Origin of the sequence: Bacillus haimaensis, assembly GCF_048270625.1 — a bacterium.
Taxonomy (GTDB): Bacteria; Bacillota; Bacilli; order Bacillales; family Bacillaceae_I; genus Sutcliffiella_A; species Sutcliffiella_A haimaensis.
Window position 1 is genome coordinate 4,319,565 of the sequence record NZ_CP158164.1, and the last position, 225,017, is coordinate 4,544,581.

At 41.6% G+C, this 225,017-nt stretch carries 189 protein-coding genes, 1 pseudogene and 1 riboswitch; of the genes and pseudogenes, 147 read left to right on the top strand and 43 right to left on the bottom strand.

All coding sequences use genetic code 11. The features are described 5' to 3' along the window. The first annotated feature begins 147 nt into the window (after positions 1–147). Both spoIIID and ABN702_RS21905 read left to right on the top strand, forming a co-directional pair. Positions 148–411, top strand: a complete 264-nt coding sequence (gene spoIIID / locus ABN702_RS21900) for a sporulation transcriptional regulator SpoIIID (RefSeq protein ID WP_204412950.1) — start codon at positions 148–150, stop codon at positions 409–411. 443 nt (positions 412–854) lie between these two features. Beyond that, positions 855–1,856, top strand: a complete 1,002-nt coding sequence (locus tag ABN702_RS21905) for a rod shape-determining protein (RefSeq protein WP_417898690.1) — start codon at positions 855–857, stop codon at positions 1,854–1,856. A gap of 369 nt (positions 1,857–2,225) precedes the next feature. Here ABN702_RS21905 and ABN702_RS21910 read toward each other — a convergent pair whose 3' ends face one another. Continuing rightward, positions 2,226–2,399: a hypothetical protein gene (locus tag ABN702_RS21910; RefSeq protein WP_417898691.1), complete on the bottom strand. Its 174-nt coding sequence runs from the start codon at positions 2,397–2,399 to the stop codon at positions 2,226–2,228. Between the two features lie 177 nt (positions 2,400–2,576). On the opposite strand from ABN702_RS21910, the gene ABN702_RS21915 reads away from it, so the two are divergent. The 6 genes from ABN702_RS21915 to ABN702_RS21940 all read left to right on the top strand — a co-directional run bounded on the left by ABN702_RS21915 (position 2,577) and on the right by ABN702_RS21940 (position 5,778). Then, positions 2,577–2,747: a hypothetical protein gene (locus ABN702_RS21915; protein WP_417898692.1), complete on the top strand. Its 171-nt coding sequence runs from the start codon at positions 2,577–2,579 to the stop codon at positions 2,745–2,747. Between the two features lie 136 nt (positions 2,748–2,883). Continuing rightward, on the top strand, positions 2,884–3,705 hold the full coding sequence (locus ABN702_RS21920) for a flagellar hook-basal body protein (protein WP_417898693.1): 822 nt from the start codon (positions 2,884–2,886) through the stop codon (positions 3,703–3,705). 30 nt (positions 3,706–3,735) lie between these two features. Continuing rightward, positions 3,736–4,572 carry a flagellar hook-basal body protein gene (locus ABN702_RS21925; protein ID WP_417898694.1) on the top strand — a complete coding sequence of 279 codons (837 nt, stop codon included), beginning with the start codon at positions 3,736–3,738 and terminating at the stop codon, positions 4,570–4,572. Positions 4,573–4,605: 33 nt separating this feature from the next. Then, positions 4,606–4,908: a DNA-directed RNA polymerase subunit beta gene (locus ABN702_RS21930; RefSeq protein WP_417898695.1), complete on the top strand. Its 303-nt coding sequence runs from the start codon at positions 4,606–4,608 to the stop codon at positions 4,906–4,908. An 80-nt stretch (positions 4,909–4,988) separates the two neighbouring features. Continuing rightward, positions 4,989–5,420 (top strand): 3-hydroxyacyl-ACP dehydratase FabZ, encoded by a 432-nt coding sequence (gene fabZ, locus ABN702_RS21935; protein WP_204412943.1) that lies wholly within the window; start codon positions 4,989–4,991, stop codon positions 5,418–5,420. A 124-nt stretch (positions 5,421–5,544) separates the two neighbouring features. Further along, positions 5,545–5,778: a hypothetical protein gene (locus ABN702_RS21940; RefSeq protein WP_417898696.1), complete on the top strand. Its 234-nt coding sequence runs from the start codon at positions 5,545–5,547 to the stop codon at positions 5,776–5,778. A 57-nt stretch (positions 5,779–5,835) separates the two neighbouring features. On the opposite strand, the gene ABN702_RS21945 is transcribed toward ABN702_RS21940, so the two are convergent. Beyond that, positions 5,836–6,303 (bottom strand): hypothetical protein, encoded by a 468-nt coding sequence (locus ABN702_RS21945; protein ID WP_417898697.1) that lies wholly within the window; start codon positions 6,301–6,303, stop codon positions 5,836–5,838. A 676-nt stretch (positions 6,304–6,979) separates the two neighbouring features. Here ABN702_RS21945 and galU point away from each other — a divergent pair. The 22 genes from galU (at position 6,980) to ABN702_RS22055 (ending at position 30,966) form a co-directional block, all read left to right on the top strand. Beyond that, the gene (galU, locus tag ABN702_RS21950; protein WP_417898698.1) at positions 6,980–7,885 is read left to right on the top strand and encodes a UTP--glucose-1-phosphate uridylyltransferase GalU; all 906 of its coding nucleotides are present in this window, start codon (positions 6,980–6,982) and stop codon (positions 7,883–7,885) included. Positions 7,886–7,929: 44 nt separating this feature from the next. After that, entirely contained in the window at positions 7,930–8,553 is a 624-nt protein-coding gene (locus ABN702_RS21955; protein ID WP_417900998.1) for a sugar transferase, read from the top strand. A gap of 392 nt (positions 8,554–8,945) precedes the next feature. After that, positions 8,946–9,797, top strand: coding sequence for an O-antigen ligase family protein (locus ABN702_RS21960; RefSeq protein ID WP_417898699.1), 852 nt, complete (start codon positions 8,946–8,948; stop codon positions 9,795–9,797). After that, positions 9,794–10,552: a WecB/TagA/CpsF family glycosyltransferase gene (locus tag ABN702_RS21965; protein WP_417898700.1), complete on the top strand. Its 759-nt coding sequence runs from the start codon at positions 9,794–9,796 to the stop codon at positions 10,550–10,552. Before ABN702_RS21960 ends, ABN702_RS21965 begins: the two co-directional genes overlap by 4 nt. Next, positions 10,542–11,657: a glycosyltransferase family 4 protein gene (locus tag ABN702_RS21970; RefSeq protein WP_417898701.1), complete on the top strand. Its 1,116-nt coding sequence runs from the start codon at positions 10,542–10,544 to the stop codon at positions 11,655–11,657. Before ABN702_RS21965 ends, ABN702_RS21970 begins: the two co-directional genes overlap by 11 nt. Before the next feature lie 42 nt (positions 11,658–11,699). After that, on the top strand, positions 11,700–12,701 hold the full coding sequence (locus ABN702_RS21975; protein ID WP_417898702.1) for a glycosyltransferase family 4 protein: 1,002 nt from the start codon (positions 11,700–11,702) through the stop codon (positions 12,699–12,701). Next, positions 12,698–13,822 (top strand): polysaccharide pyruvyl transferase family protein, encoded by a 1,125-nt coding sequence (locus ABN702_RS21980; RefSeq protein WP_417898703.1) that lies wholly within the window; start codon positions 12,698–12,700, stop codon positions 13,820–13,822. The genes ABN702_RS21975 and ABN702_RS21980 overlap by 4 nt, the downstream gene beginning before the upstream one ends. After that, the gene (locus ABN702_RS21985; RefSeq protein ID WP_417898704.1) at positions 13,823–14,935 is read left to right on the top strand and encodes a glycosyltransferase family 4 protein; all 1,113 of its coding nucleotides are present in this window, start codon (positions 13,823–13,825) and stop codon (positions 14,933–14,935) included. Positions 14,936–14,956: 21 nt separating this feature from the next. Further along, on the top strand, positions 14,957–15,490 hold the full coding sequence (locus ABN702_RS21990) for an acyltransferase (protein WP_417898705.1): 534 nt from the start codon (positions 14,957–14,959) through the stop codon (positions 15,488–15,490). After that, on the top strand, positions 15,444–16,616 hold the full coding sequence (locus ABN702_RS21995; protein WP_417898706.1) for a lipopolysaccharide biosynthesis protein: 1,173 nt from the start codon (positions 15,444–15,446) through the stop codon (positions 16,614–16,616). Before ABN702_RS21990 ends, ABN702_RS21995 begins: the two co-directional genes overlap by 47 nt. 50 nt (positions 16,617–16,666) lie before the next feature. Then, complete coding sequence (locus ABN702_RS22000; RefSeq protein ID WP_417898707.1) at positions 16,667–18,043, top strand: sugar phosphate nucleotidyltransferase; 1,377 nt, start codon at positions 16,667–16,669, stop codon at positions 18,041–18,043. A 115-nt stretch (positions 18,044–18,158) separates the two neighbouring features. After that, entirely contained in the window at positions 18,159–19,829 is a 1,671-nt protein-coding gene (locus tag ABN702_RS22005; protein WP_417900999.1) for a phospho-sugar mutase, read from the top strand. 101 nt (positions 19,830–19,930) lie between these two features. Next, positions 19,931–20,770: an aldose epimerase gene (locus ABN702_RS22010; protein WP_417901000.1), complete on the top strand. Its 840-nt coding sequence runs from the start codon at positions 19,931–19,933 to the stop codon at positions 20,768–20,770. A gap of 12 nt (positions 20,771–20,782) precedes the next feature. After that, complete coding sequence (manA, locus tag ABN702_RS22015) at positions 20,783–21,730, top strand: mannose-6-phosphate isomerase, class I (protein ID WP_417898708.1); 948 nt, start codon at positions 20,783–20,785, stop codon at positions 21,728–21,730. 278 nt (positions 21,731–22,008) lie between these two features. Beyond that, the gene (locus tag ABN702_RS22020) at positions 22,009–22,905 is read left to right on the top strand and encodes an ROK family protein (protein ID WP_417898709.1); all 897 of its coding nucleotides are present in this window, start codon (positions 22,009–22,011) and stop codon (positions 22,903–22,905) included. A gap of 54 nt (positions 22,906–22,959) precedes the next feature. Beyond that, positions 22,960–24,759, top strand: coding sequence for a sensor histidine kinase (locus tag ABN702_RS22025; protein ID WP_417898710.1), 1,800 nt, complete (start codon positions 22,960–22,962; stop codon positions 24,757–24,759). A gap of 4 nt (positions 24,760–24,763) precedes the next feature. Next, entirely contained in the window at positions 24,764–25,465 is a 702-nt protein-coding gene (locus ABN702_RS22030) for a response regulator transcription factor (protein WP_417898711.1), read from the top strand. A gap of 106 nt (positions 25,466–25,571) precedes the next feature. Further along, positions 25,572–26,858, top strand: a complete 1,287-nt coding sequence (locus tag ABN702_RS22035; protein ID WP_417898712.1) for an ABC transporter substrate-binding protein — start codon at positions 25,572–25,574, stop codon at positions 26,856–26,858. 260 nt (positions 26,859–27,118) lie between these two features. Continuing rightward, complete coding sequence (locus tag ABN702_RS22040; protein ID WP_417898713.1) at positions 27,119–27,808, top strand: hypothetical protein; 690 nt, start codon at positions 27,119–27,121, stop codon at positions 27,806–27,808. Between the two features lie 13 nt (positions 27,809–27,821). Continuing rightward, a complete protein-coding gene (locus ABN702_RS22045; RefSeq protein WP_417898714.1) occupies positions 27,822–28,754 on the top strand; it encodes a carbohydrate ABC transporter permease in 933 nt (310 codons plus the stop codon). 7 nt (positions 28,755–28,761) lie between these two features. Then, positions 28,762–29,586, top strand: coding sequence for a carbohydrate ABC transporter permease (locus ABN702_RS22050; protein WP_417901001.1), 825 nt, complete (start codon positions 28,762–28,764; stop codon positions 29,584–29,586). Positions 29,587–29,622: 36 nt separating this feature from the next. Next, positions 29,623–30,966, top strand: coding sequence for an FAD-dependent oxidoreductase (locus ABN702_RS22055; RefSeq protein WP_417898715.1), 1,344 nt, complete (start codon positions 29,623–29,625; stop codon positions 30,964–30,966). A gap of 146 nt (positions 30,967–31,112) precedes the next feature. Here ABN702_RS22055 and ABN702_RS22060 read toward each other — a convergent pair whose 3' ends face one another. Next, positions 31,113–31,871, bottom strand: coding sequence for a MurR/RpiR family transcriptional regulator (locus ABN702_RS22060; protein ID WP_417898716.1), 759 nt, complete (start codon positions 31,869–31,871; stop codon positions 31,113–31,115). 202 nt (positions 31,872–32,073) lie between these two features. Here ABN702_RS22060 and ABN702_RS22065 point away from each other — a divergent pair, with 202 nt between their 5' ends. From ABN702_RS22065 to ABN702_RS22155, 19 genes are all read left to right on the top strand, one after another. After that, the gene (locus tag ABN702_RS22065) at positions 32,074–34,038 is read left to right on the top strand and encodes a fructose-specific PTS transporter subunit EIIC (protein WP_417898717.1); all 1,965 of its coding nucleotides are present in this window, start codon (positions 32,074–32,076) and stop codon (positions 34,036–34,038) included. 24 nt (positions 34,039–34,062) lie between these two features. After that, the gene (locus tag ABN702_RS22070; protein ID WP_417898718.1) at positions 34,063–36,717 is read left to right on the top strand and encodes a glycoside hydrolase family 38 C-terminal domain-containing protein; all 2,655 of its coding nucleotides are present in this window, start codon (positions 34,063–34,065) and stop codon (positions 36,715–36,717) included. Positions 36,718–36,729: 12 nt separating this feature from the next. Further along, positions 36,730–38,430, top strand: a complete 1,701-nt coding sequence (locus ABN702_RS22075; protein WP_417898719.1) for a sugar phosphorylase — start codon at positions 36,730–36,732, stop codon at positions 38,428–38,430. Between the two features lie 74 nt (positions 38,431–38,504). Then, positions 38,505–39,692 carry a glycerate kinase gene (locus tag ABN702_RS22080; protein WP_417898720.1) on the top strand — a complete coding sequence of 396 codons (1,188 nt, stop codon included), beginning with the start codon at positions 38,505–38,507 and terminating at the stop codon, positions 39,690–39,692. Positions 39,693–39,998: 306 nt separating this feature from the next. Next, complete coding sequence (locus tag ABN702_RS22085; RefSeq protein WP_417898721.1) at positions 39,999–42,668, top strand: endo-beta-N-acetylglucosaminidase; 2,670 nt, start codon at positions 39,999–40,001, stop codon at positions 42,666–42,668. Positions 42,669–42,813: 145 nt separating this feature from the next. Continuing rightward, positions 42,814–44,199, top strand: a complete 1,386-nt coding sequence (locus tag ABN702_RS22090; protein WP_417901002.1) for a glycoside hydrolase family 1 protein — start codon at positions 42,814–42,816, stop codon at positions 44,197–44,199. A gap of 4 nt (positions 44,200–44,203) precedes the next feature. After that, positions 44,204–45,124 carry an ROK family protein gene (locus ABN702_RS22095; protein WP_417898722.1) on the top strand — a complete coding sequence of 307 codons (921 nt, stop codon included), beginning with the start codon at positions 44,204–44,206 and terminating at the stop codon, positions 45,122–45,124. Continuing rightward, complete coding sequence (locus tag ABN702_RS22100) at positions 45,109–45,750, top strand: YesL family protein (protein ID WP_417898723.1); 642 nt, start codon at positions 45,109–45,111, stop codon at positions 45,748–45,750. Before ABN702_RS22095 ends, ABN702_RS22100 begins: the two co-directional genes overlap by 16 nt. After that, positions 45,747–46,268, top strand: a complete 522-nt coding sequence (locus ABN702_RS22105; protein ID WP_417898724.1) for a hypothetical protein — start codon at positions 45,747–45,749, stop codon at positions 46,266–46,268. The genes ABN702_RS22100 and ABN702_RS22105 overlap by 4 nt, the downstream gene beginning before the upstream one ends. Positions 46,269–46,294: 26 nt before the next feature. Then, complete coding sequence (locus tag ABN702_RS22110; protein WP_417898725.1) at positions 46,295–48,454, top strand: glycoside hydrolase family 38 C-terminal domain-containing protein; 2,160 nt, start codon at positions 46,295–46,297, stop codon at positions 48,452–48,454. Between the two features lie 68 nt (positions 48,455–48,522). Beyond that, the gene (locus ABN702_RS22115) at positions 48,523–48,711 is read left to right on the top strand and encodes a hypothetical protein (RefSeq protein WP_417898726.1); all 189 of its coding nucleotides are present in this window, start codon (positions 48,523–48,525) and stop codon (positions 48,709–48,711) included. Positions 48,712–48,740: 29 nt separating this feature from the next. After that, the gene (locus tag ABN702_RS22120; protein WP_417898727.1) at positions 48,741–50,048 is read left to right on the top strand and encodes a glycoside hydrolase family 125 protein; all 1,308 of its coding nucleotides are present in this window, start codon (positions 48,741–48,743) and stop codon (positions 50,046–50,048) included. 82 nt (positions 50,049–50,130) lie between these two features. Continuing rightward, positions 50,131–53,253 (top strand): alpha-mannosidase, encoded by a 3,123-nt coding sequence (locus tag ABN702_RS22125; protein ID WP_417898728.1) that lies wholly within the window; start codon positions 50,131–50,133, stop codon positions 53,251–53,253. A gap of 70 nt (positions 53,254–53,323) precedes the next feature. Next, positions 53,324–55,105 (top strand): sensor histidine kinase, encoded by a 1,782-nt coding sequence (locus ABN702_RS22130; protein ID WP_417898729.1) that lies wholly within the window; start codon positions 53,324–53,326, stop codon positions 55,103–55,105. Continuing rightward, on the top strand, positions 55,092–56,609 hold the full coding sequence (locus ABN702_RS22135) for a response regulator transcription factor (RefSeq protein WP_417898730.1): 1,518 nt from the start codon (positions 55,092–55,094) through the stop codon (positions 56,607–56,609). Before ABN702_RS22130 ends, ABN702_RS22135 begins: the two co-directional genes overlap by 14 nt. Positions 56,610–56,809: 200 nt before the next feature. After that, positions 56,810–57,748, top strand: coding sequence for an ABC transporter permease (locus ABN702_RS22140; protein ID WP_417898731.1), 939 nt, complete (start codon positions 56,810–56,812; stop codon positions 57,746–57,748). Between the two features lie 23 nt (positions 57,749–57,771). Next, positions 57,772–58,737 carry a carbohydrate ABC transporter permease gene (locus ABN702_RS22145; protein ID WP_417898732.1) on the top strand — a complete coding sequence of 322 codons (966 nt, stop codon included), beginning with the start codon at positions 57,772–57,774 and terminating at the stop codon, positions 58,735–58,737. An 88-nt stretch (positions 58,738–58,825) separates the two neighbouring features. Then, positions 58,826–60,286, top strand: coding sequence for an ABC transporter substrate-binding protein (locus ABN702_RS22150; protein ID WP_417898733.1), 1,461 nt, complete (start codon positions 58,826–58,828; stop codon positions 60,284–60,286). Positions 60,287–60,425: 139 nt separating this feature from the next. Further along, positions 60,426–61,283, top strand: a complete 858-nt coding sequence (locus tag ABN702_RS22155; protein ID WP_417898734.1) for an ROK family protein — start codon at positions 60,426–60,428, stop codon at positions 61,281–61,283. 81 nt (positions 61,284–61,364) lie between these two features. On the opposite strand, the gene ABN702_RS22160 is transcribed toward ABN702_RS22155, so the two are convergent. From ABN702_RS22160 to ABN702_RS22185, 6 genes are all read right to left on the bottom strand, one after another. Continuing rightward, the gene (locus ABN702_RS22160) at positions 61,365–62,666 is read right to left on the bottom strand and encodes a cell wall-binding repeat-containing protein (RefSeq protein ID WP_417898735.1); all 1,302 of its coding nucleotides are present in this window, start codon (positions 62,664–62,666) and stop codon (positions 61,365–61,367) included. 194 nt (positions 62,667–62,860) lie between these two features. Then, positions 62,861–63,502, bottom strand: coding sequence for a response regulator (locus tag ABN702_RS22165; protein WP_417898736.1), 642 nt, complete (start codon positions 63,500–63,502; stop codon positions 62,861–62,863). Continuing rightward, the gene (locus tag ABN702_RS22170; RefSeq protein ID WP_417898737.1) at positions 63,499–65,205 is read right to left on the bottom strand and encodes a sensor histidine kinase; all 1,707 of its coding nucleotides are present in this window, start codon (positions 65,203–65,205) and stop codon (positions 63,499–63,501) included. Before ABN702_RS22170 ends, ABN702_RS22165 begins: the two co-directional genes overlap by 4 nt. Next, on the bottom strand, positions 65,198–66,304 hold the full coding sequence (locus ABN702_RS22175; RefSeq protein ID WP_417898738.1) for a DUF5305 family protein: 1,107 nt from the start codon (positions 66,302–66,304) through the stop codon (positions 65,198–65,200). The genes ABN702_RS22170 and ABN702_RS22175 overlap by 8 nt, the downstream gene beginning before the upstream one ends. A gap of 23 nt (positions 66,305–66,327) precedes the next feature. Next, on the bottom strand, positions 66,328–66,774 hold the full coding sequence (locus ABN702_RS22180; RefSeq protein WP_417898739.1) for a hypothetical protein: 447 nt from the start codon (positions 66,772–66,774) through the stop codon (positions 66,328–66,330). A gap of 145 nt (positions 66,775–66,919) precedes the next feature. Further along, on the bottom strand, positions 66,920–67,474 hold the full coding sequence (locus ABN702_RS22185) for a DUF1102 domain-containing protein (protein ID WP_417898740.1): 555 nt from the start codon (positions 67,472–67,474) through the stop codon (positions 66,920–66,922). 238 nt (positions 67,475–67,712) lie between these two features. Between ABN702_RS22185 and ABN702_RS22190 the strand changes: the two genes are divergently transcribed. The 8 genes from ABN702_RS22190 (at position 67,713) to rfbB (ending at position 77,216) form a co-directional block, all read left to right on the top strand. Next, a complete protein-coding gene (locus ABN702_RS22190) occupies positions 67,713–68,822 on the top strand; it encodes a signal peptidase I (protein ID WP_417898741.1) in 1,110 nt (369 codons plus the stop codon). A 154-nt stretch (positions 68,823–68,976) separates the two neighbouring features. Next, a complete protein-coding gene (locus ABN702_RS22195; protein WP_417898742.1) occupies positions 68,977–70,818 on the top strand; it encodes a cell wall-binding repeat-containing protein in 1,842 nt (613 codons plus the stop codon). 173 nt (positions 70,819–70,991) lie between these two features. After that, positions 70,992–72,044, top strand: a complete 1,053-nt coding sequence (locus ABN702_RS22200; RefSeq protein WP_417898743.1) for a TDP-N-acetylfucosamine:lipid II N-acetylfucosaminyltransferase — start codon at positions 70,992–70,994, stop codon at positions 72,042–72,044. A gap of 40 nt (positions 72,045–72,084) precedes the next feature. After that, positions 72,085–73,548 carry a lipopolysaccharide biosynthesis protein gene (locus ABN702_RS22205; RefSeq protein WP_417898744.1) on the top strand — a complete coding sequence of 488 codons (1,464 nt, stop codon included), beginning with the start codon at positions 72,085–72,087 and terminating at the stop codon, positions 73,546–73,548. 37 nt (positions 73,549–73,585) lie between these two features. Continuing rightward, a complete protein-coding gene (locus ABN702_RS22210) occupies positions 73,586–74,158 on the top strand; it encodes an acyltransferase (RefSeq protein WP_417898745.1) in 573 nt (190 codons plus the stop codon). Continuing rightward, positions 74,155–75,249 (top strand): DegT/DnrJ/EryC1/StrS family aminotransferase, encoded by a 1,095-nt coding sequence (locus ABN702_RS22215; protein WP_417898746.1) that lies wholly within the window; start codon positions 74,155–74,157, stop codon positions 75,247–75,249. The genes ABN702_RS22210 and ABN702_RS22215 overlap by 4 nt, the downstream gene beginning before the upstream one ends. Positions 75,250–75,265: 16 nt before the next feature. Further along, positions 75,266–76,165, top strand: coding sequence for a glucose-1-phosphate thymidylyltransferase RfbA (gene rfbA / locus ABN702_RS22220; RefSeq protein ID WP_417898747.1), 900 nt, complete (start codon positions 75,266–75,268; stop codon positions 76,163–76,165). Between the two features lie 25 nt (positions 76,166–76,190). Beyond that, on the top strand, positions 76,191–77,216 hold the full coding sequence (rfbB, locus tag ABN702_RS22225; RefSeq protein ID WP_417898748.1) for a dTDP-glucose 4,6-dehydratase: 1,026 nt from the start codon (positions 76,191–76,193) through the stop codon (positions 77,214–77,216). Positions 77,217–77,639: 423 nt separating this feature from the next. Here the strand turns inward: rfbB and ABN702_RS22230 are convergent, their stop codons facing one another. The 3 genes from ABN702_RS22230 to ABN702_RS22240 form a co-directional block, all read right to left on the bottom strand. Beyond that, positions 77,640–78,107 carry an NUDIX hydrolase gene (locus tag ABN702_RS22230; protein WP_417898749.1) on the bottom strand — a complete coding sequence of 156 codons (468 nt, stop codon included), beginning with the start codon at positions 78,105–78,107 and terminating at the stop codon, positions 77,640–77,642. 37 nt (positions 78,108–78,144) lie between these two features. Further along, the gene (locus ABN702_RS22235) at positions 78,145–78,627 is read right to left on the bottom strand and encodes an HIT family protein (RefSeq protein ID WP_417898750.1); all 483 of its coding nucleotides are present in this window, start codon (positions 78,625–78,627) and stop codon (positions 78,145–78,147) included. 222 nt (positions 78,628–78,849) lie between these two features. Continuing rightward, positions 78,850–79,374, bottom strand: a complete 525-nt coding sequence (locus tag ABN702_RS22240; protein WP_417898751.1) for a hypothetical protein — start codon at positions 79,372–79,374, stop codon at positions 78,850–78,852. A gap of 227 nt (positions 79,375–79,601) precedes the next feature. On the opposite strand from ABN702_RS22240, the gene ABN702_RS22245 reads away from it, so the two are divergent. Next, positions 79,602–80,816: an NAD(P)/FAD-dependent oxidoreductase gene (locus ABN702_RS22245; protein WP_417898752.1), complete on the top strand. Its 1,215-nt coding sequence runs from the start codon at positions 79,602–79,604 to the stop codon at positions 80,814–80,816. Between the two features lie 209 nt (positions 80,817–81,025). Here ABN702_RS22245 and ABN702_RS22250 read toward each other — a convergent pair whose 3' ends face one another. After that, complete coding sequence (locus ABN702_RS22250; protein WP_417898753.1) at positions 81,026–81,271, bottom strand: type II toxin-antitoxin system RelE/ParE family toxin; 246 nt, start codon at positions 81,269–81,271, stop codon at positions 81,026–81,028. After that, positions 81,271–81,537, bottom strand: a complete 267-nt coding sequence (locus ABN702_RS22255; protein WP_417898754.1) for a hypothetical protein — start codon at positions 81,535–81,537, stop codon at positions 81,271–81,273. The genes ABN702_RS22250 and ABN702_RS22255 overlap by 1 nt, the downstream gene beginning before the upstream one ends. Before the next feature lie 518 nt (positions 81,538–82,055). Between ABN702_RS22255 and ABN702_RS22260 the strand changes: the two genes are divergently transcribed. From ABN702_RS22260 to ABN702_RS22270, 3 genes are all read left to right on the top strand, one after another. After that, entirely contained in the window at positions 82,056–83,273 is a 1,218-nt protein-coding gene (locus tag ABN702_RS22260; RefSeq protein WP_417898755.1) for a sugar ABC transporter substrate-binding protein, read from the top strand. Between the two features lie 77 nt (positions 83,274–83,350). Beyond that, positions 83,351–84,238, top strand: coding sequence for a carbohydrate ABC transporter permease (locus ABN702_RS22265; protein ID WP_417898756.1), 888 nt, complete (start codon positions 83,351–83,353; stop codon positions 84,236–84,238). An 8-nt stretch (positions 84,239–84,246) separates the two neighbouring features. Continuing rightward, on the top strand, positions 84,247–85,068 hold the full coding sequence (locus ABN702_RS22270; protein ID WP_417898757.1) for a carbohydrate ABC transporter permease: 822 nt from the start codon (positions 84,247–84,249) through the stop codon (positions 85,066–85,068). 771 nt (positions 85,069–85,839) lie between these two features. Here the strand turns inward: ABN702_RS22270 and ABN702_RS22275 are convergent. Together ABN702_RS22275 and ABN702_RS22280 are read right to left on the bottom strand one after the other, a co-directional pair. Then, positions 85,840–86,547 (bottom strand): hypothetical protein, encoded by a 708-nt coding sequence (locus tag ABN702_RS22275; RefSeq protein ID WP_417898758.1) that lies wholly within the window; start codon positions 86,545–86,547, stop codon positions 85,840–85,842. A 174-nt stretch (positions 86,548–86,721) separates the two neighbouring features. Then, positions 86,722–87,645, bottom strand: coding sequence for a S66 peptidase family protein (locus ABN702_RS22280; RefSeq protein WP_417898759.1), 924 nt, complete (start codon positions 87,643–87,645; stop codon positions 86,722–86,724). Positions 87,646–88,117: 472 nt separating this feature from the next. Here ABN702_RS22280 and ABN702_RS22285 point away from each other — a divergent pair, with 472 nt between their 5' ends. Then, positions 88,118–90,142: an anti-sigma factor family protein gene (locus ABN702_RS22285; protein ID WP_417898760.1), complete on the top strand. Its 2,025-nt coding sequence runs from the start codon at positions 88,118–88,120 to the stop codon at positions 90,140–90,142. Positions 90,143–90,298: 156 nt separating this feature from the next. On the opposite strand, the gene ABN702_RS22290 is transcribed toward ABN702_RS22285, so the two are convergent. After that, the gene (locus tag ABN702_RS22290; protein WP_417901003.1) at positions 90,299–90,427 is read right to left on the bottom strand and encodes a YjcZ family sporulation protein; all 129 of its coding nucleotides are present in this window, start codon (positions 90,425–90,427) and stop codon (positions 90,299–90,301) included. Positions 90,428–90,724: 297 nt separating this feature from the next. On the opposite strand from ABN702_RS22290, the gene ABN702_RS22295 reads away from it, so the two are divergent. The 4 genes from ABN702_RS22295 (at position 90,725) to ABN702_RS22310 (ending at position 92,758) form a co-directional block, all read left to right on the top strand. Beyond that, positions 90,725–91,045 (top strand): ArsR/SmtB family transcription factor, encoded by a 321-nt coding sequence (locus tag ABN702_RS22295; RefSeq protein ID WP_417898761.1) that lies wholly within the window; start codon positions 90,725–90,727, stop codon positions 91,043–91,045. A gap of 3 nt (positions 91,046–91,048) precedes the next feature. Then, positions 91,049–91,438, top strand: a complete 390-nt coding sequence (locus ABN702_RS22300; RefSeq protein ID WP_417898762.1) for an SRPBCC family protein — start codon at positions 91,049–91,051, stop codon at positions 91,436–91,438. Between the two features lie 33 nt (positions 91,439–91,471). Next, entirely contained in the window at positions 91,472–92,173 is a 702-nt protein-coding gene (locus ABN702_RS22305; protein ID WP_417898763.1) for an FAD-dependent oxidoreductase, read from the top strand. 249 nt (positions 92,174–92,422) lie between these two features. Further along, positions 92,423–92,758: an antibiotic biosynthesis monooxygenase family protein gene (locus ABN702_RS22310; protein WP_417898764.1), complete on the top strand. Its 336-nt coding sequence runs from the start codon at positions 92,423–92,425 to the stop codon at positions 92,756–92,758. A gap of 360 nt (positions 92,759–93,118) precedes the next feature. Here ABN702_RS22310 and ABN702_RS22315 read toward each other — a convergent pair whose 3' ends face one another. Next, positions 93,119–94,150: a FecCD family ABC transporter permease gene (locus ABN702_RS22315; RefSeq protein ID WP_417898765.1), complete on the bottom strand. Its 1,032-nt coding sequence runs from the start codon at positions 94,148–94,150 to the stop codon at positions 93,119–93,121. Further along, positions 94,150–95,184 carry a FecCD family ABC transporter permease gene (locus tag ABN702_RS22320; protein WP_417898766.1) on the bottom strand — a complete coding sequence of 345 codons (1,035 nt, stop codon included), beginning with the start codon at positions 95,182–95,184 and terminating at the stop codon, positions 94,150–94,152. The genes ABN702_RS22315 and ABN702_RS22320 overlap by 1 nt, the downstream gene beginning before the upstream one ends. Before the next feature lie 140 nt (positions 95,185–95,324). Between ABN702_RS22320 and ABN702_RS22325 the strand changes: the two genes are divergently transcribed. From ABN702_RS22325 to ABN702_RS22360, 8 genes are all read left to right on the top strand, one after another. After that, on the top strand, positions 95,325–96,872 hold the full coding sequence (locus tag ABN702_RS22325; protein WP_417898767.1) for an AraC family transcriptional regulator: 1,548 nt from the start codon (positions 95,325–95,327) through the stop codon (positions 96,870–96,872). A 548-nt stretch (positions 96,873–97,420) separates the two neighbouring features. Then, the gene (locus tag ABN702_RS22330) at positions 97,421–98,368 is read left to right on the top strand and encodes an ABC transporter substrate-binding protein (protein WP_417898768.1); all 948 of its coding nucleotides are present in this window, start codon (positions 97,421–97,423) and stop codon (positions 98,366–98,368) included. A gap of 312 nt (positions 98,369–98,680) precedes the next feature. Then, positions 98,681–100,507 (top strand): IucA/IucC family protein, encoded by a 1,827-nt coding sequence (locus ABN702_RS22335; protein ID WP_417898769.1) that lies wholly within the window; start codon positions 98,681–98,683, stop codon positions 100,505–100,507. Then, complete coding sequence (locus ABN702_RS22340; RefSeq protein WP_417898770.1) at positions 100,479–102,212, top strand: IucA/IucC family protein; 1,734 nt, start codon at positions 100,479–100,481, stop codon at positions 102,210–102,212. Before ABN702_RS22335 ends, ABN702_RS22340 begins: the two co-directional genes overlap by 29 nt. Position 102,213: 1 nt before the next feature. Next, positions 102,214–103,449 carry an AMP-binding protein gene (locus ABN702_RS22345; protein ID WP_417898771.1) on the top strand — a complete coding sequence of 412 codons (1,236 nt, stop codon included), beginning with the start codon at positions 102,214–102,216 and terminating at the stop codon, positions 103,447–103,449. Beyond that, positions 103,446–103,721: a petrobactin biosynthesis protein AsbD gene (gene asbD / locus ABN702_RS22350; protein WP_417898772.1), complete on the top strand. Its 276-nt coding sequence runs from the start codon at positions 103,446–103,448 to the stop codon at positions 103,719–103,721. Before ABN702_RS22345 ends, asbD begins: the two co-directional genes overlap by 4 nt. Next, positions 103,718–104,701: a DUF6005 family protein gene (locus ABN702_RS22355; RefSeq protein ID WP_417898773.1), complete on the top strand. Its 984-nt coding sequence runs from the start codon at positions 103,718–103,720 to the stop codon at positions 104,699–104,701. The genes asbD and ABN702_RS22355 overlap by 4 nt, the downstream gene beginning before the upstream one ends. After that, positions 104,698–105,528 (top strand): sugar phosphate isomerase/epimerase family protein, encoded by an 831-nt coding sequence (locus ABN702_RS22360; protein WP_417898774.1) that lies wholly within the window; start codon positions 104,698–104,700, stop codon positions 105,526–105,528. The genes ABN702_RS22355 and ABN702_RS22360 overlap by 4 nt, the downstream gene beginning before the upstream one ends. A gap of 266 nt (positions 105,529–105,794) precedes the next feature. Here ABN702_RS22360 and ABN702_RS22365 read toward each other — a convergent pair whose 3' ends face one another. Continuing rightward, complete coding sequence (locus ABN702_RS22365; protein WP_417898775.1) at positions 105,795–105,926, bottom strand: hypothetical protein; 132 nt, start codon at positions 105,924–105,926, stop codon at positions 105,795–105,797. 274 nt (positions 105,927–106,200) lie between these two features. Here ABN702_RS22365 and manA (ABN702_RS22370) point away from each other — a divergent pair, with 274 nt between their 5' ends. The 10 genes and pseudogenes from manA (ABN702_RS22370) to ABN702_RS22415 all read left to right on the top strand — a co-directional run bounded on the left by manA (ABN702_RS22370) (position 106,201) and on the right by ABN702_RS22415 (position 117,908). Beyond that, entirely contained in the window at positions 106,201–107,148 is a 948-nt protein-coding gene (gene manA, locus ABN702_RS22370) for a mannose-6-phosphate isomerase, class I (protein ID WP_417898776.1), read from the top strand. A gap of 192 nt (positions 107,149–107,340) precedes the next feature. Beyond that, positions 107,341–108,485, top strand: a pseudogene (locus tag ABN702_RS22375) (glycerate kinase). A gap of 235 nt (positions 108,486–108,720) precedes the next feature. Further along, a complete protein-coding gene (locus ABN702_RS22380) occupies positions 108,721–110,172 on the top strand; it encodes a carbon starvation protein A (protein ID WP_417898777.1) in 1,452 nt (483 codons plus the stop codon). Positions 110,173–110,576: 404 nt separating this feature from the next. Further along, positions 110,577–111,581 (top strand): LacI family DNA-binding transcriptional regulator, encoded by a 1,005-nt coding sequence (locus ABN702_RS22385; RefSeq protein WP_417898778.1) that lies wholly within the window; start codon positions 110,577–110,579, stop codon positions 111,579–111,581. Between the two features lie 114 nt (positions 111,582–111,695). Continuing rightward, the gene (locus ABN702_RS22390; protein ID WP_417898779.1) at positions 111,696–113,789 is read left to right on the top strand and encodes a glycogen debranching N-terminal domain-containing protein; all 2,094 of its coding nucleotides are present in this window, start codon (positions 111,696–111,698) and stop codon (positions 113,787–113,789) included. Positions 113,790–113,853: 64 nt separating this feature from the next. After that, positions 113,854–115,104, top strand: a complete 1,251-nt coding sequence (locus ABN702_RS22395) for an ABC transporter substrate-binding protein (protein ID WP_417898780.1) — start codon at positions 113,854–113,856, stop codon at positions 115,102–115,104. A gap of 327 nt (positions 115,105–115,431) precedes the next feature. Next, the gene (locus ABN702_RS22400) at positions 115,432–116,337 is read left to right on the top strand and encodes a carbohydrate ABC transporter permease (RefSeq protein ID WP_417898781.1); all 906 of its coding nucleotides are present in this window, start codon (positions 115,432–115,434) and stop codon (positions 116,335–116,337) included. Between the two features lie 12 nt (positions 116,338–116,349). After that, positions 116,350–117,177, top strand: a complete 828-nt coding sequence (locus ABN702_RS22405; protein WP_386635081.1) for a carbohydrate ABC transporter permease — start codon at positions 116,350–116,352, stop codon at positions 117,175–117,177. Between the two features lie 289 nt (positions 117,178–117,466). Continuing rightward, the gene (locus ABN702_RS22410; protein WP_417898782.1) at positions 117,467–117,646 is read left to right on the top strand and encodes a hypothetical protein; all 180 of its coding nucleotides are present in this window, start codon (positions 117,467–117,469) and stop codon (positions 117,644–117,646) included. Between the two features lie 10 nt (positions 117,647–117,656). Next, positions 117,657–117,908, top strand: coding sequence for a hypothetical protein (locus tag ABN702_RS22415; RefSeq protein WP_417898783.1), 252 nt, complete (start codon positions 117,657–117,659; stop codon positions 117,906–117,908). 20 nt (positions 117,909–117,928) lie between these two features. Here the strand turns inward: ABN702_RS22415 and ABN702_RS22420 are convergent, their stop codons facing one another. Both ABN702_RS22420 and ABN702_RS22425 read right to left on the bottom strand, forming a co-directional pair. Further along, complete coding sequence (locus tag ABN702_RS22420; protein WP_417898784.1) at positions 117,929–118,267, bottom strand: hypothetical protein; 339 nt, start codon at positions 118,265–118,267, stop codon at positions 117,929–117,931. Between the two features lie 145 nt (positions 118,268–118,412). Then, positions 118,413–118,937, bottom strand: a complete 525-nt coding sequence (locus ABN702_RS22425; protein ID WP_417898785.1) for a competence protein ComK — start codon at positions 118,935–118,937, stop codon at positions 118,413–118,415. 564 nt (positions 118,938–119,501) lie between these two features. On the opposite strand from ABN702_RS22425, the gene ABN702_RS22430 reads away from it, so the two are divergent. The 17 genes from ABN702_RS22430 (at position 119,502) to ABN702_RS22510 (ending at position 144,139) form a co-directional block, all read left to right on the top strand. Then, positions 119,502–120,593: a plasmid pRiA4b ORF-3 family protein gene (locus ABN702_RS22430; RefSeq protein WP_417898786.1), complete on the top strand. Its 1,092-nt coding sequence runs from the start codon at positions 119,502–119,504 to the stop codon at positions 120,591–120,593. A 757-nt stretch (positions 120,594–121,350) separates the two neighbouring features. Beyond that, positions 121,351–121,893 carry a helix-turn-helix domain-containing protein gene (locus ABN702_RS22435; RefSeq protein WP_417898787.1) on the top strand — a complete coding sequence of 181 codons (543 nt, stop codon included), beginning with the start codon at positions 121,351–121,353 and terminating at the stop codon, positions 121,891–121,893. A gap of 38 nt (positions 121,894–121,931) precedes the next feature. Beyond that, positions 121,932–122,939 carry an ABC transporter ATP-binding protein gene (locus tag ABN702_RS22440; protein WP_417898788.1) on the top strand — a complete coding sequence of 336 codons (1,008 nt, stop codon included), beginning with the start codon at positions 121,932–121,934 and terminating at the stop codon, positions 122,937–122,939. Between the two features lie 4 nt (positions 122,940–122,943). Beyond that, positions 122,944–123,969, top strand: coding sequence for an ABC transporter ATP-binding protein (locus ABN702_RS22445; protein ID WP_417898789.1), 1,026 nt, complete (start codon positions 122,944–122,946; stop codon positions 123,967–123,969). A 71-nt stretch (positions 123,970–124,040) separates the two neighbouring features. Then, positions 124,041–125,267 carry a dipeptidase gene (locus ABN702_RS22450; RefSeq protein ID WP_417898790.1) on the top strand — a complete coding sequence of 409 codons (1,227 nt, stop codon included), beginning with the start codon at positions 124,041–124,043 and terminating at the stop codon, positions 125,265–125,267. Positions 125,268–125,294: 27 nt separating this feature from the next. Continuing rightward, the gene (locus tag ABN702_RS22455; RefSeq protein WP_417898791.1) at positions 125,295–126,932 is read left to right on the top strand and encodes an ABC transporter substrate-binding protein; all 1,638 of its coding nucleotides are present in this window, start codon (positions 125,295–125,297) and stop codon (positions 126,930–126,932) included. Between the two features lie 62 nt (positions 126,933–126,994). Next, complete coding sequence (locus ABN702_RS22460) at positions 126,995–127,939, top strand: ABC transporter permease (RefSeq protein ID WP_417898792.1); 945 nt, start codon at positions 126,995–126,997, stop codon at positions 127,937–127,939. Positions 127,940–127,953: 14 nt separating this feature from the next. After that, positions 127,954–128,844, top strand: coding sequence for an ABC transporter permease (locus ABN702_RS22465; protein ID WP_417898793.1), 891 nt, complete (start codon positions 127,954–127,956; stop codon positions 128,842–128,844). A 19-nt stretch (positions 128,845–128,863) separates the two neighbouring features. Continuing rightward, entirely contained in the window at positions 128,864–129,709 is an 846-nt protein-coding gene (locus ABN702_RS22470; protein ID WP_417898794.1) for an alpha/beta fold hydrolase, read from the top strand. Between the two features lie 18 nt (positions 129,710–129,727). Beyond that, positions 129,728–130,582, top strand: coding sequence for an alpha/beta fold hydrolase (locus ABN702_RS22475; protein WP_417898795.1), 855 nt, complete (start codon positions 129,728–129,730; stop codon positions 130,580–130,582). Positions 130,583–130,883: 301 nt separating this feature from the next. After that, the gene (locus ABN702_RS22480; protein ID WP_417898796.1) at positions 130,884–136,592 is read left to right on the top strand and encodes a pullulanase; all 5,709 of its coding nucleotides are present in this window, start codon (positions 130,884–130,886) and stop codon (positions 136,590–136,592) included. Positions 136,593–137,471: 879 nt separating this feature from the next. Continuing rightward, positions 137,472–139,043, top strand: coding sequence for an ABC transporter substrate-binding protein (locus ABN702_RS22485; RefSeq protein WP_417898797.1), 1,572 nt, complete (start codon positions 137,472–137,474; stop codon positions 139,041–139,043). 69 nt (positions 139,044–139,112) lie between these two features. After that, positions 139,113–140,030: an ABC transporter permease gene (locus tag ABN702_RS22490; protein WP_417901004.1), complete on the top strand. Its 918-nt coding sequence runs from the start codon at positions 139,113–139,115 to the stop codon at positions 140,028–140,030. 15 nt (positions 140,031–140,045) lie between these two features. Beyond that, the gene (locus ABN702_RS22495; RefSeq protein WP_417898798.1) at positions 140,046–140,930 is read left to right on the top strand and encodes an ABC transporter permease; all 885 of its coding nucleotides are present in this window, start codon (positions 140,046–140,048) and stop codon (positions 140,928–140,930) included. A 15-nt stretch (positions 140,931–140,945) separates the two neighbouring features. Further along, on the top strand, positions 140,946–141,926 hold the full coding sequence (locus ABN702_RS22500) for an ABC transporter ATP-binding protein (protein WP_417898799.1): 981 nt from the start codon (positions 140,946–140,948) through the stop codon (positions 141,924–141,926). After that, positions 141,926–142,936: an ABC transporter ATP-binding protein gene (locus tag ABN702_RS22505; RefSeq protein ID WP_417898800.1), complete on the top strand. Its 1,011-nt coding sequence runs from the start codon at positions 141,926–141,928 to the stop codon at positions 142,934–142,936. The genes ABN702_RS22500 and ABN702_RS22505 overlap by 1 nt, the downstream gene beginning before the upstream one ends. 69 nt (positions 142,937–143,005) lie before the next feature. After that, entirely contained in the window at positions 143,006–144,139 is a 1,134-nt protein-coding gene (locus ABN702_RS22510) for a M20 family metallopeptidase (protein ID WP_417898801.1), read from the top strand. 131 nt (positions 144,140–144,270) lie between these two features. Here ABN702_RS22510 and ABN702_RS22515 read toward each other — a convergent pair whose 3' ends face one another. Next, complete coding sequence (locus ABN702_RS22515; RefSeq protein ID WP_417898802.1) at positions 144,271–144,882, bottom strand: DedA family protein; 612 nt, start codon at positions 144,880–144,882, stop codon at positions 144,271–144,273. Between the two features lie 249 nt (positions 144,883–145,131). Further along, positions 145,132–145,221, top strand: a riboswitch (cyclic di-GMP riboswitch). 78 nt (positions 145,222–145,299) lie between these two features. Here ABN702_RS22515 and ABN702_RS22520 point away from each other — a divergent pair. Further along, a complete protein-coding gene (locus tag ABN702_RS22520) occupies positions 145,300–146,514 on the top strand; it encodes a DUF5667 domain-containing protein (RefSeq protein WP_417898803.1) in 1,215 nt (404 codons plus the stop codon). Positions 146,515–146,618: 104 nt separating this feature from the next. On the opposite strand, the gene ABN702_RS22525 is transcribed toward ABN702_RS22520, so the two are convergent. Continuing rightward, positions 146,619–147,389: a metal-dependent hydrolase gene (locus ABN702_RS22525; RefSeq protein ID WP_417898804.1), complete on the bottom strand. Its 771-nt coding sequence runs from the start codon at positions 147,387–147,389 to the stop codon at positions 146,619–146,621. A gap of 156 nt (positions 147,390–147,545) precedes the next feature. Here ABN702_RS22525 and ABN702_RS22530 point away from each other — a divergent pair, with 156 nt between their 5' ends. Continuing rightward, the gene (locus ABN702_RS22530; protein WP_417898805.1) at positions 147,546–148,481 is read left to right on the top strand and encodes a hypothetical protein; all 936 of its coding nucleotides are present in this window, start codon (positions 147,546–147,548) and stop codon (positions 148,479–148,481) included. Beyond that, complete coding sequence (locus ABN702_RS22535; protein ID WP_417898806.1) at positions 148,478–148,711, top strand: hypothetical protein; 234 nt, start codon at positions 148,478–148,480, stop codon at positions 148,709–148,711. Before ABN702_RS22530 ends, ABN702_RS22535 begins: the two co-directional genes overlap by 4 nt. Before the next feature lie 104 nt (positions 148,712–148,815). Here ABN702_RS22535 and ABN702_RS22540 read toward each other — a convergent pair whose 3' ends face one another. The 8 genes from ABN702_RS22540 to ABN702_RS22575 all read right to left on the bottom strand — a co-directional run bounded on the left by ABN702_RS22540 (position 148,816) and on the right by ABN702_RS22575 (position 161,344). Beyond that, the gene (locus ABN702_RS22540; protein WP_417898807.1) at positions 148,816–149,223 is read right to left on the bottom strand and encodes a hypothetical protein; all 408 of its coding nucleotides are present in this window, start codon (positions 149,221–149,223) and stop codon (positions 148,816–148,818) included. A gap of 168 nt (positions 149,224–149,391) precedes the next feature. After that, entirely contained in the window at positions 149,392–151,992 is a 2,601-nt protein-coding gene (locus ABN702_RS22545; RefSeq protein ID WP_417898808.1) for a leucine-rich repeat domain-containing protein, read from the bottom strand. Between the two features lie 219 nt (positions 151,993–152,211). Next, positions 152,212–153,225, bottom strand: a complete 1,014-nt coding sequence (gene galE / locus ABN702_RS22550) for a UDP-glucose 4-epimerase GalE (RefSeq protein WP_417898809.1) — start codon at positions 153,223–153,225, stop codon at positions 152,212–152,214. A gap of 238 nt (positions 153,226–153,463) precedes the next feature. Continuing rightward, positions 153,464–155,269: a zinc ribbon domain-containing protein gene (locus ABN702_RS22555; RefSeq protein WP_417898810.1), complete on the bottom strand. Its 1,806-nt coding sequence runs from the start codon at positions 155,267–155,269 to the stop codon at positions 153,464–153,466. Between the two features lie 208 nt (positions 155,270–155,477). Further along, complete coding sequence (locus ABN702_RS22560; protein ID WP_417898811.1) at positions 155,478–157,046, bottom strand: hypothetical protein; 1,569 nt, start codon at positions 157,044–157,046, stop codon at positions 155,478–155,480. Positions 157,047–157,076: 30 nt separating this feature from the next. Then, positions 157,077–157,562: a zinc ribbon domain-containing protein gene (locus tag ABN702_RS22565; RefSeq protein WP_417898812.1), complete on the bottom strand. Its 486-nt coding sequence runs from the start codon at positions 157,560–157,562 to the stop codon at positions 157,077–157,079. Between the two features lie 265 nt (positions 157,563–157,827). Then, positions 157,828–159,213 carry a Glu/Leu/Phe/Val family dehydrogenase gene (locus tag ABN702_RS22570; protein WP_417898813.1) on the bottom strand — a complete coding sequence of 462 codons (1,386 nt, stop codon included), beginning with the start codon at positions 159,211–159,213 and terminating at the stop codon, positions 157,828–157,830. Between the two features lie 142 nt (positions 159,214–159,355). Then, a complete protein-coding gene (locus ABN702_RS22575; RefSeq protein WP_417898814.1) occupies positions 159,356–161,344 on the bottom strand; it encodes a PAS domain S-box protein in 1,989 nt (662 codons plus the stop codon). Positions 161,345–161,541: 197 nt separating this feature from the next. On the opposite strand from ABN702_RS22575, the gene ABN702_RS22580 reads away from it, so the two are divergent. The 25 genes from ABN702_RS22580 (at position 161,542) to ABN702_RS22700 (ending at position 194,390) form a co-directional block, all read left to right on the top strand. Then, entirely contained in the window at positions 161,542–164,508 is a 2,967-nt protein-coding gene (locus tag ABN702_RS22580; RefSeq protein WP_417898815.1) for an EAL domain-containing protein, read from the top strand. Positions 164,509–164,903: 395 nt separating this feature from the next. Beyond that, a complete protein-coding gene (locus ABN702_RS22585) occupies positions 164,904–166,166 on the top strand; it encodes a hypothetical protein (protein WP_417898816.1) in 1,263 nt (420 codons plus the stop codon). Position 166,167: 1 nt separating this feature from the next. Then, positions 166,168–166,491, top strand: a complete 324-nt coding sequence (locus ABN702_RS22590) for a hypothetical protein (protein ID WP_417898817.1) — start codon at positions 166,168–166,170, stop codon at positions 166,489–166,491. Between the two features lie 59 nt (positions 166,492–166,550). After that, positions 166,551–166,952: a hypothetical protein gene (locus ABN702_RS22595; RefSeq protein ID WP_417898818.1), complete on the top strand. Its 402-nt coding sequence runs from the start codon at positions 166,551–166,553 to the stop codon at positions 166,950–166,952. Then, positions 166,949–167,506 (top strand): DUF5381 family protein, encoded by a 558-nt coding sequence (locus ABN702_RS22600; protein WP_417898819.1) that lies wholly within the window; start codon positions 166,949–166,951, stop codon positions 167,504–167,506. Before ABN702_RS22595 ends, ABN702_RS22600 begins: the two co-directional genes overlap by 4 nt. A 27-nt stretch (positions 167,507–167,533) precedes the next feature. Beyond that, positions 167,534–167,839 (top strand): hypothetical protein, encoded by a 306-nt coding sequence (locus tag ABN702_RS22605; protein ID WP_417898820.1) that lies wholly within the window; start codon positions 167,534–167,536, stop codon positions 167,837–167,839. A gap of 502 nt (positions 167,840–168,341) precedes the next feature. Beyond that, complete coding sequence (essC, locus tag ABN702_RS22610; protein ID WP_417898821.1) at positions 168,342–172,961, top strand: type VII secretion protein EssC; 4,620 nt, start codon at positions 168,342–168,344, stop codon at positions 172,959–172,961. Continuing rightward, the gene (locus ABN702_RS22615) at positions 172,954–173,205 is read left to right on the top strand and encodes a methyltransferase (RefSeq protein WP_417898822.1); all 252 of its coding nucleotides are present in this window, start codon (positions 172,954–172,956) and stop codon (positions 173,203–173,205) included. The genes essC and ABN702_RS22615 overlap by 8 nt, the downstream gene beginning before the upstream one ends. Before the next feature lie 16 nt (positions 173,206–173,221). After that, positions 173,222–173,998 carry a hypothetical protein gene (locus ABN702_RS22620; protein WP_417898823.1) on the top strand — a complete coding sequence of 259 codons (777 nt, stop codon included), beginning with the start codon at positions 173,222–173,224 and terminating at the stop codon, positions 173,996–173,998. A 117-nt stretch (positions 173,999–174,115) separates the two neighbouring features. After that, positions 174,116–174,823 (top strand): hypothetical protein, encoded by a 708-nt coding sequence (locus tag ABN702_RS22625; protein ID WP_417898824.1) that lies wholly within the window; start codon positions 174,116–174,118, stop codon positions 174,821–174,823. A 4-nt stretch (positions 174,824–174,827) separates the two neighbouring features. Continuing rightward, positions 174,828–176,267 carry an Mbeg1-like protein gene (locus ABN702_RS22630; protein WP_417898825.1) on the top strand — a complete coding sequence of 480 codons (1,440 nt, stop codon included), beginning with the start codon at positions 174,828–174,830 and terminating at the stop codon, positions 176,265–176,267. A 17-nt stretch (positions 176,268–176,284) separates the two neighbouring features. Beyond that, positions 176,285–176,476 (top strand): hypothetical protein, encoded by a 192-nt coding sequence (locus tag ABN702_RS22635; protein ID WP_417898826.1) that lies wholly within the window; start codon positions 176,285–176,287, stop codon positions 176,474–176,476. Between the two features lie 334 nt (positions 176,477–176,810). Continuing rightward, on the top strand, positions 176,811–177,113 hold the full coding sequence (locus ABN702_RS22640; protein ID WP_386634967.1) for a WXG100 family type VII secretion target: 303 nt from the start codon (positions 176,811–176,813) through the stop codon (positions 177,111–177,113). A 34-nt stretch (positions 177,114–177,147) separates the two neighbouring features. Beyond that, positions 177,148–177,450: a pore-forming ESAT-6 family protein gene (locus ABN702_RS22645; RefSeq protein ID WP_204412719.1), complete on the top strand. Its 303-nt coding sequence runs from the start codon at positions 177,148–177,150 to the stop codon at positions 177,448–177,450. Positions 177,451–177,540: 90 nt separating this feature from the next. Continuing rightward, positions 177,541–178,809 (top strand): DUF6382 domain-containing protein, encoded by a 1,269-nt coding sequence (locus ABN702_RS22650; RefSeq protein ID WP_417898827.1) that lies wholly within the window; start codon positions 177,541–177,543, stop codon positions 178,807–178,809. A gap of 15 nt (positions 178,810–178,824) precedes the next feature. Continuing rightward, entirely contained in the window at positions 178,825–179,595 is a 771-nt protein-coding gene (locus ABN702_RS22655) for a PP2C family protein-serine/threonine phosphatase (protein WP_417898828.1), read from the top strand. 18 nt (positions 179,596–179,613) lie between these two features. Further along, a complete protein-coding gene (locus ABN702_RS22660) occupies positions 179,614–181,554 on the top strand; it encodes a protein kinase domain-containing protein (RefSeq protein WP_417898829.1) in 1,941 nt (646 codons plus the stop codon). Positions 181,555–181,568: 14 nt separating this feature from the next. Then, entirely contained in the window at positions 181,569–182,018 is a 450-nt protein-coding gene (locus ABN702_RS22665; RefSeq protein WP_417898830.1) for a hypothetical protein, read from the top strand. A gap of 12 nt (positions 182,019–182,030) precedes the next feature. Continuing rightward, the gene (locus tag ABN702_RS22670; protein ID WP_417898831.1) at positions 182,031–186,878 is read left to right on the top strand and encodes an Ig-like domain-containing protein; all 4,848 of its coding nucleotides are present in this window, start codon (positions 182,031–182,033) and stop codon (positions 186,876–186,878) included. A gap of 521 nt (positions 186,879–187,399) precedes the next feature. Continuing rightward, entirely contained in the window at positions 187,400–188,353 is a 954-nt protein-coding gene (locus ABN702_RS22675) for a carbohydrate ABC transporter permease (protein WP_204412708.1), read from the top strand. Then, a complete protein-coding gene (locus ABN702_RS22680) occupies positions 188,353–189,180 on the top strand; it encodes a carbohydrate ABC transporter permease (RefSeq protein ID WP_417898832.1) in 828 nt (275 codons plus the stop codon). The genes ABN702_RS22675 and ABN702_RS22680 overlap by 1 nt, the downstream gene beginning before the upstream one ends. 72 nt (positions 189,181–189,252) lie before the next feature. Further along, on the top strand, positions 189,253–190,524 hold the full coding sequence (locus ABN702_RS22685; RefSeq protein WP_417898833.1) for an ABC transporter substrate-binding protein: 1,272 nt from the start codon (positions 189,253–189,255) through the stop codon (positions 190,522–190,524). Between the two features lie 275 nt (positions 190,525–190,799). After that, positions 190,800–192,596, top strand: coding sequence for a cache domain-containing sensor histidine kinase (locus ABN702_RS22690; RefSeq protein ID WP_417898834.1), 1,797 nt, complete (start codon positions 190,800–190,802; stop codon positions 192,594–192,596). Further along, entirely contained in the window at positions 192,577–193,326 is a 750-nt protein-coding gene (locus tag ABN702_RS22695) for a response regulator transcription factor (protein WP_417898835.1), read from the top strand. Before ABN702_RS22690 ends, ABN702_RS22695 begins: the two co-directional genes overlap by 20 nt. A gap of 23 nt (positions 193,327–193,349) precedes the next feature. Continuing rightward, positions 193,350–194,390 carry a Gfo/Idh/MocA family protein gene (locus ABN702_RS22700; protein ID WP_417898836.1) on the top strand — a complete coding sequence of 347 codons (1,041 nt, stop codon included), beginning with the start codon at positions 193,350–193,352 and terminating at the stop codon, positions 194,388–194,390. A 465-nt stretch (positions 194,391–194,855) separates the two neighbouring features. Here the strand turns inward: ABN702_RS22700 and ABN702_RS22705 are convergent, their stop codons facing one another. Then, entirely contained in the window at positions 194,856–196,349 is a 1,494-nt protein-coding gene (locus ABN702_RS22705; RefSeq protein WP_417898837.1) for a hypothetical protein, read from the bottom strand. A gap of 167 nt (positions 196,350–196,516) precedes the next feature. Here ABN702_RS22705 and ABN702_RS22710 point away from each other — a divergent pair, with 167 nt between their 5' ends. After that, positions 196,517–197,017 carry a hypothetical protein gene (locus ABN702_RS22710; protein ID WP_417898838.1) on the top strand — a complete coding sequence of 167 codons (501 nt, stop codon included), beginning with the start codon at positions 196,517–196,519 and terminating at the stop codon, positions 197,015–197,017. A 51-nt stretch (positions 197,018–197,068) separates the two neighbouring features. Here the strand turns inward: ABN702_RS22710 and ABN702_RS22715 are convergent, their stop codons facing one another. Then, on the bottom strand, positions 197,069–197,554 hold the full coding sequence (locus ABN702_RS22715) for a hypothetical protein (protein ID WP_417898839.1): 486 nt from the start codon (positions 197,552–197,554) through the stop codon (positions 197,069–197,071). 198 nt (positions 197,555–197,752) lie between these two features. Between ABN702_RS22715 and ABN702_RS22720 the strand changes: the two genes are divergently transcribed. Beyond that, complete coding sequence (locus ABN702_RS22720; protein ID WP_417898840.1) at positions 197,753–199,537, top strand: cell wall-binding repeat-containing protein; 1,785 nt, start codon at positions 197,753–197,755, stop codon at positions 199,535–199,537. A 60-nt stretch (positions 199,538–199,597) separates the two neighbouring features. Here the strand turns inward: ABN702_RS22720 and ABN702_RS22725 are convergent, their stop codons facing one another. The 3 genes from ABN702_RS22725 to ABN702_RS22735 all read right to left on the bottom strand — a co-directional run bounded on the left by ABN702_RS22725 (position 199,598) and on the right by ABN702_RS22735 (position 202,709). Next, a complete protein-coding gene (locus tag ABN702_RS22725) occupies positions 199,598–200,020 on the bottom strand; it encodes a hypothetical protein (protein ID WP_417898841.1) in 423 nt (140 codons plus the stop codon). Between the two features lie 56 nt (positions 200,021–200,076). Next, complete coding sequence (locus ABN702_RS22730) at positions 200,077–201,738, bottom strand: HD domain-containing phosphohydrolase (RefSeq protein WP_417898842.1); 1,662 nt, start codon at positions 201,736–201,738, stop codon at positions 200,077–200,079. Between the two features lie 392 nt (positions 201,739–202,130). Next, positions 202,131–202,709 (bottom strand): DUF5317 domain-containing protein, encoded by a 579-nt coding sequence (locus ABN702_RS22735; RefSeq protein ID WP_417898843.1) that lies wholly within the window; start codon positions 202,707–202,709, stop codon positions 202,131–202,133. Between the two features lie 379 nt (positions 202,710–203,088). Between ABN702_RS22735 and ABN702_RS22740 the strand changes: the two genes are divergently transcribed. The 4 genes from ABN702_RS22740 to ABN702_RS22755 all read left to right on the top strand — a co-directional run bounded on the left by ABN702_RS22740 (position 203,089) and on the right by ABN702_RS22755 (position 206,086). After that, complete coding sequence (locus tag ABN702_RS22740) at positions 203,089–203,238, top strand: hypothetical protein (RefSeq protein WP_417898844.1); 150 nt, start codon at positions 203,089–203,091, stop codon at positions 203,236–203,238. A 168-nt stretch (positions 203,239–203,406) separates the two neighbouring features. Then, on the top strand, positions 203,407–204,456 hold the full coding sequence (locus ABN702_RS22745) for a YecA family protein (protein WP_417898845.1): 1,050 nt from the start codon (positions 203,407–203,409) through the stop codon (positions 204,454–204,456). Between the two features lie 130 nt (positions 204,457–204,586). Further along, complete coding sequence (locus ABN702_RS22750; protein WP_417898846.1) at positions 204,587–205,525, top strand: processed acidic surface protein; 939 nt, start codon at positions 204,587–204,589, stop codon at positions 205,523–205,525. Between the two features lie 3 nt (positions 205,526–205,528). Beyond that, positions 205,529–206,086, top strand: coding sequence for a class D sortase (locus ABN702_RS22755; protein ID WP_417898847.1), 558 nt, complete (start codon positions 205,529–205,531; stop codon positions 206,084–206,086). Between the two features lie 401 nt (positions 206,087–206,487). Here ABN702_RS22755 and ABN702_RS22760 read toward each other — a convergent pair whose 3' ends face one another. Next, on the bottom strand, positions 206,488–206,916 hold the full coding sequence (locus ABN702_RS22760; protein ID WP_417898848.1) for a YwpF family protein: 429 nt from the start codon (positions 206,914–206,916) through the stop codon (positions 206,488–206,490). A 478-nt stretch (positions 206,917–207,394) separates the two neighbouring features. On the opposite strand from ABN702_RS22760, the gene ssb reads away from it, so the two are divergent. The 3 genes from ssb (at position 207,395) to ABN702_RS22775 (ending at position 209,276) form a co-directional block, all read left to right on the top strand. Next, positions 207,395–207,778, top strand: a complete 384-nt coding sequence (gene ssb / locus ABN702_RS22765) for a single-stranded DNA-binding protein (RefSeq protein ID WP_417898849.1) — start codon at positions 207,395–207,397, stop codon at positions 207,776–207,778. Between the two features lie 457 nt (positions 207,779–208,235). Beyond that, positions 208,236–208,697 carry a hypothetical protein gene (locus ABN702_RS22770; protein ID WP_417898850.1) on the top strand — a complete coding sequence of 154 codons (462 nt, stop codon included), beginning with the start codon at positions 208,236–208,238 and terminating at the stop codon, positions 208,695–208,697. A 60-nt stretch (positions 208,698–208,757) separates the two neighbouring features. After that, positions 208,758–209,276 (top strand): VanZ family protein, encoded by a 519-nt coding sequence (locus ABN702_RS22775; RefSeq protein WP_417898851.1) that lies wholly within the window; start codon positions 208,758–208,760, stop codon positions 209,274–209,276. Positions 209,277–209,410: 134 nt separating this feature from the next. On the opposite strand, the gene ABN702_RS22780 is transcribed toward ABN702_RS22775, so the two are convergent. The 3 genes from ABN702_RS22780 to ABN702_RS22790 all read right to left on the bottom strand — a co-directional run bounded on the left by ABN702_RS22780 (position 209,411) and on the right by ABN702_RS22790 (position 214,606). Beyond that, positions 209,411–212,218 (bottom strand): DEAD/DEAH box helicase, encoded by a 2,808-nt coding sequence (locus ABN702_RS22780; RefSeq protein ID WP_417898852.1) that lies wholly within the window; start codon positions 212,216–212,218, stop codon positions 209,411–209,413. Beyond that, a complete protein-coding gene (locus ABN702_RS22785) occupies positions 212,211–213,761 on the bottom strand; it encodes a hypothetical protein (RefSeq protein WP_417898853.1) in 1,551 nt (516 codons plus the stop codon). The genes ABN702_RS22780 and ABN702_RS22785 overlap by 8 nt, the downstream gene beginning before the upstream one ends. Positions 213,762–214,048: 287 nt before the next feature. After that, positions 214,049–214,606 carry a BsuPI-related putative proteinase inhibitor gene (locus ABN702_RS22790; protein ID WP_417898854.1) on the bottom strand — a complete coding sequence of 186 codons (558 nt, stop codon included), beginning with the start codon at positions 214,604–214,606 and terminating at the stop codon, positions 214,049–214,051. Positions 214,607–214,817: 211 nt separating this feature from the next. Between ABN702_RS22790 and ABN702_RS22795 the strand changes: the two genes are divergently transcribed. From ABN702_RS22795 to ABN702_RS22825, 7 genes are all read left to right on the top strand, one after another. Next, positions 214,818–215,606, top strand: a complete 789-nt coding sequence (locus tag ABN702_RS22795; RefSeq protein WP_417898855.1) for an N-acetylmuramoyl-L-alanine amidase — start codon at positions 214,818–214,820, stop codon at positions 215,604–215,606. 180 nt (positions 215,607–215,786) lie between these two features. Further along, on the top strand, positions 215,787–216,104 hold the full coding sequence (locus ABN702_RS22800) for a hypothetical protein (RefSeq protein ID WP_417898856.1): 318 nt from the start codon (positions 215,787–215,789) through the stop codon (positions 216,102–216,104). 245 nt (positions 216,105–216,349) lie between these two features. Then, positions 216,350–216,961 (top strand): class D sortase, encoded by a 612-nt coding sequence (locus ABN702_RS22805; protein ID WP_417898857.1) that lies wholly within the window; start codon positions 216,350–216,352, stop codon positions 216,959–216,961. 268 nt (positions 216,962–217,229) lie between these two features. Then, positions 217,230–217,988: a tyrosine-protein phosphatase gene (locus ABN702_RS22810; RefSeq protein WP_417898858.1), complete on the top strand. Its 759-nt coding sequence runs from the start codon at positions 217,230–217,232 to the stop codon at positions 217,986–217,988. Between the two features lie 239 nt (positions 217,989–218,227). After that, the gene (locus ABN702_RS22815; RefSeq protein ID WP_417898859.1) at positions 218,228–218,974 is read left to right on the top strand and encodes a YveK family protein; all 747 of its coding nucleotides are present in this window, start codon (positions 218,228–218,230) and stop codon (positions 218,972–218,974) included. After that, entirely contained in the window at positions 218,967–219,656 is a 690-nt protein-coding gene (locus ABN702_RS22820; RefSeq protein WP_417898860.1) for a CpsD/CapB family tyrosine-protein kinase, read from the top strand. The genes ABN702_RS22815 and ABN702_RS22820 overlap by 8 nt, the downstream gene beginning before the upstream one ends. 94 nt (positions 219,657–219,750) lie before the next feature. Further along, entirely contained in the window at positions 219,751–220,518 is a 768-nt protein-coding gene (locus tag ABN702_RS22825) for a tyrosine-protein phosphatase (protein ID WP_417898861.1), read from the top strand. Positions 220,519–220,565: 47 nt separating this feature from the next. Here ABN702_RS22825 and ABN702_RS22830 read toward each other — a convergent pair whose 3' ends face one another. Further along, a complete protein-coding gene (locus ABN702_RS22830) occupies positions 220,566–221,513 on the bottom strand; it encodes a LytR family transcriptional regulator (protein ID WP_417898862.1) in 948 nt (315 codons plus the stop codon). A 208-nt stretch (positions 221,514–221,721) separates the two neighbouring features. On the opposite strand from ABN702_RS22830, the gene ABN702_RS22835 reads away from it, so the two are divergent. After that, the gene (locus ABN702_RS22835) at positions 221,722–222,537 is read left to right on the top strand and encodes an SGNH/GDSL hydrolase family protein (RefSeq protein WP_417898863.1); all 816 of its coding nucleotides are present in this window, start codon (positions 221,722–221,724) and stop codon (positions 222,535–222,537) included. 42 nt (positions 222,538–222,579) lie between these two features. Here the strand turns inward: ABN702_RS22835 and ABN702_RS22840 are convergent, their stop codons facing one another. Next, a complete protein-coding gene (locus tag ABN702_RS22840; RefSeq protein WP_417898864.1) occupies positions 222,580–222,933 on the bottom strand; it encodes a hypothetical protein in 354 nt (117 codons plus the stop codon). A 263-nt stretch (positions 222,934–223,196) separates the two neighbouring features. Here ABN702_RS22840 and ABN702_RS22845 point away from each other — a divergent pair, with 263 nt between their 5' ends. Continuing rightward, positions 223,197–224,921 (top strand): cell wall-binding repeat-containing protein, encoded by a 1,725-nt coding sequence (locus ABN702_RS22845; RefSeq protein ID WP_417898865.1) that lies wholly within the window; start codon positions 223,197–223,199, stop codon positions 224,919–224,921. The last annotated feature ends 96 nt before the right edge of the window (positions 224,922–225,017 follow it).

A 225,017-nucleotide genomic window follows, 5' to 3' on the forward strand; every position in this document is an offset into this window, starting at 1 on the left:
GATCGTAGATTGTCTCGAAGCATAACACCAAACATCCTAATCGTTTTTCTATAAAGCACAACTGTAAACACTACGCACTTCGTTACATCGGTATAAGCGGGTCTCATTTCACATTCCTCAACATCCAATTTAGGGAGGGCGAGTGGTGTGCACGATTACATCAAAGAGAGAACTATCAAGATTGGAAAGTATATCGTGGAGACAAAGAAAACAGTTCGCGTGATTGCGAAGGAATTTGGAGTTTCCAAAAGTACTGTCCATAAAGACCTGACAGAAAGACTGCCAGAGATCAACCCAGACTTAGCGAATGAAGTGAAGGATATACTCGACTACCATAAATCCATCCGGCACCTGCGCGGCGGGGAAGCCACCAAGATGAAGTACAAAAAGGAAGAGGAAGCTGTAAAATAAAGCAATTGCTCGAGAATTTCAGCGGACAACTCCAATACTTGTGAAAAACAGTCCCTCCAAGTGGCTGTTTTTCTATTTATAGGGGTGGCAAATGGAGCTTTCGCCCGGAAAAAAAGATTTACGCCCGGAAACCAAGGACATTCGCCCGGAAAAAAAGATTTACGCCCGGAAACCAAGGACATTCGCCCGAAAAATCCAAAACACGCCCGAACACTGAAATTCGACAAAAAAAGCAACACAAAAAACCTGGCACAAAAGTCCCGCACCCCCATCAACCAACGAATCATCCGCAACCTAAAACATTCGACAAAAAGCTCAAATTTATGACATGAAATTAATGTTAAATTCAACCTTTATATTGTAATTTGTGATAGAATATACAATTAGGACTATAAGTTGTCGGACAACAGTCGCAAAGCATATGCAAGGAGGAAAAAAGTAACATGTTTGCTAGGGATATAGGGATTGATTTAGGAACAGCAAACGTTCTCATCCACGTAAAAGGAAAAGGGATCGTTCTGAATGAGCCGTCAGTAGTGGCACTTGATACAAACACTGGAAAAGTATTAGCGGTAGGGGAAGAAGCCCGAAAAATGGTAGGGCGTACTCCAGGAAACATTGTAGCGATGCGACCGCTAAAAGATGGAGTAATCGCAGATTTCGAAGTCACAGAAGCAATGCTGAAGCATTTCATAAAAAAACTGAACGTCAAAGGCTTTCTTTCCAAGCCGCGCATCCTAATCTGCTGCCCAACGAACATCACATCTGTTGAGCAAAAAGCAATCAGAGAAGCGGCAGAAAAGAGCGGCGGCAAAAAAGTATACCTCGAAGAAGAGCCGAAAGTGGCAGCAATCGGAGCGGGAATGGACATCTTCCAGCCAAGCGGCAACATGGTAGTGGACATCGGCGGCGGAACAACCGACGTAGCAGTACTCTCCATGGGAGACATCGTTACCGCTAGCTCCATCAAAATGGCCGGCGACAAATTCGACGCCGAAATTCTTCAATACATCAAGAAAAAATACAAGCTATTAATCGGTGAACGTACAGCGGAAAACATCAAGATCTCCATCGCGACCGTTTTCCCTGGCTCACGCAACGAATCCATCGATATCCGCGGACGTGACATGGTAAGTGGCCTTCCACAAACCATCACTGTCACATCAGGAGAAATCGAAGAAGCACTTCGCGAATCCGTACAAGTCATCGTACAAGCAGCGAAAAGCGTCCTAGAACGCACACCACCTGAACTATCATCCGACATCATCGACCGTGGTGTCATCCTAACAGGCGGCGGCGCACTCCTCCACGGCATGGACCAGCTCCTAGCCGAAGAACTCAAAGTACCCGTCCTCGTCGCAGAACAACCAATGGACTGCGTAGCAATCGGCACCGGCATCATGCTTGATCATATTGATCGTTTACCAAGAAAAAGCTTCGCTTAAAGAATTTATACACAATACAAAATACAAAAGAGCAGCCCCATAAAAACGGCTGCTCTTTCCTTTTTCTACAAAAAAGCAAAATTTTATAAGACTACCTTACAACAGCTCTTCGACCTTCAAGAAACGAAAAATTTAAAGTACACACTAGTATGGGGTCTGACCCTTCCAACCAACAAAAGCTAAAAACGACTCTGCACATCCTACCCTCGAAACCTAAATCCCAAAGAAGCCGCAAGGGTCAGACCCCGGTCTTGAGCATCCTACGAAACGAAAAATTAAAAAACCATCACCAAAACCCCATCAAGAAAAAAGTGCCCCAAGCCCTTTAACTAAACCACACAAAATTCAACCCATACTACAAACCACACCTCACTCCTCCACATACCAAAACTCCGCCTCCACCTCAAGCCCATCAAACTTCATCTCCGCCAAACCATCAACCAAAAGACTCTCCTCATCCAAAAACAACGTCATCATCACCGCCTTACCAGCCTCAATCATTCCTATATCAGAAAGGTCAAACTCGCCCTCACCAATCAACACATCAACCAAGCTCCCGTTTTCATCCGGCTATAAAATAGGACTAAAGTGTCAGAAAATATAGAAAATTAGACAGATAAATATTGCTTTTCACCTGAAATGAAAAAATCCCCTCAAAAGTTATAAAACGCCTTCGAAGGGTATATAAAAAGAACAACAACACTTCGGAGGTGCTCTCACATGCTTCATAAAACCAAACTCATGTGGCACAAAATCAGAGCAAGATACCACGAAATACTTATTCAGGACTGCTTGGACGAAAACCTGAAGCAATCACTTACAGATAAACTGAATTATCATAGATCTCAACTCACAACCATGATGATAAAAGAAAAGAAGGAACCTGCGTGAAATTGCGGGTTCCTTCTTTTTGAATCTCACACCCCAAAAATCCACTATTCACAAAATTACATATATCGACATTTCCATTTATGTACTATAATAGATACTAGATAAAACTGTACGTCAAACAATGAGGTGAAATGAAATGTTACGAGGCTTCCACACAGCAACCGCCGGCATGATCGCCCAGCAGCGCCGCATGGAGTTGCTGTCCAATAATCTGTCCAACGCGAACACAGCTGGCTATAAAGCAGACCAATCATCCCTTCGCGCGTTTCCGGAAATGCTATTGAGCAAGCTCGATGCAACGAGCGTACCTACCACGAAACCGTTGAAATTTGCCCAGAACCAATTGATTGGACCAATCAACACCGGCGTCTACGTTCAGGATGTTGCACCGAAATTCTCACAAGGCGACATGCGTCCGACAGGCAATGACAATGATCTTGCCATCCTGAATCAGATCCTGCCAGAAAACGCATCTATATTCTTTACAGTAGAAAACACGGATGGCACACAAAGATACACGAGAAACGGTAACTTTATATTGGACTCCCAAGGTTATCTCACGACCAACAATGGCCTGTATGTGCTCGATGAAAACAGCAACCGTATCCAGGTGAATGCCAATTCCTTCACCTTGCAGCCGGACGGTACCCTAATTGTCGACAATGTACCACAAACACGCCTCGGCATCGCTTATGCAGACAATGCGAATCAGCTTATCCGCGATGGCAACGGCTTGTACCGTGCATCGGAAGGGCAGCAGCTGACGAACGCCTTTGCGAACCAGAATATCAGCTATCAAATCATGCAAGGACACCTTGAACGATCAAATGTTGATTCTGCCCAGACAATGAGCGATATGACTGCTGCCTACCGAGCATTTGAAGCGAACCAAAAGGTGATACAAGCTTATGACATGAGCATGCAGAAAGCGGCGAACGAAATAGGACGTATCAATTAATCGCCTCACGAACGGAATGGAGGAATAATCATGAACAGAATCATGCTGAATGCAACCAATACAATGAACCAGCTTCAAAAGCAATTGGATCTGATCGGTCATAATGTAGCAAATATTGATACCGTTGGCTATAAAAACCGTTCTGCTACATTCCAGGAGCTGCTTGTGCAGCAAGCGAATAACCAGCCGATGGGTCGCTATGAAAAGACGCGACAAACACCAAACGGGATTCGGCTTTCCTCTGGCGCAGGGCTCGGCCAAACGAAACTGAATCTAACACAAGGTCCTTTAAAAACGACGGAACGTATGCTAGACTTTGCATTAACAAAAGAAGACCTGTTCTTTACCGTACAGGCAACAGAAAACGGCCAAACAAGCACGCAATTCACAAGAAACGGTGTCTTTTACCTGTCCCCGATCAACAATAATGAAGTGATGCTTGTAACAGCTGATGGCAATCCGGTATTGGACAGTAACGATCAGCAAATAATATTCCCAGATGATATACAGGATATTAAATTGCAGCCGGGTGGAGTGATCTCAGCAGTACGTCCCAATGGTGAGGCTGTGGCAAGTGAGCTCGGGATAGCCCGTGCAATCCGTCCGCAGATGCTGGATGCAAAGCCAGGTTCGCTTTATTCCTTTCCTAGAGAAGGATTGGCGAATCCGGACGACATCATAGAGTTTGTAGAAGGCGCTGACCGTACAACGGTAGGCATGCAGCAAGGAATGCTCGAGAATTCCAATGTGGATCTAGCATCTGAACTCACAGAAATGACCTTGATGCAACGGAATTATCAATTTAACGCAAGGTCGGTCCAATTTGCTGATCAGATGATGGGACTTGTAAATGGCTTAAAGGCTTAACATAGAAATCAAAGGTAAAGGAGAGGTTGCGCAATGGAACAAAACGAAGCAAGACAAGAGAGCTTAACAAGGGAAGAATTGCGCAAAGCTCAGAAATCTAAACCAAAGCAGGAAAGAGAAGAAGCGGCAGCCAATGAAGGAAAACCGAAACGGCTTAAATGGCGTATTCGCCTTATTCCTATCTGGCTGCGCCTGATCATTATCCTGGGAGTCATGATTCTCGCAGCAGTTGCTGGAGCCATGTTCGGCTACGGAGTACTTGGCGACGGCAATCCAATAGATGTTTTGGATAAGAGTACGTGGCAGCATATTATTGACTTGGTGAATAAAGAGTAGGGAAGTCTATATACAAAGACTTCCTCTTTTTTATACCTTCGTATATAATTGGAAGTAACTATTAGTAGGAGGTCATAATAATGTTAGACATTAACCAGATAAAAGAAATCATTCCACATAGATATCCATTCCTATTGGTGGACAAAATAATAGAAATCGAAGAAGGTCAGCGAGCGATCGGGATCAAGAATGTAACCGCCAATGAGGAGTTCTTCAATGGTCACTTCCCGGAATTCCCGGTTATGCCTGGAGTTTTAATTGTAGAGGCATTGGCTCAAGTCGGAGCAGTAGCGATGCTTAAAAAAGAAGAAAACAAAGGACGCCTTGCATTCTTCACTGGAATCGACAACTGCCGTTTCAAAAAGCAGGTCATCCCTGGAGACCAACTCCGTCTTGAAGTCGAAATGACACGCGTCCGAGGCAGCATCGGCAAAGGTAAAGGTGTCGCAACTGTCGACGGCGAGCTTGTCTGCGAATTAGAAATGATGTTCGCGTTAGGACCAAAGTCGTAATTTGAAAAAATTTGTTCATTTATGCAATCTTTTACGAATATTGGGGAATATAAAAAGGGACCAAACGAAAAAAGCATTAAAGGTCTTCTACAATAAAACCCATATGCGAAAGGAGTAGGTTAGAATGAACAAAATGTTAATTAAATTAACTGGTACAGCGTTAGCGGCAATGTTGATCACTGGATGTGCAGCAAATAACGAGGATGTTCCACCACCTGAGAACGAGCAACCTCCTGCGGAAGAGCCTATGGATCCTGATATGGAACAAGATGAGAACAACATGGAAGATGATATGAATAAAGACGAAGAGAACATGGAAGAAGATGTGGAAGAGGACACTGGGGACGACCAGCAGTAATCCATCCAAAAGCTTGGGACAGTATAAGCTGTCCCTTTTTGCATGACTGTAATAAATCTACTTTTTATAGTCCCACAGTATCATCCACTCTTTTTCTTCCTTCACCACATACACATATTGAATATATAAAAAATGCCCGTACTTCCCATGGTAAGTCAGTTCCACCTCAAATTCATAAACCGTTTCAAAAACCTCTCCTTCCTTCTCCATCCGCCAATCCTTAAGTTTTTTAGAATCACTAACTTCATAGGAAAATGTCTCCGCACCAAAATGTCCGATAAACACATGAGCTTTATCCTGAAAATAAGCACTGCGTCCAAACTTCTCCTGCATCACCGGGTGTAGAAGCTCCCAGGAACGCCCGAAATCCCCATCCTGCTCATATTCATAAAACTGATGGACCGTTCCTGCTGCAGTATCCTTTCCAAATGAGAAAATCAAATTCAAAATTAACACTATTATAATAAGAAGAAACACACCAACCATCCCAACTAAAAACTGCCTTTGCCGCTGTCTCTTCCTCAAGGGACTTTCCACCCCTTTCCCACATAGAGCTTTACTATATCCATTGTATGACAAGGTTAGTAGGTTAGAAGTACAGGAGGAAACAAGAAAGCGCATTCACTAAAATTTTCTAGTTATTTCTATGTAAATATGTCACAAATTGTAGATACATAAGGAAGGATTGTATATAATAGGCAATGGTAACAAAAGATGTCTGACATCCAAACCATCTATTATTATTTTACAAACGTTACAAACGTAGATACATAGAACTAGTTAATTGTTAAAAATTACACACACAAACGACCACATTCGACAAAATTCACCTATTACCATAACAGAAGAACTGTGATAAGATTGGTTAGGTTATAACATTACAAGATTGTTACAAAAAAGTCGAAATAGGTATTTGATACTATTCCGATAAAATGATAGGTACATAACGAAATTCGACAATATAAACTTTGATTTCTGAAGAGGTTAAAGATAAAGGTAATGTCTCCTTACCTTTATCAATGGAGGCACTCGATCAAGCTGTTGGGTCTGCGTGCCTTAGACGCCTGTCGTCATAGGCTTGGTGTGAGGATGGGTTAGATGCCCATTATTTAATAAAAAGAAAATATCTAATTATCGAACTTTTTTCGGTAATTAGATATTTCCTTTTTGAAGGTAATAATTAAAAGGAGGGTTTAATTACATGCAGAAAGTAAGAAAAGCAATTATACCGGCAGCTGGGTTAGGGACAAGATTTTTACCAGCGACCAAAGCGATGCCTAAAGAAATGCTTCCTATCGTGGATAAACCGACGATTCAATACATAGTAGAAGAAGCGATTGAATCAGGAATTGAAGATATTATTATCGTTACTGGTAAAGGAAAGCGTGCCATTGAAGACCATTTTGATCACAACTTGGAATTAGAGCGAAACCTACTAGAAAAAGAGAAATTCGATCTATTAGAAAAAGTTCGTCAATCCTCGAATGTAACCATTCATTATATTCGCCAGAAAGAACCTAAAGGACTTGGACATGCTGTCTGGTGTGCAAGGAATTTTGTTGGAAATGAACCATTTGCTGTCTTGCTAGGGGACGACATCGTGCAAGCAGAAACTCCTTGCTTAAAGCAGTTGATAAATGAATATGACAAAACGTTATCTTCTGTCATTGGTGTTCAAACTGTAGGAGATAATGAGACTCATCGCTACGGAATAATTGACCCTCTTCAAAATGAAGGTCGCCGCTTCCAGGTGAATAAATTTGTTGAAAAACCAAAGCCAGGTACTGCACCTTCCAATTTAGCTATTATGGGACGTTATATCCTCACACCGGAAATATTCATGTTCCTTGACAAGCAAGAAACGGGTGCTGGTGGAGAAATCCAATTGACCGATGCAATTCAAGCACTTAATGAAATTCAACGGGTTTTCGCTTATGATTTTGAAGGCAAACGATTTGATGTTGGGGAAAAATTAGGATTTATTCAAACATCCATTGAGTTTGCACTTCAACACGAGGATTTAAGAGAAGGATTAGTTAATTATATGAGAGGAATTTTAGATGTGTATACCTGCTCTAATAGTATAAGAAGAGGTGGGTCGAATTGACAGAGTTTGCCAGAGGTATAATTAGTAAATCCACTAATAATTCCATGAATTATCAAGCAAGTAAAAGTTATTTAATTTTTAAAAGAATAATTGATATTTTAGGAGCTACGTTCGGATTACTTCTACTAACACCAATTTTCATAGTTGTAGCTCTATTAATTAAAATAGAGAATCCTAAAGGCCCTGTGGTTTTTTCTCAAATAAGAGTAGGTGAAAAAAAGAAAGAATTTAAAATGTACAAGTTTAGGTCAATGGTAGTAGATGCAGAAGAAAAATTACAAGAATTGCTTCGGTATAATCAAGTTACAGGAGCGATGTTCAAGATGGAAAATGATCCGAGAATAACCACTGTGGGTAAGTTTATACGGAAAACTAGTATAGATGAATTACCTCAGCTAATTAACGTTCTTAAAGGAGATATGAGTTTAGTTGGACCAAGGCCGCCTTTAGTTAGAGAAGTTACAGAATACAATACTAATGATTTAAAGAGATTATTAGTTAAGCCTGGGTGTACGGGGTTATGGCAAGTAAGTGGGAGAAGTAAATTAGGTTTTAAAGAGATGGTCGATTTAGATTTAGCCTATATTGAAAATCGAAGTATAAGGTTGGATATTTTAATAATAATAAAAACTCTTAAACTATTATTAGGCTCTAAAGATGCTTATTAAAATTGTGTTTAAATGATTGGAGTTATTAAGGAATTATGTACTTACTTAATCTTTTCAGTTTAATAATAATTTATATTTTAGGGTTAGGTTTTAATGGCACACTATCCAAGGTTGTTTTTTTCTCGTTGTTACTTGCAAACTTGTTTACATCCATTTTCCTCTATTTAAAAAAGGTGAAATTAAATAATGACTTTCGCTTAGAATTTGTCTTAATATTAGGTTTCCTAATTATATGTTACATATTGTTTCTAAACGGAGGAACTGTAATTGAATCACTCTCATTAATAATTAGACCCTTTTTTTATTTCCTGATTTTCTATAATAATTATTTGTTTTTCTTTTTATACCAAAAAAGTATCTTTAATGGTTTTATTCAAAAAGTTTTTTTTGTAGTGAATTTTTTTTCAGTAATGTTATTTCTTCTGTATTCTAAGCCTTATTTTATAAATGTGGGTAGCGAAGAGTACAGTCTTCTTATTGAAGAAAGTTTTTTTGGGAAAGATATTATTACTGGGCCATTTATCTCAGTGAATGAATTTGGAGATTTACAAGTATTAATTATATTACTTAATTTATTCCTTATTAAGGAAAAACCGAAGTTCTCTATAATAAATATTGGTTTAGCGAGCATTCTATTGCTACTAACAATTAGTAGAACATCTATATTTTTATCCATAATAGTAGTGTTTATTTATTTGTTGCTTTTCTTTAAGGATATAAAACCATCAGTAAAGTATTTTATTGTACCTAGTGGTATTGTTTTTTTGGGGTTTACAATTATAGAAAATTACGGTGAAAATTTGCTTTACTTTATGAACAAGTTTAATCAAGACAAAATACTATCTGGAAGGGAGTATCTCTGGGAAGCTTCATTTTCTGCCATTAAAGAAAGTCCTTTAATAGGAATACCTCCCGAAAAATTAAGGATTTTATTAGACCGTTATCTAGACCAATCTCTTGAGGGTTTAGGGGCTCATAATATGTATATTCATGTTATGAGTATAGCTGGTTTAATAGGGTTTGTAGCGATTTTTTTTATATTGTTTTTTATAATCTATTTTATTAATTATACCAATTTAAATAGAAATCATTTATTTCTTTTGGCAGGTTTTTTTATAACAGTGTTTTTAAGAGGTTTTTTTGAATCTGGTATAGCTTTTATTTTCTCAACAAGAATTTTTATTGTATGGGCCCTCATTGGGTATATTTTAGGTTTTAGTAAGGAGAGAGTTAAAAAAACATGAATTTTTTTGGTATAAATTTGTTTTTAGGAAAAAAGATCGGGCTTGTAAATTTGATACTGGATAAATCATTAATGGGAGAGAAAAAAGCATATTATGCATTAAATCCAGATTGTTTTTTAATATCCTTAAAAAACAAGGGTTATAAAAAAATACTTAACGAAGATAAAAATCTTATTTATGTTGATGGAATGGGTATTATTTATACACAAAGATTTTTAAAAATGCCTATTGCAGAAGAAAGAATAGCAACAACTGATCTCTTTCCAGCTCTCTGTGAAAAAATTTCTAAAGAAAAATTAAATTTAAATATTTTTTTATTAGGAGGAAAAGAAGATACTGCTGAAAGAGTTATAAAAAACTTCAATAAAAAATATCCGTATGTAAGCTTTGTAGGTTACCAAAATGGGTTTTTTAACGAAGAGCAAGAAATAAACATTATAAATAAAATAAATGAGAAAAATGTAGATATTTTGTTCGTAGGGTTAGGATGTCCTAAACAAGAATTGTGGGTAGATAAACATCTGAATAAATTAAATGTGAATTCCGTTATTACTTGTGGAGGTCTTTTTGATTATTATGCTGGTAATGTTAATAGAGCTCCAAAATTTATGCGTGAAAATGGCCTTGAATGGCTTTATAGGCTATTTCAAGAACCTTCTAGACTGTATAAGAGATATATTTTCGGAAATATTCGATATGTAGTCTATATGTTTATTCAGAAACTAAAGGGGAGTAAAAAAAGAAGTGAGAATTAAATTCTATACGGAAAACAACCTAGAACATAATAATAAAGTTGGCAGTACTAAATATATAAAACAAATAAAAGAATATTATTTAACCGAACATAAAATAGATATGGAGATAATTCCCGTTAATAAACCAAAAACTAATATTCTTATTAAATTTATTGCTTTTATTAATCTTATTTTCAATACTATACCTGTTCAAATAACTTATCGCCAAAAGGCTAATAGAAATATAGAAACAAATAATAGTGAATTGACCTTTATTGAAGGTATCTATTTAGGACCATTTGTTTCGGATAAAAATAATTGCATTTTACTTGCTCAGGATTCATTATCAAGGCTTCAATTTTCTATTGCAAGCCAAACAAAAAAAATATTTAAAAAATTATATTATATTATTAGTGGATATTCATACCTAATGTTAGAGCTGAATTTATATAAAAAGTTTAAAAAAGTAATTTTTGTTTCAGGAGAAGATTTAAAATACATTGAATCTCAAGGTGATTTTAAAAATTTAGAATTATTAGAAATCGGATTAGATTTTGAAGATTTATACGAATCGAATTCTGTACCTCTTCTCGAAGATATTACTAAAAGATATGGTGAATATATAATATTCACAGGCAATATGACTTATCCTCCAAATAGAGATGCAGCCAAAATTTTAGTTGAAAAAATATTTCCGTTAATTAGAGAGAAAAACATAACAGTTAAGTTACTACTAGTAGGTATAGAGAGTGAAAAATTTAATGACCCTACAAACAATATTTATGGTATTGGAAAAGTTGAAAGTATCAAAGAATATATAGGAGGATCACAGTTATATATAAGTCCACTATTTTCTGGTTCTGGCATGAAAAACAAAATACTAGAATCATTTGCTCAAAAAACTCTTACATTAGCATCTCCAAAAAGTGTGGAGGGAATAAAATCGTTAGAGAATAATTATCACTATATCAAATGTGAAACTCATAATGAGTTTAGTGAAAAGGTTATTGATATTTTGAAAAACCCTAAAAAGTATAAACAAATAGAAGATCTGGGATACAAGTTTGTGAAAGAAAAACATTTGTTTACCATTAAAAATGCAAAGAACTTAGGCAGTTACTTGTAAAATCTTAGAGTATATTTCAAAAATTTAATGTGAGGTTTCAAAGTGAAAATTCTAATAGTAACCAACATGTACCCTTTCGAAAATATGGATTATTTCGGAAATTTTTTAAAAAAAGAAGTGGAATATATTCAAAGCCAAAATATAGAGGTTGAAGTCTTATTTCTGAACGGAAGGGACAATAAGATAAATTACTTGACCGGTTTGATGAAATTTTTAAATATTTATAGAGAATTCGATATCATTCACTACCACCATAGTTATATAGCATGGTATTCATTTTTTGTGAAAAACAAAAAGCAAATATTTACTATACATGAAGGTGGGAATATAAAGATTATTAATAATCTATTAATCCCTCACTATGGACATGGTAGAAAAGGTTATATTGAAAAACTGTTTAAAATGTTTAATTTAAGAAAACATATTCTAAATCAGATGAATAGAATTATTATAACTAAGTACTCAGATAAACCTTTAACATATAACGATAAAAAGGTTATTCAAAACCCTATGGGAATAGATTTCAATAAATTTATTATTATAAATAAAGAAAAAGCTAGACTAGAACTGGGAATGGATATTAATGACATAATTTTATTTTTCCCGCATGAACCTAGAAAAGAAAAAAACGTTGAATTATTTTATGATATTGTTGAATCTTTAAAATTAAGAACAAGCAAAAATATCAAAGCAATTTACGGGGGAAAAATAAGTACCAATGATATGTATAAATATATAAATGCAGCTGACATATGTTACTTAACTTCAAATTTTGAAGCTTCTCCTACAATTGTAAAAGAATCCCTTGCTTGTGGCACACCAATATTATGCTCAAATGTAGGAGACCTTGAGGAACTATTTGATCCTGTATTCACAACTTTTATTTGTAATAATTGTGAAGAATTTGTTGAAAAAAGTATGGAAATATTGGATAAACCAATTAATAGAGACAACATAAGGGAGTTCTTACAATCTAAAGGAATGGATTATAAAACTACTTCAGAAAATGTACTGAAAATTTATAAAGAGGAAATGGGAAAATGAATGTTACAATTATAGGTTGGTTTGGAGAAAAAAATATTGGTGATGATTTAATATTGAACTCCATCCATGAAAGAGTAGTTGAAACAATAAATCCGAAGCATGTTTATGTAGCATCAAATAAAAAAACTGAAGGATATAATTGGATATATGATCATGATTTTTCATTGAAAAGTTGGATTAAACTATTTGTAAGAGGTAATATAGTCCGTAATTTAAAATCTCTATATAGTTCAGATGTAATTATTTTTTGTATTGGAGGCGGATTATCAGATTGGAATAAAGAAGTAATGCAACGGGTGATAAAAAAAATCCAGTTTTATAAATATGCTAATAAGAGAATATTTTTTATTGGTGTTGGGGCTGGGCCGTTTGTCGGAAACTTCCATGGACATATTCTTCATAAAGAGTTAAGAAAGATTGAAAAAATACTTGTAAGAGATAATACCTCTTTAACGAATTTGAATAAACTGGAACTGAAGAATGTATCTAAAACTAATGATATTGTATTTGAAAATAATTATTTGAATAGTTTTTTTGAAACTAATAAGAGTGAAATTAAAATGAGAAATCAGGTATCAATTATTCCGGTTCCGTTATTTTACAATAGTCTGTGGAAGGAAAATGAAAGGAAATTCAAAGAGTATATTTCTACTTTTAACGATATGCTTAGATACTTAAATACTGTTTATGAAGTAGTTAAAATAATTCCTTTCCAAAAAGAATTTGATGAAAAATACTTAATTAAGCATTTAGATAGTGATATAAATTTTGAAATTTTTAAGTACGAAGAATATGAGCAGGTATATAAAGAAATGATTTGTTCAAAATTAATAATTCCTATGAGATTTCATGGTTTAGTTTTATCTACCATATTTGAAGTTCCATCTATTCCTGTAATCTATGACCATAAACTATATGATTTGTCGGAAGAATTAAACCTAGAGAATATATGCTTAGATTTAGGTGATGGAGGTAATTGGAGAGATCATGTTTTTACAATTAATGAGTTTATAGAAAGTCATAATAAAATAACTTCTCGTTATGAAGAAACCAAAATTGTTTATCGAAAATATAAAATACAAGCAAATAAAAACACCATCTTTCTGAAAGGTTTGATGTAGATGGGTAACAAAGTAATTTTTTTTACTGAATACGTTGGTTTAGGAGGAGGAGAGACTTCTCTTGTAAATCTTTGTAGAAGGCTAAGTAAAGAAATGGAAGTTGAAATTATTACTAATAGCGAAGGTGATTTAAATAGAAATTTAAGTTCCTTTGAATTAGAAAACTCATCAATCCCTTATAAAAAATTGATAAAAAGAGGCCAATTTGTTTCTTTGTTGCTTCAATTATCAAAAAAGATTAAACATAATGCTAAAGTAGTAATACTAAATTCAAAATCATGTTTGTATTTGATACCTTTAATTAAACTAGTATCTAACTGTCCAATATTTTACATTGAACATTCTAATTGGACAAATTACACATTAATCGAAAAAATACTTTTAAAAAATTTTGTTAATGAAATATTAGTTGTTTCAGATCCGGTTAGTCAAAAGGTCAAAAAACAAATTGGGAGTATAAAAACTTTTAATAAGATTAAGGACTTCCCGCTAATGATAAGCATGAGCGGGAATCAGCAAAAGAAGAGAATTAATGCAAATTCTCCTAAAATAGTTGCCATGATTGGCAGGTATCAAGAAATAAAAGGACATAGCTTATTTGTGGATATTGCACGAGAGGTTTGCGAGACTAATGATAATGTTGAATTCTGGATAATAGGTGGAAAACCTTTTGGTACTGAAGAGGAAATAAAATACGAGAAAACAGTTTTAAATAAAATTGAGTTAAGTAAATATAATAAAAGAATTAAAGTTTTAGGCGAAAGGAAAGACGTGGAATTATTATTGAAGAACAGTATTGACGTTCTGGTGGTACCTTCCATTAATGAATCTTTTGGTATGGTTGTTTTAGAAGCTTCGAAATACGGAGTACCCACTGTTACTTCTAATTCATGCGAAGGCCCTTCAGAAATACTGCAAAATCTTAATGCAAAAGAATTAATCGTAGAGCGGGAAATAAAAGCATTTAAACATAAAATTATTGATTTATTGACTAATCATACTTATTATAGTTTGATTTCAGAAAAACTTCAAATGAATATACCAAAATATGATTTAGATGGAAAAAATTTTATTTTAGTGAAATTAATTAATAGCTATGAAAATGAGGTGTGAATTATCTTTAGACTTATTAAAATGCTGATTAGAACAAGAAAAATTAAATCATTTGGAAAATATTCCTTTTTAGAAAAAGGAAATTACTATTTTACTAAACAACTAGAAATAGAGGAAGGAGTTTACATTGGTCCCAATGCTCAATTATCTGCCAATGGTGGTTTAAGAATTAAAAAAGGTACTATAATAGGTCCAAATGTAACAATATATACATCTAACCATAACTTTCATAGTGAAAATATGACAACATTACCCTATGACAAAGAAACAATTAATAAAAAAGTGATTATAAACGAATGTTGTTGGATTGGAGGGAATGTTGTTGTCCTTCCAGGTACGGAAATAGGATTTGGCAGCGTTATTGGTGGAGGAGAGACAGTTAGAGGGATTATTCCCCCGTACTCAATATATGTAGGTGGAAAGGTTATTGGTCAAAGAAGAAATAAGGAACAATGTGAATTACTATATGAAAATCAAAAAATATATATGATTGAAAAGATGAGGAAATATGAAAATATATATGAATTATGGACGAAGATTTTTAGGCGTCCTTAGTGGAACAACCATTCAAGCGCTAGTGAATTTTTCCTTTTTCACAGGGCTTTCATTAATTCTAAGCCCTGTGCATTTTGGAGATTTCGCATTTGCCTATACGATTATTTTCTTTATAATACCATTTTTGGATTTCGGAGCTACCACTTATTTATTATCTAAAAATAATACTGTTGAAGAAGTGAATAATTATTTAAACTTTATAATTTTAATATCGTTTTTGTTTTTATCATTTTTCTTATTTTATAATATCTCATATTTTTTTGTCACATTAGCATCTATAACATTCCTTCTAATTCAATACTTTCATTCTTACATGATTAAATTTAAGCAAGTTAAAATGCAAATGAAATTTGCGTTTATATATGGATTATTTAAAGTTCTTGCATTTATATTAATATTTTATTTTTCGAATGATAAAGAAAGCATTGATTTTATTATTTTAATAATTGCAATTTCTAATATTTTATCCTTACTTCCGTTTATTAAAAGGGTTAAATATCATTGGAGTATTAAGATAGGATTTTTCAACAAATATTTCAAAAGTGTAAGTTGGATAGGATTTAGTGGTATATTAGCAATAATATTAATGCGATTTGATCAAATAATAATGGGGAAGTTTCTTGATATCGAGTACTTGGGCTTTTATTTAATTTCTATACAATGGTTAACAATAATTTCATTGATAAGCAATTCTTTACTAAAGTTTTCTTTTTCTGAATTAGAGAATGTAAGTCTGAAAAAATACTTAACCTACTTAAAAAATAAAACCAAGATTATTAATCTTACCTTAGTTGTGTTTTTTACCACTTTTTTATGTATATCTTCTATAATAACTTTTTTCTTATACGAAAACCTAATAATCATACAATCCATAATAATTATTTCAATAGGATTTTTATTCAGTATAAAGTTTAATTTTTATTCAATTATATTGTATAAGACAAATAACACTAAGAAATTATTTTCAATTCAATTATATCAATTTCTTATACAAGTTACATTTATATACGTAAGTTTTCCTTCTTTAGGGTATTATAGTTTCCCTGTTGCTTTTTCACTTATTAGAATTTTTGGTTATGTATATATACAACGTTTTTGTGAAAAAAGAGCAAAACTTAGTTATTAAGTACGAAAATAATGTTAACTTTCAAAAAATATATCAACTAAGGAGGACCTATGAATCTAATATTATTATCAGGTGGTTCAGGGAAAAGGCTTTGGCCATTGTCTAATGAATCACGCTCTAAACAATTTCTAAAGGTTTTACAAAATGAAAAAAGAGAACCTCAATCAATGGTCCAACGGGTATGGGAACAATTAAAAAGCTTAGATCTTCATAGTTCAACTGTAATAGCAACTAGCAAGTCACAAGTTGAAACGATACAAGCTCAGCTTAATCATGAGGCAAGTTTAGTAATAGAACCATCCCGAAGGGACACATTTCCCGCTATTGCATTAGCTGTTGCATATCTGTATAGTGTGAAAAAAATTGACGAAAGCAGTGTAGTAGGTGTTCTTCCCGTTGATCCTTATGTAGAAAGTGAATTCTTTTCTAAAATTATTGAGTTAGAAAGAGTCTTAGAAAAGACTGATGCTGATATTGGATTAGTTGGGGTAAGACCTACTCTTCCGTCTTCTAAATATGGATATATTGTTCCTTCAGTTATCGGAAAACAATATTTAAAAGTTGAAAAATTTATTGAAAAACCTAATGAACATGAGGCTCAGAATTTAGTTGATATTGGTGCATTATGGAATTGTGGAGTATTTGCTTTCAAGTTAAAATATATATTATCATTTCTGGAAGATATGGGATATCCAACAGAATACAATGAATTATTGGAAGTTTATACTGAACTTCCTAAAATAAGTTTTGATTATGAGGTTGTTGAAAAGGCAAAGAAAATTATAGTACTTCCTTATTCAGGGTATTGGAAAGATTTGGGTACCTGGAATACGCTAACGGAAGAAATGGCTAGCTTCCAGATAGGTAAGGGTATTATTAGTGATAATTCAATTAATTCCCATTTAATTAATGAGCTTGATATTCCTATTACAGTTTTAGGGACAAAAAATATAATAGTGGCAGCAAGTGCAGACGGCATTCTTGTCTCTGATAAAAAATCTAGTCCAAAAATAAAAGATTATATAAGCAATTTTGATAACCCTCCAATGTATGAAGAACGAAAATGGGGTTGGTCCAAAATATTGGATTATACAAAAAATTCAGAAGGAAAAGAAGTTATAACCAAAAAAATCTGTTTGAAGAAAAACATGAATTTGAGTTATCAATTTCATAACAAACGTACAGAACTTTGGACTGTAATTAAAGGTAAAGGAATAGTTGCATTAAATGGTAATTTTAGAAATGTATACGCAGGAGATGTTATTCAAATAGACACCGGAGATAATCATGCACTAAAGGCTTTAAGTGAATTAGAAATAATTGAAATTCAATGCGGAGTCGAAGTAATAGAAGAAGATGTTATTCGAATATGTAATGAGTGGTTTGAGATAGAAAAGGAATGTTCTAAAAGTATAGTAAAAAGATAATTTTTATATTTGAAAAAATAATAATTGAATTATTATTCGATTTTGTAAATAAGTAGGGATTATTTTGGAGAAAAGTTATGAAAGTCTTTTTTTAAAATGGATTAACTTTAAAGAATTGGATTTAAATATAAAGCAGAAATTAATTTTAATTAAAAATCAACAACTCAAAGAAGACCTCTTCTACAAAAACCTAGAATTTGGCACTGGCGGCATGCGTGGAGAAATCGGCCCTGGAACCAACCGTATGAACATTTACACAGTTCGTAAAGCATCAAAAGGACTTGCTAGATTCATAGAATTGTATGGAGAAGAAGCAAAGAATCGAGGAGTAGCAATTGCCTACGATTCCCGACACAAATCACCTGAATTTGCGCTTGAAACAGCAAAAACCTTAGGGGCTCATGGTATCAAATCCTTCCTATTCGAAGAATTACGACCAACACCAGAGCTTTCCTTTACGGTTCGTGAATTGAATGCATTTGCTGGTGTGGTGATTACTGCAAGTCACAACCCTGCTGAGTACAATGGGTATAAGGTGTACAATGAAGATGGTGGACAGCTGCCTCCTCAACAGGCGGACGAATTGGTCCTGAAAGTGAATGAGGTAGAGAACGAACTTGAAATAGTTGTGCTGGAAAAAGAGGAGCTGCTTGCTCAAGGTCTTTTAACCTATGTGGGAGAAGAGCTAGACGCTGCATATAATAAGCAACTAAAAACTATTTTGGTTAATCCCGAAATGGTTCAAGAAAAAGGGAAAGAGCTGAAGATTGTCTTCACCCCGATTCATGGAACAGCTAATAAGCCGGTAAGACGTATTCTTGAATCTACTGGGTTTACAAATGTATCGGTAGTCGCAGAACAAGAGCTGCCGGATCCTAATTTCTCTACGGTATCTTCTCCTAACCCGGAAGAGCATGCCGCTTTTGAATTGGCCATTGAATATGGTAAAAAGGAAAATGCGGATGTCCTAATTGGTACTGATCCAGACGCAGATCGCATTGGAGTAGTCGTGAAGGACTTATCTGGGGAGTATACGGTATTAACAGGTAATCAAATGGGAGCACTGATGGTTCATTACCTTCTTCAGGAAAAGAAGAAGAATGGTACTTTGCCAGAGAACGGCGTCGTATTAAAGACGATTGTAACATCAGAAATCGGAAAAGCGATTGCTGCTTCCTACAACATTGATACCGTAGATACCCTGACTGGATTCAAATTCATTGGTGAAAAAATTAATGAGTACAAACAAACGGGTAAATATGAATTTCTGTTTGGCTATGAAGAGAGCTATGGCTATCTGGTTGGTGATTTCGTTCGTGATAAAGACGCTGTGCAATCCGCGCTATTAGCAGCAGAAGTGGCACTCTATTATAAATTACAAGGTAAAACGTTGTATGAAGGTCTCTTGGAGATATTCGCTGAATACGGTTATTACCTGGAAGACCTGGTCTCCCAGACACTTAAAGGGAAAGATGGTGCTGAACAGATCCAGGCAATGATGACTGCATATCGTGAAAACCCACCGATTGAAGTGGCAGGGATAAAAGTAGTTTTGCTAGAAGACTATGCAACGAGTGAAAAAACTAGCTTAATGGCAGGCGAGAAGACAGCTATTAAGCTTCCTAAATCCAATGTACTTAAATTTTTCCTAGAGGATGGTTCCTGGTTCTGTCTTCGTCCTTCAGGTACAGAGCCAAAGATTAAGTTCTATTTTGGTGTTAAAGGAAATTCATTAGAAGAAAGTAAGAAGCAGTTGGAAAATTTGAAAACTGCTGTTGTGAAGTAATCAAGAGGATCTTATCCCCCAGAAATAGGCACTGCCATGCCCTTGTTTCTGGGGGGTATTTTTATGCATTTGACACACAGGAGGTACCATCTTTGATTAAAATGGAAAAGACCCTTGTAGAGGGTTTCTATACATATAATTTATATAACAACACCACCAACTCCTGGCTCACGGTCGTCCCGGAACGTGGAGGAATAATCACAGAGTTGGGTTTTGACGGAAAAGAACTCCTTTATTTAAACAAAGACACTCTTTATAATAAGGACAAGAATGTAAGGGGAGGCATCCCTATTCTCTTCCCGATCTCAGGGCAATTAATAAATGGTGAGTACACTTGGAACGAGCAAGTATATCCTATGAGCAACCATGGCTTTGCAAGAAACCTGGAATGGTCGGTTTTGAAGACCAACGAACAGGATTCTTCTATTACCTTGCATCTATCGAGTAGTGAGGAAACCAGAAAGTCGTTTCCGTTTGACTTTGATGTAACCTTCACCTATATATTGAAAGAAAATGAACTTGTCATTGAACAACAGTATCGTAATAACTCAAACGATCCGATGCCGATTGCTGCAGGATTTCATCCTTATTTTAAATCGGAAACAAAGGTGTTCCCAATGGGTTCAGATGCTACAAAGCTATATGATTACAACGATGGATTAGTCAAACCATATAATGGTATGGTAGATTTAGAAGCGAAGAAAGAAGCTGTGGTGCTACTTGATGCACAGCAGAATAAAGTGGAGTTTGATTCAATCACTCTTACATATGGTCAGGAATTCCAATATGTGATGCTCTGGACGGAACAAGAAAATGATTTTGTCTGTGTCGAGCCGTGGATGTCCCTGACAGATGAATTCAACAAGAAAAAAGACCTTTTGTATATCGAACCGGGAGAGACACTCAATACTGTCTTCTCTATTGCTATAAAATCAACTTAAAAGGAGACGACCATGAAACAACCAATCTTTTTAACACCAACCTTTCAGGAAAGAATTTGGGGCGGTACAAAGCTTGCTACTGAATTTAATTATGACATCCCTTCTGACCTGACAGGGGAATGTTGGGCAGTGTCCGGTCATCCGAACGGACAAAGTGTAGTGACGGATGGTCCATATAAGGGCTATAAATTAGGAGAGCTCTATAAGGAGAAAAAAGAGCTTTTCGGGAATCATCCAAGTGGAGTTTTCCCACTTTTAACGAAAATTCTGGATGCGAACCAGGATCTTTCTGTACAGGTGCATCCAAATGATGAATATGCAAACAAGAATGAAAACGGCGAATTAGGCAAGACCGAATGCTGGTATGTGATTGACTGTGAAGAAGGTGCGGAAATCATCTTCGGGCATACAGCAGAAACACGGGAAGAGTTTATAAATCGAGTGGAAAAAGGAGAATGGGAAGAACTGCTTACTCGCATTTCTGTGAAGCCTGGTGACTTCTTTTATGTCCCAAGCGGAACCATCCACGCACTTTGTGCAGGAGTGTTAATCCTTGAAACCCAGCAAAGCTCTGACACTACATACAGAGTATACGACTACGATCGCCGAGATCAAAACGGAAATACACGTGAATTACATATCGAAAAATCCATTGCTGTATCCACCATACCGCATGAAAATGTCAACGTGACACCAAAGGTAGAAAAGGTAGGGGATACAACCATTACTACTTATGTGAAAGCAGAGTATTTCACGGTATATAAATGGGACATCACAGGAAGTTATACTACTTCGCAACCACACCGTTTCCTCATCGCAAGTGTAATCGACGGTAAAGGACAATTGGATACAGCAGAAGGTACATTCAAGCTGCAAAAGGGGGATCATTTCATCTTACCTAGTGACCTCGGGGAATATTCAATCCAAGGCGACATCCGATTAATCGTTTCTCATCCATAAAAAACAGGGCCATCCCATCAGGTGGCCCTGTTTTTTTCTTGGAGATATGTATGTTATTGACATCTATGGCAGATATGCTTTCCACAGCAATATTATAATCCTTAAATATTCTATAACCAGGATTTAGTGTATGATTAATTACATACAATCAACAAACCATGTAAGAATAAATGAATATAACCTTTGAAACTATCTCGAGAATGGCAGCGGCGAACCGGACGCTGTTACTATCAGTAAAGAAGACAGAATATAAAAACTACTAGTAAGGAGAAACGAATATGACAATCCATAGAATTGGCGTTGTCCTAGGTGGTACCAATGTTCGAGTCGCACTAATAAACAATACGGGAGAAATAATAAGAGAACAAGAACAGTTAACAGAGGCTGAAAAAGGTCCAGAGTACGTTATAGAAAAAATAGTTTCTATGATTCAAGAAGTGAAAGGAAATGAAGAAGTATTAACAGTAGGTATAGGCTCCCCGGGACCACTTGATTCTTGTAAAGGGATTATTTTAAGTCCACCAAATCTACCAGGATGGGATCAAATCCCCATCGTACACATGATAGAAAAACAGATAGGTATAAAGGTTACCTTGGATAATGACGCCAATGCAGCGGCGTTAGCAGAAGCTAGAATGGGTGCGGGGAAAGGTGCTCATAGTGTGTATTACATCACTGTAAGTACCGGAATTGGTGGAGGATTTGTCATTAATGGAAATCTCTTTGGTGGAGCACAAGGATATGCAGGGGAAATAGGCAATATGATTGTAATGCTAGGAGGCAAAAAATCCTCCACCCTAAATCCGGGCGCAATAGAAACATTAGCTAGTGGGACTGCAATAACGAGAGAAGGTAAAGAAAGACTTGGCCATATAAATCATGCCCAGGAAGTATTTGCACTAGCAGCCGAAGGAAATACGGTTGCACAAGAAATTATTGAGGAAGCTATTCATTATCTGGCCATTGGAATTGCAAACCTGGTCCATTCTATAAACCCGGAAATATTTGTTCTTGGTGGAGGTGTAATGAAATCTCGTGACCAAATTCTAACGCCTCTTCGTAAAGAAGTAGATAAACTAGTATATCCAAGTTTACGGGGATCCATCAGAATAGTACCAGCAGGATTGGGCACGAAAGCTGGAGTTATCGGTGCATCCTTGTTGCCAATCCAGTAATAAGAGAACTCATGATAGTAATAAAGCATCTAGTAAAAGGGGAATCTCATAACGATGGAAAACATCCTGGTATTCTTTCGAAGAAGGCTATTATCCTTACCTTACCGCATGAAGCTCTTTCTTGTTTTTTCATTATTAATCTTACTTACTGCCGCAATATTAGGTAGTATTACTTATTACCAGTTTGCCAAATCCTCGCAAAGAAAGGCGGAGGAATATTCCATCCAGCTTGCCGATCAAATTAATCGCAATCTCGATCGATATATTAAGGAAATGCGAATTATCTCCTTGTCGCCTCTTTATGATCAGGAGGTTTTAAATATCTTAAAAAATCACCAAGAAACGAATCTCACCACCTCCTTTCCCCCTGCCAGTGAGAGAGTCAAAATTTGGCGCTATATTTCAAGTCTTATTCACATGAGAAATGAAATCAGAGGAATTCATATCATGGCGAACGATGGCAATATATTCAGCAATTTAGATTCCAATACCATTCGCTTAAAAGTATTCGAACAGAATAATGATTGGGTCCAACAAATAACACAAGCGGATGGGCAGTGGGTGATTCTGCCTCTCCACCATCCAAACTACTATTTAGATACGGAAGTGGTAGTGTTTTCAGTGGCCAGATTAATCCGGGAACCTTCGACACAAATCCCACTAGGAATGATTAAAATTGATTTGAAACAACAGCTTATTGAAGAAATCGTAAGCAACGCAAATTCGCAAAGTCAAATTTTCATCGTAAATGATAAAAATGAATTCATCTATCCCAATCAAGGGGATCAGCTTATCTCTCCCGAAGTACTGACAGCCGTACAGAACAGAGAGGTAAATAATAATACCAACATTGTTCTTAACGGCATTGAATACTTAATGGTATTCAATAAATCCGAAAATACTGGATTGAGCATTATCATGCTTACGCCGAAATCAGAAATATTAAGTGAAGTAAACGATCTAAGAAAGGTATCTCTTTTTGTTGTACTTGCTGGCATACTAATTGCCTCCATTCTAGGATTTATATTGTCCAAACCATTGGTAGGATCGATTCATCGATTAAAAGAAGCGATGGTGGATGTCGAGAAGGGGAATTTCTCACAGCGTGTTTCCATCGATTCAGAAGATGAAATAGGAGAGCTTGGAAAAGGATTCAATGTCATGATGAGTGAAATCGATCGACTCGTCTCCGAAGTGTACAAGACTAGTTTAAGAGAAAAGGACGCAGAGTTACGTGCCCTGCAAAGTCAGATGAATCCCCATTTTCTCTACAACACATTAGAATCCATTAACATGCTGGCCATAACAAAAGGAAATTTGGAAGTATCCGATATGGTGTCATCCTTAGGAAAGCTTCTTCGCTATACCATAGAAAACAATTCCAAGATTGTTTTCTTAAAAGAAGAGGTATCCTTCATTCGATCTTATATCACCATTCAAAAGGTAAGAATGGGGGACAAACTTCAATATACAGAAGATATTCCTTATGACTTATTGGATACCACCGTGCCAAAGCTTATGTTACAGCCAATCATAGAAAATTCCATCGTTCATGGGTTAGGAAGCAGGGGAGTAACGGTCACCATACAAGCTACGCTAAAAGAAGAAAAAGTAGAAATTGTCATTTCTGATAATGGAAAAGGAGTAGACACAAATAGACTGAAAGAATTAAAACAAAGTCTTAAGACGCACGAATCACTAACATCCGCAGGACATAACGGGATTGCCCTAACAAATGTTCATGAACGAATTCAATTACTGTATGGCAACAAGTACGGTCTCGAGATACAAAGTGAACAAAATAAGGGGTTTTCAGTTATTGTCACCTTACCTCATCTTAAGAAAGGAGAATAATCTCGTGAAAGAAGTACTAGTAGTGGAAGACGAATCGATAATCAGACAAGGATTGAAAGTTTTGCTTGAAGATGTAATCGGAAAGTATCAAGTAGTGGAAGCCAAAAGCGGGGAGGAAGGCTTAACTCTTGTCCATCAACGTTTACCCCATCTTATCATTACAGATATCCGGATGGGTGCAATGGATGGATTGGCTTTCATTGCAAAGGTCCGCCAGGTGTCTCTGGATGTACCTATCATCATTTTAAGTGGACATAGTGACTTTGAGTATGCGCGAACCTCCCTTCGATACGGAATCACGGATTACTTACTCAAACCGGTCAATCGTGTGGAATTGTCAGAAGTACTCTCAAAAATATTTAAAGAAGAGGAAGAAGAGAACAGTGAGGTTTCGAGAAACTTCAAAAAAATAATAACGTTCATTGATGATCATCTGGGCCAGGAAATCACCTTAAAGCAAATTGCGGAATTTATGTATCTTCATCCGCAATATGTCGGTCAGCTATTTAAAACGGAGCTTAACCAGACCTTTACAGACTATTTAACTATTCAACGCTTAAACAAGGCAAAAAAACTCTTAAAAGATACACATCTAAAGGTTTATGAGGTAGCCCAACTTTCTGGATATAAAAGCCCGAAGCATTTCATGACTCTTTTCAAACAAGAAGTGGGTATGACCCCAAAGGAATATCGCAAGTTATCGTAATTTTTAAACAACTATCCTCAGCGAACCTTTTCTTCGCTTGAGAGGATAGTTTAAAAGTGGCTCTCCTTTTACAATAGAGTCATAGGAGAGGGGGAAGAAGATAAAGATGAAGACGACGAAAAAGCTGGGAATGATATTTTTAACCTTTTTATTGTTAACGCTTACAATAGCTTGTAGTAATAACACGGATACATCAGGTTCATCGAAAGATAGTAAGGAAAAAATAGAACTGACATTTATGATCTGGGGAAATGAAGCGCATCAAGAAATGTATAATCAGTTACTAGAAAAATTCTACGAGACACACCCGAATATTAAGGTGAACTTGGAAAGTGTACCGTTTCCAGACTATCAGCAAAAAATAACTGTTTTAGCAGCAGGAAGAGAATTGCCTGATATAGGTTGGGCAGCAGAGAGAATGGTACCACAGTTCATGGAAAACGGCATTTTGGAGGACATCTCGTCTTTCAAAGAGGATGCAGAATATAACATGGATGATTTCTTCCCATCCACATTAGAGTTATTCGAGAAAGAGGACAAACTTTATGGCGTACCTTTTTCCACACCACCAATGGTTCTTTTCTATAATGAAGACCTATTTGTGAATGCAGGTGAAAAAACTCCAAACGAGCATGTAGCCGATGGAACGTGGAATTGGGAGCAGTTCGAAAAGTCAGCGAAAGCAATCTCTGCAAGTGGCACATATGGGGCCAACTTCTTCCGTGATTGGAATACTTGGATTGCCTTACTTTCCCATACGTGGAGTAATGGTGGAAGCCTATTTAATGAAGATACAACTAAATTCACTTGGAATAATCAGCAAGGCGTGGATACATTAAACATGCTCGATCGCATGATGTTTGCTGATAAATCCCACCCTAAAGCAGGTGAGCAAGTAAGCTTTGAATCCGGGAAAATCGGTATGTTCTTTGATGTATATAGCTATGTATCAAGAGCAAGGGAAGTACAAGATTTCACTTGGGACATTGCACCACTACCTGAGGGACCAGAAGGTAGATTCCCGATGTTAGGTCAAGCAGGTTACACCATGTTTGCAGGATCCAAACATCCTGAAGAAGCAAAAGAACTTCTGAAGTTTTTAACAAGCCAAGAGGGGATTACAGCTTCTTCAACATTCTTTGTACCTCCACGTGAATCAGTATTAAGTTCTGACGATTTTGTTAACCAACCAAATAACCCGCCAGTAGAAAGTATTCAACGTGCAGTTATTGATGAGATGGATAATGCAAGACTTCAAGAAGGTCATATGGAGTGGCAAAAAATCGATAATGCTATCCAATTCGGATTTGATGAGTTGTTTGGCAAATTAAAGAAACCGGAAGAAATTCTTAAAGACATGGAAGAAAAAATCAATCCAATGCTTAAAAAATAAGGCGCTTTTCGTAAAGTTTGTTGCTTTTGTCCGTAAAAATCGGCATTTGAGTTTTTTACCAGCGATACTAAAAGGAAATTCAAATTCGAAAAAATGCTTTCATACAGGAAAAGAGCACCAAAGTAAAGGATGTCGAGTGTGTATGGTGCATTTTTCAAAAGCAATAATATAGGCGTATTCAGCGAAAAATAATGAATCGGGAGGCGGTTAACCCTTAATAGGTTTAACCGCTTGCCTATTCCTAGAGGTGATATAGTGTGGTGTATTCTTTAAAGAAATTCTTAGAAGAGAAAAAAATGACCTTAATCGTCAGTTTGCCAGAAAACAACCTCGAACTGGCTAAGGCCGCGCTTAGTGAAGGAGCCGATGCAGTGAAAATGCATGTAAATGTAGACCATCGAGCTTCAGGAAATAAGTTTCACTCAACAGAAGCTTATATGGAAGTATTTCATCAAATTAGATCTGAATATTCTGGTCCCCTGGGAATTGTTCCGGGTGGTTCATTTAAAGATATACAACAAAGTGAAATGAATTTACTTTCAAAAATCGGGTTTGATTATTTTTCTATTTATGCCAACCACATGCCTAGCTGGATGATGAAACTCCATCCGATAGAAAAAACCTTCGCCATCCCTGCAAACTATAGCCACGAAACATTAGGCTTGGTAAATAAACTGGGCATAACCGCTCTAGAAGCATCTATTATCCCGGGAGAAGAATATGGATCCCCCCTGACATTTCAAGACATCCTTACCTATGGATCCCTAGTGGATAAAATGGATGTGCCGGTGTTGATTCCATCCCAAAGATCCCTTGTAGAAGATGACCTATTCCTTCTCCATCAGGCTGGGGTAAAAGGTGTCATGCTAGGAGCGATTGTCGTAGGTCAAACAGTGGAAAGCATAAAAGAAAAAGTATCATCTTTCAGAAATGCTATGGACCAAATATAAGGTGGGATGACAATTGGAAGCCAAACTGAAAACAGTGGGAAATCTCCCTTTAACAAAGAAACAGAGAAAGAAGTTTATCGGAAGTGAAGCATTCTACGGATACCTCTTTATTAGTCCGATGGTACTTGGCTTTTTAGTTGTCATGTTAGGTCCGCTCATCTATTCCTTCTATATGAGCCTAACCGATTGGCAGCTGCTAGGTGATCCGAATTTTATTGGTATCGAAAATTATCAAAGATTGGCAAGTGACCCTGAATTCGGAGTAGTTTTAAAAAATACACTCGTTTTTTCTGCAGGACTTGTACCGATTAATATCATTATGGCATTGTTTCTTGCATTGCTCTTACACCGTAATCTCCCTGGAATGGGTCTTTTTCGAACAGCCATCTTCATTCCTGTTATGACATCCATCGTTGTTTGGTCGATTATTTGGAAATATATGTTCGCCACCCAAGAGGGGTTTATCAACCAAATTTTACGGGGGTTCAGCATTGAAGGGCCTGCGTGGCTATATGACCCGCAATTGGCAATGGTGACAGTCATTGTGGTCAGTGCCATGAAAAATGTCGGCTTGAATATGGTACTGTTCTTAGCGGCCCTACAGCAGGTACCTAAAACACTTTATGAAGCATCTCATTTAGACGGAGCAAACAAATGGAAACAGTTTAGGCATGTAACCTTGCCGATGATTACACCGACTGTATTCTTAACATTAATTTTGACAGTGATCGGCTCCATGAAGGTATTCGGACAGATTTATGTTATGACAGGCGGAGGACCTGGTAATCACACGAAAGTACTGGTCTACTACATTTGGGAAACGGCCTTTAAATTATTTGATTTCGGATATGCATCAGCTATTGCCATCATTCTGTTTTTGATAATCTTAGTCTTTACCATTATTCAATGGGTATTACGAAAGAGGTGGGTGTTCCATGAGCAATAAGACGAGAATGAAAAAGGGCGTATGGACACGGGTAGCGTTTTATAGCGTGTTATCCATCGTGTCACTTGTGATGATCGTGCCTTTCATATGGATGATTAACACCTCGTTCAAGGATCCAACCAAGATTTTTACCTTTCAGTTTATTCCTGATCCATTCCGTTGGCAGAACTATCTGGATGTTTTAGAAAAAACACCGTTTCACCTTTTCTATTTCAATAGTATCTATATCGCTGTTTTAGTAACAGTGGGGACAATATTCTTTGGTTCACTAGCAGGCTACGCTTTTGCTAAACTATCGTTCCGTGGGAGTTCATTCTTATTCCTTTGCTTACTAAGCACTATGATGATCCCTGTAGAGGTCATCACGATTCCATTATTTATCTGGATGGGCGATTTAGGATTAATAAACACACATGTACCTTTGATAGCTATTCCTATTTTAGGTCCAGCTGGAGTATTCGGTGTCTTTATCATGAGACAGTTTTTCCTTCTCGTTCCAAAAGAACTGGAAGAAGCAGCCAAGCTTGACGGTTGTTCCTACTTCCGAATATATTGGAATATCATGCTGCCACTTGCAAAACCGGCAGTGGCTACCTTAACGATTTTTACATTTCTAACAAGCTGGAACGAATTCTATGAACCTTTGATCTATATCAACTCAAAAGAACTCATGACATTGCCGCTGGCGCTAGCTCTATTCACGGATGAGGTTGGGACAAAATGGGAGTTATTGATGAGTGCTTCCGTCATGGCAACGATTCCTCTACTAATTGTTTTTTTCTTTGCGCAGAAGCAATTCATTGAGGGTGTAACAATGACAGGTGGAAAATAGCAAGAGAAATAGACTACAGATAAGGAAGTGCTCAATTTGAAGAACAAACTAAATTTTGATGTAGTAGTAGCGGGCGGAGGTCCAGCTGGAATTAATGCAGCAATCGCAGCGGGAAGAGCAGGTGCCAAAACACTGCTTGTGGAAAAATACGGATTTCTAGGTGGCATGTCTACAGTCGCCCTTGTATACCCATGGATGACCTTTCATACAGAAACAGGACGCCAAGTCATTAAAGGGATAGCACAAGAAATTGTGGAGCGGTTAATGAAAGATGGAGGATCTCCTGGTCATCTGCGCGATACCGTTGGTTTTACGAATACAGTCACTCCTTACCATCCTGAAAAATATAAATTACTGGTATTAGATATGCTAGAAGAAGCTGAAGTGGAAGTTCTTGTTCATAGTTTTGTAGACAACGTCGAAGTAGAAGATAGAATGATTAAAAGCATACGCCTTGTTACAAAATCTGGCCCCATTCAAGTTTCAGCCAAGCAGTTTGTAGATACAACCGGAGATGCAGACATCGCCTACCTCTCAGGATCTCCCTGCTTAAAAGGAAGGGACAATGATAACAAGACACAGCCACTCACCATGAAGTTTCGGATGCGTGGTGTCGACGTTTCCAAAGTAAAAGCTGCCATGAAAAAAGATCCTGAAAACTTCTACAAAAAGACACCTATTGCAGAACTAGATGAATTACCACTGACAGGTGTACAGGGATTTTACAAGGAATGGAATGACTCAGGAGTACCTATTAACCGTGACCAGGTGTTGTTCTTCATCGGACCGGAGGAGGATGAAGTGCTTGTCAACTGCACAAGAGTCCAAGGACTGGACGGAACCAACGTATTTGACCTAACAAAAGGGGAAAAAGAAGGTAGAAAACAAGTCATGATGATGGCGGAATTCTTACAAACCACCATCCCTGGATTTGAAAAAGCCTCCATATCTGCTGTCGGATCACAAATTGGAATACGGGAAACAAGACGAATCGAAGGGGAATATACGCTAACGATTGAAGATGTTATCGTTGGGAAGAAATATGACGATACGATTGCTCTAAGCGGATATCCGGTAGATATACATGATCCAACAGGGCGCGGCGTACAGGCAAATGACATCGAGGGTGACGGGAGTTATGGAATTCCTTACAGATGCCTCGTACCTAAATTAATTGACAATCTATTAGTAGCAGGGAGATGCATTTCCACATCTCACGAGGCACTAGCCACTACACGCTTAACCCCAAGCTGCATGGCTACAGGCCAAGCTGCAGGGACCGCTGCGGCAATGGCACTGGTTGATGGAGTTGCTCCTAGAGAAATAGATGTGCAGAAATTGCGGGGGTATTTGTTGGATAATGGAGCTGTATTGGTGTAGTTAGATGGCTGTGGGGACAGGTCCCGAGACCCAAGTTAAGAAAGGAGGGGACAGTTCTCCCTGCTTTCTAGGTTTTTTTAGCCACTCACTTGGTACGCAGAGTGAAAAAACAGCTTAAAAAAATAGGGCATCCACAATGGATTGCCCTATTTTTGTTTCTCCCGAAGCTTTTGCATCAGATACGATTCAAAGATAATATCAATCAGAACCAGAAGTGTGGACCGTGCAGTCAGGTCGTACCCAGAAAACGTCACTCTTTCAACATTCGCACTGAGCGAAGCGGAAACAAGGTTATTTAATTTGCTATCTACTGTATTGGTAATGGCTGCTGTTGGTGCCTGATGATATTTCAGCTTTTCCGCAATCTTCAGGATGGTCTGCGTTTCTCCGCTCGAGGAGACGAAGATAACCAGATCATCGCGCCCGACCATATTGGAGAGCAGGTCGATAATATGGGATTCGTACACATAGAAGGTGGGCTTGTTCACCTGCATCAGCAGCTTGCTTAAGTATTCCCCCATCATCTTCGAAAGTCCCACTGCCACAATCACAATCTTATCCGCCTTCACCATCAACTGGGTGATTCTATTAATATCATCAATGCTCAATTGTCCAAGCATAGAATCCAGGTCCTGCTGATGACGTTTTATAATGTTTTCATCACTTGGAATATGGTCCTGATCCAATGTCTTCAAAATGTATTTCAGCTCCGTGAATCCCTCTAAGCCAAGCTTATGGCACATCCGAACAATTGTGGTCGTACTCACATTATTGGCTTCAGCCATCTCCGTTAACGGAATATTCTTCGCAATATCTAAGTGGTCATCAATGTAGTAGAGCACATGCTTTTCAGAATGGCTTAATGATGGAACAGCTGGTCCGAACCTTTCAATCACTCTTCCCATGCAATTCCCCCCTTTATTTCATATCTATTCCTCTATTCGACATAATAACACTTGTACAGGATTCCGTACAATAGTACATCGACCGTACAACTTTCCAAACGTGTCCCATGATATAAATAACATGTAAGCGGTTTTACAATTGATTTCATACTTAAAAAAATAACTACATTTCTTTCAAATATGTCAAACAGGAGTGACTGTCATGGAACTAAGAAATATGACAAATGAAAACTTACTCTTCTTGGATGCCGAATGGACATCAAAAGAGCAAGTCATTGAGCAGTTAGTCGATGCTCTTTATAAAAATGGAAATCTAGTAGCAAAAGAACCGTTTGTACAAGCAGTAATAGAACGCGAACAGCTTTCCCCAACCGGTATGGAAGCAGGTCTTGCAATTCCTCATGGAAAATCCAAGGCTGTTAAAAAAGCGGCATTTGCTGTGGCTAGGCTGAAAAAACCAATCTCTACGTGGGAAAGTCTGGATCCATCCAACCAAGTAGAGCTAGTATTCTTACTGGCCATTCCTGATACAGAAGCAGGCAGCACGCACCTCAAGCTTTTATCCGAGCTGAGTACAAGACTGATGAATCCTGATTATCTCAAGCGTCTCTATGATGCAAAGGACAGTAGCTCCTTATTGCAGGCTTTGGACACTGTGGAGAAAAAGGAAGAAAAGATGGCCGCAGTGAAAGGACCAAGAAAGAAAGTATTAGCTATTACCGCCTGTGCAGCTGGTATCGCACATACGTACATGTCAGCCGAAGCATTGGAAAAAGCCGGCCGCGAGCTTGGAGTGGAAGTAATAGTGGAAAAGCAGGGTGCCAATGGACTTGAGGACAAGCATACACAGGCGTTGATCAGTGAAGCGGATGCTGTTATCTTTGCAACCGATATCGCGCCAAAGGGAATGGAGCGCTTCAACGGCCTACCATATATCCGTACGAGAGTGGCAGAACCATTAAGACATGCAAAAGACATGATTAATCGCGTATTGGAAAAACCGGACGGCATCGTGAAGGAAGCGGAGGATGCTGCAAACGGGAACGAAGAGAAAAAAGGCTTCTTTTCTGAAATGGCAGCAGCAATCCTGACTGGTATCTCCTACATGATCCCGGTTATCGTATCAGCTGGTCTTATGATCGGTTTGGCCAAGCTTGGGGCAATGCCTTTCGGATTGGTACAGGAAATAGGCAATCCGGAATATGCAACACATTCAAATGAATTCTTTAAAATACTGCATCATCTAGATAAATTCGGCGGACTCATTTTTAAATTCATGTATCCTGTATTCGGTGCGTTTGTCGCCTATGCACTTGCCAACCGTCCAGGTCTCGTTTCCGGTTTTATCGGGGGAGCATTTGCTGCCGGACTTCATTTCACCTTCTGGGGAGTCGAAGGCGGAGTTGCATCCGGATTTTTAGGAGCTTTAGTTCTAGGTTTGACAGCAGGTTATGTATCTAAAATTGCCAATGAAAAAATCAAGCTCGGCAAGAACTTCCAGGCCATGAAGCCGATGCTGATCATCCCGGCAATCAGTGTATTGAGTATTTTCTTTATGAACTTCTATTTTGTAGATCCTGTGTTTGGTGCATTGAATGCATCATTGACGAAAATTATCGCCGGAGCGGAAGACTCTGGAGCACTAGTTCTTTCTTCCATCATTGCGTCCGCAACAGCATTTGATTTGGGTGGACCAATCAATAAAGCGGCAGGAGCAATTGCCATCGGTCTTGCTGCCGATGAGATTTTCCCATTAACCGCACGTGTATTAGCCATTGTTATCCCGCCAATCGGATTGGGACTGGCAACCGTTATTGACCGTTATGTAGTGGGGCGTCGCGTCTTTGATGCGGACCTTCGTGTAGCAGGAAACACATCCTTATTGCTAGGGTTCATTGCGATCAGTGAAGGGGCAATCCCGTTCATGCTTCGCAACCCGATCATTACCATTCCATTGAACATTATCGGAGCGATTCTAGGAGCATGTACGGCAGTTTTCTTAGGTGCCGTACAATGGTATCCACTTCCTGCAATCTGGGGCTGGCCGCTAGTGGAAAATGTTTGGGCATATCTGATTGGACTGGCTGTCGGAGCAGCGTTCATCGCCTTCTCCAACATCTTCATCCGTTTTGCCCTGATCAAAAGAAAAGAGCGTCAAGCCAAGTAAATCCAAGTAATTGGAGGAGAAAACATGACGAACAAAAAAAAAGTATACGTCGTACCACATTCCCACTGGGATCGTGAGTGGTACTTTACCATAGAGGATTCAAACGTACTATTAGTAGAAAACTTGGACTATCTTATGGATGTCCTGGAAAAAGATCCTGATTACAACGGCTATGTGTTTGATGCACAGATGTCTGTTGTCGATGAATATTTAAAAATTCGTCCGGAGCAGCGCGAGCGTTTACAGAAGCTCGTCGCTGCTAAGCGGATTTTTGTCGGACCGTGGTATACACAGACCGATTCCCTGTTAGTCAATAAAGAATCCATCATCCGAAATCTGCTGTATGGAACAAGAATGGCAACAGAAATGGGCCACAGCATGAACAATGGTTACCTGCCGGACATCTTCGGTCAAAATATGTACTTGCCCTCCATCTTTGAAGGGTTTGGAATTGATTACAGCATCCTGCAGCGCGGGATCTACACAGACCAATTGAACGGTGACTTGAATTTCACCTGGAAGGCTCCGGATGGAAAGACAGTGAAGGCGAACAATATCTACTTCGGCTATGGTCCAGGGAAGTTTTTAGCGGCAGACGAAGAATATCACCAAGAACGGCTCATTCCTTTACTGGATAAATTGGCTGCTATGAATGAGAGTACAGATAATCTGCTACTGCCAGCAGGCGGTGACCAGGTCCTTGTCCGCGACCATTTTCCGGAAACAGTAAAAGAACTCAATGAAAAAGATGATAAATATGAATACATCCTATCCGACTTTGAATCTTTTATGAAGGAAACATGGGAGGATGAATCGGCTTTTGAAAATGTGATCGAGGGTGAATTGATTGCCTCCCAAAAGTCACGCATTCATAACACAATCCGTTCTCAGCGCTATGACTTGAAGAAACTGAACTACGATGTGGAAAATAAAATCTTATATGTACTCGAGCCTCTTGCGGTGCTTGGAAAAGCTTTAGGACTCTCCTACCCTCAAAGATGGTTGGATTCCATGTGGAAAATGCTGTTCGATGTACATGCTCATGACAGTATTGGCGGATGTAACTCGGATGACACAAACCATGACATAATCGTTCGCCTCGAAAAGGTCAACCGTATCGCTGACGGACTCGTAAATATTATAAAAAAACAGCTGACAAAAGCGATTAGTACACAAACGGGACAGGAGAATATCTCGGTCGTCTTTAATACGAATGCCAAACCCTACACCGGACTGGTAGAAAAAGTGCTATTCACAAAGGAAACAACATTCAAGCTTAATTCTTTGCATGGAGATCCAGTACCCTTCGAACTTCTTTCCCAGGAGTATATAAGCGGAGGCAAGAAAATCGTCGTCACAGCTGAAGGCGAAAAGGAAGTGGAAGTACCGGGCTACTACCGCTCTGTTATCCAAGCAAAGATGATGGATGTACCAGCAATGGGCTACACGACTCTTTTTGTGGAAGAGCAAGAAACTGCGGTAACAAAAGTACACCCAAGTAAGGAAGCATTTATCGAAAATGATGTGTATCGCGTAACATTGGGGGATCATGTCCTAACACTGGAAAACAAGCAAACGAAGCAAAAGCTGGAAAACTTCATCCGCTTTGAAAATGTAGCAGATGCCGGGGACTCCTATGATTTCTCCCCGTTAAAAAATGATCAGCCCATCTACTGGAACGAAGCAAGACTCATGGAGGTAGAAAAGGGTGAGTTCTCACAGAGGCTGGTTGTAGAATTTACTGCTGAGCTACCTGTTGAATTGAATGGGGAAAATCGCAGCCAGGATACAAAAATCGTCAAGATTGTCACTACCTTTATTCTCCAAGAAGGGGAAGAGATGGTGCGTGTCCATCATGGAATCGATAACATATGCAAGGATCATCGTATCCGCGTGTTGCTTTCCACAGGATTGGAAAATGTAGCGCACTCTTACGCAGATCAAGCATTCAGTGTGATTGAACGTCCTGTAGTCCAGCCATATTTGGAAGGCTGGAGAGAAAAAGGTTTTGCTGAAGCACCGGTTCCGATCTATCCATTGGAAAACTTTGTAGGCGTAACAAGTGAGAAAGCAAGCTTCGCCACTATTACAAAAGGAATAAAGGAATATGAAGTGTTGGCCGAGACAAATGAACTGGCCCTTACGTTATTCCGTAGTGTCGGCTTACTGGGCCGTGACAACCTGGAATGGCGTCCAGGACGAGCATCCGGCATCAACAATAAAGTGGTCTATACGCCTGATGCCCAGCTCCAGCAGGAAATGGAATTTGATTATGCCATTGTGTGGAAGGGCACGAAAATGGAAAAGACAGAATTATTTTCCCAAACGGATTACTATATTAAGCATTATGCCACTTATCAGCATCAGTCCTTAAATACGTTCGAAGAAAGATTGGAACGATTTGAGCTGCCAATGCCAATTAAAGAATTACAGCCCTCCAATTCCTTATTTAATATAGATAACCAGGCTGTATTTATGAGTACATGCAAGCAGGCCTATGAGGAAAATGGTGTGATTGTAAGGTTCTTTAACCCGTCTGAGGATGTACAACGTTTCTCTATTGCCTCTGAAGTGTTCACTAACCAGGCTATAACCAACTTATATGAGACGGAACAGGAAAAAGTGGACGGAGTTATAGAGATACCATCAAAAGGCTATGTAACAATAAAATTGACATAAAGGATGATTCCCATGTCCAACGCTTTACATGAAAAAATAGAATCGCTTTTGAAAGAGGTTTATGGCGAAACCTACGAAGCTTCTTATTTGGAAGAAATGAAGACACTCCTTCAGGAATGGAAGCAGAAGGATTGGAAAGAGGATACGCCAGTAAGCGAAAAAAATGTTTATCTGATCACCTATGGAGACAGCATTTACGAAGAAGGTGTTCCAACCCTTCAAACGCTCCAAAAGTTTTTGACCGAACAGGTTGGAAATAAAATTTCAGATGTACACTTGCTGCCAATGTTCCCCTATACCTCAGATGATGGATTTTCCGTTACGGATTACCGTGAAATTCACCCTGATTTAGGGGACTGGAGCGACCTGGAGAAGTTCTCTAAGGATTATCGAATGATGTACGATTTTGTTGCCAACCATATTTCCAAATCAAGCAGCTGGTTCCAAGGATATATAGATGGAGAAGCAAAGTACCAGCAATATTTCATTCCACATGATCCAAGCTTTGATGCTTCCAACGTCGTTCGTCCAAGAACTTCCCCGCTATTCCATGAATACGATGGGAAGGATGGAAAGAAAACGGCTTGGACAACATTCAGTGAGGATCAGGTCGATGTCAATGTCGCCCACTTTCCACTACTGAAGGAAATGACGGATATCCTTATCGCCTATGTGCATAAAGGCGGGACAAGTATTCGTCTGGATGCCATCGGATTCCTTTGGAAAGAATCAGGGACTTCATGCATCCATCTGCCGCAGACCCATGCAGTGATCCAGCTATGGAGAGTCCTGTTGGATGAACTGAACAAGAACACTCAAATTATCACGGAAACGAATGTGCCCCATCAAGAAAATATCAGCTATTTTGGAGATGGAACAAACGAAGCACATATGGTCTACCAATTTTCATTGCCGCCATTAGTGCTGTTTTCCTTGACGACACACAATGCATCCAAGCTAACCCAATGGGCCAAAACGATCGGAAAAGTATCGGACAACGCTACGTATTTCAATTTCCTGGCAAGTCATGATGGAATAGGAATGCGACCGACAGAAGGAATTCTAACCGAGGAAGAAAAACAGCTACTAGTGGAAAAAGTGGAGGAAAACGGAGGGCGTGTATCGTACAAGAGCAACCCCGATGGCACACAATCCGTCTATGAACTGAACATCAACTACTCGGATGCCTTGGTAAACAAAGAAGAGGACCTGACAGAGGATCAACAGATCAACAAGATGCTGGCTGCCCATTCCATCTTGCTTTCATGCATCGGCGTGCCGGCCATCTACTATCATTCTCTATTAGGCTCACGAAATGATTATAAAGGCTTAGAGGAATCAGGCATTAACCGTCGAATTAATCGGGAAAAGCTTGAATACAACCAGATCGTGGAAGAGCTGGTAACAGATGAACGAAGAAAAGAAATCTTTTCTACCCTTACGAACATGATCGAAATCCGTCAAGCGGAAAAAGCATTTTCCCCATTTGCAGAGCAGTCCGTACTGGAATTGGGTGAACAGCTATTCGGTTTGAAGCGTGAAAATACCGAAACAGGTGATGTGGTGTATTTTGCAGTCAACGTAGACGCAAATGAAACGGTATGCCGCTTTGGTGAGGAAGTGTCAGGCACGAATCTGCTGACAGGAGAATCTGTCGGGGCAGAAGTAACATTAAAGCCTTATGAATTTGTTTGGATAAAGATTGAAGGATAAATACATGGAGGGGGACGGTAAACTGATAGCTGGTTTACCGTCCTCTTTAAGATAATACAGTGGTGGTGATTAGATTGAAACATATACTTGTAGCCCCGGATTCCTTTAAAGGCTCCTTGTCTGCTTATAAAGTAGGCGAGGCTGTGGCAAAAGGTGTGAAAGCTGTTTTTCCGTCTGCAGGGGTTGAAATTTTACCGATGGCAGATGGAGGAGAGGGAACCGTGGAGGCGCTACTTTATGCCAACAAAGGAAAAGTCGAGGAAGTGGAAGTATCCGGACCTTTAATGGAGCGGGTATTAGCAAAGTATGGTGTGTTTGATTACGATGGAAAGCCACATGCAGTCATCGAATGTGCAGAAAGTACGGGTCTTACCTTAGTTCCAATCGACAAACGAAATCCAATGAAGTCGAACTCCTATGGGTTTGGAGAACAAATCCGGGACGCAATTGCCAAAGGATATCGACATCTTGTAGTAACTCTGGGTGGAAGTGCAACCAATGATGGCGGCCTTGGGATGTTGCAGGCACTTGGCTGGAGGTTTTATGATCAAGCTGGAAGGCTGTTGACTCCAGAAGACGGAAATCCGTTGCTGCATGCATACGATTTCTCGACAGAGGGCGTATTACCGGAGCTCTCGGAGTGTACCATCACCATTGCAAGTGATGTGATGAATCCTTTTTATGGCCCACAAGGAGCGGCGTTTGTTTTTGCAGGCCAGAAGGGTGCCTCGATGGAAGAAATCATAGAGTTGGACGGGCACTTAAAACGCTTCGCTGATTTAGTGGAGAAAAGGCTCGGTGTAAACATACAAGCAATTTCCGGGGCTGGTGCCGCCGGTGGACTAGGTGGGGCTTTTGCTGGATGTTTAGGTGCTGACATGCAATCCGGGATAGAAATGGTGCTGCACTATGCAAATGCGGCTGAGAAAATGAAGCATGCCGATCTCGTGTTTACGGGGGAAGGAAGCTTGGATAGCCAATCGATCTATGGAAAAGTGCCCGTGGGTGTGGCAAAGCTCGCAAGGAAGTATGGCATAAAAGTGATTGGCATTGCAGGCAGAATTGACACCGACACGAAATTATTAAATGAACATATTGATGCAGTATTCTCCATTCAAACACAATGCAGAACCCTTGAGGAAGCGATGCAGCCGGAAGTGACGGAGCGGCAAATCGAGGTGACAGTCGAACAGATATGCAGGTTGATGGAGGAAGCAGAGAACCGTCCCCCTGCTCCCTTAGAAAGCCGACAAGATCATTAGACCTTGTCGGCTTTCATTATGTCTTTGAATCCATATGGCTGTACAGAACTATCTCTAGTAACGAGGTGTAGAAACTAAAGGATTGATGCAAAAACTATAGTAGTTTCCCCTGTGTAATTGACACTCCTATCCTACATCATTTATGTTTTGTTCATCTGAGAGGGATATTTTTCAATAATTCCGTCATTTTTGAAAGCGCTTTATTCATGCCTCTTGGATGGAAAGGTGGGTGGGATACATAGTTTGGCGGTAAAGTAGTTTTATAGCTTTATAGGAACTCATGGAAAAAATGATAGGGAGGAAAGCATGTTGAAGAAGAAACGACATTTATTGTATCTTTTTACTTTTGCTGTTTTGCTAATTTGTATGAATCCTGGTAACGGTTTTGCAAAACAACCGGAATCCTCTTATTGGTATCCAGATGCATTATTGAATTGGAGTCCAGAAACAGACCCACATGCTGAATTTAACAGAAGCTCCATACCACTTGCCGAAAGAGAAATCCTTTTTAATATAAATGACACCCAACAATCAGATTCAAAAATCGTGGCATTATCCGCATTGAACCCCAATACTAGTGGTGTTCCTTCCCAAGGAGGAAACAGCTTCTTTGCCAATACATTTAGCTACTGGCAATACGTGGACATCATGGTGTATTGGGCAGGTTCTGCAGGCGAAGGAATTATTACGCCACCAAGTGCAGATGTCATTGATGCTTCCCATAAAAATGGGGTCCCTATTTTAGGGAATGTATTCTTCCCGCCAAAAGTTTACGGCGGACAGGACGCTTGGGTAGAGCAAATGCTGTCGCAGCGTGAGGATGGCTCGTTTCCTGCTGCTGATAAGTTGTTGGAGGTAGCAGATTATTACGGATTTGATGGCTGGTTCATTAACCAGGAAACAGAAGGTGGAACGCCTGCTGTTGCTGAGAAAATGCAGCAGTTCCTTATCTACTTACAAGAGAACAAGCCTGAGGATATGCACATTATGTGGTATGATTCGATGGTTGAGGACGGCAGTATCAGGTGGCAAAACTATTTGACAGACCGCAATAAAATGTTCCTGCAAGATGGCGAGACACGTGTATCTGACAGCATGTTCCTTAATTTCTGGTGGTGGAATAACAGTCAGGAGCGATCCTACCAAAAAGCGCTGGATATCAATAGAGATCCTTATGATTTATTTGCAGGAATCGATGTGGAGGCCAATGGGACAAATACTACAGTAAGCTGGGATAATTTATTCCCTCAAAATGGTTCTCCGTATGCCTCATTAGGGATATACAGGCCGGATTGGGCATTCAAAACAACAGATAATATGGAAGACTTTTATAAAAAAGAACAACAATTTTGGGTAGGGAATGCAGGGAACCCTAGTAAAACAAATGAAAACCCGGACAATTGGAAAGGGATGGCTCATTATTTTACTGAAAGCACAGTCATCAATCAACTCCCATTTGTCACGAATTTCAATACAGGAAGCGGGAAATTCTTTGCCATTGATGGACAGAAAAAGTCCCAAAATGCTTGGAATAATCGTAGTTTGCAAGATATCTTACCGACCTGGCGCTGGTTGGCCGAAAGCAATGGGAAAGCATTGGACGTCGATTTCGATTGGGAAGAAGCCTACTATGGTGGCAGTTCATTAAAGGTGTCGGGAGCACTTTCCATGGAGAATGCTACTCATGTGAAACTGTATAAAACGAACCTGCCGATCAATAAAGACACAGAAGTATACGTGACTTATAAAAGCTCCGATAAAAAACCTAACATGAAATTAGGTGTTAGCTTTCTAGAAGACCCTGAGGCATTTGAATTCCTTGATATAAAGAAGAAAAGCCATGGGGAATGGACGACGGAGCGAATCAAGCTCAAAAAATTTGCTGGTGAAAATCTTGCAGCCATTTCATTATTTTTTGAGAGCGATAAATTAATCGAAGACTATAGTGTTCATATTGGAGAGCTGAAAGTAACAAATAAACATAGTGAAAAAGTCCTTCCTGAAAAACCTGCTGGAGTGACCGTTCACGATATCACCTATGATGAGGGTCTATACGCAGATATAGCATTGAAATGGGATGTAGCAGAAGATGTGAAACATTATGAGATTTATCGACATTTAAGTAACGGAAAAAAAGAATTCGTCGGTGCGATTCCTAATAATGTATATTATATTTCTCAACTTAGAAGGGATCAAAAAGAGAGTGTGACAAAGCTTGAAGTAGTTTCTGTCAATCATCAGCTGGAAAGAAGCAAGAAAGGACAGACTGTAACATTTGTCTGGCCTGATTATCCGAAACCGAAGGCCGAATTTTCTGCTAGTAAATCCATAGCCGCACCTGGTGAGGAAATTCAATTCTTCAATCAATCCTCTGAAGCAACCGAAGAAGTCGAATGGGTTTTCGAAGGGGCGACACCTTCTTCCAGTAAGGAGCAAAACCCTGTTGTGATCTATCAAGAAGAGGGAATCTTCTCCGTGAAATTGATTGCCAAAAATAGTGAAGGCGAAGATGTGCTTCTAAAAGAAGGCTTCATCACGATAACGGAAGAAGCAAGCAATATATCCAATGTCGCTTTAAATAAAGCTGCTACAGCGAGTGGACAATGTGGCGCGGCTGAAGCTCCACGATATGCTGTAGATGGGAAAGTGACGGATAATAGCAAATGGTGTGCATTTGGGGCTAGTTGGCTGCAACTTGATCTTGGTGATTTGTATCAGATCTCTCACTTTGTGTTGAAACATGCAGAGGCCGGAGGAGAGCCTGCTGCATTTAATACGAGAGCGTTTACGATCGAGGTAAGTAAGGATGGAGAAACATGGGAAACAGCTGTAACAATAACAAGCAATTCCGATGGGATAAGTGAACATACTATCCCGCTGACAGAAGCAAGATATGTACGATTATCTGTGCAGCAGCCTACTCAAGGCGGAGATCAGGCAACAAGAATTTTCGAGTTTGAAGCATATGGATTTTAAAGCGCAATAAAATTTAATGTCATTTTTAAAGTTTTCATGCGTTTATTAAAGGACTTGGGACGAAGCAGTTCCAAGTCCTTTTTTTTCTTTATATGATAAAGGCAGAGAGTAATGTAAGCGATTTCTAAAAGTGAGGAGGACTTACATAATGAATACATTCCCGGAGCATTTTTTATGGGGTGCTGCATCTTCTGGACCACAGCTTGAAGGAGCTTCAGCTGTGGATGGAAAAGCAAAAACGGTATGGGATCATTGGTATGAAACAGAGCCGGACAAATTCTACCAGCAAATAGGGCCGAAAAATGTTTCCGATTTTTATTTTCAATATAAAGAAGACATCGAAACGATGAAAGAACTTGGCTTTAACTCCTTTAGAACTTCCATCTCATGGGCCAGATTATTACCGGATGGAAAGAATGTAAATGAAAAGGCGGTTGTCTTTTATAGGGATGTATTCACTAGGTTAATAGATAACGGAGTAAAGCCGATCATTAACCTCTTTCATTTTGATATGCCATACCATTTGTATGTAAAAGGCGGCTGGGAAAATCGAGATATCATCCATGAGTTTGCTTTTTATGCGAAAACGGCGTTTGAATGCTTTGGAGATCTTGTTGAGGATTGGGTTACGTTTAACGAACCCATTGTCCCAATTGAGATGGGGTACTTAAACGATAAACATTTACCTGCTGTATTTGATATACAAAGAGCTTTCCAGGCAGGGCTTCATACAATGCTAGCCCATGTCTATGCAGTAAAAGCATTTAAAGAGAATGCCTATAAAGGGAAAATTGGAATCATCTTAAATTTGACACCTAGCTATCCGAGCAGTGAGGACCCTGCAGATCAAGAGGCTGCTAAGTGGGCAGATGTGCTTTTTAATAGGAGTTTCTTAGATCCTGCAGTTCATGGTACCTATCCAAATGAGCTGAAGCAATTTATCGAAAGGGAACAAATTGAGCTGGATTACGAGGAAGAAGATTTAGTGTGGATGAAGCAGTATACAGTGGACTTTTTAGGGGTTAATTACTATCAGCCTAGAAGGGTGCAAGCAGGTGATACTGATCCTGCCCATGATGTGCTACAAAAATACTTTAAACCGTATCAATGGCCGGATGCAAAGATGAATCCACATCGCGGCTGGGAAATTTATGAAAAAGGGTTATACGATATCGCGATTCATATTCGTGACAATTATTCGAACATCCCTTGGTATGTTGCCGAAAATGGCATTGGCGTAGAGGGGGAAGAACGATTTATCGACAACTGCTTGGGAGAAGTACAGGATGAATACCGGATTGTTTTCATGACCGATCATCTTCGGTGGCTGAAGAAAGGGATAGACGAAGGGTCCAATTGCTTTGGCTATCATGTGTGGACCTTTATCGATAATTGGTCTTGGCTAAATGAATATAAAAACCGGTATGGATTAGTAAGACTTGATTTAGAGACGATGGAGCGGCATAAAAAGAAAAGTGCTTCTTGGTTTTACAAATTGGCAAAAAGAAATGCGCTTCCAGAAAATTGGTGATGGGATGAATTATATTTTAACGATTGATATCGGTGGGACCTTTACGAAGCTTGCATGCATGTCAACATGTGGCAATCTGATGGAAAAAGAGGAAACGGATACTCCTAAACTATTCTGTGACTTTCTTCAGTTGGTCCAACGCTACCATGAAAAGTATAAAAATATCCATCACATTGTAGGAATCGCGATCAGTAGTCCTGGAAGTGTAACAGAATCAGGAGATGTGCTCGGTTACAGCTCTGTACCATTTATACATGAGCATAATCTAAAAGTGTTACTGGAGCAGCATTATGCGCTTCCTGTGTTTATGGAAAACGATGCAAACTGTGCGGCACTAGCAGAGATGTGGAATGGGGCAGCTACAGAAGTTGATACCTATGCATGCATTGTCTGTGGCACTGGGATTGGTGGGGCGCTTGTCATCAATAAAAAGCTCCATAAAGGTGCAAATCTTCACGGCGGTGAATTTGGCTACGCCATTTTAGATCATGATAGAAAAACGGAGAGCTACCATACATGGAGTGAGCTTGGATCTTCATCTGCCATTACAAGAAGAATGAAGGATGAAGCCCCGTTTTATGAGAATTGGACGGGACCGCTAGTGTTTGAGCAGGCAAAAAAGAGTCATGATGCTGCAGCTGGTTCAATTGATACATTTTTTCACACGTTAGCATTAGGGATCTTCAACATTCAATATATACTGGACCCGGAAAAGATTTTAATAGGCGGTGGAGTAACGAGACAGCCGGCATTTATGAAAGAACTAACAGTAAGATTAGACGAAATCTATACAGCAAAACCATTTGCAGCGATTAGACCGAGCATATCAATCTGTCACTATCAAGACCAGGCACAGCTGTACGGGGCTGCACTGGGCTGGAAAGATAATTACTGGAAAGGAGAGTCGTCATGTTTACGAAAATAGGTGATTTTTTTACAGAGGCAAGCCTGTGGCTCTGGAGAATAATACAATTGAATATCATATGGTTGCTCCATATCCTGCTGGGGGGAGTGGTTCTTGGTCTATTTCCAGCGACAGTTGCGATGTTTGCAGCCACCAGAAAATGGCTGAAGGGCGGAATCGATTATCCGATGCTGCAGGAATACCGGACATATTACAAGGATAACTTTTGGGTCACAAATGCACTGGGCTGGATCTATTTATTGATAGGGGGATTTCTTGCGTTCGACCTCTACCTGGTAACCCAAATACAAGGTGTCATTGCGTTATTCAGTACGATACTCCTCGTATTTATGCTGGTAATCTATGCATTTTCTTTTTTATATTTCTTTTCCTATTACGTACATTTCCAGCAGTCATTCAAAAACTATCTGCTCCAACCATTTATTATTACACTAATCAGCTTGAAACAAAATCTATTGATTGCAATCGGTATGATGATGATCGGGTCCTTTATTCAACAAATGCCAGGTTTAATTCCGTTTACATTAGGTGTGATGCCGGCCTACTGGATCATGAAAATTTCGATGAACCGATTTAAAGAGATGAAGTATGGTACAAAACACGAAATAGTAGGAGGAGAAGCATGAGGAAAGAAAAAACAGCACATATTATCTCCCATTCTCATTGGGACCGGGAATGGTATATGTCTTTAGAAGAGCATCGGTACTATTTGGTTAAATTATTTGATGATTTACTTGTAAAGTTGGAGGAAGACCCAGATTTTCATAGTTTCCATCTGGATGGTCAAACCATTATGGTAGATGACTATCTACAGGTCCGACCCGAGAAGGAAGAGGTAGTGAAAAAATATATTCGGGAAGGACGCTTAATTGTCGGTCCTTGGTACATCCTCCAGGATGCCTTTTTAACAAGCGCTGAGGCAAATGTAAGAAACCTATTGTATGGAATGAAAGATACGAAAAAATTGGGCCAAGACGGGGTAATTGGATATTTTCCAGATACATTCGGTGTATACGGGCAGGCTCCACAGCTGTTAAAACAGGCGAATATGAAGGTAGCGGCGTTCGGTCGGGGGTTACGCCTACCGGATTCAATAATCAGGTACATCATAGTGATGACTATTCTTCCCCCTATTCTGAAATGATTTGGGAATCTCCGGATGGTTCAAGCGTGCTTGGTATTCTATTTGCCAACTGGTATTCAAACGGAAATGAAATACCGGAAGACAAGGATAAGGCAAAAGGATTTTGGGAGAAAAAATTAGCGGATGCGGAAAGATTTGCTTCGACTTCGCAATTACTATTCATGAATGGCTGCGATCATCAGCCTTTGCAAAAAAATATTGTAGCTGCAATAGAAACAGCAAAGGAGATATTCCCCAATATCGAGTTTAAGCATTCCAGCTTTCAAGAATATATTGAAGATTTGAATGAAGAATTGCCTGCTGAGCTACAAACAATTCGTGGAGAGCTGCGCAATCAAAAGACGGACGGCTGGTCAACCCTTGTAAATACAGCCAGTGCGCGCATTTATTTGAAACAGGCGAATGACCGTTGTCAAACGTTGTTGGAGCGTGTGATGGAGCCGCTTGGGTTACTTAGTAAGAATCGAGACTTTCATCAAGATTTCTTGGAGTATTATTGGAAATTATTAATGGAAAACCACCCGCACGATAGTATTTGCGGTTGTAGTGTCGATGAAGTGCACAGCGAGATGGAGACAAGGTTCGAGAAAGTAGAAAAAGGTGCACGGAAATTCGTAGAAGAGCAGGCTCGTGAAATAGCTCAAACCATTCCTACGGTTCATGAGCAGAGCGAGGCTATCCCAATAGCAATCTTCCACACTGGTGGGGAAGCTGATACTCATGTTATCAAGAAAAAAGTAGCGGTGAAAAAGATTTATTTTAGTGAAATGGATTTTAACGTTATTCCGAACGTGCTAAAAAAAGAAAGTCTTCCACACTTTTATATCGAGCGCCATGACAAAACGAAGCATTATACACATGTGAAGGATTTAGGTGTCGCCTTTGGTTATGATTTGCCGAATGATGGTTTTAGAAGACCTTATTATGCACGAGAAGTAGAAGTTACCTTTTCCCTACAATCGACCATCCACCTTGGCTATGAAATATGTTACTTAGTTCCAACGAATGAGCCTTATGACATCGAGAAGCCAGCTCTAATTTGGAATGAGAGCAATGCCAAATTAGAAAATGAAAATATGATCGTTTCAATTCGCGAGAATGGTTCGTATGCCATTGTCGATAAACATACTGGGAAAGTATATGACCACCTGGGAATGTATGAAGACGTAGGGGACATTGGAAATGAATATATGTTTAAAGAAACAGGCGATGGAAAGCGAGAAACGACAGAACACACTTCTTCAACTTTGAAGCTTTTAGAGAACAATGGGTGTCGCGCATCGGTAGAAATTTCTTCTTCCTTTTTGGTACCGAAGTCAGCAGATGAACAACTAAAGGAAGAACGTGAAAATCTAGTTTGGCATCCTGAACGGACAGCAGGAAGAACGAAAGAAAAAGTGCCATTGACGGTAAAGACATTGTTAACGTTAGAAAGAGAAGCGAAGGGATTGCAGGTAGAAGTTTCGATTGGAAATAATGCAAAGGACCATCGACTGCGAGCATTATTTCCTGTTGGTGAAGGGAATACGCAGCATTATGCAGATAGTATCTTTGAAATAGCACAGCGACCAAATAAACCAGAACAACAATGGAAAAACCCAACATTTGACCATCATATGCAGCGATTTGTAAGCCTTGATGATAACGAACACGGCTTAACGATTGCTGGAAAAGGGCTTCATGAATATGAAATCGTTGATAATGGAACGATTGCCATCACCTTGTTAAGAGCGGTGGGAGAACTAGGGGATTGGGGAGTATTTGACACACCGGAAGCTCAATGCCTGGGTACAAACAGCGTACAATTTATGGTGATTCCTCATAAAGGAAATGTATTGCAATCCAAAGCCTATTTGACGGCTTACCGTTATCCCCTAGAACCAACTGTTATTCAATTGGAACAAAGTGCTGGCAGGGAAGAGCAAGCCACGGATCTTTTCAACTGGTCTGGAGAAGGTCTAGTGCTAACAGCAACCAAGTGTGCTTTAGGCGGAGATGGAATCATATTAAGATGGTTTAATCCGACGAAATCGGCTAGCAAATTAAAAGTGGATACGAACGGGCAACAATCTATCTACTTCTCAACCATTCTCGAAGAAAAGCGAGAAAAACTCGGAGAATCCAGTGTAGCTCTTAACGTAAAGCCAAATGAAATAGTGACACTTTTAATAGAAACACAAAACTAACTACCTGATAGCCCCCATGCATAGTAGTTTTTTGCACAATGAGTGATAAAAATAAGAGGTCTATATTGTTGAACGAAATGTTTCACCCGCCTCCCCTGTTGATTGAAGTGGAAGGTGTGAGACTCCTGCGGGAGGAGAGGGACAGGGGAGACGTCGCAGGCAAAGCCGAGGAGGCTCCCGGACCGCCTGGGGAAAGCGAACACCTGCAACGGAAATCAACAGGGCGTTTAAAAGGTACCTACATATTTTCAGGGTAGAGAATACGGAAAAAAAGGAGAATAATGTGATGAGCCAACAGTCTAAATTAATCCCACAGTCGTTTCAGAAGATCATGGAGAAAGTAAAAGAAGTCTATGCTGACGATGTTGAAGTGCAGAAGCTATTTGAGAATTGCTTTTTGAATACGTATCAGACGACATTAAAGCAAGATGAAGAAGGGACATTTGTCATTACAGGTGATATTCCTGCTATGTGGCTAAGAGATTCCTCCGCCCAAGTGAGGCCGTACTTGATGGTTGCCTCTGAAGATAAAGAGGTAGCACAAATGTTAAAGCAAGTAATCGAGCGGCAATGGAAGTATATTTTACTAGATCCATATGCGAATGCATTTAATCAAACTGCCAACAACCAAGGACATCAAAACGATCGAACAGAGATGAGCCCTTGGATATGGGAAAGAAAGTACGAAATAGATTCCCTTGCATTCCCTATCCAATTAACGTATTTATACTGGAAGGCTACCGGGGATGATTCCATTTTAAATGATAGGTTAAAAGAAGTGATAGAGACCATTTATCATGTTTGGAAAGTGGAGCAAAACCATGAAGAACAATCTCCATACTTATTTGAACGGGATGATTGCCGCGTATCGGATACATTGCTTCGTGCTGGCAAGGGAGGATATTCTGTCAAAACCGGCATGACATGGTCCGGATTCCGACCTAGTGATGATGCGTGCTTGTACGGATATTTGATACCGGCAAATATGTTTGCGGTAGTTGCCCTGCAGTATGCCGAAGAAATGCTTGGAAAAATGAATGAATTATCATTGGCTGAAAAAATAAGAGAGCTTGCGAGTGAAATAAAGGCAGGGATCGAGAAGTATGGAATAGTGAATCATCCAATCTTTGGCGATATGTATGCATATGAAACAGATGGGGCAGGAAATTTCAATTTGATGGATGATGCGAACGTTCCTAGTCTTTTGGCGATTCCGTATCTTGGGTATACGGATGCAACTGACCCTGTCTATGAAAATACTAGAAATTTCATTTTAAGTCGACACAACCCTTATTACTATGAGGGGGCTGCTGCCGAGGGAATCGGAAGTCCTCACACTCCTGATCATTATATATGGCATATTTCTTTATCGATTCAAGGAATGACGGCAACATCTCCGGCGGAAAAGAAAAAAATAGTAGAGATGTTTAAACATACACACGGTTCTACGTATTACATGCATGAGGGGTTTGATGCAGCTCGACCAGAAAACTTCACCCGTTCTTGGTTTGCATGGGCGAACTCGATGTTCAGTGAGTTTATTTTAAGTGAAATCGGGATGTTTGTGCCGGGAAGTCCGTTGGCGCGTTCTTAGATTCCTTTATGGGGGAAGGTTAGATGGTAGCATGGTCCACCATCTAACCGCCTCTTTTTAATCTAAATTAAAGAGGTGGACTATGTTTTATAGAATAGAGAAGATACAGAATCGAATTCACGAATTAGATCGATTGCGATATCGTGAGTTGCAGCAAGTCGAAGCTTTTCGCATGTATGAGCCTGAAAAAGGGTTGGAAAGCATACTACCAGAAGTTTACTCGGACAAAGTTATGAAGGTGAATGATACATGGTCAGGAAGGGACCGTTACATATGGCTTCAGACGAAAGTCTCAATTCCAAAAGATTGGATGGAAAAGAAGGCAGTTCTGTTTTTAGATCTAGGACGCACCGGTGGTGGGAATAATTCTGGCTTCGAATCTTTATTGTATGTAAATAAGAAGCCTTTTCAGGGAGTAGATTCCAATCATAAAGAGGTTATCCTGCCAACTATTCAAGGAGATTTAGAGATTGATATTCTATTATGGTCCGGTCTCGAAGGTGGAGGAAACCCCTCTGAACAGTATTACCGACTGAAGGAAGCGTGGTTCGGATGGTTGGATGAGGATGTCGATACCTTGTATTTTAAAGCTAAAGCAATCTTAGATTCGATTAAGAGGCTAGATGTGAATAATCCTAGTCATTCGGAATTGATGGCTGCCATTAATCGAGCTTTTCATGTAATTGATTGGTCTATGCCAGGAAGTGGGGAATTCTACGAATCCACCTATCGTGCACTGGATACACTTGAACAAAACATGAAGGAATTAATGAAAAACACAAGTGTGACGGTTCATACTGTCGGGCACTCCCATATTGACTTAGCATGGTTATGGCGTACGAAACATACGAAGGAAAAAGCGAAAAGAACGTTCTCAACCGTGTTAAGACTAATGGAATTGTATCCGGATTATATATACCTGCAAAGTCAACCACAGTTATACGAGTGGGTGAAGCAAGAAGATCCGGATCTATTCGAGGCAATTAAGCAAAAGGTGAAGGAAGGTCAATGGGAAGTAGAGGGCTCTATGTGGGTAGAGGCAGATTGCAACATCCCATCTGGAGAATCCTTTGTTCGTCAATTATTGTATGGGAAGCGATTCTTCCAAAAGGAATTTAACAAAACAAATCGTACGCTTTGGTTACCTGATGTGTTCGGATATAGCTGGTCTCTTCCGCAAATTTTGCGAAAATCAGGAATTGATACGTTTATGACGACGAAAATTAGTTGGAACCAATACAATCGCATGCCACATGATACGTTTAAATGGCGAGGAATTGACGGGTCTGAAATTTTGACGCATTTTATTACAACACCCGAGCCGGGCAGACCTGAAGATTCATGGTTCTACACCTATAACGGCTTAGTAACTGCTGAAACCGTGAACGGAGTTTGGGAGAAATATCGTGATAAAGATATAAACAAGGATTTGTTATTAGCATACGGATACGGCGATGGCGGCGGCGGTGTTAATAGAGAGATGCTGGAGATGAAGCGTCAATTAGACAACATCCCAATGATGCCAAATGTTCAATCAACAAAGGTTGAAGATTATTTCCATACGTTACATGAGAATGTAGAGAAAACGGATCAATATGTGCATACTTGGGATGGCGAGTTATATTTAGAATATCATCGTGGTACGTATACGAGCCAAGCAAAAATGAAGGAAATGAACAGGAAGCTGGAGTTTGGCTATCATGAAGCGGAATTTGTCTCGCTATGGAATAGTCTCGCAAATGGATGGAATAACTATCCGTCTGAAGCGATTGAAGCAGGCTGGAAATTAATTTTACTAAACCAATTCCATGATATAATCCCAGGATCCTCGATTACAGAAGTGTATGATGACGCCCATCAAGACTATGAAAAAGCGGCAATGATTAGCCAGGAAATGTTACTTGATCAAGAGAAAATGGTAGTGGGTGAGAGTGAGAATAGTTGGAGTTATGTTCACTCGTACCAATATCGATCACCTACCATTGTTATCATTCCTGCTGATGTAAATTCATCAAATGGTTTCGAACAGAATGGGAAGGAGCTCATATCCCAGAAAACCGCATCAGGAGAACAACTCGTTTTAATCGAAGAAACAAAGCCATTCTCCTACGATACAATTACATCGTCATTGATGGGATACGTGCCTGCTGAAGCGCTTAGTACGATCGATGTAGATAAACGAATTTGGGAAACACCACATTATCGTTTAAGCTGGAATAGCGAAGGACAGCTCTCAACTATTTATGATAAAGAAGCACAAAGAGAAATTTTAAAGCATGGAGCAAATGGAAATGTCTTTAAATTATATGAAGATAAGCCACTTGCACATGATGCTTGGGATATTGATTTATACTATCATGAAAAATTCTCTATGATTAATAGATTAAAAGAATGTAAAATAGTAGATAATGGTCCACTGCGTACAACAGTCCGTTTTACGTGGGATGATCCCAAGGTGAAAATTGTTCAACATGTGCATTGCTATCGTCATACGAAACGAATTGACTTTGAGACAGAGGTAAATTGGGAAGCACGTCAGAAGCTATTAAAAGTTGAATTTCCAGTGGATATTCGTTCGACCGAGGCGATATACGATATACAATTTGGTAATGTAAAACGTCCTACCCATTGGAATACATCGTGGGATATTGCCAGATTTGAAACAGTGGGACATAAATGGGCAGCCATTACAGAGCCATATTACGGGATAAGCTTAATGAATAATAGTAAATATGGCTATTCCATAAAAGACAATGTTTTAGCTTTATCGCTGCTTAAAGGACCTGTGTACCCAGATCCAAAAGCGGATATTGGCATACACCATTTCACCTATTCGATTTATCCATTCAATGGCACAAATAAAAAGCATGACTTGGAAAGAGAAGCAACATACTTGAATGCACCCTTAAGAGTTATGCCAGGGTTAGCAAAAGCGGAATTTAGAACCTCTCTTTTCTCCCTTTCCAATGATAGTGTAGTCTTAGATACCATTAAGAAAGCTGAAGACAGGGATTCCACTATTATCAGACTTCATGAGATGGAAGGTTCTTCAGAGCAAGTAATTGTCCAAAGTGCCTATGCCATTAGACGTTGGAGAGAAGTTAATTTAATGGAGGAAGAAGCAGATCATGCATTCCATGACACCCCAATTATTCTTGACTTTACACCATATGAAATTAAAACAATAGAAATTGAAATGGATTGATAAACAATGTAACAGGGACAAACAGCTCGTTCGTCCCTGTTACTTTTCCATTTTTGGAGTGTGATAGAAAATGAAAGCGTTTCAACTGTTGAAGAGATTAAGTGGAAGAATGTTTTATCGTGTGTTTTTTACATACTCAACGATCATTATTCTGACGATGTCGATACTTTTTGTCTTTCTCTCTGAATACTATTCAAATTTTATTATCCAGAGAGAGTTGGATAGACATGCTACGGTCGTAAAAGAAATTCAGTCTGAGATAAGGAAAAAACACCAATTTGTTAATCAGGGTGTACAGCAATTATATCTTGATAAACGCTTAATTGAAGATTTGGCATTTGCCCTTCAACATGACTACCAAGAATATATTGGATACCGGCTAGATAAGTTTTCAAAAAGTGAATCTTTTGTTCCTTATAATTTTGATTTGTTTGTAAAAAATTATTTTTCCAGAGATTCAGATTTAGTAGCTCTTCAAATTCAAAATGATACCTTCGGGACAGAATATGTATTTCTATTCGATCATAGTCGCTGGTATGAAAGTAACTATTTTTCTAATGGCGATACGGAGAGCTTGCAAACAGATGAATTTGAGGGAAAAGATTTATATATGGTAGAAGAGAGGATAAATGATCCAGTCTCTTTAGAACGTCTAGGAAATGTATCAGTATTCTTTACTTATGATAATTTGAAACAGTTGCTTTCATTAAGAGAATCAACAGTTAACGGCTCCTTTCTAATTATGGATGAAAATCGAAAGGTATACTTCTCCTATGGTGACATCGAAAAGGATGTTCAGAAGGAACTGAAGTATAGTGCTGTGGAAAAAGAAATTAAGTTAGATGAACATTACTATGTTCAATCTTCTATAGAGCCTTCGAGTCAATTAATGGTTACTGCTATCATTCCTGAAGGTGAACTGGCACCACTACTAACGTATAGATACACAATATTTTTCCTGATATTATTTTTAACAACAGTTGCAATTGCGCTTCCCTATTTTTCTCTAAGAGGCTACTCTAAGCGTGTAGATGAAATCTTAATGAAGATGAAAGAAGTTCAGGAAGGAAACCTGGAAGCTAGAATTGAAACTTCTAAGTTAGATGATGATTTAACTATTATTTCTACTACTTTCAATGAAATGTTAGAGGAATTACAGGACTATATTAATAAAGTTTACTTTTCAAAATTAAAACAAAAAGAAGCGGAACTGGCTAATCTTCAGGCGCAAATAAATCCTCATTTTTTGTATAACACGTTAGAAGCGATACGAATGAAATCTTTAGCTGAAGGTGGAAAAACGTCAGCTAAAATGATTGTTCAACTAGCTCAGCTATTCCGATATTCATTAAGGACTGGTGAACTGGTTACTGTCTTAAATGAATGGAATCATGCTGAACAGTATATTGAATTGTATAAAATAAGATTTCAAAATTCATTAAAAACGGAATTTGTTATGGACGAGAAGCTACGAGACTATTATGTTCCACCGTTTATCTTACAGCCGCTAATAGAGAACTTCTTAATACACGGTTTTAATAGGGATAGTGAGGGAAATGAGCTTACGGTTTTGGTGTATGAAAAACATCAAAAGTTATGGGTTGAAATAAAGGATAATGGAAAAGGTATTGATCTACCTCAATTAGAAACAATTAAAAAGAGATTAAACAATATGGAAGGCTCCTCTGACTCGATTGGTTTAGGAAACGTACATCAAAGAATTCGTATGAAGTATGGAAATCCGTATGGAGTGGAAATAGAAAGTACGCCTGAAATTAACACAACTGTAACGGTTATTTTACCACTATTGAGTGAGGTGTTATTGGATGATTCGAGTAATGTTGGTGGATGATGAACCACTTATTTTAGAAGGGTTAAAGTATATCATAGATTGGGAATCAAACGGTTTTCAAATAGTGGCAACAGCTAAAAATGGCTTGGAGGCATTACAGCTTGCCCAATCTATTAAATTTGATGTGCTCATAACAGATATAAAAATGCCTGAATTAACAGGTTTAGAACTGATCGAGTCGTTAAATAAACAAGAGAAACAGTTTAAATCTATTATTCTTTCTGGTTTTCAAGAATTTGACCTTATTAAAAAGGGGCTACAGTTGGGGATTGAGAACTACTTATTAAAGCCTATAAATGAGGCAGAACTTCTATCATCCTTATTATATGTAAAGGAAAAGATAAATGTTTCAACCTTGCAGGAAGAGTCATATTTCGTTTTACGGGACAATTCGATTTGGAGGTGGATTACGGGGCAAATGACCTTAACGGATTTTAAGGAAAGGGTTTCTCTTTACCCCATTTCCCCAATGGTTACGCCACTGTGTATAGGCTTATTGAAACTAGAACAGGAAGAGCAGGATGCGTCTTTCCTGCATTCCCTGCAACTGGAAATAGAGCAAAGGACAAGTGGAATTGCTGCCATTACCCCGTCAGGAGATTTTTTAATATTGTGGAGCAAGGAATCTCTGCATAATGACTGGGAGTCCGAAAAGGAGCGATTTCTGGATTTTGTACAGCGCTTTGATTTTCCAGGGGAGCATGTCTGTGTCCTGAGTGAACCTATCTTATCTTATCAACATGTTACCCGTGTATACCGGGAGCTGGAGGTAACTTGTGAATTGAAGCTCGTACTGCCGCATCATGATCACAGATTAGCAGAGCAGATGTATCTGGGTAACGCTAGTATAATCGATGCGATAACAGAAACTACTAAATATTTGAATCACGAAATAATGGAACAACTGGCAAATGAACAATACGATACTGTCAGGAAGTCAATAAGCAATATGCTTAGTCAAATTGAGAAGGACAGGCAGATTATCATTATGAAGGGCATTTTGTTAGAGTTTTTCTTCCATGTGAAGAACAAGTTCTTAATTATGTTGGATTATCCGCAATATGTAGGAATTATACACCAGATACTATATGTGAGCACACATGCAGAAGCTATGAACATAGTGGATAAATGCATTGGCATGATTGAAAAAGACTCCAATCATGAAAGTGAGAAGTACAGTCCGATCATTTACACTGTATTAAATCATATTGTTAAACATTATGCGGAGGATATGTCATTAAAAACATTAGGCCATCAATTTCATATAAATCCTATTTATTTAGGCCAGCTGTTTCAGAAAGAAGTTGGCAACTCCTTTACTAAGTTTTTAAACAAGCTTAGGATCGATCGGGCGAAAAAACTGTTACTCAATTCCTATGAGAAGGCTGGACATATTGGAAAAAAAGTTGGATATGTCGATGCAACTTATTTTTATAAACAGTTTAAGAAATTTGAAGATATGACTCCATCTGAATGGAGGAAGAATAATAGGATGGATGGATAGAAGTCTTCTCAGGAAGGCTTTTTTTTTGAATGGAAAAGTAGGTTGCAGAAAAGGCATGCAGGAGTAAATATTGCTAGATTTCCAACGTTTTATCATTGTATTTATTTTGAACAGTAAATCTAAGATATCTCAACTTTTTTGTATGTAAGGGTTTTCATATAATTGAGTTAACAGGAAGTTTTCTGGGAAGGAGGAAAGGGATGGGTCATATTAAACAGTTTGGTAAAAATCTATATGATAACAGAATCTGGCTTCTGATGACATTGCCGGGCCTTATTTGGCTCATTGTATTGAAATATATTCCAATGTTTGGTCAGGTGATCGCTTTTAAGGATTTCAGGTTCCATGCTGATGGATTTCTTGCTAGTGTTATCCATAGTGATTGGATCGGCTTTGAAAACTTTAAATTTTTGTTCAGTACTAATGATGCATATATCATTACAAGGAATACCGTTTTATATAATCTGGTCTTTATTGTATTAGGATTGATACTGGCGGTAGCAGTTGCGGTGATTCTAAGCGAACTAACTAAACAAAAATTAGCAAAGATTTATCAAACAGGAATGTTATTCCCGCACTTTTTATCCTGGGTTGTTGTAAGTTATTTTGTTTTTGCATTTCTAAGTGTGGATAAAGGCCTGTTTAATAGTGTTTTAGGATATTTTCAAATTGATCCGGTGTCATGGTATAACGAACCTTCCTTTTGGCCGTATTTCATAGTGGCAGTCAGCCAATGGAAGGGAGTGGGCTTCAGTAGTATTGTTTATTTGGCGGCTATTGTAGGAATTGATCGGACCTATTATGAAGCTGCAATGATTGATGGAGCGAGTAAATGGCAGCAAATCTGGAATGTTACAATTCCAATGATTATGCCTTTGATAATCATACTGACCATCCTTAATATAGGCAGTATCTTCAGTGCTGACTTCGGTTTGTTCTATCAGATCCCAAGAGACTCAGGTCCACTATACCCTGTTACGAATGTCATTGATACATACGTATATCGAGGCCTCATGTCGATGGGGGATATTGGGATGAGTACAGCGGCGGGCTTATATCAAGCAACAGTTGGTTTTATACTAATATTATTAACGAACTATATTGTAAGAAAAATAGATGAAGAAAATGCATTATTTTAAATGTATGGAAGGAGATTAAGGGTATGGAAACTCCTGCTAAGGTGACAGACATAGTTCAAGAAAAGCCTTTAGGTAAAGAGAAAAGGCAAAAAAAATTTAATCCATATGGCTTTTCTGGAAAGACAAGTATATTCATGCACTTCTTGCTAGGTACGTTTGCCTTTCTTTGTATCTTTCCATTTCTCTATGTAATGATCATTTCGATTTCAAGTGAACAATCATTATCATTAAATGGTTACAGTATTATCCCGAGCGCCTGGAGCTTGGAGGCTTATAAATATTTATGGCACATGAAATCACAAATACTTCAGGCGTATGGTGTCACGATGTTTGTAACGGTCGTGGGGACATTTATTAGTGTATCCATAATCGCGATGTACGCTTACGCTATATCAAGAAAACAATTTAGATATAGAAAACAATTTACCTTCATCGCTTTTTTCACCATGTTGTTCAGCGGTGGAATGGTTCCTTTCTATATTGTCATGACTCAGTTTTTAGGATTGAGAAATTCTGTTTGGGCATTGATCTTGCCATTGGCGGTAAATGCTTTTTACATCATTATCATGCGTACATTTTTTCAGCGGACAGTTCCTGAAGCCATTTTAGAATCTGCTCGTATCGATGGTGCCGGTGAATTAAGAATCTTCTTCACTATCGTGTTGCCGCTTTCTATTCCTGGTATTGCGACGATTGCCCTTTTCAGTACGCTAGCATATTGGAATGACTGGTTCAATGCATTATTGTTCATCGATAATCCGAATCTGGTTCCCTTACAATCTCTATTAATGAGAATAGAAAACAACTTAGATTTCATCCGTCAAAATGCGATGTTGACAAATCAGAACAGTACCATCCTTGCCTCGATACCACAAGACTCTGCCAGGATGGCAATGGTGGTAATCGCTACATTGCCAATTGCCCTATCATATCCTTTTTTCCAAAAATACTTTATTAAAGGGTTAACAATAGGCGGAGTCAAGGAGTAAGCAATTTTGTCAATAAAGGATGACCTAAAAGAACAAATCGTAGGGATTTCCTTTATCATAAAAAATAGAATGAAACGGGGGATGTAAAATGAGAAAGTTAGTTAAATTGGCAGCCATCATGACGCTTATTGCTTCATTACTTATCGCATGCAGTAAGGAATCAGGAAATGTTGGTTCATCAAAGGAAAAGGCATCTACTGATGAACACGTTACCTTAGTTTGGTACTTAATAGGTACTCCTCAACAGGATGTTGGTGCTGTTATGGAAGAGGTTAACAAATACACGAAAGAAAAAATCAACACAACCATCGATTTAAGGCTATTGGATTGGGGAGAATTTAATGATAGAATGCAGGTTATCACTACTTCTGGTGATGAATATGACATTGCATTCACAAGCTCCTGGGCCAACAACTATGCACTTAATGCAAGAAGAGGAGCATTCCTTGAGCTTAACGATCTAATGGACCAATATGGAAAAGAAATGAAGGAATTGATTGATCCTGCATTTTTAGAAGGTGCAAAAATTGATGGTGAGCTATATGCAGTCCCAACCAATAAGGAAGTGGGACAACAGGCTGTACTTTCTTTTAATAATGAATTGGTGAAAAAGCATGGTCTAGATATTTCTAAGGTAAATTCATTGGAAGACTTAGAACCACTGTTAGCAGTCATTAAAGAAAAAGAAGCAAATGTTACGCCTATTGCAACATTTGATGCTTACTTGCCGTTTGATTCTATTTTACAGGAAGAGATGCCATTCGCTTTCCGTCTTGATGGAAATACAGATGAAGTAATTAATAAATATGATGAAGAAGCAACAATGAAAGCGCTTAAAACAATGCATAGCTACTACAAGAAAGGATATATTCGTCCAGATGCTGCTACAAGTACAGACTCTTGGCCATTAGAAACGCCAAATTGGTTTGTTCGTAAAGAATTATACCAACCGTATGCAGAGTCCATCTGGTCGAGATCCGCGGGATATGAAATTGCCACACGTCCTCTTCATGAACCATATGTATTTAATAACTCGGTAACAGGTTCCATGCAAGCAATTTCAGCAACATCTAAAAACCCGGAAAGAGCTATGATGTTCTTGAATCTACTGAACTCCGATCCATACTTAAGAAACCTGGTGGATAAAGGAATCGAAGGGGTTCACTACGAAGAAAATGAAGATGGTACCATCAAGGATCTTCCTGCACGTGTGGAAAAATATAATATGCCAAGCTTCGCAATCGGTAACCAATTAATCTTGAAGCTATATGAAGATGATCCAGCCGATAAATGGGATGCATTTAAAGAATTCAATGAAAGCTCTATCAAATCACCAGTTTTAGGATTCTATTTCGATTCTAACCCGGTGAGAACTGAAATTGCTGCCATTTCTAATGTTACGAGTGAGTTTGCACCAGCTTTACTAAAAGGTGCTGTAGATCCAGAGCAATATATTCCGTCCTTCAATAAGAAATTAAAAGAAGCGGGAATGGATAAAGTAATGGCGGAAATGCAAAAACAGTATGATGAATGGAAAAAAAGCCAATAATTTGTTTACTGCAAAAGGATTCTGATAACAGCTGAACTATCTAAAAGTAGCAGTATCAAAAACTATTCAGTTAGAGGGTATCAAAAAGGTAGTGCTATCGCCTTTTTGAACACCCTCTAATTTCATTGGGGGAAAAACTATGCTATACGGTGCGATTGAAGCAGGTGGTACAAAGTTTGTGTGTGCTGTAGGAGAAAGGGGGGGTAGAATAGTCGACAAAGTTACCATTCCAACTTCAAACCCTAAGCAAACATTACAACTGGTCGATTCATTTTTTAAAAAATATAGATTAAGCTCCATCGGAATTGGAAGTTTCGGCCCGATCGAGTTGAATAAGAAAAAGGAGTCGTATGGAGAAATATTAAACACTCCCAAGCTGGATTGGAAAAACTTCAACATATACCATGTCTTTAAAGAAAAATACAATATCCCTATATTTTTGGATACGGATGTTAATGCTGCAGCTTTAGGGGAGTATCACTATGGAGCGGCAAAAGGATTGAACAGTTGTTTATATATTACAGTGGGAACCGGAATAGGTGCAGGATACGCAAAGGAAGGAGTAACTTTAAAGGGGATGACGCACCCAGAGATGGGTCATATTTACGTTCCACGTCATCCCCAAGATGCCTTCGAAGGGAGCTGCCCATATCATAAAGACTGTTTAGAGGGACTTGCTTCCGGTACTGCAATTACAGCCAGATACGGCATAAAAGGAAACGAGTTAAAGGATAAAAAAGAAGTGTGGGAAGTGGAAGCACATTACTTAGCGCAAGCTATTGTGAATTATATATTTATTTTAAGCCCCGAGAAAATCATTCTAGGTGGTGGAGTGATGAAGCAAGGCATTCTGTTCCACTTAATTAGAGATGAAGTTTCCAAGCTACTTCAAAATTATATTACTATTGATTCAATGGATGAATATATTGTTCCTCCACAGCTTAACGATGAACAAGGCGTTTTAGGAGCTTTAGCTCTAGGGGTTATACCAGAATAGAATGGAGCTTCTGTTCTCTGTCTAACGATAGTAAAAAAACCGTCAAGAACAAAAAGTTCCTGGCGGCTTTTTTCGTGAATGTCAATCCCTCGGCGTCATAAACATCTGTGTCCAATAATTCCGGTATCCCTTACTCCCATAATGGTGCCCCACGCCAATATGCGTGTAGTTGGTGCTAAGTATATTCGCCTTATGCCCTGAACTGTTCATCCAGCTATTCATGACACTAGATGGATCAGGCTGGCCTGCTGCGATGTTTTCGCCGGCTGACCAGTAATCAAGTCCGAATGATGCCATCATATCAAACGGTGAGCCATAAGTAGGCGAGGTGTGGGAGAAGTATTGATTTTCTTGCATATCCTTTGATTTGATCCGAGCTACTTCCCCGAGTTGGACATGAAGGCGCAGCGGGGAAAGATTTTGTTTTTGCCTTTCCTGATTTACAATTTTGTAGACTTCCCACTCTGTGCTACTTACTTTGCTGATGTCGCCGTCGACAAGTGTAAGGGTAGAGAGCTCGTTGGCAGTAGGGCTTGAAACAGCGCTTTCGCCGCCAAACACATTAAGACCAGTGTAGTCTTTAGTCGTGACTGTTTCACGGACAATGTTTGGTACATAGGTTGGATCGGTCAAAAGAATGGAAGCATCCCGTTTGGCAGCCAATACCGAACCGGAAAGAGCATCTGCAAACTGCTTGCCTGTTGCGACATAGGCAGTTTTGTTCTGCATTGGAAGTTTTGTGATGATCGCATGGGCCGTTGCATAGCGGTCCTTTCCGCTGATCCGGGTTGCGTTTGGCAGTTTGCTTGCAACCTCATTGCTGACGGCACTTACACCACCAACAATAGTAGTATGGGTTTTACCTTTTAGAGCCTGCTCCGTTTCACCTGGTAACTTTGCATGATTGGTCAGTAAAATCGGGGTACCACTTTTGGCGGCATAAGGTGCAATTGCCAAAGCATCCGGGAAGTTGCTGCCGTTGGCCACGATGGCTCTCGTGGAAGGAAGCTCATCTGCTATCAGAGCGGCAGTTGCGTACCGGTTCTTCCCCGAAATCCGTTTGACCGTCAACCCCATGTTTTTTAATGTATCCTTTACACTCTCCGAAACTGCGGCAGTACCTCCAAGAATGATGACGTTTTTCGCTCCTAGCCGTTGAATCTCTTTCTTTGTTTCCGTATGTAAGCTATTCTGATTAGTCAACAGAATTGGAGCATTATGATAATACGCCAGTGGCCCTCCCGCCAGAGCATCGGGGAAGCTGTCGCCTCTTGCTATTACCACGGTATTGGCATTCTGCCACCCCGCTTGTGATATTTTGACTGCAGTAATGTACCTATTTTCGCCTGAGATTCTATCTGATGCTTGCGCATTTGTTGTCACTAGCAAACTGGCAAACAGAAAAAATACTATAACGAATAATTGTTGTTGAAATTTGATGGTAATCTACTCCTTCTACTTTTGCTTTTCCTTTATTTTAGCAGAAAAAATAGGATGGAGTGCGGGTCGTTCGACTTATATTAAATAGGTAAAACTCCTCTCCAAATCGGAGAGGAGTTATCTTTTTTATCTATTTGTTAGCTAACCTCATACTTTACCAGTCCCCTGGAATTCGCATATAACGCGGCCTGTGTACGATCATCAAGTTGAAGCTTGGAAAGTATTTGACTGACATGCTTCTTTACGGTGTATTCTGTAATGAATAATTCTTTGGCGATGTGCCTGTTTGCCAAGCCTTTTCCCAGGAGTTTCAGGACTTCCGTCTCTTTATGAGTTAATTGTTCGACAATCCGTTCACTTTCCTCATCCTTTTTCTCGTCCATCATCAACTCTAGAATGGAAGGGTCATAGTATTTTCGACCTTGACTGACGAGTTTAATGGCATATAGCAATTCTTCCGGTAAAGCGGATTTATGAATAAATCCATCCACTTCTGCCTCTTTGGCTTCTATCAAGTCTGCTTTTGTTGCTGAGGAAGTCAAAAGCACAAATTTGCATGACGAACGAGTAGCTTTCACGCTTCTTACTACATTTAATCCCGATTCATTTCCCAATCTTAAGTCAATTAAAGCAAGTGCAGGCTTTACCTTTTCCAAAAGTGCAGAAGCTTCCTTTACATTCTTTGCTTCCCCGGAGAAATCCAGGCTTTCCTCAAGTGACAATACATCTGCTAATCCTCTTCGGACTAAAGGATGATCATCAATAATAACCACCTTCATAGACCAACAACCTCCTGCTTCTTCTTCAAAGGGATATGGATAGTGATTTTTGTCCCAGTTAGTGGCTTGCTTTGGATGTCCAAGACTCCTTCATAGGAACTTACAAGATTTTGGATGTTTCCTAAACCCAACCCTTTGGAATTCTTCTGTGTTTGTTTTTTATAGTTAAAACCTTTCCCATCATCCGTTATCTCTAGGAACAATTGATCATTTTTCATTTCTAGGTGAATCTTTATTTCGTTGCATTTTCCATGTCTTACTGCATTTCCGCTCGATTCGCAGATGATCCTGTAAATGCCTCTTTTCATATTAGCGGGTATTTCCGCTTCTTCCCCTATTATATTACGCTTAATGGAGATATTATTTAATCTTGAAAAATCATCTAGGAACTCATGGATTTTGGAAAATAGAAAGGAGCCGTCTTTAGAATGGCTACTCAACTGATAGATGGAGGTTCTAAGCTCCTGCATAGCAGAATTTGCTGACTTTGATAAGAATTGAAGCTCTTTTTTTAAAGGGATATCGTCTACTTTTTTTCCTAAGGTATGGAGAGCGCAAACCATGGCGAATAGGCGCTGGGATACACTATCATGAATTTCATTTGCGATTCGGTTCTGTTCCTCTACAATCAGAAACTGCTCGGTCGCCTCTTCAAAATAAAACCGGTCTAATAGAATGGAAGAAAGCTCAGCCATGAATTTTAGAAGTCTACTGTTTAATGAAGAGGAGGAGGAGTCATCAGTGTTTTCCACCCCAATTATTCCTGAATATTTAGCCGTCTGGATTTGTATCACCCAATACTTAGTTTCGCCAATTTGCATTTCTAAAGGAGTAAGCTGAGCATCCATGGAATTAAACTCCTTTTCCAATGTCCTTTTCCAATGTCCGGATAGTTCCTTACTTGCAAGAAAGCTTGCTGCGAACAGTGACTCTTTGTCGGTGTCTGAGGATAACCAAAAGAAGTTGTTTTCGTTATTGGTTAATTTCCTCATATAGTCGACTACAGTATGGACAAAGGAGGGCGTGTTTTGCTGGGATGTGAAGGATTCCGTCGTTTTGTAAAGGGACATAATATGATCCATCATCACATTGGTCTCACGGTTCAATTCCTGAAGCCTTTCATTGGATGCAGTCAATGCCTCTCCCTGAAGTTTCAATTTAATAGCTTGGGCCTGTAACTCCCTAGTCAGATTGGAGAATTGCTGAAAAATGATCGTGATAAGTGTTAAAACTAAATATATATAGGAATTCTTATAGATGACATCGATGAAACTGGACGATTGGTACCCAAATAATGTGTAATTCAAAAAAGTAGCTGCTGACATGAATAACAACAAAGTTATCCAACAAAGCAAACCGGACAAATAACTCGCCGCTAGTAAAACGGGATTTAATGCATACCAGATAAATGGACTTTCAATTCCTCCTGTAGGCAGAAGCAGTAAAGAAGTTCCGATAATTTCTGCTAGAATGATCAATTTTATTACTTGCGGGTTTAGCTTGTTCTTGGAAATCAAGTCCGAAATAAGAATGACAGCAAATAAAAGAGACAGTATGACACCAACTTTGAAAAAGGGTGTGGAATACGGCTGTATGGCAAAATAAAAAATGGAAGTTACGGCCCAAGATGCATATCGATACGACAGCATCAATTTTTCCTTGCCATTCTCTTTTTTAAGAAGGAAAAAGCGTTTCTCATCCATAAGAAAGATCACTACCTAAAGAAAGCGTTTTTTTGTAATCGCTTTTATCGCTGGCTTCAAAACTATATAAGTAGTAGGCGTCAATGATGAAATATATATTATTTGATTTATTCCTGTCATAATAATGGAAAATCGGTAACTCTTTTTCATCCGCTACAAGTAACAAGGAATCAAATGAATCCAGCAGCAGGGATGATTTGTTCATAAGGTCAGTCTTTTTCGCTACAGGTATTAGTCTTCTTCCATGTTTTTTCTGAATTTTTTCCACCTCTGACAAACAGCTCTGTTGATAAGCTCTAATATTGAGTAAATTGGTGAACAAAAGAACACCAAATAATATTACGGATATAACAAGAATCCCTTTGATCATACTATTCGAAATGGGAAGTCCAAGAATGGTCAAAGAATGACTGCTAATCATATCACCTTCAAAAACAACTTCTGACGAATGCTCCGTATTACCGGAAAGCTCAAATTTATAATAGCTGTAATTGAACTGAAGCTCATGAATATTGTTATCCAGCTTTCTTTCCATTCCATTATAAAGAACGGATCCCTGTATATTCGGACTGAACTTAATGGAATAATTTTCTGCTCGTACACCGGTCTCTTCTTCAATACTCGTAATCAAGCTTCTTACTTGGTTAACATCAATGGAATAGATTTCTTTATCAAAAAGGTGAAGGGAGTTACCTTCTAATTCAAATGACTTTTCTTCAGTGAGGGGTATTTCTTTTGACCAATAATTGTCTGCTACGATTGTAAGAGTAGGATGATAAGTTCCTGTAAACGTAACAGGGTCTTCAGAAGTTAAAATAGAATTAATTTCTAGTGGTATTTCGGTGGTGACGTTTTCAAAAATTACTGTTCCAGGAGTAATCGTCCCACCATCCGGAAACAACTGACTTTCTTTCACTACAGCTTTGTACGAGTAGGAGGTGGAGTGGGCCAACCGGTTTTCTGCAGAAACTAAAGGGTCTTCTTTAGTGGCCATAAATACATATCCTGTGCCAATAAGGGATGCAACTAAAAAACAGCTGACAACCACAGCAAACCAATATGAATGAAAGAACTTCTTTTCTTCTTTTTTTCTCCGCATACTTTTAAAACCTCCAAGTATTTTCATAGACTTTGTCCTACCATGATATTAAGTTCAGTCGAGATTTCACTTGATCCTTTTTTCCAATCAAAAGATAAAGGAAGCTTTAAAGTTTGATTTCCGTTTTTGGCATCACCACTAGCTTTAACTGTAAGGGTAATCGTATTCCTGCCGAGCTTCAATGGTTGTTCTGTCACTTCAATAACTAACTTATTAATGGTGGTGGTTTCTTCTAAAAGATTTAAAGAATTAGAGATATTGTTGGTGATCTCCAGCTCATAGGTAGTCTCTTTACCTGGCTCGAGTTCTAAAACTTCTCCTGAATGAATGGAAATGAGTGCATGCTTGCTGTCTGTTAACTGAATGGATGTATTGTTATGTAATCTGGCACTTGTGTAGCTTGTAGCGGTTTTTATAAGAAGTCCACAAACAATGGCCGCTAACAAAAAAAGTAACATTTTGCTTTTCAAAATAGAAAATCCCCTTTCAAAATTCAAAGTTTCGTTCGTTATAGTGCACAAGACACATTATAACGAACGGAGTGATTGTTGTAAAGAACAGTTCTGAAAAAAAGACAAAAAAAGACATCCAATTAAGGATGTCTTTATAGGGTTATTAGTTTTTAACAGCTTCAACAATTAGGTCTAGGTCTGTCACTTTTACGTGGCCATTAGATGCAGCAGTTTTTACATCAATCCATTTTTCAGTGTTAGCAGGAAGTACGAAGGTTAAGACTCCCCCTGGATTCTGTGAATGGATATTAGAAATTCTAGTCCAGCTATTTCCATCAGCTGAAGCGAAAAGTTGGATTCTTCCATCATTTACATTCGGATTGGTTTTAATAGTTACTGTCACTTCGTGCTCGGAGTTATTTTTTACTTTAAATAAATCATCCCATGAGTACGTACTATTTGGTTGTACCCCGAACTCACCGTTGTTATAGCCTTTGGAAAGATCCAATTTCAGCATATTCGCCGTAATGTGGGCATCGGTCGCTGCATTATGCTCACTGCTTGGCTCCAAAGCCAATAGTGCACTAGAAGTATCCGTTAACTTTACTGACATATCATTCGTAACACTTGCAGAGCTATAAGACATAGCCGCCATCACACTGGATAAAGATAAAGTAAGAACTACTGCAACTAACCCTTTTTTCGTTTTTCTGAACATTGTATTACCTCCTGAGATTTGTTTTTTGTTTCGGCCGTTAACCGATAACCTAAGTATAGGAGGAATGAACTATTTATACGTGCCTCTGTGGAGTAGTCTTCTGGGTGTCTTTAGGATAGTTTCTTTTACTACCAAAGAATGCCCAAGGGTATACTTTGGTACCATACATAGTACACTTTAGACGGCTTATTATTAAACTTCTTTCTTATACAATATAGGTAGTAGAGGAGTGATTCAGATGAAAATCATAAAATTCATAATAAATATGTTAGTAGCTGGAGCAGTACTTTTTACTCTGGTTGCATCAATCGGTTCAGCAATAACCAAGAGTCCTTTTTTGTTGACTGTTATTCGATCCAATAGCATGTATCCAGTTTGGGAAAGAGGAGACATGATTCTTGTGGATAAAGTAACACAGAATGATGACTTAAAAACTGGTGACATTGTCATTTTCAAATCAGAAGAAGGAAGCTTATCCTCAAAAGGTTGGATTGCACATAGAATAATAGAAGGAAATAAAGAAGAGGGTTTCATCACTCAAGGTGATGCCAACCAATACACCGATCAGGAAAATGGGGAATCTTCTTCCATAAAACAGGAATGGATTGTGGGAAGGGCGTTTACCTTAAACGACACACCTATTGTACTGCCTAAACTAGGCTATCTTTCTCTTTGGTTTGAAAAATTCCAGTCTAGTCCCTTATTATTGCCGGGCATCGCCATTCTCCTTGCCGTTATTATTGGTATCGAGGAGCTGCGGAGTGGGAAAAAGAAAAGTAAAAGTAATAAAGGGATGGACCTGCAATTCATTTACATAATAGGAGGAGTTACTCTTTCTGTGATTATTGGCACGACCATGTTGCTTTCGAGTCAGCATATGAAGCTGATATATGAAGTCTCGGAAAGTAGCAGCGGGGCGTTGATGGGAAGTGCTGTTGGGGTCTTACAAAAAGGGGAAGAAGTAGAACTTCCACTAGTAGAACTATCGAACAGTGGGGCAATCCCGTTAATCGGAGTGATTACCACACAGGACAATCAGATTACTACAAGCTTGGAAAAAGTATTCATAAATAAAGGTCAGGAAATCGAAACGACTTTTAAGGTTTCAGGAAAAAAAACTGGAGCCTACGAATCTACTATCCATGTGGGGTTGTTTTTCCCTTTATTACCTAGCGTCATTATTCAATTTCTGGCTTCACAGAGCTATTGGCTCGCTCTTGGTGTAGTTTCCTTAGTCCCTGGAATACCTTTGATTTTATATCCTTTAATTAATAGGCGACTGCGGATAAAGACAATCAGGGAAGTAAAAAGGGGCAAGCGGAAACTGAGGAGAATCGCATTTAACTAATAATAACCTTATATTAGGATCTTCAATGAGAGATCCTATTTTTTTATGAGTCAAAGTAACAAAAATAGAAAAGGTTACACACTAAACCAATATTTTCTATATAATGAGAGAATAATATTCTTTTTAGAGAGAGATATGGGAGGGTCGAAGTTTCATGAAAAAATTAGTTTTCACCATGGTTGCACTAATTGCTGCAATTTTCACTTTCAACATTGGCACTGGCTACGCTGTTGAGGGAATCAGGGGAGCAGACAGATACGAAACAGCAGTAAAAATCTCTCAAGAAACTTGGGAAACAGCAGATACGGTCGTTTTGGCGAAAGGGACAGATTTTCCGGATGCGTTAGCAGGGGGACCTTTGGCATACAAAGAAAATGCACCGATTCTACTGACGAAGACCGAGAATCTGACAGCTGTTACAAAAGGGGAGATCATCCGTCTGAATGCAAAGAAAGTCATTATCTTAGGCGGAAATGCCTCTATTTCCCAAGCTGTTGAGACAGAACTAAAGGGCATGGAATTGGAGATTGAGAGAATCGGCGGGAAGACACGATATGAAACTGCAGTTAATATTGCCAAGAAATTACCTTCCGATCAGGCTATCTTGGCAAACGGAAAGAATTTTCCTGATGCTTTAGCCGTATCGCCATATGCTGCGAAAAATGGGATTCCGATTCTATTAACTGCAACGGAGAGTTTAAACAGCAGTACAAAAGCTGCGCTGGCAGATAAAGAATCTACTATAATAGTCGGGGGTGTAGGTGCGGTAAGTGAAAAGGCAGCAAACGATGCGCCAAATCCAACACGTTATTCGGGACCGACACGTTATGAAACGGCGAAAGCCATTGCACTGAACCTGCCACTAGGTAACCAGAAGGCGATGATTGTAAGTGGACAGAAGTTCCCTGATGCTTTAGCTGGATCCGTTTTGGCTGCAAGGGAGAATGCCCCATTATTATTGGTCAAGCAAATTGAAATTCCAGAACCGACAGCCTTCCTTATGAACCAGTATCGTGAATTCATGATTGTGGGGGGTACGGCAGTTATTGCACCGCTCATACATAAAAAGGCAGAAGCGGTGGAACAGTCTGCTGATGGATGGAAACATATATATTATTTTAACAATGACCACGGTGGAATAAGTATGTACAACCTTATTACCAAAGAAGAAACAGTTGTTTATGAAGGACAATACACCTATACCTATAATGTATTAGCAGAAGGTGAATATGTTTATTTCATCAATTCCGTAGAAGGAACCATAGAAAGAATGAACAAAAATGGTACGGGTGTTACGACCATTTTTGCCGACGAAGAAGGAAGGCAAGTCAGTCAATTTAAAATTGTTGATGGCTCGATATATTTCCATTTCAGCGAAGAGGAAGCAGATCAATCGATATTTAAACTAAGCTTGGATGGTAGTGAAGTATCCACTTACTTGGATCTGAGTGCTTTGTCCTCCCTGATTGATTTTGCTATCGATGGACCTATTGTTTATACCTATCATATGAATAGCGGAATCTACGCCTATAATATGGATACAGGTGAGGTTCGAGGTATTTATACTGAAATGGACACGGAAAACCCTTCCGCTTTCTATTGCGACTGTTCGATGCAGGTACTGGATGATAAAATATATTTTACGATGGACCAATTTAATTTAGAGAATCAAGAATACTATACAGTGAGCGCCACTATTAATAAGGACGCCACAGATCTTTCCATTCTTTCCGAGTATGGAGACACGTATCATACTTTAATAGGAGACAAAGTTTATTTCTTTGTAGAAACTATTACCGATGATGCGATCACAGTGCAAGTATCGAAATCCTCATTAACCGATTTATCTGTTCGTGCAAAGGTGACCGAGTTTACGGTCGGGGAAAATCAATTCTACAATATCCTTTATCAGGACGAGTCCACCATCCTGGTCGACATATTTGATATGGATTACTATTTTATCAAGCGTAATAGTATAGTGCAGATTGATTTATAAGAAACGGGAAAAGGAGAAACCTTCGGAAAAAGGGTTTCTTCTTTTCTTTTGAGACCATATATGCTATGTATATGGTACTGTCTTTATCAACAGCTATAATATATAATTAATACGGAATATTTTAATGCATATTATTTACACTACTATCTTCAAGTGAGATTAAGGAGTAAAAAATGAAACATTTACACATATGGCAAAATGAAAAATTCACCGAGCCTTATATTAAATTTATCAATAAACACTTTGATCCAAGAGAGCATCTATTTATTATTGTTGGTTCTGGAGTGGGGGCAAAGATTACACCTCGTGAAAATGTCTTGGAGATTTCCAGAAATGCTAGTGGTATAAAAAGACTTCTATTAGAAATGTACAAATCTGAGAAAATTTATCTTCATAACTTGTTTAACATGGATGTGAATAGACTTTTGTTTCTTCAACCGTGGTTACTTAAGAAATGTTACTGGATGGTATGGGGAGCTGATTTATATGCTTATAGGAACCCTCGAACAACCACTAAAGAAAAATTCAAAGAGTTTGTAAGGGCATTTGTGATAAAACGAATGGGGAATGTTGTGACCTTGGTGAAGGGTGATTATGAACTGGCCAAAGAGTGGTATGGTACAAAGGGTACTTATCTTCACGGGGCGTATATTAATCCAATTTCAAAGGACTACCTGGATTCTTTAGCTTTAAATGAGAAAAGTAAAGATAGTCCGGTTGTCATTCAAATTGGGAATTCAGCCGATCCTTCGAATAACCATATTGATGCTTTGAATAAATTAAAGAATTTTAAGGACCAAAACATACTTATATATGTACCATTATCTTATGGGAACAAGAAACATGCAAAAGTTGTTGCTGAAGAAGGTAAAAAGATATTTGGAAATAAATTCATCGCACTAATGGAATTTCTACCCCCAGAGGAATACAGTGCTTATTTGAATAATATAGATATTGCATTATTCAATAGTGACAGACAACAAGCATTAGGAAATATTTATGCCCTTTTGTATTTAAATAAAAAAGTATATATTAGATCCGATACTTCCATGTGGTCACATTTCAAAGAAAAGTTTGAGATTGATATGAATGATGTATTATCAATAGAAAACATGGATTTCAATCAATTTGTTCAAAATAGTGAAGCTCAAAACAAAGAGAAAATCAGTGATGTTTTTGAAGAACATTATTTAGTGGATATTTGGGGAACTATATTCAACAAGTAGTTCTGATATTAAGACAATAGCAAAGAAGGAAGATGAGTGGATGAACTCGGAATTAACAAAAGCTAAAGTAATTTCTTCGTTGTTTTGGAAATTATTAGAGCGCGGAGGTACGCAAGGAATACAATTTATTGTGACGATTGTATTGGCCCGACTTTTATTACCGGAAGAATTTGGTTTGATTGTGCTTGTGACCATTTTCATTACGATCGCAGGGGTTTTTGTTCAAAGCGGTTTCAATACAGCACTTATTCAGAAGAAAAATTCAGATGAGGTTGATTTTTCCTCTGTGTTTTACTTAAGCTTACTAGTTGCAAGCCTATTATACATAGGTCTTTTTTTTATTGCACCTATTGCAGCTGCATTCTATGAAGAACCTCAATTGACAACGGTGCTTAGAATTCAATCATTAACCTTGTTTTTTGGTGCGATCAATTCCATTCAAATCGCAGTTGTTTCAAAAAAGCTGGAGTTCAAAAAGCTATTTATTAGTAGCTTAGGAGCAATGATCGTTTCTGCAACAGCCGGTATCATGATGGCTTATGCCGGTTTCGGTGTTTGGTCCTTAGTAGTACAGCATTTATCAAATCAGCTATTGGTTACGATCATTTTATGGTTCACGGTAAAATGGAGACCAACCTTACTTTTTTCCTTTGCAAGGATTAAGACTTTATTTGCCTTTGGTTGGAAGGTATTGGTTTCATCATTACTAGATACTCTATATATAAATTTAACCAGTCTTTTTATTGGTAAGATGTATAGCTCGGCAACCTTAGGATTTTATAATAGAGGAGAGCAATTCCCAAAATTGATTGTCAGCAATATTAACGGCTCCATACAATCCGTCATGTTTCCTACATTGTCATCCAATCAAGATAATATAAAGAGAGTAAAGGATATTGTCCGTAGATCGATTGTGACGAGCTCCTTTATCGTTTTTCCTGTGATGGTTGGAATGGCTGCCGTTGCAGAGCCATTAGTAAATATTGTATTAACAGAAAAATGGCTGCCTGCCGTTCCGTTCCTGCAAATATTTTGTGCTTCTTATGCATTATGGCCAATCCATACCGCAAATTTACAAGCCATTAATGCTTTGGGTCGCAGTGATATTTTTTTAAAGCTTGAAATTTTCAAGAAATTACTTGGGCTGGTGGTAATAGCAATCAGTATCCCATTCGGAGCATATGCAATGGCTTTTGGAGTATTTGTTGTTAGTATAATATCTACTTTTATTAATGCTTATCCTAACTTAAAGCTGATTGACTATAGATATCGAGAGCAGTGGAAAGATATAATCCCCTCTTTAATATTATCGATCATAATGGGTATGGTAGTATATAGCATACAGTGGATCGGGATGACGGAGGCCTTAACTTTAATCGTACAGATTATTGTTGGTATCGTAATATATATTGGATTAGCAAAAGCATTAAGGCTTGAATGCTATACCTATTTAATAACAACTGGAAAAGAAATGTTGAAAAACAAAAAAAGAAAAGCAGGATGACTATATTTTTAATCAACTATGAGAGGAAGTGGTAGGATTGGATAGTTTTTATTCTTCGGATGAGTTAAAAGAAATAGGCTTTCGACAATGTGGAGAAAATGTTTTGATAAGCAGAAAAGCTAGTATTTATGGTGCACAAAATATTAGTATTGGTGATAATGTCAGAATTGACGATTTTTGTATCCTTAGTGGGAACATTACTATTGGAAGTTATATTCATATTGCGGCTTTTACTGCATTATATGGTGGAAATAAAGGCATTGAAATCCAAGACTTTGCAAACCTTTCTTCCAAAATAGCAATATATGCGTTAAGTGATGATTATTCAGGAGAAACTATGACAAACCCCATGATACCAGATAAATACAAAAATGTACTCAGTGAAAAAGTAATCATTGGACGACATGTAATAATCGGATCAGGGTGTGTAGTTTTACCAGGTGTTGTGCTGAACGAAGGAAGTGCATTCGGAGCGATGAGCCTCATTAATAAAACTTCAGAACCCTGGAGTATCAACGCTGGAATACCATATAGGAGAATAAAGGAAAGAAGCAAAGAGTTACTTTATTTGGAAAAAGAATTCAAAAAGGAGTCTGAATTAAGGGGATGAAAGATATAATCCAGGTTACTCAATCATCAATGCCGTCTTATGAAGAATTTTGTGAAGAAATTAAAGATTTATGGAGTAGTCATTGGTTGACCAATAATGGTGTAAAGCATAATAAATTGGAAAAAGAGCTGGCACAGTATTTAAATGTTCCAAATGTAACTTTATTTTCAAATGGTCATCTGGCATTGGAGAATGCGATAGCAGCTATGAACTTAACAGGAGAAGTGATTACAACCCCCTTTACTTTTGCATCGACAACACATGCTATTGTAAGAAATGGTTTAACTCCTGTATTTTGTGACATCAATCCGGAAGACTATACCATACAAACCGATATGCTTGAAAGTTTAATAACAGATAAAACATCTGCTATAATCCCAGTCCATGTCTATGGAAATATATGTAATGTATACGAAGTGGAGAGAATAGCCAAAAAGCATAATCTTAAAGTGATTTATGATGCAGCACATGCTTTCGGGGTTACTGTTGATGGAAAAGGGGTCGCAGCCTTTGGTGATGCCTCGATGTTCAGTTTCCATGCAACGAAGGTCTTCAATACAATTGAAGGTGGGGCTGTGACTTATAATGATCATAATTTAAAGGATGTCTTAAACTCTTATAAAAATTTTGGTATTACAGGGCAGGACTCTGTTGAGTATGTGGCCGGTAATGCAAAAATGAATGAGTTTCAAGCAGCCATGGGTCTTTGTAATCTATTACATGTAGATAATGAAATAAATAAAAGAAAGAAAATTGTAAATAGGTACATGGAACAACTTGGTGGAATGAAAGGCCTTAAACTTTGGCAGCCAAAAGAGAATGTGGAAAGTAACTATGCATATTTTCCTGTTGTTTTTGACGGCTATAAATTTTCTAGGGATGAAGTATTAGAAGCTTTGAAGGAACAGAATATTTTTGCGAGAAAGTATTTTTATCCTCTTACGAGTAGTTTTGAATGCTATCAAGGTCAGTTTGAAATTCAGGAAACACCTGTTGCGGCATATATAGCAGATAGGGTGTTAACTTTACCTCTATATGCAGATTTGACCCTGGAGAATGTTGATAAAATATGTGAAATTATCAAGGGATAAGGAAGGTGAATTTACTATGAAAGGTATCATTTTAGCTGGAGGTTCTGGGACAAGACTGTATCCATTGACTAAGGCTGTATCTAAACAAATGCTTCCAATATATGATAAACCGATGATTTATTATCCTTTATCAGTCTTAATGCTTGCAGGTATTAAAGAAATTTTAATTATTTCTACACCAAGAGATATTGTAGGGTTTAAGGAACTATTAGGAGACGGTAGTAAACTGGGGATGAAATTTGAATATGCCGTTCAAGAGAAACCAAATGGACTAGCTGAAGCATTTATTCTTGGTAGAGACTTCATTGGTGATTCACCGGTAGCTTTAGTTTTAGGTGACAATATCTTTTACGGTTCCGATTTCGGGAACAGATTACAAAAAGCTGCTTCTTTAAAAAATGGTGGGATCATCTTTGGGTGTTACGTGAAAGATCCACGTGCATATGGTGTGGTGGAAGTAGATAATGAGAGAAATGCTGTTTCAATTGAGGAAAAACCTGAAAACCCCAAGTCTTCACTTGCAGTTCCAGGTTTGTATTTCTTTGACAATGAAGTTGTGGAAATTGCGAAAAATGTGCAGCCATCCGCCCGGGGTGAAAAAGAAATCACTTCCGTTATTGATCATTACTTAAAAAGAGGACAGATAAAAGTAGAAATTTTAGGTCGTGGCCTTGCTTGGTTGGATACTGGTACACATGAATCATTGCTTGAGGCTTCGAATTTTGTTGAGGCATTACAAAAAAGACAAGGGCTATATATAGCGTGTATTGAAGAAATTGCGTATAGAAGAGGCTATATTTCGCGTGAACAATTATTAAGTCTTGCTGAACCCCTGTTAAAGACTGAATATGGGAAGTATTTAGTTGATATTTCCAATCAGTCACAAGACAGCTTATTTTCAACTGGAAGTAGATAATAATATTTAATAAGAGGTGACATATATGTCTAAAAAGAAGGTACTTGTTACTGGTGGCGCCGGCTTCATTGGCGGTAACTTTGTCCAGTATATGGTTAACAAATACCCGGATTATGACGTTTTTAATTTAGATCAATTGACATATGCAGGCGACTTGACTAAACACAGTGGCATTGAAAAAATGGCAAATTATCATTTTGTAAAAGCAGATATATCTGATCGTGACGTCATATTCTCTATTTTTGAAAAAGAGAACTTTGAATATGTCATTCATTTTGCTGCCGAAAGCCATGTAGATCGTTCCATTACTGATCCAGGAATCTTTGTTCAAACAAATGTACTAGGAACGCAAATTTTGTTAGATGCGTCAAGAGCTGTTGGGGTAACGAAGTTTGTTCATGTATCTACAGATGAAGTATACGGGGAATTAGATTTTGATCCGACTACGTTTTTTACAGAAGAAACACCTTTGAAACCAAATAGCCCTTATAGTGCAAGTAAGGCATCATCTGATTTATTAGTTAGGGCATATCATGAAACATATGGATTACCTGTGAATATCACTCGTTGTTCCAATAATTATGGACCATATCACTTCCCAGAAAAATTAATACCATTAACGATTTCTCGTGTCTTAAACGATCAAAAGGTCCCAGTTTATGGTGATGGGAAAAACATTCGTGATTGGTTACACGTAATTGACCATTGTGCCGCGATTGATTTAGTTATGCATGAGGGTGTAAATGGAGAAGTATATAATGTTGGTGGCCATAATGAACGAACAAATTTAGAAGTTGTGAAGACGATTATTAAAACATTAGGCAAATCTGAGGAGTTAATAGAGTTCGTTAAGGATCGCTTAGGCCACGATAAGCGTTATGCAATCGACCCTACTAAATTAGAAAATTTAGGATGGAAGCCTACATACAATTTTGAAACAGGAATTGCTCAAACTATTCAATGGTATCTAGATAACAAAGAATGGTGGGAACAAATTATTAGCGGCGATTATCAAAACTATTTTGAGAAGCAATACAGCATTAATAAATAGAGTATGCAGGTATGATTGTTACTGGGTAAAAAAAGACATCGATATCTTTATGATATAAATAAGGAATTCCAGAAACAAAATAATTAATTAAATAGGCTGGTCGAAGCTTTGTTCTTCGGCCAGCCTATTTTTTTCACAATTCTCGAAGATTTGTTAGCGGTACAGAAACAGTATATCGGTGTTATTCTGGGGCAGGTTGAAGAAGTGAGAAAGTAAAGGGACACTTTCTTATCAGAGGAGAAAGACTAGGAGTTACTAAATAAGAAATACAGGAGTACGTTGCCATCTAGAAAGTTCTCCATTGAGCACACCCTTACTGAATAGTCCCTATCCATCGGTGCTTTTTGCATAATAAAACTCAGTTCATTGTTGAACTGAGTTAAAAAAATATACCTTTATCTCTACTAGATTTTTGAAGAATTTTTATCCAATAATCGGTAGTGGCTTACTCGTTAATAAATCATCGATAAGCATCTTATGTTCAGTGAATATATTCTCTGGCAGCTCTTCAAGAGAATAAAATCTATTCTGCATGGACTCCTCGTTACTTCTGACTAACGCCCCGGTATACTGTCTACAAATAAATGTTACGAGGACAATTGATACTTGGTCGCCATTAGAAAATGTCTTATCATGTTGAGGTCCGGAATAGATCCCAAACAACTCAAGTTCTTCTAATGTAAGTCCCGTTTCTTCATAAACTTCCCTTCTGGCAGTAGCATGAACGCTTTCCCCTAAATCCATGAACCCGCCTGGAAATCCCCACTGACCAGTATCAGAACGCTGTTGCATCAACACCCTATTTTCCTTATCAATAACAATTGCACCCGCAGCAACCATAATAACCTTCTCGTTTCCAACCATCGACCTTAAATGCTTTATGTAGTCCATTTTTACAGTCCCCTCATTATGTTAACCTCTTATTGTCTTAAACAGGGATATTCCCTTTCCTCAAAATTGGAGTAAGTTTCCCCAACTCTTTGTATAACTTAGCTTTCATTGATTCTAACTCCTCTTTAGAAGGTTTTACTTCATCAGAAGACATGACATCCCGATCTACCCACCAAACAGGTCCATGCACCGCATCGTTATCCCTACGCGGGAAGATATGCCAATGCAAATGAGCATCCCCGTTTCCTAACAACTCATAATTCAACTTATCTGGCTCAAAAGCATGATAAACAGCTTCTGCAACCTTACTCATTTCAACCAAGAACTCAGCCTTATAATCTTCGTCCAAGAAATGCAGCTCTGTCTTATGATGCTTACAAAGAAACAACGTGTATCCTTTAAACAGTTGGTGATCCCCAATCACTACATATCCTGTATTTAACTCTGCAACAAAATAAGGGTTCGTTCCCTCTTCGATCATTTTCATTCTCTTACAAATTAAACAATTATCAACTGACACTAGCTTAGACCTCTAATCTTCTTATTTTTCTGATAACACCTTTGATCATATCATATTCTGGGAGGCGGGGGGACAGGTTAGTTGGCGTTATTTTAAACCACCAGGGACGGTTCTCATTGCTTCCAAAAAAGCTAAAACAGCAGGCTCCAAGCGGTGTGTTCCCCGCGAAGCCTGCTGTTTTATTTATTTCCTCTCTAACCTAATGCATCTACTATTACTAGACTAGGGCTTAAGTAGTTCAGCACCTACACGTTCACCATTTTGATAGAACTTATACTTTACTTCTACACCATAGATCTCAGCAAATGGATGGAAGTGATTAATAAAGTTATAAGCAAGAACACGCCCAGGTTCAAACGCTCCATTATCATCTTGTTTCCACCCATAAGTTCCTTCGATGAATACTTGCACAATTGCTTCACCATTTGAATCAATGACTTTATATTCGGTTATATTTATTTTTGCCATATCGTCGATTTCTTCATCCCAATAATCATCAAATTGAAACAAAGTAATTCCCACTTCTCTATGTAAGGCATCTAGTGTTTCCTGAGGTATTTCTTCATTACCAGAACTATGATTCAGACTCTGGAATGCTTCTTCTAATGCTGCTATCTTTTGTTCATGTTCCATAACTAAGTGAGCTAACTTTTGTTTACCTTCCGCTAACGCATCCGAGCTCATAATGCCCAATCCCAGTACCAATGCACCAACTGTTGTAGAAATAATTTTTGTTCTCTTTTTCATGTCATTTCCTCCATTTGGAAAGCGTTTTTTTCTCTTATTCTATCACATTATTAAATTTTGGTAAGATAACAAAAAAAGGATTTTTTCATGGCAGAAGTATACTCACGGAAGCAAGGGGACGGCTCTCTGCTTACTTTCCCAAACCTCGATGCTTTTGAAATTATTTCCTTCCCTGCGTTTCTTCCACGAATTTCAGGGGAATAAATGGAAGACGAGGAGGAGTACATATGAATTTACACAATGGTCACCTATATTGGCCTGAATCTTATACAAATATCACTCATTTTCCAAAATTAGAAGAAGACATCGCATGCGACGTATTGATCGTCGGCGGAGGCATGGCTGGCGCTCTGTGTGCGCATGTATTGAGCTGGGAAACGGAATTGGATGTTGCTTTAATCGATAGAAGGCATCCAGGTTCCGGCAGTTCCTCAGCGAATACAGGGCTACTGCAGTTCTCCAGTGACAAGATGCTTCACGAACTGATGGAACAAATGGGGGAGCAGGATGCGGTTTACTTTTACAAGCTCTGTCAGGATGCGATGAAGGATTTAACGAAGGTCGCATCTGAGCTTTCAGAGGATCCGGAGTTCAGGCAGCAGAAAAGTCTGTACTATGCAAGCTCCAAGGAAGACGTGGCAAAGCTAGCCCGTGAATATGAGGCTTTAAAGAAGAACGATTTTCCCGTTGAATACTTGGAACCATCGGACATTTCTTCCAGGTTTCCATTTTCCAAGCCTGCTGCTCTTGTCACGAGCGGAGATGCAGATGTGAATCCATATAAATGTGTTCAGATCATGTTAAAAGACGCTGCAGCCAGAGGTGTCAGAATCTATGAACAGACCCCATTATTGCAAAAAAACAAAACCGTTCATGGGTTTACATGCGAATCGGAAAAAGGCACTATATCAGCGCGCTATATCATTTTTGCGACAGGATATGAAAATGACTTTCTAGCTGCTAAGATGGGCGCAGACCTGAACCGTTCGTATGCAATCGTAACCGAACCGGTCCCTTCCTTAAGAACGTGGTACAAAGAGTGGATGATTTGGGAAACAAAACGACCATATCTTTACATGAGAACAACAAAAGACGGTAGAATCGTTGCTGGCGGCCTGGATGAAGACACACCAGAAGCACCGTTAAACGAGGGATTGATTGAAGAGCGAGGAGAGCGCATCCTTCAAAAAATCAAAGAGCACTTTCCAGACCTCTCACCAAAAATTTCCCATGCCTGGTGCGCGACCTTCGGTGAATCACACGATGGCTTGCCATATATCGGGGAACATCCAAACCGCCTAGGTGAGTATTATTGTTTAGGCTTTGGCGGAAATGGGACGGTCTATAGCATGCTAGGTGCCAACATTATTAAAGACTTGATCACAAAAGGAGCGCACCCTGCTTCGCGATTATTTACTATCGAACGTGCTGAAAGTTTTTGAAGTGGGAGAGCGACAGAGGGGACAGTTCCCATGTCCCATCTATGCCAATTCTAAGTCAAGAGGGCATCGAGGGAACCGCCACTCTAAGTTAGCCGCTACATTTTCTATACCTGCATAAGAAAAGACCATAATGAATTCCTTCATATGGTCTTTTGGTGTTTAATAACAAGTTATTTAATTTTCCCCAAGAAAAAGAATAGCTAAAATAACTAAACATTATTAAAAAGTTTATAATAAACCCTAAACTTTTTAACAACTACTCTTGTAATGCCCTTGTATTTTCCAATTTCTTCAGTATATGATTTCCCGATAATAGGATTGTTTAATAGCTCTTCGGTTTCTAAGATGAATTGTGAGATGAAGTCAAAAGTCTCTTCAGGGGTAAACCTATCACTCCTAAACTGAGTGAGTTTTTCCTTAACAGCAGGAGACCAAATAACATTTCGATCAAACATTACATAAAGTCCTTTTTGGACAAAGATTTAATTATTTCTTTGGTAGACATACCCTGTCCATTTTCGTACTGCTCTTGACTCTCCTTCAACATACGTTGCAGCTCAGAGTTTTCTTCGGCTTCAGATTTTATGGTTAGGTCATCTTCTTCTTGTAAAACAAGTGTAAATTTACCCTTACCAGGGATGGAGAATTGAAGTACAGAGTTAGCGCTATTCATATTTGAGATATATTCCATAAGCTCTTCAGAAGATTTAATTTTTCCCATAATAATCATCACCATTAAGTCATTTCCCTTATTATACCATAAAATATCCGGGATGAAAGTGCGTTCTCAGAGGGGGAGTACGTCACACTGTTCCTTCATTCATTATCATCCAACACAAACTGTTATCATCCAGAATGAATCAAATACTGCAGCAGTAACGGCACTTATATAAGGGATTATAGGAGCGGTTGAAGGGATTATAACTTACATATCTGAGAAAAGTGGTAGAAAAAGGGCCTGACCCCCAGTGTAGTAAAGCATTAACGCACCGGGGGTCAGGCCCCTTTTAAAACAAAATATTCAAAAACAGCCTAATGAAAAAAGAAAGCGTTGTCAAAAAGTATAGACAACGCTTTAAAGTTGACATATAATTCTAATAAATTAGATTAATTTAAATAATTAATCTATTAATCAGGAATAATTTAATGTAATAGGGGGGATTCTTTAAGGCTTTTTTCGAAACGTTTCAATAGTTTGGCGTGTATTTATTCAAATAAAAGCAAAGAGGTGGGAGTTCATTGAAAAAGTTCAGGTTTTTATTTGTAATGATGCTTGGTTTTATTTTTATTCTTTCTGGATGTTCTAACAAAGAAACAAGTGGAAACTCAAAAACATTAAAGGTATGGCAGATGGGAGCTGCAAGTTGGGAGCCATTAATTGAAGAGTATGAAAAGGAGTCAGGAATTAAAGTTGAGATTCAGGCTATCCCTTGGGATCAGGCTCATGACAAAATATTGACTGCTGTTGCTTCAGGAAAAGGTCCAGATGTATTGCAAATGGGCTCCACACAGATGGTTCAGTTTGCAGGGGCAGGTGCCTTTCTTGATTTAACTGAAAAAATGGATGAATATCCAAATCTGGGCTCAGATAATTTTTATGAAGGGGCATTAAAAACATCTGTAATAGATGGTAAAACGTATGGTATACCTTGGCATGTTGATACACGGTTACTGTATTATCGAACTGACCTTTTAGGTGAAGTCGGATATCCGGAAGGTCCTGAAACATGGGAAGAGTTGCTTGACGCTTCCAGACAACTTGCAGACAGAGGCGATGATCAGTATTCCGTAGACTTAGGAACCGATATTAACCATATTTGGTCTTTTGCTTGGCAACAAGGTTGGGAGTATGATATCGAAAAAGGCGCAGAAAATTTCGCAGACCCAGCATTCAAAAAAATGGTTGAATATTATAAAACGTTCTATGAAGAAGAACTATCTCAATTAGAGAAAGGTAAAGATGGTGTACAGGCATTTGCTGACGGATCAAAGCCTATGTTCTTTAGTGGTCCATGGATGATGGGAATTGTAAAAGAACAAGCACCTGATATTGATGGAAAATGGGATGTTCGTGTTATGCCTGATGGAGGTACAAATAAATCAATGATTGGTGGATCACATTTAACAATTTTCCATAGCACTAAAAAAGAGGAACAAGCACTGGATTTTGTCAATTGGATGGCTAGTCCAGAAACGCAATTGAAATGGCATGAGCTGGGTAGTGAACTTCCTGCCAATATTAAGGCTTGGGAAGATTCAGCTTTAACGGATAATTCCATGGTAGCGACTTTTGGTGAACAATTAAAAATTACTGAAACGCCACCAAATATTAAAGAGAATAATAGAATTGGACAAGAAGTACTGAAAATGCTTGAACAGGTTGCTCATGGTAATAAGGACATTGATTCGGCAATAGAAGATCTACAAGCAGAAGTTACAAAAATTCTATCTGAATAATATGAGACAAAAGGGTGCATGCAACATTTGTGTTTGCACCCTAGGTTCTTTTTTAGTATCCAGAAAGGGGGATAAAAATGAATAGCTTTAAAATGAAAATGACACCTTACTTATTTATTGCACCTGCTATCATATTATTGATGGTTTTTGCATTTTTACCTATCCTTCTAGCCTTAATTATTAGTTTTACAAACATGGATTTGCTTGGACTGGCAAACTGGTCACAAATTAGTTTTATCGGAATGAAAAACTATCTTGAACTTTTACAAGATGACACCTTTTTTCAGGCCATTGGTAATACTTTTTTTTATGTCATTATCGGGGTGCCGTTGGCGGTTTCCAGTTCGTTCATTATCGCATATTTGTTGAATCTGGTAAGCAATTGGTTATCTTCAACCTTCCGGGTCATTTTTTACATGCCATCAGTTACAAATATTGTAGCGATAGCGGTAATTTGGGGGTTTTTATACAACAATAAATATGGTCTGTTCAATTATATCCTTTCGCTATTAAATGTAGCTGCTGTTCCATGGTTGGATGATCCATTTATTGCAAAACTCTCTCTTATCTTGTTAGCCGTTTGGAAGAGTAATGGAGTTAGTATGTTGATATTCTTAGCTGCATTGCAGTCTATCCCCAAAATGTATTACGAGGCAGCTGATATTGATGGAGCTAATAGATGGCAGAAATTAATAAAAATTACGCTTCCTTCCATGAGCTTTGCTACTTTCTTTGTTACAGTGACTACATTGATAGGTTGGTTCCAGTTCTTTGAAGAACCGTTCGTCCTGACAGAAGGCGGACCGTTAAATGGGACAAATTCCATAGCCTTATTTATCTATCAAGAAGGCTTCCAATATAATGAATTTGGTTATGGTGCTGCCGGATCATTTATACTTTTTGCAATCATTATTACATTTACACTTATTCAATTTAAAATAAGTAAGTCAGAACAAAGTATGTGAGGTGCGGTATGCATTTAAAAAACAGATTAGAAAAAGGAATTGTCATTGCTCTACTTTGTGTTGGTGGTGCACTCGTTTCGTTGCCGTTTATTTGGATGATTCTTAGTTCCTTTAAAACTGATAGAGAAGTATTAAGCATTCCACCAACTTTGTTTCCGAAAGAACCAATTTTTCAACACTATATCGAGTTATTCCAAAACCTGGATTTTGACATTTATTTGGTTAACACGTTGATTATTGTAATCTGGTCAATGTTTGGTTTACTTCTTAATACGATGGCTGGTTACGGGTTTGGAAAATTTGAATTCCGTGGTAAGGGGATATTGTTTGTCATTGTTCTAATAACCTTGATGATACCAGCACAAGTAACAATGATACCAACCTATGTAATCCTCAATGAGTTAGGATTAACAAATACGATGACAGGTATTGTGATACCGGGGCTGATTTCTGCGTTTAATATTTTCCTTATTAAACAGTTCATGGTTACCATTCCAAATGATTTATTGGAAGCTGCAAGACTGGATGGTGCCGGAGAGTTATTTATTTTCCTGAAATTAATACTGCCGTTGTCCAAGCCAATCATAGCAGTGCAAGTTATCTTAACCTTTATCGGTGCATGGAATAGCTTCCTATGGCCATTAATTGTGGCTAATGATCAATCTTACTACACATTATCTGTTGGCCTTGCCCTTTTACAAGACCAGAATGTTACCAACTATGGCTTACAGATGGCCGGTTCGGCAATAATGGTTATCCCGATTTTGATTATCTTTGTTATTTTTCAAAAACAAATTATTGAAGGGTTTAATGTATCCGGTATTAAATGAGACGGAAGCGCGGGGACGGTTCTCTGCTTCACTGGCAGGTAAGATATCGACAAAGAGACTGTTACGGTCTCTTTTTTTCATCTACTTGTCCAGCATGTATGGCAACTACACCGATTCTAGCACCTTTGGCTGAAGAACATGGGGTAATTATGGTTCAATACAACCTCACCGAATTCGAACAATGCTGCTGGGATGATTATGATACTGGAAAAACACCAACCCTTGCTTCAGTTCGATGATGGGACAGAAATATCAAGGCTAGAAGCCCAACACTCTGAACAGGATGATAGAAGCTTTTTCGAAGATTAAAAGATAGCTAAGGCACAACTATCGGTTAACTGTTAGTTGTGCTTTTTTCATGTGAAAAGTCCAAATTCGCTAAACTACGACTAGGGTGATTACTTTACAGGAACATGTATTACTGACAACGGGGAAGGTTGGAACTTTTAGTTGGCTTAGACATACTTAGGGAATTGGTGGGTTTAGGGAACAGTTCATATGAATCTTTTATTGTCGATACCTACTCGAATTTTGCAGATATTTCTCAGGAAATTGTTGAAATTTGAAAGTGAAATAAGAGTTTTTCACATCACATGGGGTGATCTTCAAGCGATATATGTCGTATTTGGAGGCGATATATAATTTCCATATAGAACAAAAAAGTAAGAGTAAGTGCTAACATCAGTATCTTATATGTATAAAACGGTTTTAAACTGCAGTATATCGCCTGGCGATACACGACCGTAATTTAACACTACTCTTACTTAACTTTTATTTCTTGAAAAGAGAAAACAGCCAGTTCCAATTCCCGTTACGTTTTTGCAGTTCTTCTTCTAATCGCTTATTAAAATCACTTTGTGATACCCACTCTTTTTGCTGCTCATCCCGCATTTTTTTTATCTCTTCCTGTAAGAATTCCGTTCTTTGTTTTTCTTGTTCTAGTAAACTTTCGTAGTGTGCTTTTTGCTGCTCCGATAATTTTTCTATTTTAGTATTCGTTCGTTGCGAGGCGTTTCCAATACTTGAGCTTATCACATGATGATCCTGCTGAAGCTGCGCAACAGTTGTGATGATATGTGCCATATCGTTTTTTAGTTGCACATTCATTTCACGAGTCGCTGCAAGCTCATTGACCAGGTACCTGAAGGCCTCTTTTAACTGATTCGGGTCTTGCGGCAAGGCCTCATCCGTATCGGGTAGCGCTATATCGGTTTCAATCATATCTTCTAATCTTTCTTTTTGTTGAAGGACAAGATCCCTTGCGGTGCTATCAAGCGGCTTGTCCGTATCGCGTAACGCTACAAGCGCCGTTATATCGGATTCAACAAAGATTCGCCGGTCTCCATCCTTTAGAAACTCATAGCCGTTCCGTTCTAGTATTTGTCCATATTTCCTCACCGTGGGCGTCGCAATTCCCACTTCTTCTGCCACTTCCTTGGTGGAAAAAGCCCGTTCATTTGGTTGTATATCGTTTCGCATATCGCACCTCCTATCTATCAATATGAAGGTTTAATAGGATATTTGCAAGGGGCATATCGCCTAGAGTTACTTGTTTGGCATTTTTATAGTTTTTAAAATTAAATAAGGTGCCTGACCCCGGCGCGTTAACGCTTTAATACACTGGGGGCCAGGCACCTTAAATAAATGCCCCCCTCAATAAGAAACAGTCGCCTCAAGCACAGTCAAAGTATTATTAATCGTATTCAAGTTAACGGAGGCCCCAATCGGGATCGCAGCTTTAAATCTGCCATGTCCTGTAGCGAGGTTGACCATAAGCGGTTTTCCTAAAGGTACTAGAATTTGACTAATTAAATCTGCATACGTGGTGTTATAGGATACGGGACATTCCGTACACTGCCCCATGATGATGCCAAGGCAATCATTGAATTTACCCGCCATGGAAAGCTGGGCAAGGTACCGATAGATCATATTGGTGGGTGAGTGGGTTTCTTCCAGGAACAGAATTTTCCCTTTTGTGTCAATTTCAAATGGAGTACCGAGCGTACCGACTAGTGATGTCATATTTCCCCCTATGATGGGACCTGTTACATTTCCGGGTACGACACTCATCAGCGGCATATCCGGTGGATTCCGGATGATTCGGGGCGAAGTAAATGTGGAGGTCGCTTCAAAAAACTGGTTGAAATTATAGGCAGGCGTTTCATTTCGAAAATCAATGAGCATCAAGCTATGGAACGTGACGATATCACTGAACTGAAACAAGCAGTTCAGCAGTATGGTTATGTCGCTATAGCCAGATATGATCTTAGGATTCGCCCTTATTACATCAAAATCCAGAAAGGGAAGAATCGTCTGAACACCAGTCCCGCCCCGTGCAGGGAGGATCATCTTGACACTCTTATTACGGAACATGCTCATAACATCCTCGGCCCTTTCTTCCGCAGGTGCCGCAACAATTCCATCATAAGAGTACAGATTTGCGCCAAAAGCAATGTTAAACCCCATATCCCTCAAATATTGTATTCTCGTATTAATAATCGTGGCATCAAGAGGGCTGCCCGGCGTCACCAATCCAATCGTGTCACCCCTTTGCAGCACCGGCGGTTTTATGGCCATATTTATCTCTCCCTCACTAGATTGTAAGTGTCAATCGCAAACAGACTCCCATTATTAATATGTATATGAAGAGAAATTAGTTTGAGAAGTGAAAGGAGGGGAAGCGGGGGACGGTTCTCTGCTTCCTTTTATATATCGCCTGGCGATACGCGATATGTCAGGTTAAGTGGTATGCTCACCTGGCATCATTTTGGGGCCTGAGGTAAGCGTACATCCGTATCGGGTAGCGCTATATCAGTTTCTCTATTTTTTCCATTCATATACCGGCAGTAAGGTACGTATCGCATAACGCTACAAGCGCTATGATATCCATGTGGGTCTACTACCAACATCTCATCAATGGATTCTTTTTTCAACAAATTTAAATCTCTTATTCTAGTATAAATGGTATAATTATCCTAAATTAATTGTTTAGGGCAGGTGAAAAGCCATCGGAAGGAAGAAGGTCACAAAGATAAAACCTAGTATAGTTTTGAAGTTTGTAAGGGAGCATCAAGACACAGTTCTTCAGTTTGCTTCCATTTTTGAATACCAAGAGGAAGAACAGTTGGAGCTGGCCGCTTCTGCTTGTGAACAGCTTTATGTGAACCTCACGAATGAAACAGAAGAGGCTGTATTGCCTATAGAGGATTTGATGAAGGTAACGTTTACCTCCTGCATCCTACAAGTAAAAAGGATTCGAATAGCCGGAACGCGTCATCACGATATTGGGCTGGAATTTGAGGAGTATTTTCATAACCTCCCTCACACGGACCAGCAATTACTTCTCCTGCATCATGTTTGGAACTACCCCACCTCAACACTCACCAAGATTCTGCAGCAAGATCAACGTACTGTAACTGAAATTCTGTTATCAGCAAAAAAGGAAATGAATACGCTACTCTTGGAAACGACAGACACTCCAAAAGAATGTTTATCGAAGGACACCCTCATTGATTATGTGGAAAATCAAAAAGACAAAGCGAGTGTGGAGGATCATCTTGAATTTTGTCCGACCTGCAGGAAAAGGATAGAGACGTGGAAAAATGCAGCTTCCTTTCTACATCGTTTTTTTAATCCGGCGCTTCCTTTTGATGATTCAGATGAGTTGGAAGACCGCGTAAAGGCACGATTCAAAACGTATGAAAAAAAGAAAAAGAAGAAGGCTCTTTTGAAGCAGATCCTCGCATTGACTGTAATGGTAGCCGCTTTTCTTACATTCATGGCCTACCTGCCAGAGCTTACCCACATGAAAACCCTGGCAAGCAACTACGTGAAGCATGGTTCCTTCTATAACGTATGGGACGGGGGGACCTATGTGGCAGAGGATGCCGGAATTACGATAGAGATGACGGGGATGGACCTTACCGCCCTCTCTACTGCGCTGCACTTTACCATCCAATCAAGTGAGAAGGAGCTGGTCCCAGAATATACGGAAACCGGAGAGCAGCTACTTGCAAAACCGGAGCTTATTTTTGTGAAAATAGGCGAAGAAGTCCATCCCCTGCCGCACTCCATCATATCTCTCAATGAAGAGAAGACAGAGGGGACCATTTATTTCAATGTGGACCGGTTGGATGTAGAGGAAATCCCGGATGAGTTTATTCTTCAATTCCGGACAAGTAGGATCGGCGGCGTATTCGGATCATGGAACCTTGATATTCCTGTTGCCTATGCCAAAGGAAGCAAGGAACAAACGAAGTATGCACATGATCAACCATTCGTCTTTGAAGATATCCTGGAGTTGGATATAAGTAACTTTTCTTCAACTGACACTAGCAGCCTTCTTGAAGTGAAAGTGGACTTTACGGGTGAGGAAAAGAATCGGATTGAAAAACACATGGAGACATTGCGAGAAGCATCAGATCATCCTATCGAATCCCCCCATCCCTATGCCGCATACCGGGTAGTGAATAAAGACGGGGAGGAAGTACTTCAAGCTGGTGGCCTCACTCCTTTTGCGTTTAATGAAGAGATAGAAGTGGACGCAAGCGCCATGCATGCCCGAAATGCCTACCTTCCTTACATTTTGGAAGAAGGCAGCAAAGAAATAATCCGGCCATTGCGTGATGGGGAGAAGCTTTTTGTGGAGCTGAGTGAAGTAAGTTATTCAGAGCCTGTTTCGCTTGAAATCCCAATCAAGATGGAGGAAGTGGAGAAAGCACCGATTGGCCTGGAATTTAACGGTACGAGTCTTGACTATCTGACCGTGAAAATCCTGGAAGCTGATGGAAATAATTCGGAACGGTACAGCATCGTCCTTACAGGAACACAATCGAACGACTCCTTTATCAAACGATTTCATTGGGCATTGAGAGATCAAGGAACTCAATACCTCGAATACTATGCTAACTGGCATAACTATTACGAGGGAGAGAACTGGATGGAAGACAAGAATACACTGATGAAATTGGAGATTCCGACAAATCAGGAAATCCCCGAAACCATTTGGGTAGATGCTTATTACGTATCCAATCATTTAGTTGTGGATGGGTTGGAGAGGATTCCGTTGAATTAAGGAAGCGAGGGAAGCGAGGGGACGGTTCTCTGCTTCTTTAAATTTAATGCAAAAAGGGGTTCCGTTTGAAAGTTTTCTACTTTCAACGGAACCCCTTTTGGTACTTTTTAGCTATTTAATGTGTAAACGGGATGCTTTACCTGTCCCCCATACAAATTAACACTTAGGGAAACTACACCCTACAATGATCAGCAAGATAAACAACACAACAATTAATAAAAAGGTGTTACCATGGCATGGAGCAGGGCAACCATATCCATAAGCAGGGGCAGCATAATGAGGCATAGGGGCTTCCATTACACCTGCTACCATTTGTGGTGCTGGTATGTTTGGAGGTGCATTTATTCCTGCCACCATATTAGGTGGTGCATTTACGTTAGCATACATATTCTCTTTACTTCCTTTCGGTTTAGGATAACTTATACTGCATTATACTCACCTAGTCGAAAGAAGAACCTGTCAACCTAATAAATGGGTGGGTGTCACGGTTTTTCTTGCTTTCCTTATTAGACACCATTTAGTGTCGTATAATTATGACACTGAATGGTGTCTAATAAGGAAAGTGGAAGGGAGGAAGGATTTTTGAACCATGCTTACCAGGAGCGTGACGTTTATGTAGCCATTGCAGATCCGACAAGACGCAAATTAATACGTCTGTTGGCAGTCTCGGATGAATTGCCTCTTTACGAACTGACTCCTCATTTTGAAATGGGACGTACTGCTGTTTCGAAGCATCTGGCCATCCTCAAGGAAGCCGACTTAGTAACTAATCGTAAAATAGGCAGAGAAACAAGGTATAGGCTGAATGCAGCTCCCTTAAAGGAAGTCAAGGACTGGTTATCTTTTTATGAGGAGTTCTGGAATGAAAGAGCGAGTGTACTTAAAAAAATTTTGGAGGAATAGTAAATGGCCGATTTATCATTAGATTTTCAATTTAAGAGTCCCATTGATAAGGTTTGGGGCGCCTTGACACATTCGGATACGCTAGCCCAATGGGTCATGGAGAATAACTTTAGACCGATTGTAGGATACAAATGTCAGTTCCGAAATGAGGCAATAGGGCTGATTGTGGATAGTGAAGTACTGATAGTGGACAAACCTCACAAACTATCCTACACATGGGTGGGTGGACCAATAGACACTATTGTCACATGGACGCTTAAACAAGAGGGGGAAACAACCCACCTGCATCTTGAGCATTCAGGGTTCGAAGCGGAGAATCAAGCGTTCAATGGTGCGAAATATGGATGGGCAATGATGATTGATGAACTGAAAAACGTGTTGGAGGAAGAGTAACACCAACCAACAGAATAGTAAGGGGATAGTGAAATGAGTTTCTTAAAAGATACATTTGCAATACTTAAAAAAAGTGATCTGGCATTCTTAAAAAGGAATAAAGAATCCGATGGTGTCTATACCTTTCTTTTCGAAAAAGAAAAAGATCTAACTTGGCATGCAGGGCAGCATGGTCTATTCACGATAACTCACAGGAAGATAAAAAACGCTACACGTCCATTAACTGTCGCATCCACTCCTGCTGAGAATGTGGTTAAAATTACAACAGCAATCAGTGATAAGCCGAGCGAATTTAAAAAAGCTTTGCTGGAATTAGAAGAAGGGATGAAAATCAGGATGAATGGTCCTGTCGGATCCTTTTATCTGAATGATAACAGTCCCGCGCTCTTCATTGCAGGTGGCATTGGCATTACTCCATTTCGAGCAATTGTAAAGCAATTGGAAGCAGAAGGTAACGGAATTCAGAAACAAATAAAACTACTCTATCTTGATAGCGGAAAATCATATATTTATAAAGATGAATTTAATCTGAATCCCTTAATGGATACCTCTTACCTTGCATCAAGGGACGAATTATATCTAGAAATAGATAAATTTATCACCACCAATAATAATAGTGCAAAATATTTTATTGCAGGTTCGAAGTCAATGGTAGACTCTATTACCGGCCACTTGAAAAGTAATGGCATCTTAAAACGGAATATTAAAAAGGATGCGTTTATGGGGATCAATTGAAGCGTGGGAATGAAGCAGAGTGATCCTTCTTACAGGGGCAATCGTAAGCTTTGTGAGAGAAAAGGCACAACTAGTGGGCAACTCTAGTGGTGCCTTTTTGTTATGTAAAAGAAGCAGAGAACCCCACCGCCGCTTCAATCTAAAAGCATTTGAACTTCGGTTTAATCAAACGTTTGTTTAATATAACTATTGAAAATGATAATCGTTATCAACTATAATGATAGAAAAGGAGCAGAGGAGGAATTTATTATGTTTATTCAATTGAAGACAATCAAAGTGAAAGAGGGCCATGCAGATAAAATGGTCGAGCGTTTTGCAGGAGAAGGGATCATCGAGGAGCAGCCTGGATTTCTTGAAATGAATGTCTTGAAGAAAAAGCAGCGTAGCGGTGACGAGGAAGTGATCGTCATGATTCGCTGGGAATCGGAAGAAGCCTGGAAAGCATGGGAAACCAGCGAGGTGCATCTTGCAGGGCACCGTGCGAACCGCGGTGTGCCTAAGCCTGGATTTATTTTGGATAGCCGCCAGGATGTTTATCATGTACAGGGCCAAAAGCAGTACAGGGAGCCTGCGGAAGTGAAATAGTGTAATGTTAGATGCCCATTCATAAAGGGATTTTTGAATGGGCATTTTTATTGCTTTTACAAGTGAATAGCTCTTTGTGCGCTTTGGTACAGTCCGGGATATAGTGGCTAAATTGTAATTCGGGCGAAAATGCTGTGTTTCCGGGCGTAAATCTTCATTAGCGGGCGTATTTTTAATTTTCCGGGCGGAAAACGGAAATAGCGGGCGAATAGTCGCCTTTTCCGGGCGAAAACGAAATTACGGGAACACAATCTATACCCAAATCAGCTTGAGGTATACCAAAAAGCAGAACCCTCTCAAAAAGAGAGGGAGTTTCAGCAAGAACGGCTGTACTTTTAAAGCCCGTAGTCTTATTTTCTATTAAACTTTCATCCCCGCACCCTTTCTGGTAAGAAGCATGAAGATCAAATAGGGTGCACCGATGACGGAGATGACGATTCCGACCGGGATATCTGCAGGGGCCAGTAGGTTTTTGCCGATCATGTCTGCGATAAGCACGAGAAATGCGCCGATTAGTGCTGATAATGGCAGGCTGATAAAGTAATTCGGTCCGCACAGCCGCCGGGCAAGGTGGGGAGCAAGCAACCCTACAAATGCGATCCCGCCTCCGACAGCTACACATGCTCCTGCAAGTGCCGCGGAAAGGCAAAGGAGTATGCGGCGTTCAGCCTCCACTTTCAAGCCAAGTGCGATGGGAACTTCCTGCTTGAATTGCAAAAGGTTCATCGTTCTTGCTTTTAAAAAGGCAGCAGGAATAAGGATCAGGATCCATGGAAGCAAAGCCCATACATATGGCCATTGCGTTCCCCAGATGCTTCCTGTCAGCCAAATGGCTGCTTGCTGGAAATCCTTTGGATCCATTTTCAGCTGCAGAATCATCAATAGCGCACCGCATAATGCATTAAATCCCAGTCCGACAAGCAGCAGCCTTTCTGGATCGATCCCGCCTTTCCATGAAAAACGGTAAATCAGGCCAGCGACTGCAAGCGCCCCAATAAAGGCGAAGACAGGAAGGAAAAAAGGTTCAGAGAGCAAGCTTCCGTTGGATTGTCCAAAAAGATAGATCGAAACGACAACGGCTAATCCTGCACCGGCATTGATGCCAAGAATCCCTGGGTCAGCCAGGGAATTCCTTGATAGCCCTTGTAGAATGCTGCCGGATAGGGCAAGTCCTGTTCCGATCAGCATCGCAATGAACATCCTTGGCATTCTGAGCTGAAATAGGACAAGTTCCTGCTTTGGGGTACCGTTTCCTGAAAGGGTGGCGACTATTTCTGAAAAACTGATCGGCATCACACCGGTCGACAGGCTCCATACGAAAGTTGCCATGATTAAAAATAAAAAGCCAGCCAGCCAGTTTTTGGAGCGGCTCAAGGCTTGCAACCAATCCATTACATATACCCCCTTTTCCGTCGGGACAAATATAAGAAAAATGGAACACCAATAAGGGCTGTTACAGCACTGACCGGCGTTTCAAATGGCGGATTGATCATCCGGGCCCCGATATCTGCGATGATCAGTAGAAGGGCACCTGCTATGGCGCTTAAAGGAATGAGCCGGCGGTAATCTGAGCCGACCAAAAGCCTGACCATATGGGGAACGACCAATCCGATAAAACCGATGGCACCGGCAATCGATACAGCAGCGCCGGATAATAGAATAACGGCGATCAGCCCGATCCAGCGGACTTTTTGATGAGATTGTCCGAGGCCCGCAGCCACTTCCTCACCTAAAGACAGTATTGTCAGCGACCGGCTGATCCAAAGGGACAGAACCAGGCCAACCAAAACAACTGGAATCAGTAAAAAGACATGCTGCCATTTTGTCCCCGATAATCCGCCAGCAAACCAGAAGCTCAAATCCTGGGCCACTTGGAAATACAGGGCGATGCCAGTTGAAAGGGCACTGAACAGCGTGCTTAATGCTGCACCTGCCAGGGTCAGGGTGACAGGGGATATCCTTTCTTTTGAAAATAAGGAAAAAGAGAGTACCAGCACGGCTCCAAGCGCAGAGCCTGCAAACGACCAGATCAATAGAATCCAATAGGAACCGCTTGAAAGGAAGGCAAGCGCAATGGCGATGGCAAGCCCTGCACCATGCGTGATGCCGATGATGGAAGGATCGGCAAGCGGATTGCGTGTGATTCCCTGCATAATGGTACCGGCCACTGCGAGTGCTGCGCCAACAAGTGCCGCAGAAAATGCGCGCGGAAAGCGGACTTCCATGATAAGTTCATGCTCCATTTGCCCTGCTTGAAAAGAGATAATGGAATCCAGCACAACAGAAGGGGGAATCCATATGGCCCCAAGTCCGATCGATATAAGCATGCCGAGAAATACTAGCACTAAACCGGACAGGCCCCATCCTATTAAATTTTGGTGAACAGGCTGCAAGGGGGCGGTTATGTCAGCAGAGGTTCTGTCCATGAAGATCAGTCCTTTTCTATGTATTTTTTTAGATGAAAATGATAATCGTTATCATTAAAAGTAATCGTTATTAATCTACTATCCTTTCACAGCATTTGTCAATTCATTTTAAGGAAAAAGAAGGGAGTGCCAATCCGTATATGCTGAACAATCATCCTATCCACTTCTATAAAACTGCTAGACTAAACCTACGCGAGGGGCAATCTTTAGCTATCAATGAAGAGTCCAATCATTACTGTGTTTTTTATGTTTCAGCAGGTAAGGGAACCTTAGCGAGCGGGGACCAGAGAATAAAGGCTGAGGAAGGAAAAAGCTATTTTCTCAAGGATATCGGCAAGCTCACAACAGCCGCTTCTGTTCTTATGTCCGTCTATATGCTCTCATGGCCAAAAGAAGGTGACATTCTGTCCGGATTCCTATCAGATCGTCTTGCTGAGCAGGCTGCTCCAAGAATGGTCCCCCTGTGGGAGGATTTGCAAAAATGGAATAAGGAAAAATCAATATCGGCAAGATGTCGATTTCAATCCTTGCTCTGGGATATGCTGGCCATCCTGACAGACGAGGTGGAAGTGGACACAGTGGAAGAAGCGGCAGAATTGATCCGCAATAGCATGTCCCGGCCATACACTGTGGCGGAGCTTGCTTCCAAAGCTAATATGAGTCCCGTTTCCTTTTCAAGAGCCTTCCGTAAAAGAACCGGAATGACACCGAAGGAATTCTTGAACACGGAGCGGATGAAGGCAGCAAAAGAACTGATGCTGCAAAAGAAAGGCATCACCGCCAAGGAAGTAGCGCAGCAGATCGGGCTGCAGGATGAATTTTATTTCAGCCGCCTTTTTAAAAGCAAAGAAGGCTTGCCGCCATCCATTTTCATGAAAAGGGTCAAGGAGCGGATCGCCGTTGTCAGCCAGCTGTTTTTGCAGGATCATCTCCTGTCCCTCGGAGTCCAGCCCGTTGCAGCGCCATCCTATCCGACCGTGTATCCTGCAAGCAGCGGGGTACCGAGCTACCTTCACCAACAGCTTGAAGGAACCATGCTCCTAAATGCAGAAAAACCGTTTAAGCCGGAGGATATACTTTTGACCCAGCCAGATCGCATCATCAAAACCCCACTACATAATGATCAGCTTCAGAATGTGCTGCTCTCCCAGCAGGAGGCAGTCCATCATCTGCCATTGCAGCAGGACTGGCGGCAGTATCTTTACGAAATCTCTTCGATGGTAGGCTGTGAAAGCCGTGCCGAAAAGATAGGCAAAGAGATTCACTGCCTGGAATGTAAAGTGCGGGATGAGCTGTGTCCGTTAACTAAAAAGGGGACATGGGCAGTCTTATGGATCCGCCCCGAAGAAATCCGTCTTTACGGGCAGGGAAATCATGCCCTGCTTGATTTGCTTTTTCAAGGCCTGGGATTCCAGCCGCATCCCGATTTGCATGGGGAGGGCTACAGGATTGTGAGCCTGAAGGAGATTGCTGCATTGAACCCTGACAAGCTTCTCATCTTATGGAGCCATGAGAGGGATGTATGGCGAGCTGCACAATCTCCGGTATGGAACAAGCTTCGGGCTGTGCAAACGGGAGAAGTTTATTTTCCTGACAGCCATGAGTGGGATCCGTGGGGGCCGCTTGGAAGGAAGAGGTTGCTTGCTGAGCTGCCTTCAAGCATTGTTAAAGGCAAACTAAAAGCTTAGAGTTTTGAAGAGTTCGTTTAGCAGCTGCCACTTGCAACTGTTAGACAGTAGAAAAATCGATGACCGGGAAGATTCCTCCGTGGAAGCACCGATTCTTCTAATCTGTAACGCAAGTCAAGAAGGCTCCTAATGAATGACATTTTAGTGCGCTAGCCTAATAGAAATGTCCTTCATAAGGGCGATGAAGGACATTTTAATGTGCTAGCCCAATAGAAAGGAGTCCTCATAAGGGAGATGAAGGACATTTTAGTGTGCTAGTCCAATAGAAAGGTCCCTCATAAGGGCAATCAAAGACCTTTGAGTGCGTAAGACCAATAGATTTGTTCTTCATAAATGGTATGAAGGACAAAAGCTCCTTTTAAATCATCCTCGCTAGGAAATTACGGAGGTTTTTAGATTCCCCTTTTTGTCTACAAACTTGCAGCTGTTCTTTTTTTCTCTGAAGTTCATTTTGTCCATGCAGAAAGTTATATATGTCCATGTTCCTTTATGTTGATAATGATTATCATTGAGAATGAATTTCATTACTGATTTAGGGGGAATTATCCGTGAAAAAGTCTTTTGCTCTTTTGAGCGTTGTTTTTATGTTATTTTTACTTGTTTTAACAGGCTGCGGTAATGGAGACGAAGCATCGTCGTCAGAAGCAGCGGAAAAGAAAGAGGGAGAAAAGACCAAAGAAACAAGAACGGTTGAGCATTTATACGGAGAAGCAGAGGTTCCGGCTGAGCCGAAGAAAGTGATCCTGCTATCACATGTGTCCTGGGAAGGTTCGCTTGTATCTGTTGGGGTAAAGCCTTACGCGGTGATGGCATACGATAATGAGTTCCCTCCGCATCTAACGGAAGAACTTGAAGGTGTGACGGCACTGCCTTACGCTGATGAAATCAATACGGAGGAAATTGTGAAGCTTGATCCGGATCTTCTCATTATCAGTGATCGCTATAAGCCTCTATATGACCAGCTTTCTGAAACCATCCCAACCGTTGTGGTGGAAGTGGGCGGAGATTGGAAGGAAGACCATCTGAAAGTAGCCGAAGCAGTCGGCAAGCTTGATGAAGGGAAGAAAGTGATTGAAGACCTTGAGAAGGAAGCAGAAGAAATCGGAACACGCGTCCGTGAAAAAATGGGCGACGAAACATTCATGGCAGTAGCAATCAATAAAAAAGATATTCGTGTCTATGGTCGCACAAACCATGCAACAAATTCCTTACTATTTGATGACCTGAAGCTGACGCCTGCAGAGAACCTACCAGAGGATTTCGGCGAAAACATCTCAATCGAAGGACTGGCAAAATACAACCCTGACCATATCCTAGACGTCTCCTACTTCAACAGCGGAGAATTCTACGATTCCGTCACCCAGGGCCAAGTATGGAAAAGCCTCAACGCCGTCAAAAACAACAACGTCCACACCCTCACAACAACGTGGGGCTACTGGGACCCAATCGAACGCCAAAAAGGATTAAAAGAAATAGAGTCCTTGCTACTAAACTAAATTAAATCAGTTAGAAAATAGAAATCACTCTTTATGAATCCAGCTGGTGATTGGAGCAATAGGCGAAGACTCCTGCGGGAGACGGCGTTCCTTGGAGACCCCGCAGGCGAAGCCGAGGAGGCTCCAATAACGCCCCGCGGAAAGCGCAGCCTATTGCGGAAATCAACAGCTGTGTTCAATGTCCCAAAACAAACTATTTCCGTAAGAAACTGCACACCTGATTCTTTTCTATGAAAGGAATCAAATTTTTTAACTACTATTGAGAATGGTTATCAATTACTAGGTCTAAAGACTCGGTGAAAGGATGGAATTATGCATCAATCAGCCAAACAAATTGCAGAAAACGCAACATTTCAAGCTTTTATCAATAGCTACCTAAAAGAAGTAAACTGCGGGCATTGGATGAAAAGGCACGAATGGATGCAAGAACAACAGCCTGGCATCACGCTTGCTGGCGAGTCTGTAGTGGAAATAGAACACCCGGGTCAGTCCGCTAAGTTTGCCTTTGAAGTGATATACAGATCACTTACAGGAAGGCATGTAATTGGCTGCTCCTTCAAATATTGTAGCCAAAGAATGGAATGGATTCCCCAGGACCGGCTGCCGATGATGATTGCCCTGACCACTGAGCTGCACCTGATGGCCAAATCAAATGGCTGCCACGAGCTTGCCTCCCATTTTGATGAGCTTGTGCTCCGATTGATTGAAAGCTATCAGACTATTGCCTCATACATTGAGGCCAGAATGCATGATGAAAACAGCTTTTACCCTGAAGAAAGTACTTTCATTGAAGCAGAGCAGTCACTATTATTTGGACACTGGCTCCATCCGACACCAAAAAGCAGGCAGGGAATGGCTGGCTGGCAGCATCCAAGCTATGCCCCGGAGTTGAAGGGCCGTTTTCAGCTGCACTATTTTCAAATAGACCGGGAACTTGTCACAGAAGTGTCCAATAACATGAAAAGTGCAAGCGAAACTATTCTCCATTCATTAAATAAATCGATGCCGCATCTTACTGTTCCGCAAAAAAGCTGCCTCATTCCGGTCCATCCCCTTCAGGCTCAATGGCTGCTTCAGCAAGATTATGTCAAAGAGGCAATGGAAAACAATATGATAATGAATCTTGGTCCACTCGGTGCTTGTTATTCAGCCACTTCTTCCATCAGGACCGTCTACAATCCTGAAGAAGAGTGGATGTTCAAATTTTCCGTCCCGATAAAAATCACGAATTCGTTAAGGACGAATCGACTTCATGAGCTAAGGGCAGGGAACGCGATGTCGAAGTTAATGGAACAACTGCGCTTTACGGAAAACTATCCGGCATTCCGCATGATAGATGATCCCGCCTATATCACTGCAACATTTCCAGGAGAGAAGGAATCCGGATTCGAGGTCATTATCCGGTCCAACCCATTCCCTGAAGGAAAAGACAAAGGGATCAGCACGATTGCGGCATTGGTGCAGGATCCCCTGCCAGGTGAACGCTCAAGGCTGAAGCTGACAATTGAAAGGCTGGCACTATTGGAGAGGCGAATGTTAGCAGATGTAAGCATGGATTGGTTCGGGAAGTATTGGAAGTGTTCAATTGAACCGTTGATCCGTCTATATGATGAGCACGGAATTGCGCTTGAGGCCCATCAGCAGAATAGTGTCCTGGACCTTACATCGGGCTATCCGGAAGCTTACTATTACCGCGACAATCAAGGGTATTATCTATCAAACTCCTATCGGGAAGCTTTATGCGGTCATCTTCCATCCTTGGAGAAATGTCCTGAGCTTTTTTATGAGGATGTCCTTATTCAGGAAAGGTTTACATACTACCTTTTCATGAATCAGCTCTTTTCCGTGATTTGCCGATTTGGGCAGGAAGGCCTTATCAGTGAAGACAGGTTGCTTGCATGGTGCTACGACAAGCTTTCCCGTCTTGAAAAAGAGATGAATGGAGAGGGGAAACCATTTATCCGTCATATACTCCATTCGGAAAAACTGTCCTATAAAGCCAATCTGCTGACCCGTTTTCATGATGTGGATGAACTGATGGCGAAGAATGAACAAGCGGTTTACACCTATATACCAAATCCTTTTAACCATGCGAAGGAGGAGGAGAAATATGCTGAAGCTGCATCCGCTGCCGTCTAGAAAAATGGAAAAAAGAGTAGTCAGGCAACTGATAGAGGCCATACTTTTTGAAGGGTTGTTGGATGTTGAAAAAAATGCTGCCCAACCTGAAGCTGCGCTATTAACCTTTACCATATTTGGAAACCAACGGACCTACTCTTGTGAGGGAAGAATCACCGCGTATGACCGTGTCCGGATAAAAGAGGGAAGCATACGCTCCTTGCACGGGGATGGCTCGAGCACGGATATCGGATTGGTGGAACTGGCGGAAGACCTCGTAACGCAATCGGAGAAAAGAAGCCAGCTTATAGATGAGCTTGAACAGACCATTGTGCTGAGCGAGTGGAATGAAGCCCACCTCATGCCGTCCCTTTCCAGACGAAGATTAGGCTATGAGGAACTGGAGTCAGAGATATGGGAGGGGCATCCTTATCATCCATGCTTCAAGGCAAGGACCGGGTTTACGCTGGAAGACCATGCTGCATTCGGCCCGGAGGCAAGGCAGTCCTTTACACTCCAATGGGCGGCTGTCAGACGGGAGCACAGCAACATCGCACTCCTGGGTTCGGAGGAGAGCTTCTGGGAAAAGGAGCTCGGACCTTCGATGTTCGGGCAGCTGCTGGCTGAGCTGCATGAAAGTGGAAAAACTTTTGATGAGTATACCTTTCTACCAATCCATCCCTGGCAGGTGAAATATGCAAAGGAGGAGCTGGAAAAAAGTGAGATTGTCCTTTTAAAAGCAAGGGGAGACTCTTATCGCGCCACACAGTCCGTCCGAACCTTATGGAATATATCAAATCCAGAGAAAGCTCATATAAAACTTTCGATGAATATGGTGAACACTTCATCACTAAGAACACTTGACACACATGCCATCTGTGCTGCACCGCATATCTCACGCTGGATCGCGGATACAGTGGAAAGTGACCAGTTTTTGAAGGAAGAAGCTTCGCTGATCATTCTGAAGGAATATGCGGGAGTTGCCTATCAACCAAAAGGGCAAGAAACTCAGACTAAGCTTGGAGCGATATGGAGAGAAAGCATACGGCTTTATATGGAGGAAGGCGAAGAGGCGGTGCCTTTTACGGCCTTGCCACTGATGGAGCGGGACGGCTTACCGTTCCTTGATGAATGGCTGAAACGTTATGGAACGGAAAACTGGCTGAAAAGATTCATGGAAGTAAGTGTCGTTCCGGTCTGGCATTTGCTTACATCCCATGGCATTGCCGTCGAGGCACATGCGCAGAATATGATCCTTCTCCATAAAAATGGCTGGCCGACCCGTGTCGCGATGAGGGATTTTCACGACAGCACAGAGTATCATCATGCTTTTTTGAGAGAGCCAAGCAGGGTCCCGGATTTTGAACAGATCCATGATCAGTTTAAAAACGGCGAAGATGACAAGTATTATTGGATGTCATCGGTTGAAGCGCTAAGGGAGCTTGTGATGGATACCTTGTTTGTTTTTCATTTAAGCGAACTGTCCTTTGCACTCCAGGAGCAGTACGGGTTCAGTGAGGGGAAGTTCTGGGAGATTACGAGTAATGCAATCAATGGACACCTGAACAGCTATCCCGAAATCCTATCCCGAAATAGCCTTCTTCAGCATTCGGCACCTACTGTTTATGCCGAGTCGCTTCTGAAAAGGAAGACCCAGAGTGAAGAGGTTGGCGGGTTGCGCCATCTTGTCACGAATGCTTTTGCACTTTATCAAAAGGAGAATTGAGATGTTGTTTGTAAATGATCAGTACTACACACTGGATGACCTGGAAAGACAATATTCTGTATTTGAAAATATCCCATATTTAAGAAATTGCCAGAATAGAAGATTGGCAGTTTGTATGCCAGATGCTTTTCAATGGCTTGCCCTATGTTTGTTTGTGCGGAAAAAAGGGGGATCCATCGTACCGATCCATCCTTCCGTGCCAAAAGATGGTGCGATCAGGATGGCGAATCTTGCAGGCAGCCATGTCTTGCTTTTTGAAAATATCTACTCACCGATCCATCTGTCAGATCAAATAAATCCAAGGGAAGGTGTACTGGTGCAAATGAGTTCAGGTACAACAGGAGCCCCCAAATGCATTGAACGTACGTGGGATTCCATTGAGACTGAGCTTGAAAGCTATGTATCCGTATTGCCGGTGGAGCAGCATACCACGTCAATCGTTGCCTGCCCGGTCACCCACTCCTATGGCTTGATTTGCGGGGTGTTTGCCTGCATCAGGCGTGGTGCTGAACCGGTCATCCTGACGAACATGAATCCTAAATATGTGCTGAAAAAACTGAAGGACCACCCTAAGCATATTCTCTATGGTTCTCCTGCACTTTTGCATACCTTAACGAGCCTGAACCGTGGTGATAAGCGGTTTGATGCGGTGATGACATCAGGTACTCTAATGCCTTCTGGCTGGCTTGAAGCATTAAAAAAGGTTTCAAACCGCGTGCTTCAACAATATGGCTGCTCTGAAGCTGGATGTGTGGCCATTCATCCGGATGTGAACGACACATGTGAAATGGGCAATCCGCTTCCGCATCTCAAGGTCGAGGCCGGAAGCATGGAGCAACCTGGCGAAATCATCATCCATGATTCGGAGAAAACCATCTATACGAAGGATCTTGGCTATATAAAAAACGGAGTGCTGTCATTTCTGGCAAGAATGGATGACACCATAAATGTAGCGGGCTTGAACGTGTATCCGCAAGAGGTGGAGGACGTCCTTATGGCAGAACCAAGAATCCTGGAGGCGGTCGTGTATAAAAAGGTCCATCCGCTTTCAGGGGAAAGAGTATGTGCCCAGTATATCTCCTCCCAACCGATTGAGGAGCAGGAGCTACGGGAATGGTGCAGAGATTATCTCGCCCCATATCAAGTACCGATGGAATTTATCCAGGTGGAGAAAATCGAAAAGCTGCCAAACGGCAAGATCAGCAGAAAAAGGCTTGGCGAAGGAGTGCTGGCATGACAAGACAAGAAATAGTGCAGAGCTTACACGAAATTTTGCAGCAGCAAATGAAGCTGCCTTCGATGGAGGCTGTCCATGAAGATGCCCGTTTGAATGAAGACTTGTATATGGATTCCATCATGATCCTGCAGTTGATCCTCCATCTGGAAGTGGATCTCGGGTTTGATATCCCCGATGAAATGCTTGTGTCCAAGGATTTTCGGACAGTAGGAAGCTTGGCCGATTTTCTTGAACACCAGCAGAAGTCAGCCGCAACGGAGGGGATCCAATGATTAAAGTCCATTGCTTTGTAAGTTGTGTATGCGAGGCCGTCAAAAAGAAAGAAGGTACAGATCACAGGCCCTATTATTTTGGGGTCTGGGATGCTGATTTCGATGTACTGGAGAATGGAGTACTGACCTATCACTCCCAGCGGATCGACCATGACTTTTTTCACCAATGGTATGAAATGCTGTATGGCATCAAGCTTCATAAATGGTATGACGAAACGAAAAGCAAACAGGAAAATACAGAAGAAATGCTGAGACTGCTCGAAGGTAAGAAGGCTGATCAATATGTAATGGTCATGCTGGACCTGTCGAAGCTGCCAGAACGGGAAAATAAATTTCATCAAAGCCCGTTTCCCCATTATGTGATGCTCGAAATGACAGATAACGAAGAAGAATGGATGATGTATGATCCAGACTTTCGCTGGGAAGGAGTGCTTCCGAAGCATCGGATTCTCTCCGCCATTGAAGACCCAACTGCTGCAGGCGGCTATTTCTTTGATGCGTCTACGATTATTCCGCCATCTGCAGAAACGGTGGAGGCGTATTTCAACACATGCATCAAGCATCAGTGCAACCCCATGACAGAAGCTGTTGCAAAGATCATCCACCTATATACTGCAGGAGATGAAAAGTTTCCTCTGTCAGGATTGACTTTGGCTTTAAGGGAACTGCCTGTTCTCGCCATCCGGAAATACGCATATGAACATGCCTTTGCGTTTTTCTGGGAATTGCTCGGGTATGACGAGGAAAGCTTTGAAGCCTGGTGCGATGACATCGACAGGCTTGTGAAAGGCTATACCGCCATCCAATATCGGGCCATGAAGCTTGCCATGACTGGAAACATGCGTTTAAAGGACGAAATTTCCGCAAAACTTGAAGAACAGAATCTCCTGGAATTCAAGATTAAGAGAGGCTTACAGGAAAGCTTTGAAGCTTGGTCAAAACTGGAACAACCCCAACTTATGAAGGAGGCAATTCTATGAAACTCTCACTCTGCACCATCTCATTCAGGCACCATCTTCAGTCGATCGACCAGATTGCCCATTGGGCCCAGACACACGGGTTCCAGGGAATTGAACTATGGGGTGTCCATGCCAAAAACCTCGCTGAGGATATCCATTATGGAAGTGAGTGGCTGAGCTCATACGGTCTGGAAGCGAGCATGCTCAGTGACTATTTGCCACTGGATGCGCCACTCCCTGCATTAACGGCTGAAATGAATGACTTATGCTCTCTCGCACACCGCTGGGGAACGAATAAAATACGGACTTTTGCCGGAAGCAAGGGCAGTGCGGATATCAGCAGATTAGAGAGAATCGAGCTTGTTTCCCGCATGAAGATGCTCTGCAAAATGGCTGAAGCCGAAGAACAGCAAATTCTGGTTGAGACGCATCCGAATACCCTGACAGACAACCCGTCTTCCACCCTTCAGCTTCTGGAGGAAACAGACCATCCGGCACTCCGGGTCAACTTTGATGTCCTTCATATTTGGGAATCAGGGGTGGATCCTGTCTATGGGCTCAAACAGCTGCGGCCATATGTTTCACATTTTCATTTTAAAAACATCGAATCACGTGCCCAGCTTGGTGTGTTTGCCCCTCATAATGTATATGCAGCAGCAGGAAGCAGGGAAGGGATGGTTTCCCTGTTTGAAGGCGCGGTGGATTACAGGCTGTTTTTGAGGGAAGCTGCCGATATGATGGAGATGGAGGCTTCACTGGAATGGTTTGGGCAGGATGTGAAGGATGTTCTTGGGAAGGATTGCAGGGAGGTTAGAAGGGTTCTTGAGCCGGAAAAAGTTATCCGGTAGATAGATTATCCCAAGCGGGGGACGATTCTTTGCTTTCTCAATTATTCATGTAGAAATAATAAATTATACTGTCAAAGCAAAAAAATAAATCAAGATTAAGTGATTTTATTAGGTTGTATAAAATGTGCTGTTTTCATAGGATCTGATACCTTGATTAATCAAACGTTTGTTTAAAAGACTACTTAAAATAGTTTTTCTCCTATACTTTTTAATAGAGGGGGTGCCTGACCCCCTGTGCATTTATCACAACAAGGGGTCAGGCACCTTTATAGAAAGGAAGCAGAGAGATCCGTCCCGCTGCTTATCTTAGCTTCACCTTCTCCTGATTTATCTCTTTTCGTTACACCCGGATAAGTACGTCCAAGGCAATCATCCTTATTAAACCCATAATCAAGCATAAGATCATTATCCTCTAAATGTTCACCAGCATTACTTTAATTAACCTCGCTAGTTCTTCAGGTGACAAGGAGCAACATTCAATTTCTATGGTGTCTTCCTTGCTGAAATATTCTTTATTCCAACAAAAAAACTAATCATAAGATCAGAGATGAATTTCATAGAATTAAAAAGAAACATCTAACCAAATAGTTTCTGCTTCAAGATGGCGTGAGTTGGTTGATTTTACAAAACTATCGAATTAGTTTTTTAATCGCAATTTTGAAGGAGGAGGTTATGAAACAACCAATATTTTTAACTCCGAATTTCCAGGAAAGAATCTGGGGCGGCACGAAGCTTGCAACAAAATTCAAGTATGATATTCCATCGGACCTGACAGGTGAATGCTGGGCGGTATCAGGCCATCCGAATGGACAAAGTATAGTGGCAGATGGTCCGTATAAAGGATATAAGCTGGGGACGCTGTACCAGAAAAATAAAGAGCTTTTCGGAAATTATCCAAGTGAAGTTTTCCCGCTACTAACTAAAATTTTGGATGCGAATCAGGATCTTTCTGTACAGGTTCATCCCAATGATGAGTATGCCAATAAGAATGAAAACGGTGAATTAGGCAAGACGGAATGCTGGTATGTGATTGATTGTGATGAGGGTGCGGAGATCATCTTAGGGCATACAGCGGAAACTAGAAAAGAGTTTATTGCTCGGGTGGAAAAAGGGGAATGGGAGGAATTGCTTACTCGCATTTCTGTAAAGCCTGGGGACTTCTTCTATGTCCCAAGTGGAACCATCCACGCTCTTTGTGCAGGAGTTTTAATTTTGGAGACACAGCAATGCTCTGACACCACTTACCGCGTGTATGATTATGACCGACGTGATGCAGTGGGGAATACTCGTGAACTCCATATTGAAAAAGCCATTGCCGTGTCCACGATTCCTCATAAAAAAGTAAAAGTGACCCCAAAGGTGGAAAAAATAGACGATACTACTGTGACCACTTATGTGGAAGCAGAGTATTTTACCTTATACAAATGGGACATCACAGGAAGTTATACCACCATACACCCACATCCTTTCCTCATCGCAAGTGTAATCGATGGTGAAGGACAGTTGGAAACGGCAGAGGGGACATTCAAGCTTCGGAAAGGTGATCACTTTATCCTTCCTCATGGACTAGGTGAGTTCACCTTAAAAGGAAATATAAGCTTAATTTCTTCCCATCCATAAAAACTAGGGCATCCACAATGGATGGTCCTATTTTTGTTTCTCACGGAGCTTTTGCATCAGATACGATTCAAAAATAATATCAATCTCTGATGAATTTGTTAGGATAAAGGTTGAAGGGAAATTGCATAAGAGGGCGGTAGACAATACTTGATTTACCGCCTATTTTTAGATCATACAGTGGTGGTGATTAGGATGAAACATGTACTCGTAGCCCCGGATTCCTTCAAAGGATCCTTATCTGCTTATAAAGTGGGAGAGGCTATTGCTAGAGGGGTGAATGCTGTTTTTCCTTCAGCAGAGGTTGAAGTTTTACCGCTGGCAGATGGAGGAGAGGGAACCTTGGAGGCGCTCCTTAATGCCAACAAAGGGAAAGTCGAGGAAGTGGAAGTATCCGGACCTTTAATGGAGCGGGTACTGGCGAAGTATGGAGTGTTTGATTACGATGGGAAGCCACATGCCGTGATCGAATGTGCAGAAAGTACGGGTCTCACCTTAGTTCCAATCGGAAAACGCAATCCAATGATTTCGAACTCCTATGGGTTTGGTGAACAAATACGGGACGCAATTGCCAAAGGATATCGACATCTGGTGGTTACTCTGGGGGAAGTGCAACCAATGATGGCGGACTTGGGATGCTGCAGGCGCTTGGCTGGAGATTTTATGATCAAACTGGAAGTCTATTGACTCCGGAAGATGGAAATCCATTGCTACATGCATACGATTTCTCTACAGAGGGAGTACTACCGGAGCTTTCGCAGTGTAGTATCACCATTGCAAGTGATGTCATGAATCCTTTTTACGGTCCCAAAGGAGCGGCATTTGTTTTTGCAGGCCAGAAGGGTGCGTCGATGGAAGAAATCATGGAGTTGGACGGACATTTAAAACGGTTCGCTGAATTAGTGTTGCAAAAGCTTGGTGTAGGCATACAAGATATTCCTGGAGCTGGTGCCGCCGGTGGACTGGGTGGTGCTTTTGCCGGATGCTTAAGTGCTGACATGCAATCCGGTATAGAAATGGTGCTTCACTATACAAATGCAGAAGAGAAAATGAAGCATGCCGACCTCGTATTTACGGGAGAAGGAAGCTTGGATAGCCAATCCATCTATGGAAAAGTACCCGTGGGTCTAGGAAAGCTCGCAAAAAAGCATGGCAAAAAAGTGATTGGCATTGCCGGAAGAATAGATACCGATACTAAGCTATTAAATGAACATCTTGATGCAGTATTCTCCATTCAAACACAATGCAGAAGTTTAAAGGAAGCGATGCAGCCGGAAGTGACAGAGACGCAAATTGAGGTGACAGTGGAGCAGATATGCAGACTGATAACGGCCAAATAATTAAAAGAAGGAGTGCCATTCCATCATGCTTTAATGGAATGGCACTCTTCTTTTATTATTAAGTGTTAAAAAATTCCGAATATATATACTTATTATTTTGCACGTTAATCCCGCTAAAATGCATCTTAATCCAACATTCACACCTCTTAACCCCAAATCCTCATATGAGTCTAGTTTTTTCTTATACTAGATTTATGAAAACGCATTCATAAGGATTTATGAAGGGGGAAAAGCAATGATTACATTCTTAACGGCCATCGTCTTGTTGATTATCGGATACTTTACGTACGGCAAGTTTGTCGAAAAAGTGTTCGGGATAAAAGAGGAGCGAGCAACACCAGCTTATGTTGATGCAGATGGTGTAGACTATGTGCCAATGAACACAAAGAAAAACTCGCTGATTCAACTATTGAATATCGCAGGAACCGGACCTGTATTCGGACCGATCATGGGAGCGCTATACGGCCCTGTCGCATTTATCTGGATTGTTGTCGGCTGTATTTTTGCCGGAGCGGTTCATGACTACCTGACAGGAATGATCTCCATCCGTAACCGTGGCGCTCATTTACCTGAGCTTGCAACTAAGTTCCTTGGAAAAGCAATGAAGCATGTAGTAAATGCCTTTGCTGTCTTGCTGCTATTGTTGGTTGGTACAGTATTCGTATCTACACCTGCAAGCCTTCTTAACGTATTATTGGACGGAAAAGTTGCGTTGGGCATTCTTATTGCAGTTATTTTTCTATATTACATTTTGGCAACACTATTGCCAGTTGATAAAATTATCGGTCGCCTCTATCCATACTTCGGGGCAGTGCTAGTAATCAGTGCTCTTGGAGTAGGAATTGGATTAGTAGTAAAAGGTGCACCGATTCCTGAGCTTTCATTTTCTAATTTCCATCCGGACAATTTACCGATTTTCCCACTGATATTTTTCACGATCACATGTGGGGCACTTTCTGGATTCCATGCAACACAAACACCAATCATTTCCCGTACGACTCAAAATGAAAAGCAGGGACGTAAAATCTTCTACGGTATGATGATTGCTGAAGGTATCATTGCCATGATTTGGGCAGCGGCGGCAATGAGTCTATTCGATGGATATAATGGATTAGGCGAATTACTTGCAGCAGGCGGACCTGGTGCCATCGTCAGCGAAGTTTCCACATTAATGCTTGGAGCAGTTGGCGGAACGCTTGCAGTACTTGGAGTTGTAATCCTTCCAATTACTTCTGGGGACACAGCTTTCAGAAGTGCACGTATGATCATTGCAGAGTATTTAAACATTGCACAAAAGAAAATATCAAGCCGTCTATGGATCGCGCTTCCACTATTTGCGATCTCCGTAGTCCTGACACAAATCGACTTTAACCTCCTTTGGAGATATTTCAGCTGGGCCAACCAAGCCACAGCAGTCATCGCATTGTTTGTAGGTGCCATGTATTTATATATTGCTAGAAAGAACTACTGGATATCACTGATCCCAGGAACATTCATGCTGGTCATGGTCATCACCTACATCCTGAACGCACCAATCGGATTCCGATTGCCAATGAACTACGCATGGATCGGCGGATTCATTGGAACCGCCATCCTGGTAGCACTGTTCTTTAGACAAGCACAAAAAGCCCGTGCCAATAACATCCCGCTTGAGGTGGATGTATCGGATTATGATAAGGTGGCTTAGGGGGATGGGGACAGGTCCACTGTCCCAAATGATCAAGCCCACAGATGAGTAATAAGAGCCGGATGGAAGAGCACTATGTGCTTATCCATCCGGCTTGTTTTTTTGTAGACATATGAAGGACAAATCTATTGTTCTAACGCCCCCATTATCCCTTTTATGAAAGACAAATCTACCCAGGGAACGCAACGTTTCCGGCGGTACTCCATCGCGAGAAGTCTTCCTGGGCACCGAGTTTGTCTAGAGTCATAAAGTCAGTTGAAAACGTTTATCCATCCGGCTTCTTTTTTTGAGAATGACAGGGAAGAAATATCAAGCCAATCTCCAAGAAATTTTACTTGCAATCGCTTTCAAATCCGTGTTATCCTTCTTGTAAGAAATTATCCGAAACGTTTTGGAGGAAATTCATGACGACGATTAAAGACATTGCCAAGGTTGCAGGTGTTTCTGTGACAACCGTTTCCCGGGCGTTGAATGGCTATTCGGATGTGAGCAATAAGACAAGGCAGCGAATCATGGATGTTGCAAAGGAATTGAACTATAGCCCCAATACGGTAGCAAGAAGTCTGGTGATGAAGAAGTCCAAAACAATCGGCCTGCTCGTATCGAATATGAATCGGGATGGGGTGAAGGACAACTTCACCTTTGAAGTCCTTTGCGGCATCAACCAGGCGAGTGCCGATTCGGAGTATGACCTTGTTTTGTTCAGCACCACTTCCACGAAGCAGCGGGAAAAGACATATACACAGCTTTGCCGGGAACGCCGGGTGGACGGCGTGATCATTCAGGGCATCAGGACGGATGATCCGTACCTGGAGGAGGTCGTGGAGAGTGACATTCCTTGCGTACTCATCGACATCCCGATTGAATCCAACACCGTCGGCTATGTGACGACAGACAACGTCGCAGGTGCGAGGGATGCTGTCAAACACCTGATCGACAGAGGGCACATGAAGATAGGCATGATCAATGGACACTCCCATGCGGATGTCAGTATCAGACGGCTGCAGGGATATAGGGAAGCCTTATACGAACATAGTCTGGACATTCGGATGGACTGGGTCAGAACAGGCGATTTTGTAGAAGACAAAGCGGAAGAGGCCACCTTGGAACTATTGAAAGAGTATCCGGAAATCACCGCACTATTCTGTGCAAGCGACCTGATGGCATTCGGCGCCATCAAGGCCATCAAACGAATAGGAAAAAGGGTTCCCGAGGATATTGCCGTCATCGGCTATGATGATATCCTGCTCGCATCCTATGCAAGCCCGACACTATCGACAATCCGACAGGATAAATACAGATTGGGATGGGAAGCGGCATTGCTTCTGATCGGGATGCTTGAGGGGGAGGCCACTCAGCATGCCAGAATAATAGATACCGAGTTAATCCTTAGGGAATCAAGCAATTAGAACCACAATCGACTGTGGTTTTTATCATCAAGAAAATCCGAAACGTTTTGGAATTGAAGGTTACCTCTTTTCCAAAACGTTTCGGGTACAGGATCTTAAGTAGGAGGCTACAACATGGACTATCGAGTAATCAAAGAAAACGACTTATTCCTGCTCACGGACACAAGCGGGAATATTCCGGAAAACCATCCATACGGCTTGGGCCTATATACGAAGGACACGAGATTTTTGAGCAAACTGGACCTGAAGATAAACGGGGAAGAGCCGATTCTGCTTCACTCCGATGCGGCTGAAAACTACAAGGCCACCATCATGCTCACAAACCCGCACATGGAAAAGGATGGTGAACTCATTCTGTGGCGCGAATCAGTAGAAATCAAGCGCAGCCGATTTATCCATGATTACGTGCTCTACGAGACTATTACAGTTAAAAACTACTACCCGAAGGAAATCGAATTTGATATCAGCGTCCACCTCGATGTAGATTTTGCAGACATGTTCATCGTGCGCGGGTTCCAGAACGGGGATATCGGGGAAAGAAAGGGACAGACGATCGAAGGCCAATCACTGACTTTCCATTATGAAGGTGCTGACGACCTTGCACGCCGCACTTATGTGACATGGGATAAGGAAGCGCAGAAAATTCATGAGCACGGAGAAATCGTTTTTCCGTTCCAACTTGCCCATGAAGAGGAGCAAGCCGTGACTTTCATGATCCAACCGCAGCATGGCGAAGAACAAAAGGCAATCCTGCCAGCCGAAGAAGCACTGGCTAAACTGGAAAGCTCCTATAAGGAATGGGACACGACCATCACCAAAATCAGTACAGACCACAAGCCGCTGCAACGATTGGTCGACAGAGGCCTCGGCGATCTGCGCGTCCTTTTGACAGACGTCGGTCATGGGTCATTCCCTGTCGCAGGCTTACCGTGGTTCGGTGTTCCTTTTGGCCGGGACAGCCTGATTGCTGCCCTGCAGATGCTGGCTTTCCAGCCGGACGTCGCAAAAGGGACGCTCTACACAATGGCAAACAACCAAGGAACGAAAGTCGACCCTTGGCGAGATGAACAGCCGGGCAAAATCATGCATGAGATGCGCTTTGGCGAGCTTTCGACAACCGGACAGATTCCTTTCACTCCATACTACGGGACAATCGATGCGACTCCGCTGTTTCTCGTGCTCCTGACGGAATATGTAAGATGGACCGGTGATACAACCATCGTGAAAGACTTAGAGCCGAACATCGAAGCGGCCCTGACCTGGATTGACCAATACGGGGACAGAGATGGCGACCTGTTCGTCGAATATCACCAGGAAGCAAGCAAGGGCATCGCTAACCAGGGCTGGAAGGACTCAGGCGACTCAATCGTTCACCGAAATGGCGAATATGCGACAACACCGATCGCGCTTTCCGAGGTTCAGGGCTATGTGTACCAGGCCAAAAAAGGCATCGCAGCCATCTATGAAAAACTCGGAAAACAAGAGGAAGCGGCAAGACTGCTGGGAGACATTCAGCGCCTCAAGGAAAAATTCGACGAGGAATTCTGGATGGACGACGTCAGCTTCTACGCCATCGCCCTTGATCGAGACAAAAACCAGGTCGGCACCATCACCTCCAACCCGGGCCATCTCCTATTCTCGGAAATGCTGGACCAGGATAAAGCAGAAGCGGTCATGGAAACACTATTATCATCCGCCATGTTCTCCGGCTACGGCATCCGCACCATGGGCAAGGGAGAAGCAGGCTATAACCCGATGAGCTATCATGACGGCAGTATCTGGCCGCATGACAACAGCATGATCCTGCTTGGAATGAGCAAGCTGCAGCATCAGCATAAAGCAAACACAGTCATCCAAGGGCTGATGGATGCGGCGGCAAACTTCGAATACGACCGTCTGCCTGAGCTGTTCTGCGGCTATGAAAAATCGCTTGGCAAAACGGTGAAATATCCGGTTGCCTGCTCACCGCAGGCCTGGGCTGCAGGCACACCGCTCGTATTCGTCCAAACGATACTCGGCCTGTTCCCTGATGCACTGAATGGCACGATCCAGCTTGCACCTGTACTGCCGGACGGCATGAACACCCTTGAGGTGAGCGGGATGAAAATCGCATCCGGCATACTTTCCCTCCAAGTTACGAAAAATGCGCAAGGGCATGCTGAGGTCGAAATCACTGAAAACACAACCGGACTGGAAGTTATTGAATAACGGCTTTAAAGAGAAGAAATTTCTCTTGAAGATATAAACATAACAAAGGAAGAGGGGTTAGAAAATGAAAGCGAAAAAATGGTTGGCAACATTTGGGGTAATGTCGATGCTGTTTGGGGGAATTTTGGCCGGCTGCGGTGGAAGTGGCAGCTCATCTGACGGGGAAGGATCCGGCGATCAGGTGGAAATCACACTTGCCGGCTGGGGAGGCAACCCATCTGAGACAAAATTGTTGAGGGAAGCACTGGATTCCTTTGAAGAAAAACATCCGAACATCAAAGTGAAGCATGAAGTCATCTCGGACCAATATATGGACGTCATCAAAACGCGCCTAATCGGAAATGAAGCACCGGATGTCTTCTATCTGGATGCCTTTGAAGCACCGGCATTGATCGAAACAGGCGTGCTCGAGCCGCTCGATGACTATGTGACAGATGAATTTGATGTTGATGATTTTGAAAAGCCACTACTGGAAGCTTTTCAAAAGGACGGAAAAACATACGGCTTCCCGAAAGACTATTCGACCTTAGCGTTATTTTACAATAAAAAGATGTTTGAAGAGGCTGGAGTAGAGGTTCCAACAACTTGGGAGGAAATGCGTGAAGCCTCCAAGCAGCTGACAAAAGACGGTGTAGTCGGCCTTGGGGTAGCACCTGAATTGGCTCGCATGTATTACATTGCTGAATCATTGGGCGGAGAAGTAGTGAAGGATGATAAAGCTAATTTTGCAGATAAAAAGGTCGTGGAGGCGCTTCAGCCGATCATCGACCAACGGAATGTTGATAAAACAGCTGCTCAACCATCTGATGTAGGCGCAAACTGGGGCGGTGAAATGTTCGGTCAGGAAAAAGCGGCAATGGTCATCGAAGGAAACTGGGCCATTCCATTCCTGTCAGACACCTTCCCTAACGTAGAATACGGAACAGCCGAAATCCCGACTATCAACGGAGAAAAAGGGACGATGGCATACACGGTATCCTATGTCATGAATGCAGCATCAGAGAAGAAGGAAGCATCATGGGAGCTGATCGAGTACTTGACAGGTCCTGAAGGCATGGAAATCTGGACATCCAAAGGCTATGCCCTTCCAACACGTAAGTCCGTTGCAGAAAAACTGGGCTTTGATCAGGATGAATACCGTGCGCCACTTGTTGCCGGAGCATCCTATGCAACAGTATGGGCAAATGGCGTGAACCTGCCGACGATCATGAACAACTTCAACAACCAATTTGTTTCTGTCTTCTTGGGTCAGAAGCAGCTGGAAAAGGCGTTAAAAGAAGCGGAAGAACAGGCAAACAAGGAAATCGGTGAATAAAAGCAAGTAGGAGTAGGAGTTTCCTGGTTCACTTAGGCCAGGATGCTCCATTAATAATGTGAATCTGGAGAATATTTATGTATCTAGCTGGTGATTGGTGCAATAGGCGAAGACTCCTGCGGGAGATAGCGGTAGGCTGGAGACCCCACAGGGCGAAGCCCGAGGAGGCTCCAGCACCGCCCCGCGGAAAGCGCAGCCTATTGCGGAAATCAACAGCGGTGTTTAAAGAGCAGGAAACAGATGCATTCTTTGTGCAGAAGAACGCTCTTCTACAGAAAGAGTTCATCTATCTGTTTGGAACTCGGGAGGCGAAAAGGAGTGAATAACATGAAGAAAAAACGAACCTATTCCAAAAGAACAATAAGGGAAGCTACCCAAGGCTATACCTTTATGGCACCAGCTATCTTCGTACTGGCATTATTCATTATTGGTCCTATTTTATATGCTTTCTTCCTATCTTTTCATAAAGTGCAGCTCTTGGGGACTGCAACCTTTGATTTCGTGAAATTCGCCAATTTCACCAATATCGCGGATGATCAACGGGCATTGAGGGCGTTATGGAACACTTTTAAATATGTCATCATCGTTGTTCCGATTCAAACCTTGCTGGCACTCATACTTGCTGCCACGCTGAATGCTGGGCTTAAAGGTCAGAGCTTTTTCCGGATCGTCTATTTCCTTCCGACCTTGACCTCGTCAGCCGTCCTGACTCTGATTTTCATGTGGATGTACAACCAGAACGGACTTATTAATAAAATTCTTTCCTTTATCGGACTGCCAACCTATAACTGGATGGGGGATCCGAGTGTGGCCTTGATCGCCATCATGATCATGAACATTTGGGCAACCGCCCCATTCTTTATGGTCATCTATTTGGCAGCCTTGCAGGATATACCGGACTCGCTTTATGAGGCTGCAGAATTGGATGGAGCCAATGCCTTTAAAAAATTCCTGTATATCACTGTCCCGAACTTGCGACCTGTTACATCCTTTGTCGTTATCATGGGACTGATCGGTACGTTCCAGCTGTTTGACCAATCTTTCATTTTCTCAGGTGGATCGGGTGGACCGGACAATTCCACTCTGACCGTCGTACTATTAATCTATCAATATGCCTTCAAAAGCTTGGGAACCATGGGATATGCAGCAGCAATTGCAGTCATGCTCTCCTTGGTCATTCTGATCGCGACCTTGCTGCAGCGCAAATTTTCGAAGGAAGAATCACTTTACTAAGGAGGAGAACCAATGAAAAAGAAAAGAAATGCGGGCAAAACCCTGCTATATGGCATACTCGGACTCTACGCCGTCATTACGCTGATCCCTTTTTTATGGGCAGTATCCTCCTCCTTCAAAACACTGGAGGAAATTGTGAGTGGCACGATCAATTTTATCCCAAGAAATTTCACGCTCGACAACTATAAAGAAATCTTCCTGCAACAGGAGCTGTTTCCTAGATGGCTATTGAACAGTCTGATCATTGCCGTGGTCGGGACAGCGTTAAACCTGCTTTTCAACTCCATGGCAGGCTATGCGCTGGCGAGACTCAGCTTTCCGGGAAGAAAGAGCTTATTCATCATCATCCTGGCCGTGCTGATGATCCCTGCCCAAGTAACGATGATTCCTAACTACCTGATTCTAAGGGAACTCGACTGGCTGAATTCCTATCAGGGAATGATCGTACCGGCGATGATCAACGCCACCTTCATCTTCATGATGCGCCAGTTTTTCATCAACTTCCCGAAAGAACTCGAAGAAGCTGCGGAAATGGACGGCCTCAGCCGCTTCGGAACCTTTTTCAAAATCGTGCTGCCATTGGCAAAACCGGCCCTGGCAGCACAGGCAATCTTTGTATTCATGGGCTTCTGGAACGATTTCATGAGACCGCTGATCATCCTTTCCGACCCGGCCATGTTCACCCTGCCGCTCGGACTCAACACCTTCAAAGGACAATTCATCAGCTACTGGAACTACATCATGGCCGCCTCCATGGTATTCACCCTGCCAGTGCTGATCATTTACGGATTCTTTAATAGATACTTTATTAAGGGTATTTCGTTTACGGGCGGGAAGTAGGGACAGCTCTCTTGACCCTTAGATATCACTAGCAAAAACCCCCATGGAAAAGCGGACAGCGCTTTTTCATGAGGGTTTTTCAATTGTAAGTTTACTTAACCCATTAAGATGACGATTAGAAAGTAAGCATAAAGGATTATATGTCTCCGAAATAGAAATATAATTAGGGATAAAAATATGCTGAACTGATTAAGAAATCGGGATAAAGGACGCTCAATTAACCATTACTTTTTGGCAAGGAGTTCACCGTTTTAAATAATTCAGTTCTATCTAAAAATCAAGGAGTCAAATGATACATGTAGACTTTTTAATAGCAAATTCTTTTACTGACTTTATAAATGGACTTAGAGAAGAAAAGGATTTACACACTATTGTGGAAACAAACAATAAACATAATATCAGAAAGTTAGTAGATTATAAGGAAGAGATAGAAACTAAAATAGAAAAAGGCACTCCCCCAACAAATTAATAAACTCTATTTGGAAATTGCCTTATTTGCTGACGGAGAGACGTTTAAATTTATTGTAGAAAAGATGAGATGTCTCCAAAAATCTAAAGTGAAATTTTATTTATTATGTTACTTGTATTTCTATGCAACAGGTGAAAATCCAGAATTAAAAGATGATAAAACTTATCTTTTTGAAGTTCTCAAGGAATTATCTGTAGATAAAAATAAAGAGGTAAAATCCCTGGCAGAAGCAAGTTTAAAAGAATTAGAAAGAAGTATGTAAATCCAAGCACCCACTCTGACTTAGTGCAAAATATCTATTGCCTCCATGGAAAAAGAGTCAAACAGCAAAGCACTGATCAGCATAATGGTGAACATCAGCAACATGAACAATAGAAAGAATAATAAACACGCACCTGTTGTACCAAGGGCGTAATAGAGTCGTATTCTATGTGGGCTTTTAGGTAGCATCACCCAAAAGAGGAGGTAGCTCACGACAAAGTACGGAACCAGGAATGACCGGGGCCGGTGTGCTTTAACAAAGCCATAAGGAAATTTGGTAATTGAATAAAAAACACCACTAGGATACCGGAGATAAAGAAGTTGCTGATCCAGCGGCCCCATTTTACGTGTCTCATCCACTGCATGAAAAATCCCCCTTTTTTCACTATCATACCAAAAAAATACTAGTAATAGTTCGCTAAAGTGTCTTTGTGATAAAAGTGTATTCAGACAAACAACCTTGCAGAAATATCTGCAAGGTTGTTTTGGACAAATAGACTTGTCCCTATTCCTCCAACCTCCGCTTCGTCATCTTTCTCCTCGGCTTCGGATTCAACCAAAACGCATAGCGCTGGTTCGAACAGAAGCGGGTCTGTACGATAGAGGCTTTTTTCATTTGTTCACGAATGGTTGCTGCTGATACATCGAGCTCTATTTCTGTATAGTTCTGGAAAGTTATTTTGCACTTGGCAGGTGTGATGGGAGTAACTTGAAGGACATGATGTAGGAATATCCAGCAGCAGATATGCTGATCTGGTGAATGTGTCGGGATCGCGATGATTCCTTCCACTTGGTTAACAAGTAATGGTGTCTTCTGTATGTAGTTCGTCGCCAAAATTGTAGCAGCTCGCCTCCCTTCGGCGGTACAGCCTTCGTTTAAACACGCATGATTCAGTAAATCCCTGGAAGATTCGCTCGTAATGAAATCCCCCTCCAGATCGAGAATTTTCGTCTGATGCTGGGGATGCGCATAAACCATTAACGCCATTGTCGTTTCACTTACCTCGTAATCTTCCACAATAAATACCATCAAAACACTCCTTTAATAAATCAATTTTGTTTAGGTATAAATACCTATAATTACATTATAATCCATAATTAGACATAAAAGTGTAATTTATTACAAAAGATTTAGAATTTTTGTAAAAATAAGTTTAAAAGATGGAAAAATGGGTATCAGAGAAAGGTTCCTTGGTTTCAAATGTCTTAAAAATAGCCCTCCTCTATCAAAATGTACACTTCTACTAGAACATTCTTGTACTACCAACATATAATGCTGATATAAAAAGCTAGAGACCACATCGCATCTCCTGACTGCATTCCCATAGCTGTCAACACTACAATACACTGTCCCTAAGCAGCGTGAAACGAATCTGGGACTATGGGATAAGTTTTTTGGCTATTAAGCCGCATGGATAAGTAAACTTTGCTTATTTATGCGGCTTATTTTTCTGTTCTACAACGGATCGGGGACGAGTACATTGTCCAATGAATCCCCATGAAATGATTTACATTTAAGTAATATGTTAAGATAATTACATACAAAAACGACAAAAATACAAGTGGCAGTAAGGAGAAGATTTATGCTAATTCAATGTACAAAAAACTCCTGGATGAACTGAAAGTGACACCTGAAGCACCTATAGAGGTGGATCCATTGTTTGCCTGGCACGCGAATGTTCTAAAGCTTGGACGGAAAAAAGCGTTGGTGCTGGTGAATGACAAGAATCGATATGTGATTGTGCTTTATGGCTTGAAAGCAAAGGAATGGAAGAATATTGATGTTCACATCAAAGGGGCCATTCGTGAAGTATTCCAAGCGGAGTGCATCAAGGAGGAGTTGATAGAGCGGTTCATTTCCTCATCGGATAGGATGGTCTTTTCCAAAACAAAAGATCGAACTGCTGTCGCGAGGTTGAACAATTCGAGCGAGTTTGTCTATCACTTTGGGGAATTGATTGATCCTGATTCCATCGTGCAAAAGGATTTGAGCCTTAAAATCAGCACGCTGCTGGTTGGAGACGGCAAGAAGAGCTATTATCTTCCAAACGAAGCATTGTATAAGGAGTTGGAGGACCTATCCGGTCAATCTGTGTTTCACACGGAGGCAGTGCAGCTGAAGGTGACGCTGGAGCTGAGGAATCATAAAGTATGGCGCAGGATTATCGTACCATCCAATATCACTTTTTCGAAATTGCATGAGGTATTGCAGGCAGCCTTTGGATGGCAGAACTATCACCTTCACGATTTTCTCATTTTCCCACCAAGCTCGGTGAAGAATGTCGTGGCTCTCCATCAAAATAAACCAATTGTTCATCTTGTGTGCACCAAAGAAGCTTTTCAGTATCAGGGTGAGATACCGATGAAAATGGAAACCGGGGTCAAACTTTCAGACTATCTCTCATCGCAAATCCTGTACAACTATGACTTTGGAGATGACTGGACGCATAAGATAGAGGTGGAAAAGGTGATTGAGAATCATGACCGAAACAGACCTGTATGCCTGGCTGGCCAAGGAAGCACACCACCTGAAGACGTGGGGGGAGAACCGGGTTACGAACTCTTCCTGCAAATCATTCAAGAGAAGAAGCATCCTGAACATGTATACATGAAAGAATGGGGAGAAGATCAGGGGTATGAAGGATTTAACCTGGATGAGGTGAATTGGCGGTTGAATGAGGTGTGACCGGTGGGGACATAGTGCGATGTCTCCAAAATGACCGATGTCCAGTTTGTTTGGATGTCGGGCTTTTTTTTTGAGACGAAAAGGCAAGGCTCGTGTCTCTATGAGGAATATGTTGGAGTTATTATTGTGTATTTATCATGGAAGTGACTTTGTAGATTGGTAGATGGATAATTAGCGATTTTAATGGGGGACACGAACCTGGCCATAATAATTTTTACTAAGCACCAATTTTCACCTGAGAACGTCTGCTGACTGCTTTGAGAATAAACAATTTATCCTGAGGGGTAAGCATGCTCCAGCTTTTCACTTTGATTTTCATATGAATCTCTCCTTTTCATGGATAATAGTTTTTAGAGTATCCCTTTGAAGTATCTAGTTATAAATTACCTCCCTGAAACATAGGATAAACAACAAAAATTCCAACAATTTCCGCATGATGGCCGCATATATTGAAAGTTATTAGCGAATAAACGCAAAATGGCTTGTATCCATATTTCGAACAATATGGAGTGTATTAACTATTAATATTTATTTTAGCTTTCTATCCCATATTAAAAAAAACATAGTCTCTCCAAAGTCATAATTAGAAGTACTAATTAACTAAGGACAATGAATCTGTCCTTAGTTAATTTTCTAAAAATTATAAAAATAAACTTTACACTTAGAAAAAATATGATATGATTATAAATAATTTAGTAATACAGTAAAAAATATAGTAATACTATAAAATATAATTAAATTTGAGGATGGTAATACATTGGAAGATATCTATCAGAAGATTAAAGAACTTAGAATAAAGAACAATATCACATTGAAACAACTTAGTGAAAAGACGGATCTCTCAGTTAGTTTCCTTTCTCAAATAGAACGAGGGACATCATCACTTGCCATCAACTCACTGAAGAAAATCGCTGATGCTTTCGACGTCAACATTACATACTTCTTCGAAGGACCGAAAAACGAAAAATATGTGACGAAGAAACAAGATCAGGTTCCCTACCAGATTAAGGGGCTTGAATCCAAATACGTTAGACTGAATGGGGAATTTCCAGCACGGTCATTGGCGCCATTTCTCATACACTTGGCTCCAAACCAGAAGCGTACCCAGACCTTCCATCATCCAGGTGAGGAATTCTATTACGTTCTTAAAGGGGCCGTTGTATTTACCGTTGACAACCAGGACCTGTTCATTAAGGAAGGCGACTCTATTCACTTTCCTTCTGAACTGCCTCACTACGGAGAAAATCCTTTGGAGGAGGAAACCATCCTCCTGTGTGTCATCACTCCGGTCATCTTTTAAACAAACAATCTTTCATTTTTCCCAAAGGAGGAACTCTGTTGAGTAGAATTTTGGAAATTAAACAACTGACTGCAGGATTTAGAACAGACAATGGAATCATCAAAGCGATAGATGACGTTACCTTCTCCGTTGAAAGAGGAAAAACCGTATGTATTGTTGGGGAATCAGGAAGTGGAAAGAGCGTAACCTCTCTTTCCATCCTTCGCCTCATTGAATTCGAAAACGGGATGATCCTTAATGGAGAGATGAATTTTGAAGGTGAAAATCTTGTGCAAAAGAGCAATGAGGAAATGTGCAAAATCAGGGGCGGACAGATTTCGATGATTTTTCAGGAGCCGATGACTGCTCTCAATCCCGTATTCACCATCGGCAAACAGATTTGTGAAGCCATTCGCTATCATAAAAAAAGCTCTAAAGCAGAAGCAATGAAACGAGCAAGAGAACTTCTTCAATTAGTTGGTATGTCCGAACCGGACATTAGACTGAAACAATACCCGCATGAACTATCCGGGGGCATGAGACAACGAGCAATGATTGCCATGGCCCTCGCATCAGACCCCAAGCTGCTCATAGCAGACGAGCCTACAACAGCCCTGGATGTAACTATACAATCTCAGATACTAACACTTTTACAGGACTTGAAAGAAAAATTGAATATGTCCATCCTCCTGATCACCCATGATATCGGTGTTGCAGCAGAAATGTCGGACCGAGTAGTCGTCATGTACGCAGGAAAAGTCTTAGAGGAAGGCTCCGTATATGACATTTTTGACAAGCCATTACACCCATACACCATAGGACTACTCCGTTCCATTCCAACAACAGATGGAGACAGGACAGCAAAGCTTCCTTCCATTAAAGGGGGGATTCCGAACCTAACCGATATGCCGACAGGTTGCCGCTTTCACCCAAGATGCGAATATGCAACTTCCAAGTGCAAACAAGTGGAGCCACCACTGGAACGGGCAAATGAAAATCGAAGAATAGCATGCTGGCACTATGAAGCTATTGCCAACAAAGAAGCGGTGCTGACAGGAGGGAGGTAACGATATGGAAAAAGAAACAAGCGCACTTCTGGAACATATCGAAGGGGAAATTAAACAGGAACCACTAATAGTCGCAAGTAACATAAAAAAATACTTCCCGATTAAAGGGGGGATATTAAGGAAAGTTACCGGACACGTGAAGGCGGTGGATGATGTATCCTTTTACATTAACCGTGGCGAAACCTTCGGGTTGGTCGGAGAGTCCGGTTCAGGTAAATCCACACTGGGGCGAGTCATCCTAAGGCTCATGGAAGCTACGGATGGAAGTGTCTTATTCGAGGAAAAGGAACTGCTTTCTTTACCTAATCAGGAACTCAGGAAACTCAGAAGAGAAATGCAGATCATCTTCCAGGATCCGTTTGGTTCATTGAATCCCAGATTTACTATCGGGGAAGCTATTGGCGAGATGTTTAAAGTACACGGTATTGCCCATGGTAAGGAGAGGGACGACAAAGTGTGTAGGCTGCTGGAACTTGTTGGAATCGATCCCTCAAGAAGGCACAGTTATCCGCATGAATTCTCTGGCGGCCAAAGGCAAAGGGTCGGAATAGCAAGGGCAATAGCACTTAATCCCAAGTTTATCTTAGCTGATGAAGCCGTATCAGCCCTTGATGTATCCGTACAGGCACAAATCATCAATCTGCTCAAGGATTTGCAAAAGCAATTTGGATTAACTTATCTCTTCATAGCCCATGGCTTAAATGTTGTTCGTCACATTTCCGATCGTGTTGGTGTTATGTACCTTGGAAAACTAGTGGAAGTCGCAGAAACGGATCAACTGTTCAACCATCCACTTCATCCTTATACACATGCGCTGATTTCGACGAATCCATCACCTAACCCTTACAACCGAAAAGAAAGAGTCGTGTTGAAAGGGGAAATCCCGTCTCCGGCTAATCCGCCAAGTGGCTGCAGGTTTCACACTAGGTGTCCTATCGCATCCGATAGGTGCAGAATAGAAGAACCGCCTTTACAGGAGCGCGAAAAAGGTCATTTTGTAGCATGCCATTATCCCTTGGAAGTATGTTAAAAAGGGGCAACTACGCCTCTTTATGACTGAAAATTATTAATATTGAAATTACAATATTGGAGGAATGAAGAATGAATTCAAACACAGAAATCAAGCAATACAAGAAGAAAATTTATGATGGTTACAAGTCTTTTCAAAACCTGGAGCTAGGTGTGGACTACAAAGAATATAAATTGGCGGATGAACTGAACAGGGTACCTGCCTATACATACCCTGTATCTGATGAGGAGGAAGTTCAGGTACAGACCATTCTCCAGGAAGATCATATCATCTCCATGCACGAGCACACATTTATTGCTCCTGAAGATCTTTCCGAGTTTTACGAGTTCAGAAGACAAGGGAGGGACTGGACAGCTTTTGAGGCGTTAAGCAAGTCTGGACTGGATGTGGTCTTCGAAAACTTCATGGATGGGACCGCAATGATCACCTCACAGGCTGGTTGGAAATGGTCAGACGTTATCCATGACCTAGGAATACGATTCAGTGATATCGGCCATCAGGACATGGTGATCAAAGCGGAACGCATATCTGACCTGTACCGCGCTAAAGAAGAAGGGAAAATCGCATTTGTCGCTGCGCTGGAGTCATCCTCCATGATAGAGAACGAGCTTGATAGACTTGATGTTTTATATGGGTTTGGGGTCAGGACAATGGGAATATGCTACTCGGAAGCAAACCAGCTTGGTTCAGGCCTAAGAGAGCCGAGTGACGGCGGGCTTACGGTATTTGGTAAACAGGCTGTAAGAAGAATGAACAAGCTTGGAATTACCATCGACCTTTCCCATTCGGGTGATAAGACAGCAATGGATACTATTGAAACAAGCGACAAGCCAGTAACCATCAACCATGCAGGGGCCCGGGCCCTTTGGAATACGAACCGTTTAAAACCAGACTATGTAATAAAAGCGTGTGCTGCGAAAGGCGGGGTCATTGCGATAGAGGCAGCGCCACATTCAACGGTCACGCATAAACATCCTGCTCATAACATCGAATCCTTTATGGAGCATTTCGAATATACCGCTAATCTAGTAGGCATCGACCATGTAGCATTTGGTCCTGACACTCTATTTGGAGATCATGTCGGTCTTCATACTCTATTATCAGGAAAGCTGTCCATCAAAAGCTCCCAAATGCCAAACATGCAAAGAGTGGAATATGTGGAAGGGCTGGAAAATCCGGCAGAATGTTTTCCAAACATCCTGCGATGGTTAGTAAAGAAAGGATACAGCCGTGAAGATATCAAAAAAGTGATGGGAGAGAACATTCTTCGTGTCCTTAAGGAAACTTGGGTGAAGTAATTTTAGACAAACTAAGGGGGATAAAACATGGAAAAGAAATCAGCCGTTCTTTTTAGAAAACAGGTATTTGCTTGGCTTATGGTCGTGCTTCTGGCGGTCATGTCCGCATGTAGTGCAGGAGGCTCCTCGTCCGATACAGGGGGAGATGAGAGCACAGGGGAACCGAAAAAAGGAGGGAAGGTGACGCTTCCGATTGTGGGAGATCCGATTTTCAACCCATGGCATCCTAATGCCTATGCCGAATCCAACCTGGTGAACCGAGTAATATTCTCGGGACTTACCAGACCTGGTGAAGATCTTGCACCAGCACCACACTTGGCTGAATCATGGCAGGCATCAGAAGATGGAATGGTATGGACTTTCAACCTTCGAGATGATGTGAAATGGCATGATGGTGAACAGTTTACTGCGGAAGATGTCGCATTCACATTCAATGATATTGTCTTGAACCCTGACATGGGGGCAAACGGTGCATCCAACTTCAAGACTGTAGATCATGTGGAAGTGGTGGAAGAATTCATTGTTGAATTCCATATGAAATCGGCTAATGCAGCATTGCCTGCTTACCTGGGTTTTAACGCTGAAATTTTGCCTGAACACAAGCTGAAAGGGCAGGATCCTTGGGAGCTTACTTCTTTTAATAAAGAGGCTCCGATTGGAACAGGGCCATTTAAAGTAGGAAAGTATATTTCTGGTCAAAGCGTGGAGCTTGTTGCTAACCCGGATTTTTATTTGGGGGAACCAAATCTGGACACCGTCATCTTCAAAATTGTTCCGGATGCCAATACACAAATTGCTCAAGCATTAAGCGGAGAGCTTGACCTCTTTGTACTTGAGGATAAAGCGTCGATTGATCGGGTAAAAAGCTCCAATAACTTAGAAGTGATAGCCAATGATACCACGAAGTATTTTTGGATATCTCTGAATCAGGAAAATGAATTGTTCACAGATGTAAAAGTTCGCCAAGCCTTCCTGCATGCGATTGACCGGCAGGCAATCATTGATACAGTGTTGAAGGGATATGCCAAGATAGCAGATGCAGCCATCACTCCTAACCAGGCAGTGTATTATACAGACGAAGTAACCAGATATGACTATGACCCTGAGAAAGCAAAACAATTATTGGAAGAAGCCGGATGGTCGGACACCGATGGAGACGGAATCCTGGATAAGGATGGCAAGAAATTCTCATTCCTATTTGAAGTTGCCCAACAGGGAGATTTGGAGCCGGTGAGTCAGATGGTACACCAGTATCTGAAGGAAGTAGGTCTTGATGTTCAATTGAAAACATTGGAATGGAACACGATGATTCAAAAGAATGTTATCCAGCGGGACTACGAAATGATCCTGAACTGGTGGGCATACCCAACCGATCCTGACGTTTTTGCCCAGCATTTTTCAGGAAATGCCGGTAAAGGAAACAATATTCCTGGCTATCAGGACGAAAAACTAGATGAACTCCTTTTAAAGGGACAACAGACCAGTGAACCAGAAGAAAGAGCTGAAATCTATAAAGAAGCACAGCAGTACATGTCAGAAACCCTTCCATATCTTTACTTATGGTATCCACAGGAGATTTCAGTGGTAAGCAAAAGCTTGAAAGGTGCTCCTGAGATGTACCTGGGCGGCAAGCTTTATTATGTGAATGAGTGGTGGGTAGATTAATCCCAGTAACTGTCGATCATCCTTTTAGGGGATGGTCGATAGTCATATAAGGAGGAACAGACGTGTTGCACTTTGTAATAAATCGCTTATGGCAAAGTATCATTCTTGTATTCATCGTGACCGTAATTACATTCTTTCTAATTAACCTTGCGCCAGGCGGTCCCTCTTCCCTGATGAGAATGGATGCAAGTGAAGAAGAGCGTCAGGCGTTGATGACACGTATGGGTCTTGATAAGCCGATTCTTGTCAGATATGGAATCTGGATAGCGGATGCATTGCAGGGAGATCTCGGGATGTCACTTTCAAGCGGGCAGCCCGTAGTACAACGAATTGCCGAACGCTTTCCCCACACTCTGACCTTGGCAAGCATCACGCTAGTGGTTTCAGTAATATTAGGTATTATTCTTGGAATCATTGCGGCAGTGAGGAGAAATAAGCTAAGTGATTATACGGTTAATTTCTTCAGCGTTATTGGCCTTTCAGTTCCATCCTTCTGGCTTGCCATCATGCTTATTCTATTATTTTCTGTCACACTGCAATGGCTCCCATCATCCGGAGTTGTACCGGAAGACGGGACGCTTGCAGATCAGTTCAGGTATCTTATTATGCCAGTCATCATATTGGCCACATCGACATTGCCTACCATTGTCCGGTTCACACGTTCCTCTATGCTTGAGGTTATTACACAGAATTACATCCGGACAGCCCGGGCAAAAGGCGCAAAAGAATTTATCGTTATCTACTGGCATGCCTTAAGGAACGCGTTAATTCCGGTTGTTTCCATAATTGGCGTTCTTATTCCCCGTCTTCTTGGAGGGGCAGTGATAGTGGAGTCGGTGTTCGGCTGGCCTGGAATGGGACGGTTAATCGTAGAAGCGGCACAGGGGAGAGACTACAATCTTGTGATGGGAGTAACGGTTATCGTGACGATTATCGTCATACTTTCCAACTTTATTGTGGATCTCATCTATTCCAAAATTGATCCGCGTGTCAGAAATGTTGCATAGATGGAGGGCTGAACATGGAAACGGCAAAAGTTGCACCTAATGAACAAATTGTAACAACGAATATTAAAGTGAAAAAGCGTAGCGTCCTATCACGGCTTGCTAAGAACAAGGTCGCCTTTTTCTCTTTATGGTTTCTGTTGTTGATACACATCATTGTATTTATAGGACCCCTTGTCTGGAGCCTTGATCCGGAAAAAATAAATCCCACAGAGACACTTGCAGCGTGGACTATGTCCCATCCAATGGGTACGGATGACCTGGGACGTGATGTGCTGAGCAGAATGCTGCATGGAGGACAAATCACCTTGCTGGTCGGATTTGCTTCCATGGGATTCATCATTCTTTTTGGAGGGATAGTCGGTGCCACAGCAGGATACTTCGGTGGCTGGGTGGATACTGTCCTCATGAGGATAACAGAAGCGATGATGGCTATACCAAATTTCTTCCTTGCCCTTGTTGCACTCACCGTACTTGGTCAAAGCCCGTTGATGATTGTTATTGTCATAGGGATGACCTCCTGGATGGAAATTGCCAGGGTTGTGTACGGAGAAACGCTTAAATGGAAATCACTTGAATTTGTAGAGGCATCCATTGCATCGGGGGCAACAGCTTTCCGAACGCTCGTTGGCCATGTCATCCCACAAATTATTCCGACTCTTATTGTTGCCAGCACGCTTGGTATTGCATGGGCGATTCTTACGGAAAGTGCAATCAGCTATCTGGGCTTGGGCATCCAACCGCCGACCCCGACATGGGGCAATATGCTTCAGAATGCACAGCAATACATTTGGACAGCACCTATATTAGGAATTCTGCCTGGGGCAGCCATCACTTTGGTCGTTTTGGCCTATAATTTTCTGGGGGACGGTCTACGTGACGCACTGGATCCAAAGCACATGAAATAGATTTGATAAGGAGGTATGTATGATGATGACCAAAATAAATGGATGCGACATCCACTATGAAATGATGGGAGAAGAAAACGGTAAAACAATCTTTTTTATACACGGAGGACCTGGACTTGGGGATTGTAGAGGAGATGTATTGTCTTTTAGTTCGCTCGCATCTGAATTTCGACTTGTATTCCTTGATATGAGAGGTTCTGGAAGGTCGGAGAATATTCCACCTTTTACACACGAACAGTGGGTGGAGGATATTAATGGATTGCGACAGCACCTGGGACTCGATACCATCATCCTCCACGGTTCTTCCTATGGAGGATTCATTGTTCTTGAGTACCTGCTTAAGTATCAGGAATATGTGTCCCATGCCATTTTGAATGTAACTGCCGCCAACAATGAACACCATTATGCTGCAATAGAAAATGCGTTGAACAGCAACCTGCCCGGTATCAGTCCAGATCGAATACGTAGACTGTTTGAGGGGCTTGTTCATTCTGATGAGGATTTCAAAGATCTGTATGCTGCTATACAGCCTTTGTATGCGATGAAACCCGATGAAGAAACAATGAAGCAGAAGTTGGAATCCATATACTTTCATTACCAGACTCATAATTTTGCTTTTAACCATAATCTTAAAAATTATGATCTTACTTCAAGACTCCAAGAAATACACGTTCCTGTGCTGGTTACCGGGGGAAGAAAGGATTGGATAACGCCAATTGAATATTCAGAGGAAATTGCCAGAGGGATTGAAAGTGCCACCTTAGTAGTTTTCGAGGAAAACGGGCATTCACTTGTTAGGGAAAAGACGGATGAATATATAAGCCATTTGAAAAGCTTCCTATCGCAACAACCAGTTTCTCAATAAAGTGAAGGAGGAATTATCATGTATGCAACGATAAATGGATGCAAGCTATACTACGAGATTCATGGGAAGGAAAACGGGGAGCCAATCTTCTTTATTCATGGTGGTCCGGGGATGGGAGACTGTCGCGGAGATATTAAAGCCTTTTCTCCTCTAGGTGACCACTACAAGCTGATATTCCTGGATATGAGGGGATCTGGCCGTTCAGAGGATGTTCCACCCTATACTCATCAACAGTGGATACAGGACATTGAAGAACTTCGAAACTACCTGGGCTTAGGGAAAATAAAAATAGTAGGTGGATCCTATGGAGGCTTTCTCACATTGGAATACGTACTCCAATACCAGGAAAACGTTACGCATGTGATACTACGGGATACAGCACCAAGCAGCAACTATAATGATCTCTCAATGGAAAAAGCCTTGAACAGCAACCTGCCGGGGATCAATGAGGAGATGCTTGAGCGGCTATTTCATGGACAGGTAAAGTCGAACGAGGAATTCAAAGAAATGTTTGCTGCCATTCAGCCACTCTATACGGTAGTCATAGACGAAGAGGCAAACCGGAAACGACTTGAAAACATGTACTTCCATTATGCAACGCACAATTACGCATTCAGTGAAAACAAACCAAAGTACAACCTGATTGAAAAGCTACATAAAATCAAAGTCCCGGTTCTTGTAACAGTAGGACGCCATGACTGGGTTACCCCAGTTATCTGTTCAGAAGATATTGCACATCAAATAGAATCCTCCTCCCTAGTGATTTTTGAAAACAGCGGACACTCCCCGCACCTTGAGGAAAATCAAGAATATTTGGAACTGGTTCGAGGGTTTGTGGGAGCAGGTCCGTTGTCTCAGAGTTTTAGGAAATAAATAGAAAAATATAAGCCTCCCATTTTTGGAAGGCTTTTTATTCTGTGGGTGGGACAAGGGACCCCGTGCCCAAACCCAGGCACAAAAAACCTGCCCAAAATCTTATTGATTATTTAGAAAACTCATAGTATCTTTAAAGATAGGTAGAATGGTAGCGTTTGCATAAGTTTGATAGTTTTACTAGTTATGGAATCGCGAATCTGTGCAACTTTGTGCAAACGATTTCACAACGAACAAACTTCGACAGATTGTGCAAACGCTTCCACTGTAATTTTTAGCTAAACAAAGGGGGAAAAGTTTCATGAGGAGGAAGTTTCAAAGGGGTATGGCAATGCTATTGTCGGTTCTTCTTGTGGTTTCCATGTTTGCAGGCGTCGCCCCACATGCGATTGCCGATACGGGGGAACGCAAGATCAGCTTTAGCTATGAGCGGGCTGATGGGATCTATGATGGCTGGAATCTTTGGGTCTGGGGGACAGGCGTCCAGGATGATAGGATCGATTTTACGGAAGTAAAGGATGGTAAGGCATATGCCACGATCGCCGTAAGTCCGGAAGCGGAGCAGGTTGGATTTATCGTCCGTAAAGGGGATTGGGAAGCGAAAGACGGGGAAAATGACCGTTACATTACGCTGAACAAGAACGAGTCCATCACAAAGGTTCAGGTAACGAGTGGCCAGGAGGAGATTTTCCAGGTGCCAGAAGTCAACGGGCCTGTTGTGGAGGATGGCAATGCGCATTTCTTTTTCCGTGACAAGGAGCTCTATGCAAACGGGGAAATGGGCAAGGTCGAAAAAGTGGAGCTTTCCATTTTAGGCGAGAAATATGACCTGCAGGCTGAAGTGGAGAATGAGCGTTTTACATATACGTACAACGACCTTCCACCTGGCGAGCATGAATATACGTATTTTGTGACAGTGGATGGGGAAACAAACGAGGTGCAGGATCCATACAACACGGTGGATGGAAAATCCGTCGTGACGTACTTGGTTTCTGAATTAGATGTAACGGGAACTGTGGAGCCTGCAGCTGTTGATTACAACGAAAATGCTGTGGTGAAAGTGGACCTGGGTACAGGAGAAGATACGCCAGTGCGTGAGCTTTCTATTAATCTATCCGCAATTGGTGGAAAAGAAAAAGTTCTGATCGACCCTGTACTGAAAGAAGTGACAGTAGCGGTCAACCAGAACGTGCCTGCGGGTGTGAAAACTTTGCCGATCACGGCGATTGATGAGTTCGGGAACAGCCATGAGGGAGAAGCGACGCTAGAAGTGAAGGCGCGCACATTCACTGGCGAGGAAGCAGACTTTGATTGGGACGAGGCAGTGGTTTATTTCATGCTGACGGACCGTTTCTTTGATGGAGATTCCTCCAATAATGATCCGTACGGAATCGGCTATGACAAGTCGAAGTCCGGAACATATCAGGGAGGGGATTTCAAAGGGATTACAGAAAAACTGGACTATTTGGACGAGGTTGGAATCAACACGATCTGGATCAATCCGGTTGTGGAAAATATCAAGCATGACGTGAGGTACAATGACGATCCGAACACGCCTTACTTCGCCTATCACGGCTATTGGGCGAGCAACTTCGGCGAGCTGAATCCTCACTTCGGTACGATGGCCGATTTCCATGAGCTGATTGATGAAGCGCACAACCGTGGCATCAAAATCATGGTCGACGTGGTATTGAATCATACGGGATATGGCTTGAAATCTGGCGATGCCAGCAGCATTCCGAACTTCCCGACAGATGAAGACCGTGCCCGATTTGATGGTATGCTTCGTGCAGGCGGAACGGATACGGTTCGTGGGGAACTTGCAGGGTTACCGGACTTTTTAACAGAGGAATCTGAAGTGCGCGACCAGATCGTCCAGTGGCAGACGGACTGGATCGAAAAGTCGAGAACAGCGAACGGCAACACGATCGACTACTTCCGTGTCGACACGGTGAAGCACGTAGAGAACACTACTTGGATGGCTTTCAAGAACGCTTTGACAAAAGAAATGCCGGAACACAAGTTGATCGGGGAGGCTTGGGGAGCAAGCATCGGAAATGACCAGGGATACCTGAACTCGGGAACGATGGACTCCCTGCTTGATTTTGAGTTCAAAAATTATGCCCGCGATTTTGTTAACGGTCAGATTAATGCCGTTGAAACGAAGCTGCAGGCACGCAACGGAAAGCTTACGAACACGGCGACATTGGGTCAATTCCTTGGAAGCCATGACGAAGACCGCTTCCTGGAGACAGTCGGCGGTGACCTTGGCAAATACCAAGTGGCAGCATCATTGCAGCTGACGGCTAAAGGACAGCCTGTCATCTATTATGGGGAAGAGCTTGGCTTGCCTGGCAAAAACAACTACCCTTATTACGACAACCGACCGAACCTTCCATGGAATCAGGTCGAGGATAACGCGGTACTAGAGCATTACAAGAAGTTATTGGCATTCCGTAACGACAATATGGATGTATTTGCAAAAGGGGACAGAGAGAAGATCGCAGGCTCTGACAACGCGAAGTATCTCATATTCTCCCGTAGCTATGGCGAAGATTCCGTATATGTAGGTTTGAACACGGCAGTTGCGGCAAAAGAAGTGACACTGAACTTCGGTTCGGCGGATGCGGTGGTTACAGACCACTATTCCGGAGAAACTTATGAAGCAACAGCAGAAGGAAAAGTGACGTTCTCGATTCCAGCGATGGAAGATGGCGGAACGGTATTATTTACGGTGGAAAATGGCGATGTTCCTGTAGTGGACGAGCCTAGTCAGCCTGGTGAGATCGGCGAAGACACGCTTCGCATCCACTATCAGCGCACCGACAACAGCTACGAAAACCTCGGCCTATGGCTATGGGGAGACGTAGCGGCACCATCGGAGAACTGGCCAACTGGTGGAACACCTTTTGAAGCCGGTCAGGTGACGGATTATGGTGCATACGTTGATGTAAAATTAAATAGCGATGCCCGAAATGTAGGGTTCCTTGTTTTGAATACGACGAACGGGGACAAAGATGGTGGAGACAAAGCGCTGGAGCTATTCTCGCCAGACTTGAACGAGGTATGGATCAAGCAGGGGTCCGATGAAGTCTTTTTATACGAGCCGGTTGACCTTCCGGAAGATACGGTGCGGATCCACTATGAGCGCACAAATGCTGATTATGACGGTTGGGGCTTATGGAACTGGGAGGATGTCGCAGCACCATCTGACGGCTGGCCGAACGGTGCGACTGATGCAGCGGGCATTGGCAAGTATGGTGCGTACTATGACATCAAACTGAAAGAAAATGCACAGAAAATAGGCTTTCTTTTCGTCAACAAACTAAATGGACAGCAGACTGGAGATATGACATTCGATATGCTACAGCAGCATAACCAGCTTTTTGTAAAAGAGGGCGAAGATAAGGCGTACACGAATCCTTATGGAACGGTGGCAGTTGCCTTATTGTCCGGAGAGGTTCTGTCCGACAAGAAAATCACGCTTCTTTTTACCAAAACTGAAGGCTTGGATCTTGAGGAATTGAAAGAGCAATTGGAGATCAAGGACGTGGATGGCAAACTTGTGGCGATTGACGACGTGACATTGGACGGTGCACAGCGCGTGTCTGTTCACGGTACGTTCGACTTGGACAAAATCCCTTACACGGTAACCTATGGGGATCGCACAATCACGGTCAAATCCGGCTGGAAGCTGATCGATGAAATGTACGGCTATGATGGAAAGCTTGGTGCCGAACTGCATGAGGACGGCACGGCTACCTTGAAGGTCTGGTCCCCGAAAGCGGACGATGTTTCCGTGGTTCTTTATGACAAGGACGACCAGGATACAGTGGTGGACACGATTGCGATGACAAAAGGTGACAAAGGCGTCTGGTCGATGAAGCTGGATGAGGACAACACAGGTCTGAAGAGCTTGAAAGGCTATTACTACCATTATGAAATTACACATGGGCAAGTGACAAAGCTTGCTTTGGATCCTTATGCAAAATCAATGGCGGCGTGGAACAACGAAGCGGGAGATCCTGTCGGAAAAGCGGCAATCGTCGATGTTTCCTCCATCGGACCAGAGCTTGACTATGCTGACATCCCTGGATTTGAAAAGCGCGAAGACACGATCATCTATGAACTGCATGTTCGTGACTTCACATCCGATCCAAATATTGCGGACGACCTGAAAGCGCAATTCGGTACGTTTGCATCATTCGTAGAAAAATTGGATTACATTCAGGAATTGGGCGTGACCCACATTCAATTGCTGCCGGTGATGAGCTACTACTTCAGCAATGAGTTGGCTTCGGCTGAGAGAATGCTTGATTATGCGTCCACGGATACGAACTATAACTGGGGCTATGACCCGCACAGTTATTTCTCCCTATCCGGCATGTACTCGGAGAACCCTAATGATCCGGAATTGAGAATAAAAGAGTTCAAGAACCTGATTAACGAGATTCATAAACGCGACATGGGTGTGGTACTTGATGTGGTGTACAACCACACGGCACAGGTTTCGATTTTCGAGGACCTTGTCCCGAACTACTACCACTTCATGGACGCAGACGGAACACCAAGAACGAGCTTCGGCGGCGGACGTCTCGGTACGACACACAAAATGTCACGCCGCGTATTAGTTGACTCCATCAAGTATTGGGTCGACGAGTACAAGGTGGACGGATTCCGCTTTGACATGATGGGCGACCACGATGCAGAGAGCATCCAGATTGCTTACGACGAAGCGAAAAAATTGAACCCGAACATCGTCATGATCGGTGAGGGCTGGGTCACTTTTGCAGGAGATGAAGGCGAGCCGGTGCAAGCGGCAGACCAGCAATGGATGCAGTACACGGAATCCGTGGCAAGCTTCTCCGATGAAATCCGCAACGAGCTGAAATCAGGCTTCGGGAGCGAAGGGCAGGCACGTTTCATTACGGGCGGTGCACGTGATATAGCACAGATTTTTGACAACATCAAAGGGCAGCCTCGCAACTTTACGGCAGATGACCCTGGAGATGTGGTGCAGTACATTGCGGCGCATGACAATTTGACGCTGCACGATGTTATCGCACAATCGATCAAGAAAGATCCGGACGTTCCAGAAAACACCCTGGAAATCCATAAGCGAATCAGGTTGGGGAATTCCATGATCCTGACTTCCCAAGGTACGGCATTCCTGCATGCCGGCCAGGAATACGGACGCACGAAGCAATGGAGAGCGGAAGCGGATACCGCACCTTACAAGTCCACCTACATGACGGACAAGGACGGCAACCCGTTCCAGTATCCATACTTCATCCATGATTCCTACGACTCATCGGACATCATCAACCGATTCGACTGGGAAAAAGCAACGAACGCAGAATTGTATCAGGTTAACAATATGACCCGTGAATATACGGCTGGATTGATAGAATTACGTCGTTCTACTGATGCGTTCAGATTAGGTACTAAGGAATTGGTAGATTCGAATGTGACGATGATCGATGCTCCGGAAATCGGGGACCAGGATCTTGTCGTTGCATATCGAAATGAAGCGACTAATGGCGACGTGTTTTACGTATTTGTGAATGCAGATACAGAAGCAAGAGCATTGACGTTGGGTGAAGACCTGATGGAAGGTGTGGTAGTCGTTGACGCTGATGAAGCAGGCATTGAGGAAGTTTCTGATGTCACTGGCGTTGAATTGACTGCTGATGGCATTACGGTTGATCCATTGACGACGGTTGTGGTGAAGGTCAGCGCTGATGGGACAGACCCTGGCGATGGGACGGATCCTGGTGACGGCGATGGCGACGGTACTACACCGCCGGGCAATGGGAACAATCCGGGCAATGGCAACGGCAACGGCAACGGCAATGGAAATGGAAATAGCCCAGGTGGCGGTACGCCTGGTAAAGGTAATGGGAACAAGCTTCCTGTTACAGCGACCAATGCATTTAACTACATGCTACTAGGAGTGCTGCTTGTGATGATGGGCGGAGTGATGGTGGCTGGCCGGAAGAAAGCAGCGTGATTTTAGGGACAGGTCCCTTGCCCATGGACTTAAACAGATGGACAGAGCGGTGAAATGCTTCAACTGGGAGCCCGAGCTCGATCCCATAGACTCCCTCCATTCACTGGCTTATAAATCTCTTTCTCTTGAGCTTGGGATGGTAGCAGATTTCAAAATCCTATCAGTATATGTATCCTAATCTACTGAAGGGCTCTTGATGGTTTGTTCTAAATGAAAAAAACCTCGTCAATATGACGAGGTTTTTCATTTCAGGCTATGTTGCAACCGCATTTTTGTGTTCCGAAGTGGGATATCAATGAAAATTTTAATATATCGATGAATCGGGTCACGATATCAACGAAAATATGCATATATCAATGAAAATTTCAATATATCAGTGAAAACAGGGCAGATATCGATAAAACGCATATTTCGACAAAAATCATCAACTCGAACTAAAAAAGTTTGCAGGGTCTTGCCCCGTAAGAGGAATGGGGGTCAGGCCCCCTGTCCCAATAGTTTTCGTCACATTTGAAAGTTGAATGAATGCAATGGGTAGAAGAAGTAAGCGTACTTGCTGGTAGCAGGTACGTTTTTTTGCGTTAGCTTATATATCATCAAACCGGGACGACGGACCTGTCCCCCAGTGCCGAATCCCACTTCATACCTACACCAAAATACCCACTAAAATTTTATAACTATGACAAATCTTGTAATTATTTTATTGATTTTTTATAATTTTTAGATTATTCTTTCTTTATGAAAATATTATTTAGCTTGGCTAAATAAGTGATGGGAAACAGGAAACCGAACCTGGGAGTAAACAAATGGATGCTGCTTTCTATTTGTTTTTCTATAAAGCTTTTTGCTTCATTTAACAACATTTAAGGGGGATAACGAATGAGAAAGAGGAAATCTATTTGGAGCTTCATGATGGTGATGGCGATCACGGCTTTACTTGTGGCAGGGTGTTCAAACAATAGCAAGACGGGGACAGATGGCAAGAGTGATGGAAAGACGCCGAACAATGAAAGCAGCACGTTAACGATTGCGATGGGGACCGATATTGTGAGTTTTGATATCCATAACCATAACAATACGTCCACGGAAGCGGTTCATGACAATATGTTTAATTATCTGTTCAAAAAGGATGCAAAAGGCGAAATCCATCCTGAATTGGTCGACACATTCACACAAATCGACGACCTGACAGTGGAAATGAAGCTGAAAGAAGGTGTGACCTTCCATAACGGAGATCCGTTGACATCAGAGGATGTTAAATTCACGCTGGAGCGTGTGGCAACAGACGACACGCTGAAGGAATTTCCGAACTACAAACAAATCAAAGAAGTCCAAATCGTGGACGAACTTACTTTTAAAGTGGTGACACATGCACCGGAACCGTCTTTGTTTCACCGACTTTCCCGTTTGGGCTCTGGGATGTTGCCTAGCAAATACATAAACGAAAAAGGCTGGGAGCATTTCTTGGAGAATCCGGTTGGAACCGGTCCTTACCAGTTCAAGAAGTGGGTAAGGGATGACCGTATCGTCATGACGCCGTTTGAAAATTACTACGAAGGCAAAGTGGAAGAGTGGGATGAAGTCGTGTTCAGCGTGATTCCTGAGAACTCCACTCGCGTTTCCGAGCTGCTTACTGGTGGGGTGGATATTGCTGTGAACGTACCACCGGCTGATTGGGACCGCGTCAACGACAATGATGGCACGTCCATTGTACAGGAGACATCAAACCGTACAATCATGCTCATTCTTCGGGCGACAGAGGGCTTTCCGACTTCTGATGTGCGAGTGAGACAAGCGCTTGACTATGCAATCGATAATAAGGCCATTACAGAAAATGTCCTGAAAGGCGGCGGGGTACCGACCCGTACGCGTGTAGGCCCTGGTAACTTCGGACACAATCCGGATCTCCATGACACCTATAACTATGATGTGGATAAAGCGAAAGAACTTTTGAAAGAAGCGGGCTTCGAAGATGGATTTGAGATGACGCTTCATGCACCGAAAGGCCGTTACCTGCAGGATGCGGAAATCACTGAAATGATCGCTGGTATGCTTGCGGCGATCAATGTAAAAGTGAACATCGAATTCATGGAATGGAGCAACTTTGTTGAGATGCGTACGGCGAAGAAGAACAAGGATGCTTACCTGCTCGGCCTTGGGAACTCCATGTTCGACGGTGCCTACTCTGTTGACTGGTACCGCGCAGAGCGTTTTGTAGGAGAGACCGACTACAAAAATGATGAAATCGAAGCACTGTTAAAAGAATCTGCGAATAACATGGATCCTGCATCACGCGAGAAGCAGATCCAGAAAATCGAAGAAATTGCGGCGGAGGAAGTGCCGCACATCATGCTTCACCAGGAAAAGATCAACATCGGACTCAGCGACCGCATCAGCTTTGACCCGAATCCGGATGAAATGATTTATGTCCCAACTATTAAAAAGAAATAAAAACCTACACTGACTAAAAGGAGGACTGGGGATTATTCCCTGGTCCTCTACATCATAAGGAGTGAAATGATGGTCAAATACCTGGTTCGACGACTTTTACAAATCATACCCGTTCTTTTTATCATTTCTTTTATTGTTTTTTGTCTCGTCTTCGTTGCTGGTGACCCTGTTGCCCTGATGCTGCCGGAGGACGCCAGCCAGGAAGACATTGATCAACTGCGGACATCCCTTGGGTTGGATAAGCCGTTCCATATTCAATATTTTACATACATGCAGGGTCTGGTGCAGGGAGACTTTGGGGACTCGTTCCGCTACAATTCGAGCGCCCTTCCACTTGTTCTAGAGCGTTTGCCGGCTACACTCGAGCTTGCGATAGCGGCGATGTTTGTCGCGATTGTCATCGCCATCCCGCTGGGTATCTGGTCTGCGACAAAGCAGAACTCTTCCCTTGACCTGTTGGCGACAGGTGGAGCGGTACTTGGAAAAGCGATGCCGAACTTCTGGCTTGGGATCATGCTCATTCTTCTCTTCTCGGTGACGCTCGGATGGCTTCCGGTGTCAGGGCGGGGAACCTTTTCCCATCTCGTATTGCCGGCCATCACCCTTGGTACAGGGATAGCGGCAGAAATGACAAGGTTGATCCGCTCGAGCATGCTTGAGATTCTGAACCAGGACTATATCCGAACCGCCAAAAGCAAAGGGATACATGACTTCTTCGTGGTGAACAAACATGCGCTGCGGAACTCCTTGATACCGGTAGTGACGATTACGGCGCTGCAGACCTCTACGGTTGTAGGAGGGACGCTCATCACAGAAACCATCTTTTCGTGGCCGGGGCTCGGACAGCTTCTGATCCAGGCCGTCAACACAAGGGACATGGGGATTGTCCAGGCAAGCGTCTTCGTCATCGCATTCATGGTTATTTTAATGAATCTACTAGCCGATTTAATCTACAAAGTATTAGACCCTAGAATCAAATACACCTAGAAGGAGGGAGAAAAAATGGCGGAAATCAATATGGGGACCGGTCCCGTGGTGCGATGGGCAAGGATGCTGTTAAGAAGTAAAACGGGGACGGTCGGATTTATCATCGTTTTTTGCGTGATTGCGGTAGCGGTTTTCGCGAAAGTGCTTGCGCCTCATGACCCGAACCTCATTAACCCGGCGATGATGCTCAAGCCTCCATTCTGGGCGGAGGGTGGAACGACGGAATATCTATTGGGAACGGACAATCTGGGACGTGACATTCTGAGCCGCATCATCTATGGCTCGCAGGTGTCGTTGCTGGTCGGGATAGCGGCTGTTGTGCTCGCGGGGGCGATCGGGGTTTTCATCGGCCTGATTGCTGGCTATTTCGGGGGATTCCTCGATAACCTGCTTATGAGAATAGTAGATTCCTTCCTCGCAATTCCTACCATTCTATTTGCATTGGTAATCTTGAGCATTTTTGGTCCAAGTGTCACCACCCTGATCATTGTGCTCGGGATTACGAATTGGGTTACCTATGCGCGGCTTGTCCGTGGGGAGGTGCTCTCCATCAAGGAACGGGAGTTTGTCAAAGCGGCAAGGTCGATTGGGGTCAAGCACTCGAAAATCATCATGCGCCACCTTTTGCCGAATGTAGTGTCACCTTTTATCGTCATCTCAACGCTAAGTGTCGCGACGACGATCATTTTAGAAGCGTCACTCAGTTTCCTTGGCCTTGGCATTCAGCCGCCGACTATTTCGTGGGGCGGAATCCTGAGTGATGGCCGGGATTATCTTGCGACAAGCTGGTGGCTTGCCACTTTTCCTGGTGTCGCCATCACGATCACCGTTCTTGGCATCATCTTTCTGGGAGACTGGCTCCGGGACATCCTGGATCCGCGCTCCGTTACTCGCAAATAAAGGGGAGGTTGTAACGTGACAACACTGTTGGAAGTGAAAAATCTGCAAACCCATTTCAAGACGGAGAACGGAATCATCCCATCTGTGGACGGTGTTTCTTTTTCGATAAAAAAGGGGGAAACCATCGCGGTGGTCGGTGAATCCGGCTGTGGGAAAAGCGTGACCTCCCTATCCATCATGGGGCTCATTGGGGCAACAGGAAGCATTGAAGCAGGGTCGATCCTTTTTGAAGGAAAGGACCTTACCAAGCTCTCGAAAAAAGAGATGAGAAAGCTGCGCGGCAACGAGATCGCGATGATCTTCCAGGAGCCGCTGACGTCCTTGAATCCTTTGTTTACAGTCGGGAACCAAATCTCTGAATCTATCAGACTTCATCAAGGAGCTTCTAAGCAGGAGGCGAAGGTAAAAAGTATCGACATGCTCCGCCGGGTCGGAATTCCAAGGCCGGAGAAAGTTTATTCGTCGCATCCGCATCTATTGAGCGGTGGGATGAGGCAGCGTGTCATGATTGCTATGGCGCTATCGTGCAACCCGAAGCTTCTGATCGCTGACGAACCGACGACCGCACTTGATGTGACCATTCAGGCGCAGATCCTTGAGCTGATGAAGGGTCTGACCCGTGACTTAGATACATCCATCATGCTGATCACTCATGACCTGGGCGTCGTGGCGGAAATGGTCGATACCGTCATTGTCATGTACGCTGGCCAGGTAGTCGAACACACCGATGTGTTCACGCTTTTCAGCAACCCGAAACACCCATACACCAAGGGACTGCTTGATAGTACGCCAAAAATTCATGAGCGGAATGAAGAACTTTTAACAATAGAGGGCACGGTCCCAACGCCTGCTGCAATGCCAAAGGGCTGCAGATTCCAACCGCGTTGCCCATATGCCATGGAAAAATGTGTGCATGAGGCGCCTGCACTCGAAGAAACTTCGGCAGGGCACAAGGTCCGCTGCTGGCTGCATGAAGAAGGAGAGGTGGCCATCTAATGTCAGAATTAAAGGTGGTGGAAAAGACAGAAGAATATCTGTTGGAAGTCAGGGGCCTGAAGAAATATTTTGACGTATCAGAAGGTCTTTTAAAAAGAAATAAGCAGTACCTAAAAGCGGTCGATGGCATAGACTTACTAGTAAAAAAGGGTGAAACGCTCGGTATAGTAGGGGAATCCGGCTGCGGCAAGTCCACGACAGGAAACCTCATCATGCAGCTGCTCGACAAGACGGAAGGGGAAATCATTTTTGAAGGAGAGGATCTAAGCACCCTCACTGGGGAGCGATTGCGTAAAAAGCGCGCAGAGATCCAGATGATCTTTCAAGATCCCTACTCATCGTTGAATCCGAGAATGCGAGTTTTCGATATTATCGCAGAACCACTGATCACACATGGTGTGGCAAAAGGGAAGAAGCTGAAGGAAATGGTCCATGAGCTGATGGATATAGTCGGCTTGGACCGATCGTATGCGAGGCGGTTTCCACACGAATTCAGTGGAGGGCAGCGCCAACGAATCGGGATTGCGCGGGCGATAGCCTTGAAGCCAAAACTTGTGGTATGTGATGAACCGGTTTCTGCGCTGGATGTTTCGATTCAGGCGCAGATCTTGAATCTGATGGTGAAGCTGCAGAAGGAATTCGACTTGACGTTCATTTTTATCGCGCATGGACTACCCGCGGTCAAGCATATCAGCGACAGGATTGCCGTCATGTATCTTGGAAAAGTGGTCGAGGTCACCACGAAGGAGAAGCTGTTCGATGGCCCCCTTCATCCCTATACGGAAGGGCTCCTATCGGCGGTGCCTTTAGCCGACCCGACCTTGAGGGACAAGAAAAAACGCATCATCCTAGAAGGCGACATGCCGAGTCCGGCCAACCCGCCAGCCGGCTGCCGTTTCCATCCGAGGTGTGTGTACGCACAAGACAAATGCAAAGTAGAAGAACCTGATTTAAGACAAGAAAAACCCGGCCATTTTGTTGCTTGTCATTACCCGTTGGTCCGGGGGTGAATGGGGGGCAGGTCCCTTGTCCCAGTGTGACTAGGGATAGTCCCTACAAACAAAGGAGATGTAGAGATAGTGGAGACGTATTTACAGCAGAGCCAAGCAGAGATGCTTCAATTGATAGAGAAACTGGTGAACATCGATAGTGGAACGTACGTGAAGGAAGGAATCGACCGCGTAGGAGCCATTTTGAAAAGGGAATATGAGAAGCTGGGCTTTACCGTTGAGGTGAGGGAAGAGGAGAAGTACGGTAATAACCTGATTGTTCAGCATAAGGATGCTGTCGATCCGAAAATTATTCTGGTAGCCCATATGGATACCGTTTTTCCACTCGGGACAGCCGCCGAGCGCCCGTTCAGAATAGAAGGGGACAGAGCCTACGGACCAGGTGTGGTCGATATGAAGTCCAGTCAGGTTGAGCTTTTATATGCCATCAAAGCCCTGCAGCAGACCAGAAGCGAGAGCTACAAAAACATGCTAATCATCTTGAACAGTGATGAAGAAGTGGGCTCCCCGACTTCGCGACCGTTAATCGTGGAAAAATCCCAAGGCAAGGAGTACGCTCTCATTATGGAGCCTGCCCGCAAGGACGGATCACTTGTTTCAGCGAGACGCGGCGGTGGAAGTTATACCGTGATCGTAAAAGGAAAAGCGGCTCATTCCGGAATCGAGCCGCAAAAAGGGCGGAGCGCCATCGAAGAGCTTGCCCATAAAGTAATCCAACTCAACGCGCTAAGCGACTATGAAAAAGGCATCAGCGTCAACGTCGGCCTAATCGAAGGCGGTTCTTCCATCAACACTATACCGCCAATCGCAATCGCCCATGTGGATATCCGCATCTCGGAAATGCACCAGGCCAAGTACCTGGAGGAAAAAATAAAGGAAATCTGCGCGACCACGGATGTGTCCGGCACCCAGATCATCCTCAAAGGCTCCATCAGTCGCCCGCCGATGGAGAAGAATAAGCAGACCCAGTCCCTATTGCATCTTATTGAAGAAGTCGGCAAAGAGATCGGCCTGCAGGTATTCGATACAGCAACAGGTGGGGGATCTGACGCATCCTTCACCTCCGCAACAGGAGTCGCCACCGTTGACGGCCTCGGCCCAGTCGGAGGGAACGCCCATAGTGAGGACGAGTATTTGGAGATCAAGACATTGCCGGAGCGGACGCTGTTGCTGGCGAAGACGATTGATCGGTTGTCAAAGTGAGGCATGGGGACAGGTCCCGTGTCCTACACCATGTTCTATGTATGTCCTATGTACCTAGTCCCACGGTTCCTCAAAACAAAAAAGCTGTCACACATTGACTTGTGTGACAGCTCTATTTTATTTTTCTAAAATCATTTACGCATTCTTCGCTTCCTCACATAAACCACCACAAGCGCAATAAAAAGTACTATCAGCAGGAAATACACAAATTTCGAATAAAGATCCATATACTCCACAATTGTATCCCAGGAAGACCCCACCGAAGCTCCCAGATTAATAAGGACAACATTCCAAATCAGCGTTCCCAACGTTGTAAACAGAAGGAACAAACCGAAATTCATATTAGACATACCAGCTGGGATGGAGATCAAACTGCGGATCAACGGAACAAAACGGCACAAAAACACCGTCCAAGGACCATATCTATCAAACCAGGCATCAGCCCTGTGTATATCTTTTCTAGTAATTCTGAGGATATGCCCCCATCGTTCTACAATCTTCTCCAGCCTCTCGACGTCCACCTGTAAACCGATCACATATAACACAATTGCTCCGCCCACCGATCCGACAGTGGAAGCCGCAATTACCCCACCGATGCTAAGATTGGAAGTGGTGGTGGCAAACCCTCCGAAGGTCAATATCACTTCAGATGGGATGGGCGGGAATATATTCTCTAATGCGATTAGGAACATAATGCCCATATAACCAAATTGATTAATAATGTCTGTTAGCCAATTTTCCATTGTCAATCTCCTCAAAGAATAACATTCATTTATTATAATGAATGATTCATCTTTTTCGCAAATTTGAAGGAGGGAGCGGCTGGAAATAGGAAGTCATGCAAGATGATACAAGGCTCAGTGGGACATGGAGCTTGTCCTCCCTATAATATACCCCCCACCCCAATAATACCAATGGCCTATCTTTCGTAAAACTAGCAATCATATCTACCATAATATTCTGTATATATTTATACTTAAGGTAACGATATAAATCCGAAAGGGCAAACCTGTGGAAACGCGGGGACGCAAAGCTAGAGGGGCTTCTTTTAAGTAATGTGAAAATGCCAGCCAGTTGCCGAAGAGCCAGGTAGCTATTCTTTGGTTTAGCTGTTTTTTTATGGATTTTTATTGATACATAGCTTTGAGGGGGAACAATAGATGAAGAAGTTTATTTTATCAACTACTCTTGCCTTGACCTTGACGGTGGGGTCATCGGTTAGTGCAAACACAGAAGAGAGCACAACAACGGATGCAGGCACTACACCTGATCAGTTCAACTACTTTTTTGACACGCTTTGGGAAGATTTGAAGCTGACCTTTACGTTCAACTCTGAAGAAGAGGCGAAGCTTTTGGTGGACTTTGCAAAAGAGCGCCTGGCAGAGGCAGAAGCAATGACAGAAGAAGAGAAAAAGGAGTACGTTCAGGAGCTTGTGGAAGACTACTTGGCACTGTTGGAGCATGCTCAGGAAAAAGTATCCGAAGCGGTGACGGAAGAGGAAATAGAGGATGAAGCAAAAGAAGAATTAAGTGAACAGCTCGAGGAGGCTGCGGAAATCGATGAGGAAATCGAAGAGCAGCTTGAAGAGGAAGTAAAAGAGGAAGTTACAAAAATCAAGGACAAAGCCTATCTTGTAGCGAATGTTGTGATGGGGTATGACACCGAGCAGGTAATATTCTTGCGTGAACAAGGTTTCGGCTATGGCGTTATCGCTAAAATCATCTCCCTATCTGATATCTCTGGTAAAACTGTGGAAGAAATTGTAGTACTTGTAGAGGATGGTGAAACAGATCTGGAAGCGTTGATGGCAGAGCTGGGTATCACGATGGCTCAAATCAAGGAATCCGTAGTTTCCAAAAAGGTGGCCTATGTAGAAGAGGCATTGGCAAAAGCAGTGGAAGCCGAGGATGCCAAAGCAATTAAAAAGCTTACAAAAAAGTTAGAAGTTTTGAACAAGAAAAAGGAAAAATTCACAGCGAATATAGAACCGGTTGAAGAAGTGGAAGAAGAACAGGAAGCTGTTGAAGAGATGGAAGAGGCAGCACCTGAAGTGGTAGAGGAAACTGAAGTTGTAGAAGCTACGGAAGAAGGCTCTGAATCCGAGGAAACTACAAGCACAGTAATTCCTGCTGTTGCCCAAATGAATAAGGAGCAAGCAAACCAGCAGAAGGAAAAGGCTAAGCAAAAAGCAGAGGAAGCTAAAAATAAAGGGCAGGAAAAAGCTGCTGAAAAGAAAGAAAAAACTCCTGAACAGCCGAAGGAAGCAGAAAAAGAAAAAGCGGATCCTGTTGAAGAAGAGAAAGAGGCGCACAAAGGAAATGATAAAGGCAATAATGGGAATGGTAAAGGGAAGAAGGACGGTGGAGAGTATTAGTCTTAATCCCCGAGACTGATTCAGTGTCTCTCTGCAAAAAAGTTCATATAAGTAAAGTCCACCACCCCTTATAAAGTAAAGGGTGGTGGACTTTATTATTTTCTCTAAATTTCTCGTGTCTCCCCATAAGTCATCACACAAACCTCCACCTCTGTTCCTTCCATCGCATTTTTCAGCTCCTGATCCTGCCCCACCATGAATTGAATGACTGGGAATCCTTCAACCAGGCCGGCCATAATTTCGGGGTTTGCGGACTCTTCGACTTTTGGGAAGGTATGGCATGGGATGACTTTTTCTACATCCAGCAGGTTATTCAGTGCATATGCTGCCTCCCGCACTCCCATCACAAACTGGCCGGAGCAAGCTAGGATGGCGACTTTTGGCTGATAGATGTCCTGAATGATTTTCATATCCGCCATCACATTCGTATCTCCGGAAATATAGATGACCTTTTCTCCGTATACATTTAGTACATAGCCGCAAGGAAGACCGACGAGTTCAGGAGGCCCTTGGGTTTCCCCGAAGGAGGAGGTGTGGACCGCATTTACCATCGTCACTTCGAAGGTGTCCTCGCGATATGTACCGCCGTAGTTCAATGGAAAAACATTGTAACCCTCACCCATCAGCTTAAGAGCAAGCTCATATTGGGCAACCACTAACACCTCCGGATTGGCTGCTTTGACCTCCGCCACCCCTGAGATATGGTCAAAGTGGCCGTGTGTCAGCAACACAGTATCTATCTTATTCATGTACTTATCCTCAAGAAATTCCCTTGGACAAGCAGGATTTTGTCCCAAAAATGGATCTACCATTACGTTTTTACCTTTTTTCGTAGAAATGACAAAACATGAGTGGCCTAAGCGTGTGATTTTCATATTCGTTCTCCTTTTATTATGGGATTTTCAATTCTCATATTTATGTAAATTAATAGGTATTAGAACAGTGATAAATAAAAAAAGATATTATAATTCATATTTCCAATAATATCCACATCTATTAATATAGGTACTTAAATTGTGGTTTAGGGGGATATGATGATTAAAGAGAGGGTGCTTGTTTGGATGCTTTTTTTCCTCATAGCGGGGATAGGGACTTATTATATTTTGCAGCAGATTTTTTTTAAGGAAGCGATGCCGGTAGAAAGCAATATCAATGCTTCAGATGAAATAAATGAAGACATGGAAGAGGAGCCAGATACTAATAATGAGAATGACAGTAGTGAAGACGAAGAAACTGAGGATCCAAAAGAAGATGTGAAGGAAGAGAGATTGCCGGATGGAGAGATTCAAGGGGTTGTCACTGGTCTATTTGAAGGGATCCTTGCAACGTTTCGTGATCTGGGTCAAGAATACAATTGGAGCAACAGAAGCAACCCAGCCGATTTTGACACTTTAAAACCGGCACTACTTCAGTATGCTTCCGAGGCTTTTATGAATGGACATCTGAAGGAGCTGGCCGGCAAGTATTATTGTGAATGTGATGCGCCACTTATTCCGTACCCGTCTATGGATATCCGCTTTACGGTGCGGGAAAATACCGGTGATAAAATCATTGCATCCTCCATTGAATTTTCCAACGAGCTGCATGGGGACAATGGGGGAACTATTTATTTTACAATCATAAAAGAAGATGGGAAATGGGTGATGGACGGGTGGAACCATGTAAGCCCCGAGAAGGAGGATATGCAGGTCACATGGGAGGAATATTCGGCGTATCTAGGTGCGAATGACAAGGTCACTTTCCTAAACGAAATGAATCATAATGGAGAGAAGGTGTATGTTTTTTTCGATCCCAATTTCATGGGGTTATCTGCCGTCTACGCATCTAGCACAAATTCAATCTATGACATCCCGATAGAATGGCTTCCTGTAGAATATCGCAAGCCTCCTTATTACATCAAGAGTCTGGAAGGAACCTGGAACCATGAAACCTATCCCGGGGGCTTGATATCAGTAATGCATATATGAATATATTCGACTTCCGGATAAATGTGGTTTCCAGTGGAGGGCATGTTGGGGAATTGGAAGGAATGGCATTCATCGACGGTAACAAAGCTGTTTTTAGCGAATCCGAATACGGCTGCCAACTAACATTCGAGCTCGGAACCGATACCATAGAGGTGATAGAAAATGCAGGGTGCAACGTATGGCATGGTATGAATGTGTCGTTTGAAGGGAGGTATAGAAAGGAGGATTAAGTAGTTTATTAGGGCCTGCCCGCACCTAAGTGAAAATTGAATTGCAACATAAAAAAGCATCGCTTTGGGGCAATGCTTTTTTTACCTTGGATTAGTTTTGGTTATTATTCTACTGAAAAGCTTTTTTCCGCTAAGAGTTCGTTTCCACTGACGAGTCGAAGGATGTAGTCACCTTCTTCTTCAGGAGGATAAATCTCGATTGAGAACCAGGTCCAGGTTGGGTCAAGAGGTTCCTCCCACTGATTAATGATTTCTTCATTGATTCCTACTTTTTTCAAAATGATAAATGTAACGCTGCCGCCTATCGGTTCTTCATCCTGGCCATAGGTAACTGCAATAATATCATTAACTGTGAATGTATCGGTTACATCTTCAACCTCCATTTCCTCATCACGACCGGTTCCGATTTCCATATCACCTATACCTTTTTCCTCGCTGGTTTCTTCTGAACAACCGACCGTCAGACCAATGAGCAGAAACAGTCCAAGCAGCCACCCACGCTTGTTTTTCATCTCATCGCTCCCTTACATATTCTGTTAACGTCAACTGTTTAATCATATGAAGATGAGAGAGTGTCCAATACCGTCATGGATTTGAAAATTATTTAGTGGGTATTTAAAGGGTCCTCCCTCACCGTTAAAAAGTGGTGAAGGAGGACCCTATTACTCTAATTTCCTTTATTAAGCTAATCTCTTTCTTTTCGCAAAAACCATACCGCTAATTCCCACAAACAACAAAGCCAATCCAACTAGGACAAAATTCATTGTATTCGTTGCGGTTACAGGTAGCTTGTTACCTTTTCCAGAAGATTTTTCAGTTGTCTCTTCTTCTTTTGTATCGTCAACAGGTTTATCTTCCGGTGTTTTATCCTCTTCTTTTGGATCTGTTTCACCTGGTGTTTCTTCTGTATCATCTTCTTCTACATTTTCTGCTAAGGTGGTAACGCTGATTTCGCTCTGGCCTAACAAGAAGCCATCTCCATCAAAAGCAACTACTGTGATATCGTAGGAAGAGTCAGACAGGAGATCGGTAATGTGATAGTATCCTTCTTCAACTGTACCTACAACCTCTTGATTTACAATAACTTCATAATAGGCAACTTCTTCTTCACCTTCATACATCCAATCGATTTCGATACTGTTTTCCGTTACATCCAGTACATTGATGGTAATTGGAGAGACACCAATATAGTCTTCTTCATTAAGATAAACTTCTACACCTCTATTAAGAAGCTCCTCCACAACCTCTAACTCAGGAGTTTCTTCTTCGAATGTAAGATTGGACATTTCGAATAGGGTAACCTGATATAGATATTCCAAAGTCAATAATACGCTAATATCAGTGACTGGAGTGCCATGGAGATTAAGGAATTCCAGCCCTGAAAGTGATTCTAGAACGTAGATGTCCTCAATAGGGTTATTAGCTAGATTCAAGTATGTTAGTAAAGTTAAATCCTTTAATGCCGTTATGTCTACAATGGAATTTTCTTCCACGTCCAACATCATTAAGTTAGTGGCATACTCTAAGCCTGAGAGATCTTCAATATTCATGTATGCAGCATATAGATATTGAAGACGCTCCATATCTGATTGATAGATTTCACGGTCTGGTAAGTATAGGTTTTGGCGAATCGCCTCTTCTAATCCCTCATCAGCAATCGTAACGATGTCACCTGTCGGAAGTCCAAGCGTACTGGCAGTTGTCGTTGCATCAAAAAGAAATTCTCCTGCTTCACTATACATTTCAACCTTGAATTCATATTCTGTTTCTACTTCCAAGTCTGTAAATAACAAATAGGATTCATTTGTTTCTGTATATTTTTCCCCATTCACATAGACAATGTATTTATAGTTTTCAGGATAAGAGTCTTCCTCTTCATCGTGGAAGTAGTGATACCATGTTAGGAAAACACTTTCCTCTGAAGTACCCTCTGCATATGCTTCAAAGTAAGGCTCCATCACTTCTTCTAAAATATCAACGTAAACGCCTGCTTCCTTCCAAACATTCAGTACCTCCCAAGCAGGAGCCCCTTCCGTCAAATCAATATCTGTTTCTGACAAAGTGACGTGAGTTAGGTTTGGTAGAAGAAGTAATGTATCAATATTGGAGATGTTGGTGCGATCTAAATATAGATACTCCAACTTCCTCAAATCTGATAAATCTTGGATATCTGAAATTTCGTTATCGGATAACCATAGGATAGAGAGATTTGTTAAGCCCTTTAAAGGGGCGATATTAGTGAATGTATTTCCTTCCAAATCCAACTCTACTAGATGAGTAAGATTAGTAAGGGGCGTTAAATCTGAGATTTCATTATAAAATAGGTGCGCCGCTTCAAGATTAACTGCTTTTTCCAATCCTGAAATGCTTTTAATACCGTAGTCTGCTGCATAAAGAACTGTAAGGTTTTGAACATCACTCTCATAAATGTCTCTTGTTACACCTAATTGATCTTTGATGGCCTGTACTAAGTTCTTATCTGCAAACGAAGCAATTTTCCCGGTTGGTGCAGGGAATGTGGTAACCTCAATGGATTTTTCCAATAATACTTCGTTTGAAGAGTTTAAAGCTTTTACTGTCACATCATAGGTTGTGTTCGCTTGTAATTTTGTAAACTGATATTCGGCAAAATTGATCCCACCGGATTTCACAAGAGTTCCATCCATATAAAGTTCGTATTTTGCCAATCTTCCTTTGCTGTCTTCCACATGACCATACCAAGTTACAGTAAAGGAATTTTCATTAACAAGCATTTTTTCTATTTCTAAAAAAGATTCATCGATAATTTCCTCGGAATCCTCTTGCAAAGCTGCTTCTTTTTTTGTAACTGGTTCAGTTTCTTCCTCTTCGCTTTCTTCTTCTGTTCCAGATGGTTCCTCTTCTATCTGCGTTTCGTGTACAACAGATAAAGGATTACTGTGTACATTTACATTATCTATATTCCATATAACCTGATATTCAATACCTTCATTAACTTCATCTATACCATCTATGAAGGTATAAACTTGTTTTGTTTCTGTTGATTGTTCTTCTGATTTTTCAGGGGTGATAATCTCGGAATGACCGTTTTTTACTAATGTAAAACTTTGCTTAGTGCTTGTTAAGTCCTCATTACTAGCTGTTTCCCATTCGAGAGAAACTCCATTTTCCGTTTGTACCGCTTTCGTTAGTATTACTCCAGTTTGCTCCTCCGTAACCTCAGCAGTAGCTAAAGCTGGACTTAATAATGAAAGTAGTAAGGTAAATACTACACCTAAGTTTAGCCAAAAATACTTTTTCAACTAAAACCAATCCTCCAATTCTATTAAAATACCTTACATAACAAAATGATTATACTCTCTTTGTTCGTTTTAGGGAATTACTTTTTATGTAATTTATTTATAAAAAATGTAAATTATTTGATTGACAGATTCGTTGTAAAGGTATAAAAAGAGGCCTGACCCTCACCGCTATAAATCGGTAGGGGTCAGGCCCTTTATAAATATAAATTAGTAAAAAAATTAGCTCTCAAAACCGTTAGGATTACTCTCCTGCCATTTCCATGAATCCCTGCACATCTCATCCAAGCCTTTTTCTGCATTCCAATCTAACTCGTTTTTTGATTTAGTAGGGTCTGCATAGCATTCTCCAATGTCTCCAGGTCTGCGATCAACTATACGATAAGGAACTTCTTTCCCAGAAGCTTTTTCAAAGGCTTTCACCATTTCCAATACACTATAACCTTGTCCTGTACCTAAGTTATAAGCATGGGCACCAGTAATAGTGGTGGTTTTCTCCAAAGCCTTCAAGTGACCCTTTGCCAAATCCACTACATGAATATAGTCGCGAACTCCAGTCCCATCAATTGTAGAATAGTCGTTTCCGAAAACTTGCAGCTGTGGAAGCTTACCGATTGCCACTTGTGTGATGAATGGCATCAAGTTATTCGGTATCCCATTTGGATCTTCTCCAATACGGCCGCTCTCATGTGCACCGATTGGGTTGAAATAACGCAATAAGGAAATGCTCCATTCATTATCCGAAACATACAGATCACGTAATATTTCTTCAATCATTAATTTTGATTGCCCATATGGGTTTGTTGCACTTAGTGGGAAATCTTCAGAGATAGGAACCGTATCTGGCATTCCGTAGACCGTGGCTGATGAACTAAATACCAAGTTTTTAACACCGTGTTTTTTCATTACTTCACACAATAAAAGAGTGCCTGTAATGTTATTATGATAGTAATATAGTGGTTTTTGAACGGATTCTCCTACTGCTTTCAGTCCTGCAAAATGAATAACAGCCTCTATGGAATTTTCACTAAAAACTTTTTCAATATCTTCTACTTTTAATAGATCGGCTTCGTAAAATCGTATCTCTTTACCAGTAATTTCTTGCACACGCTTAATGGATTCATATTTACTATTTAAAAGGTTGTCCAATACTACAACCTCGTATCCTGCATTTAATAACTCTACACAAGTGTGACTACCGATGTAGCCTGCACCACCTGTAACTAATATAGCCATGTTATGATCCTCCTCTTTAATATCAAAGCACTTCTATATATTAACATATACCAGTATTCTAATTATAATAAAGACATATTACAACTATTAATAATAGAATGTCCGAGAAAGTGCTGAGGAATGATGTCGTTATATAAATATAAAAGAAAGATAATGAGTAATTTCCTCGGAAATTGTTTGTTTTGATAGATTTTCCTGAAAAAAATGGAGTCCCATTAGTTTGGGACTCCACATGAATTTAATCAATTTTTTCAATTTTACTCAGATAGTACTTTCCATTATGCACTTGAGCCGTGTACTTCCACTTGAAAGCTTTTTCCCCTGCTTCTTCATCTTTCTTTACAATTTCAAAAGTCTCTGAAACCGTAATGAGAACCGTGGCTTTCTCATCCTCCAAAACTTCTGTTTCCAGGATACCATAGTCGATTAAGTACTCAGATGTTTCTTCTTCATAAAGGTTTTTCACGAGATCTTTTTGAAGTTTATAGAGCTCGCTGTCCGGTAAAAGATAAGGTTCCACCTCTTCAAAATCCCCATAGTTGATCGCATCTACAAGGCCATACAGATAATCGGAAATAAGGCTTTCCTCATCAAGTACGACTTTCGGTTTTGGTGTATCTTTTTCCTGCTCTTCCTGGTTGAATTCAAATTCCTTCACATTCTCAGCGTCGTCGATGGAGCCCCATCCTCCGTCCACAGAGTAGATGGACCAGGAATCTTCAGTCTTTTCAAGGAAATATCGTTCATAATAATCAAATTCACTAAGGTCTCCATTATAATCGGTTGTGAGCCAGCTGGCATTCATCGTAACACCGACATGCCAATTTCCATCCTCTTCCCATGTGGAAAAGCTATCAAGGTCATAGTTGGTCGAAAGGAGGTATCCTATCCAATTATCATCATTTCCAAGGTCCTCGATATCCTCTTCGATATATTCCAGTTTATTCCCACTGTAGGATTTTAATAGACTTACATCTTTTCCTGCCAACGCTTTCCGGTAGGAGAGAAGGGCTTCGTTAATCAGGGTCATAATCTTTTCCTGCGACTTTTCATTGATGGAAACATCTGCATAAATATAATCCTCTTCAATTTTATATTCCGGACTTTTCAGCATGCCCATAGGAGAATCCTTCTGAACCTGCACCGTCATCGTGCCATCCACCAGAACAGGTCCGAAACGCAGGCCACCTTCTTCTAGTACAAGGTCGGTTTCCTTTCCGTTAATTAATATGGTCCCATCCATGATATTACTTTCCACATAGATTTCCTCTGCATCGAAGTAGAGGTCTTCATAATGGTACGTATCAAAAACGTGAGCTTCGATTTCTTTATCAAGGGTCAGGAACTCGGTTTCAAAGGTACCTTTAATTTTATGAACACCTGGAAGCATGGGTCCTACAATATAGTAGCCACCTTCTTCATCGAGTTTGGCTTTTTGCTCTTTTCCATCCAGAAACAGCTTTACGTCAGGATAGTTGGTGTACACCTCTACTGTAAGAGGCTGGACCATAAACTTGTAGTCATCAAAAAACAACCACTTTTTGCCGTCTTTTTTGAAGGTGATCATTCTTCCTTCATCTTCTTCCAACAGCTCATTGAAGGCAGCTGTAGTTCTGGAAGTGGAGCGTGACAGCTCCTTGGAAGTATCCTGTAGATAGGAGAAAAAGGCTTCCTTGGAATCCTTGTTTTCCTTCCAATAATTCAAGAGGGCTTTGACATTTTTCTCTTCCATATTCAACTTCTCATTTGTAGATTCAAGGTTTTTCGCCAGATACTCCACATCTTCCTCTTTTACAGCCTCCAAAAATCGTTCCATGACTTTTTCAGGGCTATTATAGGAATCTACTGCTTTATAAGCAGCAAACAATGCGATAAAAACTGCTAATACACTTGCTAAAATAATCTTGGTTTTTTTCGAAAAAGCGGGCATGGAAGACTTTCCTGGCTCCTGAGCCCTCTTGGGGGACGAAAGCTTCGCCCCGCAATTGGTACACATGGCTGCCTGTTCATCTGCCTTGGCCCCGCACTCCGTACAAAATCTCATAAGTGCTGTTCCTCTTTTCTAAAGGCTTTTTTCGCATATATTTTTGCTTTTTCGTATACAATTACAGCCTGTAATTTTACTCGTCCTCGTGCTCTTTTCTAGATCGGAATATTGGTTTCCTAATTAACTTGAAGTAGTTAATGCAGTAAAAAATACAAAAGCGGATTTTTTACGGACAAAAGCAACAAACTTTAAGAAAAGAGCCTTTCTAAAAGTTTGATACTTGTTGGTGTTGGACTACATCGTCTGAACCTGATTTCTTGTTCATCAAAACCACCCCGGCATAGGAAATACCGAAAGAGATGACGGTGCTGAACAAGAACGTAAGGAAGGAGGAGAATCCGAAGCTTACGTTGATGAATTCATCGAACGACGTCGTAACGGAAAATTTCAGTAAATGGAAAATAGCTGTGTTGACTAAACCAAAAGCTACCGCATAAGCGGCAATTTCATAAAGGATGTTGCCTGTTGTAGCTTTCCGGATGGCAACACCTGCCCAGAAGTGAAGAAGAATCGGTACAAGGAAGAAATACCAAAGGCTGCCGAGTAATTCCTCAAGACCTGTGGCAAGTTCTTCGGACTCTTCAACATCCATGCCGTCCGCCTTAGGTCCACCTAGGATGGAATACTTGGCCCCGATGCTTTCGGAATCCTCGGATGCTTCGAACTCAAGTGAACCTAAGTGTGCCATATTCCACATATAGGTTCCGGATTGAATAAGGAAGAAGTCAACCAAGTAGGATTCGTCACCAGCATCTGCTTTGATATCTTTTACTTCAGATTTATTACCGATAATCACTAATGTGAGAATCATACAAGTGACGATACCCAAAACAGAATGGAACGCTGCTCTTTGGATCGAGATCCCGTAACTCATATTTCCTCCAAAGCTTTTCAGGTGTGAATTCATTCCGATCATCGAACCGATTGTAGTAAAAATAATACTTAGAATGAGCGCTCGAATAAGAACTGTGAAGAACTGGTAGTTGGCTTCAACTTTGACATCACCAAACCATCCGGTAGGATCTTGAATTTCCATAGATACCCCGGCAAACGTGGAGATGATTGCGATCACTGCAGAGTACACCACTGCAATTGGCAGAATCGTATAGAATCTTTCGATTGCAGATCGATCTGGCTGGTTTCTGTTAGTAAGAAAACCTACTACAATCAAACCGATTGCTGATATCAGGGCAAATAATCCGATCCATCCGGTAGTGGCGAGGCTGATACCTTCCCCCATTGCTGTTATAGAATACTCAATCCCTGCCAAATGGCTCAGCATCAAAACGTCTGTAACAGAAACGAATTTCATGCCGGATGCAAACATTTCTACAAGATCCCCGTCACCGAGTATATCTTTTAAAGCACTGTTGATCATAGATGATGCAATAAAGGAAACGATTAATAGAATACCAAAAGCAATTCCGGCAAATTTGGCAGCGGAGATGAGCCCAGGTACGCTGAACTTGCTTGCTGCTCCACCCTCGATAACCGGGGCTGAACCGGTAGAAGCGGATTTCTGGTTTTTATTGAAGGTGCCCAAAGATAGAATATCCCCGGCTCCTGATTTTTTCTCGGTCACTTTTTCTAACGATACCCCGCAAGCTACACAGTATAAGGCATCAGATGAATTCTTATGACTGCAGGATTTACAGAAGTTCGCGGTTTCTTTTACTGCTTGAATATTTTCATTTGCTTCCCCAAGTGGCATGCCATCATTTACGCAATAATGTGCCCCCTCTGGATTTTTCTTTCCACAATGTTTACAAAACAATATCGTTTCCCTCCTTCATTACTCGTTGATTTATGCTCTTGATCCGCAGCATGGACAAAAATTGGCACCCACTGGCACAATCTCTTCACATTGACTGCAAGAGCTTGCGGTACTTAAGTCGATTTCAGCTGGCTGTTCCATTTTCGCTCCACAGCCGCCGCAGAATTTATCATTCATTCCATTCATCGTCCCACAAGAACAGACCACGCCGTTTTGAGTTGTTTTGGAAAGCTCTGCAATCTGCCTTGTCGCAACATACATTTGCTTATCCAATCCGATAATCGCTTCTGAAATCTGTGCCAAATCTGCATCCTGAATTTGACCGGCACGTAATTTACGGTATGTAACCTGACCAGCCTCCAATAAAATCTTGGATTTCTTTTGGGAGTTTTCCGCAATGCTTTTCTTCAGTCTGCCGATCTCCTGGGCGATTTGAAGCTTCTGCTTTCCTTGCTCAATGCCCCCCTGTACCTTTGATAATCCTTCACCTAATTTTGATTGCAAATCATTTGCCAAATCATTCACCCTTTCTGGATTCTTTGAGACGAACGCTCATTCTTGTCCGGCTTCCTACTTTATAAAAATTGGAAAATATCAATATCATGTAAATAGTATGTATGTATAGTAGGTAAGTAGACCTACTTATTATACAGTAAATAAATAAAGAGGAAAATAATACTATGGAAATTTGTTGGATAAAAAATGATGTTCTCAGCATAAATAAGGGGCCTGACCCCCACCGCTTTAAAGCGGTGGGGGTCAGGCCCCTTAAAAAAACATATTAATACAACTTCCCCTGCCTAAACAACACAGTCGACAGCTTCATCACAGAATGAATATAACAGTTCTGCCTTAGTGGAAACGGATCTCCGAAGAAAGCAGGAAGAATGGTGTCCATGGTGTTTTTCATCTGTTTGTATAAAAGTTCGTAAACTTCCTCCTCAGTGTAGAACTGGGTCTCACGGCCTTGCATCCATTCGAAGTAGGAGACGATGACCCCGCCTGCGTTTGCAAGGATATCGGGCACGATGATGACGCCTTTGCTGCTGAGATATTGGTCAGCCTCGCTTGTGACAGGGGCATTTGCGCCTTCCACGATGATTCCGGCATTTATTTTATCCATATTATCGAGATGGATCTGGTCCTCTAGTGCAGCAAGTATCAGGACATCAACGTCAAGATAGAGCACCTTGCTGCGGTCCTGGATTTCTGCCTTAACTCCTGCTTCCTGGAGTTTTTCATCTGTTGTAGGCAGGTCGCCTTTGTGAAGGGTGGTGAAGCGGACGAGAGCAGGTATATCCAAACCGTCTGCATTGAAGAGTGTTACATTCCTATCGCTCACGGCCACCACCTTATTCTCCAAATACTGACATTGATAGGCTTCAAGCGCGGCAACCGAACCTACGTTACCAAAGCCTTGAACAGCGAGCTTCAGCGGTCGGCCTTCGTATTTCAGTGCCGTTCTGGCAAAGGTGTTGTCCTTGCTTGCGCCTGAAAGGAATTTACGCTGCTCCTTCATGAAATCGTGTAGCATATAGCGGAAGGTGAAATAGACACCTTTCCCGGTTGCTTCGCGGCGCCCGAGAGACCCTCCATTTACGACACTTTTTCCGGTGAAGCTTCCTTTATAGGGCTGGCCGGGACGGATGCTTTTATACTCGGCCATCATCCAGTCCATTTCCCTTTCGCCCGAGCCTACATCCGGGGCCGGGATATCCTTGTCCGGACCAATGATGTCGCTGAAATATTGGACGTATTTTTTACAGATGAGGTGCAGGTCTTTTACGGAAAAGGAGCGTGGATCCAGAATGATACCGCCTTTTCCTCCACCATATGGCACATCGTGGAGTGCGTTTTTCAAGGTCATCAGGGAAGCGAGGTTGATCACTTCCTCCTCGTTGACGGACTCATGGAAACGGATGCCGCCCTTGTAGGGGCCAAGTGCGTTGTTGTGCTGGACGCGGAAAGCCGGAATTCTGACAACGCTTCCATTTTCGAGCGCAATTCGAAGAAAGGATTTATGTACATGATTGGGGGTGGAAAGAATGGAGCCAAGAGACGTAAAAGCCTGTTCTCTGGCATCTCCCTGCAGCTCAGGAAGAAATGCGGTATCCTCCAGCAAGGCATTCAGCGAGTCTTGGACAATCTGGCGTGTTTGATTGGACATTTTATGAATCACTCCAGTTCTGTATTTTCAAATAGTATAACATTATTGGTTGGGAATCTTTAGTGAAATGCATTTTGATTGGGTGAGGGGAAGGAGTAGAAAATAATAAACCCAAAAGGGTCAGTCCCCTTTTGGGTTGTTATCATGAATACAATTGATAGTCGTTGCGACCGTTGTTTTTTACCTGGTATAAGGCCTGATCGGCTTTACGGAATAGCTGCTTGATGGATGTCCCATTATCGGGATAAACGGAGATTCCGATGGAAGATGTGGCTTCAATCAGCTCTCCTTCTATTATATATGGTTGCTGCAGTGTTGTTTGAATGCGGTCAGCTACTCTTGTGATATGCTCGTTATTCTCTACACGCTTGATGAGGACGACAAATTCATCGCCGCCTAAGCGGGCAACTGTGTCTTCTGAACGGACGCAGGTTGTTAATCGTTGTGCCAGCTCAACAAGCAACAGATCTCCCATATCATGTCCATACGTATCATTAATTTGTTTAAAATTGTCGCAGTCCAAGAAAAGAAGCGCAAGTTTTCCGTTGTTTTTGGAAGCAGATTCTATCGCCTTATCAAGGGATTGTTCCAGCAATCGGCGGTTTGGAAGATCCGTCAGGCTGTCATGGTATGCTTGGTAGGTGAGTTGTTCCTGCAGCTCTTTTCGTTCTGAAATGATCCGTCCAGTCAGAACGATGTGATCGAGCTCTCCTTCCCCTGCAATTGAAGTCGCATTCACTTCCACCCATACTTCCTCTTTTTCCTGATTCAAGTATCGATATTCTATCTGTACGGATTTCATCTTGTTTGTCCTAAGCTTATGAATGGATTCCAATAATAATGGATGATCTAATTCGTGAATGCCATATGTCAGTTGCTGGCCTTCCATGATTTCATATTTAGCGCCCATAAGATTTCGATAAGAAGGGGAAACATAAGAAATGTTGTCGTATTTATTGATAACTTTTATTAGGTCGGATGAATGCTCTGTGATGAGACGGAATTTTTCCTCGCTGTCCTTCAAGGCAAGCTCCATTTCCCGCTTTTCCGTAATATCCTGGGCGATGAGATACACTCCGGTTACCTTCCCTTTAATGATGATAGGGACGTGGGTGACATAAAAGAAAAGCATGTTTCCGGATGCATGAGGGACTTCCACCTCATAGCTATTTACAAGTCCTTCAAAAGCTTTCTGGAGGGGATCATCCGGCAGTTGAAGCTCTTGTTGTACATATTCTTTAAAATCGATACCAATAATTAGTTCCTTTTTATAGCCAGTCAAAGTTTCGCAGGCTTCATTCACGTTCGTAATATAGCCTTTGGAATTGACCATGAGAATCGCATTTTTATGATAGGAAAACAGGGATTTGTAGGCTTCTTTGCTTTCTGCAAGTTTAGCCTCCAATTCCCGTAAATGCTGGATGTTCCGATAAATCATGGAGATTGCGACTACTTGCTGCTCTTTATCCAGTATAGGAGAATAGCTGACGGATGTATGGATAGATTGACCATTATTAGTTAATCGGACGGTTTCCAGCGGTTGGGTAGTTTTTTGATTTTTAAGCAACAGAATTGTCTCATCTGATTGCGCTTTCAATTCTATTGGGGTGAATTGGAACTCTTCCCAGTGGTGTCCAATCATTTCAGTAATTGTCCAACCAAATTGTTTTTGAAAAGCATCGTTTATTTTTAATATGGTGCCATTTGTGTCTATTACCATCATGGCATCCACGGTGTTTGCTACTAGAGAGTTCAGGAAAAGGTAATCTTCCTCTTTTTTCTTCAATTCATTGACATTTTTTGTGATGGCAAGAACGTAAATGCGTCCATCATCTTCAATAGGTGTTAAGGTGGTTTCCGAAGCGGGCATGTCTGGTACGAAAAGATTCAAATCTGAATAACTGATGGACTCCCTTTTCTGGACACAAATTGAATAGTGCTTATGAAGGAAATCGTAAGTAGCCGGCGGAAGTACGTCCTCCAATTTTCTGCCTATCATCTCGACTGCGAGTTTCTGTTGTGCAGAAGGATTGACATAGGTATACCAAAATTTATTATCTTTCCACTCAACCAAAAACACCATGTCCATCATATGTTCAAAGAAAAACTTGAATTTCTCTTCTATTCTCATAAGTATCCTTCTTTTCATACATTATTTTTTCCGGCGCTAGAAGCTCTATATTCTATTATAGGTATTTATTATTAAATTATCTATATATCAAAATAAGATAAATTTCCCAATTGGGAAAAATGTTACAAAATATTATTCTAATGTTATAAAATGTAATATAAACACATAATTAGTTGCAGAATTGGTGGGGTTTATGATTGAAAAAAATACAATTATGGGGAAATAGGTCGAAACAGCAGGACTCAGTTACAGCTACAAAAGAAAAATTAGTTGAAGAACGACTCTTCCATTCTATTTTCGATCACCATCCACTCCCAGTTATATTAATAAATGCACAGGGTGAAATTGAAAAGAATAATAAAAGGGCAGTCAGTCAATTTGGCTATAGGCAAAAAGATTTAACTGGGGATTTTTCAAAGTTTATTCCTCAAGAGTGCTTACACGAAGTAAGGACTAAGTTCCAAGAAGCATTAGAGGGCCTCCCACTAACATATGAAACAAAAATTCTACATAAAAATAACCAGCATATTGATGTAAGTGTAACGAGTGTGCCCATTATGGGAGACACATCCGTCATTGGAGTCTATGTTGTTATCAGGAATATTGAAAAGGAAAAGCAAACCCAAACAGAACTGAAATCAGTTAAAACTTCATTGGAATTAATGCAGCATACAGCAAAATTAGGTAGCTGGCAATATGATGTATCGACCATGGAAATATCTTGGTCCAACCATGCCTTTGATATATTGGGAATTGAAAAAAGCAAACAGAACAGTTTTACTTTTGAGGTTTTCTTCAGCATGATTCATCCCGATGACCAGGGTAATTTTCGTTCCGTATATGATAATGCCATAGAAAAACTAAGTAGCTGCTCGTTGGAATATCGCTTTATCACACCGTGCAACAGGGTGGTTCATATTTTTGTCCATTCTGATATCGTGCTGAATGATTTAGGTGAACCAACCAAGTTTATCGGTACTATTATGGATATTACAGAAATGAGAACGCTGGAGAAAAAACTGGAAACAAAAGATCAGGAAATGAAAGAGATATATGATAGCTTGGATCTCGGCGTCTGGTCTTACGATGTAAAAGGAAAGCGATTTACTTTCATCTCTAAAACGGTGAAAAATATGTTGGACATGGACGTTTCAGAGTTTGCTAATGGTAACATGGATATCAGGGATTTGATCTGGGAACAAGATCTTCCGGCTTATGACGACAATCTCCGTTACCTCTATAAGAAAAATACGATTGAAAACGAGTATCGCGTATCCTTGCCATCGGGGGAGTATAAGTGGCTTAGGGATTGTATGATGCCGGTTTTGGACGAACACCAAGAGCTGGTCAAAATCATTGGGATTTTAACTGATATAACGGAGCATAAAGAGCTTTTGGAGAAGGTAGAGTATTTGGCCAACCACGATTATCTGACAGGTTTGCCGAATCGCCGACTGTTAAAAGAGGAGATGGAATTCCTTATTCAAAACTATGAAGAGACAGATCAGAATTTCGCCGTTCTCTATATTGATTTGGATCGATTCAAATATATTAATGACACATTAGGTCATCCAGTGGGGGATAAAGTGCTGAAGATAATTGCCGATCGGCTGGCAGTCTATCAACAGGAAGGTCATTTTGTCGCTCGGGTTGGCGGTGACGAGTTCATCATTGTTTACCAGGGATCAGTGAAAATTGAGGAGCTAAAGGGAATTGCCAAGGGTTTGATTACTCTTTTAAGAGAGCCGGTTTATGAAGGGGAATATGAACTTTACCTGACTGCTTGTGTTGGGGTGAGTGTTTTCCCATTTGATGGAGAGATGGAAGATACCCTATTGAAGCATGCGGACGTTGCCCTATATCGCGCAAAAGAGTTAGGGAAAAATTACTTTGAAATCTATACCCCTAATATTAACGTTAAAACGTATCAGCAATTCACAATTGAACGAGATATGCATAAAGCGTTGAAGGATGATCAATTCACTATTTATTTTCAGCCAAAAGTCAATGCACAAACGTATGAAATTATCGGAGCGGAAGCATTGATTCGCTGGGAACATCCATTATGGGGAATACTATCCCCAGGTGAATTCATTCCAATAGCAGAAGAAACCGGAATGATAAATGAAATCGGGGATTATGTGATGACAAAAGTGCTGCAGCAGATCAGTACTTGGACTCAGGAAGGTGTACCGGTTGTACCAATATCGATTAATGTTTCTCCCCAGAGATTTTTACGTAAAAATTATTTCAAACTAGTAGAAAGTTCCATAGAAAACTACGGAGTCGACCCAAAATTAATTGAACTGGAAATAACCGAGAGTTCCTTCCTGCATAATCCGGAGATTGTGCTGAAAACGGTTCGTGATCTACGTAATCTTGGGGTGAAGGTTGCCCTGGATGATTTTGGGACGGGATATTCCTCCATGACCCGACTGACCGAATTGGAAATTGATGTTCTAAAAGTAGACCGATCCTTTGTTAAAGATGTAGAAACAAACAGGAAGAATGCCGTTATCCTGGAATCCCTTTTTGTTATTGCCAAAGAGCTGGATATAGAGGTTGTAGTGGAAGGGGTAGAAACAGAAGGTCAGCTGCTCTTTATGAAACAGAAGAAGTGTGACATCATTCAGGGCTATATTTTCAGCAAGCCAGTCCCTATCTCACCATTCACTGATATGCTTGAAAAGAGAAAGCTGCTGCCGCAGAACACGAAAGCAAAGCTGCCATCCATCGAGCGCAGGGAGTATTTCCGAATCGATTTTCCGAAAGCACTTAAAGGTGAACTCACAGTCAAGGAAATAAGAGGAAAAGAAGTACAGCTCGGCCAAGTGGGGATTGTGTTGGAAAATCTCTGTCCGAGCGGAATGCGAATCATTTCTCATATGCAGTTCCCGGTTAGACCTGACCTAATCGTTTCCATTCAAACATGTATTCTGGGAGAAACCCGGGACTACATCGGAAAGATAGTCTGGAAGGAAGAAGGACCGGAATCCTACTTTTATTATGGCGTGGAATTCATGGCGGATGAAAAAGAGCGAACAGAACTTACTGGATTCCTTAACCGGGTAACCCTTCAATTAAGGGACAGCAACATCCTCCCGCATACCAGTGTAATCAAAGAAAATATGTGGGACTATTTAGAGAGAGTGAAAGGTGAATAGAGTAGTAGAGAAAGTTAGCCCTAAAAATACCGGGGCTGCTTTTTTTTTTAGAAAAGCGACGAATAAAGAAAAAATCATCGCTAGTATTATTTTCCTATTTTAATGTAGACCTCACTATTTCCGATTCTAATTATGCTATATTATTAAAATACAAAATGTGTAAAAAAGAAGTTTGTTTTGAAAGAATATTTGGGTATTAAATAGGGGTAATATGCAATTTATTACAATTCGTACGAGAAAACTGCCAAATCGGCACAAAAGTTGCGACGTATTGCCTAATATAAATGGATGGACATGTGTTCGGGATTTTTCTACACTTACTATAGTTCGTACTCCATCAAAGAAAACCTCGAAACCAACCTCGCAAAGATAACAAAAAGGGAAGTGAACCAACCTTGGCTTCTTCGATAAAAATCAGACCAGGAATAGTGAATAATGCCATCGCCGGCTTGAATTCGAGCCATGGAAAACTCGGGAGTGTGACAAGCAATGTCTCCTCCGTCCAGTTCGGTGTGTCCTATGAAATCAAGAATCGCAATAATATTGATTCCAGACTCCGGTCCGCCACAGCGTCCTTACATAAGCTGGAGGAGAGAATGAATAGGATCAAGTCTTTTGCTTCGGATTCGCTTGAAAAATATCAGGGAGTGGAAAGATACCTGAACCGTCAGGCTGCAAACCGGGAGCATGATCTGGTGAAAGCACTGATGGATAAGCATGCATTCAGCAGTCTATATGAGCTGTATGATCAAACTGTCGGACGCTTGGAGCACCTGCTTCATAGTGCGCAGTATGTTGCAAATGCAGGTCTATTGCATTTGCTCGGTTGGCGTTTTGTCAATGAAGGCGGCAGATATACCTATAAATTATTGGATAGTGTAAAGCACGGGAGGTTTAATGTGCCGATTGGAAACTTCATCAATAAGGTCGGCAATTCGAAACTTAACTTCCTTGCCAAAATGATGGTCAGTCCCTATTATGCGATCAAATATGCGAATAAATCATTAGCAGAAGTCGTCTATAAGAAATTTACCAAGTACCTGCCTGATGATATTACTAAAATGACAAACAGTGTCCGGGATTTCAGGCATGCGATTTCTGATGCCCGCAACCTCAAGGAAGCGGCGAACGCAGTGAAATCCAATGCAAAAAGCCTTGGTTCTGCAGCGCTGAAGATTGGAAAAGGAAATGCCTTTACCGCTTTTGCCATCACTGGTGTGGTGGAAGGGGTAGGTGCAGGGATAAAAATTACCGAAAACTACTCCAAGTATAGCGGTGATGTGGAAACGCTCAAAACCGAGAATGCCAAGGTGGTGGGAGAAGCTGTCTATAAAACGGCCGTTGTCGGTGGTTCATCCGTTATTGGAGCGGTTGCACTCGGTGCGGTCGGAAGTTTGGCTGGGCCAGGCGGAACTGTCGTCGGTGCTGCAGTAGGTGGATATATAGGTAGCTTGGTAGGTGAGAAGCTGGCGAAAAACACGCCGGGCTGGGTAACAGACGCATCCGTTCACTTCAAGGACACCATTTTCAAAGGAACCGAGGCGGTGGCAGAAGGTGCCTCCAAGGTGAAGGAAGGGTTCAGCGAAGTGAAGAAGAACGCTTCGAATCTACTAGAAAATTCTAAGAGTTTCTTCGGCAAACTCTCATTTGGAGGCTAACATGAAAACTATCTCACTTTCCATAGAGGAATTAATCTACAGTTTTTATAGTGAAGGGTTGTTCGAGCAGGGAAATTCCCTGAAACAGGTGTATTTCAATGAAATATCGGATGAAAGTATGGACCTGCTTCTACAGATTTCCTGCAGAACCCTTTTGGCGAAGGATCTGCTAGTTTATGAAAATCACAAATTCGAATTAGAACCGGAATTGAAAAGTGTGATACATACTCTGAATTTTTCGGAAAAGTCGTTAAAGGCATCCCGTCATAAATCCGGGGCAAAGAGGAGTCCGTATCCTATCATTTTACAGAGAGCGGCTTTCTAAAGCACTCGCTTCTTTATGACGAACAGGTTCATCGTTTTGACACGGTTGAGAAGGGTGACATGCTAGATGAACTTACCGAGTTCTTCCATTTACAAAGAGATGGCTATGGAGATTATCATTCTATCTCTTCAGAAGAGTTGGAAGGCATGCTTACCTATATCACAGAAAACAACCGGCAGTTCGATTCATTTCAGGTCAGAGGGGAGCTGGATCCATTCTATCGGGTACTGGAAAAGACAAACGGCCAGTTGAATACCCTGCTATTATTTGAATTTGATGAAAAGAAGGAACCGACTGTCAAAGACCTTGTCCTGCTTACGAACGATGCAGAGGAAAATTGGATGCTATTGCAAAATGGACCGGATTACAACCTTGTCAAAGGTAGCAGCTCCAAGCTGGAAGCATTCATGATGGAAAGCGATTCTCCTAAAACGACAGAAGAAAAGGAAAGCGTACTATGACACATAACAATCCTATGAACCTAAAGCATGACCATATAATCAAAGTGGAGCAGGATGAGGTGCGTGTCACCTATACCCGTTATAGCGCAGGCTGCACGGTGTTTGGTATCGCATTTATGGCGCTTGTCTCCTTGGGTGTCGTCCTGTTCATCCCAGGCTCCGGTTTCTCCAGAACATTGCTTGCCTATCTCATCGGCGGTGTGGGAACGCTGTTCTTCGGAATTGCGCTTCTTCGCATTGTGATGACCATGATGCAGGGCAAAACGCTGATGAAGGTGAAAGACGGGAAATTGATCAACCGGAACCAAAGTGTAGAGCTTGGAAAAATCAAAGCACTCGAATACGGCTGGCACAACCGTAAGCCGAGCGGCCGCGTATTTACGAGTGTAGTGGTGGATACAACCGACAATAAGACACTCTTTTTCACCTACTACAACATCGTTTCCGATAACGCCATCGAGGAGTTTCTCGACACCTTTGTTGTTCCGTATATTACGCCAGAGGGTCAGACGAAGTGGCGTATTTCAAAGGAATCAAAAGCTGAAAGTAGATAATGGTTTTCTAAGGAAAGGGGATAATCCATGACAATCGATATCTATGCAGCGAATGCCCAAGCTCGACGGCTGCAGGAGGAAGCAGCAAGCCTATTGAATGTAAAGCGGAATCTGTTGAATATGAAAGGGACGCTTGAGCAGGGCTGGCAAGCGACGGAGATGAATTATCTCAATAACGCAATCAGCGATATGGAAAGAGAAATCGGCACGATTGTGGATGCACTGCAATCCTTGAGTGCAGATATCAGCTCGACGGCTTCCCAGCTAAAGCGGGAGGAAGAAGAGAGGGAAGCTGCGAAAGCGGCAGGACTTCTCGCGAAAAAAGGCTCGTAAATCGGTATTTCACCAATTTACGAGTCTTTTTTATTGGGTAATTAATCACGAATAGAAAAAATTTCCTATTTTATATAAAAATTTTACAAAAAAGTGGTTATATATTCCTTGGGTAAGGGTATTGAATGATGTTGATTTGTCATTATTGTCCAAAACTATCCACTTATTATCTTTACGACACTCATCTACATAAAGCGATATAACCAGTCGGGACACGGGGTTTACTGACATAAATCAACTGGATACTGAGGCTGTTTTCCTATAAGGATCGACTAGAAATTTTTTACTGTAGGTATATGGAATGATTCTTTGCGCGCTTTATCGAAAAAAAGCGAAACATGCTTTATAATATTGGTTGCCAGAAAAAGGGGGTTTTTTACTGTTAATTGGGACTTAAATCCCAAATCCCCATGTCACTTATCAAGTAGCGCTACACCCTATGTGCATAACGAAAAAATCATCAACTAACAGGTTTGTTCTTAGTTGATTGGAGGATCCGAGCATGATACTAACCCTTTTTGATCAAGGCAAGGCACGTGATCTTGTGCTGCCTGATAAGGTAACAGGAAAATACATACTTACGACCACACTTCCCTCAGGAAAAGAAGCCGATTTGATGGCGGTGGAAGCCGAGGATGGAAAGTGGTACTTAAAATCAAATAACTATGCTTATTTAATAGGAAACAACGGGGGAAAGGTGAGGAAGCTCCTTTTAGAGCCCTTTAAAACCTATACCATCTCACGTGAAAACGAAGCTTCCGCACTCCTTTATGTAGAACCCCCAACAGAAGACAGAAACGAATTCACCAAGCATATTGCCGTCACCCAGACACTTAAGATTGGCAGAACGGAAGACAACCATATCTGCTTTTCCAATAAACTTGTATCCTCTCTGCATTGCGTGATTCAGTATGATGAAAACAATCAAGCGACCTTGAGAGATTGCAAAAGCTCCAATGGTACCTATGTGAATGGGAAGCGAGTGGAGGAAAAGCGACTAGCCATTGGCGATGTCATTTCCATCATGGGTCTGAAAATCATTTATAATGGCACCTTACTGTCACTGAACAATCCTCAAGCTTCCATTCTTCTGGACAGACATGCGTTCCAGCCGTTCCAGGTGGAGCAGCCGGTCATTCAGGACGAGGAAGAGCTCGACGACTTTTCGATTGAAGAGCCTAAGGATCACTTATTCTATCGATCTCCACGTTTTAAAAAGGATATAAAAGAAGCGGTTATCAAAATCGATCCGCCACCACAGCGTCCGAATATGGATGAAACGCCGTTGATGCTCCTTTTGGGTCCATCGATCACCATGGGGATGGCTTCCTTGTTCATGGGGATTTTCGCCCTCCAGAATATAATGATGAATAACGGAAATATCATGTATGCCCTGCCGACGTTGATGATGTCCATCTCTATGCTACTTGGAACGGTTCTATGGCCGATTTTGACGAAAAGGCATGAGAAGAAGCAGCGAATCAAGAATGAAGGAATCCGTCAGGAGAAATACAAAGCATATCTAGTGGAAATGAAGCAGGTCATTGAAGACGAATCGGTGCATCAGAGCGAAATCCTCCATGAAAACCACATCACGCTTACGCAATGCCTGGCGCGAATCAAGAACCGGGAACGGAATCTTTGGGAACGGTCGCTTGTCCATAATGACTTTTTAAAGCTGCGCTTAGGTCTTGGAAATGTTCCTTTGGACGCCGATATCAAGTTCCCGGAAAAGAAGTTCAGCATTGAGGATGACAATCTGCAGGATGAGCTATATGAATTGGTTGGCGGTCCTCAGATCCTGGAAAACGTCCCGGTTACCATTTCCCTTTTAGAGGAACAAATTAGTGGGTTTATCGGTGAAAGAAAACGGGTAATGGACTTTGTCAAAGGATTAATTTTCCAAATGACAGCACTACATAGCTATGACGAACTGAAAATGATTTTTATATATGACGAAAACGAGAAAGATGCATGGGAATTTACAAAGTGGCTGCCGCACGTCTGGGATGATGGAAAGCAGATACGTTTTATTGCGACCAACCAGAATGAACTGAAGGAGCTTTCCGCTTATTTTGAAAAGGAAATCACACGTCAATCCATGCTTTCGGATGAAGATTTAAAGGAACTGAATCAGCACTATGTCGTTTTTGCCATGAATAAGAAGCTCGCTTCCAAAGCGGAAATGACCAATCTGATTTTAAAAGAGAAAAAAGACATCGGGTTCAGTTTAGTTACCCTTTACGATGAGCTGCAAAACCTCCCGAAGGAATGCTCGAAGGTGGTGGAGCTAGGGGAGGAAGGCTCGAAAATCTACGATAAGGATGATATTTCAGGCACCTATACTGCATTCAATGCGGATATCTATCTGAAGGAATCGGCGGAAATGTACGCCATCAAGCTTGCCAATACGCAGCTTGCAACTGAAGTGTCGGATTATACGCTGCCTGATATGCTGACCTTCCTTGAAATGTTCGGCGTCAGCAAAATAGAGCACTTAAACGTTCCGACTAGATGGAAGGAAAACAATCCAACCTTAACGATCCAGACTCCAATCGGGGTGGATACTACCGGTGAGATTTTCAACCTCGATCTTCACGAAAAGTATCATGGTCCACACGGATTGATTGCCGGTATGACAGGCTCCGGGAAAAGTGAATTCATCATGACCTTCATACTTTCCCTTGCCGTCAATTATCATCCTGACGAAGTGGCATTCATCCTTATCGACTATAAGGGTGGGGGAATGGCAAATGCCTTTCTCGATCTGCCGCATCTTGCCGGTACGATCACCAACCTGGACGGAGCAGCGGTAAAGCGCTCGCTCATATCAATCCAGAGTGAGCTGAAGCGCCGACAGGCCATTTTCAGCGAAACGAGCAGAAGAGTGGATGAAAGCAATATTGATATCTATAAATACCAGAAGCTATACAGAGAAGGCATCGTGACAGAGCCACTTCAGCACTTGTTTATGATTTCGGATGAGTTTGCCGAGCTGAAAACACAACAACCAGAATTCATGGAGCAGCTTGTCAGTGCGGCGCGTATCGGACGTAGCCTTGGTGTCCATTTGATCCTGGCAACGCAGAAGCCGTCAGGGGTAGTGGACGATCAGATCTGGAGTAACAGTAAATTCCGGATCAGTCTTAAGGTACAGGAAAAGGCCGACAGCATGGAGGTCATCAAACGACCGGATGCAGCAGAATTGACGAATGTCGGACGCTTCTTCCTTCAGGTCGGCTACAACGAGATCTTTGAGCTTGGTCAATCTGCCTGGGCGGGTGCACCATACTATCCAACTGATAAGCTCGAGAAAAAGAAGGACGAAAGCATCAGCATCATCGACAGCTTGGGACGCGTCATCAAGTCCGCTAAAATCGACCGGAACAAAGGCATCAAGAACCCGCCGAAGCAGCTAGACGAAATTACGGACTATCTGGCCAGCCTTGCCAAACAGGAAAACATCAAGGTGAAGCAGCTGTGGCTTGAGCCGATTCCACCTCAGATTTATATAGAGGACATTAAAGGGAAATATAGTGATCAAACAAACGAAGCGTATGTGTTGAATCCTGTCATCGGGGAATATGATGATCCATCCAACCAGCGTCAGATGCCACTCAGACTTCCGATGACGCAGGAAGGCAATACGGTCGTGTACGGCGTGACAGGAAGCGGAAAGACCTCATTCCTGCAAGCGATGCTAATATCCTTGATGGAGGAGCATACACCGGAGGAAGTGAACTTCTACCTTCTGGATTTCAGTACCGAAACCTTGAACTGGTTCCGCTCCGCTCCTCATGTCGGGGATGTCGTCGTATCGCATGAGGCGGAAAAGATCCAGAATCTGATGAAGCTTCTACAAGCGGAGATTGTGAATCGTAAAAAGCTATTCGCCAATTATGGAGGAGATATTAACGTCTACAACCGCGTGTCACCGGATAAGGTGCCGTCGATTGTCGTGGCCATCCATAACTATTCCGCGTTCTCCGAGACGTATGAGGAGCATGAGGAGGCAATCGCCTACCTGACTCGGGAAGGTACGAAATATGGTATCTACTTTATCGTGACAGCAACAAATACCGGCTCGATCCGTTATCGCCTGCTGCAGAACTTCAAGCAGCTGTTTGTGCTTCAATTGAACGACCAGACTGAGTATTCAGGCGTACTCGGAAATGTAGATGGCGTGTATCCATCCAAGCATAAGGGGCGAGGCATCTTCAAAAGCGATCATGTGTATGAATTCCAGATCGCCCAGCCTGCAAAGGATACCGAAGATCTGTTCAGTTTTATCGAAGGCTACAGCAAGACAGCGCGCGAGACATGGGACAGGGAACCTGCACCTGTCATCCCGACGCTACCTGAAAAAGTGACGGCAGACTATATCCAGAATCAGATGATGTTTGGTTCTTCCCATCCATTCATTCCGGTCGGGGTGGATCGACAGTCTCTGAAGCTATCATTCTTCGACTTCCAGGAATGCTTCGTGAACCTGGTTTCAGCCGCTCAAAATGATATAGCAACCGCATTTATGCAGGGACTTTCCGAGCTATTGGCTGGAAAAACGGGGGATGAAGTAATCGTCCTTGATCCAAATGGTGCATTCCGATTGGAATCTAATCCAGACTATCGTTATGCGGCTGCCAAGACGGAGCTTGAAACAACCATCGTTCATCTTTTTGAAACCCTTGTACACCGCAACAATACGAAAAAGGATGCCGAGGAGCAGGGGCATGAGCTTCCTGAGTTCCATCACATCTATTGTATGGTCGATTCCCTCAGCGACCTGATGCTGAGCCTGTCAGAAGATGCACTTGATAAGCTCAAGGTGTTCCTGGAACGGGGAGCAAATCTGAACGTTCATATCATCATGTCCGACAGCGCCGACAAGTTCAGCAGCGTATCCTTCGAGGAGTGGTTCAAAAAGCACGTTTCCGTGAAAAACGCCATCTGGATTGGCAGCGGAATCAGCGACCAGTATCTGTTCAAGATAGCCAAAATCACGACCGACATGTATCAGGAAATCCCGAACGACTTCGGCTATGTAATTAAAAACGGCAAGGTCAGCCTGGTGAAGCTATTAGCCTCTGAAACGGAAAAAGAGGAGGTAGCAGTCTTTGGATAAGATATTAGTAGAAGTGTATGTTCCGGCCTCTAACGATAAGCATGATGTATTCATCCCTATCACAAGCAAGCTGTATGAAGTGGTCTATCTATTATCCAGTACGGTAAGTGAACTCTCGCATGGATACTTCAAGGCCACCCCTGATACCGTCCTTTGCAATAAGTCAACGGGAGAGATATTGAATATCAACCAAACGGTAGAAGAGCTTAATCTGCAGAACGGTGCGAAGCTTATGCTGTTCTAAGAAAGGAAAAGTGAGCATGAACAACAAAACATTATTTTCACTGCCAATCATGCTCCTCCTTTTATGGGTTGCAGGTTGTTCCAGTTCAGAAGATCGAATCCTTTCACATCTGGAAAGCACGTACAACGAAGAATTTGAAATTGAACATGTTGACGAAGGAAGCTGGCTGTTCCCTGAGATGTATGGACGGGATAAAGCGATTGTCCATCCAAAGGGGAATGAGGAGTTGGTTTTTCTGTCAGGGGAATATCGGAATAATGAAGGCGAATACTACGATGGTTATGTGTTGGCAAAATGGGGCGAGGAATTAAAAGCCTCATTGAAGAGCTTGATGGAAAAGGAGTTGCCCGGGAGTCCTTATAAAGTGATCGTATATGCCACAAATGAATCCTATGATGCTTCCATGATTGCTATGCCTTTTCAAGAGTTCATAGAAAACAATCGTAAAGAGGTCAGATTAGTAATAGTTGCGGGTGTATATACTGACGGTGCACCTGATGTTGAGAGCTATAAAGAGAGCTTTTATAACATCTATCAGGAGATGCAAAAGTATGGGGCAGAACAATATACCATAGATGCAGGTTTTGTTGAAAAGTCTGAAGATATTTCAGATTACATCCGTACAGCCGGTGTCAATAATATCGCTTGGTCAAACCTCAAAGCAAAAGTTTATGGGCAGTTAAACGTTGATGAGAGGTTAAATCCAAAAAATCCTGACCCTGATATCGCAGAAGAATATATTTTAACTGACTCAGATGCTATAGTACGAATTTATCGACCATATGAAGAGTGAGTAACGTTATTTGAGAAAATAAGAAACCTGTAAAGGAAGGCAGGTAACAACAGCATGAATGTAAAAGCCATTATTCTGTTTTTGTTCATGATCTCATTGATTGGAGTGACGGGTTGTATGAACGCAGAGAATAAGTTTTTGTCCCACTTAGAAGAAAAGTATAACGAAGATTTTGAAGTAGAGAATGTGAAAGAAGGAAGTATCATTTTTTCCGAAATGTATGGAAAAGATAAAGCGCTTATTCATCCTAAAGGAAATGAAGATTTAGTATTTTTAGCGGGAGAGTATCGGAAAACAGAGGAAATCTATGACAATTATATACTGGCAAAATGGGGTGAGGAGCTAAAGGCTGAATTAAAAGAAGAGATGGAAAGAGAATTGCCCAACAGCCCATATAAGGTTTCAATAATGGCGGCTGATGATACCTATGATGCTACTATGTTGGATAAACCTTTTTCAGAATATGTAAAGGAAAACAAAAATATCATGATTATGTTAACAGTAGGTGTTTATACCACTAAAGCACCAGATGTGGAAAGATACAGTCAAGGTATTTTTAAGATGTATCAGAAATTGAAAGGATATGGTACCAATTCATATGCAATATCCGTAGGATTCGTAGATGAATCCGAAGATATTACTGATTATATCCGAACAGCCAATATTAATAACATTGCATGGTCCAACTTAGATGCAAAGGTATATGGGGAGATCAGTTTTGATGATAGATCAAATCCAGAAAACCCGAGTCCTAACATCAGTGAAGAACTAATTGTGACTAGTCCAAAATCTGTCATTCATCACTACGAAAAGTTAGGAGAGTGAGGCAATGTCACTTTCCAATCTTACTGATGAGGAAAAAAACATCCTGCTGCAATTATCGTATATAGATGTTCCGCCAAACTGGAAGGTATCGGATAAATATTCCTATACCATTGATGAACTTATTGCAAAAATAGAACAAACAACAGGAAATAAGTTGGAAGACAACGACAGAATGAAAAATATTAAAGAATTTATTCAAAGTGACGCCTACCACTCTTCCAATTTGAAAGATGTAAAACTCGTAGGCTACCAGAACCACAACCCCAACGAAGGCAACAACACTAAAGGTGGGTCAGAATCCGGCTTTGTCGGTTATGCTTACCGAGACGAAAATGGAAATGCTACGGCAGTGTTTAGGGGAAGTGAAAGTTTTGGTGAAATGGAACACCTGGAAACGGACTGGAGGGAAAATACTGAGGCATTCATTGGGAGGGAAACGGTACAGCAAAAGGAAGCGAATGAATTCTATGCGCAGCATGTAGCGCTTCACGACGGTGAGAAGAATGTTCTTGGTCACTCCAAAGGCGGCAATTTGGCATCCTATGTATATGTCAATAATCTTGGTGATAACATTAAGGGCTATGTTATCAATGGTGCACCCTTATATTGGTGGAAATTAGAAGATTTCCAGCAGGAAGGTCTGAAAAATGCGGATAGATTCTCGTTCATCGTCTATGACGGGGATATCGTTTCCCAACTTGGCTATGCGCCATACGTCACAATTAGAGTTCCGCTTGATAAGCAGACAGGGGAATATACAGATCCATTCTACCCTCATGCGGAGACAAGCGTGAAATTTGATGAGGACGGGAATATGGTCGGCGTGAAGGAAGGTGGCTCCTTTGTATCCGATGTTCAGGATTTTCACCTACTCTATCAAAATATCGAAGCCACAGTAAAAGGATTTGTCGTAGAGAAGGCAGAGCAGATCATGACAGCCATCAGTGATGGTGCCAAATATGTCATCGCAGCTATCAATAAAAGGCTGACGGATGCAGCGAACTTTATCAAGGAGCAGACGATCAGGCTGATCAACAAAATTGAGACGGTGTCCAAGAGTCTGGAGAACAAAGTGCGAGGGTTCTTTGAGGACGTAGGGAAAAAAGCATCAGATCTCTTCGGAAAGGTTGTCAGTGGAGTAAGCGGCTTCTTCGGTGGCACCAGCCTGCCGCAGGAACCTTATATCAAGGTCGATTTGCATCGCCTTGTCTATTATTCTTCCAGACTGCAGTCCATTAAGAGCAGGACCAACCATGTGAATTCCTTAATCAACAGCCTGTACGGGGAAGTCGGTATCTTCGGTTTGGATAATCTGATCAAAGCGGATATCCTATCTGCCATGAACAATAACATCAATCAAAACATCGCTTATCTGAATCAGGCGAGGGAATTTTTGCAGAAAAAGGAATCCTACCTCGTGTCCAAGGCCAATTCATTACGTTAAACAGGAGGTAGCTACCCATGGATCCGAAAGTGAAGGGTAAAATCAGTAGCATCATTGAGGAAATCAGTGTCATCTCCAGGGAGCTAGAGGATATTTCAAACGGCATCAACCATGAATTCAAAGGGATCGGCAGTAATTACAGCGCAGCAAGCCTGAGGGAGACGGCTCAGAATTATCGGAATATCAGCAATGAGTTGAGGAAGATTTGATTCTGTAATGCAGGGTAATAGGTTGATTGCTAAGCGAGTGTCGACCAATTGCTGATCGGGCGCAAATTGAGAAAATCGGGCGAAAGAGCCCCTCTTTCGGGCGTGAATTTTGATTATCGGGCGAAAACCTTGAAGTATCGGGCGCAAATCCTGATTATCGGGCGAAAGCGTTATATGGAGACCAAAAACTAACGCAGATACGCGAGCTTCCAGCTTTGAACAAAGAGATTCCTTAGTTTTATCCGTTACGATACATGATTCCGGACCGCCCGCCCACCCACACAAAACGACAAGCAACCCTACAAAACAGCTCATTTAAAGGAGGTGAGAAAGAATGGCGCGTTCTATCCAAGTTGATCCAGCGAAATTAGAGACAGCAGCAACACGAATCGACCAGCAGGCTGGCGATTACGAAAGAATCTACAAGCAACTTTTCAGTGAAGTGGACGGAATGGGTGCTGCATGGCAAGGAACTGATAATGTTGCATTCGTTACGCAAATCAAAGGCTTCATGGACGATTTCCAAAAGATGTCCGCTTTGATGAGACAACACTCTGAATTCCTTAAAATCAGTGCTAAAACTTACCGTGAAACACAAAACGAAGTGGTTAATGCTGCGAAAAGACTTAGCAACTAATCTATCTTGAAAATAAAAAGGGCAGGTGAATGAAATGTCAGTGGATGGAATTAAAATTTCCCTTGGGGAGGTTTCCAAAACAGCGGGTCAAATCAGAACGCTTAACGCTCAATTGGCTGCGAAGCTGGAAGAGATCAAAAAAGAGATGAACGGCCTATCTCAAACTTGGAACTCTGATGCTTCCAACACGATCCGTACCAACTTCAATGCTTTGGCGCCACGTTTTGAAGAGTATCGTACAGTAGTGGACGCTTACTCCAAGTTCTTGGACTCTACCGTAACAAACTACAACTCTGCAGAAACTCAAATCAACAACAACGCAAGTGCGTTCAGATAATTAGTAGTCAGCTAGGGCAGTTAGTGCATGCTAATTGCCCGAGTTATACAAAAATAGAATGTCAGATTAATAGTCTGGAGACGAGATAATATGATAAAACATGTTGATTTATATATCGAAAATTATGGTCTATCCAGTTTTTTATATTTGGAGGTTCCAAATAAAGAAGAGCTGGACGAAGCAGCACTGGATATGCTGAAAACCACAAGCCACACGGGTTTGCTTCCGCTTGCTGTACTTTCCAAAAAAGAGCAACACTACATCCGTTATGAATTGGACACGGAAATGTCATTGGAAGATTTCCTCTCTCAAAAGCTTTCAAAGGATAAGCTTATTGCCTGCATCTCCAATCTATTGGAAACCTTGCTTAGTTTGGAGGAAATAGGGCTTGATCTTCAGCACTTCCTTTTCGATAAGCAATCCATCTTTATTGATAGTTTTTCAAATAGATTACTTTTCCTATATATCCCTATTAAAAATAATTCGTTTGAAAAGGTATCACTGAAGGACTTCCTAAGAGAACTCCTCTATACAGCTCCATATGATGAGGCAGATGATTTGGCATTCTTTGTTCGATTACATAACTATCTGATCGATTTCAAGGATATCGGGCTTCCGGAAATGGTCGAAGACTTGAAAGGGCTTGGTGCATACAATCCTTCCAGTATCCTTGCTATCCGTAAAAAAGTGGAAGCTGCCGAAAAGCCTTCCAACTTTTATCGGCCTGGTCAGGTAGAGGTCAAAACGTCCAGCTCGGTCGAAAACGGCGTACATACCTCGCAATACAGCTCACGTAAAACGGACAAAAAGATAGGCAGCAAGCTCGAAATAGAGGAAGAACTGCAATATAAGAGGATTACCCGGACTGATTTCGATCAGGCGAAGGACCTCAAAGAAGATAACACATTACGGGATTCTGCTCTGAACATGCTGCCAAAAGCTGGCGCAGACCTTCTCCAGGAGGAGGCTGAGGAGGAAGGGACAACTGTTCTTGGTTCTTCAGCGCCTTCACTTGAAGAAGAGTATGAAGGTACGACGATGCTTGGTGTGGAAAACTACTCCACCTCCCCGCCATACCTGTTGAATGGTGTAGGGAACCCGAAAATCGCAATCACCAAGCGTGTTTTTAAAATAGGGAGAGACCCAAAGGGCACAGATCATACATGCCAGAACAAGGTGGTAGGCCGAGTGCATGCCCATATTTTACACGAAAACGGGGAGTACTTCATTGAAGACAACGACTCCAGAAACGGCAGCTATGTCAACGACCGAAAGCTTCAGCCGAAGGAAAAAGTGAAAATAAGGCACGAAGACCGCATAAGGCTCGCAAATGAGGAGTTTGTCTTTAAACTCTTTTAGAGAGGAGGAAAAACAATGGCATTTCTTACTGCTTATCACACCGATAAGGGAATCAAAAAGCAGACAAACCAAGATGCTCTTCTGCTTAAATCAGCCAGGACACCAAAAGGGCAGGTAGGACTTTTTATCATTTGTGATGGAATGGGCGGACTGACACAAGGTGAATTGGCGAGTGCAACTGTAGTAGAACATCTGTCTAAGTGGTTTGATAACGATTTACCCAGGATCCTTGAGCAGGAGACGCCGGAGACAGAGCTTACTGACAGGTTGGAGAGAGCAATCAGTGAAATCAACCAAAAAATCCTGACATATGGCGAAGGGTCCAACGTACAACTAGGAACTACGCTAACTGCTCTGTTAATGGTCTACTCCAGCTATATTCTCGTGCAAATCGGGGACAGCAGAGCTTACACGCTACTTGATGACACCTTAACTCAGCTAACGAAGGACCAGACATTGGTGCAAAGGGAATTTGAAAAAGGAAATATCACAGCTGATCAGGCGAGGGTCGATCCAAGAAGGAATGTCCTCTTGCAATGTGTGGGAGCAACAAAGGAGTTAAAGCCTGTCATTTCAACGGGAACAGTAGAATCAGGAAGCGGATTCCTGCTATGTTCCGATGGTTTTTACCATGAGATGACAGACGGGGAGATTGTCGCAAGTCTCAAGCCTGAGGTCATCACGAGTGAGGACGCTCTGCAGAACACCGTGAAGAATCTGGTGGAGAAGGTAAAAGCGCGTAAGGAAAAGGACAATATCTCCGTCATCTTTACGCAGGTTACATAAGTTTATGGGGGAATTCTCTTGCTGCAAATAGGGACTATAATAGATGATCGATATGAGATCTTAAAGGAAATTGGCCGGGGTGGAATGAGTGTCGTCTACCTTGCCATGGATAATCGTTTAAATAAATCGCTTGTCGTCAAGGATATCCGCAAGCGCCAGCATAGCAACAATGAACTGCTAATCAATAGCTTGATCGTGGAAGCAAACATGCTGAAGAAGCTGGATCACGGGGCGCTGCCGAAAATCTATGACATTATTGAATCCTCCGGCGACATCTATGTTGTCATGGACTATATCGAGGGGGAGTCGCTGAAGGAACGCCTCAAGCGGGATAACGTCATTCCACAAAAGGAAGTCATCGACTGGGCGAAGCAGCTGGCCAATGTGCTCGGCTACCTGCATACAAGACAGCCGCATCCGATCATTTACCGTGATATGAAGCCCGATAACGTGATGCTGACCCCAGAAGGGAAGATAAAGCTCATCGATTTCGGTATCGCACGGGAATATAAGACGGAAAATTCCACGGATACAACCAACCTTGGAACCAAGGCATATGCTGCCCCTGAGCAGATATCAGGCAAGCAGACGGATGCCAGGACGGACATATATAGCCTCGGGGTTACCCTGTACCATCTGGCAACCGGAAAAAGCCTTACGGAACCGCCTTTTAAAATGAAGCCGATCCGCTATTGGAATCCTGCTCTATCAGAGGGGCTCGAGCATATCATCCTGAAATGCACCCAGAGCGAGCCGAATGAACGCTACCAAAGCTGTGAGGAGCTTGCGTACGATCTTGAAAACATCAACAAGCTTACAAAAGACTATAAGAAAATGCTGTTAAAGCAGCTTTATCTTTTTCTGATTCCGTTCGCACTCTTTCTTATTTTCACAACGGTCTCGGCCTTTGGTTATAGCGGGATGAAGAATGAGCAGTATCAAGACTATATGAGACTTGTAAATGATTCAAGCAGATATCTGATCCAAGGAGAAGATGTCGAGGCCATCGAACGGCTAGAGCGCGCGATTGTCGTGGACCCGTCCAAATCGGAGGCCTATATCAATCTATTGGACTTGTACATCAGCCGTGATGAAACGGATGCAGGGCTCGCCAAGATCGAAACCTATATCCAGGATGAATACGGGGATGTACATGAAAATGATCGCGTCCTTTTCAAGGTGGGGATGATCTACTTTGATGAAAAGAGTAATTATGTGTCCGCGCTAAGATTCTTCCAGCGGGTGGATACGGAAGAGATACCGGATGCAAAGTATTACCGGACGCTTGCAAGCACGATGGGCAACCTGAATATCGACTACTCGGAATTTGCCAAGAACCTCTTGGATTTCGAGGTGTATAATGACAAACTGCCGAATGACAGCAGAAAGCTTGATAACTATTCTTCACTTGCCAATATTTATATTTCCTATAAAGGGCAGATTGCGGATGCCAATACTAGAACGATAGAAATTGTCCAAAAGGCTAGTGATATCTTGATCCAGCTGGATAATGAACAGCTCCTATACAAGTTCGAGGTGGATTTCGAGCAGAAGCTTGCCCAGGCATACCATAGCCGAGGCGTGAATTCGAAGGATCTGAATGCTGCAAAAGATGATCTTCAGCTTGCGGTCGAGCATTACCACAACATCATTGCTCTCGATATGCAGCAGAAAGAACAGTCGATGCTGAAAATCGGGACCATCTATCAGGAAATGGGCGAGTCGCTGAAAGCGAAAGAACAGTTCCAGCTTACCGTAAAAGAGTTCCCGAACAGTGTGGATGCACATGTGAACCTGATCAACCTTCTATTGGATATCGAGCAGGGCAAGAACGAGGGTGAAAGAAAATATCAGGATGCCCTCAACCTTTTCAAGCACGTTACAGGCCTTGATGGGGCAAAAGAGGCATCATCATACCAACGTTTAGAAAGAAGATTGAGCAATCTCAATCTATTATAGGGGGAGTAATGACGATGACATACCAGATAATGTTTTACGGAGGTCTGGCAGCAGCGCTCCTTACCCTGATCATCACGGTCTATGTGTATGTAAAAATGAACATCCGCCGGGTCATTTCCGACCTGACGGGCATCAAGTGGAAAAGTCCTATCGGCAATAAGAAGTCCTCCTCACCTTCTAACGAAGAGAAAACACGGACGACCAATGAAATTCGGTTGAAAAAGCAGGATATGGAGGGGGACGAAATCACCGAGCTGATGGAGGACGAGGTAGCCGCCACCGCTCTGCTTGACGAAAGCGATGTAGGGGAAACCACCCTGTTGTCGTCAGAGGATGAACAGGGGGACGAAACGTCCCTCCTTGGAGAAAGCATGGAGGAGACAACGTTACTAGCCGATGAGCCAGCGTTTTATTTTAGAAAAGAATTAAATGTAGTGGTAACCCATTCCACTACGAAACTATGAGGTGGATAGAAAATGATAAGTACGATATTGACCGTTTACAAGAATAAGAAGTCGTTCCTCTGGCTGCCGGTGATTGCCGTCCTTCTTATGTCTATTCTCGCTTTTAATGTAAAGGTATTCTCCACGATTGACGTAAAAATGAATATTACGTTCAATGGTGATACCTGGCAGACGCATAAAGAGGATTTCAATCGCTCTTGGTTCTCCAAGGATAAGGATTACGTCACGTTTACTGTGGATTTAAGCGAACATTTTCAGGAGGAATTCATGGATGATCGTCCTTTCGCAATCGTAAGTGAAGGCGTGGATCCATCCAGCATTTCCTACAAGGATGTCTTGAATGGAGAGGGACTCAAACAAGGGATTTTTGAAGTGAAGGTACCTGTTGCTGGTGACAACAACTATGCTTTTACTGCACATATTACTGAAGGAAACTCCTGGGGTCTTGATACCGGAGCGCCGAAAACTTTCCGTGTGGAGAAAGATACCACTTCCCCTGACATCAGCATTTCCAGTGTGGAGGATGGGGCACTTTATAAGGATAAAGTGGAAATGGCCTTCTATGTAAATGAGAAAAATTTTGATAAGGATAAAACGAAGGTCTCCTATTCGTTTAATGGAGAAGCGAAGGATGCGGAGATCTCCTGGCAAGAAGAAAAAGGACTGGTAGCCTTCGATAAAGATGGCGAATATCAGGTGACCATACAGGCAACGGACTATGCTGGAAACGTAAAAGAAGAGAGCGTCTCTTTCTCTATTAACAATAAGGGAGCTGTTTTGAGCGTTACCGACGATAAAGGAAACGAAATGAATGCTGAGGATGTTTACAATTTAGATGGCATTACTCTGAAAGCAACAAATGGTATTTCCCTTGAGTCTGCTACGATGGTAGTGAAAAAGCATGGAACGAATGAAGAGTTCCCAGTAGTTGCTACCATACAGAACAGAGAAGCAACAGGAACGCTTGGCGGCCTGACAGAGGGCATCTACACTGTTCATGTAACAGTAAAAGAGAAGCATAAGAACGGAAACGAGCATACACTTCCGACCTTTACTTTTACTGTAGATAAGTCGGCTCCGGCTCTATCCATTTCCGGCGTAGAAAATAATGGCCGCTACGAAACCGAAAAGAAAGTGGAGTTCCGTGTGAAGGATGCCAATATTGACCTCTCCAGATCTTTTATCACCATCACAAAGGATGGTGAGGAGTGGATGACTAATCAGAAGTTGCATGTGGATGAAGATGGAGCTGCTTATAATCATGAATTTTTTGAGGACGGACTTTATGCAGTTACTTTTACAGCAGTGGACCTTGCGGGGAATACGAAAACTCATGAGGAATTATCCTTTACGGTGGATACATCCAAGCCGAATATCTCCTATGAAGGTATGAGTGAAGACAAGAAATACTACAATGAGTCCTTGGATGTTACGTTCAAAGTAAGTGATTATACCATTGACCTGGAAAAGTCGAAGCTAGAAATTGTCAAGGATGGCGGCGAACCCATTGTAAAGCAATTCAAGAAGCACTTTTTCTTCTACAATGCAGAAGCCGAGCATTCCTTTACAGAGGATGGAAGCTATGAAATCAACATTACTGCCGCCGACTATTTTAGTGAGCCAGTAACAGTAATGAAGAATATTGTCATCGATAAAGTGAAGCCTTTCGTAAGCATCACCGGTGTAGATAACAAGAAATACAAAGAGCCGCAAAAAGTGGATTTCAACGTAAGCGATCAGAACCTGAGTCTGGATACGACCATGTTGACTGTCTACAAGGACGGAGAGATTTACGAGCTTCCAAAAAAGCTGAACTATACGAGTGACACGGAAGCAAGCCTGCTGGATGTGGAATTCAAGGAAGATGGGGACTATGTTCTTCACCTCGAATCAACGGATAAAGCGGGAAATGTAACAAAGCATGAACCAATCGAGTTTACGGTGGACCAGAGTGCCCCGACCATCACCATTGACGGTGTGGAAAACAATGGCCACTACCAAACAGACAAAGCGGTTACCATCACTTTGTATGATGTAACACTTGATCTTAAAAATACAGAAGTGACCGTGAAGAGCAATAAAGATTCCACTCCAAGAAAGATTGAACCTTCTAAGGTTAAAGGAAAGAGGGAAGCAATATTCGAGCAATATTTTAATGAAGAAGGAATATATGAAATAGCCATCCGTTCCAAGGATACCTTGGAGAACGAAGAAGCACAAAAGAGCCTCACTTTCATCATTGACCGGTCTGCTCCGGTATTGGATGTCAGCGGCATTAGCATGGATGCATTCGTAAAAGGTGGCGAAAAGCTGACCATCACGGCAAATGAACTTCATTTTAAAGACGTAAAGGTTACAGTGGATGCCACCATCACAAGAGCCGACGGCAAAACAGAGCCATACGACAACATCGGAAAATTGGAGGTCGACGACGTGACGTCTAGCATGTCGCACACCTTTACAGAGGATGGGTTCTATACCATCAAGGTTTCCGCTATCGATAAAGCGGGCAACCGGGCGGAAGATATATTTCTTCAATTTACGGTGGATAACATCAAACCGGTGCTTGGCATTTCCGGGGTTTCCGATAAGGAATACTATTCTTCCAACCAGAAAGTAACGTTGAGTGTGAAAGAGTTCCATTATCACAACAACAAAGTGAAAATGGAAGTAACGAAAAACGGTACTCCTTACTATATGGGAGAATGGGTAAATGACGATGTAACATCCAAGTTGATGCACGATTTCAATGAGGACGGAGATTACGTGATCAAGCTAGATGCCAAGGATGCCGCAGGAAACGAAGCTGCAACCGAAGTCAAAGCCTTTACCATCGATAAAATCGCCCCTGTACTTAGTGTGACAGGAGTCGAGGATGGGGAGGATTACAACCGGGATATGCCTGTGGAAGTGAAGCTGAGAGATACGAACCTTGACCTTACTACAACCAATCTCGTAATCACAAAAAATGACAAAGCATACGATGCCGGCAGCTTCAATGTTTCTGGAGGCGTCGCGACCTTAAAGCATAACTTCAAGGAGGAGGGGAAATACACCATCTCTTTCTCTGCGACGGATAAAGCAAAAAATAAAACGGTTCACGAGGATATTTCTTTTATTTTAGATAAAACACGTCCTGTGGTGAAACTGGATGGAGCAGAGGACAATTCCTTCAATCCTGGTAACAAGACAGTGACGCTTACCGTTGACGAGTTGAACTATAGCACCAATGACGTGAAGTTGACGGTCACTAAAGACGGCCGTGGATATAACATGGGTGCTTGGAGAAACACTGGAAAGCAGTCAAAGCTGAGCCATAATTTCACTCAGGATGGTCTCTACACGATCACCGTTTCTGCAATCGATAAAGCAGGAAACGGACCTGTGACGCAAAAGCTGACCTTCACGGTAGACAAGGTCAATCCTGTCATTAATATCGAAGGTGCAGATAACGATGCACACTATAATGTCTATAAGAGAATCCAGGTTTCCATCAATGATTTGAACTTGGACATCAACAATGTTGCTGTCACGAAAAACGGCAGAAGCTATTCCGTCGGTGGATTTGCAGTGAACGGGAACGTTGCATCACTTGCTCACACCTTCAGTCAGGAAGGTGACTACCGTATTCAGGTAAATGCAACAGACAAAGCCGGTAACAGCTTTAGCAAGGAACTGGCTTTCACTATTGATAAAACGGCTCCAGTCATTACTCCTAAAGTGAAGGGTGATGGAAAAACCATCAAAAATGGGGAATTCATCAATTCCATCTTTACACCGGATTTTGCACTGGATGTAGCGGAGGACAGTATCGTCTCCATGACATTAAACAATCAGAGCATCGTGAGTAATCGGGCTCCAATCGCATCGAAGGATATGAAGTACAACTACCGGGTGGTTGCAAGGGATAAGGCTGGAAACGAAACAGTCCTGGAAATCAGCTTCACTCTGGACACTACCAAGCCGCTTCTTGAAATTACAGGAATTATCGAGGGCTTTTTCAACGAAAACATGGTGCCGGTCATCAAGTATGCCGATATTCATCTGGATGAATCCCTTAGCTACATCCAATTGGATGGCAAGCCATTCACTAGCGGTACAACATTAACGGAAGAAAAAGATTACGTGCTGGAAGTGGTTGTCACAGACTTGGCTAATAACGTGACGAAGCGGACCATCCACTTCACGATTGATAAAACAGAACCAGCCATCTCATTCATGGATCCAATTTCGGATAAATACTTCACGGATGAGGTTATTCCGGAATTCCTGATTGACAGCTTAAGTCCTTATGACATCATTGCCTTGACCCTGAACGGAAATCCTTATGAAATCGGAGATCCAATTACAGAAGAAGGCAAGCACGTGCTTTATTTTGAGATCAAGGACAAGGCCGGCAACATCAAACAGCTCAGTGTGGAATTCATGATCGATAAAACTCCACCAAAAGTGCTTGTGGATGGAGTAAAAGAAAAAGGAATCTATTATGATCCTGTAACAATCAGCCTTCAGCTTGAAAATCCAAGCGATAAGATCCTAACCGTCATGATCAACGGGGAGCTTTTCGAGGGCGATGTAGTGGAGATAGACGGAAACAAAGTGATCCGTTCCACTTTCAGTGACATCAAGCCATACGAGATTATCGTGGAAGCGGTAGATGAAGCAGGAAACATAGAGCGCTTTGTTCTGCCATTTGAAATAGCGGACAAGAGTGTGCTAGTAAAAGTTTACGAAAACAAACCACTATTCTTCGGAGGCATTGTAGTTGGACTCATAGGTACAGCAAGTGCAGCCGCCTATGCGATCAGACGCAGAAAGCAGAATGTGGACAGTCCGCGTGCAAGCGGAATCGAAGAGTAATATGCAGAACTAGCCAAAGAGAGCTTTGCTTGACGGAGCTCTCTTTGGCTTTTTTATGTGTAAATCGAAAAGTATACCAGTATAGGTTTTTTTAAACGAACGTTTGATTAAAAAAGTAGAAACCCCTTGTGCGCCAAGTGAATGAAAAAAAATCAACAAATTAACTTTATAAAAAGGTTTTGTAAGAAAGCATGTCAAAACAACCGAAATTGAAGCTGAAATAGCTATTTGGCTATTAATTACTTTTATCAGTATAGCAATTTTTAAACAAACGTTTGATTAAGAAAAAATAGAATCGTTGCGGCCCAAAGGATTGAAAAAAATTATAAAAATTAACTTTTAAAAAAGGTTTTCAGGGATAACATGAAATTCACTCCGTTGTGAAAAGATGATATACTACTAATTCTACAAAAAATTCAGTCAATATTGTGCACCTAAGCGGTCAATATAGGTACCCCAAAATACAGAGGGTGTCCGCATATAATAAAAGAAAGCGGTTACACATACGGGGGTGGTGAAGGATGGAGACGAACGTGAATCCGGCGACGTCGCAAAATCCTAGAACGAAGACGAGAATAGTAGAAGGAGTGCCAAGGCGGAAAGTGAAGTGGAAAAATATATTAACGTACGCTGCCTTTGTCGGGCCGGCATTGATATTCTTCCTTGTGGTCCAGATCATCCCGTTCCTGATGGGGGTCTACTATTCTTTTACTTCCTGGAATGGCGTAAGTTCGGTTGTGGAATGGGTCGGGCTTGCGAACTATAAAAAGATTTTCACGAACGATGATGCATTCTTCAACTCATTCATGTTCACAACCAAATTCATGTTTGCTGCTGTGATCATCAGCAATCTTATCGGATTTGGTTTCGCACTTTTACTCAATGCGGCGCTGAAAACCCGCAATATATTAAGAACGGTCTTTTTCCTCCCAAATGTCATCGGGGGCTTGTTGCTCGGTTTTATCTGGCAGTTCATTTTTGTCAAAGGCTTCGCGTCTGTCGGGGCGATGACGGGCATTCCTTTTTTCCAGCTTCCATGGCTTGGGGATGAAAAGACGGCATTCTGGGGCATTGTCATCGTGTTTGCCTGGCAGATAAGCGGCTATATGATGGTCATCTATGTGGCGGCATTACAGGGAGTGGACAATTCCTTGCTTGAAGCGGCAAGGATTGATGGCGCTTCCAACTTTACCTTGGTTACAAAAATCATCATTCCATTGATTTTACCGGCGTTTACGATTTGCTTCTTCCTAACGATCTCGATGGCTTTCAAGATTTTCGACCTGAATCTCTCTCTGACAGGCGGCGGGCCGTTCAACTCGACACAGTCGGTTGCCATCAACATCTATCAGGAGGCATTCCAATATAACAGATACGGGCTGGGTACAGCGAAGTCCATTATATTCTTTGTAGTCGTCGCCATCTTTACGACGGTACAGGTAATGGCAACGAAGAAAAGGGAGGTGGAGGCATAATGGATCAAAAGTATACGAAAAGGACGTTCCTTTTGGAAATCATCGGGATTACACTCGGTCTCATTTTCCTCATCCCCTTTTACTTTGTCCTGATCAATTCGGTGAAAAGCTTCAGTGAAATCCTGATAGATGCAGCTGCACTGCCGCAGGAGATCCTATTCTCCAACTATGCGAAGGTGTGGGAAATCATCAAGTTTCCGAAAGCATTCTGGAACTCCCTTATCATCACGGTATTCAGTAATATCGGGATTGTGCTGCTCAGCTCGATGGCAGCCTGGAAAATGGTTCGGACACCAGGTAAGTTCAGTAAAATACTGTTCGTCCTGATTGTATCTGCCATGGTCATCCCGTTCCAGACGGTAATGATCCCATTGATGAAGCTTGGTGGGACACTTGGCATGATCAACAGCCTGCCGGGGATCATCATGATGTACTTCGGATTTGGCGTACCACTTTCCCTTTTTCTCTATCACGGCTTTGTCAAAACAGTGCCGCTTGAGATCGAGGAGGCGGCAAGGATCGATGGATGCAGCCAGTTCGGCGTGTTCTGGAGAATTGTATTTCCACTGTTGAAGCCGATTACCGTGACAGTCATCATCTTGAATACACTCTGGATCTGGAATGACTACCTGCTTCCGCTGCTAGTGTTGCAGGACGGGGATCTGCGAACGATTCCACTAGCGACAAGCACATTCTTTGCGCAGTATACAAAGCAGTGGGACATGGGATTGGCGGCACTTGTTCTTGGTATCGCGCCGATCATTGTTTTCTTCCTATTTTTACAAAGGCATATCATCAAGGGGATTGCCGCTGGATCTGTTAAGTAAATCAAAGAGTCTGGCTTTACAGATTCCAAGATTTATATAAAAATTAATCTAACTTTCAAGGGGGGCAATAAAATGAAACGCTTTTTTATGCTATTACTATCATTAACACTGGTAGCTGGGATTTTTGCCGGATGCTCGAGCAATAATTCCTCAGGGGACGACAAGGAAAATTCAGGCGATCAGGTTACGTTGAACTTCTTCCAGTTCAAGGTGGAGATTGCCGATCAGCTAGCGGAAATGATCAAGGAATTCGAAGCAGAGCATCCGAATATCAAAATCAAGCTTGAAACAGTTGGTGGCGGTGCGGATTATGGTGCTGCATTAAAAGCAAAATTTGCATCTGGTGAAGAGCCGGATATTTTCAACAATGGTGGTTTCAAGGAGCTCGAGCTTTGGAAAGAGAAGCTGGCAGATCTATCTGAAGAGCCTTGGGCTGAGCACGTTCTTCCTATCGGAAAAGTACCAATGACAGATCCGGAAGATGGCAAGCTTTACGGGATGCCGGTCAACCTTGAAGGCTATGGATTCATCTACAACAAAGACCTTTTTGAAGAAGCGGGAATTACAGAGCCTCCGACAACGATTTCCGAATTGAAGGATGCTTCTGAAAAACTGAAAGCAAAAGGCATCACACCATTCTCAGCAGGATATGGCGAGTGGTGGGTAATCGGGCAGCATCTATTGAACATCCCATTTGCACAGCAAGATGATCCGGAAGCATTTATTGCAGGCTTGTATGATGGATCTGAAAAAATTGTTGGTAACGAAGAGTTCAAAAATTTCAAGGAAGTATTGGATACAGAAATCAAGTTCGGAAACAGTAATCCATTAACAACGGATTACAATACACAGGTAACACAATTCGCTTCCGGCCAGACTGCGATGCTGCAGCAAGGAAACTGGACGGAAAACATGATCTATGAAGTGAACCCTGACATGAACATGGGCTTCCTTCCAATCAGCATCAGTGACGATGCGGATGCTAACCGTCTTCCTGTTGGTGTACCGAACAACTGGGTACTGAATAAGAACTCCGAGCACCTGGAAGAAGCGAAAACATTCTTGAATTGGATGGTTTCCTCTGAAACTGGCAAAAAATATATCACGGAAGAGTTCGCATTCATCCCGGCATTTGATAACATCGAGCCAGCTGGCCTTGGCGACCTTGGCCAAAACATCCTGGAATACTCCAAAAACGAGCAGACGATCCCTTGGACATGGTTCATGTGGCCGGATGGGGCAAACAAGGAATTTGCTGCAAGCATCCAGGAATACGCTGCCGGCAAAATCGACTATGACACACTCCTCGAGCGCTTCCAAAGCTCTTGGGATAATTTAAAATAATTCAGCGGAAGGCATGTCTATTCATAGGCATGCTTTCTGTTTATACTTAAAAAAAGGCATAGTTATTGTCTAGAGTTGATTTAATAAGAATCTAGCTGTTGATTGGAGCAAAAGGCGGAGACTCCTGTGGGAGATGGCGTTTAGTGGAGACCCCACAGGCGAAGCCGAGGAGGCTCCATTAACGCCCCGTGGAAAGCGTAGCCTTTTGCGGAAATCAACAGCGGTGTATTACAGACCATTCAAGAAAAGAAACGCTTTTTCACCGGGGGTAGGCCATGATCAGAAAAAGTATCCGCAATAAGCTTATCGTACTGCTTCTATTGATAACGGTTCTGCCGTTCGGTACATCGATTATCATCACGTATTACCACACAAAAGAAGCATTCAAGGATCTTGTCGTCCAGGAAAATAGTAATCTCCTTTATCAGGGGAAGATCAATCTGGAAACCTATTTGGAGGAGCTTAATAGTTTGACACTTTCCTTGTATAATAATCCTGATTTCATCAACTACATGAGGTCTCCTGATAAGGAAGATAACTATATGACACTCGGGATTGTGAAGAACGTCCTGCAGACGATCCTGTATGCGGAGGATAATATCAGGAGGGTACATATTTCCTTTGCCGAGGAGGAGCGGAGCATCACGGCGTCCAAGCGCTCGACGGTCGTATTTTCCACCAGACTCAACAGCAGGCTGTATGAGGACGCCTATAAAAATGCCCAGCTGAATCCGTACAATATGTTTATTGATACAACGGAAGCGCAGCAGGGGAGAAATGTGCTGTATCTGCATCGCGCCCTCCGGAATGTGCCATCCGAAGAGGTGCTGGCCTTCATTACGGTAGAGGTGTCGACGGAGCGGGTACTGGAGCTGAGCGAGAACCTTTACAACAAGGAGACCGAGGAATTCTTTATTTTAGCGAGGACCGGGGAACTGATCTACAGCTCGAATGAAGAAGTGTTTGCCAAGCAAGCGGAGCAGAAGTGGATCGGCGCGGTGATGGAGTCCGACAAGGAGCGGGGGACGATGGAATGGAAGAATGACTCCTTCCACGGGATGATGATGTATGAACAGACACCTGCAGCGGTTGGTGGCTGGATACTTGTCAAACGCGTCCCGTATACCACCCTTTATGAAAATGCCTTTACCGTAACGAAAATCAATATCCTGTTCGGGGTCCTGGGATTAAGTCTCGTCATTCTAGCCACCTTGTTCGTATCCTTTAAAATCACTTCGCCGATACGGGTGCTGCTCCAGAACATCCAGCAGGTGAAGGAAGGGAATATGAAGGTGCAGTTCGAGTCATTGGGACACGATGAAATCGGGATACTTGGCAGCAGGTTCAAGCAGATGATGGAGAAGATCGATCACCTCATCAACCGGGAGTACAAGCTTGAAATCGAGAATAAAAATAATCAGTTGAAGGTACTGCAATCGCAGTTGAATCCCCATTTTCTCTACAATGCCCTTCAGTCGATCGGTACGGTTGCCCTGAAAAATAAGGTACCTCAGATCTATACACTGGTGACTCATCTATCCAAGATCATGCGCTATGGGATGAATATGGAGGAGGACATGGTACCTCTGAAAAAAGAGATCAACTATATCAAGGCATTTCTTTTATTGCAGAAAGAGCGATTTGGCGACCATCTTGATTACCGGATCGATGTAGAGGAAGATGCCCTACAGGTACAGGTTCCGAAGATGATCCTTCAGCCGATTATTGAAAACTACTTTAAGCATGGATTTGATATAAGAGAAGGAGTAGGGAGAATAACGGTTGAGGGAAAAGTGGAGGAAGCCATGCTTATTTTGGAAGTCGTGGACAATGGAGTCGGCGTGACAGATGAACGCCTGCAGGAGATTTATCGTCATTTTCAAGCAGGAAATAGAGAGGAAAGGGAAGAAATAACGAATATCGGCTTAAAAAATATCTATGCCCGTCTGCAGTTGTATTATGACGGGAGGGCGAATCTGCAGCTTGTCAACCATCATGAGGGAGGCTTGGTCGTATGCTTGAGACTGCCATTGGAAATGGAAGGTGTAAAGGATGAAGGCAATCATCATTGACGATGAGAAGCATGTCCGGGAAGGATTGCTTCTCCTGGCGGATTGGAAGGAACACGGAATCGATACCATCCTCGAGGCCCAGGACGGGGAGGAGGCCACCGAGCTGATTACCCAGCACAGGCCGGAGATTATCTTCACCGACATGAGGATGCCCAAAAAGGATGGAATCAGCCTGCTAAAATGGCTAGCATCCATAGATCTGAACTGTATGACAATCGTGGTGAGCGGCTATGATGACTATGAGTTTATGCGTAATGCGATTACGTATAAAAGCTTCGATTACATTTTGAAGCCGATTGATCCGGATATTTTAAATGAAACCCTGGAGCGGGCGGTGAAAAAGTGGAAGGAGGAGGCCTTGGTCAGGAGGTCCTCCGGCGATATGGAGTTCCTTGCTGTTTCATCTGAAACGAAAAGCATGAGACAAATAGAAGAATACTTGCGTGCCAATTACCAGCAGGATGTCACGCTACAGGAGATTGCGGACCGCTTCTTTCTAAGCAGGGAGCATATATCCCGCAAATTTAAGCAGGAGTACAATGAAACCATCACCGATTATGTAACAAGAATCCGGATGGAAAAAGCAAAGGAATTCTTGGCAAAGCCGCATGTCAAAATCTATGAGGTGGCCTACCATGTTGGCTATCAGAATGAGAAATACTTCAGTAAGGTGTTTAAGAAGTTTACTAGAATGACTCCCAATGAATACAGGAGTACAATGGCGAAATAGAAAAAAAGATGGGGTGCTAGGTTATGGAAAAGCTACGTATGGGAATTATCGGAGTGGGTGGAATTGCGCAGGGGCGTCATATTCCTACTTTCTTGAAATTGGCGGACAAAGTGGTGATCGAAGCGATCAGTGATGTGAATGAAGCAACGGCAAATCTTGTTGCTGAGAAGTTCGGCATCGAGAAAGTGTTTCCTCATTATGCAGACATGTTTTCAGAAGTCGACGCGGTAACGATTTGTACACCGAATAAGTTCCACGCGGAAATCACGATTGCAGCGTTGGAAGCAGGGCTTCATGTATTTTGCGAAAAGCCGATGGCTATGACACCGGATGAATGCGAAAGCATGATCCAGGCGGCAGAAAAATCGGGCAAGCAGCTGGCGATTGCCTACCATTACCGCTTTATGAAAGAATCGATTGCTGCGAAGCGCTTAGTCGATGAAAAGGAAATCGGAAAGCCGATAGTCGCCCGTGCAAGAGGGATGCGCCGCCGTAAAGTTCCTGGGTGGGGCGTATTTACCAATAAAGAGCTGCAGGGCGGCGGAAGCCTGATCGACTACGGCTGCCACCTGCTGGATCTATCCTTATGGCTACTAGGCAATCCAAAGCCGGTGGAAGTGCTTGGCACCGCTTATAATGAACTGAGCAAGATCCCTGGCCAAGTAAACCAGTGGGGGAGCTTCAGCCACGAAACATTCGAAGTGGATGACCATGTTACAGCCTACATAAAATTCGAGGGCGGAGCATCGATGCTCTTTGAAACCTCCTGGTCAGCAAACGTAAAAGGTGATGAGGAAAGTGTCAGCATCTCAGGAATGGAGGGAGGAGTCGACCTGTTCCCATTCCATCTGAACCAGATGAAACACGGAATGCTCCTCAATACGGAAGCTGGCTGGGTACCTGGAGAGGACGACCCAAGCCTCCCACAAGCACTAAACTTCATCAACAGCTGCCTTGGCCTTGAAGAACTCATCGTCAAGCCACAGCAAGCCATGCAAACCTCCCAAATCATCGACGCCATCTACCGTAGTAGTGAGACGGGGACTAGCATTAAGTTGGGTTGATGGTGGAGTTGACATAACAATGGGGGTCTGGCCCCTGTTGTTATGTCGACTAGCAATTTGTGAGGGGCAGACCGGTTTTTATTAAAAATAGGTAATTTTGTTTTAGGTTTTTGCAAGCCTCCGCACCATAATGAAGTTTTTGGGTGGTGGGGCCATTTTTATGTTTTAATGAGGGGGAGGCTGCTCATTTAACCTATGAAAGTGGGGCGAGAAAACAGTAATCTAGCGAAAAACAATGTTAATCTGTCCAAAACGAGCAGTAATCGATCCACTTTCCGCCGGAATCGATCGGAAATCCCCTTGAATCGATCCAAGCCACCACATTATCTGTCCACTTTACAAAAATTAGAAATTATACAACGCCCGTCGAGCCAAACATCCGTCTCCCCAGCAACAACCTATACACAAAGAAAAAACAGCCTCCTGACACCACGCCAGAAGACTGCTTGCCTCTACCTATTCCATTTATCTACGATACGGCTTAAAAGGATCGTTCCCTTTATCATTTAAAAGACCTTTCTTCCTGTTCAGAGCGCTCGGCTTTCTTTCAGACGAGTAGTGCTCCTCCTCTTCCTCTTCCTCTTCCTCAAATAGCGAAGAATGCTGTGTTTCCCCAAGTGTTGCCTCGTCTCTGAACATTGGCTCCTCTTCCATGTACGAAGGATCATCACTGACATAATCATTGCCAGGCTCCAACTGTCCGGAAGGCATCGGCTCGTGGCCCTGCTCATAATCCATCAGATTCGGAGTATACTCCGCTTCGACTCTATCAGAAATAAGCGGGCCTTCCTCTTCAAGCAATCGGTCCTCGTGATTGAATTCATTTTGAGTGGATACAGGCTCTTGCTGCATATGACCCGTTTCATATCCAAGCACCTTATCCTGTGGAAATTCCGTTTCAGGAGTGACATCCTGTTCAGAAGAGAAATAACCTCGCTGCTGATGAGCATGAAGAGGGGGATTAGTCGTACTCCCTTGCTCTTCAAAAAGATCCCGCTCAAGTTTCACATCCTTCTCCAAGTGTCCCATTTCGGAAGAGTGCTTGTTTATCACACTGCTATCATAGTTGTCCTCTTCCGCATCTTTTTTCTCCATAGGAAACGGTTGCCCATGCTCATATAAGAGCTTGTCATAATCCTCTGTAGCCTCAATAGTGCTGTTATCAGCATCCTCGTTAGGAGTATGAGAATGTCCTTTTGCTGTGAAGAGAGGCTTTTCGTGATTTTCCTCTTGGATAGGATCGACTGAATCAGATGCTCGGTGCCCTTCGCCATGCATCCTGGGGTAAGGTGTCTCTGCCGCACGGTACTCCTCATCAAGCTGTTCCAACGCACCAGCTTCCTCATGACGTCCTTCATTCCAGGAATTCATCATCATTTCATCTAGTGGTCTATTAATATCAATATTGTCATCTGTCAAAGGCCTGTTGACACTCCAGGAGTTGGAGCTTTCTTCTGCAGGATTTTCCACAGGTTCGATAGGTTCCTTAATCGCTTCTTTTTCCCCAAACTGCAAGGCAGGCTCCTCCTCCGTACGATAACGATCTAGACGGCTATGGTCCTGTGAAACTGTTCTGTTCCCACTATCCGTTAAAATAAGGACTTTCCCAACCTTCACATCATACTCATAACGATATGCTTCCTCTCTCTCAATGCCCATCTCCATCAGGGATGAAGCGACACCATCTTCACGAGAGCCACGGAAGAAGGTTCTTTCAATTGAATTGGAAGCATGGAAAGGATCCATATTGGAGTGGTTCATCATTCCGCCACCATGGTGCTCATGAGAAGTAAGCTCATCAGAAGGGTTTTCCTGTAAAGGCTCCACCACACCACTCAGATCCCTGATAAGGAAGATTTCCTCGGAGCGATAGCCTTCCTCCTTCAACCAATTGATTTTATCCATCGCTTCCTGCTCTGTTAAATAAGAACCAATCATTTCTTTACGGTGTCCAGCCATCTATTCTTCCTCCTCAAGCTTGCTTTGATAATGATTACATACCCAGCAGCTTTATAAGGTTAAACCAACCCCAGAAATTATGGTTGAAATATTGTAACAACTGAATCAGTTTAAGGATATTTTTTCCTTGTAAAATAAAGGTATGGAAACTGAAGGGGGATTTTAATATGAAAAAGAGTAATATGATACTTTCTTCCAAGCATCTACCACTCCTGTTCTTTAGCGGCTACGCCCTCATTATTCTCGCAGTCATTTATTTCGCCAGTACGGCAAACATCATTATTGAAGGCAACTCAGAAAAATTCACTGAGACTTTTCAAGTAAACATGGAAGAAACTAAGAAAATACAAGAAGAGAAAGTGGCAAACAGAAAGCCCCTCTGGGATATTCCTGACCATATTGCAGCAACTGCCATGGTATTGGCTTCTATATTAGACATCGTAATCATCCTGCTCTGGGCAAGAAATGAAAATAAAAAGCGGGAAGCGGAAGAGGCTGGAATCATTCCTATTAAGAAGCGGTGGACAGACAGCAAGTGGTTCTGTAGCATTATTGCGATGGGAGTGGTGCAGCCGAGAGAAGGCCGGATCCGGATAAATTGGAGAAATATGCTTTTAGCGATAGCCTTCTTAACGGGTGTGAAATTCTTAGTGTTAGATCGCCTCTAAATAAGCAAACTCGCCAAAATCTGGTGAATTTCTAAACCTGATAAGGGCTTTTCACTGCAGGAACACAACCGCATTTAACCCTCTATCTTTTACCTCGAAGTTTGAGACATTCTCCTCAACGTCTTCAAGGCGTCGAACCTTTAGCGTATACGTATAATTTCCGGGAGGCAGCAAATCATCAGTACACGAGATGCCTACGGAAATCATCAGTGTTTTCACCTTGCCTTCCTTCCCAATCTGATTGGTTAAGGCAAACTTTTCTGTAGCGAGTAAAGTGGAGTTTCTCCATAAAGAGAACTCGCAAAGTATGCTGTATTCAGAAGATATTCCCGTTTCCATCTTCAGGTTCACCTTGGAGTCCAGCCATACTCTTTCCTTGGCTGAGTCGATGGTAACTTCCAGCATTAAGATTTCCACGAGGGAATCTAACGGGACATGTAAGGGTTCTTTTATTTGGTCAAAATATAATCGCGGCTCCTTACAGCCATAAGGAACATAGGAGCCGGAGCTTTTTATCCATTCGAAATATAAGGACACATATAAACCTCCTTATTTATTGAAATCTAGAGTTAATATATGTGACCCTTTGGAAAGTGCTTGTTCTCTTGTCTTCATTTATCAATTATTCTCTCCTGCACAAAATTTACATTATCATCCAGGTATTTGGGAAAATTAGTGATTTATTCCAAATCTATTGATAATATATTAGAAGAGTCTTATAAGAGGGGGAAAAAAATGAAGAAGAATAGGTTCGCAATCTTAATTATGAGTATATTACTGGTTTTTCCGCCTGCAATTTCAGCAGAACAATCCAGTACTAGTGGGTGCAAACAACCTTCCAATGGAGATATCGATAGAATGCTAACATCTGAAGCTCTTAAGCAGGATGTGCCACCAGAAATCGTAAAGGCAATCGCATTTGTGGAAGCTTTCGGTTGGATACACTGTGAGGATGGAGAGACCCTCATATCTGAAGATGGTGGAATAGGCATCATGCAGGTAACAGATCCGGAGAATGAATACAATCTGGATGAAGAGAGATTACATTCTGATATCGCTTATAATATTGCCTCGGGAGTTACCATTTTAAATGATAAATTTGGATATAGCGGTTCTGTTATTCCAGTGTTAAATGATGGAGACAGAGATAAATTGGAAAACTGGTACTTTGCTGTTATGGCCTATAATGGATTGGTCCAAAAGAACAGTCCAAGATTTCAAAATGATGGCTCAAGGAATACGAATACATATCAAGATAAAGTATTCCGTTGGGTCTATGAGAACAACTTGGATTTACCTTTAAATTTAGGTTTGGACGAGGTTAAACTTGAAGATTTAATTTATCGGGATAATGGAACGATCGGCTTTCGAAAGCTTTCGTATAAATTAGCTGGCCCTTTGCAGTCCACTCGCCAAAAGTTTGATAAAAATGATTTAGTCGTGTCAACGGCTGGAGCGAGCCTGAGAGAATTACCAATCAGTAAATCGAATCTAAAAGGGAAATTAGAGAGAGAAGTTGTCACCGTAGACGATACTTTTTCTTTTGATCAGTCCAATAACAATTATAATCACTTTGTTTGGTATCCTATAATAACTAAGAATCAATCAAACAGTGGCTTTGTTGCATCACCATACCTTGCTCCTTTTGGTAAAAGAATATCTGGGCCTGATCGATTTGAGACAGCTATAGAGATATCCAAGCAGGGATGGGATAAAGCAGATACAGTAATTTTAGCAAGGTCAGAAGATTTTCCAGATGCGCTGGCTGGTGCTCCTTTGGCATATAAGCTGGATGCACCGATCCTCTTGACAAAGCAAGCATCACTAAATGAAAAAACGAAAGCTAGAATAATAGAATTAGGTGCCCAAAAGGTGATTATCCTTGGAGGAAAAAGTGCCGTTTCAGAAAATGTGGAATCAAGCCTAAAGAAAGCAGGAGTTGCAATAGTAGACCGTATTGGTGGAGCTACCCGCTATGAAACAGCTAGATTAATAGCGGAAGAATTAGGTGGGAGTCCGGAGCAAGCCATTGTTGCTTACGGAAAGAATTTTCCCGATGCACTTGCTATTGCTCCGTATGCTGCCAAGAACGGCTATCCAATCTTATTAACTGATACAAACAGTTTAAACAGTTCAACATCCCAGGCAATTACAGATGCTAAAATTGGGAAAGCCATTGTAGTGGGAGGTACTGCTGCAGTTAGCGATAAAACATTTAGCCAGCTTCCAAAGGGCTCGATTAGAATTAGAGGTGCAAATCGTTATGTCACCTCAGTCGAAATTATCAAACAGTTGAATATGCCTACAGAAATAGTATATAATGCAACTGGTCAAAATTTTGCAGATGCGCTGACAGGCTCTGTTCTAGCTGCGAAAAACAATTCTTCAATCTTGCTTATTGATGATCAGGTTCGTCCCGAAATTACAAATCTAATACGTTCAAAGCAACTTGATACTTTTCATGTATTAGGTGGACGAGGTGCTGTAAGCGATAAAGCCGTGAATAATTTATTAAGATAGTTGTTTATATATATAAAGAGGTTCGACAATAGGAAAAATGTCAAACCTCTTTTTAAGATCTTATTCATACAGCTCTTTATAAATTATAGCCTTCAATGCCAATAGCTCTTCATCCGTCAATTTTTCCTCAAAGGTATCCGCAAGCTCCATCGCTTCCGCATCTGTCATTCCGTCGGCCGCTTTTGCCTGGATAGCCTGTATTTCCTGGAGGCTCAGCTTTTTCATCACTACCCTTGTCGCTTCCTCTCTCGTCTGAAACGGCAATTCCTCGAGGTTGGCGTCCGCACCTTCTGAAATATAAGCTTTCAAGGAGGGGGCGTTGTCTACATATTCCCGTGCCATAGCAATATTGTTGTCATCTAAATCCTGCTCCACATATTCAACAGCTCTATCCTCGATATACTTATTGATGAAGTAGTAGCATGCAGCCCCTATTGCACCAAGAATAATTACAGTTATAAGCAAACCTTTCATTAGCTTCATCTAATCACCTTCTCTCCCAATTACTATATAAAATAATAGAAAGCAGCGCAAATTTATCATTGCGCTGCTTGTTTTGGTTCTTCCTCCAGCCTTTCCTTTTTTGAAAGGGCAGGGAATTTTTCCTGTATGACTTCGATGAACGGTTCCACATATTGTGGGTCAAATTGACTTCCGCTACAGCGGCGAAGCTCTGCAAAAGCCTCACTAAAAGTTTTAGTAGGCTGATAAGGGCGCTCGGTAGTCATGGCATCAAACGAATCAATGAGACAGAGGATTCGGGCAAGCTTTGGAATGTTATTGCCTCGAAGGCCAGAAGGATATCCTTTTCCGTCAAAGCGTTCGTGATGCAACTCGACCAATGGGAGCAGCTCTTCGTACTTCTTCGTAGTGGAAACAATCTCTTTCCCCCAAAGTACGTGCTTTTTCATAATCTCCCACTCATGAGGATCAAGCTTTCCTTTTTTATTGATGATATCTCGTGGGATTTCCACTTTCCCGATATCGTGAATCAATGCACCAAGGATAAGCGTCTGTTTCTCATGATCGCTCAGCTCAAGCTTTTTGCTGAAGTCCATGGCATATTTAAATACTCGTTTGCTATGCTGATAGGTGTACACATCTTTAGGAAGGAAAATCTGCAATTGCTGTTCAAGATTCTCGATTTCCTTTACCAGATACAAGTTATTCTGATAAACATCCGCCTCTTCATAATAGATCTGAACATTGTTTTTCCCTTGGGCCTTCGCATAATAGAGCGCCTTATCCGCTTTATTCAAAAGCTCTGTAGAATTATAGGTCCCAGGCTCGTACTCTGTAATCCCGGCCGAGAAGGACAAGCATTTCAATGGTAGGTCGTCCGCACCTTTAAAGGGTGTATCGTTGAAGTCCTTGCGGATTTTATTCAAAAATACGCTGGCTTCATCCTTTGTAACATCTGGAAATAGAATGGCGAACTCCTCTCCACCGTATCGTGCAGGCGTATAAGGGGTCAGCTTGGTTTTATTGATTAAAAATTGCCCAATGAACCGTAACAACTCATCACCTTGCAGATGGCCGTTCTGATCATTGTATTTTTTGAAATCGTCGATATCTAATAATGCAATGCTAAAGGTTTCATTACTCCCAAGGCTTTTATAGGTTTCGTCTAATTTAAGTTTAAAATAACCGTGATTAAAAAGGTTGGTCAGGAAGTCTTTGTTTGCTCTTTCCTCAGACTCTTTAAATAGTTCAAAGAATTTCTGAAAAGCAAAGGATAATAGAACAGACAGAATAGTAAAAAGGAATAGACCAAAAAATTGCTCTTCTTTTAAAAGAATTGTAAGAATTATAGATAATACAAGTGTGCTACCATAACTTATTAAAGATTCAATAACGACGCCCTTAGAAAAATAAGAGTGAAGTGTTTCTTTAATGGATTGAGATTGTGAAAGAATAAAATACATCCAAATCAATAAGACATTAAGTAAAAAATAAACAGTTAAAGATACAGTGAAAGGGAGCATAGAGGTGCTTTCACTACTCTGAATACCACCTGACCATAAGAAGCTGTAATGAGCAGAGATAATCATAATGGAATAGATGGAGAAATTAAAAAAATGTTTCCACCAAACAATATGTCTGTTCCATATGGAAAAAATAATGTTACATAGGAATAATAAGTGGAGGGTAGTTTCTACTCCATAAAGAAATAAAACCGCTAAGTAAATAGCAGAATCCATGGATATGGAATTTCCTTTTGGAGGCAATGGAATAATGAAATGGTATAAAAGTAAAAGTGCACCAACTAATGAATAAAACATTACCCACTCAGGTAAGGAGTATATAGGGAAGTCGGCATGTAAAATAAATATGCCAAAGCCTAATGCCGAAACGACAATGAGGTAAATACTTGAAATTCTATTGAATATGTTTCCACTTTCCACTAAAATCACACTCTTTTTTTAATTAATAAAGAGGAATAATCAACGATCGTTCCTCTTTATGTTTATTATATAAGTCTAAAGCCTGATGTTAAAGCTACAATTACAGAACCAATCACAAAAAGGTTAATGATTGCAGTTTTTGTACGTGCGTTCATTTTGTCACCTCCCTTCAACTAGCACAATGGGAATCAGTTTGTTGTGGTTACTTGAGGAGTGGGATTCTTAGCTATTTTCCCTAGCATTAAGTATTGGATGAAGAAGAAAACGCCTATATTCATAATTACATCGCCAATGCTGATAATTTGTTCACGGGGGTACGGTGCAGATAATGGAATGATATCTCCTAGAAATGCTAGTCTGGTAGATTCTGTGATTGCTGCATGTTTTCCATAAAGACCGGTTTTTAAAGCTTCTATAAAGCTGGGGTCAAGTACTGAGCTGGCTTCTAATGAAACCGGCATTCTTCCACCATTGAATGCCATAACAAGGAAATTTAATAATACTCCAATAAAGATGATGAAAAATCCAGGGTGATGGCGGTTCAGCCAAAGAAAATACAAACCTACAATATAAACCAGTATGAAAATAGTATTACTGTACAATCCAAGCGCGGGAACTTTGTTCTGCAAGATATAAACAGCAATTTGAATCATCAATAATACAGGAAAGACCCAAGCCTGTTTTAATTTCATATCTGCTAACCCTTTGAAATTTCCACCTCGAAAAAGACCTACAATTAAAGCGATAATAATCCCATCATATACCATATTAATCCTCCGAATATTGGAATTATGTGAAGAGGTGTTCGTCTAAAATACAATATCATCTAATTTCTAACAAAAAAATTCATAATTTTCAAGTTTTTCACAAAAGATAGTAATATTTTACGAGTTAATTTCAAATATCTTGAAGGAATTTGTAATCTATAAACATATTATCGGTAAGAATAGCTGAAAATGAAGAAAAACTCTTCAAAACTGGTTTAAATAAATTGCTATGAGGTATTCAACAAACATAAGTAAAAATTAAATTGAACTAAGATTATTAAAAATATACAAAAAATCACAAATTTTTATTGCCATTTTTTAGAAATCTAGTAAAATTGTTTTATAATTTGTAAATAGACAGGCGGTGAATAAAAATCAAATGAACGATTATTTTAAAAATATCGAAAGCCAGGATGAAATCATCAAGGTTCTACAGTATGCCTATCAGCAAGGGATGGAACGTGAGAACATCTCCATGATTGAGCTTGTTAATGAAATGAGAGAAAAGCTGCAAATGCTTATCAAATAAATAGATTCGTAATTTGGGAGAACACCGCTTAGGATAGCGGTGTTTTTCCGTTTTTTACAAATGTCCAAGATCTACACCAATCCTTAATCTATGATAAAATGAGAAACGTTGTGTTTAATGGCAGATGCCTATACAACTTAGAATCTACTAAAAGTGTAAGGTGATTGGATGATTGGAAGAAACGACCCGTGTCCTTGCGGAAGCGGAAGAAAGTATAAGAAGTGTTGTGAAAAAGAGCAGGAAGCAAGTTTTGAGAAAGTGCTGGAGTCGGAACTGATGGCACTTCAGATTGATATCATGCGTTATGCATACGATAAATATGCCTGTGAGTTGGAAGAGGCAGCGAGCAAGCATGTACATAAATTCGAACTGGATCAGGATAAAAAAGAAGCCTACCAGGAAATTGTCCACCTTTGGTATATGTTCACAGTCGTGCGTGAGAGCGGACAGACCATTGTGCAGGAATTTGTAAAAGGAAACGAGCATAAATTCTCTCGTCCTCAAGTGAAGGAGTGGGCGGAGAGCTGGCAGACAGCCCAGCCTTCTGTATATAAGGTATCCAATGTTCGTAGTGCCCAATACACGATGGAAGACTGTTTTACAAGCGAGAAAGTCAAAGTCAAATTCATTGAACGAGAAGAAGGCCTAAGCAAGAACGAGCTGGTTGTGGGGATGTTTGTACCGTTTCAAGATGCACAGGTCGTCTTCATGTCCACGTTCGAAAGAGGGACGTTGGAGGCTATCCGCATTGAGGAAAAGCTGCAGCTTCTTCTTGAAAAGGAAAACTTGTCTAAAGAACAAGTCTGTTCCATGTTCCCGACACTGGCTGGGCATGTCATCGAATTTGAATTATCAGAAGAGGATGTACAGGAACTGCCTGTACAAAATGAAGCCCAGGAAAAGGTGTTGGAGCTTTTTGTGGAGGCGGCTGAAAAGCGCAGATACCCAAAAAGATTTCAGGAATTCGCCCATATGCTCTGGTCCGTCTATTGCATGAAGGAGAGTCCTGCTATCCGGAATGAACCGAACTATGCCGCGGCCTTAATCTATTTCCTGGATGTGCAATTCATGCAGGAGCAGGTCGAAACGCAAAAGTCGTTATCCGAGGAATTCGGCATTTCCCCTGGAAGTGTTTCCTCCACATACCGCAAACTCGATGAGGTTCTACAGCCTGTCATCCAGACTTTCCAACAGGATATCGAAGCTGCATTGCAATAAAATCTGTGAAGAAGCTCTGATTTTACCATAAGGTAGATTCAGAGCTTTTTTCTTTGCGCTGCTACATATTTCCACCATATTTTGGTCAAACTAGGGGAAAGAATGCGACGATAAAGAGGAGGACGTTTTGATGAAGCGTTTTGTTGCCATGATTTCTATGTTGGTTTTGGCTATTTCTATAGCGGGAACTCCCGGGTCTGTACTTGCTGCGCCAACAGAGAATGAAGTTGACAATTATCTGAAGGAAATCGGATGGACCCGACATGATTTGGATACTTATTTAAAGTTTTATGAAGTAAGCCTGGATGATTTCCGTGATATAGAGCATCTGCAGTCAGAGCTGGGAACCCCCATCAATAAAGAAATTCTCCATGGAATGCTCGACTCCTACAATCTGACGGAGGAAGAGCTGGAAATCCTGCTATCGAGGTTTGGAGAAAAGGTACAGGACTATACCTTCTTGGAGGACCTTGAAATTGCAGTGGATTTTTACCTGACGCATGAAGAGGAGGTTGCAAGGGCGGAGGATTTCCTTGTTTCCGTCGGCTTTCAGGCAGAGGAAGCACGACTGATATTCCAGCATATCCTTGGCTTGCCGAATGAAGTCTTGCAGGCGGAACTGGAGTTGCTGGAGCAAAAGGTTGAAGAAGAACCGAACTCCGTGGAAAAGATATTTTCGCTCTGGACAGATTTTATGAATGCGTTTGACGTAACCGCTAATCTTCATATGGAAAGTCGTGAAAATAAAGAGGCAATCACGCAGGAACAGCTTTTGCAGCCTGGATGGTTGGAAGGGAAAACGGTGCATTTGGAGCTTTTTAACCAGGAGGGAGAGCTTTTGGCCACTGCACAAATGAATGACCAGATTATTTCTCCTGCCTATGTTCAACAAACAGGAAAAGAATTGATCCATCTCGGACAACTCGGCGTGCAATTGAGTGATGAACTCTACCATAATAGAATGCCCGATACTGCCTCCCCGTATGGTTTGGGTATGGCTCTGGGATTCTTGCTTGTAGCCGCTGCAGGAATCCTATATCGCCGGTCCTTGGCAGTTGGAAGAGGGTAGTCCATGGTCAAGCTTCGAATAGCATCTATCGTGATATTTATTATTGGGGCCGCTTTGTTCGTGGGAAGCGGTCTTTCCTATTGGCAAGGGTATTCGGCTGTGGAGGAATGGGATGAAGGTGATCTACAGGATAAGGAGGATGTAAAGAATCCCTGGGGGCAGATGGAGGTCGGAGATTTGATCGGTAACCTCGCCATTCCTGAACTGGAGGCGAGTATTCCAATCTATCACGGAGCCTCTGAGGCTGAGTTGAAAAAGGGAATCGGCCATGTTGCAAATAGCATGTTGCCAGGGGAAGATGGTAATATCGTGCTTTCAGGCCATCGAGATACAGTATTCCGCCGGTTGGGGGAGTTAGAGTTGGGGGATTCGCTTCACGTGGAGAATGGCGGGCAGAGCTATCATTATAAAATTAAGCGGATTCGCATTGTGAAGGCGGATGATACGACGGTCCTTGTGCCAAAACCAAAGGAAACCCTTACTGTGACGACGTGTTATCCGTTTCGGTTTATCGGAAGTGCCCCAGAGCGATATGTTTTGGAGGCAGTGCGGATTTACTAGCTAAAGTATGGAGAAGTCATATTATCTTTCTATAGTAATTAAAAGGGGTAAATTCACTTTGTGTATATGAAAGTATTGTTATTGCTCCATTATCCTAGCATTTAATCAAACGTTCGTTTAAAAATTACTATAATAAAATACTGTGTGAGTTACATCCTTTATCGGAGCGAATGCTAGCAAGTGAAGGTTAATTTGCGTTATGCACAAAAACTCATGGTTTCTGCACAAAAAATTAAATTTGCGCACAAAAATCGTGGTTTACGATGAAAAATCCTGATTTGCGCAAAAAAACGCATCATTTGCGTGCAAAAAGTCAATAAACGACAAATATCGCGCGTCATGCCAAACAAAGTAATCTCACCGCCACAAAATAAAAAAGCCAACCACCAAAGGTCGGCTTATTATTTTGACTTCTGCAATACAGGCTTCTCATTGATTTTCTCCTTGAAAGCCTGCAATAGTTCATCCCCGTTAAAGCCGCTCTCCACCAATGATTCCAAGAGCTTTTCCGGATAGTTATTGTTGCGGCGGAACAGTTCTCCTTCAAAGAGGATGCTCATACGCTCGTCCATCACAGCCACGTTCCTGATAACAGCTTCGAATGAAGCGGGATCATTGGTTGGTTTGGAGATGGTAGCTTGGACATGAACAGTTTGTTTATTTTCTAATATGGATTGATATTTTTCCGGATTTTCCTTTGGAAGAAGGGCTTCAATGAGCCAGTTTTCCTTGCCGTATTCTCTATTGATGATCAATCCGTCTTGTAAGTCTAACTTTTCAACGTTTTCCCCGTGTACGATGGACAATGCAACAAGTTTGAACGTTTTCATACTTTCCCTCCAGCGGGTGTTATTGTCGTGCCTGTACCAATTTGGTTTTATTATATCATATTGGTTCGGAAAGATACGTTCCCATTAATTTGATTTGTTGTGAAAATTTTGCCCGTGGATTTCCGCTGCAGGCAATTGCTTTCCGCGGGGCTTGAGAGCCTCCTCGGCTGCGCCTGTGGGGTCTCCATCTAAGCGCTGTCTCCCGCAGGAGTCAATTGCCTTCCGCTGCAATCCACTCACGGTTTTAAAGTTTTTAAATTCCACACCGAAAAGTGTCTCTCTAAAAAATCTCTCCCATGATGAAATTTCATCTATTAAGAAGAGAGTGCTATACGAAATGTGATTTTGATTACGGGAAACGACCATTTTCGACTCAAAACCTTATGAAAAAATTAATAACCTCCATTTTACCAGTATCCCCTCTTGCAGTTATGATTACGGAGCAAGAGACAAGAATACGAAAAAGGAGGGAAGGAACGTGATTAATCAAGTTATTCTCGTTGGGCGATTGACGAAGGATCCAGAACTGAGGTATACGAGTGATGGAACGGCATTGGCAAGCTTTCATCTCGCGGTAAACCGAAATTTCAAAAACCAGGATGGTGTGGTGGAGGCGGATTTTGTATCCTGCACCGTGTGGAGAAAGCTGGCAGAGACAACAGCCAACTATTGCAGAAAAGGTGCTTTAATCGGAATTACCGGAAGGATCCAGACGAGGAAATACGAAGGTCAGAACGGTACGACGGTGTTTGTAACGGATGTGGTCGCAGATAATGTGCGATTTTTGGAACGGAAGCCGCCTGCAGTAAAGGTGGAAAAAACAGTGCAAAAAGAATTGGAAAAAGTGGAGCTGCCATTTTAACCATCTCTTTCGCTAATGTTGAATTGTTAACCATTAAGCAATAGGGAACCCCTCCCATGATGCTTTAGCCTTTCTAATAAAAGGCAACTTTTCGAAACAAGCTGCCTTTTTCTTTTGCTTATTAACCTGGATAAGCCCTCTTAGAATCTTCACAGAGAAAATGTCCTCCCTGCTCTCCAATATTTGTGCCAACCTGTTTCGGGTTGGCTCTTTTCAGGAAAGGTCTTCAACGAGAGTTCGAAAGTTCTTTTCTATGGTTTTTTTGTATTTGACATTCAGTTTTGTATACATATGTAGAGATTTCTTGAATTTTGGATTCTTTTTTAAATAATCGACTACCTCAAGTACTTCGTCATCGGTTTTTTGTAATTGATAAAGTTATAAAAAGGTTTCCATATTTGGAAAAAAACGAAATAATAGAAGTGAACCAATTATGTAGGAATAGGGGAGTGAGAAAATGGTAGAGTTCCATTTATACAGTATTGCATTTCTTCAAAGGGTAAAGAATCCGATTCATAATCAGGAGAATTATTTTATTTATATTAAGGAGCCTACCTATTCTTACGCAAGTCATGGTTTTTCTTTCTATGATGCCTTGCAGCTCTGTGATAGGGAGAGTCATGAATGTGATGATTGCGATGTCAGAAGTATTGTCACAAATAACCATCAAGCAGTAGAAATACAATTCCGTTCAACGGAAGATATGCAGATCATATCCATAAAAGTATATCTTGAAACAAGCTCCATAGAAATTTCCTCCTATGTCTGGCAAGAACACCGCAGAGCTTTCATCCGGTTTGACGATCCTCAGGAACTTGACGAACCACTTATTATCAGCCTTCTAAAGAGAATTTCCATCAAGCACAAAGGAAAAAGCAGTTTTCTTTCCCTTCCGAGGGTGAGAAGTATGCATCAGTAGCGTATAGATAGATGAAAAATAGGACACACCGTTACTATTGAATCGAATAGTGGTGATCCTATGTTTTTAAAAAGAAGAAAATACTATTATCTCTTCCTTGCAATCGGATGGACGGTGCTTCTATTTCACCTTTCCTCCATGTCCTATGCGTCCCAGGATATCAGGCCATATCTGAGATTGCTGGTGCCGGAGGAAAGCCTTTTGGTGTGGCTGAAGGGATTTCAGCTGAACTTTGATGGGAGTGTAATCAGTGTGGAAACGAGTGGAGGTTATGCTCTTGTGGAATTTCTATTCCGAAAGGCTGCCCACCTGTTCTTTTATTTTATGCTAGGGTTCGTCATTGTCCGTTACTTCCGCAGTTTCTTACATAATCGGAGAAGGCGGGTGTTCCTGTTGAGCTGCTGCATGGTGCTTTTCATTTCCATGCTGGACGAGTATCTTCAGTACCTTCATCCTGACAGGAGCGGCCGCTGGATAGATGTGTGGCTTGATTGTACCGGAGGGCTGGTCGGGATAACAGCGGGCTACATCACTTCCAAAGCCTCATCCATAAGAAAAAGCGCGAGTCATTCGATGTGAATGACTCGCGTTTTTTTAACATTGGCTGTTTTCGCATAAATTGTTGCTTTTTCGAATACAATTAAAGCCCGTAATATTACTCATATTCGTGCTCTTTTTTACGGCCAAAAGCAACAAACTCTTAGAAAAGAGCTTTAACGTAATGTCAGAAGTTCCTTCAGATCTTCGTTGCTAAGCTCGGTAATCCAGCCTTCGCTCGTAATGATCTGGTTGTTCAGTGCCTGTTTGGATTCGATCATGGCATCTATCTTTTCTTCCAGTGTCCCGGTTGCAATGAACTTATGGACATGGACGAAGCGGTTCTGACCGATCCGGTACGCACGGTCTGTTGCCTGGTTTTCCACTGCCGGGTTCCACCAGCGGTCATAGTGGATGACGTGATTGGCGGCTGTGAGGTTCAGTCCTGTTCCGCCTGCCTTCAAGGAGAGAACCAGCACATGGAACTCCCCGTTCTGGAAGGAGGTGATGAGATTATCACGGTCCTTCTTCACGACACTGCCATTTAAAAATCTACCTCTTTCACCAAGTGCTTTCTCAATGGCTTCAATAATCATATTCCCCATTGCGATGTACTGGGTAAAAATAAGGCAGCTTTCGTTGCGCAGACGAATCTGTTCCACGAGCTCCACCAGCTTCTCCATTTTCGTGGAGCGCATCATCAGGTTGGTCGGCTCTTCCTCTTTTAAATAAAGGGAAGGGTGGTCGCAAACCTGCTTCAGCTGACCTAGCATCTTCAGCACGAGACCTCTGCGCTGGATGCCACCCAAGGACTCCACTTTTTCCAACGTTTCTTTCACAAGCTGTTCGTAGATGGATGCCTGTTCGATGGTCAACGGGCAGTATTCCTTCTGCTCCTGCTTCTCCGGCAGGTTGAGTGCCACCTGCTCATCCTGCTTGGTTCGACGGAGCAGGAAAGGCTGGATGAGCATCTGCAGCTGCTGGATTTTGCGTTTATCCTGATCTTTTTCAATAGGAAGAACAAATTGCTTATGAAAGGCTCCTAATGATCCGAGGTATCCAGGATTAATAAAATCAAAGATCGCCCATAGCTCGGACAAGCGGTTTTCCATTGGCGTACCTGTCAGGGCGATATGGTGAAGACCTTGCAGATTCCGAACTGCCTGAGATTGCTTCGTATCGGCATTCTTGATGTTCTGCGCTTCGTCGAGGCAAACGGTGCTCCAACGAACATTGGATAGTTCTTCTTCATCCAAATGAGATATTGCATAGGAAGTCAGTACGACGTCTGCTCCTTTTATCGAATCCAAAAAGCTGTCGCCCTTATTTCGGTTTGTTCCGTAGTACAGCATGACGTTCAGGCTTGGAGCGAACTTTTCCAACTCCTTCTGCCAGTTCCCTAGAACAGAGGTCGGACAGATGATCAGAACCGGTTCACGCTCTTGATTATCCTCGAGCTCCTTGCACGCAAGGAAGTAGGCGATAAGCTGAATCGTTTTTCCGAGTCCCATATCATCTGCCAGGCATGCTCCAAATCCATGCTTTCTCAAAAACAGTAGCCAGGCGGCGCCTTGCTCCTGGTATGGGCGCAGTTCCCCTTTGAAGGTTGATGGAGCTTCAAAATCAGGAAGCGCTTTTCCTTGATAGAGCTGCTCGACCAGGTTCTGAAGCGGACCAGTCATCTCATAGGTGATTTCACTCATGGAGTAGCTTCCCGTTCCCTCCTGATGCTCGTCAAAGTGGTTGGAGGCGTGGCTTTTCAGAAGATCCTCGATACGGATCCCGGTTTCTTCCGCCTGCTTCATCATAAGTTTTATTTCTTCAATAAATTGAGGATCTAAAACGACCCATTCCCCTTTGATTTGAACAATGCGACGGTTCTGCTCCACCAATGCCAGGAACTCCTCTTCTGTCAGCTCCGTGTTCCTGGTGGAGAAACGCCACTCGAAATTGACAAGTGATTGCAGGCCGACAAAGGAGGTGGAATGGGAAGATCCTTTTTTGGAGCTGTTTACCCGAGCTTTGATTTTCAGTCGGGAATCTTTTACAGCCTGCCACCATGATGGAAGCAGGATAAAGCTGCCGATTTCGAGCAGTCTTTCACTGCCGTCCACCAGGAATCGCCATGCATCCTCTTCGGTTAAGGCCTCTCGGATCTGACCATTGGAAAATAGGGAAGGAGTGACACGCTGCCACTTCTTAAAGCTGCGCTCGACTTCTTTTTTGAACTTTTTATAAGAGGCGGGAAGTTTATCCTGCTCCCAGACGTATAATTCCTCCGTCTTTTTATCTTTTAGGAGGGTCTCCAGTCTCCAGTCCGCATAGGCTTCCTCCGGTTCCAATAATCGCAAGCCGACTGAGAATGGCGTGGTGTCCTTCAACCATCCAATATCCTTAAGCCAATCCTCTTCATCCAGATAATTGGTGTGGCTGTCATAGGAAAGAAGAGAGGCTGAATTAGAGTACTCCGCCCAATAGGAGCGCAATGTCTCGGTCTTCTCATTTTTTATCCAGTCCTTCATGATTGATCCAATCCACTCTTCTATTTTTTCCCTATAGGAGGGGAGAAGCGGATTTTCCTGGACCAGTTTGTTTCCTTCATCCGTCAAAGAAAAGGAAAGCCTGTCGTTCTGCCACTCGGAAAAATCAGGCTGAAATGCTTTCTGATTGAAAATGGATGAAACGGTTGGTGCCAATAGACGATACAGCTCCGATTGGTCACACCATTCAAGCTGCAGAAAAGAATTCTCCGTATTGTTTGCAAAAAGCTCCAATGCATCCGCTGGAGAAATGAAGATACCCGTTTTCCCCTGAAAAGCGGACTCCTGGAAAAAGGAACCAAAAAAAGAGCCTTCATGCCAGGTGAATAACAGCGGGATGAAACGCGAAGGCGGCAGTACAGATGATTTCAGCTGCACATATAGGAAAAACCTGTTCGTTTTTTCATCGTATATCGAGTTGGCGGATAATGATCCATTAATCATATGTGAATCTTCCTTTTTTCAGTTCTTCTTGGAAGGAGCGGAGTCGTTTGGTTCCTTCTTTTATCTGAGAAATATACTCCACCCAGACATCTTCGAGTTTTTCCTTTTTATATAAAGAGTGCAGAGCCTTTAATAAACTTGTTGCTTCCTTGTAGGAGCTCTTGTTCCGCTGGCCGATCGCCTGCTGAATGGCAATATGATAGAGGGGAAAGAGGGCGTACGGATCGGCTTTTTTGATTGTCTTGATCTTATATGCCTCGAGACCGCTTAGTTCAAACCCCATCCAAAGCTGGAGCTCCACCCACTTCCGAAATTTTTTCGTTTCGAAAAGGTACCACTCGTATTCGCCATAGCTATAGGGCATCAAGCTCTTCATCGCCTCGATGTACATGGCATCATGCTTTGTTTCCAGTGCGTAGTCCGTCAAAAGTTTCAAAAGGTGCTTTGTGAGCTGTCGTTTGCGGTCATAGGTCGGCTCATCATGGATATAGCTGGTAACGATAGGCAATGCGGTTTGCAGCCAAATATCCAATCGGTCCTTTGCCTTAGAGCTCGCTAGTGCCTGAAGCCAATTGAACACATAAGGAGCGTACCGATTGGAATGCTTCTTTACTATATGCAGTGCTTCATCGTCCTTTTTTTGAAGGAAAAGGAGATGTGTTTTTGCTAATTCGGCTTGCAGGGTCAGGTCGTCTTCCAGCTCTTTCAATTCGGATGACATCCAGTTTCTGCGTTGAAACACGTCATTCCACATGAACTGAAAGCAATAGAAAACCTCACGAATAAAAGGCTCTTCCTGCTGCAGGAGCATGTGTCGGATCAACTCCCTGCTTTCCTTCAACAAGGAGTCGAGCTGGAATGCAATCGCACTATGAAATAATCCTTTCGCTTCCTCCTCGACTTCATCCACGAAACGGTGCAGGATATCAACTATATATTGATAAGGCTGAGAAGAATCATAGTTTTTCATCACCTCTTGCATGCAAAAGAGAGAGGCGTGCAGGAGGAAGAGCGGGCGAATTTCAGCCTTTTTGGGTGCCAATAAACGGAGCTTTGGAAAGAATGCATGTGTCAGACCGGTCAAATACGTTCTGGTTGAAGGGATGGAACGCTTATATTGATCATGCTGATGCTCCACAAAGTCCAGCCAGCTTGTAAGAGATGTATCTGAATAGCTATCCACTTTCTTCTTTTGGAAAAGGGGGAGCGGTTCGGATGCGGTATGAGGGGTAGCTTCCTTCCATTTTTCAATGAGCGATGCGATGGTTCTTGTCTGTGACCAAAAAGCTAGAAAGGTTGCGAGCTGATGGATGCAAAGTGAAACAGATCCACATGAACACCTGCTCAATTCATGGATGTCCATATCCAGCAGTACATGGCGGTGGCCATTATCCTGCACCTTCCCTGTAATGCCAGAACCCTCTTCAAGGGCATTTATCACGTTTCCTTGCCGGAAAAGCTGCAGGGCGCCTTTTAGAAGTACACGGTTCTTTTCCTCTGACAGCGGATATGTATTGATTAACCAAGTTGCAAACTGCTCCATTTTTGTCACCATCCAAAACGAATAAAAGGCCTACTTATCATATGTAGACCTTTCTTTTAGTTGATGTTCAAAAAGTCCGGTAAAAATAGCTTCGAATTTCTTCGTCAGCTTGTCTCTGTGCTCCTCGCGTATACAAACCATACGCTGCGGTGCTCGAGACTTCGCTTCCTCGAACTTCTTTGCTCTTTTTATCCTCCTTTTTGAACACGCACTTTTACGGTAAAATCTTCTTATTCCATTATAGGTTTTTTAACAAGGAGTTACAACCTTGGGGAAAACTTCCCTTCTTATTCCACGTTAAATGCTTCTTTGGCGGACGCTTGGAAATTTTGTTCTGTGAAGACGAACTCGATGGTGTATTCTCCTTTAGCCAGACCGGAGGCTACTTCTTCAAAGGATGCAGAATAGGAAACCGTTTCCCCGGGGGCAATGACTTCTTCCTTGATTGCTTGCGTGTACATCATTCCTTCCGATAACTTCTTGACTAGCTTACCTTCTGAATCGTACACCATATAATCATATTCCTGGCCAGAGGAAAATGTTATTTCCGCGTCTTTGCCAGTATCATTTTCTACTGTAAAGACGAAAGAGCTGTCCTTTTGTTCCAACGTGCTGGAGAGTTTCTGCTTGTTCGGGTCTTCTCCCTTTACTTCCTTATTTCTATCCGGTTTCTTCAAGCCGCTTTCTCCTCCTGGGCTGCCTGTCTTATTTTCCTCATTATTTCCATCTGAACTGTTTGTCGTTTCGTCTGGTGCCTCAGTAGCCGTGTTGTTCTCCTGGGCTGTACCGCATGCGGCCAAAAGAAGGGACATTGTGAGTAAAAGTGCGATTCTCTTCATCATCATTCCTCCATCTGTGCTATTTCATTCTGGGATATACCTTGTTTCCTACTCTATCAAACCGTGTTATGACCCATACGTCTCTTTGTAAGGTTAGACGCAAAATAATATAAAAGGTTACAGGGGTGGATGGGGCAGGTGCCTTGTTTAGTCAATTAATGACAGTGTGTGCATATCATACTAGTACAAAGAAACCAATATGAATGAGGTGGAAGGGATGAAGATTGTGTTAGATGCCGGTCATGGATATAACACACCAGGAAAACGTACACCAGATGGAATGAAAGAGTACGAATTTAATCGTGTTGTAGCGGAATTTGCCAGACAGGAGCTGTCAAGGTATCAAAATGCCGAAGTTCTATTTACTCATTCGGACGACCGGGATGTCCCTTTGCAGGAGCGTACAGATCGTGCAAATAGCTGGGGGGCTGATGCATTTGTTTCCATACATGCCAATGCTTATGGGGCAGGGGGTTGGAACACGGTAAATGGGATCGAGACATATACACCGACAGTTGCTTCCCCAAACTCCGATCTTCTGGCAAATTCGGTTCATAAAAGGCTGATACAGGAAACTGGCAGAAGAGATAGAGGGATCAAATCAGCAGATTTCCATGTTTTAAGAGAGACGAACATGGCGTCTATTCTGTGTGAATGCGGGTATATGACCTATTACCAAGAAGCGCAGCTATTAAGGACGGATAGCTATCGGGAAACATGTGCCCGTGCCATTGCAGAAGGTATTGCGGAACACTTCAATCTGGAGCTGAATACGACAGGTCTCCCATCAACCAATTCCTATAAGGTCCAAGTTGGCGCATTCAAGGCAAAGGAAAATGCAGATAACCTAGCAAAAGAATTGGATCGCAAAGGCTATAGCACCTTTGCTTTTCTAGAACAGGGACTGTATAAGGTCCAAGTTGGCGCATTTTCACAAAAGGAAAATGCCGACCGTCTGGCAGAACAATTGCGCAAGCAGGGATATTCGACGTTTATTAGTGCATAGGATATGGGGTGGCAGTTGGGAAAAGCGCTCCACCCTTTCGTGAGTACCCTGTCAGTTATGGTACTTCTAATAAAATTGTCATATAAAAATAATTTCATTTGTAATAAAAACAGGAAATTTGTCCCCATTTAGCGAAATTAATAGAAAACTTGCTAGAAAGAGAGAAAGGAGGCAGCACTCATGGGGAAAATCAAAATCGGACCAAAAACAAAGGCTATTATCAATTTCGTTTGCTTTGCATTGTCTTTGCTATTATTAATTTATAATATCAGTATTGTTGGTTTCTTCTATTTGCTGGTTACATATGGGGAAGAGAAAGGGACACTGATTTATTCCTTGATCAGCGTAACAGGAATCTTTTTGGTCGTCATTCCGTTGGTGTTCCGGATGGCAAAGCAGAGATTTTACCACTATACACTGATTGCCACACATCTTTTAGCAGCGTTCTTACCGATGGTTATGCAAAGGATGTCGGGAATTTTTAATGGGATACTATAAATAAACATTGAAGTTTTCTGATTTTTGTGTAAAATAGTACATATGAAATCGTTTGCACTAGTGGCTATTTACATACTATACGGTGCAGGCGATTTTTTTATGTCCAAATTCATATTCAGTAAAACGTTTTATCCAATGTAATTAATATGGAAATGAATAATCCATGTCTATATAATGAAGATAGAAAATATGTTGCATGCACTTTTCGGGGTGTTGGTCCGACATGAAAAGGAGAAGAGTGGATAGTGAGAAAAGGGATGATTCTGGCCCTCTTGTTTATTATAGGAGGGATTTCGTTTATCGGGTATGGATTGTATGAGAAGTGGACGTTAGATCGTAAAACGGAAGCTGCCCTTCAAGATGCGGTGGCGCTGACTTCCGGAGATCAGGAGAAGGAAACAGCTCCTAGTTCGGAAAAGGACAGAGAGTGGCCGACCAAGCCCGAAGATTGGGACCCGGCTGTTGGTGATGTAGTAGGCATCTTGCAGATTCCGAGGTTTGAAGCGCAGCTGCCGATTGTAGAAGGAACGGATCCCGATGAATTGGAAAAGGGAGTAGGTCACTACCGTGGTGCATCCTATCCAGGGGAGCTCGGACAGATCGTCTTCTCCGGCCATCGCGACACCGTATTCCTGCGTCTGGGGGAATTGGAACTGGGGGATAAGTTTGTGGTTTCCCTGCCTTATGGGGATTACATGTATGAAATCTATGAAACAAAAATTGTCGACAAAGACGATACAAGCATCATTACCCTGCAGAAAGAAAAAGAAGAATTGATCCTGACAACCTGCTATCCGTTCACCTTAACTGGGCGGGCGCCTGAGAGATACATCGTGTATGCGAAGCCGGTTTTATAATGAGAAGAGGACACCTTTATGGGTGTTCTTTTTTATTTTCTTCACAGTAAATGTTTTAGAAAACAAAATTAGGGAAAAAGCCTTAAGATGGTTCCATATAAAGTAAAAACTGAGTAATGAAACTTTAAGACACAATAGTGAAGTAATAAAGAAATTATCTTACAAATTCCTTTTAAAAACGACAAAAAAAGGCTATTCACAGAATATTATTATTTTGTTAACATATACTATAGTTGTATGGTGCAAAAGTACTAACAGGAGGTTCTGTATGATAGATTTGAATTGTCACATACTCCCGTCTATGGATGATGGAGCTAAACATATGACCGAATGTATCGAAATGGCCCGAACAGCAGTGTCACAAGGTATAGAAATAATAGTGGCGACTCCTGCTATTTCACAGGGTTCTATTCAAGATATATTAGAAAAAGTCAATGTTCTAAATGAGAGGTTAAAAAATGAGTCCATTCATTTAACTGTTTTACCCGGTCAAGAGTGTCCAATTTCAGATGATTTTATGAGTAAATATGAAAATGGACAAATGCTGACAATTAACAATGCAAACAAATTTATCTTTCTCAGCTTTGAAGCTAGTCATGTACCTCACTATACAGAACAACTCCTTTATGATATCCAAATGAAAGGTTTAACCCCTATCATTGCTCATCCGGAAATGAATATAGAACTAATGGAATCACCAGACAAGCTTTATCAATTGGTGAAAAAGGGTGCATGTGTGCAACTAAATGCAGGAAGTGTGATTGGTAATAATGGGAAAAAGGTCAAGAGGTTTGTTAGTGAATTAATAGATTCCAATTTGGCTCATTTTATTGCATCAGATGCCCATGACAAAAAAAGCAGTTCTTTTTTGTTGCAAGAAGCGTATTCCACTATTGAAAAAGGTTTCGGATCAGATATAAAAGAAATTCTTCTAGAGAATGCAGAATTAGTGGTCGAAGGAAATTCCGTTATCAAAGAAGTTCCAAGTAGAGTGAAAAGGAAAAAACTGTTCGGTATTTTTAAATAGGATATGGAAGATGAGGGGGCACAATAAGGTGCCTTTTTTTAATTGGCTAAAGGATTCCATCAAGAGTAAAAAGCATTCAATCGAATCCTTCTTTGATTTCAATTGTAAGATAGAAACAGAAATCTACTTACTTTTTTGTAAGAAAATGTAGATATATGGTGACAACTCTTATATAATATCAATTGTATGTCAAGGAAACTAGATACTATATGTATTTAAATTAAATTTTGGAGGTTCAAATGGAAGAGACGATCAGCTTAAGGGAGTTATTTCAAACGTTGAAAAAACGTCTTTCTCTCATTGTTATTATTACGTTAATTGCAACTACTGTCAGTGGGGTAGTGAGTTTTTTCTTACTTACGCCAATTTATCAAACTTCAACCCAGCTATTAGTCAACCAATCCAGCAATAATGAGCAAAATATGTACAATGTTAATGATATTAGAACAAATATAGAATTAATTAATACGTACAATGTCATTATTAAGAGTCCAAGGATTTTGGAACTAGTACAAGAAGAATTAAACTTAGAACGTTCTACAGGTGCATTAAACAATCAAATCCAAGTTTCAAGCGAGCAGAACTCCCAGGTATTGTCCATTACTGTGCAGGATGAAGATCCAGCTATGGCGGTCAACATTGCGAATACATTGGCTAATGTTTTCCAAAGTGAATTAACGAATATTATGAATGTTGACAACGTGAGTGTTCTTGCAGCTGCCCAATTAGCTGAAGACCCTTCACCTGTAAAACCTAGACCAGCTTTAAATATGGCTATTGCTTTTGTAGTTGGCTTAATGGCTGGAGTAGGAATCGCGTTCCTTCTAGAATATTTGGATAACACAATTAAGACAGAGCAAGATATAGAGAAACTATTGGACTTACCAGTATTAGGTGCTATTCCTGTTATGACAGAAAACGACCAACGTGGAATGCCTGCAACGAGAGAAAAGCGCGGTTCTGTAAGGAGTGAGTCAGTTGGCTAAGAAAAAACAAGCATCATTAATGAGAAGTTTGATTGCGATGACTAACCCGAAATCACCAATTTCGGAGCAATATCGTACGATTCGAACAAACATTGAGTTCTCTCAAATTGATCGTCAAATCCGTACGCTGATGGTTACGTCAACAGGCCCTGGAGAAGGAAAATCTACTACTGTAGCTAACTTGGCTACGGTATTTGCCCAACAAGGTAAACAAGTACTTTTAATTGATGCGGATTTAAGAAAACCTACCGTTCATTATACTTTTCGCTTACAAAATACAACGGGCCTTACCAATGTATTAACTAGGCAATTAACATTAAAAGAAGCTGTATTCAAATCCAAGATTCCTAATTTATTCATACTTCCAAGTGGCCCGATTCCTCCAAATCCGGCAGAATTACTTGGTTCAAAAATGATGAGAGATTTGTTGGATGAATTAAAAGAAGAGTTTGATGTAGTTCTGTTTGATACACCACCTGTATTGGCAGTAACAGATGCGCAGATTTTGGCTAATAAATGTGATGGGACTATTTTAGTGGTATCAAGCGGCAAGACTGAAAATGAAAATGCACTTAAAGGAAAAGAGCTTTTAGAAAAGGCAAATGCAAATGTTATTGGTGTAGTGCTTAACAATAAAAAGCTTAAAGAAGGAAATTATTACTATTACTATGGGGAAAAATAGTCGTCTTGACTATCTTTCCTTTTTTTATTTTTCTATGATACTATTAAAGGTAGTTAATCAGGAATAAAGACCTAGGATGCAGGGAGGTACTAACATGATAGATATTCATTGTCATATCATTCCTAATATAGATGATGGTGCAAAGCATTTAACGGAAAGTGTAGAAATGGCAAATCAGGCTGTAAAAGAAGGTATTACTCATATTATTGCAACTCCCCACCATAAAAACGGTAAATACAATAATACAAAAGAAGAGATATATAAATATGTTACTCAATTAAACTCAGTTCTTGAAAGCAGACAAATTGATTTAACCATTCTGCCTGGACAAGAGACGAGAATTTATGGAGAGATTTTAGAGGATTATGACCGCGGAGAAATTCTCACATTAAATAATACTGGGAAATATCTATTTGTGGAACTACCTTCCAATCATGTACCAAGATATACTCAACAACTACTTTATGATATTCAACTTCAAGGCATCACACCAATCATTGTGCATCCAGAACGTAATTCCGAGATAATCGAAAATCCAGAGGTCCTTTACAATCTAGTGAAAAAAGGGGTTTGCACCCAAGTGACAGCTACTAGCTTAGTCGGTGGGTTCGGGAAGAAAATTAAGAAGTTTTCCTATGAATTAATTGAATCGAACCAAACGCATTTCATTGCCTCTGATGCACATGGACTAAAAACGAGAAACTTTAATATGCAGAAGGCTTTCACTTTAATAGATAACGATTTTGGCAGTAGCATGAGGTATTACTTTATGGAAAATGCTGAGTATCTGGTAAATGGTGAAGGGTTGATGATCGATCCTCCAGAACGAATAAAAAAGAAAAAGTTTTTAGGTATATTTTAATTGAAAAGACTACCCCATTAAATAATAAGGGTAGTCTTTTCCGTTTTCTATTGATTTTTTGCCACCGATTCGCCTTCGATGGATAAATGTTTTTTAAGTTGATTAGAAAGCTTCATTCTTTCTTCTTCTGTAACAATAAGATAGTAAATATCTTGAGTTCCGTTACTGATCATTTGACCTTGGCCTGAGATCTGGTGCTGCTGGAGCTCGTGTCTTGCCTCTTTATAATTTGCTTGAATGTCAACCATTTCGTCAAAAGTCAAGTTGGTTTTTACGTTGTTTCCTAAAATTTCTAGAATATCATCGAATTTTGTCACCGATGAGATGGAAGCACCTTTATTAATTACACCTTGAATGATTTCTCTTTGACGTTGTTGACGTCCAAAATCACCGCGAGGATCATCATAGCGCATACGTGAATATGCTAAAGCTTTTTCTCCGTCTAAATCCAATGTTCCTTTTGTGAAGTCAAATCCACTATGACTAAATACCAAGTTGTTTTCTACCGTTACTCCACCAACTGCATCGACGATATCTTTAAAGCTTTCCATATTTACTTGGACAAAATAGTCAATTGGAATATCCAAGAAATTTTCTACGGTCGCGATAGACATTTCAGGACCGCCAAATGCATAGGCATGATTTATTTTATCATCAAAGCCTTTTCCGATAATTTCTGTTCTTGTATCACGGGGTATACTAACCATTTGCATGGATTTATCATTAGGATTCACCGTTAAAACAATCATGGAATCAGAACGTCCACGGTCACCAGGTCTTTCATCTACACCAAGAATTAAAAAGGATAGTGGGTCTTTTTTCTTAAAATCTACTTCTTTTGGCCTTTTTTCAGATGCAGTTCGATCAAGAGGTGTATGCATAGAAGCGGCAGTATCCTCCAATGATTTATATACGGTAAAAGCAAAAACACCAACACCAATGGCACTAACACTTAAAATACTAATTAATATAACAAACCATTTCTTTTTTAACATGAAGTCCTCTTCCTTTTTCTTTAATCGTTACTATCATTGATTATAGGTTTTTATATAATCCAATACAACTACAATCGTAACATAAATTGTAGAAAAATATATGTAATGTATATTTATTACATATAGAGAAAGATATTTTAGTAGAATTTTCCGGAGATGTATTGAAGTTTTGGATAATAATAGTATATTAAATGAAGAGGTGATTTATATGAGAATATTAACTGTAATAGTAGCCTTAAGCTGTGTGGTGGCGATTGTCTTCGGAAGTATACACTGGAAGCAAAAAATCGCTACAGTATCAACTGAGGAAGTTATTGCAACTACAAACATAGAAAACGATAAGGATCCGAAAACCGATGAAAAAACAATGGAAACGAAGGATATTTCTATTGAAGAAATGACATCTTCTTTACCAGCTGAAGCAGCATCCAAGCTTATTGTCGCAAAAGAAACAGACGATACGGTTGAGATTGTTATTGTAGGTTCAGAAGCCAATACAATGGGAGACCGTATCTGGCCGGACATTTTTAAAGAGAAGATGAATGAAACGTATGGAGAAATGGTAAACATTACTGTATTTGATATTCAGAATGTCACCACAGAAATGGTAGTAAGTGATGAATTACATATGGAAGCTGTAAAACAAAATACGGATATCATAATTTTGGAACCATTTATGTTAAATGATAATGGTGCTGTAACTATCGACGATACCCTAGTGAATATTCAGACGATTATTGAAGATTTTAAGGCAGTGAATAAAGAGGCATATATCTTCTTGCAGCCAGCCCACCCAATTTATAATGCCACTTTTTATCCGTTGGAAGTGGAGCAGTTAAAAACCCTAGCTGAAAATGAAGGACATACTTTTATTGATCATTGGAAGAATTGGCCGGATTATCAATCTGAAGAAATAAAAGATTATATTTTATATGATAGTGCCAGCATTGCACCTAATGAAAAAGGACATGAAGTTTGGGCTGAATATATTACGGACTTATTTATTGCAACCAAGCAAGAATAATAGAAAAAGACTCCAGTGCATGAAGATTACACTGGAGTTTTTTTATAGCTGAAAAAGACAGATTATCCATGTGAAAAAAGAAGCGATTAAAATACCAATCATCGAGTAAGATGATCCTTTTGCGCGTTTTGAATTATCTCCTATATAGAGAAGATAGAGAGATGGTACCAAAAACCACGGCAATGCGATTAATAGAGCTAACAAATAGAAGAGGGGAATTCCGTTATCATAGCCGAATTTAAAAACGAATGCTGGAATTCCGAGAGCAGTTGAAGAGATGCAGGTGAATAAAATAGTATGTAGCCAATACGTTTCGAAAAAGGTTGCATATCTTTCTTTTTTGAATCTTATGGAAGGACGCTTGATGGCCGGAAAGACTTTTTTTGCAAACTCCATTAATAATTCCCCTTAGTAATCTATCTACTTCATTATTTAAATACTACCCAACTAATCTGAAAAATATGCTAAATTATTCCTTTGAAAAATGAAATTTATATCTCTGTAGACCTCATTCCAAAAACTTCCACTACAAAAATCTATTAAAAGTTACATATTAATGAAATATTAGACAAATTACCTATTCATGCTCGTGTCATTTTTTTGGTAATATTGAAATTGTAATGAAATAATTGTCACTCATCATTAAAGGAGGAAAACTTTTGATTCAAAAATGTATTGTTGCTGTAAAGTTTTGTTTAGTGCTTATGTTATTAATGGCTGTAGACAAAGGCTTTGCCGAAATGGATGTTCAAAAACATCAAATAAATCCTATCGGTGATAACACGGTAGTCTTTGGAAACTATAAAATAAATATTTCGAACGGTGAAAACTCTTCTGTGAGCATTTATTCCAATGATAGTTTAATAGAAGAGTGGGTAGATGAATTTGCAGGAGTTACAAAAGTTTACACATGGATAAAAGATGAGAAGCATTATTTTCTGCTTGAAAATACAATAAGTGGAACTGGAAGTTTCACACGTTTTGTAATTTTTGAGCTAATTGATGATGAAATGAAACGCGTTTTTTTATCCAATGATTATCAAGCAGGTTCGATCGATATGGTAGAAAACAGAATAGAAGTGACATATCTAGACAGCAATGGAAACCATCTTGAAAGTAATAACTTTTTGAAGGATCTATACGTCCAGAATGATGAGGGGACTATTTCCTTAACAGAACAAGGAATAAAAGCGAATGTCAAAATGAATTCTTCTCCACAAGAACTCTTCTCCTTTCAATCAACAGGGGCTGAAGATGATTTAAAAGGGGAAAACCCGACTACTTCAGAATTAAACAATTTACTAACTCAAGAGGCGCTTAAAGCAGGTATTCCTCCTGAAATAATAAAAGCGATAGCGTGGCAGGAAAGCTCATGGAGACAATACAGAACAAATGACGATCCCAATGGGACTTGGGAGAAGGGCGACCCGATCGTTTCATTTGATGGCGGCATTGGAATCATGCAGATTACTGAGCCTAATATGACAGCGGATAGAGCTGTAAGGTTGAAAACGGATATTGTATATAATATACAAGAGGGTATTAGAATATTAAAAGATAAGTGGACTTACAGTAACTGGGGTAGAATACCGCAAATAAACGGAAATGACATGCAGATAATGGAAGATTGGTATTTTGCGATTATGGCGTATAATGGGATTTCAAGACGTAATGATCCACAGTACTACCCAAATAATACTTACCAAGATGTTATTTACAGTCACATTGAAAGATACTCGCAAATGGTAACGACAGCATTTCCGGTACAGCTATTAAGAGATGATATTTATTATACAAATTCAGGCTCCTTGCAATTCAGAAAACCTCACTATCATGTTAATGGGCCATATCAAACTTCTAAACACTTATTCAATAATGGGGATATTGTGAAGGCAACAGAAAGTGGAGTGCGTTTAAGAACAAGTCCAGAAGGAACTGAAGTTAGAAAAACCTTAGCTGGAGAAGCTTTGCAAATAGTTGGAGCTTATCAGGCAGGCACTAATAATTCAAACCACTTTGTATGGTATCCCGTAAAAGATATGCATTCAAATGAAACATATTATATTGCTTCAAGCTATTTGGAGAATATGAGAATTTCTGGTGTGAACCGGTATGCTACTGCTGTCAGTATTTCCAGAGCTGGTTGGGACAAGTCTGAAGTGGTTGTCTTGGCAAGAGGGGACAATTTTCCTGATGCTCTTGCTGGTACACCACTAGCATACCAACTTAATGCTCCGATACTACTAACTAAAAGCAATGAATTAGTAGAGGAAACAAAACAGGAACTTCTAAGACTTGATGCAAAGAAAATAATTATTCTTGGTGGTAGCAGTGCTATAACTCCTGGAGTGGAAAAATTATCCGTGATCTGGGAATTGAAGTAGAAAGAATTGCAGGAACTACTCGTTTTGAAACAGCTAAACTTATTGCAAATAAAATGGGTAAGAGCTTCTCAACTGTAGTTGTCACGAATGGTTATG

Bases quoted from the DNA above. Each gene is read 5' to 3' on its own strand.
- ABN702_RS21905 (WP_417898690.1), top strand. From the start codon at position 855: ATGTTTGCTAGGGATATAGGGATTGATTTAGGAACAGCAAACGTTCTC.
- ABN702_RS21915 (WP_417898692.1), top strand. From the start codon at position 2,577: ATGCTTCATAAAACCAAACTCATGTGGCACAAAATCAGAGCAAGATAC.
- ABN702_RS21920 (WP_417898693.1), top strand. From the start codon at position 2,884: ATGTTACGAGGCTTCCACACAGCAACCGCCGGCATGATCGCCCAGCAG.
- ABN702_RS21925 (WP_417898694.1), top strand. From the start codon at position 3,736: ATGAACAGAATCATGCTGAATGCAACCAATACAATGAACCAGCTTCAA.
- ABN702_RS21930 (WP_417898695.1), top strand. From the start codon at position 4,606: ATGGAACAAAACGAAGCAAGACAAGAGAGCTTAACAAGGGAAGAATTG.
- fabZ (WP_204412943.1), top strand. From the start codon at position 4,989: ATGTTAGACATTAACCAGATAAAAGAAATCATTCCACATAGATATCCA.
- ABN702_RS21940 (WP_417898696.1), top strand. From the start codon at position 5,545: ATGAACAAAATGTTAATTAAATTAACTGGTACAGCGTTAGCGGCAATG.
- galU (WP_417898698.1), top strand. From the start codon at position 6,980: ATGCAGAAAGTAAGAAAAGCAATTATACCGGCAGCTGGGTTAGGGACA.
- ABN702_RS21955 (WP_417900998.1), top strand. From the start codon at position 7,930: ATGAATTATCAAGCAAGTAAAAGTTATTTAATTTTTAAAAGAATAATT.
- ABN702_RS21965 (WP_417898700.1), top strand. From the start codon at position 9,794: ATGAATTTTTTTGGTATAAATTTGTTTTTAGGAAAAAAGATCGGGCTT.
- ABN702_RS21980 (WP_417898703.1), top strand. From the start codon at position 12,698: ATGAATGTTACAATTATAGGTTGGTTTGGAGAAAAAAATATTGGTGAT.
- ABN702_RS21985 (WP_417898704.1), top strand. From the start codon at position 13,823: ATGGGTAACAAAGTAATTTTTTTTACTGAATACGTTGGTTTAGGAGGA.
- ABN702_RS21990 (WP_417898705.1), top strand. From the start codon at position 14,957: ATGCTGATTAGAACAAGAAAAATTAAATCATTTGGAAAATATTCCTTT.
- ABN702_RS21995 (WP_417898706.1), top strand. From the start codon at position 15,444: ATGAAAATATATATGAATTATGGACGAAGATTTTTAGGCGTCCTTAGT.
- ABN702_RS22000 (WP_417898707.1), top strand. From the start codon at position 16,667: ATGAATCTAATATTATTATCAGGTGGTTCAGGGAAAAGGCTTTGGCCA.
- ABN702_RS22010 (WP_417901000.1), top strand. From the start codon at position 19,931: ATGGAAAAGACCCTTGTAGAGGGTTTCTATACATATAATTTATATAAC.
- manA (WP_417898708.1), top strand. From the start codon at position 20,783: ATGAAACAACCAATCTTTTTAACACCAACCTTTCAGGAAAGAATTTGG.
- ABN702_RS22020 (WP_417898709.1), top strand. From the start codon at position 22,009: ATGACAATCCATAGAATTGGCGTTGTCCTAGGTGGTACCAATGTTCGA.
- ABN702_RS22025 (WP_417898710.1), top strand. From the start codon at position 22,960: ATGGAAAACATCCTGGTATTCTTTCGAAGAAGGCTATTATCCTTACCT.
- ABN702_RS22035 (WP_417898712.1), top strand. From the start codon at position 25,572: ATGAAGACGACGAAAAAGCTGGGAATGATATTTTTAACCTTTTTATTG.
- ABN702_RS22050 (WP_417901001.1), top strand. From the start codon at position 28,762: ATGAAAAAGGGCGTATGGACACGGGTAGCGTTTTATAGCGTGTTATCC.
- ABN702_RS22060 (WP_417898716.1), bottom strand. From the start codon at position 31,871: ATGGGAAGAGTGATTGAAAGGTTCGGACCAGCTGTTCCATCATTAAGC.
- ABN702_RS22065 (WP_417898717.1), top strand. From the start codon at position 32,074: ATGGAACTAAGAAATATGACAAATGAAAACTTACTCTTCTTGGATGCC.
- ABN702_RS22070 (WP_417898718.1), top strand. From the start codon at position 34,063: ATGACGAACAAAAAAAAAGTATACGTCGTACCACATTCCCACTGGGAT.
- ABN702_RS22075 (WP_417898719.1), top strand. From the start codon at position 36,730: ATGTCCAACGCTTTACATGAAAAAATAGAATCGCTTTTGAAAGAGGTT.
- ABN702_RS22085 (WP_417898721.1), top strand. From the start codon at position 39,999: ATGTTGAAGAAGAAACGACATTTATTGTATCTTTTTACTTTTGCTGTT.
- ABN702_RS22095 (WP_417898722.1), top strand. From the start codon at position 44,204: ATGAATTATATTTTAACGATTGATATCGGTGGGACCTTTACGAAGCTT.
- ABN702_RS22100 (WP_417898723.1), top strand. From the start codon at position 45,109: ATGTTTACGAAAATAGGTGATTTTTTTACAGAGGCAAGCCTGTGGCTC.
- ABN702_RS22105 (WP_417898724.1), top strand. From the start codon at position 45,747: ATGAGGAAAGAAAAAACAGCACATATTATCTCCCATTCTCATTGGGAC.
- ABN702_RS22120 (WP_417898727.1), top strand. From the start codon at position 48,741: ATGAGCCAACAGTCTAAATTAATCCCACAGTCGTTTCAGAAGATCATG.
- ABN702_RS22125 (WP_417898728.1), top strand. From the start codon at position 50,131: ATGTTTTATAGAATAGAGAAGATACAGAATCGAATTCACGAATTAGAT.
- ABN702_RS22130 (WP_417898729.1), top strand. From the start codon at position 53,324: ATGAAAGCGTTTCAACTGTTGAAGAGATTAAGTGGAAGAATGTTTTAT.
- ABN702_RS22135 (WP_417898730.1), top strand. From the start codon at position 55,092: ATGTTGGTGGATGATGAACCACTTATTTTAGAAGGGTTAAAGTATATC.
- ABN702_RS22140 (WP_417898731.1), top strand. From the start codon at position 56,810: ATGGGTCATATTAAACAGTTTGGTAAAAATCTATATGATAACAGAATC.
- ABN702_RS22145 (WP_417898732.1), top strand. From the start codon at position 57,772: ATGGAAACTCCTGCTAAGGTGACAGACATAGTTCAAGAAAAGCCTTTA.
- ABN702_RS22150 (WP_417898733.1), top strand. From the start codon at position 58,826: ATGAGAAAGTTAGTTAAATTGGCAGCCATCATGACGCTTATTGCTTCA.
- ABN702_RS22155 (WP_417898734.1), top strand. From the start codon at position 60,426: ATGCTATACGGTGCGATTGAAGCAGGTGGTACAAAGTTTGTGTGTGCT.
- ABN702_RS22165 (WP_417898736.1), bottom strand. From the start codon at position 63,502: ATGAAGGTGGTTATTATTGATGATCATCCTTTAGTCCGAAGAGGATTA.
- ABN702_RS22170 (WP_417898737.1), bottom strand. From the start codon at position 65,205: ATGGATGAGAAACGCTTTTTCCTTCTTAAAAAAGAGAATGGCAAGGAA.
- ABN702_RS22175 (WP_417898738.1), bottom strand. From the start codon at position 66,304: ATGCGGAGAAAAAAAGAAGAAAAGAAGTTCTTTCATTCATATTGGTTT.
- ABN702_RS22185 (WP_417898740.1), bottom strand. From the start codon at position 67,474: ATGTTCAGAAAAACGAAAAAAGGGTTAGTTGCAGTAGTTCTTACTTTA.
- ABN702_RS22190 (WP_417898741.1), top strand. From the start codon at position 67,713: ATGAAAATCATAAAATTCATAATAAATATGTTAGTAGCTGGAGCAGTA.
- ABN702_RS22195 (WP_417898742.1), top strand. From the start codon at position 68,977: ATGAAAAAATTAGTTTTCACCATGGTTGCACTAATTGCTGCAATTTTC.
- ABN702_RS22200 (WP_417898743.1), top strand. From the start codon at position 70,992: ATGAAACATTTACACATATGGCAAAATGAAAAATTCACCGAGCCTTAT.
- ABN702_RS22205 (WP_417898744.1), top strand. From the start codon at position 72,085: ATGAACTCGGAATTAACAAAAGCTAAAGTAATTTCTTCGTTGTTTTGG.
- ABN702_RS22215 (WP_417898746.1), top strand. From the start codon at position 74,155: ATGAAAGATATAATCCAGGTTACTCAATCATCAATGCCGTCTTATGAA.
- rfbA (WP_417898747.1), top strand. From the start codon at position 75,266: ATGAAAGGTATCATTTTAGCTGGAGGTTCTGGGACAAGACTGTATCCA.
- rfbB (WP_417898748.1), top strand. From the start codon at position 76,191: ATGTCTAAAAAGAAGGTACTTGTTACTGGTGGCGCCGGCTTCATTGGC.
- ABN702_RS22230 (WP_417898749.1), bottom strand. From the start codon at position 78,107: ATGGACTACATAAAGCATTTAAGGTCGATGGTTGGAAACGAGAAGGTT.
- ABN702_RS22240 (WP_417898751.1), bottom strand. From the start codon at position 79,374: ATGAAAAAGAGAACAAAAATTATTTCTACAACAGTTGGTGCATTGGTA.
- ABN702_RS22245 (WP_417898752.1), top strand. From the start codon at position 79,602: ATGAATTTACACAATGGTCACCTATATTGGCCTGAATCTTATACAAAT.
- ABN702_RS22250 (WP_417898753.1), bottom strand. From the start codon at position 81,271: ATGTTTGATCGAAATGTTATTTGGTCTCCTGCTGTTAAGGAAAAACTC.
- ABN702_RS22255 (WP_417898754.1), bottom strand. From the start codon at position 81,537: ATGGGAAAAATTAAATCTTCTGAAGAGCTTATGGAATATATCTCAAAT.
- ABN702_RS22265 (WP_417898756.1), top strand. From the start codon at position 83,351: ATGAATAGCTTTAAAATGAAAATGACACCTTACTTATTTATTGCACCT.
- ABN702_RS22270 (WP_417898757.1), top strand. From the start codon at position 84,247: ATGCATTTAAAAAACAGATTAGAAAAAGGAATTGTCATTGCTCTACTT.
- ABN702_RS22275 (WP_417898758.1), bottom strand. From the start codon at position 86,547: ATGCGAAACGATATACAACCAAATGAACGGGCTTTTTCCACCAAGGAA.
- ABN702_RS22280 (WP_417898759.1), bottom strand. From the start codon at position 87,645: ATGGCCATAAAACCGCCGGTGCTGCAAAGGGGTGACACGATTGGATTG.
- ABN702_RS22290 (WP_417901003.1), bottom strand. From the start codon at position 90,427: ATGCCTCATTATGCTGCCCCTGCTTATGGATATGGTTGCCCTGCTCCA.
- ABN702_RS22300 (WP_417898762.1), top strand. From the start codon at position 91,049: ATGGCCGATTTATCATTAGATTTTCAATTTAAGAGTCCCATTGATAAG.
- ABN702_RS22305 (WP_417898763.1), top strand. From the start codon at position 91,472: ATGAGTTTCTTAAAAGATACATTTGCAATACTTAAAAAAAGTGATCTG.
- ABN702_RS22310 (WP_417898764.1), top strand. From the start codon at position 92,423: ATGTTTATTCAATTGAAGACAATCAAAGTGAAAGAGGGCCATGCAGAT.
- ABN702_RS22315 (WP_417898765.1), bottom strand. From the start codon at position 94,150: ATGGATTGGTTGCAAGCCTTGAGCCGCTCCAAAAACTGGCTGGCTGGC.
- ABN702_RS22320 (WP_417898766.1), bottom strand. From the start codon at position 95,184: ATGGACAGAACCTCTGCTGACATAACCGCCCCCTTGCAGCCTGTTCAC.
- ABN702_RS22325 (WP_417898767.1), top strand. From the start codon at position 95,325: ATGCTGAACAATCATCCTATCCACTTCTATAAAACTGCTAGACTAAAC.
- ABN702_RS22335 (WP_417898769.1), top strand. From the start codon at position 98,681: ATGCATCAATCAGCCAAACAAATTGCAGAAAACGCAACATTTCAAGCT.
- ABN702_RS22340 (WP_417898770.1), top strand. From the start codon at position 100,479: ATGCTGAAGCTGCATCCGCTGCCGTCTAGAAAAATGGAAAAAAGAGTA.
- ABN702_RS22345 (WP_417898771.1), top strand. From the start codon at position 102,214: ATGTTGTTTGTAAATGATCAGTACTACACACTGGATGACCTGGAAAGA.
- asbD (WP_417898772.1), top strand. From the start codon at position 103,446: ATGACAAGACAAGAAATAGTGCAGAGCTTACACGAAATTTTGCAGCAG.
- ABN702_RS22355 (WP_417898773.1), top strand. From the start codon at position 103,718: ATGATTAAAGTCCATTGCTTTGTAAGTTGTGTATGCGAGGCCGTCAAA.
- ABN702_RS22360 (WP_417898774.1), top strand. From the start codon at position 104,698: ATGAAACTCTCACTCTGCACCATCTCATTCAGGCACCATCTTCAGTCG.
- ABN702_RS22365 (WP_417898775.1), bottom strand. From the start codon at position 105,926: ATGCTTGATTATGGGTTTAATAAGGATGATTGCCTTGGACGTACTTAT.
- manA (WP_417898776.1), top strand. From the start codon at position 106,201: ATGAAACAACCAATATTTTTAACTCCGAATTTCCAGGAAAGAATCTGG.
- ABN702_RS22380 (WP_417898777.1), top strand. From the start codon at position 108,721: ATGATTACATTCTTAACGGCCATCGTCTTGTTGATTATCGGATACTTT.
- ABN702_RS22385 (WP_417898778.1), top strand. From the start codon at position 110,577: ATGACGACGATTAAAGACATTGCCAAGGTTGCAGGTGTTTCTGTGACA.
- ABN702_RS22390 (WP_417898779.1), top strand. From the start codon at position 111,696: ATGGACTATCGAGTAATCAAAGAAAACGACTTATTCCTGCTCACGGAC.
- ABN702_RS22395 (WP_417898780.1), top strand. From the start codon at position 113,854: ATGAAAGCGAAAAAATGGTTGGCAACATTTGGGGTAATGTCGATGCTG.
- ABN702_RS22400 (WP_417898781.1), top strand. From the start codon at position 115,432: ATGAAGAAAAAACGAACCTATTCCAAAAGAACAATAAGGGAAGCTACC.
- ABN702_RS22405 (WP_386635081.1), top strand. From the start codon at position 116,350: ATGAAAAAGAAAAGAAATGCGGGCAAAACCCTGCTATATGGCATACTC.
- ABN702_RS22410 (WP_417898782.1), top strand. From the start codon at position 117,467: ATGATACATGTAGACTTTTTAATAGCAAATTCTTTTACTGACTTTATA.
- ABN702_RS22425 (WP_417898785.1), bottom strand. From the start codon at position 118,937: ATGGTATTTATTGTGGAAGATTACGAGGTAAGTGAAACGACAATGGCG.
- ABN702_RS22430 (WP_417898786.1), top strand. From the start codon at position 119,502: ATGTACAAAAAACTCCTGGATGAACTGAAAGTGACACCTGAAGCACCT.
- ABN702_RS22445 (WP_417898789.1), top strand. From the start codon at position 122,944: ATGGAAAAAGAAACAAGCGCACTTCTGGAACATATCGAAGGGGAAATT.
- ABN702_RS22450 (WP_417898790.1), top strand. From the start codon at position 124,041: ATGAATTCAAACACAGAAATCAAGCAATACAAGAAGAAAATTTATGAT.
- ABN702_RS22455 (WP_417898791.1), top strand. From the start codon at position 125,295: ATGGAAAAGAAATCAGCCGTTCTTTTTAGAAAACAGGTATTTGCTTGG.
- ABN702_RS22465 (WP_417898793.1), top strand. From the start codon at position 127,954: ATGGAAACGGCAAAAGTTGCACCTAATGAACAAATTGTAACAACGAAT.
- ABN702_RS22470 (WP_417898794.1), top strand. From the start codon at position 128,864: ATGATGATGACCAAAATAAATGGATGCGACATCCACTATGAAATGATG.
- ABN702_RS22475 (WP_417898795.1), top strand. From the start codon at position 129,728: ATGTATGCAACGATAAATGGATGCAAGCTATACTACGAGATTCATGGG.
- ABN702_RS22480 (WP_417898796.1), top strand. From the start codon at position 130,884: ATGAGGAGGAAGTTTCAAAGGGGTATGGCAATGCTATTGTCGGTTCTT.
- ABN702_RS22485 (WP_417898797.1), top strand. From the start codon at position 137,472: ATGAGAAAGAGGAAATCTATTTGGAGCTTCATGATGGTGATGGCGATC.
- ABN702_RS22490 (WP_417901004.1), top strand. From the start codon at position 139,113: ATGGTCAAATACCTGGTTCGACGACTTTTACAAATCATACCCGTTCTT.
- ABN702_RS22495 (WP_417898798.1), top strand. From the start codon at position 140,046: ATGGCGGAAATCAATATGGGGACCGGTCCCGTGGTGCGATGGGCAAGG.
- ABN702_RS22505 (WP_417898800.1), top strand. From the start codon at position 141,926: ATGTCAGAATTAAAGGTGGTGGAAAAGACAGAAGAATATCTGTTGGAA.
- ABN702_RS22515 (WP_417898802.1), bottom strand. From the start codon at position 144,882: ATGGAAAATTGGCTAACAGACATTATTAATCAATTTGGTTATATGGGC.
- ABN702_RS22520 (WP_417898803.1), top strand. From the start codon at position 145,300: ATGAAGAAGTTTATTTTATCAACTACTCTTGCCTTGACCTTGACGGTG.
- ABN702_RS22525 (WP_417898804.1), bottom strand. From the start codon at position 147,389: ATGAAAATCACACGCTTAGGCCACTCATGTTTTGTCATTTCTACGAAA.
- ABN702_RS22530 (WP_417898805.1), top strand. From the start codon at position 147,546: ATGATGATTAAAGAGAGGGTGCTTGTTTGGATGCTTTTTTTCCTCATA.
- ABN702_RS22535 (WP_417898806.1), top strand. From the start codon at position 148,478: ATGAATATATTCGACTTCCGGATAAATGTGGTTTCCAGTGGAGGGCAT.
- ABN702_RS22540 (WP_417898807.1), bottom strand. From the start codon at position 149,223: ATGAAAAACAAGCGTGGGTGGCTGCTTGGACTGTTTCTGCTCATTGGT.
- galE (WP_417898809.1), bottom strand. From the start codon at position 153,225: ATGGCTATATTAGTTACAGGTGGTGCAGGCTACATCGGTAGTCACACT.
- ABN702_RS22555 (WP_417898810.1), bottom strand. From the start codon at position 155,269: ATGAGATTTTGTACGGAGTGCGGGGCCAAGGCAGATGAACAGGCAGCC.
- ABN702_RS22570 (WP_417898813.1), bottom strand. From the start codon at position 159,213: ATGTCCAATCAAACACGCCAGATTGTCCAAGACTCGCTGAATGCCTTG.
- ABN702_RS22575 (WP_417898814.1), bottom strand. From the start codon at position 161,344: ATGAGAATAGAAGAGAAATTCAAGTTTTTCTTTGAACATATGATGGAC.
- ABN702_RS22590 (WP_417898817.1), top strand. From the start codon at position 166,168: ATGAAAACTATCTCACTTTCCATAGAGGAATTAATCTACAGTTTTTAT.
- ABN702_RS22595 (WP_417898818.1), top strand. From the start codon at position 166,551: ATGCTAGATGAACTTACCGAGTTCTTCCATTTACAAAGAGATGGCTAT.
- ABN702_RS22600 (WP_417898819.1), top strand. From the start codon at position 166,949: ATGACACATAACAATCCTATGAACCTAAAGCATGACCATATAATCAAA.
- ABN702_RS22605 (WP_417898820.1), top strand. From the start codon at position 167,534: ATGACAATCGATATCTATGCAGCGAATGCCCAAGCTCGACGGCTGCAG.
- essC (WP_417898821.1), top strand. From the start codon at position 168,342: ATGATACTAACCCTTTTTGATCAAGGCAAGGCACGTGATCTTGTGCTG.
- ABN702_RS22620 (WP_417898823.1), top strand. From the start codon at position 173,222: ATGAACAACAAAACATTATTTTCACTGCCAATCATGCTCCTCCTTTTA.
- ABN702_RS22625 (WP_417898824.1), top strand. From the start codon at position 174,116: ATGAACGCAGAGAATAAGTTTTTGTCCCACTTAGAAGAAAAGTATAAC.
- ABN702_RS22630 (WP_417898825.1), top strand. From the start codon at position 174,828: ATGTCACTTTCCAATCTTACTGATGAGGAAAAAAACATCCTGCTGCAA.
- ABN702_RS22635 (WP_417898826.1), top strand. From the start codon at position 176,285: ATGGATCCGAAAGTGAAGGGTAAAATCAGTAGCATCATTGAGGAAATC.
- ABN702_RS22640 (WP_386634967.1), top strand. From the start codon at position 176,811: ATGGCGCGTTCTATCCAAGTTGATCCAGCGAAATTAGAGACAGCAGCA.
- ABN702_RS22645 (WP_204412719.1), top strand. From the start codon at position 177,148: ATGTCAGTGGATGGAATTAAAATTTCCCTTGGGGAGGTTTCCAAAACA.
- ABN702_RS22650 (WP_417898827.1), top strand. From the start codon at position 177,541: ATGATAAAACATGTTGATTTATATATCGAAAATTATGGTCTATCCAGT.
- ABN702_RS22655 (WP_417898828.1), top strand. From the start codon at position 178,825: ATGGCATTTCTTACTGCTTATCACACCGATAAGGGAATCAAAAAGCAG.
- ABN702_RS22665 (WP_417898830.1), top strand. From the start codon at position 181,569: ATGACATACCAGATAATGTTTTACGGAGGTCTGGCAGCAGCGCTCCTT.
- ABN702_RS22670 (WP_417898831.1), top strand. From the start codon at position 182,031: ATGATAAGTACGATATTGACCGTTTACAAGAATAAGAAGTCGTTCCTC.
- ABN702_RS22675 (WP_204412708.1), top strand. From the start codon at position 187,400: ATGGAGACGAACGTGAATCCGGCGACGTCGCAAAATCCTAGAACGAAG.
- ABN702_RS22680 (WP_417898832.1), top strand. From the start codon at position 188,353: ATGGATCAAAAGTATACGAAAAGGACGTTCCTTTTGGAAATCATCGGG.
- ABN702_RS22685 (WP_417898833.1), top strand. From the start codon at position 189,253: ATGAAACGCTTTTTTATGCTATTACTATCATTAACACTGGTAGCTGGG.
- ABN702_RS22690 (WP_417898834.1), top strand. From the start codon at position 190,800: ATGATCAGAAAAAGTATCCGCAATAAGCTTATCGTACTGCTTCTATTG.
- ABN702_RS22695 (WP_417898835.1), top strand. From the start codon at position 192,577: ATGAAGGCAATCATCATTGACGATGAGAAGCATGTCCGGGAAGGATTG.
- ABN702_RS22700 (WP_417898836.1), top strand. From the start codon at position 193,350: ATGGAAAAGCTACGTATGGGAATTATCGGAGTGGGTGGAATTGCGCAG.
- ABN702_RS22705 (WP_417898837.1), bottom strand. From the start codon at position 196,349: ATGGCTGGACACCGTAAAGAAATGATTGGTTCTTATTTAACAGAGCAG.
- ABN702_RS22710 (WP_417898838.1), top strand. From the start codon at position 196,517: ATGAAAAAGAGTAATATGATACTTTCTTCCAAGCATCTACCACTCCTG.
- ABN702_RS22720 (WP_417898840.1), top strand. From the start codon at position 197,753: ATGAAGAAGAATAGGTTCGCAATCTTAATTATGAGTATATTACTGGTT.
- ABN702_RS22725 (WP_417898841.1), bottom strand. From the start codon at position 200,020: ATGAAGCTAATGAAAGGTTTGCTTATAACTGTAATTATTCTTGGTGCA.
- ABN702_RS22730 (WP_417898842.1), bottom strand. From the start codon at position 201,738: ATGGATTCTGCTATTTACTTAGCGGTTTTATTTCTTTATGGAGTAGAA.
- ABN702_RS22735 (WP_417898843.1), bottom strand. From the start codon at position 202,709: ATGGTATATGATGGGATTATTATCGCTTTAATTGTAGGTCTTTTTCGA.
- ABN702_RS22740 (WP_417898844.1), top strand. From the start codon at position 203,089: ATGAACGATTATTTTAAAAATATCGAAAGCCAGGATGAAATCATCAAG.
- ABN702_RS22745 (WP_417898845.1), top strand. From the start codon at position 203,407: ATGATTGGAAGAAACGACCCGTGTCCTTGCGGAAGCGGAAGAAAGTAT.
- ABN702_RS22750 (WP_417898846.1), top strand. From the start codon at position 204,587: ATGAAGCGTTTTGTTGCCATGATTTCTATGTTGGTTTTGGCTATTTCT.
- ABN702_RS22755 (WP_417898847.1), top strand. From the start codon at position 205,529: ATGGTCAAGCTTCGAATAGCATCTATCGTGATATTTATTATTGGGGCC.
- ABN702_RS22760 (WP_417898848.1), bottom strand. From the start codon at position 206,916: ATGAAAACGTTCAAACTTGTTGCATTGTCCATCGTACACGGGGAAAAC.
- ABN702_RS22770 (WP_417898850.1), top strand. From the start codon at position 208,236: ATGGTAGAGTTCCATTTATACAGTATTGCATTTCTTCAAAGGGTAAAG.
- ABN702_RS22775 (WP_417898851.1), top strand. From the start codon at position 208,758: ATGTTTTTAAAAAGAAGAAAATACTATTATCTCTTCCTTGCAATCGGA.
- ABN702_RS22780 (WP_417898852.1), bottom strand. From the start codon at position 212,218: ATGATTAATGGATCATTATCCGCCAACTCGATATACGATGAAAAAACG.
- ABN702_RS22785 (WP_417898853.1), bottom strand. From the start codon at position 213,761: ATGGAGCAGTTTGCAACTTGGTTAATCAATACATATCCGCTGTCAGAG.
- ABN702_RS22790 (WP_417898854.1), bottom strand. From the start codon at position 214,606: ATGATGATGAAGAGAATCGCACTTTTACTCACAATGTCCCTTCTTTTG.
- ABN702_RS22795 (WP_417898855.1), top strand. From the start codon at position 214,818: ATGAAGATTGTGTTAGATGCCGGTCATGGATATAACACACCAGGAAAA.
- ABN702_RS22800 (WP_417898856.1), top strand. From the start codon at position 215,787: ATGGGGAAAATCAAAATCGGACCAAAAACAAAGGCTATTATCAATTTC.
- ABN702_RS22810 (WP_417898858.1), top strand. From the start codon at position 217,230: ATGATAGATTTGAATTGTCACATACTCCCGTCTATGGATGATGGAGCT.
- ABN702_RS22815 (WP_417898859.1), top strand. From the start codon at position 218,228: ATGGAAGAGACGATCAGCTTAAGGGAGTTATTTCAAACGTTGAAAAAA.
- ABN702_RS22825 (WP_417898861.1), top strand. From the start codon at position 219,751: ATGATAGATATTCATTGTCATATCATTCCTAATATAGATGATGGTGCA.
- ABN702_RS22830 (WP_417898862.1), bottom strand. From the start codon at position 221,513: ATGTTAAAAAAGAAATGGTTTGTTATATTAATTAGTATTTTAAGTGTT.
- ABN702_RS22835 (WP_417898863.1), top strand. From the start codon at position 221,722: ATGAGAATATTAACTGTAATAGTAGCCTTAAGCTGTGTGGTGGCGATT.
- ABN702_RS22840 (WP_417898864.1), bottom strand. From the start codon at position 222,933: ATGGAGTTTGCAAAAAAAGTCTTTCCGGCCATCAAGCGTCCTTCCATA.